The following is a 221421-nucleotide window of genomic DNA, read 5'->3' as shown; positions in this document are numbered from 1 at the left end:
TGTCCGAGCCGGTGCAGTCCCAGTTCGGCTGGCACATCATCAAGCTGGAAGAAAAGCGCGAGTCCTCGCCCCCGACTTTCGAGCAGGTCGCCGGCCAGCTGCAGCAGCAATTGCTGATGACCACCTTTGACGGCACTGTCGCCAAACTGATGGAAGGCGTCCAGATCGACATTCCCGATCCGGCCCTGGCTGCCGCCGTACAGGCTCAGACAGAACCGGCCGCCGCTGCCGAGGAAGCCGCTCCGGCCGCGCAGTAAGCGCGCCGCCTATCGTCCGGGGGCCAGCAGCCCCCGGACCAACTGCCGCGCCGCCTGGCGCATTTCGATGGGATCGCCGATAAGCCGCCCGGTCAGCAGCCGGTGCCAGACGAAACCGGCCAGCATGTCAGCCGCCAGTCCCGTATCGATATCGGCGGCAAGTTCCCCCCGCGCCACGCCGCGCTCAAAAATCTGTCCTGACTGCTTGCGCCGTTCGGTGGCATAGCTCTGCAGCGAAGCCGCAGCGGCCTCATCGCGCTGCGCCTCGGCCACCACAAAGCGGAAGACCTGTCCGGCGCCGGTATTGCCCCAATGGGCGAAAATGGCGGTGAAGAAGGCAACGACATCGCCCTCCACCGTGCCGGTGTCCTGGTGCACATTTGCCGGTTTGTGCCGATGATAGACATCGAGCAGGAGCGCCGTTTTGCCTGGCCACCACTTGTAAATGGTTGGCTTGCCCGCCCGTGCCCGCTTGGCCACCGCCTCGATGGAAAACCCGGCAATGCCCTCCTCGGCAACAATGGCCTCGGCGGCCTCGAGAATGGCTTCCTGGGTATCGGGATTACGCCGCGCACCGATCGACCGGCGGCGCTCCTCGCTTTCGTCTGCGGTCAGCTCTGTCATGACCTCCAATATCGGACAAAATTGTCCGGAAGAAAAGACTTGAACGGAACGTATCGTTTCTATAAATACGGAACGTACCGTTTCAATGGAGCTTGGAAATGAAGCCCTCTCTTGCCTCGCGCCTTCGCATGGCCGCGGTCATGACCCTTGCCGTCTATCCGGTCGTGACCCTCTATCTCTATATCCTGATGCCGCTCACCGCCGGCTGGGAAATCTGGCAACGAAGCCTCGTGCTCGTGCCTTTCATGGCCAGCACCATCGTTCTGCTGATTGTGCCAATGATTACCCGCTATTTCGGCCCCTTCATTGCTGGCCGCAAAGCGGCAGCAACACAGGCTGCCTGAGCACCCGCCACCCGGACGATAGCGTAAACCTTGAAATATCCCGCCGGCCAAAGCCAGGCGGGATTTTTTATGGCTCGAGCTCGATATCCCAGTAGAGATAGTCGAGCCAGCTCTGGTGCAAATGGTTGGGCGGGAAGGCCCGGCCATTATTATGCAGATCATGCACCGTTGGATGATACGGCGCCTGATGCGGATACATTTTGATTTCGCTGGGTAGCCGATTGGCCTTGCGCAAATTACAGGGCGCGCAGGCCGCCACGACATTGTCCCAGGTGGTCAACCCGCCTTTGGAACGCGGAATGACGTGATCGAAAGTCAGATCGTCCTTGGAGCCGCAATACTGGCACTGGAAGCGATCGCGCAAGAACACATTGAAGCGGGTGAACGCGGGATGCCGCGCCGGCTTCACATAATCCTTGAGCGACACCACGCTGGGCAGCTGCATCTCAAAGCTGGGCGAATGGATGACAGTATCATAGTGGGAGACGATATTGACGCGATCCAGGCATACCGCCTTGATCGCATCCTGCCACGACCACAATGACAAGGGATAGTAGCTGAGCGGACGGAAGTCAGCGTTCAGCACCAGTGCGGGACAGGCCTCAGGCGACACGTGGATCGTCACTTGAGTCTCCCGGAGCGGGAATCGAGTAAGTCCATAGCCCTCTTATACTAGGCCCTTTGTGTCAGGCCTGTGAAGCGGGCACGTGCAAACCGGTCAGGGATTATTTTCGAGCTGGCGCGCAATGAACTCACTGGCAAAGGCCAGCCCGTCTGGCGCAATGCCATGCCCCACGCCCACACTGACATGATAGGACACATCGAACCCCGCCAGCCGCAGGGCCACATCGGCATCGGCGCTGAGTTCGGGATCGACCACCGGATCCATATCGCCATGCACGAGGCATACCGGGGGTTTCGCGAACCGGCCTTCGGCAAAGCCCGCCGGCGGAAGGAACGCGCCCGAAAAGGCAATAATCCCCATCAGCGGCTCGGGGAGCGACAGGCCGACATGGAGCGCCATCATGGCGCCCTGGCTGAACCCGGCAAGCAGGGTCCGCTGCGGCGTTATGCCGGTCTGGTCCCATAGATCGGCAAGGAATTCCACCAGTACCGGACGGGCCTCTGCCACGCCCAATTGCCGGCTGGCCAGCTTGTCGCCCTCATAATCGATATCGAACCATTGATAGCCCGAAGGATTTATCCGGCACGCCTCCGGCGCATTGGGCGAAACGAACAGGGCATCGGGCAGCATATCCTGCCAATGCGGCGCCAGCCCGATCAGATCGGCTCCATCGCTGCCATAGCCATGCAGCAATATGACAGCGTAGCGAGGCTGCACACCCGATTTGGGCGCAAGCATGGGGCCGGAAAGCTTGGTTGGCATGGGTATCTTCCAGAAACTTTCGCCTAACCTGCCCTGCGGCCGCCGAAAAATCCAGCCACGCCTATGGCTGTGGCAGGGGCTCCACTGCCAGCAGCAATGACACCAATTGGCTCTGCTGCCGGGTATCGGTTTTGCGGAACAGATGCGCCAGCTGGGTCCGCACCGTCAGAATTGAGACTCCATTGGCCCGCGCCACATCCCCCAGCGCCCGCCCGCTGGCCAGGGCCGCGGCCAATGCGGCCTCCTTGGGGGTCAGATCGAACATGGCCCTGATGCGGTCTTCAAAGCCCGGCGGCAGGCGCGCTGAAAGATTGCGCAGCGCAATATGAGCGCCCCGCAGCACGGGCAGGCCCTGCACGAGAAGATTATGTGCCGGAACGATCGACAGCGCCACGGCGCTGCCAGTCTCGGGATGGCTGGCGATCATATCGGCACCAACGCCGCCCACCGGCGCACAGGCCCGCTGGAGAGCTGCCATGAATTCCCGCATCTGCAGAGGGTGAACCAGCCGCAGGGTTCCCAGCCGTCCGCTAACCGCCGATCCCGGCTCGGCAAAGAGCGCTTCGGCGGCCTCGTTCGCCCATACTAGGCGACCCGCGCCGGTAACGGCCACCCAGCCAATGCCCCGCCCGCCCAGCACCGCGCCCGTCTGTTCCATCATCCGGCGGCCGAACTGGACCCGCAGGTTGATGGCATGAGCCAGTATTGGAGCCAGCTCGCCGATCACCGCCAGGTCACGCTGATCGTATTTTTCAATATGCCCGCCGCGGTTCAGCGCCAGATACCCGTTGATGCGTTCCCGGGAATTGATCTTGTGAACCAGCCCGCTATGCATGTCCTGCGGCCGCATCCACGCTGCAAAAAACGCGGATCGCTCGAACGCGTCGCTGGCAATGATCTGCTGGTCGATCAGCGCCCCTCCAGCGGGCAGGTTCTGCATGGGCTCCGAAAATGGATTGATATCGACCAATTGGCCAAAGCTGCGCTCGAATTCGGGCGCACAATCACCATGCAACATGGAGTGCTGGCTCGTTTGATGGTCGAAGAAACCCAGCGCGACATGCTGTGTATTGACGAGCCGGCGCACCACCTCGGCCACGCTGGCCCAGTGAGTGTCGTCAAATACCGCACTATAAAGAGAGTTCGAAAGATCGGTCAGATCTTGCGGGGAAATATAGACCATTGACAACCACCCGCGCCCATCGACGCTGTAGTTTGCCGCAAAACCATATCATTCATATGGATGATATTTGGCAAGGTGAAAAAAGTCCGACGACCGGAAAAATCGTCGGAGACTATTTCAGGACATGGCAATTCGCGACCGAATCGCCAGTAGAATCAGAAGTGATACTTCAAGGAACCCTTGACGACATGGATGCTTGAGGTGACCTCGATTGGGTCTCCAGCCCCACCGCCGAAAAGACCGCCCAGAGCATTGGGCTGCGGTATGGAGACGTCGGGCAGCCCCACATAGCTATATTCCGCGCCCACGGAAATATTGGGCGTCAGCATCTTTTCGGCGCCAATACCGAATGTGGGTCCAAACAGAAGCTGGCTGGATGCGGCATGGGACGAATATGTACCCGGAGGAACCGGAATCGGCCCGGCCGCTCCCACATTGGAATCAACGCTTATCGTCGATGTCGAACTGGACGATACATTACCCACCGCCGCGCCGGCCTTGGCATAGACCAGCCAGCCATCGAAGGTCACGCCGGCCCGCAGTGCGAAAGTTGAATACCAATCGATGCCGAAGGTCGTCTCATTACCCTGCCCCAGGGCAAAGAAATCATCCTCGTCTTCCATCCTGATGAAAGTCGACGATGCGCTGGTCTTGTCGAGCTGACCAAAATTGACGTCGCCATCAAGGCCCAGCACGAACTGGTCGTGCTGAAAATTGTAGCCAATACCAATGCCCCCGACCAAGCCTTCGATTCGCTCCTGCGATGAGAAGCTGCTGCCCGAATAGAACAGCCCATCATCGACCTCGGTCGGCGGAAAAATCGAGGAGGACGATTCCTCCTGCGTGCGGTCCAGGCCATATCCCGCCAGCACCCCCGCATAAAAACCACTCCAATCGGCAATGTCCTGCGCTTGGGCGCTTGTGGCCAGCACCATGCAGCCGGCGGCTGCCAGCAGAGTAATGTTCCGCATCAAAATTCCTCATCTTCACCGAAACAGCCGCCGGAAAAGATGACCAGACATGAGCTCGCAAAACATCATCCATATGGACTAATTATTACTGATCCAGTCCAAGACTAGATTTATGTTGCGCATTCGCAACAGGAATATGCACGAGCATTACTTGGAATAACGCACGGCTTGTCAGCTCAGGACACCTTCGCGATTGCGGCAAACCGCATAATAGCGCCAGAATAACAACGCCGCCGCGGACCGGTGCGGCGCCCATTGCAAGGCCGCCTCGGCCAATTCGGCAATCTGGGGAAGCGAGTCCAGTCCCAGACCATCCTGCACCGCCTTGCGCAAAGCCAGGTCGCCCGCCGGAAAAATATCGGGATGGCCGGCACAGAACATCAAATAGACCTCCGCGGTCCAGGGACCGATCCCCTTATGGGCCGTGAGATAGGCCACCGCGTCGCGGGCCGGCAAAGTCTCCAGATGCGAAAAGTCCAGCGCACCCGAGGTCACCGCTTCCGCAATTACCCGCAGCGTGCGGTACTTGCCCCCTGAAAAGCCGACGGCCCGGATCTCGGCCTCGCCGATGCCCAGAAACGCCGCCGGATCGAGCGCCCCGGCGACCCCTTGATAGCGGGACCAGATGGCGGCAGCACTCGCCACCGAGAGCAATTGACCGCACACAATGCGGGCAATGCCAGGAAAACCGGCTGCGTCGATGCGAGGACGAACCTCCCCCACCGCCGTCCATATTGCCGCAAGACGAGGATCGATCCCGACCAGATGATCGAGATGGACGGCAATGGCGGCAACACTGTCAATGCGCGGTGACGAAGACATGGGCCTCATGTACACACACTGCAATGTCTTCGCCATCGTCCAAACCCATCCTGCGTTTCGCCCCCAGCCCCAACGGCAGGCTGCATCTCGGCCATGCCTATTCCGCGCTCTACACCTGGCAGGCAGCGGCGCGATTGGGCGGCACGGCCCTTCTGCGCATGGAGGACACCGACCCCGAGCGCTGTAAACCCGAATTTGCCCAGGCCATTGTCGATGATCTGCATTGGCTTGGTCTGGATTGGCCCCAGCCAATAATGGTCCAGTCGCAACGCTTCCCGATCTATGCCGAGGCGGCCAATCAGCTGCGTGATGCCGATCTGCTCTATCCCTGCTTCTGTTCGCGCAGCGAGATCGCGACCAAGGCCAAGGGCACCGATCCCGATGGCGCTCCGCTTTATCCCGGCACCTGCCGGCACATGAGTCGAAGCGAGCAGATCGAGCGCCTGCAGCGCGGCGATCCGGTCCAGTTCCGCCTCGATACGGCCAGCGCCATCACCTGCACCGGCTTGCTGACATTCACCGCTATCGGCCCCCTGGTAACGGACCGTCCCCAAATTCGCTATGCCCGTCCCGAACGCTGGGGCGATGTGGTGCTGCAGCGCAAGGGCACGCCAACCAGCTACCATCTCAGCGTGGTTGTCGACGACGCCGCCCAGGGCGTGACCCATGTAACGCGAGGCCGGGACATGGAGCCGGCCACCGACTTCCACGTGTTGCTGCAATTCCTGTTGGGCCTGCCCTCGCCCATCTACAATTTCCACCGGCTGATTTTGGATGCCGAGGGCAGAAAACTCAGCAAATCAAAGGGCTCTCCCACCCTGGCCAGCCTTCGCGATGCTGGCCGCACACCCCAGGATATCCGCCAGGAACTGGGCTTTTAGGCGGCCTTCTTTGCGAGGAACGGAATCGTGGCTGCCGCTACGGCTGCCGTGAAAGGCGTACCGAAATCGGGCCCCAAAATGGCCTCCAGCCGCGGGTCAACCAGTTCCATCGGATTGTTCCAGAGATAGCGCATCTTGACGATTTCGCGCAGCAGCGGCACCGCCAGACCCAGTGCCTGGAACAGCAGCCAGGGCAGTTGCGCAGCCTTGAGCGGCACCGGCGCCGCCGCCTGGATCGCCGCCAGCATGGCCCGGTGACTCTGATAATGCCCAGCAAAATGGAACGTCTCGAACCCGCCAAGACGCTGCCGCTGCTCGGCAACCGCGACGAAAGCACGGCCGAGATCGGGCAGATAGGCCCAGGCATGACCTACACCCAGATCGGCCATGTAATAGACCTTGCCCTTCCCGGCATCCATCAGCATCGCCTGGTCGAACCAATCCCCCACATTGCCCGGCGCGTAAAAATCGCCGGCGCGAATGATGATGGTCTGAAACTTGCCGGCCTTCGAGGCCGCCGCCAGCGTCGCCTCCTGCCGCACCCGGATTGCGCCGCGCGGCGTCTGCGGACGTTGTGGTGTATCGGGCCGCATATACCGGTCAGTCGCGGCATAATTGTAGACATTGCCCGGAAACATCATGGTCTTGCCGCTATCGCCCATGGCGGCAATCACATTGGCCAATTGTGCCTCGGCCCGGCCCTTGTCCCATTTGTCATAGGGCAGGTTGAGCGCATTGACCACGATCTCGGCATCGGCAATCGCCGCTACGATCTCGGCGACATTGCCGGCATCGCCCTTGATAAACGCGACGCCATCGATCGGCTCCCGGTTAATCCGGCCAAAACCGCTGACGCTGTACCCCGCATCGCGGAAAGCCAGTGCCGCGTGGCGGCCGATATGGCCATTGATGCCCAGAACCGTGACCTTTGCTTTGCTCATCGTCCATCTCCTTTGCCGATGGACACATTTTCCTCAATTCATTATCGTAAGTTAATTCACCAAATGATCGGGATAGCCATTCAAAAATGAATAGAGAACCCGACTGGGCCTTGTGGCGGAGTTTTTCGGCCGTGGTGGCCAATGGCTCGCTGTCAGCCGCCGCTCGCGAGCTGGGCATCAGCCAGCCCACCGTCGGCCGCCATATCGAAACCCTCGAATACGATCTCGGCCTGTCCCTCTTCGACCGCTCGCTGAATGGCCTCAAACCCAATGTGGCGGCCTTGCGCATCTATGAGCCCGTGGCTGCCGCCCAGGCCTCGCTCGCCCAGGCCGCCATTATGGCCGAAGGCGCCCAGGCCGAATTCGGCGGCACGGTCCGCATCACCGCCAGCACCATGGTTTCCAACTATATCCTGCCCGATCTGCTGGTCGCCATCCGCCAGCGCTATCCGGCCATAGCGCTCGAACTGGTGCCCACCGATTCGGCAGAGAACCTGCTGCTGCGCGAAGCCGACATCGCCATCCGCATGTTCCGCCCCGCCCAGCTCGAGCTGATCACTAAAAAGCTCGGCGAACTGCCTCTGGTGACCACAGCGCACCAGGACTATCTCGACCGCCGCGGCACACCCCGCACCTTGGCCGATCTCTACGAGCACGATCTCATCGGTCTGGACCGGTCCGATCTCATCATCGATCACGCCCACAAGCTGGGGTTCCCGCTCAAGCGCGAGCACTTCCTGCTCCGCTCGGACAGCCAGACCCAGCTTTGGGAACTGCTGCAATCCGGGCTCGGCATCGGCTTTGCCCAGGCGGAACTGGTTGCCGTCACCCCGGGCATGGTGGCGCTGCCGCTCGACCTGCCCATTCCACCACTCGAAGTCTGGCTCACCACGCACAGGGAATTATTCACCAGCCACCGGATTCGTGCCATCTATGATGCACTGGCCGAGGGACTTTCGCTCTATATCGGCAAGACCGATTCTTAGGGCCCCTGGCCCGCAAAAGCAAAGCAGGCCCATATGGAAACTCTTCTCAATATCGCCATCGCACTGGCCCTGCTCTTCGTTGTCATCGTGCTGGGCCTGGGCCTGTGGAACATGCTCAAGGGCGGCTCGGGCAATACGAGCCAGAAGCTGATGCGCCTGCGTGTTATCGGCCAGGCCGTGGCGCTGGTCCTGCTGCTTGGCGCGCTCTACTTCTTCGGGGGCCGGGGCTAAGCCATGGTCAAGCTCAATCGCATCTATACCAAGACCGGCGATGATGGCACGACGGGCCTGGTCCGTGGCCCGCGCCGGCCCAAATATGACTTGCGCGTTGAGGCCTATGGCACTGTCGACGAGGCCAATGCCTTTGTGGGCCAGGCACGCCTGCAGACCAATTCCATGCCCAAGATCGATATGCTGCTGTCGCGGGTGCAGAACGATCTCTTCGATGTCGGCTCCGACCTGGCGACCCCTGGCGCCGACGATCCGGCCGCCGAGCACCCCTCCTTGCGCGTCCGTCCGGTGCAGACGCAGTGGCTGGAAAAGCAGATCGATCATTTCAATGCCGATATTGCGCCGCTCAAGAGCTTCGTGCTGCCCGGCGGCACTCCCCTTGCCTCGGCCCTCCACATCGCCCGTACGGTAACCCGCCGCGCCGAGCGCCTCACCGTGGAACTGGCGGTTGCCGAGCCCGACACCAATGCCGAGGCCATCCGCTATCTCAACCGGCTGTCAGACCTGCTCTTCGTGCTGGCCCGCGTCGCCAATGCCAATGGCGCCAAGGACGTATTGTGGGTTCCGGGCAGCTATGGCGACGTGGCAAAGGGCGGCTGATCCATGTTCCTGCCGCTGCATGACAGAAATCCCATCCGGCATGTGCGATTTCCCTATGTGACCTATGGGCTGATCGCGCTGACCATCGTCTGCTTCCTGTTTCAATCCGTCCTGCCGCCCGCCGCTTTCGACCAGGCGACCATCGATTTCGGCATGATCCCGATTGTCGTGCGCAATCTCTACCCCCAGCCGGTACCCTGGCTGCCCGATTGGGCAACGCTGATTACCTATGCGTTTCTCCATGCCGATTGGCTGCATTTGCTCAGCAATATGCTCTTCCTCTGGGTGTTCGGCGACAACATCGAGGACGCCATGGGCCATGTCCGGTTCCTGGCCTTTTACCTCGCCTGCGCCATCTGCGCGGCACTGGCGCATATGGCGTTCAATCTCGACGCCAATGGCCCGCTGATTGGCGCCTCGGGCGCCGTGGCCGGGGTCATGGGCGCCTATATTCTGCTCTTTCCCCATGCCCGCGTCTTCGTGCTGGCGCGCATCGTCATCCCCATTCCGTTGCCGGTGCCGGCCTTCTGGATGCTGGGTTTCTGGGTGGCGACACAGCTTTTCTACGTGGTGATCGGCTCGGACGAACCGGTCGCCTGGTGGGCCCATATCGGTGGCTTTGCCACGGGGGTCATCCTCGCCGCCGGCCTCAAGCGGCGGGAAGTAACGCTTTGGGGTGGCCGCTAACCTCTGGTAATTTCACAAAATTGCCACGATGTCCCAAGCTTTTGTTTACTGCCAGGGCGCTACCTTGAGGCCCTGTTGACCGATAAGGGGCCTTCCATTGGATAGCGATCTGGCCATGCAAATGGTGACCATGCGGACTGCGGCAACGCAGAATTCCGTGCAGATTGCCGTATTCAAAAAGGCCCATGAAATGGAAGCAGCGCTGCTCAACACCCTGTTGCAGAGCGCGCCTGCGGCCCCGCCGCCCGGCCAGGGCACCAAGGTCGACAAGCAGGCCTAGTATGAGCAATTCCATCGGCATCAGCCCGCCGGTCATGATCAACCGCATTGTCGATCGCGCCGAAACGCCCGCCGCGGCTCAACTGACCAAGGTCGCCGAGCTCAGCGCGCAATTGCGCATTGCTGCCGCGGAAGAACAGGCCAAAACCGCCCTGTTCGATCCCAATGGGCAAGCCAAGGCGCCCGTGATCGATTCCGGTGCAGTGGTTGATCGGCTGATTTAGCCTCCCAGACCGACCTCATAGGCGGCCTGCTAGCTCTTGAGCCCCACCAGCGCCTCGATGACTGCCTCGCCATCGGGCGAATTCCACTCTGCCGGCCCCTGCAGGACGGCCAGCTCGCAGCCGTTCTCGTCCAGCACCAGCGTTGCCGGCAGGCCCACGGCCACGGCCTCGCGCTTCAGTCGCTCGAAGGCGGCAAAACTGCTATCGGCGTAGAGCGGCAGGTTCTTGAACTGGTTCTCGTCCAGGAAACCCTGCGCCTTTGCGAGCCCCCCTTCACCGATATCGAGATTGATCGGCAGCACCATGAAGGCATCCGAATTATACTTGGTGGCAATGGCGTCGAGCGCGGGCATTTCCTCCCGGCAGGGCACGCACCAGCTCGCCCAGAAATTGACCAGCAGCGCCTTGCCGGAAAAGTCGGCAATGGTCCTGTCCTCACCCGTCGCATCCTTGAACGCCATGGTCTTGTAACCGCGTCCCTCGCCCGTGCCCATCAACGCGGCGAGCTCCCCCACCGCAGCCGCATCGATCGCATCGGCCGCCGACTTCTGCACCGGGCATTCCCTGGCGCCGGCGGCATTGCCGAGATAGGTCCACGCCGCTATAGCTACGGCCACTCCCGCCACCCCCAGCGTGATGAATAGCCGCGAGCGTTTCGGGGCCGGTTGGCGGGGGGCGCTATTGTCAGACATGCAATCTCCAGGGAACCAGCGATGAGCAACAAGATGTGGGGCGGCCGGTTCGCTACCGGCCCCGACGCCATCATGGAAGAAATCAACGCCTCGATCGGATTCGACCAGCGTCTGTTCCGCCAGGATATTGCCGGATCAATCGCCCATGCGACAATGCTCGCCGAGACGGGCATTCTGACGCAGAAAGATCGCGACGCCATCGTGGTCGGTCTAAATGAGGTGCTGGCGGAAATCGAGAGCGGCAGCTTCACGTTCTCGCGTGCGCTCGAGGACATCCACATGAACGTGGAATCGCGCCTGCGCGAAAAGATCGGCGATGCCGCCGGGCGCCTGCATACGGCGCGCTCGCGCAACGATCAGGTCGCAACCGATTTCAAGCTCTATGTACGTGACACCATTGATACGCTGGTCGTGCAGGTCCACACCCTGCAGCTGGCTCTGGTCACCCGTGCCGAAGAAGAAGCCGATACCATCATGCCCGGCTTCACCCATCTGCAAAGCGCCCAGCCGGTCACCTTCGGCCATCACCTGCTGGCCTATGTCGAAATGTTGGGACGCGATGCCGGCCGGCTGCTCGATGCCCGCAAACGCCTCAATGAAAGCCCGCTTGGCTCGGCCGCGCTTGCCGGCACGCCCTACCCGATCAATCGGGAACGCACGGCCGAACAGCTGGGCTTTGACCGCCCCACCGCCAATTCGCTCGACGCCGTCTCGGACCGCGATTTCATTCTCGAAACGCTGGCCGCCGCCGCAATCTGCGCCATGCATCTCAGCCGCTTTGCCGAGGAAATGGTGATCTGGAGTTCCGCTCAGTTCGGCTTCGTGCGCCTCTCCGACAAATTCACCACCGGCTCCTCCATCATGCCGCAGAAGCGCAATCCGGATGCCGCCGAGCTGGTCCGCGCCAAGATCGGCCGGATTTTGGGCGCACTGACCAGCCTGCTCGTCGTCATGAAAGGCCTGCCGCTCGCCTATTCCAAGGACATGCAGGAAGACAAGGAAGTCGCCTTCGACGCCCTCGACGCGCTTTCCCTATCCCTTGCCGCCATGACCGGCATGGTGGGCGACATGGTGCCCAATCGCGAGCGCATGCGCGTCTCGGCCGCCGCCGGCTTTTCCACCGCCACCGATATTGCCGACTGGCTGGTGCGCGAACTCAATATCCCCTTCCGCGATGCCCATCACATCACCGGCCAGATCGTGGCCCTGGCCGAGCAGAAGAATTGTGGCCTTGAGGGCCTTACCATTGAGGATTTCAAATTCATCGACCAGCGCATCGATAGCCGCATCCATAAGGTGCTGACCGTTGAGGCCTCCGTTGCCGCCCGGCAATCCTATGGCGGGACGGCCCCGGCCAACGTGCTGATCCAGGCCGCCCGCTGGAAAACCATCCTCACCGGCCAGCCGCATGATCCAAAGCCCCTGTCCAAGAAAAAGCATGGCGGCCATGGTGATGGCGGGGTTGAATAACCCCGTCGCTGCCCCCACCATATCGGGACCGAACTGATTTGGATGGAGCGATGCGAACCAGGAACCGACAGATGCGCCTTTCCGAGCGTCATGTCGCGGTCCTCCAGCCCGCTTCGCTCTCCGACGAAATGCCACCGCCCCCCGAAGGCATGCGGCAGGCTACGGCCGACGACCATCGCGCAACCATCGAGCATCTGCTCTCGATCGGTCCGGACGCCGGCGAAATCTGGATCTTTGCCTATGGCTCGCTGATCTGGAAACCGGCCTGCGACTTCGTTGAAATGCGCACCGGCGTCGTGCGCGGCTGGCACCGCGCCTTCTGTCTGGGCTGGAACAACCGCTTCCGCGGTAGCGACGAAAATCCCGGCCTCATGCTGGCGCTCGACCGCGGCGGGGCCTGCAAGGGCGTACTCTATCGCCTGCCGGCCGACCGGATCGACGAATCCCTCACCAAGCTCCTCGAGCGCGAAATGGGCTGGCTACCCTCGGCCTTCCCGCCACGCTGGGTCAATGTCCAGAGCGGCGAACGCACGATCCGCGCGCTCACCTTCTGCATCGACCGCAATTCGGGCCGCTATGTTTCAGGCCTCACCGTCGAGGCCATTGCCGATGTGCTGGCCAAGGCTGTCGGCAATCGTGGTTCCATGGCCGAATACCTCTTCGCCACCGTGCAGCATCTGGAGGATATGGGCATTCACGGCCCCCATCTCTGGCTGTTGCAAAACCTGGTCGCCGAACGGATCGAAACCGCCTATGCGCTGAATCGATAAGTCTTGCTTTCGTTTTGGGCAGGCTTGGCATAGGGATTTCTGCGAAACATGCCCACCCACGGCGTTATTCCGGTGAAGGCCGCAATCCATGCTGTGCGCTCTCCCTGCATCGCATGTGTGGATAGCGTTCAGCATGGACCCCGGCCTACGCCGAGGTGACATCGCGGGTGCAGCAAAACCGGGAAAAGACCTTGGTCCACCACTTCGAACACCGCGACGGCACCCTCCATGCCGAGGACGTCAATCTCAACACCCTGGCCGAAAAGGTCGGCACGCCCTTTTATGTCTATTCCAGCGCCACCCTGCGCCGGCATGTGCGGGTGGTGAAATCGGCCTTCGAAGGCATCCCGACGCTCCTGGCCTATGCCATGAAAGCCAATTCCAACCAGGCCGTGCTCAAGCTCATGGCCTCGGAAGGCGCGGGCGCTGATGTCGTGTCGCTGGGAGAATTGGAACGCGCGCTGGCCGCCGGTATCAGGCCCGACATGATCGTCTTTTCCGGCGTCGCCAAAACCGTCGCCGAAATGCGCCGGGGCCTCGAGGCCGGCATCAAATGTTTCAATGTCGAGAGTGAACCCGAACTGGAGCGCCTTTCGATGGTCGCCTCCGACATGGGGCTGACCGCCAAAATATCGGTCCGCATCAATCCCGATGTCGATGCCCGAACCCATGCCAAGATTTCTACTGGCAAGGCCGAGAACAAGTTCGGCATCCCCTATGCCCGGGCCCGCGAAGTCTATGCCCGCATTGCCGCCCTGCCCAATGTCGAGGCGGTCGGGGTCGATATGCATATCGGCAGCCAGATCACCGATCTCGAGCCCTTCGGCAATGCCTTCGGTCTCATGGCCGAACTCGTGACCGCCTTGCGGGCCGATGGCCACACGATCCACCATGTCGATGTCGGCGGGGGCCTGGGCATTCCCTATAGCCATGGCGAAACCGCGCCACCGCATCCCGAGGCCTATGCCGCCGTCGTGCGGGACAAGGTCGGCCAACTCGGGTGCACACTGGTCATCGAGCCGGGGCGGCTGCTGGTCGGCAATGCCGGCATTCTGGTCACCAAAGTCGAATATGTGAAGGAGGGCGGCACCAATTTCGTCATCGTCGACGCGGCGATGAACGACCTGATCCGCCCCACGCTCTACGAAGCCCACCACGATATCGAGCTGGTCAATCATTCCAACCTCGCCCCCATCACCGCCGACATTGTCGGCCCGGTCTGCGAAACCGGCGATTATCTGGCCAAAGCGCGCACCATGCCCGGCGTCAAGGAAGGCGATCTCCTGGCCGTGATGAGCGCCGGCGCCTATGGCGCGGTCATGGCCTCGACCTACAATTCGCGGGCTCTGATCCCCGAAGTCCTAGTCGATGGCGATCGCTTCCACGTTATCCGGCCACGCAAGACCCTCGACGAACTGATCGCCCTCGATAGCGTGCCCGATTGGCTGTGAGCATCTGCTGACACCCCTTGTCTTATCCGTTCGGGCATAGTCGTCTCACCATCCAGGGAGGACGGCCATGCCCGAGACACTTTCCGACCGCCAGCTCAACCGTGCCACCCTTGCCCGGCAATGGATGCTGGAACGCACCGACATTGCCATCCCCGACGCGATCGCCTTTCTCCTGGGCCTGCAAGCCCAAACCACCAACACGCCCTATATCGCCCTGTGGAACCGGATTGCCGGCTTCACCCCTGGCGCGCTGACGGCGCTCATCACCGACAAGACGCTGCTGCGCGCCACCACGATGCGCACCACGCTCCATCTTCACACCGTGCCGGACATGCGCGCTATCCGTCCGCTCATGCAGCCGGTATTGGACCGCACCTTCAGCTCGGTCGCCAAATCCCGCGCCATCAATGCCGACCGTCATGCGGTCAATCACCAGGGCGTCAGCATTATTGATGAAGCGCCTGTTACTGCGGGCGAACTGGGCCGGCGTCTGCTCGAACATTTCCCCGATAGCGATCCGCTCGTGCTTGCCCAGGTCGTGCAAGGCGCCGAAACCCTGATCCAGATTCCGCCCACCCGCATCTGGGGCCATGGCGGCGCGCCGCTGCTGATGCGTATTGAAAAGTGGATCGGCCAGGGCCTCTCCGAGCCCATCCCGCTGCCCGAACTCGTCCTGCGCTATCTCGCCGCCTATGGGCCTGCCAGCGTCAAGGATATGCAGACCTGGTGCGGCCTCACGCGCCTCGCGCTGGCCTTCGAGGCGGTGCGCGGGCAATTGGTCGAATTTCACGGCGAGGATGGCCGCGTGCTTTACGACCTGCCCGAAGCGCCGCGCCCTGCCCCGGACACGCCCGCGCCCGTGCGCTTCCTGCCCGATTACGACAATGTCTTTCTGGGCTTTGCCGACCGCTCGCGGCTACAGCCCCCCTACGCCCGGGAACGCATGGTCGTGGTCAATGGCTATGTCGCAACCTTTACAATTGACGGCTTCATCGCCGGCAACTGGACCATTCGCCGGACCAAGAACGATCTGACCATCGAACTCGCGCCCTTCCGCAAATTGACCAAGGCCGAGAAAGCCAGCGCCGAGGCCGAAGGGCTCGCCATTGGCGCCCTCCTTGCCGATGGCGCGGGGCCAGCCACTATCGAATGGCGGCCGGAGGTCGCCTGACTTATTGCTCCAGCGCCCGCCGCCCCAGCGAGACGACCTCGACCGGCTTTCCGGCAATTGCGTCATCGACCTTGACCAGCAGGTCGGCCAGGGTGAACGGCTTGGTGATGACGTCATAGATCAACGCGTCCAGCCCATGAGCCCGCTCGCGCTGGTCGGCAAAGCCGGTCATCAGCACGATGGTCACCTCGGGATATTTGGCCCCGACATGCAGCGCCAGCGCAATCCCATCCATGATCGGCATCTTGATGTCGCTCAGCAGCAGGTCGAAGCGCCCTTCTTCCTCGTCGGCAATTTCCGCGCCCAGGCCGCCATCTTCGGCCGCCACCACCTCATGACCCTTCATGGACAGTGCGGAAACGACAAAGGCGCGAACCGAAGGATCGTCTTCGGCAACGAGAATACGAGCCATCAGGGATGCTCCGGATTGGTTTGATCAGCGCTTGATATAGGTACGGATCTCGACGGCGGCGATGCCGCTCGCCCCGGCTGTGGCGCGGCCGCGGCAAAGCTCAGCCGCATGCGTTCGGCCTCTCCCGGTGGCAGGGCCAATTGCGTATCAAAGCTCGAACGCTCTCCCGCCATCAGATCCCGCACCGATGGGGTGACGCTCCACTCATAGATCGCGGCTCCATTTGGCCCCAGCAGGGTCACCACGACGGGCGGAACCCCCACCGGGTCCGCCGTCAGCCCCACGATCTGAGCCGAGACGATCAGCATTTCCTTGCCGTCGCGCAAAGCGCGCTGGGCGGTGACATTGGAAAAATCGAGTCCCACCACATTCACGCCCAATCCCAGACCGGCATAGAGGCCGGCCAGCGAGGGAACGCGTTCAACCAGCTGCACGCGTCCGAAATAGAGCGCGCCGATCAAGACGCAAAGAATAAGCACCCCGGCCACCCGCGCGGCCCGGCGCAAACGCGCCAGGGGCAAATGTGCAATCAGCGCGCTCTGCCGGCGCAAGAACGCCTTCTGCCGCTTGCGGATCACCGCCGGGTCAACTTCGCCGGCGCTTTTTTGCGTTTCCGGCCGGGCCTGTTCCTGTTCAATGGCAAGGCGCCGCGCCAGCTCGGCAGCAACGGCCCGCTCTTCGGTCACCAATGCCTCATCGAGCCCATCCTCGGCCATGGCATCGAACATTTCATCCGCTGGTGCGGGCGGCGCCTCCGGCACGACGGGTTCCTGCTGCCAGGCCCGCTGGCAATAGGCGCATTGCACCTTGCGACCCGCCGAGCCAATGGCCTCGTAGGTCACCTGATACTTGGTCTGGCAATGGGGACAGGTGATGATCATCGGGCCAGACAATTGGAAATCGGAACGACAGCGCTCCGCCGAACCTATGCCGATGGGGTTAAAACTCCTCAAACCGCGGCGACGGAACAGTAAACCATCACAATTGTGCCGTTTCCTGCGGGCAATGGCTCACACCTGCCGCATCGTGCGCCCGCCTTTGTTATGATGCGCGCAATGGCTGATTCGCCGTTGGACACAACAGCCGGCGGACAAGTGGGGAGCCTGCTTTTTTGATCGAGTTTTCCGATGTGGGACTGCGCTATGGCAATGGCCCCGAAATCTTGCGGGATCTGACCTTTTCGATCGAGCCCGGCTCGTTTCATTTCCTCACCGGCCCCTCTGGCGCCGGCAAGACCAGCCTGTTGCGTTTGCTGCTGCTCTCCCTCAAGCCGTCGCGCGGCAAGGTCACCATGTTTGGCGAAGATGTGAGTGATCTGAGCCAGGACCGTCTGCTGCAGATGCGCCGCCATATCGGCATCGTCTTTCAGGAATTCCGCCTGCTCGATCACCTGACCACTTTCGAAAACGTGGCGCTTCCCCTGCGCGTCTTGGGCCAGCCGGAAAGCGAATACCGGCCCAATGTCACCGAGCTGCTTGAATGGGTGGGCCTCGGCGAGCGCATGAACGCCCTGCCATCGCTGCTATCGGGTGGCGAAAAACAGCGCGCCGCCATTGCCCGCGCCGTCATCGCTCGACCCAAAGTGCTCCTGGCCGACGAACCCACCGGCAATGTCGACCCCGAGCTATCGAGCCGGCTCGTTCACCTCTTCGCCGAACTCAACCGGACCCTGGGGACCACCATCATCCTGGCCACGCACGAATTGCCGCTGCTCGACAAGTTTTCCTATCCGCGCATGTTGCTCAGTAAGGGCGAGCTGGTGATCCATGATTGAGCGCGTCGCCAGCCTCTTTGCCCTGCTACGCCGCCGCCGCGGCGCCGCCCCCATCGTGCCGGAAAAAAGTGTCGCCGGCCGCACCCTGCTCTTGATGATCACCATCATGAGCTTTCTCTCGGCGGTAACGCTGGGCGGCGTGGTGCTGGTGCAGAAATCGGCCATAGCCTGGTCTGCCGATGTCGGCCGGGAGCTCACCATCCAGATCCGCCCTGTCGAGGGCGAAGTCATGGAATCCAACCTGCGCACCGCCGTGTCGCTGGCCCAGACCACTCCGGGCGTCGCCTCGGCCCGGGCCCTGACGCTCGAAGAAAGCCAAAAACTGCTCGAGCCCTGGCTCGGCGCCGGTCTTGATCTCGCCGCCATCGAGGTTCCGCGGCTCGTCGTGGTGCAATTGGCCGATCCGGTGGATGCCGATATCGAGGGGCTCACCCGCAATCTGGCCGCCATCAAGGGAGCCAGCCTTGATACCCATGCCGCCTGGCGGCAGCAGCTCAACACCATGGCCGGCACCATCGTACTTTCGGGCCTTATGGTTTTGACCCTGATCGGCGTGGCGACGGTCCTCGCCATCATCTTCGCCACGCGCGGCGCCATGGCAACCAACCGCGAAATCGTCGATGTCCTGCACTATATCGGCGCCTCCAACCGCTTCATTGCCGGAGAATTCCAGGGCCGGTTCCTGTCCATCGGCCTCCAGGGAGGCCTGCTCGGCGCGGCAGCGGCCCTCCTGTTCTTTGGCCTGATCGGTACGGCCGCCGGCAATATGCTCTCCAGCGAAGCCGGGGCGCAGATGGGCGTACTCTTTGGTCGCTTTGCCCTGGGCGTGGATGGCATGATCGGCATTCTTGCCGTCATTCCGGTCATCGCTGCGCTCACCGCCATCACCTCCCGCATGACCGTGCGCCGCTATCTCGCCGAGACCTCGTGATGGACAGCACGCCCCCGTTCAAGCTGGCCGCCGACGACCTGGTCACCGCCTCCTGGCTCTATATGCGCCAGGGCCTCGCACGGCCACGCGTGCTGGTCTCCTGGCTGGTGCTTTGGGCCTGCTTTTTGGCCTTCATCATCTTCGTCAATGGCGGGCCGGCCACCCGGCCTGAGCAGTGGCTGGTCTTGCTGGGCATTTCGTTGCTGCCTTTTGCAGCAGTCATTGCCGTCACCGTGATCCTGACGCCGATAACGGCGCGCCGCATCTTTCGCCAGCAGCGCTCCCTGCAAGGCGAGATGGCGCTGGCCTGGTCCGATACCGGCCTGCACGTCCGGTCCGAATATGGCGATTTCGAAATGCCCTGGCCCCATTTCGTGCGCTGGGCTGAGGATGGACGCTCTTTCCTGCTGTTCGAGTCCGATCGGCTGTATAGGGTGGTGCCCAAGCGGGTCCTGACGCCGGACCAGCAACAGAGCCTGCGGCAGTTTCTGGGCCGGATCGGCGCTTGACCCCCAGGGCCATGGCTTTGCGCGTCGGAGGAACTTCATGCGTATTGTCCAGGCGGTCCGCACCGCGCTGTTCTACTTCATCTTCATCGGCCAGACGGCAATCCTGGCCATTGTCATCGGCACCATTGGGCTGATCGCCCGTGGCCGCACGCCGCTGAGCTGGACGCTGGCGCGATATTGGTGCTGGTCCAATATCGGTCTTCTGCGCTGGATCACCGGGGTCAAGACCATCGTCACTGGCAACGAACACATTCCGCCCGGCGGCTGCATCATCGCGTCCAAGCATCAGTCCGACTGGGATGTCTTTGCCGTCTTCCCCCATACCGGCCGGCCCGCCTATATCGTCAAGAAGGAGCTGATGCGCATCCCCTTCTTCGGCTGGGCGGCCCGCTCGCTGGACTGCATCGAGATCGACCGGCAGAAAGGCGGTGGCGCAATCCCGGAAATGATGAGCCAGGCCAAGGCGGCCATCGAGCGCGGCTGCCGCATCGTCATTTTCCCCGAAGGCACCCGCAAGGCCCCGCTGGCGCCGGCCGATTACCGGCAGGGCATCGCGCGCATGTATACTGAACTCAACGTGCCGGTCGTGCCGGTCGCCCTCAATTCCGGCCTGTTCTGGGGGCGTAACAGCCTGGTCATCTGGCCCGGCACCGCCCAGGCGCGGTTTCTGCCTGCCATCGAGCCTGGCCTGCCGCCCGACGTCTTTATGGCCCGACTCAAAAAAGCCATCGAAACCGATTCGACTGATCTGATTCTGGCAGCGGCGGAAAGTGGCCTTTCACGTCCCCTGGACCCCGAGCTGCGCGCCAGGATCGATGCCCTTCAGGCCTCGCGTGTCTGATGGCCACACCTACCATATGTTGACAGAATCTTCTGTCACATACATAGATGTAGCCATACCATCGGCGCGGGCTTGACGGCCTCGGCATTTTGTTCTAATTTTGTTCTTGTTCTACCGAACAGGGGACACGGCAATGGCGAGCATGATTGACAGCACGATTGTGACGCATGGCTTCGGCCGCGGCAGCAATTGGCAGGGTCGTTCGGGCCGCGCCTATGACCTGGTCAGCGAAAATCTCGAGCATTTTGCCATGGGCGAAACCGAGCTTTATGTCATCGCCAAGGGCAGCCATGTGCTCTGGGTCGGCTCGACCGCCGATCTGGTGAGCGACCCGCTGAGCCGCACGCGTTTCCGTCTCGCACTTGATTGTGCCGACCGGGTGTTCCGGCTCGTCTCGCCCGCCGCCGATTCCGAACGCCTCAGCACCATCTGGGATCTCGAAGGCGCCGAACCCATGGCCGGCGCGCAGGCGGCCTAAGGCCCTCTAAGCCGCTTCCGCATCGCCTTCCAGCATCGCGACCAAAGCCATCAACTGGTGGTCTCTGATGCCCAGGCTTTCCAGGTGCCGGGCGGTATTGATCACATAGTCGATATTGCGGCCGGAGAGCCCCACGCCGGCCCGCACCATGGCCACCTGCTGGTCCAGCGACAGCCGCCCGGCAAATTGCTCATGGTTCTCGTCGACCACGAAAGCCAGGGCGCCAACCATGCGTCCATCGGTCAGGCGCACCGGCCGCATCACATCCCGATAGACCGAAGTCACCTGCTCGCGCGCTTCGAGATAGGCGCGCACCGCCGTCCAATCGGCATCGGCGACCTCGAAGACCATGCCGCGACAGGCCCCACCGCGCGCCAGACCGAACACCAGTCCGGGCCGCTCCGATGTGCCGCGATGATGGGTCGAAACGATCGAAAGCGAACGATGCGCACCCCGCAAGAGGCCCTGCTGCGCGCTGACATGCGGGAAACCGGGATTCCAGATCAGCGAACCATAGCCGAAGACCCAATGTGTTCCAGCCATGTCCGTTTGCGCGTTCATCGTCATATCCACACCCAAATCCTAGTAAAGCTCACGGCCAGCGGCAACCGCCGCCAGGGTCTAGCCGCCATGCCTTTCTAGGACGACCCGGATTTACCCATGCTGAACGGGCTTTGGCCGCGGCCTCGCCGAGGATAAGAGTGCTCCCCATGAAGAAGCGAATCATCATTCTCGGCGCCGTGGTGCTGTTTGTCGTCCTTGCCTGGAGCGCGGCATGGCTGGTCCTTGCCGGTCTCGTGCGACAGAATATCGAAGCCCAGGCCATGGCCGACGGCATAACCAGCCCTCGCCTCACCTGCGGCATGCTCGATATCGGCGGCTTCCCCTTCCGCTTTGACGTCGATTGCACCGACGCACGGATCGCCAGCGGCGATCTTGTGACGGAAATTCCCGGCCTCCGCGCCAGCATCATGGTCTACCGGCCAACCCATCTGCTGGCTTCCGCGCTCGGGCCCGCCCGCATCACCGACGCTTTTACCGGCCTGCGCAATACCCTGGCCTGGTCAGGCCTCGAAGCCAGCATCCGGCTCGACAATTGGCGCATTGCCCGCCTCTCCGTAATCGGCAAGGACCTGGTCTGGTCCGATACGCTATTGGGCAATACCGTGCTGGCGCAAAGCCCGCTGGTGGAGACACACCTTCTCGACATTCCCGAGCAATATGATGCCGAGCGCCATACTGCGGCCCTGGCCGGCTATTTCCATGCCCAGAACCTCGTCTATCCCGGCATGACGCTGGCCGATACCAATGCCGAGATCGAGTTTGAACTCAGCGGTCTGCCCGACGACATCCGCAATTGGAGCGACCCGCTCTTGCTGACGCTCTGGCAGCAATCGGGCGGACAGTTGAAGATCGTCTCCGTTCGCGGCAGTGACGGCGCATCCACCCTCAACGCCCAGGGCGAGCTCAAGCTCGACGATGCCGGCCAGGTTGAAGGACAGATCGGCATCACCTCCACCGGCGTTGCCGAACGCATCGGCCCGCTTCTTGCCGAGCCCTGGCGCACGCTGGTGCTTGGCACACCGGCAGCCGACGGCTCCTATGCCAATCAGCTCAATTTCCGTGCCGGCGCCATCTATTCGGGCCTGGTGCCGATCGCCGCCATTCCCCCGCTTTACTAAGGCCAATCACCATTTTCGGCTCAGCCTGAGCTGAATGTCGATTGGTCTAGGCGTCGTCGCCCCCGCCATGCTCCCGCACGAAGAGGGGGGCGGCGGGCGCAGGCGGCGCCTCGTGTGGCCGGCCGAAATCGGCCGCTGCGGTTTCCTGCCCCGCCGAAATGATCGAGCGGCGGATGGCGCGGGTGCGGGCAAACATGGCCTCGAGCGCCGGCCCGTCGCCGGTGCGCACCGCCCGTTGCAAGACGGAAAGGTCCTCGAGAAACCGGCCCAGCATTTCGAGCACGGCTTCCTTATTGGTCAGGAACACGTCCCGCCACATGACCGGGTCGGAGGCTGCGATACGGGTAAAATCGCGGAAGCCTGAAGCCGAGAACTTGATGACCTCGGACTGCGTGGCCGTTTCGAGATCCGCCACTGTGCCCACGATATTATAGGCAATCAGATGCGGAATATGACTGGTAATGGCCAGCACCATGTCATGATGGGCCGCATCCATGCACTCGACATGGCTGCCCATGGCCTCCCAGAAACCGACGAGCTTATCCACCTGCGCCGCCGGAACATCGGCTGCGGGCGTCAGCACGCACCAGCGACCCGCAAAGAGCTCGGGAAAGCCCGCCGATGGCCCGGAATGCTCGGTACCGGCAATGGGATGGCCGGGAATGAAGCTCACCCCCTCGGGCACATGCGGTCCCACGACTTTGACGACATGGGCCTTGACCGACCCCACATCGGAAAGGATCGCGCCCGGCTCCAGCGCCCCGGCAATTGTCTTGATCACCCCTTCATAGGCGCCCACCGGCGTGCAGAGGATGACAAGATCAGCGCCTCGCACCGCTTCGACGGCGTCGAGCGTATAGATATCGCCCAGATTAAGCGCCCGCGCCTCTTCCAGCGTTTCGCTCTTGCGGGTGGAAATGGCAATCACCTCGGCCAGTCCCTGCCGCCGCGCGGCCAGCGCGATGGAGGAACCGATCAGCCCGATACCGATCAATGCGAGCTTGCGGAATTTGACGCTCATGGCTTGAGAACCTCAACGACGCGGCGCATGGCCGCTTCTGTACCGATGGAAATGCGCAGCCCATTGGCAATGCCATAGGACGAGCCGACCTGCCGCACAATCAGCCCCCTGGCCATCAGCGCCTCAAACGCCGTCTCGGCCTCGGCCTCGCTGGCAAACAGCACCAGGACGAAATTGGCCTGGCTCGGCAAAATGCGCAGCCGGTTGGAGCTCAGCTCCGCCGTCAGCCAATCGCGCCATCGCGCATTGTGCCGCTTGAGTTCGGCGGTAAACGCCACGTCGCGCGCCGCTGCCGCCCCGGCCAGCTGCGCCGCCAGATTGACATTGAACGGCCCGCGGATGCGGTTGATGACATCGACCAGATGCGCCGGCCCCACCATCCAGCCGATCCGCGCCGCCGCCAGTCCCATTTTGGAGAAGGTGCGCACCATGACGACATTTTCGGCTTCGGCAACCAGCTCCAGCCCTGCCGAATAGTCCGCAGCCGTGACATATTCGGCATAGGCACTATCGATGACGAGCAGGATATCGGGCCTCAGCCCCGCATGCAGGCGCCGTACCTCGGCATCGCTGAGATAGGTGCCGGTGGGATTGTTTGGATTGGCGAGGAATACCAGCCTGGTCTTGTCCGTCACCGCGGCCAGCAACGCATCGACATCGGCGGTGTAATCGGCCTCATCGACCATCACGATACCAGCGCCCGCCGCTTTGGTAACGATGGGATAGACCGAAAAGCCATAGCGGCTCATCACCGCCTCGTCGCCTTCACCCAGATAGCATTGGGCCAGCAGATGCAGCAGATCGTCGGACCCATTGCCGCACACGATCAGGTCCGGATCGATGCCATGCACTTCGCCCAAAGCAAGGCGCAGAATCCTGGACGTGCCCTCGGGATAAATCTCCAGGTGCTGGGCAACCGAGGCAAAGGCCTCGATCGCCTTGGGGCTGGCACCCAGTGGCGATTCGTTGGACGAAAGCTTGATCGCGTTGCTGCCCGGCGCACCGGACTTGCCGGGCACATAGGCTGCGATATCGAGAATGCCGGGCTGCGGCGTGGGACGGGATGACATGACTGCGCTTAATGGGCCTAAAACCGCGCGGACCATAGTCAAACCCTCTGCCGAACGCAAAGGAAAGCACTAGCCCTGCCGGGCCGTCGCCGCACTGAGCCCCGGCACCCGCACGAAGCGCTCTTCCCGCTTGCGGCGCGGCACGGCCGGAAACGCCTCCTTGCGGGCTCGCACGCAGATCACCCCGCTCATGGCCGGCCCGAACAGGCGCCCGACGCCTTCGAAGAACCGGGTCGATTTCAGCACCAGCGAAGACTGGAACGGCGGCAGGAACAACCCATCCCGCCAGGCCACCGGCACGAAACTATGGTCGCGCAGCAGCTTTTCGAGCTGCCCGCCCGAATAGGGATTGCCCGAGCCGAACGGGGTATTGTCGCGCTGGGCCCAGATGCCGCGCCGCCGCGGCACCACCAGAATCAAATGGCCATTGGGTGCCGTCACCCGCCACAATTCGCGCATCAATTCCTCATCGTCCGAGACATGCTCGAGCGCATGGACGGCTATGGTCAGATCGACCGAGGCATCGGTGAGCGGCATTTCCAGCGGATCGCACAACACGGTATGGGACGGGCCCTCACGCGGCCAGGCCGAAGCCCCCTGCCGCGCCGGCATGAAGGCCAGAACCCGTTCGGCGCTGCCCAGCGCGAAACGCAGATAGGGCGTGGCAAAGCCCAGCCCCAGCACCCGTTTGCCCGCCACGTCGCCAGCCAGCGCCAGCACCTGTTCGCGCACCAGGGTTCGCGAGATGCGCCCCAGGGGGGATTTGTAATAATCGATGAGACGGGTGACATCGCTGGTCATGGCGCAACTGTGCCGCAGCGCAACGAACTTGTCTAATGGGCCGTTGCCATGTCAGGTGCCGGCACCTAGCTTTCGGGCAACATTCTACCAAGGAGCGGTTTCATGGGTTTGATCGTCGACGTTTTCTCCGCGCGCAGCGACAATTTCGGCTATCTGGTGCATGATACCGCCACCGGCCGCACCGCCGCCATCGATGCCCCGGAAGCCGCTGCGATCAGGAATGCCCTGCTCTATCGGGGCTGGACGCTGAGCGATATTTTCATCACCCATCACCATATCGACCATGTCGAGGCCATTCCCGAACTCAAGGCGGAATATGGCGTTCGCGTCATCGGCCCCAAGGCCGAGGCCGACAAGATTGCGGACCTGGATGAACTGGTGGAAGCGGGCGACAGGATCCATCTCGGCGAGACGGTTTTTGATGTCTATGCCACGCCCGGCCATACGCTGGGTCACATCGTGTTCCACGACAAGGCGGGCAAGCATCTCTTTACCGCCGATGCGCTGTTTTCGCTGGGCGTGGGCCGCATGTTCGAGGGTACGCCGGAGCCAATGTGGAATGGAATCAAGGCCTTGCGCGACTTCCCCGACGACACGCTGATCTATTGCGGCCACGAATATACCGAGAGCAATGCCCGCTTCGCGCTCTCGGTCGACCCCGACAACAAGGCGCTGCAAGCTCGGGCCGAAGAGGTCAAGGCGCTGCGCCTGGCGGGCAAGGCGACCATTCCGGTCACGCTGGGAACCGAAAAGGCGGCCAACCCGTTTCTCCGGGCCGACGACAAGGTGATTGCCGCCTATTATGGCCTGGAAGGCGCGGCGCCCGCCGAGGTCTTTGCGGCACTGCGCAAGGGTAAGGACAGTTTCTGACAATCCACCGCTTTCGTACCGCGATAGGTTAACAGACTGTTAGCATTTGGCATAACGTTTGCCCCATATAGGGTAACGAGCCAGAATGCCCGTCCCATTCCGGGACACTCTGGCCCGCTTTGAGACAAGCGAGGCTCACATGGCTGATTTTGATACGGAAATCGGGCCGCTCACCATAGGACTGCCGGTCGCCCTCGAACCGGCAGGCCCCAAACCCTCGCTGCGGCGCAACCAGACCGGCGCGGCATTCGTCAGTCAATTGCTGATGGCCCGGGCTCAATCGATCCCCCAGAGCCGCCAAAGACCATCGATCGAAGGCGCCATCGGCGCCTATGCCGGCCGGGCCCGCGCCACCCAGCGGCGCATGCCGCCGGGCTATCGTAAATCGCTGCTGGCCTAGCGGGGATAGAATGAGCAGCCATGGAGGCCTCATGGTGAGCTAACCACGAGGCCGGACTGCTACCCCATCGTCACATCGCGCCCGGCGCTGGTGATCGAGACGGTAAAGCCGGCGACCACGTCGATCAGGCTCATCACCATGAGCAGGAAGAAGACCGAACTGGCCGCGGCGCCCGCGACGAGGAATTCCACGAGGAACGCCACGAAGACCAGCATGGACAGCATGTGCTCGAGAATGGACGACTGCGCGCTGCGGGTCGATTTCAGCACTTCAAAGAAGAGCAGGAAGACCGAAATCACCAGCAGGAAATCGCCTGCCGTGATCGCCCAGGGCGTGCCCGAAAACATCGGAATGACGAAAAGGCCATTGGTCCAGCCCGCCGGATTGCCTCCGAAGAAGAGGAAGGCAACGATATTGTAGATGACAAAGGAAATCGCCAGCAGCGGGGGAATGAACGGCCCGCGCCGCGGCACACGATGGCCATTGGGGGGAATATAGACAGTGTCGGTCACGGGCGCCGCTCCAGGGGTGATGAGGGCCGCACCATGCCAGAGGCGGGGATGGAGGTGAAGGGGGCGTTGAAGTGGGGGCTACCGTTCCTAAGGGGAGGTGCTTGCACAGCGTCATTCCCGCGCAGGCGGGAATCCAATCTTTCGGCGGCACAAGGGGCAGGATGGATTCCCGCCTGCGCGGGAATGACGTGGTGGATGGGTAGCGAAGGGGGGACTTCGGGGCTGGATACCCGCTCTGCGCCGCTCCTGCTCTGCTCCTCATCCCTTCCCACCCACTGCACTTCCCTCGGGCTTGACCCGAGGGCCATTCTCAACCTGCCAGATGCGGCGAGCGGTCCTCGGGTCGAGCCCGAGGAAGGCGATTGTGGGGGGGATGGATGGTGCGCGGGACTATCATCGGGCTTTCCGGAGGCCACGATCAGCGCGCTCCCGACGGGGAGGTTGGGAGGGGGTGCGGGAGCCCCGATATCCGGGCTCTCATCCCCACCCTTGATCCCTCCCCACAAGGGGGAGGGTGTCGACTGGAAGCCTTGTCGCCTACTTCTTGAGCTTGAGCGGGCCGACCATCTGTTCCGGCTTCACTTCGGCGTCGAATTCCTCGCCGGTGAGCAGGCCCAGGGCGATGGCTTCTTCGCGCAGGGTGGTGCCGTTCTTATGCGCGGTTTTGGCAATCTTGGCGGCGTTATCGTAGCCGATCTTGCGGTTGAGCGCGGTTACCAGCATCAGCGACTTGTCGACCAGTTCCTTGATGCGGGCGCGATCGGGTTCGATGCCGATGGCGCAATTGTCGTTGAAGGAACGGGCCGCATCGGCCAGGAGCCGCACCGATTGCAGGAAATTGTAAGCGATGACGGGCTTGAACACGTTGAGCTCGAAATTGCCCTGGCTCGCGGCAAAGCCGATGGCGGCGTCATTGCCCATGACCTGCACGGCCACCATGGTCATGGCTTCCGACTGGGTCGGATTGACCTTGCCCGGCATGATCGAAGAACCCGGCTCGTTTTCCGGAATGGTGATTTCGCCCAGGCCCGAACGCGGACCCGAGGCCAGCCAGCGCACGTCATTGGCAATCTTCATCAGCGCGGCGGCCAGTTGCTTCAGCGCCCCCGACGTGCCGACAAAGGCGTCGTGACCGGCCATGACGGCATATTTATTGGGCGCGGTGACGAAGTCATGGCCGGAAAGCGTGGCGATTTCCTTGGCCACGGCCACGGCATAATCGGGATGGGCATTAAGCCCCGTGCCGACGGCGGTGCCGCCCAGCGCCAGTTCCTTGAGCTGGGGAATGGTGACCTTGATGGCCTGCACGGCCAGATCGAGCTGGGCGACCCAGCCGCTCATTTCCTGGCCCAGGGTCAGGGGGGTTGCGTCCTGCAAGTGGGTGCGGCCGATCTTGACCACATCCATGAATTCTTCCGACTTGGCGGCCAGCGTGTTGCGCAGCTTCTCGACGCGCGGGAAGAGGTAGTTTTCCAGCGCCTCGACCGCCGCGATATGCATGGCGGTGGGATAGGTGTCGTTGGACGACTGGCTCATATTGACATGGTCATTGGGGTGAACGGGCTTTTTGGAGCCCATGGTTCCACCGGCCAGCTCGATGGCGCGGTTGGAGATTACCTCGTTGACATTCATGTTGGACTGGGTACCCGAGCCGGTCTGCCAGACCACGAGAGGGAAATGGTCTTCCAGCTTGCCGGCAATCACCTCATCGGCAGCGGCGACGATCAGGTCGCGCGTCTTCTCATCAAGCAGGCCCAGCTTGTGATTGGCCAGGGCCGCGGCCTTTTTGAGGATGCCGAAGGCATGGACGATTTCCTTGGGCATCTTCTCCCCGCCAATATCAAAATTGGCCAGGCTCCGTGCGGTCTGCGCGCCGTAATATTTGTTATCCGGGACATTGATGGTGCCCATCGAGTCCGATTCAACGCGCATGCTCATGGAAATCTCCGAAATGGGCCGCTTCTGTTGGCGGCATGGTCACAGCAAAACGGCCGGTCCCGCTGGGGACCGGCCGTTGCATTATCTACAAATCCGAGCGCATCTTTGCAGCTCGTCTTTGGCTTATTTCTTGACGTCGAGAATCTGCCGGCCGCGATACATGCCGGTCTTGAGGTCGACGTGATGCGGACGACGCAGCTCGCCCGAATCCTTGTCTTCGACATAGGTGGGGGCGGCAAGAGCGTCGGCCGAGCGGCGGAAGCCGCGCTTCATCGGCGAGGTCTTTCGTTTTGGCACTGCCATGGTCGGTACTCCGAATTCAATATCGTTGCGCCGCCAAAGCGGCCCAGAGACTTATCTCTGTTGGGATTGCCCGGGTCTATAGAGCAAGACGGGGAGCTTGGCTAGTGGGTTTTGTGAGGGGTTCCACCGCGATTGCTAACCGCAAACGCGGGCGGATGGATTTATCTCAATCGCTTCCCTCGGGCTTGACCCGAGGGCCATTCGCCGCTTGTGCCGGGTTGATAGAGGCCCTCGGGGCAAGCCCGAGGGAGGCGACGGTGGGTGGGGAAGCCTGGGGGAGCTTGTCCTCACAGGGCCAATCTCCCGCCCTCGCCGACACAACTGGCCCGTGCCCCATATTCCATCGCCCGGTTCTGCACGACCCCGGCAATGCGCAGCATGCCGCCCGATGGCCGCCCCGGCTGGCGCAGCATGGGATTGGGCAGAGCCGTGACCAGAAGCGTCGCCGTGCGCCAATCAAGGTTCTGCGGTTCTATGCCAAAGGCCCGCTCGGCCCCTGCCGCGACGCCGAACTGCCCCTCCGGCCCCCATTCGGCAATATTGAGATAGATTTCCATGATGCGTCTCTTGGGCAGCATCAGATCGACATAAAGCGCCAGCGGCACTTCGAGCGCCTTGCGCACCACGATCTGCCCGTTCCACAGGAAGAGATTGCGCGCCACCTGCATGGTAATGGTCGAGGCGCCCCGCGCCTCCTCGCCCGCCATATAGCGCTCGGCCTCGTCGCGCAAAGCCCCGAAATCGACGCCCCAATGGCGGCAGAACTGCCCATCTTCCGACAGCACCACCGCCGCCTTGAGGCGATCGGAAATGTCCTCGATATCGCGCCATTCCCGCACCACCGGGCGCCCGGTGACATAGCGCTCCAGCATGGGCACCGAGACCGGATCGATCACGAGATAAAGCGGGGTGAGCAGCAGCGGAATGGCAATCAGGATGGCCGCCAGAACGCCCAGAGGACGCAAGATGCGCCAGATGCCCTTGGGTTTGGATCGCCGTGCCATGGACCATTCCATAGCGGCAGGAAGATGCGGGGCAAAGGGGGCGGTGGCCACATTGGTGAAAATGACGGGGAAGCCACGGTGCGGTCCCCTCCCTTGAGGGGGGGGTCATTTTCGGACTGCTTGCGGCCGTGGAGAGACGCCATCGGCCCTTTCCCTCCCTCCCCCTTGAGGGGAGGGCCGGGGTGGGGGTCGTTGCGGCTCCTGCGCCAAAGCTCGTCGACCCCCTCCCTCAGTCCCTCCCCTCAAGGGGGAGGGAGGCGGACCGTGCCTCTCTCACGCACACATCCCCTTGCCGCACCCGACCCAAACCGGCTAGCAACGAGCCATGTATGATTTTGCCGCCGACATCGCCGATTGCGCCCTGGCCGTGGAAACAGCGCTCGACCGGCAATTGACGGCGGAACGCCTCTCCGGACCTGGGCCCGCCGCGGGCCGGCTGATTGCCGCCATGCGCCATGGGAGCCTGGCGGGCGGCAAGCGGCTGCGTCCGCTGCTGGTGCGGCAGGCCGCCAATATTTTCAACGTGCCGCCCCATGCCGCTTTGATGGCGGGGCTCGCCGTCGAAATGGTCCATTGCTATTCGCTGATCCATGACGACCTGCCGGCCATGGACGATGACGATCTGCGCCGCGGCCGCCCCACCGTGCACAAGGCCTTTGACGAGGCCACTGCGATCCTGGCCGGGGATGGCCTGCTGACCCAGGCCTTTGGGCTCCTCTCCTCGCCCGAATGCCATCCCGAACCGGCCACGCGCATTGCGCTGGTGACCGAACTGGTTGCCGGCAGCGGCACCGGCGGCATGGTGGGCGGCCAGATGCGCGATATCGAAGGGGAAGCGGGCGGTTTTTCCGGCGACGAGGTCGCCACCATGCAGGCCATGAAAACAGGCGCATTGATCCGCGCCAGCGTGCGCATGGGCGCCATTCTGGGCGGGGCCGATCCGCGCGCCCTCTCCGCGCTCACTGCCTATGCCGAAGCGGCGGGCCGCGCCTTCCAGCTCGCCGACGATATTCTCGATGTGACCGCCACGCCCGAAGCCATGGGCAAGGCCACCGGCAAGGATGCCGCCAAGGGCAAGCAGACCCTGGTGGCCAAGGTGGGGTTGGAGGAAGCGCGCGAGCACCTCAAGGCCACGGTCAACGACGCGCTTTCCGCGCTGCGCACCTTCGGGCCCAAGGCCGATGGCCTGCGCGCCACCGCCCGCTATTTCGCCAGCCGGGAGAATTGACATGGCTCAGCTGGTCAGCATCAATCTGGGCACGGCCCAGTTCATTCCCGGCTATAGCCCGCTGACCGGCATCGTCAAGACGCCGGTCGCCAGCGCCAAAATCACTCGGCTGGGCATGGCGGGCGACGCCATCTGCGACCGTCAGCACCATGGCGGTTCGGATCAGGCCGTTTATGTCTATTTCGCCGATGACTATGCCTGGTGGAACGCCGAATTGGGCCGGACCATCGAGCCGGGCACGTTTGGCGAGAACCTTACCATTGCCGGGGTCGAGGGGCGCAGCATCGCCATTGGCGATCGTTTCGCCATCGGCCCGGCGCTGCTCGAAGTCACCTATCACCGCACGCCCTGCATGACCTTTGCCGCACGCATGGGCGATTCCTCCTGGGTCAAGCGCTTCCACCGCGCCAACCGCCCCGGCGCCTATTGCCGCGTGCTGCAACCGGGCGCGGTCACGGCCGGCATGGCGGTGGAGCATGTCCCCTTTGCCGGCGAGCGCGTCACGGTCAGCGAATTGATGGCGCTCGATGGCGTGCGGGAGATCGACCCAGCCTTCATGCGCCGGGCGCTCGCCACCCCGATCCGCGAAAAGACGCGGTTCAAGTTCGAAACCCGCCTCGCTAGCCTCTTCTGAGAATTGCCATGAGCCTTGCTTCCGTCCAAGCCGACCTCGCCGCCCGCGCGCCCGACCTTGCCGTCGAAGTCACCGAGCAATCGACCGCAACGGTACAATTGGCCGCCGATGTGCATGGGGTCGAGCCCGGCCAGATCGCCAAGACGCTCTGCATCCGCGCCAATGGCGAGGTATTGCTGCTAGTAACCCGCGGCGATGCGCGGCTCGACAATGCCAAGTCCAAAGCCGCCTTTGGCGGCCGTCCGCGCATGCTGGGCGCCGAGGAGGTTGAACAATTGACCAGCCACAAGGTGGGCGGGGTCTGCCCCTTCGGCCTGCCGGCACCCCTGCCCATCTATATGGACGCCTCGCTCAGGGTCTATGACCTGGTCATCCCCGCCGGCGGCTCCACCCATGCCTCGGTGCGGCTGAGTGTCGACCGGCTGGCCGGGCTCTGCGGCAATAAATGGGTCGATGCCTGCCAGCCACCGGTGCCGGCGGACGCGGCTTAGCTGATCTATTCCGCCGCCGTCTTCTGCCCCGTTCCGAATTTGCGTTCGATATAGTCGGCCACCATGACCTTGAACTGGTCGGCCACGTCGGCGCCGCGCAGGGTGGCGACTTTTTCGCCGTCGACGAAGACCGGGGCGGCTGGGGTTTCGCCGGTGCCCGGCAGGGAAATGCCGATATTGGCGTGCTTGCTCTCGCCCGGCCCGTTGACGATGCAGCCCATGACGGCCACCGACAGCGTCTCGACGCCGGGATAGCGCTCGCGCCATTCGGGCATGGAGATATTGAGATGATCCTGGATGTCCTTGGCCAGCGTCTGGAAGGTGGTGGACGTGGTGCGGCCGCAACCGGGACAGGCGGCGACCACCGGCAGGAACTGGCGGAAGCCCATGGTCTGCAGCAATTCCTGCGCTACCTTGACCTCGGTGGTGCGATCCCCGCCCGGCTCGGGCGTCAGCGAAATGCGGATCGTGTCGCCAATGCCCTGCTGCAGCAGGATGCCCAAAGCGGCCGAGGAGGCAACGATGCCCTTGGAGCCCATGCCGGCCTCGGTGAGCCCGAGATGGAGCGCATAATCGCAACGCGCCGCCAGATCCTGGTAGACCGCAATCAGATGCTGAACGTCCGAGACTTTGGTGGAAAGGATGATCTTATCGCGGCCCATGCCCAGCTCTTCGGCACGCTTGGCCGACAGCAGCGCCGACTGGATGATCGCCTCGCGCTGCACCGCGGCGGCGGAAATCGGCGTCGCGGAGGCGGCGTTTTCATCCATCAGCTTTGTCAGAAGTTCCTCATCGAGCGAACCCCAGTTCACTCCGATGCGGACGGGCTTGTCATATTTGTTGGCGATGTCGATCAGTGTCGAAAACTGCGTATCGCGCTTGGCCTTGAAGCCCACATTGCCAGGATTGATGCGGTATTTCGCCAGGGCCTCGGCACAGGCCGGGTGATCAGTCAGCAGCTTGTGGCCGATATAGTGGAAATCGCCGACCAGCGGCACGTCATAGCCCATAAAGGCCAGCCGGTCGCGGATGATGGGAACGGCCGCAGCGGACTCGTCGCGATCGACCGTGATGCGGACGATCTCCGACCCCGCCCGCGCCAGCTGCATCACCTGCTTGACCGTCGCATCGATATCGGCCGTGTCGGTATTGGTCATGGACTGCACGACCACGGGCGCACCGCCGCCGACGAGCACCCCGCCGACATTCACACCCACCGCTTGCCTGCGTGCCGCCGGACCCGCCATCATTCACCTGTATAAAGCTGTTGGCCGAGAAATAAGCCTCCGAGCCTATCCGCGCAATGTTTCTGATTGATGATGGCGCGGATGTGTCATTCCGCCTCCCATGCAAGCACGATCACAATCGCACTCCCATCTTGAACCCCGCCGCAGCACAACCATCTATGAGCCATGTTCAAGCTCCTGACGTCCCGCCTCGTTCCGCGCGTCCTGCTCTTCCGCAAGGAAGTGGTCCTGCTGTGGCAGGCGTTCATGTCGCCGCACACGCCCTTCTACCTCAAGGCGGCCACCGCCTTCGTAGCCTTCTATCTGGTCAGCCCCATCGACATCATCTCCGACTTCATCCCCATTCTGGGCTGGGTCGACGACCTGATCCTGGTGCCGCTGATGGTAAGCTGGATCGTCGCCCGCCTGCCGGTCTATGCACCGGCCAAGGCTGGCCGCGGCGAAACCATCAGTGGACGGGCTCGCCGGCTTTAGGGCGGTCCTCAATTCGTTAGTTTTCACCATCGCTTCCCTCGGGCTTGACCCGAGGGCCACTCCCAACTTTTGCCGGGCTACGAAAGGCCCTCGGGTCAAGCCCGAGGGAAGCGATGGTGGGTGGGTGGTTTTCGCTGCGAGGCCCGCCGCTTCAGGTCGCGTCGGCCGCAAGGCCCGCCACCAGTATATCGAGCAAGAGGCGCCCGGCCTGGCCGTCGGCGTCACGATCGGGATTGTAGATCGTGACTTCCATACCGGCTGCTTTCGGGCTTTGCCGGGCCTCACGCAGCAGCATCGCTGCCTCGGCCGGTTCGACCCCGCCACCCGGCACCGGCGCGTCGACCGCCGGCATCAGCGCGTCGGGCAGGCAATCGGCATCGAAATGAATGAAGAAGCCGTCGAGTTCGGGGCGATCGAGGCGCTCCATCGCCGCCGCGATGACCGCTTCGATGCCGATCCGGCGCAATACCGGTAAATCCAGCACCAGCATATCTGGCGCCGGCGGCGGACCGCCATAACTTTGCTGTTCGTCATGATCGCGGAAACCCACCAGCACCACATCCTCGTCGCGCACCAGCGGCCCTTTACCTTCAAGGTCAGCAAGCCGCGCCGGTCCGCGGCCGGTCACCAGCGCCAATTCGATCGAGGCACCCTCGCCATCGACCTCGCCATTGCTGCGCGCCTCGTAGAAGTCGGAATGGCCATCGATGAACAACAGGCCATAGCGGCCGCGCCGCTTCAGCGCCAATAAGGCGCCCAGCAGAATGGTGCAATCGCCACCCAGAATCAGCGGGAACTGACCACCATCGAGCACCCCACCCACGGCATCGGCCAATTGGGGTGACCAATCGGCAATGAACTGGCCGTTGAGCGTATGGGTCTGTGGGTCGATCTGGTTATCGCCGCGCGGCGGCTGCAGCCGTCCGGCATGGCTGGCACCCAGAAGCCGCTGCAAGCCAAGACCGAGGAGAACCGCAGGCAATCGCTCGACGCCATGGGTGTGAAGACCCAGGCTCGATGGCGCTTCCAAAATCGCATAGGGCTTTGTGGCCTGCATCGAGACCCAACGCCGCCTCGTCGCCACGGTTCCAAAAGCGCGGGTGCTGTGCCTAGTCCCGCGCCGGTCGCTGGCTGATCCACACCAGGAACATCTCCGCGCCGCCAAACAGCACGAGCGGCACCGCGGCGCCGACCGGCCCCGCCAGCTCATAGCCGAACCGCGCGACGCAATAGAGTAGCACCACCATGCTCATCGCCATGCCGACCAGGCCCGGCGTGCGCAGGCTGGGCGAGATGTGATAGCCGACCCAGAACACGATACGGAGCGCGATCCACACTATTGCTGTGGCGGTGACCGCGCGCAGCTCCGCCCCATTGCCGCTATGCCAGGCCAGTAGCAACAGGCCCGGAATGAACACCAGCAATTGCTCCAGCGTATGCTGCAGATAACGCAGATTGACCTTCATCCGCGCCGATTCCCGGCCCGCCAAGGGATCGATGGCCGGGGTAAACAGCCGCTCATGCGACACCGCTTCGATGGCGGTGAGAAATGTCAGCAGCACCGCAACGCCAACCCAGTTGAGCGCATAAACCAGCCGCGCCAGGGGCTCTTCGGCTGATGCCACCGGCGGCGTCAGCCAGAACAGAGCCAGCCACGCCACCACGGCAAGCGGGAGCGCGATGGCCGCGCCCCACATCAATTTCCGTCTCTCGCCCGCAATGCCAGCCTGGTCATTGTCGGGCATGGCAATGGTCCTATTCGAACCGGACCAAGAGGTCCTTGGCGTCGATCTGGTCGCCCGGCTTGATCAGGAGTTCGGCGATCACCCCATCCACCTCGGCATGGATGGCGGTTTCCATCTTCATCGCTTCGATCGAACACAGCACGTCGCCGGCTGTTACCGACTGGCCTTCCTTGACCGCCAGCGTCGAAATCACGCCCGGCATGGGCGCGCCGACTTGCTTGGGATCGCCCGCCACGGCCTTGGCCCGCAGCTTGACCTCGCCGACCTTGAGCCGGTCGGGCACGAGGATGGTGCGCGGCTGCCCGTTGAGGTCGAAGAATACCCGCACTTCGCCCTTTTCGTTGGTGGGCGCGCGGCCGAGATATTGCAGGACCAGCGTCTTGCCCTTCTCGATATCGACCAGCAATTCATCGCCTTCGGAGAGGCCGTAGAAATAGACCGGCGTCGGCAGTACCTCGGTGGGGCCGTAGCGATCCTGGGTCTTTTCGAAATCGGCATAGACCTTGGGATACATCAGATATGAAGCCAGCCGGAAATCGTCGATCGGATGCCCGACCTCCTCGGCAATCTTCTTTCGCTCAGCCTCAAGGTCGACGTCTTTGAGGTAGGAGCCCGGCCGCTCGGTCAGCGGCTTCTTGCCCTTGAGCACCTTCTTTTGCAGCTCCTTGGGGAAGCCACCCGGCGGCTGGCCCAGATCGCCGGCAAAGAAGCCGACCACCGAATCGGGGAAGGCGATGTCGCGCTTGGGGTCTTCCACATCGGCGCGGGTCAGCCCGGCCGACACCATGGCCAGGGCCATGTCCCCGACGACCTTGGATGATGGCGTCACCTTGACGATATCGCCGAACATCTGGTTGACGTCGGCATAGGTCTGGGCGACTTCGTGCCAGCGGGTTTCGAGCCCCAGCGAGCGCGCCTGTTCCTTGAGATTGGTAAACTGGCCGCCCGGCATTTCGTGCAGATAAACTTCGGAGGCCCCGCCCTTGAGATCGCTTTCAAAGGCGCGATATTGCGTGCGCACGGCTTCCCAATAGAAGGAAATCTGGCGGATCGCCTTGGAATCCAGCTCCGGGTCACGCTCGCCACCGGCCAAAGCCGCCACCAGCGAACCCAGCGTCGGCTGGCTGGTCGTGCCGGATAGCGCATCCATGGCCGCATCGATCGCATCGACCCCCGCATCCACCGCCGCCAGCACTGTCGCCGCCGAAGCGCCCGAGGTGTCATGAGTGTGCAGATGGATCGGCAGATCGGTCTCGTTGCGCAGCGTCGAGATCAGCTTCTTGGCCGCAGCGGGCTTGAGCAGGCCCGCCATGTCCTTGATGCCCAGCACATGCACGCCGGCCTTTTCCAGCTCCTGCGCCAGCCCGACATAATATTTGAGATCATATTTGGAACGGTCGGGATCGAAGAGATCGCCCGTGTAGCAGATCACACCTTCAGCGACCTTATTGGCCTCGAGCACCGCATCGAGCGACACGCGCATGTTCTCGACCCAGTTGAGGCAATCGAAGACGCGGAAAATATCCACCCCGCCCTTGGCCGCTTCGGCGACGAAGAACTTGACCACATTGTCGGGGTAATTGGTGTAGCCCACGCCATTAGAGCCACGCAGCAACATCTGCGTCAGAATGTTCGGCGCGCCTTCGCGCACCTTGGCCAGCCGCTCCCAGGGGTCCTCATTGAGGAAGCGCATGGAGACGTCAAACGTCGCCCCGCCCCAGCATTCGAGGCTGAAGAGGTTTGGCAGACCCCGCGAATAGGCCTGGGCAATGCGCGTAATGTCATAGCTGCGCATACGGGTGGCGAGCAGGCTTTGATGGGCATCGCGCATGGTGGTGTCGGTAAACAACACCCGCTTCTGCTTTTTCATCCACTTGGCCAGCGCCGCCGGACCGCTCCGGTCCAGCACCTGCCGGCTGCCTTCCACCACGCTGAGCGGCGGAAATTCCGGCAATACAGGCGCCGCGGCCTCAGCCGGCGGACGCGGGCGGTCGCGCACTTCGGGATGCCCGTTGACCGTCACGTCGGCAATGTAGCTGAGCAGCTTGGTCGCGCGATCCTTACGCGGCTTGAAGTTGAACAGCTCCGGCGTCGTATCGATGAAGCGCGTCGTATAGCGGTTCTCGACGAAATCGGGGTGCGTGATGATGTTTTCGAGGAACGCCAGATTGGTCGACACGCCGCGGATGCGGAACTCGCGCAGGGCGCGATGCATGCGGGCAATCGCCTCCTCGGCCGTCGGCGCCCAGCAGGTGACCTTTTCCAGCAGCGGATCATAAAACCGCGTGATAACGGCCCCGGCATAGGCCGTGCCGCCATCGAGCCGCACACCAAAGCCGGTGGCGCCGCGATAGGCAGTGATGCGGCCATAATCGGGAATGAAATTCTGCTCGGGGTCTTCCGTCGTCACCCGGCACTGGATCGCATTGCCGTTGAGATGAATGTCCTTTTGCAGCGGCACCCCGGATTCGGGCGTGCCGATCACCGCGCCATCGAGCAGATGGATCTGCGCTTTGACGATGTCGATCCCCGTCACTTCCTCGGTGACGGTATGCTCGACCTGGATGCGCGGATTGACCTCGATGAAGTAGAACTTGTCGGTATCGGCATCCATCAGGAATTCGACAGTGCCGGCGCCGCGATAGTTCGCGGCATTGCCCAGCCGCACCGCGGCGTCGGTCAGATCCTTGCGCACCGTGTCGTCGAGATAGGGCGCGGGGGCCCGCTCGACCACCTTCTGGTTGCGCCGCTGCACCGAGCAATCGCGCTCGAACAGATGCACGAGATTGCCGTGATCGTCGCCGATCAGCTGCACTTCGACATGGCGGGCGCGCTCGACCAGCTTTTCGAGATACATCTCGTCCTTGCCGAAGGCCGCCTTGGCTTCGCGCTTGCCCTCGCTGACTTCTGACAGCAGGCTCTTTTCATCCATGATGCGGCGCATGCCGCGCCCGCCGCCGCCCCAGCTGGCCTTGAGCATCAGCGGATAGCCGATCTCGGCCGCCAGTTTCTTGATCGCATTGGGATCGTCGGGCAGCGCCTCGGTGGCCGGCACGACCGGCACATTGGAGGCAATCGCCATGTTGCGCGCGGCAACCTTATTGCCCAGGTCGCGCATGGTCTGCGCCCGCGGCCCGATAAAGATGATCCCCGCATCCTCGCAGGCATCGACAAATTCGGGGCTTTCCGACAGCAGGCCATAGCCGGGATGGATCGCGTCAGCCCCCGAAATGCGGGCGATGCGGATATATTCGTCAATCTGCAGATAGGCCTCGACCGGGCCCTTGCCCTTGCCGATCAGATAGGCCTCGTCGGCCTTGAAGCGGTGCAGCGCCAGCTTGTCCTCTTCGGCATAGGCGGCGACGGTCTTGAGCCCGAGTTCATTGGCGGCACGGAACACGCGGATGGCGATTTCGCTGCGGTTGGCGACGAGGATTTTCTTGATAGGCATAAAGATAATTCCGAGCAGGAGGGGTCGTGGGATCGCTGGGAGCGATCCGGCTCAGTCTGGAATGGGGCCGGGCCGGTCGCCCGGCCATGCCGCCGAAAAATACCGTCTAGTCGCGGCTGAGATGACCGGCCAGATGGCTCATGTCGTATCCGGCCTCGGCCGCCTGGGCGATGATTTCGCCCGCATCCATCTCGCCGGCCTGGCTCAGCGCCCACAAAGTGGTCGAGCGCGTTCCCGAGCGGCAGAAAGCAAACACCGGGCCTGTGCTCCCCTCGAGCGCGGCCCTGGTCGCCTGGACCATGTCGGGGGAAACCCCTTCGCGGCCCAGTGGAATGGCATGATAGCTCAGCCCCGCCGCCTTGGCCGCCGCTTCGATATCGGCGCCATCGGGCTGGTCGGGGGATTCGCCCTCGGGGCGATTATTGATGATGGTGGTAAAGCCCTGGGCTTTGAGCGCTGCGATGTCTTCAGGCTGGATTTGCCCGGAAACACTGATGTGATCATTTATGCGCTTCAAATCCAACTGCTTGCTCCCCGCTGCACCGAACTGGCTGGTACGCCCGTTATATCGCGCTGCCAGCACTAGACGCAACTACGACAGAAGGCTAGCTGTCGCCAGCCTGTCATGCGCAGCGCTGCCTTGCAGCAGAAGCGGCGCCGGGCACGTTCAAACCGATGAAATGCGGATACCGCCGATGACCGATCTCGCTTCTGCCTTCCCCACCCGCCCGCTCAAGCTGGCCAAGACGGGCATCGTGCCCGGCATCTTCTCCTATCTCGGGGGCCTCCTGCTCCTGGGCATTGGCGGTTTCATCGCGGTCTGGCAGGTCCCCGGCATCGTCAATGACTGGGTCATCTCGCAAAACCCGGTCGTGGTCTACGATTCCACCGTCACGGACGGCCATTGCACCACGCGCCGCGCCATCTTCGTCGATTGCGAGGCGCATGTGACCTATACGGTCAAGGGCAAGACCTTCGAGCGCGACATCGAACTGATGTTCGTCGATTTCAACACCGGCGATTACGAAGTCGAAGTGGTCCGCTCGGGCGACAAGCCGCAGATCGTGGGCCTCAGCCTGGGGCTCGACATGCTGTGGAACCGCATCATCGTGGGCTCGGGCTTCGTGCTGCTCATGGGCGTGCTCGGCGCCGTGCTGCTGTTCAAGGGCGCCCAGGCCGACCAGGTCCGCCGGCTCGCCCGCAAGCCTCTGAAACTGACCGCCGTCCCGGTCACGGTCACGAGCATTTCCAACGTGCTGGGCGGCAAGGCGGTGACTTATGCCCTGCCCCGCCCCGGCAAGAAGCGCGGCACCAATGTCACCTCGCGCATGGGCAGAAAGCAGGAACCCTTCTGGCTCAATGGCGATGGCCAGGCCCTGGCCGCACTGCATGAAGGCAGCAAGACGCCCATCCTGCTCGATGCCGAACTGACAAGGCTGGAGCTGACCGACGAAGAGCGCCGGAAGATCGAGGCGGCGCGGGACGGGGTGGAAGCGGTTTAGATCTGGTCCGGTACTTTCCCTCGACGGGAGGGTGCCTCCATCCACCCCACAATCGCCTTCCTCGGGCTTGACCCGAGGACCACTCACCGCCTGCGCCGTGTTGAGAGCGGCCCTCGGGTCAAGCCCGAGGGAGGCATGGTGGTTGGGAGAGGGTAAGGGACACGCGCAACGGTCAGCGCCGAAACCCGAAGTCATCCCTTCACCACCTCACCCACAATGTCATTCCCGCGCAGGCGGGAATCCACTCTTATAACGCGCGCCAGACTGAAGAATGGATTCCCGCCTGCGCGGGAATGACGTTGTGGTTGATTATACAGATTGCGGGGCCACTAAGTCCGGGTGATAGCTCCGCCGCACCATCCATCCACCCCACAATCGTTTCCTCGGGCTTGACCCGAGGACCATTTGCCGTTTGTGCCGTGTTGAGAACGGCCCTCGGGTCAAGCCCGAGGGAGGCATGGTGGTTGGGGAGGCGAGGGAGGGTGGGCCGTTGGCTCTTAAAGCGCACAAGCTAAGCCGCGCTGGCCCGCTGCTGCTGGGACCGCTCCCGTGCGGGCAACGGAGCCGGGCGGCCCAGCAGATAGCCCTGCAGGCCCGTGCAGCCCGCCAGTTTGAGCCGGGTCAGCTGCTCCTGGGTTTCAATACCCTCGGCGATCACCTCGACCGGCAGCGAGCGGGCAATGTCGCAAATGGCTGAAACGATCATGGCGTCGATCCGGCTATCGGCCAGATTGGCGACATAGGTGCGGTCGATCTTGATGATGTCAAAGGCAAAGCCGCGCAGATATTGGAGGCTCGCATGCCCCGCCCCGAAGTCGTCGATGGCGATGCGCACGCCCATGGCGCGCAGCATTTCGAGATTGGCCATCGCCACCCCGCCGGCATTGAGCGGCACGGTTTCGGTGATCTCGACAATGATGCGGCACGGATCGGTGTCGGTCTCGAGGAGAACGGCAGCAAAGCGGTCGGCATAATCGGCATGGCGCAACTGGGCCGGCGACACATTGACCGCCACCGAAGAACTGCCCAGGGCCGGCAGATCGGCACAGGCCCGTCGCAGCACCCATTCGCCCAGCCGGTCGATGAGGTCGCTCTCTTCGGCAATGCCCACGAACTGGGCCGGCGGGATCATGCCGCGCACCTTGTGCCGCCAGCGCACCAGCGCCTCATGGGAGGTGACGGTCATGCTGGCGGCCGAAAAGACCGGCTGATAATGCAGTTCCAGCTCATCCATCAGGAGGGCCGCGCGCAATTCGCGCTCGATGAAACGGCGGTGGCGCTCGTCGCCCAGCATATCGGCATCGAAAGCCACCACGGCCCGGCGGCCGGCCTTCTTGCCCTTGTAAAGCGCCAGATCCGCCTTGGAGATGAGATCGACCACGTCGACCGCATCGGCCGGCGCCAGCGCAATGCCGACCGAAGCCGAGAGGCGCACCGGCCGCCCGCCAATGGCCACGGGCTTGTCGAGTTGGCGCAGCAATTCCTCGGCCAGCCGCCTGAGGGCGGCGCGATTGTCATGGCCGATAATGGCAATGCCGAATTCATCGCCCCCCAGCCGGCCGATGATGGCCCCCGGCATCAGCCTGGTAATGGCCCGCGCCAGATGCACCAGCGCCGCATCGCCCGCGGCATGGCCGGCGCTGTCATTGAGAAGCTTGAGATTGTCCATATCGAGCTGCATATAGCCCACGGCCCGCTCCGAGCCGTGATAGACTTCCGCGCCGATGGCTTCCAGGAAATGCGAGCGCGTGAACACCCCGGTCAGGGCATCGCGCTTGACCGCATCCATGGCTTCGCGATTGGCCCTGAGCGCCGCGGCGACCCGCCGCCGCAGCCGGCCATAGCCCAGCCACAACAGGGCGAGCAGCGCCGCTCCACCCCCCAGCACTGTCAGCGGCAGCATCAAGGGGCCGGCATTGCCCAAAGCGCCCCACAGCGCCCACAGGCTCGCAATCACCAGCGCCGCAATCACCGCAGCCGCGATCAGCGCGACGGTGCTGTAACTGTCGATAATGGCTTTGAGGGTGGGATCGCGACGCATGCTCTACCGATAGATCATGAGCCCCATAAGGGAGCCCATGGCTTGACACTTATCGGGCGCAAGGCGTGAATATCTTCTAAAGATGTCGATAAAATTCGTTTGTTCTCAGATACTTATCTGAAACCAAAGACACGAGGCTAGGCCCGCTCGATGACAGTTTGACGACGGAACGCCGCCCCGCCCATGCCCTTCGCACACCAGGGTAAATACCTGGTTAGGGAGCCTCGCTGCCCACCCATTTGCGCCAGATATCGCCACGTTCGGCAACGAACCTTTCGGCCACCCCCTCGATGGTGGCGCCAGGCGTATTGAGCTGGGCCAAAAGCCCGTTCATCTCGGCCAGGGGCAGCGCGCTGCGCTGGAAATAGCCGGCAATGGCGGGAATATCGGTAAAGACCCATTCGCTGAGCGCCACGACCACCGTTTCGGGGGCAAAGGCGGAGGGGGCCGGGCTGGCGCAGGACAGACTGGCCAGGCATTTGGCCTTGGCCTCGTCATAGGCGCCCATATCGAGCGGGTGGAAGCCGAACTGCGCCAGCACAGCATTGGGCTGCCAATAGTAGAAAACGATGGCCTCCTGCCGGCTGACCGCCTCTCCGATCAGCGTATCCATTTCGAACCGGTTGGCCGGCTCGACCAGCTCGACCAGATTGTCCAGGCCATAGGCGCGCACCAGATTGCGGTTGATCAGCGCGCAGGCCCAATCGGCCGGACAGGAAACGAAGCGCACCTTGCCCCCGCCATTGAGCGTGGGCAGGGCCGCGGCGAGCCCGGCAGCACCGGTCAATTCAGGATGGGCGCCCGCCACATAATCGGGAATGAACCAGCCCTCGAAATTGGCCTCGGCATAGCTTGGTCCGGCCGGCCGCACCATCTGCGCCTCGATGGCCGGGTTCCACACCTCGGCAATGCGGTTGATCCACATTTCAGGCGCCACACCCGGCTGGCCGGTTGAGCCCATGGAGGAGCCGGTAGCCGCCAGATCGCCCGGGATAACCTTGATCTCGCAGCCGAAATGGGCGGCCAGCAGCCTGGCATGAATTTCGGCCAGCAGCGCCGCCGAGGGCCAGCTCATCCGGGCAATCGCCAGCGGCTGGGTGCCGCAGACCGGTGGCGGCGACGGCGGCGCCCCGGCATTGTCCTGCGCCTGATCGAGCACCGTCACCTGCGCCAGGGCCGGCGTCATGAGGGGCGTCAACAGCAAGAGGGCCAGCAGCGCCTTGCCTACCGAAGGTAAAATCATGCCGCTCTCACCCTGCGCCAAGGTCCTCATTCTATCTAAGGCCCGACCCCGTTAAGCAACAGTCACGAGGGCCGGTTTTGCCAATCAATACAAGGTGACTCCCAATTTCCTTTATGCAACAGTCCTGGCTTCGCGGGGCGCGGGTTGCGCCCCCGTTGAGCATGTTGTTCCGTGTGCAAAGACTGGCGCCGTGCAAGGGCCGCACCAGCGGGACGACCACAGAGAGGGACATTATGAACATTCTGACCAAGACCCTGACCCTGGCAGCGGCCGCTTCGACCTTGATGGTCGCAGCACCTGCCATCGCCCAGGACACCGGAGCCACGCTGGGCTTCATCGGCGGCTTCACCGGCCCCATTGAATCGCTGACCCCCCCGATTTTCGCCGGCGCCGAGCTGGTGGTGAAACAGGTCAACGAACAGGGCGGCATTCTGGGCGGCGAGCTCAAGCTGATCTCGGCCGACGGCGCTTGCGATGCCACCACCGCCGCCGCGGCTGCCGACAAGGTCATCAATACCGATAACGTCACCGCCGTTGTCGGCGCGCTCTGCACCGGCGAAACCATCGGCGCCTTCAACGGCTCGGGCAAGTCGGGCAATGTGGTCTTCGTCTCGCCGGCCTCTTCGGCTCCGGCCCTGACCACGCTCGACGACAACGACCTCGTCTACCGCACCACCCCGTCTGACGCGCTGCAGGGCGTCAAGATGGCCAGCCTCCTGCTCTCCAAGGGCGTCCAGGACATTGCCATCACCTATGTCAACAATGACTATGGTAAGGGCTTTGCCGATGCGCTGTCGGCCGCCTTCACCGAAGGCGGCGGCACCGTTGCAGCCAATCTCGCTCACGAAGAAGGCAAGGCCGACTATCGCGCCGAGCTCGGCAATCTGGTCGCTTCGCAGAACCTGGTGATCCTGGCCTATGCCAATGCCTCGGGTAATACCGTGCTGCGCCAGGCCGTGGAATCGGGCAATTTCACCACCTATGTCGGCGGTGACGGCATGGTCGGCGATGACCTGCTGACCGGTATCGACGCTTCGGCCGTGGAAGGCCTGATCGCCACCCGCGCCGGTGCTCCGGCGGGCGATGCCACCACCACCTATGAAAAGCTGGCCAATGATGCCGGCATCCAGGCCAATGCCACCTATGCCCCCCAGGCCTATGACGCCGCCTTCCTTCTGGCACTCGCCATCGAGAAGAACGGTTCGGCCGGCCGTGAGGGTCTGTCGGCCGCGCTGCGCGATGTCGCTTCGGCTCCGGGCGAAAAAATCCTGCCCGGCGAGTGGAGCAAGGCTGTCGAATTGATCAAGGCCGGCACCGATATCGACTATGACGGCGCCGGCGGCTCGCTCGACTTCGACGCGGCCGGCGACGTGGACGGCATCATCGTCGAACTGGCCGTCGAAGGCGGCAAGTTCGTCGAAAAGGGTCAAATCCAGTAATTTTAGCTGGTTTTGCAAGATTGAAGGCCCGGGAGCGATCCCGGGCTTTTTTGTCCGGAGGCGCCAATGGCCGATGATGACACCTTGCGGTTCTATGCCGAAAACGCCGCAACCTATGTGCAGCGGCAACGGCGCATTGGGACCCATCTGGCGCACTTTCTCGCCGCGCTCCCGGCCGGTGCGACAATTCTCGAACTGGGTTCTGGCGGCGGCGAGGACGCAGCCCACATGCTGTCGCAGGGCTTCGACATCCACCCCACCGATGCCTCGCCCGAGCTGGCGGCAGAGGCAAGTCGCCATATCGGGCGGCCGGTGCGCGTCATGCGGTTCGATCAACTCGATGCCGATGCGCAATTTGACGGGGTCTGGGCCAGCGCATCGCTGCTGCATGCGCCCGATGCCGAACTGGCCGGTAACCTGGCCCAGATTTTCCGCGCGCTGAAGCCGGGCGGACTGTTTGTCGCCAGCTTCAAGGCGGGCAGTGGCGAAGGTCGCGACCAGTTCGGGCGTTATTACAATTACCCCAATGCAGAAACCTTGCTGGCGCGCTATCGGGCCGCCGCGGCCTGGAGCGAACTTGAACTGACCGAAGAGGACGGCGGCGGTTATGACAACCTGCCGACCCGTTGGCTCTGGGTCGCCGCGCGGCGCTGAGCTATTCGCTCAACCGCCGCACCTCGACCCGCGCCATGTCCGCCCTGACGCTGACATCGAGATGCTCGCTCTGGACCACGTCGAGCACTTTGGAGGGGCGATAGGCGACGATATTGGTGCCCCCGCCATGGCGCAGGCTGTCATAGACCAGCCCGTCGCCACCGCTGGCGCGCTCGGCCTCGCCGAAGGTCTGGCTCGCGGTGTAATTCGTGCCGTCATAGAGCTCCGGTCGTGCCTGCTGCTGGTTGCGCAGGTCGAGGTAGTCGCCCTCGAGCCGGCAATGATAGGCGCGATAGGTGCGGCTCATCGCCGGAATATTGCGCGCCACCAATTCGCGCCGCAGGTGATGGGCCACTTCGGCGACCGCCGTATTGATCGCCGCCGCCGCATACCAGGCGCCCAGATCGGGCCCGGCAAAACGCGTGCCGCCCGGCGGGGCATGCAGAAACGCGGCCATGACAATGCTCGAATTGGGCCGCCCGAACACCCATTCGCCTTCGGGCAGGCGGCGCAATCGCTCGCTCACCAGCCGGTCATTGGTCCAGCCGGCGAGCTCCATCACCGCCTCGAGGTCGGCAGGTGTGCTGACGGTGTCGAAAAGCCCGATAGGGGGAAATTGCGACGGGATGAGGCGATAGCACGGCCGGGGCGCCGCGATGCGCTGGCCGTTCATTGCCAGACAATGGCGTCGTCGCCCAAGGGCGAAAAACCGGCATCGGTCGCATTGGGCGCCATATAGAGCCCACCCCGCGCCGCATCAAGGAAGCGCCGCACCAGGAGCAATCCGTCCTGCGACCCATTGGTCACCAGCGCCAACGGGGGCTGGCCGCCAAAAACCGGCGCATCATGAGGCCCACGCAGCCAGGCCAGGCCATCGCCCTGGCTGGCAAACAGCACGCCCAGCGCCTGGTGAATGCCCAGCACGGCCGATATCCGCGTCAGCACATCGGCATCGAGCAGCAGGCTTTCCTGCGCCCGGGCCTGCCGCATCCAGTGGTGATAGGTGGAGCGCGCCGGATAGCCCAGCACCAGCCGGCGCTGTTCTTCGTTAAGGCCCCAAAGATCGGCAATGGCCAGGAAACTGCGCAGCCCCGGCCCGCTCAACCGCCGCCGGTTCTGCGGCAGGAAGCGCGCATTATCCAGCCGGTCAGGCCCCGGCGCAACGGGCTGATGGGTAGCAAGATGAGCGATGCGGGCCATGAAACAGTCTCCGGTCTACTGGAGCACATATAGTCCAATTTTAGACAATGTACAATATTGGACTTACTTGCGGCGGAAAACGGAGGTTCCCGCTTTCGCGGGAATGACATTGTGGGTGGGTTGTCACCTGCACAATTCATCCCTCACCGGGTCATTCCCGCGAAAGCGGGAACCTCTGTTTCTCTTGCTTGCTATGAGGCGTTAAAAAAGAAACCCCCGCTTGCGCGGGGGTTGCAGAGCAATGGCGGTAGAGAGGAACCTACCCCTCCCGCTTCACCATTTCCGGGATCAGGCCTCGGGGTGCAAATCGGAGGGCTATGGTGATGACCAGGCCCAGCACGAAGACGCGCATCTGGGCCGAGCGCGCTTCGATATCGGGAATGGCGCCCCAGCCGAAATTGCTCGACCACATGCTGACGAAATCGAACACCACCTTGGAGAGCGGCTCGGAAATGATCCAGACCAGCCAGATCAGCACCGCACCAAACACCGCGCCCCAATTATTGCCCGCCCCGCCCACGATCACCATTACCCAGATGAGGAAGGTGTGGTTGATCGGCTGGTAGCTCGAGGGATCGAAAATCTGGGTGAAGCTGACCAGCATGGCCCCGCCTATCCCCATCAGCACCGAGCCGAAGACGAAGATTTCGAGCTGTCGCGCGGTAACATTCTTGCCCATGGAGGCCGCCGCAATGTGATTGTCGCGAATGGCGCGCATCATGCGGCCCCAGGGGCCCGAATAGGCCCGGCTGATCAGCCAGAGGGCAATGGCCAGCACGGCCAGCGCCAGCAGCAGGAAGCCGCCGCGGGCCAGCAACAGCGAGCTGAACTGATCCGAGCCGCTGGCCTGGTAATCCTGGGGCAGCGGGGTCGGCCAGGGAATGGGCGACACCGTCAGCGTACCGCGCGTCAGCCAATCCATATTCTTGATCAGCGCCCGGATGATTTCGGAAATGCCGATCGTGGCAATGGCCAGGTAATCGGTGCGCAGGCCCAGGGCGATCTTGCCGACGATAAAGGCAATGACCGCCGCCAGCACCCCGCCGAACAGCCAACCCAGGATCGGATGGGCACCCAGGCCCCCGACCCAGCCGCCACCGGCGGCCGATTCGATATAGGCCGCAGCCGGATCGAGCTGGCTGCGATAAAGGCAATAGGCGACAAACCAGGCGAGCACCGTGACAAAGGTCTTCCACCCGCCCCTAAGACCGATGCGATCGCTCTTGCGCGCCGCGATGACCAGGAGAGCCCCCGCGGCAAAGGCGAGCAGCGCCCGACCGAGCATGAGGGGGCCATCCGAACCCCAGAAGGTGGGATTGACCGGATAGGAGATGAAGGTGACGGCAAAGCCGCCCAGCATCAGAAAGCCCATAATGCCGAAATTGAAGAGCCCGCCATATCCCCACTGAATATTGAGGCCCAGCGCGATGAGGCTATAGGCGGCCGCTTCCACGAGGCGCGACGAGGTAAAGGGCAGGCCCATCAGCCAGCCGATGACCAGGATCAAGACGAAAAGCCCGGCAAAGAGCGTCAGGGAACGCTGGATCATGACGAGGCTCCCTTGAAGATACCCGTGGGCCGCACCAGCAGCGTCACCACCAGGATCACGAAGGCGACGGTGAGCTTATATTCGGTGGGCACCAGGGCAAGCGTTGCCGGCAATTGCAGCCAATCGGGCAGGATGGCGTTGAGCGGGCGCAGCACCATGGTCCAGTTGAAGACGGCAAGAGATTCGGCAAAACCGATCAACAGCCCTCCGGCAATGGCGCCATAGGCCTGGCCCAACCCGCCCACAATGGCAGCGGCAAAGATGGGAATGATGATGTTGAAGGCCAGATCGGGCTTCAGCGTCACATCCAGCGCCAGCATGGTGCCGGCCATGCAGCCCAGGGCGCCGGCAATGATCCAGGTGACGCGCACGACCAGCGCCGTATTGATGCCCGACACCTGCGCCAGATCCGCATTGTCAGCCATAGCGCGCATCGCCTTGCCCAGCCGCGAGCGGGTGAGAAAGAGATGCAGCGCGATCACCGAAATGGCCGTGACGATAATCATCAGCAATTGCGGCTCGGTGATCACCAGGGGGCGGGTCGAACCGAGCATGCTCAGATCGATACGGAACACGTCCTTGGCCTCGGTTTCGAAGAACGAGTAGGATCCGGCGCCAAAGAACAGGCGGATCAGCCCCTGCACCATCAGTGTCACGCCGATCGAAGCGATCAGCAGCGTCACCGGCCGCGCGCCCCGCTTGCGCAGCGGTGCATAAAAACCCTTGTCGATCCCCAGCGCCAGAATGGCCGAGATCACCATGGCAATGGGCAGCACCACGAAACCGGTCGGAATGGGGGTGACAATGCCCCAGGCGGCAAAGGCGCTGGCCAGGAGGAACGCAAAGAAGGCGCCCGAGGTCATGAGCTCGGAATGGGCAAAATGGGCAAAGCGCAAAATGCCGAAAACCAGCGTGATGCCCACCGCGCCCAGCGCATAGATGCAGCCCAGAACGGCGCCGGCGATGACGACCTGGTTGATGAAGAAAATGAGTTCGGTCATGCGGATATCTCAGCGGCGCTCGGCGCATTTCCTGCCCGCGGCGTCATTCCCGCGCAGGCGGGAATCCACTCCTGGGATTTTGAGGCGCGGGGAAAGAATGGCTTCCCGCCTGCGCGGGAATGACATTGTGAATTGGACCAGCCAGCTTGCACCATCTCAGCCCCCCAGAAAGCTCTTGGCGACTTCGGGGTCGGCGATAAGTTCGGGGCCGGTGCCGGTGAACCGGTTCTGCCCGCTGGCCAGCACGAAGCCCTTGCTGGCAAAGGCCAGGGCCTGGCGGGCATTCTGCTCGACCATCAGAATGCCGACGCCTTCCTTGTTGACGCGGACAATGGTCTCGAAAATCTCGATGACATAGCGCGGCGACAGGCCCGCCGAGGGCTCGTCGAGCATCAACAGGGTCGGTTTGCTCATCAGCGCCCGGCCCATGGCCACCATCTGGCGTTGCCCGCCCGAGAGTTCTCCGGCCGGCTGGCGGCGCTTTTCCGCCAGCACCGGGAACATCTCATAGACCCAGTTCATGGTGGCGCGGAAATCGTCCTTGCGGGTAAAGGCGCCCATTTCCAGGTTTTCCTCGACACTCATCGAGGTAAAGACGTTCTTTTCCTGCGGCACGAAGGAAAGGCCCTTGGGCACCAGCCGGTCGGGCAGGGAATTGGCGACATTCTCCCCGCCGAATTCGATCGTCCCGCCGGTGACTTTCAGCAGCCCGAAAATGGCCTTGAGCGTGGTCGACTTGCCCGCCCCATTGGGGCCGACAATGACGCCGATATCATGCGGCTCGATGGCCAGGTTAACGCCATTGAGGATCGGCGCGCCGCCATAGCCGCCGACGACATGTTTGAGTTCGATCAAAGCCATCAGCGGGTTTCCCCAAAAAGTGGAAACCGGTTTTTGGACAAGGAAACACGCATCAGGAAGCCACCTCGACCGGAGTGCCGAAATAGGCTTCGACGATCTGGGGATTGGCGCGGATTTCGGCCATCGGGCCCTCGGCGATCTTCTCGCCCTGAGCCATGACGATCACCGGATCGCACAGGCGCCCGATCAGGTCCATGTCATGCTCGATGACGAAGAACGTATAGCCCAGTTCCTGATTCATCCGCTCGATATTGGCGGCAAGGTCGTTGAGCAATGTCTTGTTGACGCCCGCGGCCACCTCGTCGAGCAGCACCACCTTGGCATCCACCATCATGGTGCGGCCCAGCTCGAGCAGCTTTTTCTGCCCGCCCGAAAGATTGCCCGCCAGCTCGTTGCGCACATGGCCGAGCTTCAAAAAATCGATGACGTCGAGCGCCTTCTTGCGCACCTCGGTCTCGCGCGATCTGGCCAGGCCCGGCCGGAACCAGGTATTGGCCAGATATTCGCCCGGCTGGTCGCCCGGCACCATCATCAGGTTTTCCAGCGCCGTCATATGAGAGAATTCATGCGCGATCTGGAACGTGCGCAGCATGCCGGTGCGGAAGAGCTGATGGGGCTTGAGACCCGTGACATCCTGCCCGTCAAAGATCACCTGGCCGCTATCGGGCACGATATTGCCCGCCACGATGTTGAACAAAGTGGATTTGCCCGCGCCATTGGGCCCGATCAACCCCGTGACCGAGCCGCGCCGAACCGAGAGCGAACAATTGTTGACGGCCGTGAGGCCGCCAAAGCGCTTGCTGACGTTGCGAACGTCAATAACTACATCAGACACCCAAACCCGTTCCGTTTCCTGAGCTATGCCTGCCCGGTTATGTCTCCGGGCTATTTTGCCGCATCTGCTCATAACGGGGGGCAAGGGTCAACCTTGCGCGGCCCGCGAAGGGGTTTGCCGGGTCAAATCGCGGCGAGCACCGCATCGGCTGTGGATTTATTATTGGCCAGGGGCACGTCATAGAGCGTTGCCAGCCGGGTCAGCGCCTTGACGTCGACATCGTGCGGCTGGGCCGAAAGCGGGTCGATGAAGAAGATCAGCATGTCGAGCTTGCCCTCGGCGATCATGGCGCCCAGCTGCTGATCCCCGCCCAGCGGTCCGCTCTTGAGCAGCGAGACCGGCAGGCCCGTCGCCGCCATCACGCGGCCGCCCGTCGTCCCCGTACCCCACAGATCGTGCTGGCTGAGCTTGGCCTTGTGCAACACGGTCCAGGCGCACAATTCGTCCTTCTTGTCGTCATGCGCCACCAGCCCAATTCGCGCCATCGCCAAGTCTCCCTCAGGTCACAGCGCTTTCAAGCATGCTCAATCGAGCAGGGCAATGGCCTCCCCGATCAGGATGCCGATAATGTCGATGGGAATTTCCGCGCCCGGCAGCATGCGGATGAAGCGCCCCTTCTTGAGCCCCTCGCCCTGGAACAGGCCATGGCCATTGTCGAGCAGCCGCCCCTGCTCGAAATAGAGCGAGACGCGGTCGGGATGGGGAAAGACCGCGCAGACATGCCCGGCCCGGCCATGGCGGAAATTGACCGATTTCCACCCCGTCTTGACCTCGCCCGACAGGCCCGGATGAGCCGCGACCAGCGCCACCACGCGCCGTGCCAGCGCTGCCGTCGCCGCGGGCAGGGGCGCCAGCAGATCGTCGAGCGCCGCCTGCGAGGGGGCGCCCGCAGGCGGCGGGGAGGCTGGCAGAATGTCCTGGGCGTGGCATGCAGCGGTCATGATCGGGCTCCGGCGCCGGCTTGCGCCTCGGCAGGTTTAATCCGCTGCTGCTGACAGCCCGTGTCAGGAAGCCAGACGCGGCCGCATGATTGGCTGGGCCGATATGTTCCGCGCGATGCGGAATACATCGACGATATGGTCGAGTTCCCCCGCCTGCCCTTCGGTCTGTTCGATGGCCGCATTGGTTTCCTCGACCAGTGCCGCATTGTGCTGGGTCATCTCATCCATCTGCCGCACGGCGACAGTGACCTCTTCGAGCGCCGCCGACTGCTCCTTGTTGGCCTGCGCGATCGTATCGATCAGTACAGCGCTTTCCTGCGCCCCGGCCAGGATATCGAGCAGCGTTTCGGCCGCCTGCCCCACCAGCCGCGAGCCATTGCGCACCTCGCCGGCACTGGCTTCGACCAAAGCCTTGATTTCAGCCGAGGCTCCGGCCGCCGATTGCGCCAGCCGCCGCACTTCCACCGCCACCACGGCAAAGCCCTTGCCGGCATCGCCCGCCCGCGCCGCTTCCACCGAGGCATTGAGCGCCAGGAGGTTCGTCTGGAAGGCGATATCGTCGATCATGCCGGTGATCTTGGAAATCTTGTCCGATGAGGTTTCTATGGCCGCCATGGCGCTATTGGCCTCGACCATGACCGCGCCACCCTCGGTGGCGCTCTGCGCCAGGGCCTGGGCCTTGTCGCTGGCCGTCGCCGCCCGTTTTGCATTGTCCACCACGGCGGTCGAGAGTTGTTCGACGGCGGCAGCGGTCTGTTCGATAGTGGCGGCCTGCTTGGTGGTGCGGTCGGACAGATCATTGGCGCCGGACAGGATTTCCCCGGTTGCCGTCTTGAGCGAGCGCGAGGTCTGCTGCAGCTGGCTGACAATGCCGGTCAGCCGCTCGGCCACCGCATTTGTATCATGTTTGATCTGAGCGAATTCGGGCTCAAAATCGGCGGTGATGCGGCTGGTGAGATCGCCCTCGGCCATGTCGCGCAGCACTTCCCCGGTCAGCGTCACCGCGCGATTGATCTTGGCCTTGGCGTCCTCATCGGCCGCCTTGGCCTCGGCGGTCAATTTCTCGAAATAGGCCGACACCCCGATATCGATGTCGAGCAGCATGGATTTGAGCACGTCGGCCAGCGCCCCGGCCATGGCATCGGCCTCGGCCAGCACCTCCTCGGGCGATGGCGCCTTCTTGCCGAACCGGCCCGGCCTGGGCGCCAGCGCCTCGACCATCACGTCATGGATCAGCCCGCGCACCAAGGTTTCCACGATGATGCCATAGCCCCCGATATGCCAGCGCGGCTCAAGCCCGATCTGGGCATGGCGCAGCCCAACACGGGTGCTCGCCTCATAATAGGTATCGTCGAACTGCCCGGCCGCGATCGCCTTCCAATGGCCCACCTGTTTGGACTGCGCCCGGTCCATCTGCGGCTTGCCATCGAAGAATTTGGCGACCGCCGGGACTTTGGCGATCTTGGCGTAGAACTTGTCGAGCGCCAGCGGCAGATGGGTATCGATGTGATGCTGTACGCTCGAAAGGCGCTGGCGGGCTGCTTCGTCGAGGCCAATGAAGTCGAGCCGGGATTGGAGGGCGTCTGTGGATGAAATAGGGGCAGGCATGAAAAGCTCGATTCCAAGGGATGAATGAATGGAGCCGATCCCGGCGGCTCGCGGCATGATCTGGATCAATCCGCCTTAAGCCTGGGTCAGCCATGGTAAATTGCTGGTAAAGAGAGCTAAAACTCGTTCCAGTCCGGTGCGATGACGGCATTGCCCACGGCGCGCAAAGCCGGCCGCGGGGGAGCCGCCTGCATAGGTGCGGCCGCGCCGGTGCGGAAGACTTCGACAATATGGTCGAGCTCGGCCGCCTGCGCTTCGGTCTGTTCGATCGCTGCATTGGTCTCTTCCACCAGCGCCGCATTATGCTGGGTCATCTCGTCCATCTGCCGCACGGCGGCCGTGACCTCCTGCAGCGCCGAGGATTGCTGCTTATTGGCCTGGGCAATGGAATCGATGAGGCTCGAGCTTTCCTGCGCCCGGGCCAGGATATCGAGCAGCTTTTCGGCCGCCTGGGCAACGAGCCGCGAGCCGCTGCGCACTTCATCGGCGCTGGCTTCGATCAATTGCTTGACCTCGGCCGAAGCGCCCGCCGCCGATTGCGCCAGCCGCCGCACTTCGATCGCGACAACGGCAAAGCCCTTGCCGGCATCGCCCGCCCGCGCCGCTTCCACCGAAGCGTTGAGCGCCAGAAGATTGGTCTGGAAAGCGATATCGTCGATCAGCCCGATAATGCTGGAAATCCTGGCCGAACTGGCCTCGATGCCGGCCATGGCCGCATTGGCGCGGTCCATGACGGCCCCGCCCTCGGTAGCGGTATTGGACACGGCCTGAGCCTTGCCGCTGGCCGTTTCGGCGCGCCTGGCATTGTCGAGCACGGCATTGGACAATTGCTCGATCGAGGCAGCGGTTTCCTCGATGGTCGCCGCCTGCTTGGTGGTGCGTTCGGAAAGATCGTTGGCGCCCGACAGAATCTCGCCGGTCGCGGTCTTGAGCGACCCCGATGTATCCTTGAGCCGGTCGATCAACCCCGACAGCGTATCGACCACGCTATTGGTATCGGTCTTGAGCTTGGCAAAGGCCCCGCGATATTCCCCCTCCATGCGCCGGGTGAGGTCGGTCGCGGCAAGAGCCGTCAGCACGCCGCCGGTTTCGGCGATGCCGCGTTCCACCGTGCCAAGCAGCAGATTGACCGAATTGGCCAGCCGGTTGAGGTCCTCGTCGGGGAAGTCGGCCGTGACGCGGTGGCTGAAATCGCCCTCGACGGCCGCATCCACCACATCGCCAAAGCCCGATTGCAGGGACTGCATCAGGGCGGCGCGGGTCTGGCTGGCCTCCAGGCTCTCCTTGACCGTCTGGGCATGGCGGTGCGCAATTTCCGCCTCCGCCTCGGCTTCGTCCGATTTGAGATTGGCCAATTGCAGCAGCATTTCGGTATTGCGCGTCATCCAGACCAGCGCCAGCGCCTCGGCCACAAGGATCACCGCATGCAGCACGACCCGCCCCAGGCCGCCGCCGCCATAAAACACCATGTCGCTCCAGAGCAGGCCCAACCCCAGGTGATGCACCGCCACCAGGGACGCACCCACCAGAATGGCCTTGATGTCATAGAGCAGCGCACACATGGCCAGGGCGGCAAAGAAGGCCATATGGATGTCGACCTGCTGGGGATGCTCGCGCATGGTGATCAGCACCGCCATGACCTGCGCCATCAGCACCGAAACGGCCAGATAGCGGAAGGCGGGCCGCCGGCGGAACAGCACGAGACCGGCCACCAGTGCAGCCAGGGTAATCAGTGCCAGCACGCTTCCCAGCCCCGGCCCGCCCCAGCGGACAATATCGATGCTCACCGCCGCGCCCGCCAGCACCGCGCTCATCGCGCCTAGACCAATCGCCGCCTGTAGCCGGAACTGCTCCAGATTCATCTTCTGTGTCATCAGCTTAGGCCCCCCACGCCTGCGCAAAGACCAATGGCCGCCACGGTGAACCACGCACCGCGCTCGCGGACCCTTTCGCCAAACCCTTCATCGAGCCCATAGGCAACGATGACATTGCTGAGCCGGCTGCTATCGACAATCCGCCCCCCTGCCGCCACCACAGCACCCATCGCCTCGCCCTGGCTTGTCCAGGGGGCAAAGACCACGCCCATCTCGCCCGCCTTTGGCGGTGCATGAACAGCAATGGCTGCAATGATAAGGGTGAACAAAGCCACGGCAGCGGCCGGCAGCAATTGGGCAGTTTGGCTTTCTCGACGCGGCTTACCAGGACGCATTGCGTCACTCGCACCCTTGAGATGGCTAAAATTTAGTAAAACAAACCAAAGACTTGATCACACCATCGTGCGCCCAATTGGTTAACGGCGGCTTTCGGGAGCCCTTGGCAAGTCGACGTATGGTGGGGGATCTGAGGGGCACGATTCCGGCGGTTGCGAACTGCTGACTTGCGGAGAAAAGTCGGTTCCTTCGCCTCCCTCCCCCTTGAGGGGAGGGATCGAGGGTGGGGGTCGTGTGGTGGTCCACAAAACCACCCCCTCCCCGGCCCTCCCCTCAAGGGGGAGGGAGGGCAAAGGCCAATGGTTCATTGCTGCTGGATGGAACGGGGCGCTAGACCCTAAAACTCCGACCAATCCTTGTCGATCGCCGCGCTCCCCCTGGCCCGGAACTTGGCGGCAAAGGCACCAACCCGCTCGCGCAGCCCCCGCGCATCCTCGGCCGGGACCGTACGAGCCCCGGCGGCCGGAGCGCCGCGCTGCCCGATGGCAAATACATCGACGATCCGGTCTAGATCGCTGGCCTGCACTTCGGTCTGCTCGATGGCCGCATTGGTCTCTTCCACCAGGGCGGCATTATGCTGGGTCATCTCGTCCATCTGGCGGATGGCGGTATTGACCTCGTCGATGGCATTGGCCTGTTCGCGGCTGGCGCGGGCAATGGCTTCCAGCACATCGGTATTGGCGCGGATGCCTTCATGCATGGCCACCAGCCGGTCGGCGGCATCGGCCACGAGCCGCGCTCCGCCCTTGACCTCGCCCGCCGATTGCTCGACCAGCGCCTTGACGTCGGAAGATGCCGAGGCGGCCGATTGCGCCAGCCGCCGCACTTCGACGGCCACCACGGCAAAACCCTTGCCGGCATCCCCCGCCCGGGCTGCTTCCACCGAAGCGTTCAAGGCCAGAAGATTGGTCTGGAAGGCGATGTCGTCGATCAGCCCGATAATATTGGAAATCCTGGCCGAGCTGGTGGTGATCCGCTCCATGGCCGCCGTCGCGTCGCGCATTACCGCTCCGCTCTGTTCAGCGGCAATTGCCACGCCTTTGGCCTTGCTGCTGGCCGTTTCGGCATCCTTGGCATTGGCCACCACGGTCTGGCTGAGCTGCTCCATGGCCGCCGAGGTTTCCTCGATGGTCGCCGCCTGCCGCGTCGTGCGCTCGGAGAGGTCATTGGCGCCGGAGAGAATTTCGCCCGTCGCCGTCTTGAGCGAGCGCGAGGTGCCGCGCAGCTGCGTCACGATCTCGGTGAGCTTGTCGGCCACTCCATTGGTATCGGCCTGGAGGCGCGCAAAGGCGCCCTTGTAGTTGCCCTCCATCCGGAGGGTGAGATCGGCCCGCGCCAGTGCGGCCAGCACCACGCCCGTCTCCCCGATACCATGTTCGACGCTGGCCAGCATGTCATTGACGCTGCCGGCCAGGTCATTGAGCTTGGCATCGGCAAACCCGGCGCCGACGCGCTGGGAGAAATCGCCGTCAAGCGCCGCTGCGACGGCCGCGGCGATATTGCGCTGCAGCTCCGCCATCATGGCGGCTTGGGCCGCCCGCTCCTGGTTTGAACCATCCTCCAGCGCGCGCAATTCGCGCACTTTGAGGCCATTGGCGCGGAACACGTCGACGGCCTGCGCCATGGCGCCCAGCTCATCACCGCGATCGAGGCCCGGCACGGCAATATCGAGATTGTCCGCCGCCATCTCCGCCATGGCAGCTGTCAGCCGCGAGACCGGCCGGGTAATGGTGCGGGCAATCAGGAGGCTCACGACGCTCGCCAGCGCCAAAAGCCCCAGCCCGATGATCAGCATGGTATTGCGCAACCCATCGGAGGGCGCCGAGATATCGGCCTCGCTTTCCAGCGCGGCCACGGCCCAGTCGACACCGCCAAAACTCAGCGGCTGCACCGCCGCGACATAGGCCGAGCCATCCGCCCGCACGATTGGACCAAGCCCGGCATTGCCCGCCAGAGCGGCCGTTACCACGCCGCCGCCAATCGCTTGGCTGAGCACGTCATTATCGGGCGTGACGGCGGAATCGTTACGCGCCAGGCTGTCCTGGCCGACCAGATAAAGCTCCCCGCTCTGCCCCAGACCCTGGGTGCGGTCGAGCACGGCGGCAATGCGCGCACTGGGCATCTGGAAGGCGATGACGCCGATCAGGAAGCCCTGATCGATCACCGGCGCGGCAATGAAGCTGGCCGGAATGTTCCCGCTCGGCGCATAAGGCGCGAAATCGGAGAGAAAGACCTGTCCCGCTTCCCCCGCCATGGCGGCGCGCACCACACGGCCAAGGTCGGTATCGGCCCATGGCCCGCCGCCTTCCTTGAAATTGGTGGCGAAGTCCTCTTCCTTGGCGACCGAATAGACCGCGTTGAAATCGGTATCGAACAGCAGGATGTCGTAATAGCCGCGCTTGTCCAGCAGGTCGCGGAAATCGGCATGGAGGGTCCGGTGGTGCAGGTCATAGACCGGCAGCTTGTCGGAGGTGTCGAGCAGGGCCCGCGCATCGGCGGCATTGGGATTGCCGGCGATATAGGCGCCCTGCAGCAGCGCCGTTGGATCGCCCTGCCCCTTGAGCGAGCGCATGGCGCCCGAGAAAGCGTCGATCGAAGCGGCGATTTCCGAGCGCCCGGCAAAGAGCGTCAAATCTTCGGCCACTTCGCCGAGATAGGCTTCGAGCGAAGTTTTGGCATTGCTCGCCACGGCCGTCAGCCGCTGTTCGGCCTGGTTCGTGACAATGCGATTGCTGGCAAAATAGGCCGCCAGGGCCAGGCTTGCGCCGGTGACAAGCGCAATGGCCACCACCATGGCCGGCAGCTTGAACGCCAGTTTCAGTCGGTTCATCGAAACGCCCCGCGGAGTTGTGGCAAATATGCCTTGGACCAAGGCATGCCCGCAGCTCCTCTCCGCGGCCATGACGCGCCGCCAGACTATCGCCACACTGGTTAAGGAAGCGCTTCGGCGGGCCCGGCAAAGAGCCCGCCGCAACCCGCTAGAACTCGCTCCAATCGGTGGCGATAGCAGCATTGCCCTGGCTCAGATAGGAGCGCGCTGCCGCCTGCACCTTCTCGACCGGACGGCGCGGCGGGGCACTGGCCTGCTGCGCCGGGACCCGGCCAATGGCTGGGCCATTGTCTTCGAGCGTGAACACATCCACCACCGCGTCGAGCTGGGCCGCCTGGGCTTCGCTCTGTTCGATGGCGGCATTGATCTCCTCGACCAGCGCGGCATTGTGCTGGGTCATCTCGTCGAGCGCCCGCACCGAGGTACTGACCTCGCCAATGGCCGCTGCCTGCTCGCGACTGGCCTTGGCGATGGATTGCATGATGGCGGTATTCTGCTCCACCGCATCCAGCATGCCCGCCAATTGCTCGGCGGCATTGGAGACGAGCTTGCTGCCGCCCTTGACCTCGGCCGCGCTCTGCTCGATCAGCGCCTTGACATCGGATGATGCCGAAGCTGCCGACTGCGCCAGGCGCCGCACTTCCACCGCCACCACGGCAAAGCCCTTGCCCGCATCCCCGGCCCGCGCCGCTTCCACCGAAGCGTTGAGAGCCAGAAGATTGGTCTGGAAGGCGATGTCGTCGATCATGCCGATAATGTTGGAGATCTTGGACGAGCTGGTGGTGATGCGTTCCATGGCGGCATTGGCCTCGCCCATGGTGACACCGGACTGCGCCGCGCTTTTGGACACCGATTGCGCCTTGCCATTGGCGTCTTCGGCCAACCGGGCATTCTCGGCCACCGTTGCCGCCAATTGCTCCATGGCCGCCGAGGTTTCCTCAATGGTCGCCGCCTGCCGCGTAGTGCGTTCGGACAGATCGTTGGCGCCGGAGAGAATTTCCCCCGTCGCCGTCTTGAGCGCACCCGAAATCGCCTTGGCGCCGCCGACGATTTCGGTGAGCTTGTCGGTCACCGCATTGGTATCGCCCTTGAGCTTGGCAAAGGCGCCCTGATAATCGCCATGCATGCGGCGGGTGAGATCGGTATCGGCCAGGGCCCCCAGCACATCGCCGGTTTCGGCAATGCCGCGATCCACCGTTTCGACCAGCGCATTGACGCTGCCGGCCAGGGCATTGAGTTCGGCATCGGGAAACTGGGCATGGACGCGCTTGGAAAAATCCCCGGCAATGGCGGCATCGACCACTTCGCCAAAGGCAGCCTGCAAAGCCACCATCATATCGGTGCGCTCAACCCGGCGGCGCACCGAGGCGGCCCGCTCTTCCTCGGTCATTTCGCTGACCTTGAGCCCGTTCTCGCGGAACACTTCCACGGCCTTGGCCATGGCACCCACTTCATTGCCGCGCCCGGTATAGGGCACCGCGGTCGCGTAATCGCCGCCGGCGATCAATTCCATGGTCTGCGCCAGCCTGGGCACCGGCGCCATCATCAGGCGCGACATCACATAGCCGGCCGCGCCCAGCACCACCAGGATCGCGGCGCCAACGCCCAGCAGGAGTTTCAGCACATCATAGATGACGGCCTCAACCTGCGCCTTGTCGGTGCCCACGAACAGCACGCCGATCGGCTTGCCGCTGCGGTTGAGAATGGGCTGATAGGCCGTGTAATAGGGCTTATCGACCACGACCGCCTCGCCGAAATAGGGCGTCGAAGCCAGCATGGCGGCATAGGCGGCGCCGGCCCTGTCGAGCGGGGTGCCGATGATGCGCTCGCCATCGGCGCCGATAATGGTCGTCGACTGGCGCACGAAATCCTGGCTCGCCTCGTCCCAGCTGAAAATGGTGGCGGCCTCCCCGGTGACCCGGGCGATGGAATCCACCAATTCATGCTTGCCGAACTGGCCGGGCATCATCCAGGTGCTGATGGCTTCGAGCCCACCCTCCGGCGTCCAGGTGACATTGGTGTCCGACATGCCGCCCTTGAGAATGGTGGCTGCCGTTTTGAGCGCCTTGACCTGCCCCGCCATCGCATCGCTTCGCACCGAAGCGCTGAGCGAGAGGAAGATGGCCAGGCTCACCGCCGCCACCGAGACGATCACCGCTGAGATGACCAGGGCCGCTATGCCCGTTGTGAGCTTGATATTGCCGAAGAACCGGCCAATGCCTTTGACCATGAACGACCCCCATCCCGCGCCTTCTGGCGCCAGTTCAGTACACATACCCGATATCGATTAGCGCCCGCTTACCGGGCCCGGTCCGTCCTCCACGGACCGGAGCCCAGAAATCAGCCTCTGTCAGAAGGCCTCCCAGTCACGAGCGAGCGCAGTGTTGCCACGCGTGGCGAGAGTGCTTGCCGCGCTCTTGAGCCGGTTCTGCAGCCCCCGCACATCCTCGTCCCGCTGCCAGGCGGCTTCGTCATTGCCCTCGATGCGGAACACATCGACGATCCGGTCCAGTTCGATCGCTTGGCCCTCGGTCTGTTCGATGGCGGCATTGGTTTCTTCCACCAAAGCCGCATTGTGCTGGGTCATCTCGTCCATGGTGCGGACCGCCGTATTGACCTCCTCGATCGCCGAAGCCTGTTCCCGGCTATCCCTGGCGATGGAATCCAGCAGATCGTTGTTGCCCCGCACCGCGTCGAGCATGGCCTTGAGCTTGCTCGATGCATCATTGACCAGCTTGCTGCCGCTGCGGACTTCACCGGCACTCTGCTCGATCAGCGTTTTCACGTCTGAAGATGCCGAGGCCGCCGATTGCGCCAGCCGCCGCACTTCGACGGCAACCACGGCAAAGCCCTTGCCGGCATCGCCAGCCCGCGCCGCTTCCACCGAAGCGTTCAAGGCCAGCAAATTGGTCTGGAAGGCGATATCGTCGATCAGCCCGATAATGTTGGAGATCTTGGCCGAGGAATCGGTGATCCGTTCCATGGCCAGGTTGGCCGCATCCATCACCTTGCCACCCTCTTCGGCGGTGCGGGTAACTTCAGCCGCATTGGCGCTCGCATCCCTGGCCCGTTGCGCATTCTGCAAGACCGTGGACGCCAACTGCTCCATGGCCGCCGAAGTTTCTTCGATAGTGGCCGCCTGCTTGGTCGTGCGTTCGGAGAGATCGTTCGCGCCGGAGAGAATTTCCCCTGTCGCCGTCTTGAGCGCACCAGAGGTTTGCCGCAGCTGCCCAACCACTTCGGTCAGCTTGCCGGCCACCGCATTGATGTCGGATTTGATGGTCGCAAAAGCCCCCTCGTAATCCCCCTCCATGCGGCGGGTGAGATCGGTATCGGCCATAGCGCCCAGCACCTCGCCCAGTTCCGAGACACCGCGATTGAAGGTCGAGACCAGGTTGTTGACGCCGGTGGCCAGGCTATTGAGTTCAGGATCGGGGAATTCTGCCGTGACCTTGCGGGTAAAGTCCCCGGCCACTGCCGCATCCACCACCACGCCGAAGGCCGATTGCAGCTCCGCCATCATCTGCTGGCGGTTCTCCTGATCGGCGATGATCCGCGCCGCTTCCGCTTCCGTCATCTGGCTGATGCGCAGACCATTGGCGCGGAACACGTCGACCGCCTTGGCCATGGCGCCAATTTCATTGCCGCGGGTGGTGAAAGGCACGTCGGTATCATATTCGCCATCGGCGATCCGGGCGGCGGCGCCGACCAGAACCGGCAGCGGCCGGGTCAGCAGGCGCGAGGCCAGGAGGCCCAAGAGACCGAAGCCGATAATCGCCGCACCGCCCACCATGGCGATGAGCTGCAGCGCCGAATTGACCTCGGCGGTAACCTGAGCCAGCGGCGTGCCGACGAAAATCGCGCCCATGACCGGGCCATTGAGTTTGTCGGCCGCGCTCATCTTCTTGATCGGCTGGATGGTCGCGTAATAGTCGACGCCATTGACCGGCACCGTGCCGAAGAAGCGCTCGCCCGCCATGACCGTGGCATAGGCAGGGCTATCGGGGCCCAGCACCATATCAACCGCGCGCGTGCCATCGGCCAGGGTCAGGCTCGTCGTCTTGCTGATCAGATTCTGGCTGGCATTATCGAGCACATAGATGCTGGCATCCTGCTTGATGACGCGCACCACCGAATCGATGATTTCGGTATCGTAGAACGGCGGCACGGCCCAGCTCTGGAAATTGCCGATTCCGCCATCATCGGCCCAGGTCAGCACCGAACCGGCCAGCCGCCGCTCAAGGATGGTCGCAGCGGCACCCATATGGGTCTGCTGGTTTTCCTCGCTCTGGCGCGCCAGGGTCGCATTGGTATTGAAATAAATGGCCGCGGTGACAGCGCCAACCGATCCGATGATCGAAACCAGAACCAGTGCCGCAATGGCCGTGGTCATTTTTACATTGCCGAAGAACCGGCCGATGCGGCTATTCATGCCGACTACCCCCCAAATCACGCGCCTTCTGGCGCGCTCGATGCGTATATTTACGTGAGATCGATTAGCGACCTCTTACCGGCGGGGTGTGAAGTGATCGGCATGTGGAAAGCTCCCTCCCCCGAGGGAAGGGAGCTGGGCCGCGGTTCTGCGTCGATCGATTCTAGAAGGCCTCCCAATCACGGGCGAGCGCAGTGTTGCCGCGCGTGGCGAGAGTGCCTGTCGCGCTCTTGAGCCGGTTCTGCAGCCCCCGCACATCCTCGTCCCGCTGCCAGGCGGCTTCGTCATTGCCCTCGATGCGGAACACATCGACGATCCGGTCCAGTTCGATCGCTTGGCCCTCGGTCTGTTCGATGGCGGCATTGGTTTCTTCCACCAAAGCCGCATTGTGCTGGGTCATCTCGTCCATGGTGCGGACGGCCGTATTGACCTCCTCGATCGCCGAGGCCTGTTCCCGGCTATCCCTGGCGATGGAATCCAGCAGGTCATTATTGCCCCGCACTGCGTCGAGCATGGCCTTGAGCTTGCTCGATGCATCATTGACGAGCTTGCTGCCGCTGCGGACCTCACCGGCACTCTGCTCGATCAGCGTTTTCACGTCTGAAGATGCCGAGGCCGCCGATTGCGCCAAGCGGCGCACTTCGACGGCGACCACGGCAAAGCCCTTGCCGGCATCGCCAGCCCGCGCTGCTTCCACCGAAGCGTTCAAGGCCAAAAGATTGGTCTGGAAGGCGATGTCGTCGATCAGCCCGATAATATTGGAAATCTTGGCCGAGGAATCGGTGATCCGCTCCATGGCTAGGTTGGCCGCATCCATCACCTTGCCGCCTTCTTCGGCGGTGCGGGTAACTTCGGCCGCATTGGCGCTCGCATCCTTGGCCCGTTGTGCGTTTTGCAAGACCGTGGACGCCAGCTGCTCCATGGCCGCCGAAGTCTCTTCGATAGTGGCCGCCTGCTTGGTCGTGCGCTCCGAGAGATCGTTCGCGCCGGAGAGAATTTCCCCTGTCGCCGTCTTGAGCGCACCAGAGGTCTGTCGCAATTGCCCAACCACTTCGGTCAGCTTGCCGGCCACCGCATTGATGTCGGATTTGATGGTCGCAAAAGCCCCCTCGTAATCCCCCTCCATGCGGCGGGTGAGATCGGTATCGGCCATAGCGCCCAGCACCTCGCCCAGTTCCGAGACACCGCGATTGAAGGTCGAGACCAGGTTGTTGACGCCGGTGGCCAGGCTATTGAGTTCAGGATCGGGGAATTCTGCCGTGACCTTGCGGGTAAAGTCCCCGGCCACTGCCGCATCCACCACTACGCCGAAGGCCGATTGCAGTTCCGCCATCATCTGCTGGCGGTTCTCCTGATCGGCAATGATCCGCGCCGCTTCCGCTTCCGTCATCTGACTCACTCTGAGCCCGTTTTCCCGGAACACTTCAACGGCCTTGGCCATCGCCCCAATCTCGTTGCCGCGATCCGTGAAGGGCACATCGGTATCGAACTTGCCCTCGGCAATCTCGCCCATGGCCCCGGCGAGGCGGGGAATGGGCTTGGTCAGCCAGCGCGACAGCAGCAGGGCAACGCTGCCCAGCACCGCCAGCAGCACGGCCCCGATGATCACCATATTGAGCGCGGAGGCGCGGGCGATGACTTCGGCGGCCCCGGCATCGCCGCCCACAAAGAAGGCTCCGAGCAATTCGCCGCTCAGATTGGTAATGGGCTGGAATTCAGCATTGAGCCGCTGCCCCTGCATGGTGGTCACGCCTGCATAGGGCAGGCTCGCCGCCAGCGCCACCGCTTCGGGCGACGCTGCATCGAGCGCGAAATCCTTGGCGCGTGTGCCATCGGGCAACACGAAACTGCTGGTCTTGGCGGTGAAGACGCCGCTCGCGGCATCGAAGGCGAAAATGGCCGATGCGTCGCCGGTCACCCGGGTCAGCGCATCAACCGCCGCCGTATCGTAGAAGAAGGGAATGGAATAGGTCTGGAAGGTAGCAATGCCGCCCGTCTCGGCCCAGGTCACGACCGAGCCCGGCAGGCGCTTCTCATAAACCGTCGCCGCCACCTGCAGGTCCGATTCCTGCTTGGCGATGCTCTGTCGCGTCGCCTGTCCGCGCAGGTCGATATAGACCGTGGCGGTATAGGCGATGACGGTTACGGCAATGCTGGTCAGCACCAGGGCGGCGATCGCCGTCGTCAGCCTGATATTCTTCAGTCCGGAAAATAAGGTCACGATGCACAAGCGCCCTTCTGGACGCTCCCCCTCCCAAGTTGCCGCGATCCTAGACTTGGGACATTAACGTAGGGTTGCACTAGTATGGTAGTTTGCGAGCGCCCAAAAACAAAGGGCGCCAATAAGGCGCCCCGTGTTGATCCTAGCTGGGTCCAGGCATTGTCAGCTCAGCGCGCCGATCACGGCCTCGATGCGCTTCTTCATGGTCGAAGCATCGAACGGCTTGATGATGTAATTGTTGACGCCGAAGGAAATGGCTTCCTTGACCTGCTCCTTGTCCGAGCGGCCAGTGGCCATGATGAAGGGCATGGCCTGGGTGCGCGGATGCTTGCGGATCACCTTGAGCAGGGTCAGCCCGTCGATATCTTCCATGTTCCAATCGGAAATGATCAGGTCGACATTGCCCTTTTCAAGCTTGCCCAGGGCATCGCGGCCACTTTTGGCCTCGATAATGTCCTTAAAGCCGAGCTGGGTCAGGATGTATTTGCAGATACCGCGCATGGACTGCTGGTCATCAACGACGAGAACACTGACAGCGCTGGCTTTCGGCATGGTTTTGGTCACCTTCTGGTTTTCGGGGCCACTCCCGAAGTCAATGAAAAACACTTAGGGACGAAGCGTTACAAATCCCTCAACCGCCTGCTGCGCTTTGTCCCTATGCCGCTGCCTTGAGCTTAACCAGTGCATGGGCCAGGCGGCTCGCAATGGCCTCGATCGGGGCCTGTTCCACCACGGCGCCCTCTTCGAAGGCAACCCGCGGCATGCCATAGACCAGGGCCGAGGCCTGGTTCTGCCCCAGAGTATAGGCACCGGCATCGCGCATCAGCTTGAGCCCCCTTGCCCCATCCCGGCCCATGCCGGTGAGGATGGCGCCGACGGCGAGCGGGCCGACGGCGCGCGCCACCGATTCGAACAGCACATCGACACTGGGCCGATGCCCGCTTTCGAGCTCATCATCGCTGAGCCGGCATTTGAGCTGGCCCGAGGACCGCTCCACCCGCAAATGCCGGCCACCCTTGGCGATATAGGCCTGGCCGGTCAGCAAAGGCATGCGATCCTCGGCCTCGACCACCTTGATGGCGCAGAGTTCATCGAGCCGCGCGGCAAAGCGGGCGGTAAAGCCCGCCGGCATATGCTGGGCGATGACGATGGGCGGGCAATCGGCGGGCAGCTCGGTCAGCACCGCCCTGATCGCCTCGACCCCGCCGGTGGAGGCTCCGATGGCGATGATCGCGCCGGCCGGGGCCGCCGCCGTCTTGATCGCGACCTTGGGTGCTTCGACCCGGCTCGCCCGCCCGCGCACATCCGAGCGCGCGGCGGCGCGGATCTTGTCGCGTAAGCCAGCGCCGAAAGCCTCGATCCCACCCTCGAATTCGGCGCTTGGCTTGGCGACGAAATCCACCGCCCCCAATTCGAGCGCCAGCAGCGTTTCGCTGGCGCCCTTCTTGGTCAGCGTCGATACCATCACCACCGGGGTCGGCCGCAACCGCATCAGCCGGTCGAGGAAATCGAGCCCGTTCATATTGGGCATTTCGATATCGAGCGTCACCACATCGGGATTGAGCGCCTTGATCTTCTCGCGCGCGTCGATCGGATCGGTGGCGGTACCCACCACCACGATATCGCCGTCCCGCGACAGCATGCGTGTCAGCACTTCGCGGATCAGCGCGGAATCGTCGACGACCAGGACCTTGATGCTCATGCCGCCTCCCGTTTGCCCATGGCGTGCCGCGATTGGTAGATGGTCTTGCCCACCAGGCGGAAATCGCCGCCGCCCGTGCCCAGATTTTCCGAATGCCCGATATAGAGGAATGCTTCGGGCGCCAGCATCTTGCCCATGCGCCCGAACATCTCGCCCTGGGTGGGCTTGTCGAAATAGATCGCCACATTCCTGCAGAAAATGGCGTCGAACGGCCCCTTCATCGGCCAGGGCCCGATCAGGTTGAGCGGCTTGAAGGCGATCAGCTCGCGCGCCTGCGCGGGGATACGCAGCGTCCCATCCGCGCCGCGCTCGAACAGGCGCTGCCGCTCCGGCGTCAGCCCGCTCAATTCGCTTTCGGGATAGATGCCCCGCGCCGCCTTGCCGATAACAGCCGTATCGATATCGGTGGCCAGGATCCTGAAATCCCAGCGCCTGAGTTCGGGGAAGGCGGCCAAGAGGTCCATGCCGATCGTATAGGGCTCCTGCCCCGTCGAGCAGCCCGCCGACCAGATGCGCAACCGCATGCCGCGCGGTTTCTGGGCGATCAGCGCGCCGACATGGTTGCGCAGGTGATCGAAGTGGTGGTCTTCGCGATAAAAGCGCGTGAGGTTGGTGGTGAGCGCATTGACGAAATCCTGGCCATCCTGCGCCGTGCCGCCGCGTTCCAGGTGATCGACATAGGCGTCGAAACTGGGCAGGCCCAATCCGCGCACGATCTTTGACAGGCGGGAGATAACCAGCGTCCGCTTGGCATCGCTCAGCGCGATCCCCGCCACGCGATAGACGCGGCTCTTGATCCGCGAAAACTCCCGTTCGCTGAGGGAGATTTCCCCTTGATCCATGAAGCCATTCCCCACCTGCCGGCCACCCGTTCTGGTTGGCCTCTTATGCGATCAGCCGCTGGCTGGGCAGGGCTTGCTGCTCCCGCGCCGCGTCGAACGCCTCCATCCGTCCGGTGAGCTGCTTGAGCGCGGCTTCCCCGTCATCCAGAGTTGTGGTGATCGTATCGGTTTCATTGCTTAGATTGCGTAAATGACCGCCCAGCGCGGCAATGATTTTTTGCAGCGACTGGGCATGGGCAAGGCCGGTCTCGGCCTGGCCGCGCCCGCGGCTGACCACATCGCGAATGTCCTTGGCCGAACGGTTGGTCAATTGCGCCAGCATGCGCACTTCATCGGCCACCACGGCAAAGCCTGCCCCCTTCTCGCCCGCCCGCGCCGCCTCGACCGCCGCGTTGAGCGCGAGCATATTGGTGCGGAAGGAAACGTCCTCGATGGCCGCGACGAGCTTGTCGATCTCGCGGGTCACCTGGTCGATATCGCCCACTGCCGCATGGGTGCGCGCGGCGGCCAGTTCGGCCTCGCCCGCCAGGGCCTGGGCATCGCGGCCCCTGGCGCGAACCCGCCGCACCAGTTCGCCGCCCCGCTGCAACGCATCGCCCGCCATATCGGTATCGCCAGCCGAGCCCGCGGCAAAGCCGGCCAGTTCGGCGGCACGGGTCTCGAAGGCACTGATCAGCCGCGCCACCGCGCCCAGCTTGCCCTCGAGCATTTCGCGCGCCGCAAGGGCATCGGCCAATTGGGCCTCGACTGCCGCGATGAAATCGGCCAATTCGCGCGCCTGCCGGCCCAGCGCCCCCACGCCCATGGGTCCGGTATCGCCCGCCATGACGGCATCGAGCTGCCGCAGGCCCTGATCCACCGCTTCCATGCCGCGATTGAGCGCCGCCAGCGCCCGGTTGCCCGCCGCCATATCGGCCTCGAAACGGAAGCTGGTCTGCCCGGCGGCCATGGCGCCGGCATAGGCATCGAGGTCATCATCCTCGAGATAGCAGCCGGCCGGGATCAGCTCGAGCAGGAAGCGCTTGGCCGCGAGTGGCCGGCGGATGACCTCGAACCGTTTGGTGCCCAGCACCACCATGCTTTCTTCCGGTGCCCCGCCACCGGCGTCGAGATAACCGCGGCCGAACAGGCCATCGAGCGTGCCGCCCGCCATCGCGCCCGGCGCGAAGGCGCTGAGCCCGGCGCTGACAGCGAGGATTTCCCCAGCATCATCGGTAACCAGGGCGCATTGATGCAGCGCCGCAATGGCGGATTTGAAGTGATGGGCTGCCTCCAGCCGCCGGTTCATCTTTTCGACGATGTCGGTCATGGCCAGCGGCTCGGAAGCCTGCCGGGTGAGGCCCGCCGCCAGGGCGATGGCCCCCAGCATGGCCTGTTCGCGCTGTGCCGCCATGGCCACCGCCAGCACCGTGCCGGCAAAGGCCAATGCCGCAAGGATCGCACTGCCAATCATCCAGGCGAGGCCAAACCCCAGCCATGCCAATAGGCCCAGCGCGGCGGCAAAGGCCACTAGCCACAGCCCGCCAGCGATCAGCGCCAGGCGCAATGTGTGCATGGCTTGGCTGATCCACAAATCGGGCGGCAGGGCTTCAACATATGTTAACCATACTGCCAGAATGGTTAATCAAGTCTCTATGCGGATAAATCGAGGTAAGACTTCGCTAAATCAAGTTGAGCTTGTGTAAAGCGCTCAGAACAACTCGATATCGTCTGCCGGCGGCCGGATCACACGCCGCTTGGCAATGGCGATTTCCTCGCGGGCGACATTGGCGCCGGCATCGCTATCGAGCCGCTTGACGAAAGCCCGGCCCGAATGCGGCTTGAACAGCACGCGCCTGGCATAGGTACCGCCCAGGTCTTGCCCGGCCAGCACATAGCCTTCATCGCTGAGGAACTGGCGGACGAAATCGATATTCTTGGCGCCGACATCGTCGAGCGCCGAATTGATCTTGCCGCCGCCAAAGACCTTGATTTCGAGATTGCCCTTCTTGCCGCTGCCCAGGCTCAGCACCTTGTTGATCAGCTGTTCCATGGCAAAGGCGCCATAGCGGGCCGAAGCTCCGTAGCGGTCGCGGGCCGAACCCGATTGCTCGGCAAGCAGAAAGTGGTTCATGCCGCCCACATTGGCGGCCCGATCGCGCACGCATGCCGAGATGCAGGATCCAAGAACGGTGGAATAGGTGAGGTCGATGGCGGCCGACACATGGCAATCGCCCTGGTGTACGGTGGTGACCACGCCGCGGTCGAATTCAGGCGGCAGTGAATTGGTCGTAGACATGGCTAATGGTGGAAATCCGGAAGACGCCTCTGCCAGCCATTCTGCCCGAAAACTCGTTAGCCAATCGCTAACCACGTGACCGTCCTGTTCCGACCCCTCCGATTCAGCAAGAAGAGCTTTAGAAAGATTGGGCTAGGGTGAATGCAACGGGGCCGGGATTATTTGACGATGTCACTTCAAAAACTTGCGCGTGAGCTGGACGAGACAGCGCGCCAGTCCGCATCCATGCTGGAGGGCATTGCCGAAGCGCTCGACCTGCTGGCCGCCAATGACCTCAAGTCCGATCCCACCATTGGCCAGGCCATGCAGATGATCGTCACGGCCCTGCAGGGCCAGGACCGCATCGAACAGCGCTGCCACAATATGGCGCTCGCCGTCCGCCAATTCGCGCTGCTGCCCCCCACCGCCCCCGACAGCGTCTATGACGAAATCTGGGAAAGCCTGACGCTCGACGAATTGCGCGTGCCGGCCCTCTCCGGCATCGCCGCCCACCAGAGCCATGGCGACGCCGAACTGTTCTGACCCGATCGAGTGGCCCCGCGCTAGCTGCGCAGGCCCGGCGCTTCCTGCCCGGTGCTCTGCACATATTCGGTATAGCCGCCGCCATAGACATGCACACCATCCGGCGTCAGCTCCAGCACCCGATTGGAGAGGGCCGCGAGGAAATGCCGGTCGTGGCTCACGAACAGCATCGTGCCCTCATAGGCGCTGAGCGCCGTGATCAGCATTTCCTTGGTGGCGATGTCGAGATGGTTGGTCGGCTCGTCCAGCACCAGGAAATTGGGCGGATCGAACAGCATCATCGCCATCACCAGCCGCGCCTTCTCGCCGCCCGACAGCACCCGGCACTTCTTCTCGATCTCGTCGCCCGAAAAGCCAAAGCATCCGGCCAGCGCCCGCAACGGCGCCTGGCCCGCCTGCGGGAATGAGCTTTCCAGCTGCTGGAATACCGTCAACTCGCCATCGAGCACATCCATGGCATGCTGGGCGAAATAGGCCATCTTGACCGATGGCCCGCGCGACACACTGCCCTGGTCGGGCTCGGCCGTGCCGGTCACGAGCTTAAGCAGCGTCGACTTGCCCGCGCCGTTGACGCCCATAATGCACCAGCGCTCGCGCCGCCGGACATGGAAATCGAGCCCATCATAGATGGCGCGGCTGCCGTAACTCTTGGACACGCCCTTGAGCAGGGCCACGTCCTCGCCCGAACGCGGCGCAGGGCGGAATTCGAAATCCACCACCTGGCGGCGCTTGGGCGGCTCGACGCGGTCGATCTTGTCGAGTTTTTTGACCCGGCTCTGCACCTGCGCGGCATGGCTGGCCCGCGCCTTGAAGCGGGCGATGAAGTCGAGTTCCTTGGCCAGCATGGCCTGCTGGCGTTCGAACTGCGCCTGCTGGTTCTTTTCGGCAATCGCCCGCTGCTGCTGGTAGAATTCGTAATTGCCCGAATAGGAGGTCAGCGCGCCCGCGTCGATCTCGATGATCTTGGTGCAGATGCGGTTCATGAATTCGCGGTCATGGCTGGTCATGAACAAGGCGCCGGTATAATTCTGCAGGAATTTTTCGAGCCAGATCAGGCTTTCGAGATCAAGATGGTTGCTCGGCTCGTCCAGCAGAAGGGCGTCGGGCCGCATCAGCAGGATGCGGGCCAAGGCCACGCGCATCTTCCAGCCGCCGGACAGGGCACCCACATCACCGTCCATCATCTCCTGGGAAAAGCCCAGGCCATCGAGCACTTCGCGCGCCCGCCCGTCCAGCGAATAGCCGTCCAGCTCCTCGAACTGGTGCTGCACCTCGCCATAGCGCTCGATAATGGCATCCATCTCGTCGGCCTTGTCGGGATCGCCCATATCGGCTTCGAGCGCCCGCATCTCTGATATCAGCGCACTGACTGGCCCCGCCCCATCCATCACCTCGGCCACCACAGGGCGGCCACTCATCTCGCCGACATCCTGGCTGAAATAGCCGATCGTAACGCCCCGATCGGCCGAAACCTGCCCCTCATCGGGCTGTTCCTCGCCGGTGATCATGCGGAACAGCGTCGTCTTGCCCGCGCCATTGGGCCCAACCAGCCCAACCTTTTCGCCCCGCTGCAAACTGGCGGAGGCGTCAATGAAGACGATCTGCTTGCCATTCTGCTTACCAATGCTTTCGAGACGGATCATGGAAAGAAACCTGCATGCTGCGGCCCGCCCCAACGCGCGACCTGAAACCAGGCCGACCGTTAAGCACCGACAGCGCCATCGCGCAAGCCGCTCCGGCGCATTGGCGCATTGCGAAGAGCGCCCGAAGGCGCTCCTGCTGTTTCTAGGCGCCGAACCGCTCGATCACTTCGGCCAGAGGCACATGGCCTTTGAAGGCTCCGGACCCGACCGGCTGCTCGCCATTTTCGATGGCCGTGGCAAAAATCACCGCTGGGTCGGCCTCGATCCGTCGGCGAAGCTCCGCGAGCTTTGGCCAGCGCTCCAGATCGGCAACGCCGTGAAATTCCAGCCAACGCGCCACCCCGATCAAAACGCCATCGGCCAGGCTCGGCCGCTCTCCGACGAGAAACGGGGTCTCCCCGATCATCGCCTCGAGCTTGTCATGACGATCGATGACAAGCTCCGCGCCAAAGCGGCGCAGCGTCTCCTGCAGCGCCGGATCGGGCTGCGCCATTTCGAGAGCGGCCCAGAGCGGGACGAATGCGCCGGTAAAACCGGTATTCACAAAACCCATCAGCTGATGCATGCGATCAGCCTCAGCCGAACGCGGCTCAAAACTGATGCGCCCTTCGCTGTCGCGGGCCTCGAGCCAGGCAGCAATCGCCATGGTCTCGGTCAAGGCGCGGCCTTCTTCGGTGATGAGAGCGGGGGTTTCATGTCTCGCGTTAATCCGGGCATAGGATGGCTCGCGCATTTCGCCCAGCATGTCGACGCGGCAAAGCCGATAAGGCTGGCCCAGCCACTCCAACGCCGCGACAAGGCCCATCGAGCTTCCCAGCGGGAAGCCGTAAACAAGGATCGGTTCCAATTTCGTCTCCGTGATTTGAGGTCACGCTGCGCAGCGAAACTGGAACTTAGGTATCCTCGTCCTTAAGTAAATTACGCATGTTTTTGTAACCACCAGCGGAGCCCCGCCCGATGAAAGACCTCGTTTCCGCCTGCCCCATCGAGGATGTCATGCGCCTGCTCAGCGGCCGCTGGCCCACACTGCTGCTCTATTATCTCAAGGACGGCACCAAGCGTTTCAGCGATTTGCAGCGCGACAATCCCAGCATTTCCCATCGCATGCTGACACTCGAATTACGCAAGCTGGAAAAAGCCGGCATTGTCAGTCGCACAGTGTTTGACGGCTATCCCCTGCGTGTCGAATATGACCTGACCGAAACCGGCCTCAAGCTCGTGCCCCTGATCGACGCGCTGGGCAATTGGTGGCAAGACGCTGCCCCAGCCGGCAAGAAAGCCACGACCAAACCGCTCGAAACCGTCTGAAGGGATCGATCTTGCACCATCGCATTTCAGTCGGCGCCTTGGTAATCCGGGACCAGTGCCTGCTGCTGGCCCACCACGTCGTCCCCGGCAAATACGATTTCTGGGCCCCGCCCGGCGGCGGCGTCGAGGGCGACGAGGAATTGTCAGCGGCAGCCGAACGCGAAACCTTCGAAGAAACCGGCATCCGCATCACAGCCCATCGCCTCGCCTATATTGACGAGCTGATCGACGACAGCGGCCGCATGGTCAAATTCTGGTATCTTGCCGACTATGTCTCCGGCGAAATCAATACCCACGCCAACCCCGCCCTCGAAGAAGCCATCACCGAGGCCACCTGGTTCCCCCAAACCAGCCTGCCACCAGGCCACATCTTCCCGGCGATTTTGCGCGATGCATTCTGGTACGAACTTGCCACCGGCTTTCCCGCCCCGAAAAAGCTGCCCTTGCTGAAGTCGATCTTCTAGCCGAGGATTTCCCGCAACGCCTCCACTAGCCGGTCGCATTCGGCATCCGTGCCAATGCTGATGCGCAGGAAGTCTCGCGTCCGCTCGGCCGGAAAATGCCGGACCAGGATCGCCCTGCTCCGCAAGGCCAGCGCCAGTGCCGCGCCATCCCGACCAGGATGCCGCGCAAACACAAAATTGGCCGCTGACTCAAGCACCACAAAACCCAGCCCCTTGAGCTCAAGCGCCAGCCTCTCCCGGCTCGCCATCAGCAAGGCCCGGTGCCGCTCGAACCAATCCTCATCCTCCCAGGACGCGACGGCTCCCGCCAAAGCCAGCCGGTTCAGCGGATAGGAATTGAAACTGTCCTTGACCCGCTCCAGCGCCTCGATCAACGGCCGCTGCCCCATGGCAAAACCAACCCGCAACCCGGCCAGCCCTCGCGACTTGGAGAAGGTCTGCACGACCAGCAGGTTCGGATATTTTTTGATCAGCGGAACAGCGCTCTCGCCGCCAAAATCCACATAGGCCTCATCGATCACCACGGGCCTGTCGGGATGGCCGCCAATCAGTGCCTCGATCTCGGAAAGCGGCCGCGCAATACCCGTCGGTCCATTGGGATTGGGCAGGATGATCGCCCCGCAGTCCTGCCCATAATCCGCAATGCGCACCTGCAGATTTTCATCGACCGGAACCGCCCGAAAATCGATGCCATAGAGCCGGCAATAGGTCGGGTAAAAACTATAGGTCACATCGGGAAACAGCAGCGGCGCATCATGGTTGAGCAGCCCCTGGAAGACATGCGCCAAAACCTCGTCCGAGCCATTTCCGGCAAACACGTCCCCCACATCCAGCCCATGCCGTGCCGCAATCGCCTGGCGCAAACGCAATGCCGAAGGATCGGGATAAAGCCGCAATGTGTCATCGGTCGCCGCCGCAATTGCCGCCAAAGCCTTGGGCGAAGGCCCATAGGGATTTTCATTGGTGTTGAGCTTGATCAACCCGCTGATGGCAGGCTGTTCCCCCGCCATATAGGGGCGCAGGGATTGGACAATGGGGCTCCAGAACTGGCTCATCGCACTTTCCAAAAATAAGGGCGCCACAAGGCGCCCTTTTTGCATAACCGGCTTTACGATGGCCGCCTAGGACCAGCTAGCCATCAATCTTTGCGCCGCTGACCACGGCATGCAGGTCGATCAGCCCGACCATGCGGCTTTCATGGGTCACGATGCCATTGAGCAGCTCGGTATCGATGGAATTGCCCTCGGGCACATTATGGATGTCGTCGCGCGACACGGTCAGAATATCGCTGACCGCATCGACCAGGATGCCGACCCATTTGTCACCCACGCTCATCACCACCACCACGTGGTTCTTGGTGGGCGAGGTCTGGCCATCGCCGAAGCGGGCGCGCAGGTCGAAGATCGGCACGATGGTGCCGCGCAGATTGATCACGCCGCGCACGAATTCGCGCGTATTGGGCAGCGGGGTCGCCCCATTCCAGGCGCGGATTTCGCGCACCGTGGTAATTTCCACGCCATAGGTCTGCTCGCCGATCGAAAAGGCGATCAATTGCAGGGTATTGTGACCGGCAACGGTCTTGTCGACGAGATCGTCCCGGAGCCCGAGCGCTTCCATTCTTCTTTGCCTTTCTGCCGCCCTTCTGGCCGGCTACGCGTTACTCGACAGCCTGGTTTCTCAGGCTGCAGTCTTGTGCATGATGGTCGTTTTGAGGCCCTGCACGTCCACGATCAGCGCGACGTTGCCGTCGCCCAGGATCGTGCCGCCGGCAATGCCATCGACCCGTTCGAAATTCTCTTCCAGCGATTTGATGACCACCTGCTGCTGGCCGATAATGTCATCGACGATCAGCGCCACCTTGTGGCTGCCCTCGGCCTCGCACAGCACGACGAAGCGATTATCCGCCTCGGTCTCAGTCAGCATGTCGAAGCGTTCGGCCAGGTCGATGACCTGCACATATTCGCCCCGCACCTGCAGCACCTTGCCCCCGCTCGGCACCCGCTCGAAGGCGGCGCGCGAACATTGGATGGTTTCGACGATCGAGGAGAGCGGCACCACATAGGGGCTGCCTCCGACCTTGACCAGCATGACATCGAGCACGGCCAGCGTCAGCGGCAGGCGCAGCGTCATGCGCGTGCCCTTGCCGGTCCAGCTGCGAACATGCACCGAGCCGCCGATCTTCTTGATGTTGGACAGCACCACATCCATGCCCACGCCGCGGCCGGAAATGTCGCTGACTTCGCTGGCCGTCGAAAAGCCCGGCGCAAAGATCAACTGGTCAATCTGCTCGTCGCTCGGATTGACATCGGCTGCCACGATCCCCTTGTCGCGCGCCACCTGCAGCACGCGCTCGCGATTGATGCCGCCGCCGTCGTCCTCGACAATGATCAGGATATTGCCACCCGCCTGTTCGGCGCTGAGCCGGATCGTGCCCGTATCGGCCTTGCCGCGCGCGGTCCGCAGGTCGGGCGCCTCGATGCCATGGTCGGCCGAATTGCGGATCATATGGGTCAGCGGGTCGCTGAGCTGCTCGATCACCGTCTTGTCGATTTCGGTGTTCTCGCCAATGGTCTCAAGCTTGATCTTCTTGCCCGTCTTCTGCGCCAGCTCGCGCACCAGGCGCGGCATGCGCGAAAACACCGATTTGACCGGCTGGGCGCGGATCGCCATCACCGAATCCTGCAATCCCCGCGTCGTCTGCGCCAGAACCTCGAGCCCGCGCACCAATTCGGTATAGCGGGCGCGCAAGGTCTCATCCATCTGCTGGGTCAGCATGGATTGGGTGATGACCAGTTCGCCCACCATATTGACCACGCGATCGACCTTATCGAGATCGACGCGGATCGACTGCACACCCACGTTGCGCCGCTCGCCGTCCTCGCTTTCGGGGACAGGGGTAGCCGGCTTCAGCGCCTCGACCGGCACCCGCGCTACCGCAATCGGAGCGCTCGGCTTGATCGTTTCGGCCAAGGCGGCAAAGCTTGGTTCTGGCGCCTCCTCGACGGATTCGGCAGGCTCGGCGACAGGCGCGGATTCGAGCGCAAAATCGAGCAGCGCCTCGACCTCATCATCGGCCAGCGCCAGGAGATCGGAGAGACCTGGTTCGAGCGGCAGGGACTGGGCCGGAGCCACATCCAGCGGCGCAAGGCCACCGCCCAATTGCGCCACCGCAATATCGCAATCGCCATCGACGAATTCGAAGACCTCGCGGATCATCGCCTCGGTCAGCGATGGTGAGATCAGCGTGATCTCCCACGAGCAATAAACCGCGAAAGGCTCGAAATCGGCCAGCGCCGGGATCTCCCCGATCACCGCGCGTACGCTCATTTCGCCCAAAGCGGCCAGTTCGCGGAACAGCAACAGCGGATCATTGGCCCGCGCATAAAGCGCCTGATGCGGCCGGAAATGAATTTCCCAATGCCCGGGCTCGAACGCCATCGGCGCCGCCTCGAAGGCATCGCTTTCATGCGTCTCGTCCTCGGCCGCCTCGATATGGACCATGACCGGCACGAATTCGATATCGAATTCCTCGAGCGGCTCGCCGCCCTCCTCATCCTCGGCGACGCTCTCCCCGCGCGCCAATGCGTCGAAACGGGCCTTTTCGTCCATGCCGTAATCGGCCGGCAGGGCTTCTCCGGTCTGGGCAGCCTTGACGTGGTCGGCCACGATATCATTGGCGCGGATGCACAGCGTCACCACGTCGTCGCTCATCTCGATGCGGCCATCGCGCACATAGTCGAGCAGGGTTTCATAGGCATGGGCAAAGCCCACCAGGGCCGAAAAGCCAAAGGCCCCGGCCCCGCCCTTGATCGAATGGATGGCGCGGAACACGGCATTGAGCCGGCCGGCATCGCGCTCGCCCGCTTCGATGGCGGCGAATTGCTCCTCAAGCTCGGTCAGAAGCTCGGAACATTCGTCGAAATAGGTGGCCTTGAAGTCGTCGAGATCGCTCATCTGCGCTTATTCAACCCTTCTGGGTTCTCGGCTAAAAAACTTTAGTGGACGACGCGATGGATGACGCTGATCAGCTTTTCGGGGTCGAACGGCTTGACGATCCAGCCCGTGCCGCCAGCGGCCTTGCCCTGATCGCGCTTGTCCTGGCTGGTTTCGGTGGTGAGGATCAGAATGGGCAGGCTCTGGTGCTGGCCGGTGGCCCGCACATGGCGGATAAATTCGATGCCATCCATCACCGGCATGTTGATATCGGTGATCACCACGTCGAACTCCCCGCTCTTGAGCATGTCGAGCCCCTGCTTGCCGTCCTCGGCCTGCAAAACCTCGAAGCCCGCATTGGAGAGCGTATGGTGCAGCATGGCGAGAATCGTGCGCGAATCGTCGACCGTCAGAACCCGCAAAGTGGTCATTGTCTCATCATCCCCTCGAACTGGGTCGCAAGACCCAGGCGCTCGATCGCTGCGGTCATGGCCGCGCTCGGCTGCAAAATGGCAAAATCATAATTATTGCGCTGGGCGGTCCCGGCGGCGCTGAGCAGCATGAATAATGCATTGGTGGAGACCCGCTGCACGCCGTCCGCTGCGACGGCAACCGGGCCATCCTCGATGACATCGAGCAGGCCGTCCCGGATCGCATCGAGCGAATCCAGATCCACGACCGCTGGCAAAGCGACGGTTTTCTCGGCCTTGCTGACCATGATGATTGACTGCCCCCGGAGTAGTTCTCCGATGCGCAGTCTCCCTTGCAACGGTTTAAGAAGTGCTAAGCGGATCGCCGTGTTACGGGCGTTTCTGGCGCAATGCGGCATTGATGCCCTTGCGGGACAGGCAAAGACGGGGATAACCCATCGGGTAAACCTGTTCTGGAACTGCCATGACCACCAATATCGCCCTTACCGGCTTGGCCCGCGACCTCGCCGCCCGCGCTGAAACCGGCAAGCCGATCCGTGTCGGCGTCATCGGCTCGGGCGAAATGGGCACCGATCTCGTGACCCAGATGAGCCTGATGCAGGGCATCGAGATGGCTGCTATCGCCACCCGCCGCCCTCATACCGCGCTCCACGCCATGACCATCGCCTATGGCCAAGACTCCAAGGGCAAGACCGCCGATAGTCCCGCCGCGGCCACCGCCGCCATCGAAGCGGGCAAGATCGCCATCACTTCGGCCGAAACCCTGGTCACCACGCCCAATATCGATGTGGTGATCGACGCCACCGGCAAGCCGGGCGTCGCCGCCGATTATGACTTGCTGGCCATGGAGCATGGCAAGCATCTGGTGATGATGAATGTGGAAGCCGACGTCACCATCGGCCCCTATCTCAAGGCCCAGGCCGACCGGCTCGGCGTCGTCTATTCGGTCGGCGCCGGCGACGAGCCCAGCTCCTGCATGGAACTGATCGAATTCGTCTCCGCTTTGGGCCTGCCCATCGTTGCCGCCGGCAAGGGCAAGAACAATCCGCTCAAGCATGATGCCGTCCCCGACGACTATCGCGAGGAAGCCGAGCGGCGGAACATGAACCCGCGCATGCTGGTCGAATTCGTCGATGGCAGCAAAACCATGGTCGAGATGTGCGCCATCGCCAATGCCACCGGCCTCGTTCCCGATGTGCCGGGCATGCATGGCCCGGCCACCGACCGCGACGACATGGCCAAGGTCCTGATCCCCAAGGCCGATGGCGGCATTCTCAATAAAATGGGCGTTGTCGATTTCACCGTTGGCAAGGGCGTCGCCCCCGGCGTCTTCGTCATCGTCAAGCCCGAGCATCCCCGCATCATCGAGCGCATGGACGATCTCCATATCGGCCACGGGCCCTATTACGCCTTCTTCCGCCCCTATCACCTGACGAGCCTTGAAGTCCCGCTCACCGCCGCGCGCATCATGCTTCACGGCAAGCCTGACATGGTGCCCCTGCCCCGGCCCGTCGCCGAAGTCTGCGCCGTCGCCAAGCGCGATCTGCTGCCGGGGGAAACCTATGATGCCATCGGGGAAACCTGCTACCGCTCCTTCACCATGACCGTGACCGAAGGCCGGGCCGCAGGCGCCGTGCCGGTGGGTCTGCTCGAAGGCGGCAAGGTCACCGCGCCGGTCAAAAAGGGCGCGCTGCTCACCACGGCCAATAGCCAGCCCGATACCTCGACCCGCCTCTTTGCCCTGCGCCAGTTGCAGAACAAGATGCTGGGCCTGATCTGATCCCGTCTGACTGGAGTTTCCGATGCGTTTTGCCGCCCCGCTGCTGCTGGCCTTGCTCGCCACCCCCGCCTTTGCGCAGGATCAGACGAGCGAGCCCGTCCCCACCGATTGCACCAGCCTCTTTGACAATCTGGGCATCCTGAACCGTGACGCGCAAAGCGAGATCGAGGACACCGCCACCGGCTGCGCCATCAGCAATGTCTATTTCGGCAGCTCCTATTCGCGCTTTGCCATCGGCAAGGTCACGCTCGAAGCCGATGACCTGTTCGGCGCCGTAGCCGGCAATACCCGGCCCGCCCAGCTCAAGCTGAACATTGCCGGCGTCCGCTCCTCGCCCGATATCGATAGCCCCCTCAATACCTACATCATGGAGATGCAGCAGGTCCCCTTCGAGCTGAACCTGGCCTATCGCTGGGATGCCACGAGCGGCGATTTCCACCTCGACGATCTCAGCATGCGCATGCCCACGGTTGGCAGCGCCGTGTTCCAGGCCGAGCTGAGCGAGGTGCGCGACATGCCTGCCGCCATCGAGGAGCCCACCGATTACGCCCGCGGCAATGTCGAAAAGCTCACCCTGACGCTCGACAATCGCGGCCTCTTCACTGCCGTAGCTGCCCCCATCCTGCTGAGCAGCCTGCCCTATGAGGAGGACCCTCGCCCCCTCATCGCCGCCGCCCAGAAGGCCGTCATCGCCCTGATCGACGCCCGGCCCGAGGACCAGATCGACGCCCCCTCCAAGGCGGTCCTGGCCCGCTTCGTCAATACTTTCCCCAGGCCGGACGGTCTCTACCACTTCGAAATCACGCCCATCGACGCACCGGTCTCGCTGGAGAGCCTGGTGGCCCCGACCGACGACATGGCGGGGCTGATGGAACTGCTCGCCAGGTTCAACCTCAGCGCAGAATACAAGCCGCTGACGGTTGAATAGATTTCCCCCGGAGTCATTCCCGCGAAAGCGGGAATCCATTCTTCCTTTTGGCCTTCCAAAGAGTGGATTCCCGCCTTCGCGGGAATGACGTGGTGGTTGATTGGATATCAGGCGACCGCGAACGGGTGCCTCGCCCCTTATCCGCGCAACACCACCTTGCCCTTGCGTCCCGGCTCATCGCTGGCCTTGACCGCTTCGGCAATCTGTTCGAGCTCGAACACGCCATCGACGGGCAGGTCCAGCTCCGCCTGGGCGGCCAGGCTCACCAATTCGCCCAGCATCCGCCCGATATCGGCGGCGGGCAGATTGGGTTTCATGCCCCAGAAACCGCGCACCTTCATCTGCCGGAACAGGAGCGAGCCCGGCGTGATCCGCAGCGGCCGGCCCGTCATGGCGCCGAAATTGACCAGTTCGCTCCCATCGGCCATGACCTCAAACAAATGTTCGGGGCCATCGCCGCCCAGCGAATCCAGTCCCCGCACAATGGCGGCGCCACCGGTCAGCCCCGCGACCCGCTCCTGCCAGCCTTCGCTGCCGGTCGAAACCACGTTCCCGATCCCCAGCGCCTTGAGCTCATCCACCGTCTCGTCACGCCGCACCAGACTCACGACATGAATGCCCTGTTCGGCGGCAAACCGCGCCACCAGCTTCCCCACCGCGCCATTGCCAGCATTCTGCACCATCCATTGCCCCGGTTTGATGCCCAGATCGGCGATGATCATCTTGGCGCTGAGCGGCATGGAGACCAGCTGGCACGCCGTTTCGTCACTCACCCCATCGGGCACCGGCACCACCCGTGCCGCCTCGGCCAGGTAATAATCCGCCCAGGTCTGGTTCGCGCCGCCGGCCACGCGCTGACCCGGTTTGAGATGGCTCACCCCTTCGCCCAGCGCTTCGACCACGCCGACCGCCTCGGTGCCGCCCACGGCCGGCAGCGGCGGCTTGACGCCGTAAAGCCCAGCCACGGTCATCAAATCGTGATTGTGAATGGGCGAGAGCAGCATGCGCACCAGCACCTGTCCGGGACCCGGCACGGGCTTCTCCCGCTGCGCGACCTTGAGCACCTGTTCGGGCACGCCATATTTTTCGAAAACCACGCTACGCATCTGCAAAACCTTGCTTTTATGGGATGTCCAAAGATAGGGCGCCAGACCGGGCGGACAATGGCACTCCGCAGTTTTACGCGCGAAAGCGCCGCGCCGCCATCCGGCCGCCCATAACGGCTTGGGGTTGATCGCCGCCGCCGCTTGCCCTAAATCCTGACTAGTTTATTCATAAATAAGAGCTCACCATGTCCAGCCTCACCGATGCCCGCGCCCCGCAACGTGTGCGGCACGAAACCCGCCTGCGCCTGCTCGATGTCGTCGCGATCACCGACATCACCCCGCTGATGCGCCGGATCAGCCTCAAGGGCGACATGGAAGGCTTCGCCTCGCTCGGCCATGCCGATCACATCAAGGCCTTTTTCTTTCCTGCGGGCGTCGCTCCCATGCTCGCCCCCATCGGCCCCAATGGCGCCGAATTCCCCGCCGGCCAGAAACCCGAAATGCGCGACTATACCCCGCGCTATTTCGACGCCGCCGCCGGCACGCTCGACCTCGATTTCGTGCTGCATGGCGATGGCCCTGCCTCCAGCTGGGCCGCCGGCGCCAAGGTGGGCGACACCCTGGTCATCGGTGGCCCGCGCGGCTCCCTGGTCATTCCTGCCGCCTTTGACTGGTACCTGCTGGCTGGCGACGAAACCGCCCTGCCCGCCATCGGCCGGCGCATCGAGGAACTGCCCGCCGGCGCCAGCATCGTCGCCGTCATCGAAGTCGAAAATGCTGCCGAGGAGCAGCATTTCGAGACCCAGGCCGATCTCGTGCTGCATTACGTGCATCGCAAGGGCCGCCCCGCCGGCACGGCCAGCCTCATTCTCGATACCATCGCCAGCATCGATTTTCCGCCCGGCGACGCCTACGCCTATATCGCCGGGGAAAGCGGCATGAGCAAAGCCGTGCGCGCTCATCTCACCGGCGAACGTGGCTTCAATCCCGAATGGGTCAAGGCCGCCGGCTATTGGCTTCTCGGCGTGGCCGACGCCCACGAGCCGCATTGAGGGGATAACCCCATCGAACCTCCCTCTGATAGGGGGAGGGTGATGGGAGCCCCAATCCCGGGCAGTCACCCGCCCCCTACAAAATCACCCGCTCACACAGCACCATAATCGCCGCCCTTAGCCCCGCCTTGTCCCGGTAACTCCGGCCAATCCCCGCCGCCGCCGCAATCACCAGCCGTGCGAGCTCCCGCGGCTGCTCCATCCCCGCCTCGCCCAGCACTGCGGTAAACTTATCCTCCACCGCCCGGTCCAGCGCCTGGTAATGCGCCGGCTGCCGCGCCTGCTCGGTATAGATTTCATCGGCATGCGGCGACCCATCCAGCAGATCCAGCATCATGCCATATTTGTCCGCCAGCGCCCGCCCGACCCGGACCGCCACCGGCCCTTCGCTGGCCAGCCCCGCATCGATGACCCGATGGATATCCCCCACCATGGTCTCGATGATGGCGTTGAACACCGCATCCTTGTCAGCAAATTGGGCATAAAGCGTGGGCTTGGCCACATGCGCCTGGCGCGCAATGGCCTCCATCGTGGTGCCCCGCAACCCGTTGCGCAGGAATAGATCCCGCGCCGCCGCCAGCATGCGCTGCCGTTTTTCGGCACTACGATCCGACAGGGGCGCACTCATTTTGCGGTCCACACTTGAACGAATTGAACGATTACCATATCTATCGTTCAAGTCCTTTGGAGAAGATCAATGTCCGACCGCGTCCTTCTGACTGGCATATCCGGATTTCTGGGCGGCCATATCGCCCTGCAATTGCTCGCCGCCGGCTATCGGGTACGCGGCAGCCTGCGCAGTCTAGACAAGGCCGACAAGGTTCGCCAGACGCTGCTTAAGGCCGGAGCCGACATTACCAATCTCGAATTCGTCGCGCTCGATCTGCTTGCGGACGAAGGTTGGGACGCCGCCATGCAGGATTGCCGCTATCTGCAACATACCGCCTCCCCCTTCGTGCTGCGTACCCCCAAAGACCCCGACGAATTGATCCGCCCCGCCGTCGAAGGCACGCGCCGCGCCGTCTCCGCCGCCCTCGCCGCCAAGATCGAGCGCATCGTCCTCACCTCTTCGATCGCCGCCATCCAATATGGCCATGCCAGCTATGAGAGACCCCTGACCGAGGCCGATTGGACCAATCTCGATTCCCCGCGCACGCCCGCCTATCCGCGCTCCAAAACCCTGGCCGAGCGGGAAGCCTGGACCCTGATGGATAGAGCCGGCCGCCGTAACGACCTTGCCGTCATCAATCCCGCCGCGATCCTGGGCCCGCTGCTCGACGAGGACCCCGGCACGTCATCGATCATGGTGCTGCGCCTGCTCGATGGCAAATTGCCCGCCGTGCCGGGTCTCGCCATGTCCATTGTCGATGTCCGCGACGTCGCCGCGCTCCATCTCGCCGCCATGACTGACAGCGCGGCTGGTGGCGAGCGCTGCATCGCTTCGGTCGCTACCGTCTCCATGGCCGAACTCGGGCGCCTGCTGAAACCGGCTTTTCCCGACCGCCGCATTCCCACCCGCACCCTGCCCGATTGGCTCATGCGCATTGTCGGCCTGTTCGACCGCGATGTCGGCGACAATCTCAGCGAACTAGGCACCCCCAAGCGCCTCGACGCCCACCGCGCGCCCACCCGCCTCGGCCGCCCGCTCATCCCCGTCGCAGAAGCTGCCATCGCCACCGGCAGGAGCCTGGTGGAGCACCACATGGTCTAGCAACGAACCCCCTTGCCCTGAACGCCAATATTGTCCATATCAGCACCGTCGGAACGGGGCTGTAGCTCAGTTGGGAGAGCGCGTCGTTCGCAATGACGAGGTCAGCGGTTCGATCCCGCTCAGCTCCACCATTCCGGCTTACTTCCCCGCCGCAAACCCCGCCAGCACACGCACCCACGCGCGAATCCCGCGGTGGAAGCTCTCCAGATCATATTTCTCATTGGGCGAATGGATCGCGTCGTCCACATGGGCGAAACCGATCAGCAGGGTGTCGAGCCCCAGAATTTTCTTGAAATCGCCCGCCACCGGGATCGAGCCGCCCGAACCGGTGATTACGGCGGGTTTGTTCCACTCGCCCGACAGGGCCGTCAGCGCCTGCTGCAGATATTTGCCGTCGGCCGGCACGGTGATGGCAGGCGAGCCGCCATGCGGGGTGAACTTGACCGAGCAATCGGCCGGAATGCGCTCTTCCACATGGCGGCGGAAAGCCGCGCGGATCTTGGCCGGGTCCATGCCCGAAACCAGGCGGAAGGAAATCTTGGCGCTGGCCTTGGCAGGGATGACGGTCTTGAAGCCGTCCCCGGTATAGCCCCCGATCATGCCGTTGATTTCGCAGGTCGGCCGCGACCACAGCATTTCGAGCACGCTGCGGTTCGCCTCGCCCGCCTTGAGCGACAGGCCCGCTTCGCCCAGAAATGCCTTTTCGTCGAAGCCCAGCCCCTCCCACTGCGCCTTGAGTTCGGGCGAAATCTCGGCCACGTCGTCATAAAAGCCCGGTAGCGTCACGCTGCCATCGGGCGCACGGAGGCTGGCGATGATTTCGGCCAGCACCTGGTTGGGATTGCGTGCCGCATTGCCGAACATGCCCGAATGCAGGTCCTTGTTGGCACAAGTGATTTCCACCTCGTCGGCGACCAGCCCGCGCAGCATTGTGGTGATCGACGGGGTCTGGCGGTCCCACATATCGGTGTCGCAAACCAGCGCGATATCGGCCGCCGCCAGCTCGGCCTTGTTGGCTTCCATAAAGGGCGGCAGGTTCTTGCCGCCGCTTTCTTCCTCGCCCTCGAGCATCAGCGATACCTTGACCGGCAAGCTCCCCGTCACCGCCTGCCAGGCGCGGCAGGCTTCGATAAAGGTCATCATCTGGCCCTTGTCGTCCGAAGCACCGCGCGCCACGATGATCTTGCGGCCCTGCGCATCGTCCTTCAGCACTGGCTCGAACGGATCGGTGTGCCAGAGATTGAGCGGATCGACCGGCTGCACGTCATAATGGGCATAGAACAATACATGGGGGCCCGCCACATCCGGCCCATGCGCCACCACCACGGGATGCCCCGGCGTCGGCCGCGCCGCGGCGTCAAAACCCAGCCCGTTCAATTCCCCCACGATCCAGTCGGCCGCGCGCTGGCATTCCTGGGCAAAAGCCGGATCGGTCGAGATCGATTTGATGCGCAGCAATGCCTTGAGCCGCTCCAGGCTCCCATCGAGCCCGGCATCGACCTGGGCGAGAACGGCATCGAGATTGGCACTGGTCATGGCGATTTCCAATTAAGACAGATTCGGCCGCGACCATGGCGCAGCCACGCCAGCGCTGTCCACCCTCATTACAACCCTCGCTATTGTACTACTAATGGGCGCCGACTAGTTTACTGACCTCAAGGGGAGCCAAGGCGTGACAGACAGTAATGCAACAGTCGCAAGGCATTCGGGCGAGCTGATCGCCGCATTGTCGGGCCGCCGGCCGTCCCGTAACCTGCATTCCGATGTCATGTGGCGGCTGGGCCTTGCCATCGTCTCAGGCCGCTATCCAGAGGGCACGATCCTGCCCACCGATGGCGAATTGCTGGCCGAATTCGGTGTCTCGCGCACAGTGCTGCGCGAAGCCCTCAAGAGCCTTGCCGCCAAGGGCATGATCGAGGCTCGGGCCCGCATCGGCACCCGCGTGCTGCCGCGCGGCCGCTGGAACCTGTTCGATAGCGATGTGCTGGCCTGGCATTTCGAACTGGGCCCCGACGTGGCCTTTCTGCGGAGCCTGGCCGAAGTGCGCATCGGCATCGAGATCGAGGCGGCCGCCCTCGCCGCCGAGCGCCGCAGCCCCGCCCAGGCCGCGGACTTGCTCGATCTGGCCGAACAATTGGGCCGGGCCGAAACGCCCGAGGAATTTGCCCGCTATGACCTGGAATTTCACCGCGCCGTGGCCCTGGTCTCGGCCAATCCCTTCATGGCCTCGATCTCAGCCCTGGTGGAACTGGCTCTGACGGCCTCCTTCACCATCAGCTCGCCCATCATGGTGCCGGGCGCCCTGGAAGCGGCCGTGCGCTCCCATCGCCGCATTGCCCAGGCCATCGAAAAGGGCGCTCCGCAAGAAGCCCGCGACGCCATGAAAGCGGTGATCGCCGAGGGGTTTACGCGGGCGGCCGAGCGGCTGGAACAGGGGATACCCCGCAGCCCTAAAGCGCCGCCTGGTAAATCCCCAAAATCTCCTCACGAGAAATCTCGCGCGGATTGAAATCGAGCAGCCGCCGGATCGCAAAGGCCTCATCGGCCATCCCAGCAAGATCGTCCTCGCCGATCCCCAGCTGACCCAGCCGCATTTCAACGCCCATGCCCGCGCACCAGCGATAGGCGCTGGCCTTGAGATCGCCGCCCTCCAGCCCCAGCCGGCTGGCGATATCGGCCGCCTTGATCGGATCAACTGGTGCATTGAAGGCCAGGGTATGCGGAAAGATCACCGCATTGGCCAGGCCATGCGCGATGCCGTGCCGAGTGCCCAGCGGATAGGATATGGCATGCCCCGCCGTCGTATTGACCGGCCCCAGGCAAAACCCGCCATACAGCGAAGCCAGCGCCAGCCCGGCCCGTGCCTCGCTATCCCCACCATTCGCAACCGCCCGGCGCAAGAACTTGCCGACCAGCCCAATGCCCTCCCGCGCATACATGTCGATAATGGGATGCGCGCGCCTGGACGTATAGGCCTCCACGCAATGGGCCAGGGCATCGATCCCGGTCGCGGCCGTTACCGCGGGAGGCACCGTCATGGTGAGGTCGGGATCGATAATGGCGAGGTCCGCCAGCATATGCAGCGATTCCACTGCGAGCTTGTTGAGCGTCTCGGGATCGGTCACCAGCGCCCGCGTTCCCGCCTCGCTGCCCGTGCCGGCCGTAGTCGGCACCTGCACCAGCAGGGCCGAGCGCGGCGCAGCCTTGTTGGGTCCCACCAGCTCGTGGAACGAGCGCGTATCGTCCACCATCACCGCGGCCAGCTTGGCAATATCCATGGCGCTGCCACCGCCGAAGCCGACGATGAGCTGCGCCCGGACGGCGCGGGCCATGGCCACGAGCTTGAGCAGATTGGGCAGGTCCGGCTCGGGCTTGACCTCGGCAAAGACCGAAACCTCCCCGGGTAAGCCAAGCCTATCGACCCGCGCCGCATTGAAAGCGTCGGAGACCACCAATGTCCGCGCCACGCCATGGCTCGCCGCCCATTCGCCGGCAAAACCCACCTTGCCGGCGCCGAATTCGATGCGGCTGGGCCGGGTAATGGTCAGCGGGCGCGACCAGGAAAGAGCTGCGGCAGGCGCCGCATTGGATGCCGCGATGGAGGATAAAGGCGCGGCCATCACTTGGCTCCCTTGGGGTTGAGTGCGTCATTGAGCCCGTCGCCGACGAAACTGAAGGCAACGGTGATAATCGCCAGCGTTGCCGCCGGGGCCGCCAGCAGGTGCGGATATTGCTGCCAGGTGCGCAGGCCATCCGAAATCATCAGGCCCCAGCTCGGGGTCGGGGGCTGCACGCCAATGCCCAGGAACGAGAAGGCGCTTTCCATGGTCATGGCGCCGCCCAGTCCCGCGCTGACCGCCACGATCAGCGGCCCGATGGCATTGGGAATGACATAGCGCGAGATGATGCGGCTATTGGGCAGGCCCAGGGCCCGCGCCGCCAGCACATAGGGCCGCTGGCGGATCGACATCACCTGCGCCCGCACCAGCCGCGCATAGGGCGGCCACATGACCAGTGCGATCGAGCCGAACACCAGGGTAAAATCGATGATCGAAGTCGAGCGGAAAAACGCATTCCCTGTCGCCGCATACATACCATCGAGCCAGCGCGCCAAGGGCGGCTTGAGCGACGTATTGACCACGATCACCAGCAAGAGGTTGGGCACCGACATGAAGAGATCGGTGACCCACATGATCGAGCTATCGACCAGCCCGCCGAAATAGCCGGCCAAGGCGCCCAGCAGCGCCCCGATCACCACCGAGATGGCTGTGACCACAATGGCCACGATCAGCGCCGTGCGCGAGCCATAGATGATACGGCTGAACACATCGCGGCCCAGCTCGTCCGTGCCCAGCCAATGCGCCCATGAGGGAGGCGAATTGCGCACCTGCAGATCCTGGCTCAGGAAATCATAGGGCGTCAGATACGGTCCCGCGATCGCCATCACCAGGAACAGTCCGATAATGACCAGGCCGGCCATGGCGATCTTGTTGGCGCGCAGCCGCGCCCAGGCATCGCCCCAGAGGCTCGCCTGCTCTTCGGCCGGCACAGCGGCAGTATGGGCAGCTGCGGAAAGCGGTTCGGTGCTCATCACGACCTCTTGGCGGCGGCGCGTGGATCAAGCAGCGGATAGGCCAGATCGACGAGCAGATTGGACAGCATCACCAGGATCGAGGCGATCAGGGTAACGGCGAGGATGATGGGGTAATCCGAATTGAGCAGCGACTGGATGGTCAGCCGTCCCAGCCCCGGCAGGCCGAACACCAGTTCGACGAAGACCGCGCCATTGATCAGCGTGATCATGATCAGGCCCAATTGGGTGACCACCGGCGTCAGCACCGGACGCAGGATATGGCGGAAGATGATCTTATGCGCCGGCAGCCCCTTGGCCCGGGCGGTGCGCACGAAATCCTCGCTCAGCACATCGATGACAGCGGCACGGGTCTGGCGGACGATAAGAGCGATGGGCTGGAAGGAAATGACCACCAGCGGCAGGATGATGCGCGCATCGAAAAGCCCGCCCCAGCCATAGGAAATATTAGCCTGCGGAAAGAGCAGGAGCAGCAGCACCATCAACAGCGGGCCCGCCACATAGGCCGGAATGGCCCAGAAGAACAGCGCCGCGCCCAGGATGACATAGTCGGTCGTGGTGTTCTGCCGCAACGCCGCCAGCACACCGAGCGGAATAGCGACAATGGCGGTAATGGCAATGGCCAGAAGCCCGATCTGCAGCGAAACCGGCGCCGCGGCCGAAATCGAGCGCCAGACCGAGCGGCCCGACAGCAGCGAATTGCCGAAATTGCCGTGCAGCACGTTCCAGATATAGTTCCAGAACTGCACGAGGAAGGGCTGGTTGAGCCCGGCCTGCTCGCGGATCGCCTCGATGCGGGCGGGGTCGAACGCCACGTCGCCCGGCTGGCGAAGGAAGATCAGCTTGATCGGATCGCCAGCGCCGAAGAAGGCGAGTGCATAAACGCCCAGCAGCACCAAGAAAACGGCGGGGATCCAGAGCAGCAGGCGCCGCAGAATATAAACGAGCATGGCCGGCCTCATGAGGTTCGGCCGCGGAACGGGAAACGCCCCGCGGCCAGGATCGCTTAGGTCAGATCAGGTCAGACGATGGTCACATCCCACGGATTGACGACCTGCCAATCGAGGTTCTTTTCCATATTGGTGACGCTGGGCAGCGCCCAGCGCGACATGGTTTCGTAATACCAGGGCAGATACCCCCAATCGTCGCGGAACAGCTTCTGGGCGGCCCGCGCCTTCTCGTCGCGCTGCGGATCGTCGACCGGCAGCAGCGCCGCCTCGTCGAGCAGCTTGTCGATTTCGGGGTTGGAATAGCCATTCATCTTGCCCGCCGCGATGCCGCCGCCGGTCTTGATGCCGCCGGCCAGGAACGCCACGGCATCCGGCACGCGGGTACCGATATCGTCGCGGAACACATGCACGTCGGCCGGAGCGAAATTGTCCTGCCGTTCCAGCAATTCCACTGCCGAAACGCCCAGATTCTGCCGCCACTGCTCGACAATGAACTGCGCCGCCGCCTTCTGGGCGGGCGAGCCGATGCCCACCATCACCAGGCGCGGCAACCGCTCGGCCCCGCCATAGCTGGACGCTGCCAGCAATTCCTTGGCCTTGGCCGGATCATAGGGATAGGGCTCGAAATCGGGATCGACACCCGGCACCGCCACCAGCAGCTGTTCGGCCTGCTTGTGCGGACCATTGGGGAACGACGCCTGCATCATGCCATTGCGGTCCACCGCCATGATGAAGGCCTGGCGCACATTGGGGTCGTTGAACGGCTCGGAATTGACGTTGAACCAGAAATGCTGGCCGGTCGGGATCGAGGGCCCGGACGAAAATTCGGTGCCCAGATCGTCGATGACAGTCGAGGTCACCAATTCGGTATGCGCCTGGAACTCGCCTTGGCGCAGCAGGGTTGTGGCCGTCACCGGGTCTTCCACCGAACGGATTTCCACACGGGTCAGCTTGGGCGCCTTGCCGAAGAAATTCTCATTGGGCTCGAAGGCCAGGAACCCGTCATCGAGGTTCATCTCGACCAGCTTGAACGGGCCCGAAGTCACCCCGCCCAGATCGGGCGCGAACCATTCCAGCACTTCCTCGCCATTGTCGTCGCGCGCTTCAGAGGGCTTCAGCACCGGCACCAGTTCATTGGCGATACGCATGAAAAAGATCGGGTCGGCAGCCTTGAGCGTCACCACCAGCGTCTCGTCATCCTGCGCGACAATGCCCGGCATTTCTTTGGCCGTGCCGCCGGTAACCTCGTCATAGCCGACGACGCCGGCCAGCACCTGATTGATGCGCACATGCCGGCTGGACGGCATGGCCGCCAGTTCCCAGCTCCCCTTGAGATCGGTGGCAGTGATCTTGGAGCCATCCGAGAAGGTCGCGGCCGGATCGATCTTGAAGGTCCAGACCGACATATCCGCATTGGGCTCCCAGCTGGTCACCACATAGGGGTGCAGCTGGCCTTCGGAGTCGAAATACATCGGCGTCGCCCACCAGAACGATTGCCAGCGCAGGCACCGCCCACCGCCGCGCAGCGGCGACCAGTCCATGTCAAAACCGCCATTGGCGATTTTCAGCACCTGCTCCTGCGCAAAGGCCGGGCTGGACAAGAGACTGGCAATGCTGACGCCAGCCACCAGGCCCGCGCCACCCTTCAGCACGGCACGACGATTCATTCCGCTACGCGGTAGCTTCTCACCGGACATAGATACCCTCCCTGGCATCGCTTGTTATCAGCTGGCCGGATCATGTCACAAATTGACAACATGTCAACTGAGACAAAAAATCTCTCGGTGCCATTGGGTGCGAGCAGCCGTTTTGCGGCATTTTATATCGTAATATCCGTATGTTAAACGAATTCTGACAATCCCGATACGCCGAAATAACTACTTTACAACTCGTCTTAACTGGGCCAGTTTGCCGCCCAACTCCAAAGGATCATGAAGGGAAGAGACATGTCCGAGACCGTCACGCTCACCACCGATGGGGCACTGCACCCTGTTGCCGGCGATGCCATCCGGCAGGAAGGGTTCCTCCCCTCCCATGTGCAGCAGACCCATGCCTCCTTCCTGCTGCAATTGCGCAATGGCGATCTGGGCTGCGTCTGGTTCGCCGGGACCGAGGAAGGTAAGCCCGACGTCTCGATCTATTTCTCCCGCCTGCCCAAGGGCTCCGATCAATGGACGGCTGAGGAAAAGCTCTCCGACGACCCCGCCCGCAGCGAACAGAACCCGGTGCTGTTCGAAGCCCCCAATGGCGATCTCTGGGTGCTCTACACCTCCCAGGATTTCGGCAACCAGGACACATCCATCGTGCGCCGCCGCATCTCCAAGGATGGCGGCAAAAGCTGGGGTCCCATCCAATCCCCGTTCGACGAAACCGGCCTTTTCATCCGCAATCCCATCATCGTGCTGGCCAATGGCAATTGGCTCCTGCCCGTCTTCCACTGCAATCCGGTGCCGGGCGAAAAATGGCACGGCCATAACGATACCAGCGGCGTCAAGATTTCGACCGATCAGGGCGAGAGCTGGACGGAATATGCCGTGCCCGAAAGCGTGGGCGCGGTACATATGAACATCGTCGATCTTAAGAACGGGAGCCTCGTGGCCTTCTATCGCAGCCGTTATGCCGATGCGATCTATGCCAGCCATTCAACCGACAATGGCCGCAGCTGGAGCAAGCCGGAGCCGACCGACCTGCCCAACAACAATTCCTCGATCCAGGCCCGCGCCCTTTCCGATGGCACCCTGGCTTTGGTCTATAACGAGATCAGCGCCAAGGATTCCACCGATCGCCGCGAGGGCCTTTACGACGGCATCGATGACGGCAAGGCGCCCGTAGGCGAAAAGACAGCCGAAACGCAGAACCTGCGCCGCGCCGTCTGGGGCACCCCCCGCTCGCCCATGACCATTGCTCTCTCCAGCGATGGCGGCAAGACCTGGCCGATCCGCCGCAATATCGAAGTGAGCTCGGGTTCGGCGCTGAGCAATGACACCTCGGGCAAGGAACATCGCAATCGCGAACTCTCCTACCCCACCGTGACCGAGCTCGAGGACGGCCGCATCGGGGTCGCCTACACCTTCTACCGCCGCGCCATCAAATTCGTTCGCTTCCCCCGCTCCTGGGTTTCGGCCGCTTAGGACGGAGAGCCCCGATCTGCACCCTCCCCCTCGCGGGGAGGGTTGCGGAGGGGGACTAGCCCCAATCTCGCGGGTTGCCGCGTAGGTGACAAAAAATGCCCCGCCGCATGCTGATCAAGACCCCGCTGGCCCTCATGCTGGCGGCTGCCTTCCTGATCCAGTTCACCGTGCCGCTCACCCGCGTCGCCACCACCTATAAGGCGCTCGCCCTCGGCCTCGATCCCAACCTGGCCGGTGTCCTCGCCGCCGCCTTCGCCATCCTGCCGCTGTTCCTCGTCGTCTGGTTCGGCCGCATCACCGACCGCTACGGCGTCAAGCCCGCTACAATCACCGGCGCCGCCATCATCCTTTTTGCCGTGCTGATCCTCTGGCTGGCCCCGCCATCGCTGGCCACGCTCCTTATCGGCATTGCCATTCTCGGCGTCGGCCAGACCCTTCATTATTCGGGCCTGCAAATGGTGGTACCGCTGGTCTCCACCCGCCCCCATCGCGACGCCATTCTGGGCAATTACCTGCTCGCCACCTCACTCGGCGATGCCCTGGCTCCGCTCGTCATCGGCACTACCGGCAGCGATAATCCCGCCGCCATTGCGACCCATCTCTATGGTGTCGGCACCGTCAGCGGCACCGCCCTCCTCCTCGTCGCCCTGGTGCTGTGCCTGCGCCTCAAGCCACATAACCTGGGCGGCCACGCCTTGCCGCCCATCAGCCACATCATCCGCACACCGGGCATGATCGCCATCCTGATCGCCGGCAGCCTCTGCGCCACCGCCCAGGATTTGATGATCACCTATATCCCCGTACTCGGCCTCGAACGCGGCATCCCGGCTGCCACAGTAGGCATCATGCTGACCACGATCTCGCTGTCCTCGGTCCTCTCCCGCGCCGCCTATGGAATGCTATCGCGCCGCTTCGGCCGCAACCAGCTCGCCGTGGGCGCAACGCTCCTCGCAGCCCTGGGCCTGGTGATTCTGGCCATCCCCCTGCCCCCGCAATTGAGCTTTCTGAGCCTCCCCCTGATCGGCTTTGGCCTGGGCAGTGCCGGCACGGCAACCCTGGCCATCCTGCTCTTCCTCGCCCCACGCGGCGCCCGCGGCACCGCCATGTCGATGCGCCAAATGGGCAACCGCCTGGGCCTCTTCGCCGTCCCCTTCGGCATTGGCCTCGTGGCCTTGGCAACCGGCGTCACCGGCACATTTTTGGTTCTGGCAGGGGTGGTGTTGGGCTCAAGCGCACTGTCCAACCAGAGCCGGAAAAAGGCGGGCTGACACTGCTGGTGCCGCCCAGTGGGCGCGGCCCCAACGTGCCAAACCCTAAAGCGAAAGATCCAGCATCCGGTCTTCGAACAACCGGTTCCGCGACCCTTCCAGATGCTCTCGCATCCGGTCCCGCGCCGTATCGCCATCGCCATCGCGAATGGCCTGATAGATTTTGGAATGTTCTTCGAACACCCGCTGCAGCCCCGGCGACGGACCCATCAGCGCCAATCCATGCAGCTTCATGCCCACGCTGATATGGGTGCGCAAAGCCTGCATGGCCGATTGATAATAATGGTTGTTCGAAGCCTCGGTAATGGCCAGGTGAAACGCGAAATCGGCGTCTTCGCGGTGCCGCTGCTGGCGCGTCGCATCGCCCAGCATGTCCACCACCTGCCCGATCCGCTCGATCGCCGCCGCATTGCGCCGCTGGGCGGCATAGCGCGCCGCATCGGGCTCGATGGTCAGCCGGAATTCGTAGCACCGCTGGATATCGGCAATGGTTTCCACCGGCGGAAAGCCCAGCACGCGCTGCTCGGTCTTGATCCGCACGAAACTGCCCGCGCCCTGCCGCGAATAGATCAAATCCTCGCGCCGCAGCCGCTCCAGTGCTTCGCGCACAATGGGCCGTGACACATCGAACTGCTCGGCCAGTTCTTTCTCGCTAGGCAGTTTCTGGTCGGGCGAATAATCGCCATTGGCAATCTTGGCGAACAGCAGATGATAGACCCGATCGGCAAACAGGGCCTTCTGCTTTCCGCCTTCCATCGATTTGTCGTCAACTACTGCCATAGCCATTCATACGCCATTCGCCGGGATGATTCTTGACTTTAGTCTAATTCGGCCGGCACGCCCGTCAGCAAGGAAATCGTATCCCTGGGCCCAAAGCCCCCAGATTTGGTGAGAATCTGCACCGTTTTGCCTCCGATCTGCGCCCAGCCAAAGGGCACGCCGGGCAAAGCCTCGCCCCCCAGCAGGATCGTTCCGGCACCCAATTGCCGCAGCAAGGCATAGGCCGTCTCCCCGCCGCTGATCAGCATGGCCGCCGGCGGCGTGGACTGCACCATATCCGCCAACCCCGCCGCAAAGCGCGCCGCCACCACGTCGCCAGCCTCGGCCGTTTCGCCTCTTTCGGCCGTCACCAGCGTCACCGGCGCCGTTAACGCCAGCTGCGGAACATGCCCATTGGGCGCCCGCACGCGAACGGGCGCCGCAACAGCCATGACATGATCGACCTGCGCCCGCGTGATCGGATCACGCGAGCCGATGGCGATCAGCAATTTGTGCGGCAGAGGCCGCGTGACATCCGGCGCCAGACGCTGCGGAAACCGCACCGCCAGCGCCTGGGCCAATCCTCGCGCCCCCGCCGCAACGACATGCCCCGCCTCGTCCCAAAGCCGGCCAGCCACAATCGCCATGGCCTCGGCATTTTCGGTATCGGGCACGCTGACCGGCAGACCGCCACAAAGCGGCGCCACGGCAATCGGCCCTTCCACGCCCATGCCGCAAACGGCGCCATTGCGTACAAGACGGCCCAGATCGGGAATGGCCGGCGCCAGCACGGCATGCCCACGGCCCGAGGCCGCCAACACCGCCCCCAATTCCACCGCGACATGCCCCTTGAGCCGGGAATCGAGTTTCTTGAACACCAATTTCGGCGCGAGAGCCGCCAGGACCTCCATGGCTGCTCCCGCCCGGCGCCCCGCCTCCCCGGCCGCAATCTCACGCGACGCGGTATTGATGCAGATCACCTCGGCATCCCGCAGCGCCGGATCGTCCCGCTCCAGCCCGTCAGGCGCGATCACCACCATGGTTCTCAGCCCTTGCGCGGCAAACGGCGCACAGGCATCCAGCGCCCCCGTCAGATCGTCAGCAATCATGCCGACCTTTAGGCTCATGGGCCCTCCGCCAGCGGCTCTGGCCCGCCCGGCGCCCGATGGCAGGCTACCCATTGTGTAGGCAGCGCTTCGCGCCATTCCGGCACCTCCCGCGAACACCGCTCCACCGCCACCGGACAGCGTGTATGAAACCGGCAGCCGCTCGGTGGATTGGCCGGGCTGGGCACATCGCCCATCAACACCTGCCGCTTGCGGCTGCGCTCGCCCACCGGATCAGGCTCGGGCACCGCCGAGAGCAGCGCGCGCGTATAGGGATGCAGCGGATTGGCAAACAGCTTGTCCTTGGGCGCCAGCTCCGCCGGACGGCCCAGATACATCACCACCACCCGGTCCGAAATATGCCGCACCACGGCCAGGTCATGGGCGATGAACAGATAGGTCAGCCCATAGCGTTCCTGCAGGTCCTGGAACAGATTGATGATCTGCGCCTGCACCGATACGTCCAGCGCCGAAATCGCCTCGTCACACACCAAAAATTCTGGCTTACAGGCCAAAGCCCGCGCAATCACCACGCGCTGCCGCTGGCCGCCCGACAATTGGTGCGGATAGCTGCCGGCAAAGCGCTCAGGCAGGCCCACATCGGCCAGCAATTGAGCGATCTGGTCCTTAACCTGCGCCTTGGTGGCGATCTTGTGGAACAGCAGCGGTTCGGCCAGCGCCTCGCCCACCGTCATGCGCGGATTGAGCGTCGAATAGGGGTCCTGAAACACCACCTGCAATTTCCGCCGGAACGGCCGCAATTGCTCGTCATTCAGCCTGGCAATATCGGTGCCTTCATAGATCACCTTACCCGCCGTCGGCGCATGCAGATGCAGCAGCGTGAACCCGGCCGTGGATTTGCCACAGCCCGATTCCCCCACCACGCTCAGCGTTTCCCCCCGCATCACATCGAGGCTGAAATCATCGAGCGCATAAACCGTCTGCGCCGTCTGCCCAAAGGCCCCGACACGGGTGCTGTAATGCTTGGACAGGCCCTCGACATGCAGCAGCACGTCATCATGGGCGGGCCCTGGCGCGGCCTTGCGCGGCGCTTCGAGATCAAGCGTGGTCATGCCGCAATCTCCTTCTCACCACCCACCGTGACCCAGCAGGCCGCGCGATGCGCACTTACCCCGCCTGATACCGTCTCCAGCGGCGGCATCTCGCTCTCGCACCGGCTCACCTTGAGCCCGCAACGCGGCGCAAAGGGACACCCCGCCGGGCGGCGGCGCGGATCAGGCGGCGTACCGGCAATCGAGGGCAGCCGCCGGCTTTCCTCGCCATCGAGCCGCGGCAACGAGGCCAGAAGCCCCCGAGTATAGGGATGGGTCGGATTGGCATAAAGCGCGTCGACCGGCGCTTCTTCCACGATCTTGCCCGAATAGAGCACCATCACCCGGTCCACCAATCCCGACACCAGCGCCAGGTCATGGGTGATCCAGATGATCGACATGCCCAGCCGCGCCCGCAAATCCTTCACCAGATCGACAATCTGCGCCTGAATGGTCACATCCAGCGCCGTGGTCGGCTCATCGGCAATCACCAGCGGCGGCTCGCAGGCGAGCCCAATGGCGATCATCACGCGCTGCCGCATCCCGCCCGAGAGCTCATGGGGATAATTGACCAGCCGCGTTTCCCCGCCGGGAATACCCACCAGCCGCAGCAATTCACCGGCCCGCTTCCAGGCATCGGCCTTGGAAAGCCGCAAATGCTCCATCAGCGGCTCGGCAATCTGGTCGCCCACCCGCATTACCGGGTTGAGCGAGGTCATAGGGTCCTGAAACACCACGCTGATCCGCCCGCCGCGCACCTTGCGCATCCTGGAGCCGGACAGCTTGAACAGGTCATCGCCCTCGAATGTCGCACTGCCCTGCGCCACCTTGCCGCCCGGCGGCAACAGACCCAGCAGGCTCATCGCGGTGATGGATTTCCCACACCCCGATTCCCCCACCACGCCCAGGGCCTCGCCCTTGTTCACGTGGAAGGACACGCCATCAACAATGGTCGCCACCCCGCCGCGCGCCGGCACCGTGACCTTGAGGTCCTTCACATCGAGCAGGGTATGACTGGCTACAACCGGCTTTACATCCGCATGCATATTCAAGCTGCCTCTCCCTGCCGCCGACTTTACGCCAAAAACGTGCTGGGACCATACGGCAATTTGTCTACATGTCAATCGAACTGAAGGGTGACGTCGCACAAGTGATGCATGAAATCGGACGCATACACAATAAAATCAATAACTTAAATAGAACGCCGACATGAACCACCCCACCCACAGCAATGACAAACTTGTAATTAGACGTTGACATTGCCCGGAGCCCGGTTCAAGCATCCGGCGCAGCAAGGAGGGCAGCATGGCGCCACGTAACCCGTCGGACAAACCCGTTGCGATCACCATGGGCGATCCCGCCGGTGTCGGTCCCGAAGTCATCATGGCCGCGCTCTCCGCCCTGTCACCCGACGAACGCCAGGGGATTGTCGTGGTCGGCTCCCGCGCCGTGCTCGAACGCGCCGGCAAAGTGGTCGGCAGCACGCTAACCCTGGGCCTGCGCGGCCAGGCAGGCAATCATGGTGTCGTGGTCGAAGAGGTCGACGTGCCCGGCCTCAAGGCCGAGTTCGGCCAGCTCGATCCCAGCTGCGGCGAGGCGGCCTTCCGCTATATCGAGCGCGCCGTGCGCCTCACTGAAGCCGGCGAAACCGCCGGCCTCGTCACCGCCCCGATCAACAAGGAAGCCCTCAACAAGGCCGGCCACAAATATGATGGCCATACCGGCATGCTGGCCTCGCTGACCGGCTCGCGCGCCTCCTTCATGCTGCTGGCTTCCCCCCGCCTCAAGGCCATTCACGTTTCCACCCACGTCTCGCTGCGCGACGCCATTGGCCGCGCCACCACCGAGCGCGTCCTCGCCACCATCGAGGCCGGCAATGACCACCTCAAGCGTATCGGCTACGCCAAGCCCCGCATTGCCGTGGCCGGCATCAATCCCCATTGCGGCGAAAACGGCCTGTTCGGCAGCGAAGACGTCGAGTTCATCGCCCCTGCGGTCGAACTGGCCCGCGCCAAGGGCATTGAGGTCTTCGGCCCCATCTCGGCCGACACCGTCTATCACCGCGCCTATAATGGCGCCTTCGATCTGGTCGTCGCCCAATATCACGATCAGGGCCATATCCCGATGAAGCTCGTGGCTTTCGACACCACGGTCAATGTCTCGCTCGGCCTGCCCATCGATCGCACCTCGGTCGATCACGGCACCGCTTTCGATATCGCCGGCACCGGCAAGGCCAATCACGAGAATATGCTCGAGGCCATCGCCTATGGCCGCAAGCTCGCCGCCTCACGGCACTAATCCCTCGCATTTCGGAGAAACCAAAATGGCTGGCGCAATCAAGGGCGTCTATTGTGCTGCGGCAACGCCCGTGGACGAGAACCTCAATCCCGATCTCAGCAAACTCGCTGACCACGCCAAGCGGCTGATTGCCGATGGCTGCCATGGCGTGGCCATGCTGGGCTCGACCGGGGAAGCCAATTCCTTCTCGCTGACCGAGCGCAAGACCATGCTCGAAGCCGTGGTCAATGCCAGTGTCCCCGGCGAAAAGCTGCTGCCCGGCACCGGCGTGCCCTCTTTCCCCGAAACCATCGAACTGACCAAACACGCCCTCGCCACTGGCGTGCGCACCGTCGTCATGCTGCCCCCCTTCTATTACAAGGGTGTCACCGATCAGGGTCTGATCGACTCCTATTCGCGCATCATTGACGGCATTGGCGATGATCGCCTGCAGGTCATTCTCTACCACATTCCGCCCATCGCCCAGGTCGCCATCCCGGCCGCTGTGATCGCCGCCCTGCTCGAAAAATTCCCCGGCACGTTTGTCGGCGTCAAGGATTCAAGCGGCGATCTCGATCACATGAAAATGCTGGTCCAGACCTTCCCCGGCCTGTCGATCCTGGCCGGTGCCGATCCCTTCATGCTGCCCCTTCTCAAGGAAGGCGGCGCCGGTTGCATCACCGCCACGTCTAATCTGGTCGGCGCCCAGTTGCGCACCGTGTTCGACAATTTCGACAAGCCGGAATATGCCGAGGCCGTCGAAGCCGCCCAAGCCAAGATCGTTTCGCTGCGCAACCTCTCCAATTCCTATGTGCAGATCCCCACCATCAAGACCATGGTGGCCCATCGCACCAAGGACGAAGGCTGGTGCCGCGTGCGTCCGCCTTTCGTGGCCCTCGACGCCGCCCAGCGCCAGGCCGTCTTCGCCCAGCTCGACGCGGCCTGATCCCATGCCCTTCGTGATCGCGACCCTCGGCACCCAGATTGCGCCTGAAGGGGTCGCGATCCTCGAAGCGTCAGGCGCCACCTTAATCGCCACCCCCGCCTATCCCAGCCGCACCGACCTGCTGGCGCTGCTGGCCCAGCACAATCCCGACGCTGTTATCATCCGCCTGATCGAGCATCTCGATGGCGAACTGATGGACGCTGCGCCCAACCTCAAACTCATCGCCAAACATGGCGTGGGCACCAATGATATCGACATCGCCGCCGCGACTGCGCGGAACATCCCGGTCATCATGGCCACCGGCGCCAATGCCCATTCCGTGGCCGAACATGCCCTCGGCCTCATCCTGGCGCTGACCAAGGATTTCGCCGCCCAGGACCGTCATATCCGCGCCGGTCGCTGGGACAAAAAGCTCTATGCCGGCCGCGAACTGCGCGGCCAAAAACTGGGCCTGGTCGGCTTTGGCCTGATCGGGCAAATCCTGGCCCGCATGGCCCAGCCGCTCGGCCTCCTCGTCTCCGCCTACGACCCCTATGCCCCCGACAGCGCCTTCGACAACGTGACCCGCATCACCGATCTCGACAGCCTGCTCGCGACCAGCGATATCGTGAGCCTCCACACCCCGCTCACCCCAGCAACCCGTGGCTTGATCGACACCAACCGCATCGCGCTCATGCAGCCCCACGCCCTCTTCATCAACACCGCCCGCGGCGAAGTCGTCGACGAACCGGCCCTGATCGCCGCTCTGCAGGCCAAGAAAATCGCTGGGGCAGGCCTCGACAGCTTTGCCGAAGAACCACCGCAGCGCAGCCCGCTCTGGAACTTGGACAACGTCATTCTCACCCCGCATGTGGCGGGCGTGACCGAAGACGCCAAGCGCGCCGTCTCGACCCTCACCGCACAGAATGTCTTGCATTTCCTGCGCGGTGAAGCGGTCGAGCCGCGCTACTTCGTCAAACCAAGTTAAACGACACGCTGCCGAGGCCGGGCGCCTCGGCCGATACCTTGGATGGCGACACATCGGCGGGCCCAATCCGCGCGCCCGTGATCACCACAGTCCCCGCCGTCAGCGGCAGACCGCGCGCCGCCGCATGATTGGCCAGCCAAGCCAGCGAGGCCAACACATTCTCCGTGCTGGCATTGCCCGGCGTGGTCTTGATCTCGACCCCGTCATAGGCCAGCGCCATGGCCTGCTGCCCAAATTCGGGCAAGTCCGCCGCTGAAACCGCCGGCCCCACAATCACCGCACCACTGCTCTGCAAATCGGCAATCCCCGCCAATTGCGGCACCGCCTTGCGGTCCTTGTAGCGCGTCGCCAGCACTTCAATGGCAATATGAATGCTCGCCAAAGCCGGTTTGATATCGTCCGGCGCATAGCCACCCGGCTTGCCCGGCAGGTCCTGACCAATCGTCACCGCCACCTCGACCTCAATGGCAATCCCCGGCAAATCAGCCGCCTTGAGCGTCGCCCCATCCTGATAGACACCCGCCTTCAAGATCGGCGAAGCAAAGAGCGGCCCCTCCGCCGGCATCGGCGTCACTTTCCACGCCCCCACCGGCCCCAGCGCCGCGACAGTTTCATTCTGAATGGCATAAGCCGCCTCGGCCGTGGTCGGCACCAGCGCCGGATCCAGCGGGTCGGCGGGCTTGCCCGTACGGCGGCTATCAAGAAGCAGAGCAGTCAAGTTGGAAGACATCAAAAATCCAGTCTAAAGAGCTTGAGGCAAAACAACACCGAACTTGTCGGCCCAGGGCCGCAATTTGTCGATGATTCCCTGATGCAGCACGACCCCTTCGGCCAGCGCCTTGCGCTTGCGCGCCGCCGCCTGATCACCCGGCACGCGCACCCGTTCCACCCCCGGCCGGGGCGGATTGGTGCGACAGGCTTCAACCAGCCAATCGGTCTGGCGCACGAAATCGGCCTGCCCGCCAAAGGCGGTCGGATCGATCACTTGCAAAAACACCGAGGCATTGATCCCCGTCAACCCATCGGCCCGGCCAATCCCCGCCAGCCCCTGCGTCAGCGCCTCGACCAGCAGCGCCATGCCATAGCCCTTTTGCCCGTGGTCGAGCCCGCCGGTCGGCAGCAGCGTGCCGCCGCGATTGATCGCATTGGGGTCGGTCGTGGGCGTGCCATCGGCCTCCATCAGCCAGGCATGGGGAAATTGCTTGCCTTCGGCCTGCAGGCGGCTGGTCATATTATTGGTGGTGATCGACGCGCTGATATCGATCAGGATCGGATCGCCACTGGTGGGTATCCCCGCCGCTAGCGGATCGGGTGTATAGACCCCCTTGGTCCCACCAAACGGCGCCACGCTGGCGCCCGACGGGCTCGACGAGCCCAGCAGCACCATGAACCCCTTCTCGGTCGCCCGCGGCAGATAGGCCGCCAGCGCCCCGATATGATGGCTATTACCGATCGCCACCGTCACCGTGCCATAGGTGGGCGCCCGCTCGATGGCCAGATCCAGCGCCTTGGCCGTGAGCCAGATGCCCGGCAGCCGCATCCCATCCCAGGCGACACAGGCTCCTCGGTCGGAAATGACCTTGGGCTCCCCCGCCTTGGTCATCACCCCCTGCTCGATCGTGTCCAGATACCACGGCGCCAGCGACAGGCCATGGGTCGTATGTCCCATCAAATCCGCTTCCACCAGCAATTCGGCCACCACCGCCGCCTTGTCCGGCTCCAGCCCCGCCTTTGCAAAAATTTCTCCCGCCGCGCCAATCAAGGCACGGGCATCATATCCCGCCAGCATCTGACAACTCCCTGACAACTTTACAAGAAAGTCTGCCCGAGCGCAGCAGGACGCGCAAGGCATCTAAAGCCAAAAGCGTCAGGAAACGAAGTTAGAGCGCCCCCTCAAGGGGGAGCGGGCGCAAGAACCCGAACACCACGCGTTCCTAGAGAAAGATCACCGCCAAGATCGCCAGCACCGCCGGCACGGTCTGCACCAGCAAAATCTTGGGCCCCACGCTCGCCGCGCCATAGAGCCCCGCCACCGCCACACAGGCGAGGAAAAACAGCTGGATCTGCCAGCCAAAGCCCGGCTCGGGCTGCAACAGCCCCCAGATCAGCCCCGCGGCCAGGAACCCATTATAAAGCCCCTGATTGGCCGCGAGCACCTTGGTCTGCTCCGCAAACTCTTCGGTGGTGCCAAAGGCCTTGCGGCCCTGCGCGCTGGTCCACAAAAACATTTCCAACACGAGAATGTAGATGTGGATCAGCGCCACCAGCACGACGAGAATGGGCGCGATAAAGCTCATTTGGTCTTGGACTTGCCCGCCGGAGCGGCTTCATCCGGCATGCCCTTGCCGCCGGCATCCCAATAGTCCTGCAGCGCCCGCCACTCGATATAGGCGGCTTCCTGATCCGGCAGGGGGTCGCGCGAACCACCCTGATCGACCAGAAATTCGAGCACCGGCTCGACCTGGGGCCCTTCCACTTCGCAAGTGCCCGCCTCATCGAGCGCAGCAAAGGCCGGACCATAATATTCGTCATCGAACTTGGCGCTATCGAGCCCAAGAATGCCCTTGCCCACGATATCGGCGGAATCGGTCAGCAACGACCATTCCGCCTCACTCACCTCAAAGCCGGCGCAATTGGACGACACCACATTGGCCAGCACCAATTGATGCAGGAACTCCTCCGCTTCCTGGCCGGAGAAATCCGACAGGTCGGGCAGCTGCACATAAACCTTGCCATCGGCCAGCGCCGGGGTGGCGGCCAGCAGCATGCCGGCAAGGCTGGTGCCGATCAGAAACCGCTTCATGAAAAATTCGCTCCTCAACTCATCCCTCGAGCCGCTGGTCCCATCATGGTCTGCGGCGCACTACGGCACTGTTTTGCCATGGCGATTGCGACCCAAACAAGGCGGCAGCGTAACTTGTTTTACCCCGGTTGCCCGCCGATCGATTGCACGGCGCGGGCCCCCGCAGCAATGGCCTTGCCCATCGCGCCGGCCTTGTCCTCGCCCGCCAGCAATGCCGCAACGAACCCGGCGGCAAAGGCATCTCCCGCGCCAGTCGAATCCACCACGTCCACCGCCGGCGCCGGCAGGGTCAGCTCGATCCCGTTCCGCCCGCCCAATGCCGCCCCATGCCGCCCCCGCTTGAGGACAACCTGGCCATAATGAGCCCCCAGCGCCATGACGCAGGCCTCGGCGTCGGCGGCGCCGCACAGCGCCCGGGCCTCGTCCTCATTGGCAAAAAGCCAATCGGCCCCCGCCGTCCAGTCGATGAATTGATCGGCGCCCACCTCGGCCAGAAACCCCTCGGAGGCCGGATCGATCGCCACCGCAATGCCCCGCCTCTTGGCTTCCGCCACCAGCGCCCGCACCGCCTCGCGCGGCGCATCGGCAAAAAAGCTATAGCCGGAGATCATGACCATCCCCACCCCGTCGAGCAGCGCGCCTGGCAGGTCGGCGCCCGTGAGGTTGAGATTGGCGCCGCGATCGGTCAAAAAGCTGCGCTCGCCATCCGGATCGACCATGGTCACCAGCACGCCCGAAGGCAAAACCGCATCCCCGGTCAGCGCCGGCTTGACGCCCCGCTGGCGGAAATAGTCCTCGTAGCGGTCCTTGTCCTCGGCCCCCACTCGGGCGGCGAACACCACATCGGCGCCCATGGCGCCCAGCCACACCGCCTGGTTGGCCCCGGACCCGCCGGGCCGTTGCCGCACCTGCGCCCGCCGATCCGATCCCCTGACGATCGGCCCTTCGGGCATCACGATGATATCGGTCATCACATCCCCGACGACGAGGACCTTTGCGCTCATGCGCGGCGCACGCCCGGCTGCGGCACGTCGCGCGCCGCCAGCGCCACCGCGATCTGCGCCGCCACCTTGGCATTGTTCTCCACCAGCGCGATGTTGGCCACCAGCGACTTGCCCTCGGTCAGCTCGAAAATGCGCTTGAGCAGGAAGGGCGTCAGCTCCTTCCGGCTCACGCCCTCGGCCTCGGCTGCCCGGATCGCCTCGGCAATCCGCGCCTCGATGGCGGCCGCATCCAGCTCATCGGCTTCGGGGATCGGATTGGCGATCAACACGCCCCCCATGCCCAGATCCGCCTGCATGCCCACCACCCGGGCAATATCGCCCACATTGTCGAAGCGGTGGTCCACCTTCTGCCCGCTCTTGCGCGCCCAGAAGGCGGGGAAATCGTCCGTGCCATAGCCGATCACCGGCACGCCATTGGTCTCGAGCACTTCGAGCGTCTTGGCGATATCGAGGATCGACTTGGCCCCCGCGCACACCACCGCCACCGGCGTACGGCTCAATTCCTCAAGGTCCGCCGAAATGTCGAACGTATCCTCGGCGCCGCGATGCACTCCGCCAATACCGCCCGTGGCAAACACATGGATGCCCGCCAACGCGGCGATCTGCATGGTCGTCGCGACGGTCGTGCCGGCAATCGCCCCCTTGACCAGCAGCGACGACACATCGCGCCGGCTGGCCTTGGCCGCCTTGCCGCCCTCGAGCGCCAACCGCTCCAGGTCTTCGCCCGAAACGCCCACGCAGAACCGCCCGTCCATGATGGCAATGGTCGCCGGCACGGCCCCATGCGCGCGGATCACCGCCTCCACATTCTTGGCCATGTCCAGGTTCTGCGGATAGGGCATGCCATGGGTGATGATGGTCGATTCCAGTGCCACCACGGCCTTGCCCGCCTTGAGCGCAGCTTTGACCTCGGACCCGATGGAAAGATAAGCCTTGGCGCTCATGAGCGGCCTCCACAATGTCTTGATTTGCGCCACGTGGGGGCGCCTGCTGGCCCGGGTTGTGCGCTGCCGGACACCGGGGCGTCAACCCCCGGCAAAACAACGCGGAAAGCGGGCCCAAAACCGCTTGTCGGCCCCCGCTTTTGGCTCTAGGTTGCCCCTCATAAATCCAGCGGGAAAGGGCACTTCGCTGCAGACTCTCATTGTTGATTGCGCGCCTGGCGCCGATCGATACGCGCCCGGCTCCGGGCACAGCAGAGCGAAGTCCATCAGCGCTTCCGGGCGCTCTTTCCGCGTACGGCCCGTTCCATGTTCCGTTTGCGTGCCGGGGTCTCCCAGATGAGCCGGCTCAGGTGATCCGCCGCGCGGCCCTTTTGGTCGCCGGCCAGCGCCATCCGGCGTGACAAGCAGATTGCCGTGCCAAGGCCCGGCAAAATCAAAACAGACCAAAATACAGGAGCTCAACGCAGATGAACAAGTCGCTCGCACTTGCCTTGGGAGCACTCATGGTCGCTTCCCCGGCCATGGCCCAGGAAGAAGCCGTTCTCAACGTCTACAACTGGTCCGACTATATCGCCGAAGACACCATTGCCAATTTCGAAGCCGAAACCGGCATCAAGGTGAATTACGACGTCTACGACAATAACGAGATCGTCGATGCCAAGCTGCTGGCCGGCAATTCGGGCTATGACATCGTCGTCCCCTCGGGCAACTTCCTCGAGCGCCAGATCAAGGCCGGCCTGATCCTTGAGCTTGACAAGTCCAAGCTCCCCAATCTGGGCAATCTCGACCCGGCCGTGATGGCGACCGCCGCCAGCCAGGATCCGGACAATGCCCATGCCGTGCCCTATATGATCAATACGATCGGCCTGGGCTATAACAACGCCAAGGTCACCGCCGCGCTCGGCGCCGATGCGGACCTTGAAAGCTGGGACCTGCTGTTCAAGCCTGAAGTGGTCGAAAAGCTCGCCTCCTGCGGCGTCGCCGTGCTCGACAGCCCTTCCGAAGTCGTGGGCATTGCTCTGCACTATCTCGGGCTCGATCCCAATTCGGAGAGCGAGGAAGACCTGGCCAAGGCCGAAGCGCTGCTCAACAGCGTCAAGCCCTATATCCGCTACTTCCACTCGTCCCAGTATATCGATGACCTGGGCAACGGCGAAATCTGCCTGGCTTTGGGCTATTCCGGCGACATCTTCATCGCTGCCGACGCCGCCGCTCAGGCCGACCAGGGCAACGAGATCACCTATCTGATCCCCAAGGAAGGCGCCGCGACCCTGTTTGACTTCCTGGCCATCCCGATCGACGCTCCCCATCCGGACAACGCCCACAAATTCATCAACTACATCCTCGAGCCCCAGGTTGTGGCCGCGATCACCAATTACGTGTTCTACGCCAATCCCAACCTGCCCGCGCTCGAATTCGTGGACGAGGACGTCAAGTCCAACCCGGGCATCTATCCGCCCGCCGAGACCATCGCCAAGGCATTCGTGATGAAGGCGCATAACCCCGAATTCGAAGAGATCTTGACCCGCACCTGGACCCGCATCAAAACCGGCCAGTAACACCAGATTCAAGGGGCGGCGCGACGACAGACATCGCCGCCCCTTCAGCTTTTCAAGAGTCCGCTTATGGCAAAGAAGCCCCAGCTCGCCATCGACACCCGCCCCTGGCGCGATCCGGCGGCAAAACCCTTTGTGCGCATCAAGAACGTCACCAAGAAATTCGGTGACGTCTTTGCCGTCAGCGATGTGTCGCTCGATATCTACAAATCCGAACTGTTCTGCCTTCTGGGCGGCTCTGGCTCGGGCAAATCGACCCTGCTGCGCATGCTGGCCGGCTTCGAAACGCCCACCAGCGGCACGATCGAGATCGACGGGCAGGACATGACCCATGCCGCCCCCTATAATCGCCCCGTCAACATGATGTTCCAGTCCTATGCGCTCTTCCCGCATATGAATGTCGAACAGAATATCGCCTATGGCCTCAAGCGCGACCACCTGCCCAAAGGCGAGATATCGGACCGCGTGGCCGAGCTGCTGAGCCTGGTCAAGCTCCAGGATTACGGCAAGCGCAAGCCGCACCAGCTTTCCGGCGGTCAGCGCCAGCGCGTCGCCCTGGCCCGGGCCCTGGCCAAGCGCCCCAAGCTGCTGCTGCTCGATGAACCGCTCGGCGCGCTCGACAAGAAGCTGCGCGAGGAAACCCAGTTCGAACTGGTCAAGATTCAGGAATCGCTGGGCGTCACCTTCATCGTGGTGACCCACGACCAGGAAGAGGCCATGACCCTGGCCACCCGGATCGGGGTGATGAACCAGGGCGAGATCGCCATGATCGGCGAGCCCACCGATATCTACGAGTTCCCCAATTCGCGCTTCGTTGCCGGCTTTATCGGATCGGTCAACATGGCCGAGGGCGTCGTCATCGAAGACGAGCCCGATCACGTCCGCATCCGCTCGGCCGAATTGGGCTGCGATATCTTTGTCGGCCACGGCGTCGATTGCGCCCCCGACCAGATTCTGTGGTGGGCCATCCGCCCGGAGAAAATGCATCTCAGCCGCGACAAGCCCGAAACGCCCTTCGAGGCCAATGTCACCCGCGGCATGGTCGAGGATATCGGCTATCTGGGCGATATGAGCGTCTACCAGCTCGTGCTCGACAGCGGCAAACGCATCCGCGTCAGCCAGACCAATAGCGTGCGCGGCAATCCCGACGCCATCACCTGGGACGAGCAGGTCTATGTCACCTGGGGCGACAGCTCCGGCTCGGTGCTGACGGTATGAGCCCCGCCGCCCTCACCCGCGTTCGCGAATTTGTGGGAGCCGCCCCATGACCACCAGCCACGAACCCACCATTCCCCCGCCGCGCCGCCTCCGCCCCTGGAACGCTGTCGAGCGCGGCCTGGCCAAGGTCGGCATTTCGGGGCGCTTTCTGGTGCTGGTCGCCCCGGTCGTCTGGATGCTGGTCTTCTTCCTCATTCCGCTCTTCGTGGTCTTCGGCATTTCGCTCGCCACCAAGCAGTTCGGCCGCCCGCCCTATTCGGCTCTCCTCTCCACCGAGGAAGGCACGGTGCAGCTCACCCTGCACCTTTCCAACTATATCCGCCTCTTCAGCGACAATCTCTATGTCGCGGCCTATCTCTCCTCGATCCGCATCGCCTTCATCGCGACGGTGATCACCCTTCTGGTCGGCTATCCCATGGCCTATGCCATCGCCCGTGCCCCCGACCAATGGCGCAATATCCTGCTCATGCTGGTGGTGCTGCCCTTCTTCACTTCGCTCCTGCTGCGCGTCTATGCACTGATCGGCTTCATGCGCGGCAATGGCGTCATCAACCAGTTCCTGGGCCTGTTCGGTATCGAACCGCTGGTGATGATGCAGACCGATTTCGCCGTCTATGTCGGCATCGTCTACACCTACCTGCCCTTCATGATCCTGCCGCTCTATACCACGCTGGTAAAACTCGATTCCTCGCTGCTGGAAGCCTCGGCCGATCTGGGCGCCCGCCCGGTCCGCACCTTCCTCTCGATCACCCTGCCCCTCTCGCTGCCGGGCATCATCGCCGGCTCCATGCTGGTCTTTATTCCCGCCATCGGCGAATTCGTCATTCCCTCGCTGCTCGGTGGCCCTGATACCTTGATGATCGGCCGTGTCCTCTGGGACGAGTTCTTCACCGCCGCCAATTGGCCCCGCGCCGCCGCCGTGGCCATCGCCATGCTGGTGGTCGTCGTGGTCCCCATCATGCTCTTGCAACGCGCCCAGAGCGCTGTGGTGGAGAAGTAACATGCGTCGTGGCTGGTTCCTCCCCATCGCCGCAGCGCTCGGCTTTTCCTTCCTCTATGCGCCCATCATCTCGCTGGTCATCTTCTCGTTCAACGAGAGCCGGCTGGTCACCGTCTGGTCGGGTTTCTCCACCAAATGGTATGGCGAGCTCTTCAACGATCCCCAGATGCTGGGCGCCGCCTGGCTGAGCCTGCAGATCGCCGCGCTCAGCGCCACCATCGCCCTGGTGCTGGGAACACTCGCCGCCGTCGCCCTGGTGCGCTTCCGGCGCTTCAAGGGCCGCACGCTGTTTTCCGGCATGGTCTCGGCCCCCCTGGTCATGCCCGACGTGATCACCGGCCTGTCCCTGCTGCTGCTGTTCGTCGCCATGGAAAGCCTGTTGGGCTGGCCACGCGGCCGCGGTACGCTGACCATCGTCATCGCCCATTCCACCTTCTGCATGGCCTATGTCTGCGTCGTGGTGCAGTCGCGCCTCTCCGATTTCGACCGGAGCCTGGAAGAAGCGGCCATGGATCTGGGCGCCTCGCCGCTGCGCACCTTTTTCGACATCACCCTGCCCATTATCGCTCCGGCGCTGGTCTCGGGGTGGCTCCTGGGCTTTACCCTCTCGCTCGACGATCTGGTCATTGCCAGCTTCGTCTCGGGCCCGGGCTCGTCCACCCTGCCCATGGTGATCTTCTCCAAGGTCCGGCTGGGCGTTTCCCCCGACGTCAATGCGCTCGCCACCATCATCATCGGCATCGTGGCGCTGGGCGTTCTGGCGGCCACCATCATCCAATTGCGCTCGCGCCCGAAAAAGGCGCGCGCCTGACACACCAATCCCTGGGCCGGACCGCAAGGCTGGACAGATCGGAAAAATCTGTCATTCTGGTGTCATGTTCAACCAACGTGAAGGAGGTGATCCAGTGTCAATTGAGATTAAGGTTCTCGAAGCAGGTCTTGGATTTTCAGTGCTGGCCATGGAGGCAGCCCTCCGCTAGCACGCTCCTTCAAGGCACTTGAGGCCTATAAACTCAGGAAGGGCCGTCCCGTCGTGGGCGGCCCTTTTTATTGCCCGCTGCCCATTGCCAGCTTGACGGGGCCGCTCAAGCCATTGATACCGCAGGCGAGAAAAATTCGAGGCTAGCATGACCACGGCCAATTTCGTCCTGACCCTTTCCTGCGCCGACCGCCCCGGCATCGTCGCCGCCGTGACCACGGAACTGGCCGCACTCAACGCCAATATCGCCGAATCCAATCAGTTCTGGGATCGCGAAACCGACCGCTTCTTCATGCGTCTGGCCTTCACCGCCCCCCAAGGCATCGGCCGCGACACCATCGAGCGCGCCCTCAAGCCGGCCATCGAACGCTTCTCCATGAAGACCGCCCTGGCCGACGAAGCGCGCAAGAAGCGCATCGTCATCATGGTCAGTAAGTTCGACCATACCCTGCGCCACCTGCTCTATCAGATCCAGGTCGGCTGGCTCGATGCCGAAGTCGCCGCCATCATCTCCAACCACGATGCGACGCAAAAGCTCGCCGAGGCGGAAAACATCCCCTTCCACCTGCTGCCCGTCACCGCCGCCACCAAGGCGGCCCAGGAAGAGCAGGTGCTGGCCATCGTCAAGCAATCGGGCGCCGACCTCGTTGTGCTGGCCCGCTACATGCAGGTGCTGTCGGATAATCTCTCCACCCGCCTCTTCGGCCAGGTGATCAATATCCACCACTCCTTCCTGCCCAGCTTCAAGGGCGCCAAGCCCTATCACCAGGCCCATGAGCGCGGCGTCAAGATCATCGGCGCCACCGCCCATTACGTCACCCCCGATCTCGACGAAGGCCCGATCATCGAGCAGGAAACCGCCCGCGTCACCCACGCCATGAGCCCGGACGACCTGGTCGCCGCCGGCCGCGACATCGAAAGCCGCGTCCTCGCCCGCGCCGTCAAGCTGCACCTGGAAAACCGGGTCATGCTCAATGGCAAGAAGACCGTGGTGTTCGGGTAGGAAGGCGGCGACGTTGTCGTAGACCACCATCACCCAACAACCACCGCGTCTCCCTCGGGCTCGACCCGAGGGCCACCCGCCGCTTCTGCCGAGTTGAGAAAGACCCTCGGGTCAAGCCCGAGGGAGGCGACGGTGGGTGGGGCGGTGGGGAGAATAGGGCAATTGGCCCTCTAAACCGGCAAATCTTCCAGCCGCAATGAATCCGCCAGCGTCGTCTGATCCAGCACGGCCCGCGTCGCCAGCGTCACCCGCTCGAACACATGGCGGATTTCGCACGACGCCTCGTCCCGGCAATCCTCGCATTTGCGATAGGCGATCTTGGAGAGGCAGGGGAGCGGGGCGATCGGCCCGTCGATCAGCCGCAGCACTTCGCCGAACTTGATCTCCTCGGGCGCCTTGAGCAGTTCATAGCCCCCGGTCCGCCCACGGCGGCTCGCGACATAGCCGGCCCGCTTGAGCTCCAGCAAAATCTGCTCGAGAAACTTCTTGGGGATCGCCTGGGCCTTGGAGATTTCCCCGATCATCATGGTTTCGCCCCGCCCGGCCCGGGCCAGCGACACCAATGCCCGCAGGGCATATTTGGCCTTCTGCGAAATCATCGCCCGCACCGCTCCCCGCACGCCGCCATGGCTCCCTGCCGTTCCAGACCTCTGTGCACCATCAAAGCCAAGGCCCGCCTATCCTTTGGGCTCAGGGGTCACGGGAGGCACGGCACCCGGCTTTTCCGCCTCCCCTTCTTCGCCATCAGCCCCATCTGCATCGGCCATCGGCTCTGGCACGCTTTCGCCTTCCGCTTCGACAGCATTGGCAGGCTCTTGGCTGCTCGGAATCTCGCCTTCGGGCTCGGCAGACGGCGCCGCCTCAACCGAGCCCGAAGGCGTCACATTCTCTCCGGCAGCTTCGCCGCCTTCACCATCCGCCTCGTCCGCCGCTGCCTCGGTCCGCGGCACAACCACCGGCGTGACATCGATCACCACCGGCGGCGCGATCTCGTCAATGGCAGCGGGCGCCTCGCCGACTGCCGGTGTCGCCACATTCATGTCAGGCTCGGGAACACTATCCTCCGGTTCCTCGGCAAGCTCTTCCTCAATAGCGGCTTCCTCAATAGCCGGTGACGGCGGCGGCAGGATGATGACGTCGGCCACCGGCACCGTCTCTTCCGCTTCCGCAGCCTCAGGCGTTTCCGGCTCTGCCGGCACGTCCACCAATGGCGCTTCGATCACCGCGACCGGCGCCGGCTCAGTCACGACGATCGCTGCGGCCGGCGTCGCCACCGCCTTGGCCAAGAGGTTCTCGACCGGCGGCAATTTAGGCTCGGGCTCGGGCGCACCCGGCTCGATAATGTCCGCCACCCCATCTTCGGACCGCTCGCCGCGCAGCCAGGCCAGCATGCCGATACCGATTTCACGCTCGCCGCGAATGACGATATCGGCGCCCAGCCCGCGCAGATGCACATCCTCTTCCTCGGAATAGGCCCGCGTGATGATGCGGATGCCCGGATTGAGCTTGCGGCCGGATTCGCAGACCGTGCCGGCCTCAAACCCATTGGAAATGGCAATCAGCAGCGTCTTGGCGGCTTCCAGATTGGCCAGCCGCAGCACGGCGGCGCTAGCCGCATTGCCGAACACCACCTCAAGCCCCGCGGCCCGGGCCGCGGCAACGTCATGGTCGGAATCCTCGATCACCACCACGGGCGATCCGGCGGCCTTGAGCCCATCGGCCACCACCCGGCCAACCTGGCCATAGCCCACCAGCACCGTGTGGTCGATCTGGTTGGACGCATCGGGAATATCGTCATCGGCGCCGGGCGCACCGCGATCCACCGCCGCCTCCCCCGGAGCGTCACTGGTGATCGGCCCTTCGGCGGCATCGACCCGCTCGACCGGCTCGATGCGCACGCCATCGCGCTCCATCTGCTCGGCCTTGCGCTGTGCCACGCGCGCCTCGAGGCGCGGCCGCACCATGTCCACGCCCCAGAACACCAGCGGGTTGAGCACGATGGAAATCAGCGCGCCCGCCAGAATGAGGTCCTGCCCCTCAGGCGGCAGGATGGCCAGGGCCACCCCCATGCTGGCCAGGATAAAGGAGAATTCGCCGATCTGCGCCAGCGAGGCCGAAATGGTCAGCGCCGTGGCCATGGGCCGGCGGAACAGCAGCACGATGCCGAAGGCGGCCAGCGACTTGCCGATGATGATGATGAACACCGTCGCCAGCACTGGCAGCGGATCGGTGAGGATGATCGAGGGGTCGAACAGCATGCCGACCGACACGAAGAACAGCACCGAGAACGCATCGCGCAGCGGCAGGGTTTCCTGCGCCGCCCGATGGCTGAGCTCGCTTTCCGACAGGATCATGCCGGCAAAGAACGCGCCCAGCGCCAGCGACACCCCGAACAGCACGGCCGAACCCAGTGCCACGCCCAGCGCAATGGCGAGCACCGCCAGGCGGAACAATTCGCGGCTCCCGGTATGGGCGGTGGCATGCAGCGCCCAGGGGATCAGCCTGCGGCCCACGATCAGCATGAAGCCGACAAAGGCGGCCACCTTGATGACGGTCAGCCCCAGCACGCCCCAGATGCCGACCGAACCGCCGACAATGCGTTCAACGAAGGAGACGAAAGGATCATGCACCCCGCTATCGGCGCCGTTGAGGCTGGCAATGGCCGGGATCAGCACCAGCGCCAGCACCATGGCGAGGTCTTCCACGATCAGCCAGCCGACAGCGATCCGCCCGCGCTCGGTCTCGATCAGCCGCCGGTCCTGCAGCGCCTTGAGCAGCACTACGGTCGAGGCCACCGAAAGGGCCAACCCGAACAACAGGCCCGCGCCCAGGTCCCAGCCCAGCAGCATCGCCAGCCCAAGCCCCAAAAGCGTCGCCAGCGCGATCTGCGCCAGCGCCCCGGGAATGGCCAGCGCCCGTACGCTCATCAGATCCTTGAGCGAAAAATGCAGCCCCACCCCGAACATGAGGAGGATCACGCCCAATTCGGCCAATTCGGCTCCAAGCGCCTGATCGGCAACGAAGCCGGGCGTATTGGGGCCCACCAGAATACCGGCAAACAGATATCCCACCAGCGGCGGCAGCCGGAAGCGGTTGGCAATCATGCCGAAGATGAATGCAAGTACGAGACCCGCAACGATCGTGGTGATCAAGGGGGTATCGTGATGCATTCAGCGCCTCCGCAAGTATTGTGACCTGTTGTGAAATCTCTAGCGCGAAGATGGGGTATCATTGCGGCATACGCAAGCGCGCCGCGAGGCAAAATTCGTCAGCAATTGGGCGAACTTGGCCGCAAGACTTCACACCGGCCGCTGCACTGGGCTAAGTTTGGCTTTGTTATGGCGCTGCCGCGCCTTGTGAGGGACCATGCCGGATACCCCTTTGCCTGCCGCTCTCGAGACTTTCCGCAGCGCCGTCAATGCCGGCGATACCGCCGCCTTCATCGCTCTCTTCCCCGCCGATGGCGTGGTGGAAGATTGGGGCCGCCGCTTTGGCGGACACGAGGCCATTCTGGGCTGGAGCGCCAAGGAGCTGATCGGCGCCAAGGGCGTCCTGAACTATGGCGAAGTCATCGCGCAAGGCGCGGACCGCATCTCGCTCGATACCCATTGGGCCAGTTCCTTCTTCACCGGCGACAGCGTCTTTACCTTCATCCTCGAAGGCGAGCTGATCCGCGAACTCAAGATCAGCGCCGGCTGATCGCTCACGATACCACCGTGATCTTTTCGGCGGCCCTCGTAATACCGGTATAGAGCCAGCGCGCCCGCTCCTCGCGGAACACGAAGCTCTCGTCGAACAGATAGACATTGTCCCATTGGCTGCCCTGCGCCTTGTGGACGGTCAGGCAATAGCCAAAGGTGAATTCGTCATATTGCCGCCGCTCGGGCCAGCTCATGGCATCTTCCTCGCCCGAGAAAAACGCCTTGTGCGTCAAAACCTTGGCCTCGCCCTTGCCCTCATCGGCCCCCAGCAGCAGCGAATATTTGCCATTGGCCTTGCGGCTGACATCGGTGACGATCCAGATCTGCCCATTGAGCAGGCGCTTGCGCGCATTGTTGCGCAGGCACACCATGCGGTCACCCACCACCGGCTCGTGAAACGGCAGGCCGCGCAGCTCGCGCAACCGGTCGTTATATTGCAGGCGCGTCTTGTTGCGCCCCACCAGCACCTGGTCGGCCTCCAGCACCGCGTCGCGATCCACCTCGTCGCGCCCCACCACCAGGCTCTCCCCATAGCGACCGCGCTCGATATGGCCGCCTTCGCGCACCTGCATGGACAGCGCGATGATCGGATTATCCGCCGCCTGGCGATGAATTTCGGTCAGCATGACATCGGGCTCGTCCGCAGTGAAAAAGCCCGCGCCCTGCACCGGCGGCAATTGGAACGGATCGCCCAGCACCAGCACCTTGACCCCAAACGACAGGAGGTCCCGCCCCAATTGCTCGTCCACCATCGAGACTTCATCGATGACGATGAGATCGGCATCGGCCGCCGGGGATTCATCGTCGAGCACGAAACGCGGCTCGCCTTCCTTTTCGCTGACCAAAGTATAGATCAGGCTATGGATGGTCTGGGCGCCCTTGCAGCCGCGCTTGCGCATGACCAAGGCGGCCTTGCCGGTAAAGGCGGCATATTTGACACTCTTGACGTCCTGCGCCAGATGCACGGCCAGCGTCGACTTGCCCGTTCCGGCCCAGCCGAACAGGCGGAACACCTGCGGGCCGTCGCGGTCCTTGAGCCAATTGGACACGGCGACCAGCGCCGCATCCTGCTGGGGCGACCAGACCGGCATCAGGCGATCGTGGTCCGCACGCTACCCACGCCCTCGATCGCCCCTTCGAGCACATCACCCCTGGCCACGGCCCCCACGCCTGCCGGCGTGCCGGTCATGATGAGATCGCCCGGTTTCAGCGTCACGAACCCGCTGAGATAGGCAATGGCCTCGCTGACGCTCCAGATCTGCTCGGAAAGATCACCCTTCTGGCGCACCACTCCATTGACCGACAGCGTGATCGCGCCCTTGGCGGGGTGACCGATCTCGCTGGCCGGCTCGATCGTGCCGATAGGCGCGGAATGATCAAACGCCTTGGCCATTTCCCACGGCCGCCCGGCCTTTTTGGCCACGGCCTGCAGGTCCCGCCGGGTCATATCGAGCCCGGCCGCATAGCCATAGACATGGGTCAGCGCCTGATCGACCGGAATATCTGCCCCTTCCTTGCCGATGGCCACGACCAGCTCGATCTCGTGGTGGAAATCCTCGGTCTGCGGCGGATAGGGTATGCTGGCGCCTCCCACAACGACCGCATCGGCCGGCTTGGCGAAAAAGAACGGCGGGTCGCGCACGTCATTGCCCATTTCGCGGATATGCTCGGCATAATTGCGGCCCACGCAATAGATGCGCCGCACCGCGAACAGCCCGCCCCGCGCAATGGGAACACTTACCGGCGCATAGGGCTCGAACAGGAAATCAGCCACGTTTGAAATCTTCCACATAGGTTGAGAGCAGGTCTTGGTCCGCCGGACCGAGCCGGTCATTGGCGGTAAAAGTCTGGTGCCAATAGGGGTAGAGCAGCGGCGGCCTGCTGACCGCATCGAGCTTTGCCCGTTCCTCGGCGCTGAGCTTGAGTTCAGCCGCCGCCAGATTGTCGCGGAACTGGGCTTCGCTACGCCCCCCGATAATGGCCGAGGTCACCCCTGGCCGCCCCAGCGCCCAGGCCAGCGCCACCTGCGCGCCCGACACGTCCCGTTCCCGGGCAATGGCGACGATGACATCGACAATGTCATAAAGCTTGTCCCAGTCATCGACCGGCGGCTCGCGGAAACCGCCGACATGGCGGCCGGCATCGGGCCCGCCGTCGCGGCGATACTTGCCCGACAGCAGGCCGCCGGCCAGCGGCGACCAGATCAGAATGCCCAGGCCCTGGTCCTGGCTGATCGGCACCAGCTCATATTCGGCCTCGCGGGAATGCAATGTGTAGTGGATCTGCTGGGAGATGAACCGCTGGCCATGATTCTTGTCGGCCGCCGCCAGCGCCTTCATGATGTGCCAGCCCGAATAATTCGAGCAGCCGATATAGCGCACCTTGCCTTGCCGCACGAGCGTATCGAGCGCTTCCATCGTCTCCTCGATAGGCGTCATCCCGTCCCATTCGTGCACCTGGTAGAGATCGATGACATCGGTCTTGAGCCGTTTCAAGCTCGCTTCGGCCTGGGCGACGATGTGATGGCGGCTCAACCCCACCTCATTGGGCCCATCGCCCATCCTGAAGCGCACCTTGGTCGCGATCAAAGCCTTTTGCCGCCGGCCATGCTCGCTCAGCGCCACCCCGATCATCTCTTCGGAGACCCCGGCATTATAGACATTGGCGGTGTCGAGCAGGTTGATGCCGTGATCGAGGCACAGATCGATTTGCCGTGTCGCGTCGGCCTGGGCCGTATGGCCCACCTTTTCCGAACCGCCAAAGGTCATCGTGCCCATGGTCAGCACCGAAACCTTGAGGCCCGAGCGGCCGAGATAGCGATAATCCATATGCGTTTCCCTCCGACACGTCAGCGCGCTGCGCGGACAGTTAGGGCTAGAGCGCAATCAGAGTCGGGTCAATGCGCCCCCGGCATCAAAAAGGACTGGAGCCTTTGCCGGTTTTGCGCATAGTCGCACACCGAGCCGCCGAGGAGGAACCGGGCCATGCTGTATGCCGTGCTGTGTTACAATGACGAAAACGCCGTCGCCACCTGGAGCAAGGAGGAGGACGATGCCTGCATGGTTCGCCTGGCCCAGGTCGAGGATGCCATGAAGACCAAGGGCAAGCTCGGTCCGGTCGCCCGGCTCAAGCCCACGAGCGCCGCCACCACATTGCGCAAGACCTCGGGCGAACCGCTCGTCATCGATGGTCCTTTTGCCGAAACCAAGGAACAGTTTCTCGGCTTCTTCGTTGCCGATTGCGACACGCTCGATGAGGCGATCGACTTCGCCAAGGACCTGGCCCGGGCCAATCCCGGCATGGGCGCCTATGAAATCCGCCCCTTGGCGATCTTCAAGCCCAGCCAGATCGGGGCCTGACGGAATATTTTGGGCCCGCTGTCTGACTGGCCGCCTTCGGCTCGTCGTGCTTGCATGACTAGTTTTTTGGAGGAGGATCAGCATGACCGACACACCAGCCACCAGTGGCCTTACCCCCTATATCAATGTCGATGGCGTCGCCGATGCCATCGAATTCTACAAGAAGGCCTTCGGCGCCATTGAACGCGACCGCAATGCGGCCAGTAGCGACGATCCGCGCGTGATGCACGCCCATATCGAGATCAACGGCGCGCCGCTATTTCTCTCCGATTTCTTCCCCGAACACGGCTTCCCGGCCGTCGCGCCACAGGGCTACAACTTGCATTTGCAGGTCGACGACGCCAAAAGCTGGTTCGACCGGGCCGTCGCCGCCGGCGCCACCGTCACCATGCCGCTCGAAGTGCAGTTCTGGGGCGACACCTATGGCCAGCTCAAAGACCCCCATGGCGTGACCTGGGCCATCGGCCAGGGCAAGGCATAGCCAATCAGGCCGGGCGGGCATCCATCAGCCCTATCGTCCCCTCCCCCTGGGGGAGGGGACAGCATCGTGGTCCTCTACCTACGCGTTCGCCACGTCCAGCGCCTCGGTCGCGGCAATCGCCGCCATATTGACCACGCCGCGGCTGGTCACCGACGGCGCCAGAATATGCGCCGGCTGCTTGGTGCCCATCAGGATCGGCCCCACCGGCAGCGCATTATTGAGCTCCTTGAGCAGCGTCATCGACAGGTTCGCCGATTCAAGGTTCGGGAAGATCAACAGGTTCGCCTCACCCTTCAGCACCGAATTGGGCACATAGCGCTCGCGCAGCTCGGCATTCACCGCCAGATCGCCCTGCATTTCGCCATCGACGACGAGATCAGGCGCGACCTCCTGCAACCGCTCGAACACTTCGCGCATCTTTTCCGAGGTCGCCCCATCGCGCGAGCCGAAATTGGAATAGCTGAGCAAAGCCGCCCGCGCCTCGATATTGAAGCGCTTGAGATGGTCGCGCGCCTGCAGCGTGATCGCCACGATCTCCTCGGCGCTCGGATCGATATTCACATAGGTATCGGCGAGGAAAAACACGCCCCGATTCATGATCAGCATGGAAAGCGCCGACAATTGCGAACTGTATGGCGCCAGCCCAATCACCGATTGAATATCGCGCGCATGCTTGATGAACCGGCCCTGCAAGCCGCAGATCAAGGCATCCGCCTCGCCCCGCCGCACGGCCAGCGCCCCGATCACCGTCGTATTGGTGCGCACAATGGTTTTTGCCGTGTCGGGCGTCACGCCCTTGCGGCCGGTAATCTCGTGGAATAGCGCGACATAATCGCGGTAGCGCGGATCGTCCTCGGGATTGATCACATCAAAATCGCGCCCCGCCTTGAGCGTCAGCCCGAAGCGCTCGATGCGCTGCTCGATCACCGAGGGTCGCCCGATCAGGATCGAGCGGCCAATGCCGTCTTCCAGCATGACCTGGGTGGCGCGCAGCACGCGCTCATCCTCGCCATCGGCAAAGGCAATGCGCTTGCCCTCGCCCTGCGCCCGCTCAAGCATCGGCTTCATCACCATGCCGGAGCGGAACACGAAGCGATTAAGGCTATCGCGATAGGCGGCAAAATCGGCAATCGGCCGCTGCGCCACCCCGGACTCCATCGCCGCCTTGGCCACCGCCGGCGCAATGCGCAGGATCAGCCGCTGATCGAACGGATTGGGAATGAGGTATTCCGGCCCAAAGATCGCCGGCACGCCATGCGCCGAAGCCTCCAGCCCCGGCTCATGCGCGAGCCTGGCAATGGCATGCGCCGCCGCGGCCTTCATCTCCTCATTGATAACAGTCGCCCCGCAATCCAGCGCTCCCCGGAACAGGAAGGGGAAGCACAGCACATTATTGACCTGGTTGGGATAGTCCGAACGCCCCGTGCAGATCATCGCATCAGGCCGCGCCTCGCGCGCCAGTTCCGGCATGATTTCGGGAATGGGATTACTGAGCGCCAGGATCAGCGGATTGGCCGCCATATCCTTCATCATCTCGGGCTTGAGCGCCCCGGCCTTGGACAGCCCGACATAAATATCGGCGCCTGCCATGACTTCGCTGAGCTCAGTCTTATCGGTATCCTGCGCAAAAGCCCCGCGCCACCGATCGACCGAATTGTCCCGCTTCTTGGTGACCAGCCCCTTGGAGTCCGCGATCCAGATATTTTCGCGTTTGGCCCCCACCGCCACCAGCATATTCATGCAGGCAATGGCCGCCGCACCCGCGCCGGACGTGGCGATCTTGACCTTGGCAATATCCTTGCCCACCAGCTTCATCGCGTTGATCACCGCCGCGGCGACAATGATGGCGGTGCCGTGCTGATCGTCATGAAACACCGGAATATTCATCCGCTCGCGCAGCGCTTCTTCGATCTCAAAGCATTCCGGCGCCTTGATATCTTCTAGATTAACCCCGCCAAAGCTGGGCTCCAGCGGCGCCACGATCTCGATGAACCGCTTGGGGTCCTGCTCATTGACCTCGATATCGATGGAATCGATGCCGGCGAACTTCTTGAACAGCACCGCCTTGCCTTCCATCACCGGCTTGCTGGCCAGCGCCCCGATATTGCCCAGCCCCAGCACGGCGGTGCCATTGGAGATCACGGCAACCAGATTGCCCTTGGCGGTGTACTTGTAAGCCGCCTGCGGATCGGCCGCGATTGCCTCGCAGGGAATGGCGACACCAGGCGAATAGGCCAGCGACAAATCCCGCGTATTGGCCAGGGGCTTGGTCGCCACGATCTCAAGCTTGCCCGGACGCGGATATTCATGAAAGTGCAGCGCCGCATCATGCAGGCTATTGGTATCGGTGGACATGTCGGTAACTCCTCCCCAGGACGTCGGTTTCTAGCTGGCGCACGGGTATGGAACAGCGCTCCCCCCACCGCAAACCCGACCTTAGACTAACCAAATCAGGCGACACTGCGTGTATGGCAGTTTTTCCATCGACATCCCCGATCCGCCCGATAGTGTCGGTCAACATTTGCATCGTGAAGAACCCTCGTCATGAAAATCCTCATCCTCGGCTCCGGCGTCATCGGCACCACCACGGCTTACTACCTGGCCCGGGATGGCCACGAGGTCACGGTCATCGACCGCCAGCCCGGCCCGGCGCTCGAAACCAGCTTCGCCAATGCCGGGGAAATCTCGCCAGGCTATGCCTCGCCCTGGGCTGGGCCCGGCATTCCGCAAAAAGCGGTCAAATGGCTGATGATGACCCATCCGCCGCTGATTCTGCGCGCTTCGCTCGACCCGGCCATGATCGAATGGGGCCTGCGCATGCTGGCCAATTGCACCAGCAAGGCCTACGCCATCAACAAGGCCCGCATGGTCCGCATTGCCGAATATAGCCGCGACATGCTCATCGCCCTGCGCGCCGAAACGGCCATTGCCTATGACGAACGCATGCAGGGCACATTGCAGCTCTTTCGCGAGCAGAAACAGGTCGATGCCGCCCACAAGGATATCGAGGTGCTCGAGCAATATGGCGTGCCCTACCAGGTGCTCGACCGCGCCGGCTGCATCGCGGCCGAACCGGGCCTCGCCAATTCCACTGCCACCATTGCCGGCGGGCTGCGCCTGCCGCATGACGAAACCGGCGACTGCTTCATCTTCACCAACAGGCTGGCCGAGATGGCCAGGGCCCTGGGCGTCGACTTCCGCTTCAACACCACGATCCAGGCCATCGAGCAGCAGGGCGACCGCATCACCTCGGTCAAGACCGATGCCGGCACGCTGACCGCGGACCATTATGTGCTCGCCATGGGCAGTTTCACCCCGCTTATGGCCAGGACACTGGGCCTCAAACTGCCCATCTACCCGGTCAAGGGCTATTCGATAACCGCCCCGATCAGCGATGCGGCCAAGGCTCCGGTCTCGACCGTGCTCGACGAAAGCTACAAGATCGCCGTTACCCGCCTGGGCGACCGGATCCGGGTCGGCGGCATGGCCGAGCTGTCCGGCTATAATACAAGGCTCAACCCCAAGCGCCGCGAAACCCTGGCCTATTGCGTCAATGACCTTTTCCCCGGTGCCGGCGACACGGCGGCCGCCAGCTTCTGGACCGGCATGCGGCCGATGACGCCCGATGGCACGCCGGTGCTGGGGCGCGGCAAACAGGCCAATCTCTTCATCAATGCCGGACACGGCACATTGGGCTGGACCATGGCCTGCGGCTCGGGCCGCGCCATTGCCGACCTCATTGCCGGCAAGACGCCTGAGATCGACATGACCGACCTCGGGCCCGAGCGCTATTTGCGCTAGGATGCCGGGCCGGACTGCTCGACCTTGCCGCGCCGCTGCAACCAGAAGGCGATGAGGCTGCATCCCAATGCCCAGGCCGCGCCCAGGCACCAGCCGGCCAGCACATCGCTGGGAAAATGCACGCCCATATAGAGCCTGCTGGTGCCCACGATCAGCGTCAGGAAGATCGCCGCGCCAATGCTGAAAATCCGCAAGGCGCGGGTCGGCGCCAGCTGAGCCAGGATGGCGCCAAGCGTCAGGAAAGTCACGGCCGACAGCATGGCATGGCCGCTGGGAAAGCTTGCCGTGAACTGGTGGGACATTGTCGTCAGGTCCGGGCGCGGACGATCATAGCTCATTTTGAGCAGCGTACTGAGCAAGGTCCCCCCCAGCACCGAAGTCAAAACCAAAAAGGCCGCGCCGCGCATCCGCGCGAGGAACAGATAGATCACGACCCCGCTGACCAATAGGCCCAGAAAAGCGAAACTCCCCAGCGCCGTGACGTCGCGCACCATTTCCTGCATCCAGGGCGGCCCGATGACGCGGTCGATATCGGCCGGGTCGCGAAACAGCATCAGGATGGCGCGGTCGAAGGCCTCCGTTTCGCCTTCCAGCATTTCGTCGGCCAGCCGCAGAAAGCCCAGCACCAGGCCGCTGACCACCACAATGCCACTCAGCAGCAGCGCCTCGGCTTTAACGAAATCACGCAGGGCCTGGTATTGGCGAGTGCGGACAAGGTTTTGCAGCATATGTCGAAATCCTCTCCGGTGTCGGCGGCAAACGCCCGCCGCCTCGTCCATGTTCCACACATAGGGCAGGCCATTGCCGGCACAAGGCTGAACCAAAGGCCTCACCGCGCCGTTACTTGTCCCAAGAGCCTCTTCTTGTTGTGAACGGCATGACCGCACGAACCTATCACGTCATCTTCAACGCCAATGCCGGAACGGCCCTGGCAACCGGCATTACCGAGGCCGCGCTTGCCCAGATGTTTGCCAGCCAGGGGCTTGCCGCGCATATCGATGCCGATGCGAGCCGGCCCATGGCCGAACGCATCGAACAGGCGCTGGCCAGCCCTGCCGATACCATCGTTGCCGCCGGCGGCGACGGCACCATCACCGCCCTCGGCGGGGCCATGCTCGGCAGCGGCAAATCGCTGGCCATCCTGCCGCTGGGCACCGTCAATGCGCTGGCCAAGGACCTCCGCATTCCCCTCGATACATCAGCCGCCGTCGCCGCCCTCGCCCAGAGCGTCGAGCAGCAGATCGATGTCGGGGAGGTCAATGGCCGGTTTTTCCTCCATAAGGTCGTTATCGGCCTGATCCCCGGCATGGCCGCCGGGCGCGAGCATATCCGCACCATGCCCGGCGTTTCGGCCAAGGTGGGGTTCATGCGCTATTTCTTCCGCCGCCTGGCGCGAAACCGCCGCATCGCCATTGCCATAGATGCCGGCGATACCGGCCAGCCCAGGGTGGAGCGTGTGCAGGCCGTGGCGGTGGCCAGCAATTCCTATGACGAGGGCTTCGGGCGGTTTTTCGCCCGGGAGCGGCTCGATGGTGGCACCCTCACGCTTTACGTTCTAAAACGGTTCGGTTTCGTCGATTTCGTCCGCCTCACCAGCGGCATGCTGGTTGGCCGCTGGCATCAGGACGAAGCTTTGCAGGTCGAAAGTGTTGGTGCCGTGACCATCGACAGCCACAAGGGACTACTCAAGGTGATGTTTGACGGCGAGATCGAGACGCTGGCGACGCCGCTGCATTTCACCATCCGTCCCAAGGCGCTGACCGTGCTGGCGCCCCCTGCCCTGGCCGAGGCGCCGCCTCCCGATCAGGCGCTGCCAGCATGAAGCTCGTCCACCTTTCCGATCTGCATTTCGGCCATCACGACCCCGCGGCAGCCGCCGGACTTGCCGCCGACATTGCCGGCATCGCGCCCGATCTCGTCGTCATCAGCGGCGACTTTACCCAGGTGGGCAGCAGCCGGGAATTCATCGCCGCCCGCGCCTTTCTCGATACCCTGCACAGCCCGATCTTTGCCGTCCCGGGCAATCATGACGTGCCGGCGGTCAATGTCCTGCGCCGCTTCCTCAATCCCTATGGGCTTTACCGGCGCTACATCGCCCAGGACCTCGAACCCTTCCTCGAAATGCAGGGCGTGGCGCTATTGGGCATGCGCACGTCGCGCCGGGCGCGCCTCGAATGGAATTGGGGCCACGGCACCATTTCCCGCGACCAGCTCGAAGACCTCGAAACCCGCTTCGCCAGGGCATCGCCCGATGCGATCCGGGTGGTGGTAGCGCATCACCCCCTGCTCTTTCCCACCGAGCCCATGCTGCAAAAGACCAAACGGGTGAAGCGGGCCGACGAAGCGCTCGAAACCTTCGCCCGGCTCGGCGTCAGGCTCGTGCTCTCGGGTCACTTTCATCTGTCCTATGTGCGCAAGCACGAGGCCGAGGGCACGACCGGGCACGGGGCGCCGACCGGCCTCAGGAAATCGGCCGTGGCCCCCATCCTGGTTGCCCAGGCTTCCTCGACCATATCGACCCGGCTGCGGGGCGAGCCCAATGCCTATAACATCATCACCATAACGCCTGAACGCATCGCCATCACCGTGCGGGAATGGCGGGACCGGGCCTGGGTGACGCGCGAGAAGGAATCCGAACCGGTCTGAAAAACGGGTTCAGGCCGAGCGGGCGACGAGGCTCACCGCGATATCCTCGGCGCGCACCGTCACCACCGCCTGCCCCGACACATCCCCTCCCGCCAGCGTCAGCTGGCCGCTGGTGATGATCTGCTGCAGCGGCGCGGGCCGGCCCAGGAGATACCCCTGGGCTTCATCGCATCCTTCGCTCGTCAGCAATGCCAATTGCCCATGGGTCTCGATGCCCTCGGCCAAGACCGGAATATCGAGGCTTTTGCCCAGCGCCAGCACGGCGCGGATAATGGCCTTGGCCTGTGGGCTCGATTCCACCTCGCTCATGAAGGAGCGGTCGAGCTTGATCTTGTCGAAGGGGAAGGCGCGCAGGGTATCGAGCGAGGAATAGCCGGTGCCGAAATCGTCGAGCGCGATATTGACCCCCAGCGCCTTGATCTGGCCGAGCATGTAAAGCGACCGCTCCCTATCGGCGAAGATCGTCGATTCGGTCAGCTCCAGCTCCAGTCGCTCCGGCGCCAGCCCGGTTTCGGCCAGCACATCGGCCACCAGCTTGGGCAGGTCGGTATGCACGAACTGCACCGGCGAGAGATTGACCGCCACCTTGTAAGGCGGCTCCCACGACGCCGCCCTGGCGCAGGCGGTGCGCAAGATCCATTCGCCCATCTGCAGGATGAGCCCATTTTCCTCGGCCAGCGGGATGAATTCGGCCGGCGCGATAAATCCGCGCTGCGGATGCTCCCAGCGCAGCAGCGCCTCATAGCCGCGGATCTCCCCGGTCGAGATCGAGGTCTGCACCTGGTAGTGGATATCGAGTTGATTGGCCTCGAGCGCCTCGCGCAATTCACTCGCCAGGTTCCGGCGCGCCCGCACGATCTCGTCCATCGATCGCTCATAAAAACAGACTGCCCGGGCGATATCGGCCTTGGCGCGATACATGGCCAAGTCGGCATTGTTGACCAGGGCTTCCTTGCTCGCGGCATCATCCGGGTAGATGGCGACACCCAGGCTGGCGCCCGGAATCACCTCGAAATCGTCGAGCCGGATCGGCTTGAACAGGCTCGCCTCCAGCCGCGACAGGAAATCGGCCAGCTCGCCCCGGCCCCGCATGCGGCTCACGGCGGCAAATTCGTCGCCGCCGAGCCGGGCGATGAATTCGCCCTCGCCCAACAGCTTGGTCATCCGCCGCGCCAGCACCTGCAGCACCTCATCGCCAATGGCATGGCCACGCAGGTCGTTGATTTCCTTGAAACGGTCGAGATCGATGCCGATCAGGGCCACCTTGCCCCCGGTATCGGCCACCCAATCCAGTTCGTGGTCGAGGTGATCGTTGAAACTGGCCCGGTTCGGCAGGCCCGTAAGACTGTCGCTCATGGCCATCTGGCGCAGCTTTTCATAGGATTCGGCGCGCATGCTGTCATCGATGAGATAGCTGGCGACACCCGCCCCCAGAATGACCAGGGCCACGCCCGCCACCGCCAGAGCCAGGGCCTGCAAGGCGGCCGGATTGGAAAACGACCCCTCGATCAGCATGGGCGACACGCGGAACGCGGTCATGCCGGTAAAATGCAGGCACACAATCGCCAGCACCAGCGCCCCGGTAGCCCAATATTTATCGCTCCCCGCAACCCGGCGCATCGCCAGATGCATGGCCAGCGCCGACAGCACCACCGACAGAAGGATCGAAGCGACCAGGTAATTCATCTCCCAGGAGATGATGCCCTGCACCCGATAGGCCATCATCCCCGTATAATGCATCGCCACGATGGCAAGACCCACAACGGCCCCGCCCAGCGCCGGCGCCAGCCGCGTCAGCCCGCTGGCCGCCAGCACGAAACCCAGCTGCACGCCCACCATGGCGATCAGCAGCGAAACAATGGTCATGACCGGATCGAACCCCACCGGGGCGCCGGGATCATAGGCCAGCATGGCGATGAAATGGGTGCACCAGATCGATGAGCCCGCCGCCACCGCCGTCAGGAAATGCCAGCCGGCCCGCTGCAATCCGGTGGTATTGGCGGCGCGGCTGAACAGCCGGATCGTGGCGGAAGACCCGGCCAGGCACACCAGCGCCGCGACCAGCACCAGCCAGATATTGTGTTCGTAAAGGACGCAATTGAGGACAGTCATCATGGCTGTTTGCTATTTTTTTAATCCCGCCGATGCGGGTGATGTTGGGAGAGGTGTGTCGTGGATCGCGCCATGGGGCCGCTGGCCTGCCCTAGCCAGGGTGCAGGATATGTCCGGCAGGGCTGCCAGTGTCACGATATCGACCCATCAAGCGTCCAGCACAATTGGCGAGCGCCGCAGGGCACCCGCACATTTCTCCACCTTGCCCGCCATGACTGGCAGACCCATTCTGCGGGAGACTGAAAAGGCTTGTTCGGCCCGACCCAGGCAAAGGACTGTTGCGGTACGCCCCCGCTGTCCTTTCCTGACCCCCAATGATCGGGGAGTTGGAAAACCGAGTATGCCCGGTCCCGTGAGCCTTTAGTTCGAGAACCTGGACATGCGCCCGCGGCTCCCCGACCATGAGATCAGGGTTGGGGTGCTCGAAACGGCGAGCACCAACCGGCATACTTGGGGTTTCCACGCCCCAGGGCCGTGCGTACGACCCCGATCCCCTATAGAGGGCAAGACGTTAATGCTTTTGTACGCCGGCCCGTTCCCGGACCGGCCGGTCCGCGCTTGGTAAATAGAGTGCTTCGCCTCGCTCAGGCAGGTTGCGCCGCGCCCGGCCTGTCATCCTGGTCCCGCTGGGGCGGCGGAAACGCCAGCGCCATGCCCGCTGCTGCCACGCCCACCGCCGCCGAAGCGATATAAAGCCAGTGATAGGTGCCATAAGTATCGTAAAGCCACCCGCCGCCAACCGGGCCGAAGGCCATGCCGATGCTCGAGGTCATGGTCGCCGCGCCCAGCACCGTCCCCATGACGCGGGGCCCGAAATAGTCGCGCGCCAGCACGGCATAGAGCGGCATGACCCCGCCATAGGCCATGCCCAGCACCACCGCGAGCATGTAGAACTGATTCAGCTGCGTCACATAAATATAGCTGTAGATACCGATGGCCTGCAGCGCCAGACCCGCCACCAGCACCCGGCGGACACCGAGCCGGTCGGCCAGAACGCCGAAGATCAACCGGCCGAAAAGCCCCGCCACCCCTTCCACGCTATAGATGCTCGCCGCCGCCAGCGAAGAGGCGCCGCAGATCATGGCATAGCTGACCGTGTGGAAGATTGGCCCGGAATGGGCGGCGCAACAGAGGAAAAAGGTCGCCGCGAGCACGATGAATTGCGGCGTGCGCAAAGCCTTGACCGCTGGCGACGATACCCGCCCTTCCGGTCCCGGACCATTTGCGGCAACGGCCTCTTCAAGCATGGCCGGGGCCCGGCGGATAAGCAGGCCCGCCGGAATGAGCAGGACCACGGCGCCGATGGCGATGGCCAGCATGGCGCTGCGCCAGCCGAAATTGCTGATCAACACGCTGGCAAAAGGCGTGCCCACCATTGGCGCAACACCGCCGCCGACCGAAACCAGCGACACGGCCAGGCTCCGGTGCTTGTCGAACCAGCCCACCGCAGTGGCCATGATCGGGGCGAAGAACGCCCCGCCCGACGCTCCGACCATTCCGCCATAGGCAAATTGAAACACCAGGAGATCCGTGGCGCGGCTGGCCAGCACCAGCCCGGCTCCCAAAAGGAGCGATGCCATGAGCACGACAGGCCGCGCCCCGATCCGGTCGCTGAGCGTGCCCCAGCCGAACCCGGCAATGCCCATGACCACGAAACCCACGGTCATGGCGCCCGAAATGCCGGCCCGCGTCCAGCCCGTCTCTTCGGCAATCGGCTGCAGATAGACCGGCAGGGCGAACATCGCCCCCATCGCCACGCACGTAATCAGCGCGCCCGCCGCCACGATGACCCAACCATACCGCTCATTCATTTTCCGCTCCTCCGGATAACCTGTCTGCCCGACGAGCGGGCGGCAGGCCTTTCGACAGATGGCGGGAAGATTCGTATGCGGTTTTCTAGATTTCAGCCGGGTCGAACAAAGTCCCCCCGATGAAGCGGTCCCGGTCCATGCCGTAATTGTAATAATAGACCGTCAGCACCTTGCCGTCATCGCGCACCACGCTGCGCGGATAGCCCAGGTCCGACATGCCGCCATCGTCGCGCAGCACGATCTCGTCTCCCCAGCTCACACCATTATCGGAGCTGAAGCGCGCCCGCATGCCGAAGGGGGCATCGCGGAAGCCATAGACCATTACCAGGCGTCCATCCTTGAGGCGGTTGAGCGTCGGCGGATTGCCGCCATAGCCCGTATTGGGCACAGGCCGCCCCTCATAGGTCCATGTCCTGCCCTCGTCGCGCGAGCGATATTGGTCGATCCAGGCACGCCGGTCCGGCCCTTTGCCGGGCGTGGCACAGCGCACCAGCGTAAGCACGCTGCCATCGGTCTGGCGCAGCGAAGCGGGCATGATGCCATAGCCCTCGGGCTCCTCACCGACAAAGCCTTCAAACGAAAAGCTTCTGCCGCCATCGCTTGTGCGGGCGGCAAAGACCCGCCCCTCTTTCCCGTTCGCCTTGACCGCGGTGAGCAGGAACAGCGCATCATGCTTGCCGAGCGGCACGATATCGGTGCGCGCCGAAATGCCGGGCAATCCGAAGTCGCCGATGCGATAGGGCCCCTGCCAGGAGCGGGCACGATCGCGGCTGACATAGAACCAGCTTATCGAACCCGCATCGAGCCCGGTGCGTGCGCACATCAGAATCGTTTCGGGATCGGTGAAGTCGATCGGTTCGGCCAGTGGGGGCAGGTCGCGATCCCTCACGATATTGGGCTGGCTCTGCAGCGCCTCGATCACATGCTCGTCGCCGGAAAGCGACGTGCCGCCGGGAATTGCGCCATTGAACGGCTCGCTGACCCAGGTAAGGCCCCCATCGAGGCTCCGCGCCTGCTTGCCGATAAAGGGGCGCGTCTTGTCGCGGGCATGCAGGTTTTCCTGCCCCCCACGATAGCCCTGGGAAAACACCGCAACCACTTCATCGCCCCAGATCCAGAGGCCGTAATTGGCCGGCCAGGCGGCGAACTCGCCGTCCCGTGCATAGACTTCGACATGCTGGATCATCGCTAAAACTCCGCGAATAGGTCAAAAGGATAAAAAGGATCAGCCCTTGACGCCGCTCGTGACCGCACCGTCGATGACGTAGCGCTGCGCGAACAGGAACACGATGATGATGGGCAGAGTAATGAGCGTGGCCATGGCCATGACCACATTCCAGCGCGCGTCTGGACCGCTTTGCAGCAATTGCAATCCGATCTGCAGCGTCGCCATCTCGCGCTGGGAGGTGAGGATCAGCGGCCAGATAAAGTCGTTCCACGCGCTCTGAAAGCTCAGCACCCCAAGCACCGCCATGGCCGGCCGCGCCAGCGGCAACAGAATGCGCCAGAAGATAGTGAAAGGCTTGGCGCCGTCGAGCCGCGCCGATTCCTCATATTCGATCGGGATGCGCGAGAAAAACTGCCGCATCATGAAAATGCCGAACGGCGTCGCCGCCGTGGGCAGGATCATGCCCCAATAGGTATTGAGCAGGCCCGTGCCGCCATTGCCCAACCAGTCATTGCCGCCGGCAAAGGGGATTTTCTGCACGATCAGGAAAACCGGCACGATCTGGCTCTGCGCCGGCACCATGAGCAGGCCCACCACCAGCGCAAAGATCACATTGCGCCCCTTGAACTGCATCCGCGCCAGCGCGTAGCCGGCCAGGGCACAAAACACCATATTGGAGACGGTCGAGCCCAATGCATAGACTAGGCTATTGATCAGCTGCCGGCCGGTATCGGGCCCGGCAATAGCGTCGATATAATTCTGCCAGAGCAGGCTATTGGGAATGAAATTGGGCGGAAACTGGAAGGTCTCGGCATCGGTCTTGAACGAGGTCGATACCATCCACAGGAACGGGGTGATCGTCGCCAGCGCCGCAAAACTCAGCAGGACATAGCCGATAACCCGTTCCGCGACCGGCCAGAAACGGTCGGCGCTTTGCAAATTCGGCACGGCGCGGATAGCGCCGGATTGGGCAGCATCGGTCATGATTCACCCCGGCGCATGATCTTGGTACCCACGATGGAAAACAGCAGGATGGCCACGAACAACACAGTGGACATGGCCGCCGCATAGCCGAATTCGGTATAGCCGAAGGCGGTCTGATACATCTGGAACACGATGGTTTCGGTGGAGCCGAGCGGGCCGCCATTGGTCATCACATAAATGGCGCCGAACACCTGGAAGGTCTGCACGATCAGGATGATCATCAGATAGAAGGTCACCGAGCTCAGCATCGGCACGGTGATGCGCAGAAAAATATCGCGCGTCTTGGCGCCATCGAGCCGGGCCGCTTCATAGATATCGCTCGGAATATCCTGCAGCCCCGCCAGATAGATGATCATGGCCGTGCCGAAATCGCGCCAGATCGCCATGACGATCAGCGAGGTCATAGCCAGGTTCGGGCTTTGCAGCCAGGGCTGCGGCGGCAGGCCCATCTGCGCCAGCGCCCCATTGATCGGCCCCGAATAGGGCTCGTAGACATACATCCACACCACCGCCGCCGCGATTAGCGAGGTCAGCACCGGCAGGTAGAAAATGGTGCGGAACACGATGCGCCCGCGAAACCGCCCATTGAGCGCGACGGCCGCCAGCAGCCCCAGCACCATGGTCGGAAAGGTCACCCCGACCGTATAATAGGCCGTATTGCCCATGGCCTGGCGAAAGCGCCCATCGGCGAACAGCTTGAGGTAATTGTCGAACCAGACAAAATTGGTCGGCCGCAAAAAGGAAATATCGGTGAGGCTCATCACCAGCGTTCCCGCCGCCGGCAAAAGCAGCGACAGGAACAGGATGATCAGCGCCGGCGCGAGGAAGGCATAGGCGCTCCAATTCTGCGTAAAGCTCTGCGGTCTTTGCCCCGCCACTGTGCTCGATTGAAGCGCCATACCCGTCTCCCTAGCGGCTCAGGACCGCGGCAACTTCCGTCTCGGCCGCCTTGAGCGCCTCCTCGGCCGTCACGCGCTTGAACAGGGTCTCCTGCACCGCCCGGGCGATGATGGTGACCATGCGCGAGAACGCGGGAATGGCCGCTGCGGTCTGGGGTGCATAACTCGCCGTCTTGATGAATTTGGCGAGGAACGGATCGGCCTGCACGCTCGCATCCTGCTGGGCGGATTTGAGCACCGGCACGTTCTTCGAGGCCAGTGCGAAAGCCACCTGCTGTTCCTGCGACAGCGCAAACTCGACAAAGCTCAATGCCGCCGCCTGATTCGGCGATGCCTTGGTGACGGCAAAGGAGAACGGGTCCACGAGCGACGTGAAGCCGCCATTTTCCATCGGGATCGGCAGCACGTCGAATTCAAGCCCGGCCTTGAGCGCATTATTGGTCGAATAATTGCCCGCAATAATCATCGCCGCGCGGCTCTGATTGAGCGGGCTCGCCGAACCACCCGGCCCCAGGCCAAAGCCCAGATCGGTCACCTGGTCGGTATGCAGCAGCTCGAACATGAAATTGAGCGCCTTGAGCCCTTCGGGGCCGGCAAAGGCCGGCGCCGTCAGATCGGCATTGAACAGTGTGCCGCCGGCGCCCTGCAGCAACAGGGTGAAGATTTCCCAGGTCTCCAGATCATTGTGGAACATGCTGAAGCCAGCCACCTGCAACAGGCCGTTCTCGGCCCGATTGGTCAGCGCCTTGGCCCATTCACGCAATTCAGCCCAGTTCTGCGGCCCCTTGTCGGGATCAAGCCCCGCCTCGACCACCAGCTTGCGATTAATCCCCAGCCCGCGCGAGGTGCCATAGAGCGGCACCGAAACCTGCTCCCCGCCAATCTGCCCATAGGCCAGCAGCGAAGGGTCAAGCTCATCGAAATTGACATTGGCCAGACCCGTCTTGAGATCGGCCAGCTTGTCGCCGGTCGAATAGGTCAGCGTATAATCCCAGTGCTGGATGAACAGGTCCGGCGCCGTATTGCCATTGATGGCAGTCAGGATCTTTTCATTGAGCTGGCTGGGCTCGGCATAAAGGCTCGAATTGAGCTTGGTTTCGGGATGCGCGGCAGTGAAAGCGGCTTCCAGAGCCTCCCCGGCCGCCTTCTTGCTCCCTGCCAATTGCGACCAGAACACCAATTGCTGGTCCTGCGCAAAGGCGCGGCCAACGCTACCCGCCGCGGCTGCCAGGGCGATGCCGCTGGCAGCGGCGCCCAGCAGAAAACTACGGCGATTGGGGCTCATCGCCCCCGATTTATCCGTGGTGAATGCAGACAAGTTTTCCTCCCTTGCGTGACGCATCGCGTTTCTGGCTGGCTCAGACGGACCGCCTTTGCCCATCGCCATCGAACAGGTGCAATTGCTCGATTGCGGCATAAAGATCGAGCGGCACATCGGCCTTGATCGGCGGATCGCCATTGAGCAGCGCCGTGATGGCGTGACTGCCCAAAGCCGCATGAATGATCGTGTGCAGGCCCAGCCGCTCGACCGTATGCGGCACGACCGTCAGCTTGACCGCATCGGCCAGCGGGCTGGCACTGAAGAATTCCGGCCGAATGCCCAAAGTCACTGCCGCGCCCTTGGCGAACACCGCCCCATCATGGACCAGCGCAATCGGGTCCACCCCATCGGCCGCGATCTGCACGGACTTACCATCGGCGCCGAGCACCGTGGCGGCCAGCATGTTCATCGGCGGACTGCCGATAAACCCGGCAACGAACCGATTGACCGGCTTGTGATAGATATCCATGGGCCGGCCGACCTGTTCCACCCTGCCGCCATTGAGCACCACGATCCGGTCGGCCATGGTCATGGCTTCGAGCTGGTCATGGGTCACATAGACCATGGTCGCGCCCAGCTGCTTGTGCAGCCGCGTCAATTCGGTGCGCATTTCCATGCGCAGAGCCGCATCCAGATTGGACAGCGGCTCATCCATCAGAAAGATCGCCGGCTTGCGCACAATGGCGCGGGCAATCGCCACGCGCTGGCGCTGCCCGCCGGACAGCTTGGCCGGCTTGTCGCCCAGCCGCGTCCCCAGCTGCACGATATTGGCGGCCTTCTCGACCTGCTGGCGGATATCGTCCTTGGAGCGCCGCTCCATCTGCAGCGGGAAGGCAATATTGTCGAACACGCTCATATGCGGATAGAGCGCATAGGACTGGAACACCATGGCCACGCTGCGCGTCCCGGCAGGGCGGCGCGTCACATCATCGGCGCCGATGGCAATCTTGCCATCGCTCACCGGATCGAGCCCCGCGATCAGCCGCAGCAAGGTCGACTTGCCACACCCCGAGGGGCCGACAAACACGGCAAACTCGCCTTCCTCGATGGTCAGCGACACATCCTTGACCGCCTCGAACGCGCCATAGGCCTTCGAGACATGTGCCAGGTCCAATCCCGCCAAGAGCCATCCTCCTCTTCACGCTGCCGGCCGAAACAAGCCTCAAAACGGGCTCTTACCGGCCGGCGACGGATGGACCTTGCAACAAAAACCCAACCATGTAAATAGATTGATTGTACGACTTCTTGATCAGGTGATTGTATCAGTGACACAAGCTCTCGCAACGGGCAGCGCGGCTCATGAAATGCCAAGTTCCAGCAAGGACTTGGGAGGTATCGTGGCGGCGTCTCTGACGCCCCTGGCAGAGGACGGCAGCGTCGATATCGGGCGGATGAAGCATCACTTCGATTGGCTGTTCGCCCAGGGCTGCAGCTTCGTCTCGCCCTTCGGATCGACCGGCGAAGGCCCCTCATTCTCGGTCGCCGAGAAACACGCGGCACTGACCGCCCTGAAGCTGGCCGGGGTCGATATGGGCCGCGTCATCCCCGCCGCGATGAGCGCAGCGGTGGACGACACCGTGACCTCGATCCGCACCGCCCTGACCCTGGGCTGCCGCGCCATCCTGATCGTGCCACCCTATTATTATGGCTCGGCCAGCCAGGCCGGCATTGCCGACTTCTTCGCCGCCTGCGCCGCGCCCTTTGGCGGCAATTTCCCGCTCGACGTCGTGCTCTACCATATCCCGGCCATGAGCAAGATCGGCTTCGACCCCGAACTGGTCGCCGACCTGGTTGCCCGCTTCCCCAACCGGATCGCCGGCATCAAGGATTCCACCGGTGATCGCGATCACGCGCTCATGCTGGCCAGGACCTTTCCCAATCTGCGCATTTTCACCGGCGACGATCGCGTGCTGCCGCACTTGCTGGCAGCCGGTGGCGCCGGCATGATCGGTGGCCTGCCCAATGTGGTGGCCCCCGATCTTTGCGCCTTTTTCGCCGACCCCACAGGTCCCCGCGCCCAAACCATCATGGACCAGGCGGCCCTGCGGATTGCGGCCGTCGATGACTATGGCGGGATCAGCGCGCTCAGGGCGCTCAAGGCCGAAAGCTACGATGATGCCGCCTGGGCACAGCCCAAGGCCCCGCTACGAGCGCTGGATGGCGATAGCTATGCCCGGCTGCGCGCAGCCTTCGTCGGCAGCGGCTTCCAATTCTAGATTCCAATTGCCCGGCAAGTCTGATTGAAATGCCGATTGAACCACCGATACGGAGCGGCTGATGGCGACGGGCCAGACAACGGCACTCAAGCGCAGCAAAACCGCCACCGATCTGCCGGGCGACAGTCTCAACCGGCAGGTCGCCTATCGGCGCATGCAGCAATTGCTGTTATCGGGCGAGATCGAGCCGGGCCAGAACCTGTCGCAGCGCGATCTGGTCAGCTTGTTGGGCATTTCCCTGGGCGCCCTGCGCGAACTCCTGCCGCGGCTGGAGGCCGAGGGCCTGCTGACCATCCTGCCGCAACGCGGCATCCAGATCACCGCCGTCGATCTGCGCATGATTCGCGAATCCTATCAGATCCGCATCGCCTATGAGCGCGAGGCGACCATCCACGCCATCACCCACGTCACCGACGAAGCCCTGCACGCTCAGCGCAAATTGCATACCGATCTGTTCGACCGCGCCGGCGTCGCCATTACCGGCACGCTGCTCGAAGAAGCGCAGAAGGTGGATTCCGATTTCCACGACTTCCTGATCGGCGCCACCGGCAACGAAAGCCTGATGCAGGCCTATTCGATCAACGCCATCCGCGTCCGCATGATCCAGATCGACCGTATCCGGCTCAATCCGGTCGTGCTGGCCCCGGCCCTGGCCGATCACATCGAAATCATCGATGCCATTCTGGCCCGCGACCGCAATGCGGCAATCGCCGCCATTGAAAATCACATCACCAATGCGCGAAACCGCGCGGTCAGCTTCTAGCCGGCGGCGACCGAAAACCCGGCACCTTGGCGCCGGGTTCGATCACAAGATCAGTCGTCATCGTCGCTGTCGTCCCAGCGATCGTCGTCATCACGCTCCCAGCGGTCGTCATCGAGAGACCACCACTGCTGATGCCACCAGCGCGGCCGGCGGTCATCGTCATCATCGTCGTCGTCAGCCAGCTGGATAGCAGGCGGATCGGCCACGACCGGCTTGGCCGGGAACACTTCGACATCAAGCCCGAAACTCAGGCTCGTGCCCGCCAATAGCGGCAGCAGGGCATAGGCGACGGCTTTGATAGATCTTCGCATGTCGAACTCCGTTCAGCGCTCAATCGTCGTCGTCGGAGGAATTGGACGAGCTGTTCGAGTTGGAGTTCGAGGAGCTGTTGCTGCTCGAATTGGAGGAAGAGTTCGAACTGGAGTTGGACGAAGAGTTCGAGTTCGAATTGGACGAAGAGTTGGAGTTGGAATTCGACGAGCTATTCGAATTCGAATTGGAATTCGAATTAGACGACGAATTGCTGTTCGAATTCGAATTGGAGTTCGAACTCGAACGGGCAGCCCAGCGGCCATTGACCCAGTCATGCCAGGCCCCGTCGATATAGGTGGTGCGGCGATCGGCCAGCCGCAGATGCTCGCTCGGGGCGGCGGTGGGCTGCGGATCGGCGACACTATAGGCCTGAACCGGCGCGCTGCTGACGGCCATGAGGCCGGCCACGGCGAGAGTTGTGATTGTGATGGTCTTGCCCATTTGGACATGTCCTTTCTCGTGCCGGAGCGAAGCTGCTCCACCAGGCAAGACGGATGAGCGGCCGCCCTATTCCGAAAATTCTTTTGCCGGCGAACCGGGAATAAACCCTGCGCCCATGCGTCACCCACACGATTGAACCCCAATGGGAGACCGCAAATGTTCGGCCGGATCACGCCAAAGATACGTTTCCTCTGTGCCCCGGAAGATGAGGGGGTCATCGCCCCGCCCCTTCCGGCCAAGGGGCATTTGCCGGATTGGTTTCGGAAACTGCCGCCCGTCGATACGACCAAGCTTGCGCCGGGCGATACCGGCCTCACCGTCAAGCGCTGCATGCCCTTTCTCGATGCCATGATGACGGGTTATGTCCTGCCCCTCGCGGCAACTGTCAGGCTTGAGATCAAGGATGGCGGCAAGACGGTCACCGCCGGATGGGACTTCGACAAGACCATGGTGAGCAATCACGGCAGCCACCAGGTCGCCGGTCATCCGAACGGCGATATGCCGCCCTGCAAGTTTCACAATTACTGGTCGATCCGCACGCCCGAGGGCTGGAGCTGCCTCTTCGTTCCCCTGCTCAATCGCGCCAATCCGGTCTTTGAGCCCGTGGCCGGCGTAGTTGACACCGATACCTATACCGCCCCCATTCATTTCCCGTTCTTCGCCCGCGGCGCCGACGGGCTGCATGAACTGGAAAAGGGAACGCCTATCGTGCAGGTCATTCCCTTCAAGCGGGACACCACCATGCTCGAGGCCGAGATAGGAAGCGAAAGCGCTGCCGAAGCGGTCGAGCGGCAGAAAATCTTCCGCAATACCCTGGCAAGCCCGGGCTGGTATCGCCGTTTCGCCAGGGCAGCGCGCTAGGACCAATCGACATTTAGTCAAGAAATCAGCGGAATGGCGCCGCTCACCTCTCCCTTTGGGGGAGAGGTCGGCCCGAAGGGACGGGTGAGGGGGCCTTCACCCAAGGATGGTGAATGGTGATTGGCTGGCTCAGCAGGGCGAGGGCATTTTTACAAGGCCCCAGCCAAACACCTCGTCCCGGCCCGCGGCGCCCAGATCGCGGCTGGTCTCAGCCAGAACCGCAATTGCCTCGCTCGCCTCCTTGCCATCGGCCATCGCAGCCGCGAGGGCAGTGGTGACGAAAGGAACCGCAAAGGACGTGCCCGATTGCGGGCGCACGCCGGAAATCGAGGCCGCCGTGGGAATATTCACACCCGGCGCGGCAAAGCTCACATGCGCACCCTGCACCGCGCGGCGATAGATATTGTCCCGGCCATCCACGGCGGTGACCGCAACAACATCCGGATAGGCCGCCGGGAACAGCGGCGCCGAGCGTGGCCCGGCATTGCCGACAGCCGCAACCACCGGCACGTTGCCGGCCTGCAGCCGCTTGATGGCCGCAGCCAGAATGGCATTGTCCGGTCCGGCCAGGCTCAGGCTGACCACGTCCACACCCGCCTCGCCCAGGCGTTCCAGCGCCTGGACCAGCGCGAACACATCGCTCCGCTCGTCCGTACCGACCCGGCCGAATGGGTCCACCACCAGCAATTGCGCTGCCGGCGCAAGCCCCGGCACGCGATCCTGCGGGCTGCCCACAAACATGGCGACAATGGCCGTACCGTGCTTGCGCTCGGACGGCGTAACGTCAGGCGGAGCGAGCGTCTCAAGGGTGACGTCGGCCTGTTTGAGCATGTCGTGCTCGAGATTCACCCCCGTATCGACAACGCCGATAAAGGGCTCGAAACGGCAGATCGGATCGGCCGCGGGAGGCCAGCCGACGGCTTCCCAATGGCCGCAAAGCGCCCCCGAACACTCCCGCGGCACGGCCTGGCTGCGGTAATAGCTATTGGGCGCAGCCAGCGCCGCCGGCGCGGTCGCGCCGATCATCTCCAGCGCCGCCGTCACGCCAAGGCCACCGGGCACCCTGAACAGCACGCGGCTCCCCCGCTCCGTCAGGGCGACGAATCCCTTGTCCAGCAGCATGTCCCGGGCCGGCGCATCGAGCCCTTCCACAACCACCTGGTCGGGCGCCTGCTCCGGCAGCGGAACACTGATCGGCGCAGGCGGCGCCCGCTTTACCGGCGGCACATACCGGTAATCATCGTCATCGTCGTCGCTTTCAAAATAGTCGTCATCATCGTCGTCGCCACCGCCATCGTCGTCATCATCATCGGCCACGACCGGGCTCGAGAGGATGGGCGAGAGGACAAGCGCCGAGCAAAACATCAGGCCCAGGGCCAAAAACAGAATGCGCAAAAATGTCGGAGCAGCGTGCAGCATGACGATTCATCTCGATAGGGCCATCTCACCGCATAACGTATGAGAAGGTCTTCTATTCTATAGATGACAAAAAATGCGGTTGCGCGGGAATAACCGGCTCGCCCAGACGTCTGGATTAGCATGAGCACGATCGCTTCCAGTCTCGTTCCGATGTTGCCGCGCCTGCGGCGCTATGCGCTCGCCCTGTGCAAGGTCGCCGATACTGCCGACGATCTGGTCCAGGTCGCCTGCGAAAAGGCCCTGGCCAGCAAGATGCAGAGCCCGGACGTCTCGTTCGATGCCTGGATGTTCCGCATTCTGCGCAATAGCTGGATCGACCGGCTGCGCCGGCAACGGACGCGCGGGGAAGAAATCGACATTGTGGAACATAGCGATATCGGCGCCTTCGACGGCACCATGGTGCCCGAGAACCGCCTGATGCTGAAGCGCACCATGCAGGCCATTGGCCTCCTGCCGCAGGACCAGCGCGAACTCCTGCTGCTGGTCTGCGTCGAAGAGCTGAGCTATCGCGACGCCGCCGAAGTGCTCGGCCTGCCCATCGGCACAGTCATGAGCCGGCTGGCGAGGGCACGGCGCAAGCTGGCCGAAGAATTGGGTATCGAAGCGGGGAAACTTCTGTGAGCAAGCCATCAACACCCCCCATTACCGACGAAATCCTGACGGCCTTCGCCGATGGCGTTCTGGATGAACCGCAATTCTCCAGGGTCGCCCAGGCCATCGAGAACGATGACGACCTGGCCGCCCGCCTCGAGCAGCTGGTGGAAGGCGCGGCCCTTGCCAAGGCCGGCTTTGCCCCCCTGCTTGCCCCCGTGCCTGCTGCGCTCGAAAAAAACGTAAGAGCAGCCATCGCCAGGGCCGAGCGCGGCGCCACCTGGCAGAACTGGCTCGAAAAGCTTCGGCTTTCCCCGGTCGGCGCCACCGCTTTTGCGGCCGTGATCGCCCTTCTTGCCATCCCGTCCCTCTACCTGCTCACGCTTCGCGGCGACAATGGTCCGGCCATCGGGACACTCGAAGGCCCCGACATCGCCATCGCGCTCGATAGCCTGCCATCCGGCGAGAGCCGCACCCTGCCCAACGGCATGGATGTGACGGCCATTGCGACCTTTATCGATGCCGCCGGAACCACCTGCCGGGAATTCGAAACCACAGGCGCCGCCAATTATCTGGCCGTCGCCTGCCGAACCGCCCAATCCTGGCAGACGCGATTGGCCATCGCCACCACACAGGATAATGGCAATTACCGCCCCGCATCGGGCATGGAACTGCTCGACAGCTATCTGCAATCGATCGGCGCAGGAGTGCCTCTGCTCGACCAGGACGAGCTCAAGGCCCTCCAGCGCCCCGATTAGCGATGGCGATGCGCTCAGGCGTTAAACCCGCTGTCCACCAGGATTGAGGTGCCGGTGATACTGCGGCCGCCCGGGCCGGCAAGATAGACAACGGCCGCCGCGATATCCTCAGGATTGCCGAAACGTCCAAGCGCATTGAGCGCCATCTGGGACGGCGCCATCGGGCCATCCGCCGGGTTCATATCGGTGTCGGTGGAGCCGGGATCGACGGTATTCACCGTGATCCCTTGCGCCCCCAATTCCCGTGCCAATGCCCGGGTCATGCCCGAAACGGCAGATTTGCTGGTGACGTAAAGGCTCAGCCCCGGTCCCGCGACCCTTGTCGCCATATTGGTGCCGATCGAGATGATCCGCCCGCCTTCGCGCATATGCCGCGCCGCCGCCTGCGCGGCAAAGAACGGCGCCCGGGCATGTATCGAGAACAGCCGGTCGAATGTTTCCACCGTGACCTCGCCGAACGGGCCGCCCGTGCCAATACCCGCATTGTTGACCAGGATATCGATCCGCCCCAATTCCTCGACAGTCCGGTCGACCGCGGCAATCACCGCCTGCGGATCGGCAGAATCAACCTGCATGACCAGGGCGCGTCGGCCCAGCGCCCTGACCTGCCGCTCGACCTCGCCCGCCTTCTCGCCATTGCGTTCGAATGTGAAGGCAATGTCGGCACCCCGACGGGCGAGCGCCAGCACCGTGGCCGCGCCAATGCCGCGGCTTCCCCCGGTGACGAGGGCCACAAGGCCCGATAATTCAAGCTCAGTCATTTCGATCTCCATTTTCTACCGATTGGTACATAATTGGTTATGGCAGTTGCGATACAGCGTCAACGATTTTATACTGATCGGTAGACAAGTATCAGGAAACCCGGTTTTGGCAGGCCGCCCAAGAGAATTCGATCGCGATGCCGCCCTCGACAAGGCGATGCGCCTGTTCTGGGAGCGCGGCTACGAGGGCACTTCGGTGAGCGACCTGGCCGACGCTCTGGGTATCGGCAAACCGAGCCTTTACGCCGCCTTTGGCCCGAAGGAACAACTGTTCTACGAGGCACTCGATCTCTACACCCACCGCTATGGGCCCAAGATGCAGGACGCCCCGACCGCTAAAGAGGCGCTTGAATCAATCCTGCGCAGCAATGCCCAGAACTATACCGATCCCGGTGTCCCCAGCGGCTGCATGATCGTGCTCGCCGCCGCGGTCGGTCCGCCACAGAATGCCGAAGTGCGGGCGCATCTGGCCACGATACGGAACGGCGCGAGCGCGACATTCGCCGCGCGGATCAGAAGGGGCATCACCGAGGGCAACGTTCCGGAAGGTGCCGATGCCGAAGCCATGGCCGCATTCTACACCACGGTACTGAACGGGCTGGCCCTGCAAGCGCGCGATGGCGCCGGCGGCGCCGCGCTGGATCGTGTCATCGACGGCGCCATGGCCGCCTGGGACATTCTGGCCAAACCGGGGAAGTGAAGGGGATGCGCAGCATGCCCCCTTGGCGACGATAATCAGGAAAATCGCGCCATCTTCATGAGCTCGTCAGCCCTGAGCAGCGCTCTGGGCGGCGCTTCCGGCAGTCTGGGTGTGGTCGCAATCGGGCTGCCCATGGTATTTCTGATCCCGGCCGTATTTTCATTGATCGCGGTAATGGGGCTCCTGGCGATGGCGAAATCACACGTCATCCCGAGCAATTGAGGTCGGGCGTAGAGGCTGAAATGCAACTTGATCACCGTTCAATCCTGGTGAAGGACCTCGAGGCGAGCATTGCGTTTTACAGGTCCGTGCTCGGCATGGACCTGCTGAGGACATCGGGCGCTCCAATGACCGGCGCCTGGCTCGGGGCGGATGGAAAAGACATCGTTCACCTCAACACCGGGCCAACCGAAGGTCTCGGCCATGTCAAAGACGTCCACATCGCGCTCCGCACCGATCGGTTCGCCGAACTGATCGACGCCCTCGAGGACAAAAGCGTAGCGTTCGAAAGCTGGCAGGGAGAAGCCGGTGCCGTCGGCCGCCATGCCCTCGGATTCCGCCAGATCTATCTTCAGGATCCCGATGGCTATTGGATCGAGATCAACGACGTAGACCCGGGCCGCAAACTGCGGACGTTGGAGTGAAGGCAAATTGCTCTGTTGGCCCGGGAGAAGATCCAAACCCGGCCGCGCGCAGTCCCGGCCAGCAATGCCAAAACACCAAAAATGTGACGCTAGATGAAATGAATGGCGGGCCGAAGCCGACGAAGCAGAGAGCTACGTCTACGCTATAGCTCTCTAGAACTGAGGCAAGAGCGAGTGGCTACAATAGAGTGCATTGCTGCCGTCTCCTTTTAGCGCTTCGATCACGCAATAAGCACAATATGCTTGTCGCCGCGCATCAGTTGATGATCTCGCCTCGTTCGTCTGAGCGCAGTGCGGTCAGTCGTTCTCTCCAAACCTGTAGTGCTTCGGGCGTCAATCGGGTCCAATGCGTGATTTCGCCAATGACCTTGAGCGGTGCGCTGCTGCGATACGACCGAGTGGGGTTGCCGGGAAATTTCTTGTCGGTCACGTTCGGGTCGTTCTCGAATGTCCCGGTCGGCTCTACGGCATAAACACGCGGTACTGCGCCGCCTTCGGTGAGCTCCGCCGCGATTTCAGCGGCAAGTCCGGCTCCGTCCACAATGGCTGTGAAGTAGATGTGGTTCATCACCACTTCAGGACGATAGTTCGACCGGTATCCTGCGGTGAGGATATCACCCACGCGCAAATCCGCGATTGTGCCGTGAAAGAACGGTCCCTCGTCCAGCACTTCGGTCATCGCATCGTCCTTATCTTGTGAGTCTGCTTGTAGTCAGTGAGCTAAGCGGTACCAACGTCCGCGATGAGGTCGGTTCCAGCCGTCTTCGATTTTCAGAATATATCGGGCTGCAGCGCAGAATCGGCGGTTCGCCCTACCGCATGGTGAGCGTGCGGCGATCGGCGGCAATAGCGAGCCATGGAGGGCAATCGGCGGCTTTTGGCGGAGAGAGAGGGATTCGAACCCCCGATAGAGTTGCCCCTATGCCGCATTTCGAGTGCGGTGCATTCAACCACTCTGCCATCTCTCCGCGAGATCGTCAGCGGCCTGCGAGAGGCGCCCGGTCGACACGGGCGGGCTTATGGCATAGCAAAGCGGCGCCCGCAACACCCTTGTCGTCATCAACCTGTGCATGAGGCCCGCCATTGCCCACAATGCCGCTCTTTGCCTATGGCACCTTGCAGGATGACGATATCCTCGCTGCCGTTCTGGGTCGGTCGGTGGCAGGCGCCGCGCTGCCGGCGGCTATCGCTCCCGGCTTCAAGGCCGTCGCCTATCCGGGCCGGGTCTATCCTGCCCTGGTTGCCTGCGCGGGAGCCACGGCGCCGGGCCGGCTGATCCATGGCCTTGATGCCCTCGACCTGGCCGCGCTCGACGCCTTCGAGGGGGATGAGTACCGCCGCGCTCCGATTGCCATCGCATGCGATGGCACAAACATCTCCGCCTATGTCTATCTGCCGCTCATCGATATCGCGCCGAACAGTCCCTCCTGGTCGTTCCAACACTGGCTTTCCCATCACAAGCCCGGGCTTATCGAAGCGGAAACCCGCACGGCCCGCAATTTGCGGCAACGCCTCAGCGAGAAGGCGCCTAGGTAACGATTGTGTGGGTGGTGAACCCAACAGCGCCCGGCTACGTTGCCCCGGCGAGCCATTGGGAATGGGAGTTCATCATGAAGCGTCGTGATCTGGTTGCCGGCATGGCGATATTGCCCCTCGTGCCATGGGGTGCAGGAACACTTGGAAGCGCTCTGGCGCAGGATGGGGAAACAAAAGTGGACGGCGATACTATCGAAACCAGCGCGGGGCCCTTGACCATCCATCCCGTCGATCACGCCAGCCTGGTGCTCGCCTTTGGCGATGCGGTCATCTATGTCGACCCGGTGGGCGGCGCGGCCCGTTATGAAGGCCTGCCGGCGCCGACCGCGGTGCTGGTGACCCATGGTCACGGCGACCATTTCGACGTGCCCACGCTCGATGCCATTGCCGCGGGCGTGCCGATCCTGACCAGCCAGGAAGTCTTCGACAAATTGCCGCCCGCGCTCCAGGGCAATGCCAAAGCCATCGCCAATGGCGAACAAACCACCTTTGCCGGCCTGCCCCTCAAGGCCATCCCCGCGCATAACATCACCGCGGACCGCATGAACTATCATCCGGTGGGCGTGGGCAATGGCTATCTGCTGACCTTTGGCGACAAGGTGGTCTATGTTGCCGGCGACACCGAGCCCACCCCCGAAATGCTGGCGCTATCAGGCATCGCCGTGGCCTTCCTGCCGATGAACCTGCCCTATACCATGACGGTCGAGCAGGCGGCGGAAGCGGTCAACACCTTCAAACCCGCCATTGTCTACCCCTATCACTATGGTGACAGCGACCTCGATGCCTTCGAGGCTGGCGTCACCGCAGAGGGCGTGGAAGTCCGCCGGCGCGATTGGTACGCCAAAAGCGCTTGAGGCAAAGCGGCAAAACCGGACGAAGCGCCTTGACTCTTGGGGCTTTTGCCCCGATAAGCGCCCCCGGAATGCGCGCTGGCTCGTCTGGCGCGCCTCTATTCGTTTGAAAACGCTGCTTGAGGCTGCCTGCCGGTGCAATCGATCCGGCTCAGTTCGAAGTCCGCAGGAACAATGGCTTTCCCTGCGGCGCCGCAAAGCGCGACAGAAAGGGACCAGGCGTTTGACGCTCCTGGTTGAACTATGACTTTTGCCGTGATCAAGACCGGTGGCAAGCAGTATAAGGTTGCCGCCAACGACGTTCTCAAGATTGAAAAGCTCGACGCCGAAGCCGGCTCCATCGTCACCTTCGACCAGGTGCTGATGGTTGGCGACACCGTTGGTGCCCCGCTCGTTGAAGGCGCGCTCGTCGCTGCCGAACTGCTTGAAACCCGCAAGCAGAAGACGGTCATCATCTTCAAGAAGAACCGTCGCCACAATTACCGCCGCCGCAATGGCCATCGCCAGCTGCTCTCGACCGTGCGCATCACCGAAATCCTGACCGGCGGCGCCAAGCCCTCGATCAAGACCGCCGCTGTCGCCACCAAGACCGAGAGCACTGCCGCTGAAAAGCCGGCCAAAGCTGCTGCCAAGACCACCAAGACTGCTGCCCCCAAGGCAGAAGCAGCTACCGAAGCCAAGGCTCCGGCCGCCAAGAAGGCTGCCAAGTCTGCCGCCGATTTCACCGACGATCTCAAGCTGATCGGTGGCGTTGGCCCGGCTCTCGAAAAGAAGCTGATCGCCGCTGGCATCACCAGCCTGACCCAGATCGCCGCCTGGAAGAAGGCCGACGTCGCCAAGTTCGACGAAGAACTGGAATTCCACGGCCGCATCGAGCGCGACGAATGGGTTGCCCAGGCCAAGGATCTGGTTGCTGGCAAGCCCCCGCGCGCCAAGGTCGACCAGGAAGCCGTGGCCGACAAGGCCGAAGACAAGACGAAGTAAGGATACTCCACCATGGCACACAAAAAAGCAGGCGGTTCATCCCGCAACGGTCGTGATACCGCTGGCCGTCGTCTTGGCGTCAAGAAGTTCGGCGGCGAAGACGTGATCGCTGGCAACATCCTGGTCCGTCAGCGCGGCACCAAGTGGCACCCGGGCACCGGCGTCGGTCTGGGCAAGGACCACACCATCTATGCACTGATCGACGGCAAGGTTGCCTTCCGCACCCGTGCGAAATCGCAAGTATTCATCTCCGTCGAGCCGGCAGAGGCCGCCGAGTAATCCGGCCGGTCCTCACGAACCCAGCCGGTGACCTGTTCCCCGGCTCGCGTTCCTGCAACAGCGATATCAAAGGGGAACCGGTCCGCCGGTTCCCCTTTTCGCATCCAGGAAACGCAAAATGCACCCCATCCAGGCCAAAGCCACCGCCCACGAAGTAACCCTGCGAGCCGCTTCCATGGCTGTGTCCTGCGGCATAAGGCTGAGGGATGGAACAAGATGACGCCGATCCGGACAGAACGGCTGATTTTGCGCGAATCCACGCTGGGCGATGCTCCCTGCTATGCGCTCGGTGTCGGTGAATATGAGGTCGCACGCTTCCTGACGCCCGTGCCCTATCCCTATACTTTGGGCATGGCGATCGATTGGCTGCGCCAGGCGCAGCCGGCAACGCCCCAGCGCTCCATGCTGATCATCGAGCTGCCGGGCAAGGGGCTGATCGGCTGCGTATCGCTGATCAACGAACTGGGCTATTGGATCGCCCGGCCGCATTGGAACAGGGGCTATGGTACTGAGGCGGCGGCAGGATTGCTTGATTGGCATTTTTCCGGCACCGATGCCGATGCGGTCACCTCGAGTGCCCATCACAACAATATCGCCTCACTGAGCGTGCAGAAGAAACTGGGCTTCGTGCCGACCGGCACCGAAATGCGATTTTCCCAGACCCTGCAGCGCAATGTGAATCACGTGGTGACCCGGCTGACGCGACAGGACTGGATTGGGGGGAAGCGATGGCGCTGAAAGACGATCTGCCCGCAACAATCGGCACGGAGCGCCTGACGCTGCGCACCCCGGCCATGACCGATCTCGCCGATCTGGTGGCGCTGGCCAATAATTGGAAGGTCATCGAGCCCACCGCCGTCATGCCCTATCCCTATGGCGAGGCCGACGGCCGCGCTTTCCTCACTGCGCTTGGCGACCCCGACAAGCCGCACGCCTATGCCATCACCAATGGCGAGGACCGCATGATGGGCGTGGTCAGTCTCAAATTCGAAACCGGCAAGCTGCCTGAATTGGGCTATTGGCTGGGGGAACCCCATTGGGGCCGGGGCTATGCGCCCGAAGCGGTCAGAGGTTTGCTGCAAGCCGCCGCCGCGGCCGGCATTGCCGAGATCAGGGCCCGCGTGCTGGAGAGTAATCCAGCCTCCATCCGCGTCTTGGAAAAGGCCGGCTTCCAGGTCATCGAGCAGACAACCAGCATCGTCGAGCGGCATCGCGGCAAGCCATTGCTGATCATGGCCTGGAGAGCGCCATGATCCCCTTGCTCCATACGTCGCGCTTCGTGCTGCGCCAACCGCAGGCGGGGGACGCCGAGGATATCGCGCGCTACCTCAATGATTTTGACGTCGCGGGCAATCTTGCCCGCGTGCCCTTCCCCTATCGCCTCTCTGATGCCAGAGCCTGGCTGCGCACCCGCACGCCTCACCTGCCGGTCGACGAAACCAATTTCACCATCGAATTGCCCGGCGAAGGGCTGGCTGGCCATGTCGGCTTCCACCGCGGTCCGCTGGGGCCCATTATCGGCTATTGGCTGGGCCGCCCCTTCTGGAACCGGGGCATCATGACCGAAGCGGCGACCACCAGCCTCGACTGGTTCTTTGCCACCACCAATGCGCCGGTGGTCTATTCGGGCGTTTTCTATTTCAACGCGGCCTCTTTGGCAGTCCAGAACAAGCTTGGATTTACCGAAACCGGCCGCTCAAGCCTGCTCTGCCTTGCGCGCGGCGCCGAGGTGGAGCATATCGACACAGAATTGACGCAGAGCGTCTGGAAGGCCCGTACCTCATGAAGTTTCTCGATCAGGCCAAGATATTCGTGCGCTCCGGCGATGGCGGGGGCGGCTCCGTGTCGTTTCTGCGCGAAAAATTCGTCGAATTCGGCGGTCCCAATGGCGGCAATGGCGGCCGCGGCGGCGATGTGGTGATCGAATGCGTCGATGGGCTCAATACCCTGATCGATTATCGCTACCAGCAGCATTTCAAGGCCAAGACCGGCACCCATGGCATGGGCAAGAACCGCACCGGGGCCGATGGCGCCGATGTCGTGCTGCGCGTGCCCGTCGGCACCCAGGTCTTTGAAGATGACAACGAGACCCTGATTGCCGACCTCACCGAAGTTGGCCAGCGCATCGTGCTGCTCTCGGGCGGCAATGGCGGCTTCGGCAATGCCCATTTCAAGACCAGCTCCAACCAGGCGCCGCGCCACGCCAATCCCGGCCTGCCGGGCGTTGAAAAATGGATCTGGCTGCGTCTCAAGCTCATTGCCGATGCGGGTCTGGTTGGCCTGCCCAATGCCGGCAAGTCGACTTTCCTTGCCGCCGTTTCGGCGGCCAAGCCAAAAATCGCCGATTATCCCTTCACCACGCTCCACCCCAATCTGGGCGTGGTCTCGATCGGTGAACGCGATTTCGTCCTGGCCGATATTCCCGGCCTCATCGAAGGGGCCAGCGAAGGCGCCGGCATTGGCGACCGCTTCCTGGGCCATATCGAGCGCTGTGGCGTCCTGATCCATCTCATCGATGGCACCCAGGACGATATCAAGACCGCCTATAAAACCATCCGCGGCGAGCTGGTCGCCTATGACGAACGCCTGGGCGAGAAGCCGGAAATTGTCGTGCTCAACAAGATCGACGCCATCGAGCCGGACGACCTCAAGGAAAAGCTCAAGGTTTTGAAAAAGGTCAGCAAGGCCGATGTGCTGCTGGTCTCGGGCGTCACCGGCAAGGGTGTCGATCAGGTGCTCTACGACGTCGTGGGCGTCCTAGACGCCGAAAAGGCCGCCAAGGTCGAGGCCGAGCGGCGCAAGATCGAGCCCAACTGGGCTCCATAGTGGTTGCAGAAAAATGAACGCCCTAGCGCCCTATAAGCGCCTCACCATCAAGATCGGCTCGGCCCTGCTTGTCGACAAGCAGGGCAGGCTTCGTGCCGGCTGGCTGGCCGATCTCGCGGCCGATATCGCAGCGCTCAAGGCCGAGGGGCGTGAGGTGGTCATCGTCTCCTCCGGCGCCATCGCCCTGGGCCGTGGCCTTTTGGGCCTCGCCGCTGTCGCGCTGACGCTGGAGCAGTCTCAGGCCGCCGCCAGCGCCGGACAGATTGCTCTCAGCCAGGCCTGGGCCGAGGCCCTTGGCCGCCACAGCATCGTGACCGGGCAAATCCTCATCACGCCCAATATCACCGAGGAGCGGCGCTATTACCTCAATGCCCGCACCACGATCGCCACCCTCTTGGGCCTGGGCGCGGTGCCGATCATCAATGAGAATGACAGCGTCGCCACCGCCGAAATCCGCTATGGCGACAATGACCGTCTCTCGGCCCGCGTCGCCACCATGATCGAGGCCGATTGCCTGATCCTGCTCTCCGACATTGACGGGCTCTATACCGCCCCGCCGGCCAAGGACCCTTCGGCCATCCATCTGTCCGAAGTGCCTGCCATCACGCCCACCATCGAAGCCATGGCAGGGGGCGCGGCAAGCCATCTCTCGCGCGGCGGCATGACCACCAAGGTCGAGGCCGGCAAGATCGCGACCCATGCCGGCACCGCCATGATCATTGCCAAGGGCACCGAGGCCCATCCCCTCAAGGCCCTGACAACGGGCGCTCGCCACACCCTGTTCCATCCCGCCCGCAGCCGGGCCCAAGCGCGCAAGCGCTGGATCATGGGCACCCTGGCCGTCGCGGGAACCCTCCAGGTCGATGCCGGCGCCGCCCGGGCGCTGCTGACCGGCAAGTCGCTGCTGCCCATTGGCGTCACCAAGGTCACCGGCGATTTCGAACGCGGCGACACCATTGCCGTGACCAATCCCGACGGCACCGAAATCGCCCGGGGCCTGGCCGGTCTCGATAGCGACGAGGCCCGGCTGGTCATGGGCAAGCGCAGCGATGCCGTGGTCGAATTATTGGGCGCCGGCAATCGCGCCGCCCTTGTGCATCGCGACAATCTCGTGCTGGTAGGCAGCCAAGAGGAGACGAGCAGTGAGCGCGCTTGAAGCCAATCTGTCGCTGAACGAAATCATGGCCGGCCTGGGCCGCAATGCCCGCATGGCCGCCCGCAAGCTCGCCATCGCTTCATCAGAACAGAAACGCACCGCGCTCCTGACCGCGGCCGGCGCCATCAATGCGCATCGCAAGGCCATCCTCGCCGCCAATGCCAAGGACATGGAAGCGGCCCGCACCAAGGGCATTTCCAAGGCCTTTCTCGACCGGCTCGAACTCAATGACAAGCGCATCGACGGCATTATCGAAGCCGTCAAAACCATTGCCGAACTGCCCGATCCGGTCGGCACGACCATTGCCGAATGGGACCGGCCCAATGGCCTTCATATCGAGCGCTTGCGCACCCCGCTCGGCGTCATCGGCGTGATCTTTGAATCCCGCCCCAATGTCACCGCCGATGCCGGCGCACTCTGCATCAAGTCGGGCAATGCCGTCATCCTGCGCGGCGGCAGCGACAGCTTCCATTCGAGCCGCGCTTTGGTCGATTCCCTGCTCGATGGTCTCCATCTGGCCGGCCTGCCGGTCGAATGCGTGCAACTGGTCCCCACCACCGACCGCGCCGCCGTCGGCGAAATGCTCAAGGGGCTGGACGGCAATATCGACGTCATCGTGCCGCGCGGCGGCAAGACGCTGGTCGCCCGCGTGCAGGACGAAGCCCGCGTGCCGGTCTTCGCCCATCTCGAAGGCATCGTGCATGTCTATATCGATAAATCCGCCGATCTCGAAAAGGCCGTCTCGGTGACCCTCAACGCCAAGATGCGCCGCACCGGCATTTGCGGCGCCGCCGAGACCCTTCTCGTCCATTCTGACGTGGTCGGCACCCACCTCAATCCCATCCTTGACGCGTTGATGGCAAAAGGCTGCGAAATACGCGGCGATGCTACGGTAAATGCTAACAGTCTGTTAACCAAACCGGCCACGGAAGAGGATTGGCGCACCGAATATGAGGACGCGATCATCTCGGTAAAAGTGGTCGACAGCGTCGAGGACGCCATCGCCCATATCGAGAAATATTCGAGCCACCACACCGAGGCGATCATCGCCGAAGATGCTGTGGCCGTTGAGAAATTCTTCAACGAGATCGACTCTGCGATCCTCTTGCACAACGCCTCGACCCAATTCGCCGATGGCGGCGAATTCGGCTTCGGCGGGGAAATCGGCATCGCCACCGGCAAAATGCACGCACGCGGCCCGGTCGGCGTCGAGCAGCTGACCAGCTTCAAATACCGCGTCCGCGGCAACGGTCAGACGAGGCCTTAGCCCCACTTGACCCTCCGCGCTCCGCTCCGCATTTCCGGCACGACCGAACTGCCTCCCTCCGCGGCTGGCATGCGCATTGGCCTGTTCGGCGGCAGTTTCAATCCTATCCATGAGGGCCACCGGCTCGTCGTCGAAGAGACCCTGCGCCGGCTGCGCCTCGACGCCGTCTGGGTCCTGGTGACGCCCGGCAACCCGCTGAAAAACCACAACGATCTTGCCCCGCTTGCCGATCGTGTCGCCGCCGCCCGGCACCTGCTCGATGACCCGCGCATCCGCGTCACCGGCTTTGAAGCGGCCTATGGCTTCACCTATTCCTGGCAGACCATAAAATTCCTCACCTCGGCCATGCCCGACCGGCGTTTCGTCTGGATCATGGGCGCCGATAATCTCGTCGACTTCCACCGCTGGGAGCGCTGGCGCGACATCGCCGCCATGGTACCCATGGCGGTCTATGTGCGGCCCGGCTCCTCGCGGCTGGCGCCCGTTTCGCGCGCGGGCATCGCGCTGGGCCGCTATCGGATCGATGAGGAAGATGCCGGTCGCCTGGCCAGTCTCCCCCCGCCAGCCTGGGTCTATCTGCATGGCCGGCAATCCCCCCTATCCTCCTCGGCAATAAGAGCACGGCGCCGTCGTGAAACTGCAAAGTGAGCGGCCTACCTTGCGAAAACCGCCTCAAAAGCGCATATTGCTTTCGTGTGATTGAAGTCACCAATCAAGGAACTGATTGCTTGCCGTTTGCAAAGACGCCTGCACATTCCGATCAACAACCAAGGATGCTGACCCCACGCATGACCCATGCACGAGCATGGGCGGAAGGCCATTGCTGATGGCCGCGCTGCCCGAGAACACCTCTCCCCACGCCGAGGCCCCCCTCGCCACCCCGGATCGCCCGATGATCGATGTCATTCTCGAATGCCTTGACGATGCCAAGGCCGAAGAGACCATTGCCGTCGACATTACCGGCAAGTCCTCGCTGGCCGACCACATGGTCGTGACCTCCGGCCGCTCCCAGCGCCATGTCGGGGCCGTGGCCGACCAGGTGATCACCGCCCTGCGCGATGCCGGCCATTGCAAGCCGCGGGTCGAGGGATTGCCCCATTGCGATTGGGTTCTGGTCGATGCCGGCGACGTCATCGTCCACATCTTCCGCCCCGAAGTGCGCGAGTTCTACAACATCGAAAAGATGTGGCAGGCCGACTTCGCCGCCGACGCCCACTAGGGCGGAGCCTGGTGTAGACCTCATGGTGAGCCTGTCGAACCACGAGGTCGTGGCATAATGCGCATAGCTATCGCGGCTGTCGGCCGGATGAAGGCCGGGCCCGAACGGGAAATGGTGGCGCGCTATCTCGATCGCGCCATCGGCGGCGGCAAGCCGCTGGCCTTGACCGGCTTTGATATTATCGAGCTGCCCGAATCCCGCGCCGGCTCATCGGCCAGCCGCAAGGCCGACGAGGCCAAGGCCCTGCGCGCCGCCCTGCCCGAGGGCATTGTGGTGGCGCTCGACGAACGCGGCAAGACCATCGGCTCGGAAACCTTTGCCAACCAGATCGGCCGCTGGCGCGATGATGGCCGCCCCGCCGCCAGCTTCATCATCGGTGGCGCCGACGGGCTCGATCCGGCCTTCGTTTCTGCCGCCGATCTGGTGCTGAGCTTCTCCCCCCTCACCTGGCCGCATCAATTGGTCCGCATCATGCTGGCCGAGCAACTCTACCGCACCACAACCATCCTGTCCGGCCACCCCTATCACCGCGGCGATTGAAATGGACCATCGAATGGTCTATTTTAAGTAGGTAATGGAGACCCCAGATGGATATCGCCCTATCTGATGCCAAGGCACAGCTGACCGACCTCGTCCGCCGCGCCGAGGCCGGCGAAGAGATCGTTTTGACGCGCCACGGCACCCCGGTTGCCCGGATTGCGCCGATAAAGCCAGTTCTCACGCCTGCCGAAAAGATGGCGAGGATCACTGCCATTCGTGCAGCGACCAAAGCCATCCCTGACGATGGCGTCTCGGCGGCACGGAGCCAGGATTTTCTCTACGATGAGCTTGGTCTGCCCAAGTGATCGTTGTCGATACCTCCGCTCTTCTGGCCATTCTCAAGAACGAACCGCAAGCCGATGCATGCCAGCGCGCCTTGGCATCCGCCGAGACCATATTGATCTCGGCACCAACATTTGCCGAAGCGATGATCGTCGCCGGACCAAAGGGCCTGCTCATCCCCCTCAACCGGCTGCTGGACGGCGTCGCGGCCGAATGCATTGCCCTGACCGAGACCGGAGCAAAAGACGCAGCCGCGGCCTATGCTATCTGGGGCAAGGGCAGCCATCCCGCCGGCCTCAATTTTGGCGATTGTTTTGCCTATGCCCTGGCCAGGGAGCGCGATTGCCCCCTGCTTTTTGTCGGCAATGATTTCAGCCAGACCGACATCGTCAGCGCAATCTGAGGACGTAAGATCACGATATGGTTAAGCAGAGTTAACCTCTGGTTTTCCGGGGCCTTGCTATGGTGCGCGGATTGATTCGGGCGCTCCGCGCCGCTGCTGGAGATGTCATGGCAAAGCTGCCAGGCAAGAGGTTGGGCAAAAAGCTGACAGGGCCATTGGCCGCCTTGGCGCTGGCAGTGACGTCATCGCTGCCCCTGCTCGCCCAGACCGTGCCGGCGCCCGCTGTACCGGACCCGGCCACGCCGGCAAATCCGCCAGCCGCGCCCGCCATCGCTCCAGCCGCCCCTGCGCAACCGGCGGCAGCTGCTGCCGATCCTGCCGCGGCGCAGACCGATCTCGAGGCCGTGGAGGCCTCGATCGCTTTGAGCCAGGAACGGGTCGATGCGCTCAAGGCCGAGATCGCCGAGATGGAAGGCGACCGCACCAAGCAGAATGCCGCGCTCATCGCCGCCGCCCAGCGCGTCAAGCTGGCCGAGATCGAGGTTGCCGATATTGAGGAGCGGCTTTCCGAACTCATCGTTTCCGAGCTCGAAGTGCGCGGCAGGCTCGATGGCTCCAATGCCGAAATGGCCAATGTGCTGGCCGCGCTTGAGCGTATTTCGCTCAATCCGCCACCGGCCCTGATCGTCGACCCCGACGACGCCCTGGGCTCCGCCCGCAGCGCCATTCTGATTTCCGCCATCGTGCCGCAATTGCGCGCCAAGGCCGACGCCGTCACCGCCGACCTCAAGCAATTGACCGAAATCAAGGCAGCCGCCCTGGCCGAGGAAGCAACCCTCAAAGCCAATTTCTCGGTGCTCGAGGAAGAACAGCTCCGTATCGCCACGCTGATCGCGGCCCGCAAACAGGGCATCGATGTCCGTTCAAGCGAACTGGCCGCCCAGGAGGCCGAGGCCGTCGCACTCGCCGCCCGCGCCACCACGCTCAAAGAGCTGATCGATAGCCTCTCGGCCCGCGCCACATCGGTACAAACGCCATCCACCCCGACCGATCCCAATGCCGTCACCATGACGCCCGACGAGATTCGCGTGGCGCTGGCCAATAGCGCGCGAACCGAGCCCGCGCTGCCTTTTGCCAATGCCAAGGGCTACCTCACCATGCCCGCCAATGGCGTCAATGTGGTCGATTATGGCGCCAGCGACGGCTTTGGCGGCATTTCCCACGGCATCTCCGTGGTCACCCGTGCCGAAGCCCAGGTGGTGGCGCCAGCCGATGGTTGGGTGCTTTATAAGGGTCCCTACCTCAATTACGGCCAAATCATCATTCTCAATACTGGGCAGAACTACACCACGCTCCTGGCGGGGCTCGATGCGGTCAGCGTCGATATCGGCCAGTTCGTGTTGATGGGCGAACCTTTGGGCACCATGGGATCACGCACAATTGGGCGTACCGTAACCACCAATGCTGGCAACTCCCAACCGACCCTTTATATTGAACTGCGACAAAACAACGAGCCCGTCGATCCGACCGGATGGTGGGCGACCCCGACACAGAGTGGATAGAACCCTCATGCGCTTTACGACCATCCGCGCCGCTGCTTTGACATTGGCGCTGCTGCTGCCTGCATCGACCCTTGTCGCGCAGGAAACCGCCCCGGCTCCGGCCGAGGAAACCCCGGTTCCTACACCCGACCAGGCTCCCGATCAGGCACCGGCCGAACCGGCCCCGGGTGGCGAACAGCCCGAGCCCACGCCGGAAGAAAAGGCCGAGGCCCCCCGCGATCCGCTCGAAGTCTATGCCGATCTCAACCTGTTCGGGGAAATCTTCGACCGCATCCGCGCCGAATATGTCGACGCCCCCGATGAGCAGGAGCTGATCCGCGCCGCCATCCAGGGCATGCTGACCTCGCTCGATCCTCATTCCGGCTACCTGCCGCCCGCCGATTACGATGAAATGCGCGAAGACACTTCGGGCGAGTTCGGGGGCCTGGGCATCGAAGTCACCATGGAAGAAGGCATCGTCAAGGTCGTCTCCCCGATTGACGATACGCCCGCGGCCAAGGCCGGTATCATGGCCAACGATCTGATCGTGGCCATCGATGGCGTACAGGTTCAGGGCCTGACCCTTGATGACGCCGTCGCCAAGATGCGCGGCCCGCTGGGCACCTCGGTCAAGATCACGGTGGCCCGCGAGGGCGTGCCCGATCCGCTCGATTTCGAGCTGACCCGCGCCACCATTGCCATGCGCGCCGTGCGCTGGTCCATGGAAGGCGATGTCGCCGTGCTGCGTCTGTCGCGCTTCTCCGAACAGGCCTTTGTCGGCATCCAGCAGGCGATCAAGGACATTTATGCCGAGCGCAAGGACGTGCCCCCCAAGGGCATTATCCTCGACCTGCGCAACAATCCCGGCGGCCTGGTCGACCAGTCGGTCTATGTCGCCGATGCCTTCCTCAAGCAGGGCGCGGTCGTTCTGACCCGTGGTCGCGTGCCGGAGGAAAGCGCCCGCTATGACGCCCAGCCCGATGCGCTCGACGCCCAGCTGTCCGATGTGCCCCTGGTCGTGCTGATCAATGGCGGCTCGGCCTCGGCTTCGGAAATCGTCGCCGGTGCCCTGCAGGACCATAAGCGCGCCACCATCGTGGGCACCCGCTCCTTCGGCAAGGGCTCGGTGCAGTCGATCATCTCGCTTGGCCCCGATGGCGCCATGCGCCTCACCACGGCGCGCTATTACACGCCCAATAACCGCTCCATCCAGGCGCTGGGCATCGTGCCCGATATCGAGATCAAGCAGACCGTCCCCGCCGAATTGCAGGGCCGCGACGAAATCATCGGTGAGGCCGGGCTTGCCGGCCACATCACGGTCGAAGGTCAGGAAGAGACCACGGTCGGCTCCTCGGTCTATGTCCCGGCCGACAAGGCCGAAGACAATCAACTGCAATATGCCATCGGCCTGATCAATGGCGAGGAGACCGATCCGGCCTATCCGCCCAAAGCCGAATGACCGGGGCTTCTATGCTATGACATTGACGGGGCGGGGTGGCTGATTCGTCGTCCCGCCCCTTGCTTATTCATACGGACCCCTTTCGATGGCCAATGATCTCAGCACGCCGCTGACCGGCCGCAAACGCAAACCCGGGGAAGCCGGCCGCGGCTTTCCATTGGCGCGCATCCTCTTTGCCATCATCGCGCTGCTCGGGCTTGGCCTGGTCTTGCGCCTGGTTCTGGCCAACGACCCCAATGGCGGCCGGCCGAGCCAGGAAGTGGCGATCACCTCGACACGCAATGCCAACGAACTGGCCAATGTCGTGGCAAGCGGCCCCGCCACCATCACGGCCGATCCCCAGCAATATCCGGCCGGCGGCTCGATCACGACGATCGGCGCCGATACCGTCCCCGCTGCAAGCCAGCCCGATGCTTTCGGCGCCCTGGCCGATCTCAGCGAGGAAACCGCCGAAGGCGCCATTCCGCGCATTGCCGCCGATGGCCGCACCCCCTTCGCCACCTATTCCCGCCCCAGCACCGCCCCTGCCGGCCTGCCCAAACTCGCCATCATTGTCAGCGGGCTGGGCATCAACGAGCAAGGCTCGCTCGACGCCATCGAGCGCCTGCCCCCCGATATCACCCTGGCCTTTGCCCCCTATGGCAAGACGCTCGCCAATACCGTGGCGGCCGCCCGCAGCAGCGGCCACGAGGTCCTGCTGGAAATCCCACTCGAACCCTTCGACTATCCGCAAAACGATCCCGGCCCACAGACCCTGCTGACCGGGGAAACGCCCCGTTCCAACCTCGATAAGCTGTTCTGGCTGATGGCCCGCTTCGGCGGCTATGCCGGCATCATCAACAATATGGGCGCACGCTTTACCGCTTCGGCCGCCGATTTTTCTCCCATCATGGAAGAATTGGGCGCGCGGGGCCTGGGCTATGTCGACGATGGCTCCTCCAACCGCTCCGTGGCGCCGCAGCTGGCGGCCGGAAACAAGGTGCCGTTTTCCCGCGTCGACGCCATGATCGATGCCAATCCCTCCCAGCAATCCATTCTCGCAGCGCTTACCAGCCTTGAGGCCAAGGCGGTGGAGAACGGTCAGGCAATCGGTATTGTCAGCGCCCTACCCATATCGGTAGCGGCCGTCGCCGAATGGGCGGCCGCTCTTGAAAGCAAAGGGCTCGTTCTGGTTCCCGCCAGCGCCCTGATGAAACAAGCAGAGTAGATGTGATGACCAAGGCCCCAGACCGCCAATCCATGCCCTATCGCGATTGTGTCGGCATCGCCGTCTTCAACCGTGAGGGCAATGTCTTCATCGGTCGCCGCAAGCCGGAGGACGATCCCGAGGATACCTCTGAGCACAATGCGCCCTGGCAAATGCCGCAGGGTGGCATCGACAAGGGCGAGGACCCGCTGCGCGCCGCTCTGCGCGAATTGCACGAAGAAACCAATATCACGGCGGTAAGCCTGCTCGCCGAAGCGCCCGAATGGATTTACTACGACCTGCCCGATGAAGCGCTTGGCATTGCGCTCAAGGGCAAATATCGCGGCCAGCGTCAGCGCTGGTTCGCCTTCGCCTTTACCGGCCAGGACAGCGAAATCGACGTCGACAATCCCGGCGGCGGTAAGTTCCACGCCGAATTCGACGCCTGGCGCTGGGAAAAGCTCACGCGCACCCCCGGCCTGATCGTCCCCTTCAAGAAGGACGCCTATGACAAGGTCGTGGCCGCCTTTGCCGATATTCCGCAGCGCTTTACCCACACATAGGCTGGCGGCATGAAAACTATCGGCCTTATCGGCGGCATGAGCTGGGAATCCACCGCCCACTATTACCGCGTGCTCAACCAGGAAACCGCCGCTCGCCTGGGCGGCCTGCATTCGGCGCCGCTGATCGTGCATTCGGTGGATTTCGCCGATATTGCCGAAATGCAGACGGCCGGAAACTGGGATGAGGCCGGCCGGCAATTGGCTGACATCGCCAAGGGCCTCGAACGCGCCGGCGCCGGGCTGATCGGGCTTGCGACCAACACCATGCATGTGGTCGCCGAAGCCATCACCAGGGACTTGTCGGTCCCCTTCATCCATATCGCCGATCCGACCAGCGATGCCCTATTGGCCGATGGCTTTTCCAGTGTCGGCCTCTTGGGCACCCGCTTCACCATGGAAATGGGCTTCTACCGCGACCGCCTGACCGAGCGCGGCATCACCTCGCTCATCCCCGAGGTCGAGCGCACCAATCTCAACGGCATTATCTACGAGGAATTGTGCCGGGGCATCGTGCGCGAAGAATCCCGCCGCATCTACATCACCGCCATCGAGCGCCTCGCGGCCCGTGGCGCCGAAGCCGTCATCCTGGGCTGCACCGAGATCGGCATGCTGATCGATGATTCCGTCAGCCCGCTGCCGGTCTTCGACACCACCGACCTGCACGCCAAGGCCCTGGTCAGCGCGGCTCTGGGCTAAGCCAGCATCGCCTCACGCCGCCCGCCGCCCCGCTTCCGCTGGCTTATCCAGCACGAACACGTCCACCAGCCCATCGACACCCTGCGCCTGCGCTTCGGTCTGCTCGATCGCGGCATTGATCTCCTCGACCAGCGCCGCATTGTGCTGGGTCATCTCATCGAGCGTCCGTACAGCGGTCGAAACTTCCTCGATGGCGGCGGCCTGTTCCCCGCTTGCCCGGGCAATGGCTTCCACCAGATCGCTATTGGCCCGCACCGCTTCCAGCATCGCCACCAGGCGCGTGGCGGCATCCGAGACCAGCCCCGATCCGCCTTTGACCTCGCCGGCTGATTGCTCGACCAGAGCCTTGACCTCCGCCGAAGCGCTGGCGGCCGATTGCGCCAGCCGCCGCACTTCGACCGCCACCACGGCAAAGCCCTTGCCCGCGTCCCCGGCCCGCGCTGCCTCCACCGAGGCATTGAGCGCCAAAAGATTGGTCTGGAAGGCAATATCGTCGATCATCCCGATAATGTTGGAGATCTTGGCCGAGGATTGCGTAATCCGCTCCATGGCGGCATTAGCGTTGCTCATCACCGTTCCGCTCTCGGCCGCGCTCAGGGCCACGGCCCGCGCCTTGCCCGCCGCATCTCGGGCCATTTGCGCATTGCCCGCCACGGTGCCAGCCAATGTTTCCATGGCCGCTGCCGTCTGCTCGATAGTCGCCGCCTGCCGCGTGGTGCGCTCGGAAAGATCGTTGGCGCCCGACAGGATTTCCCCGGTCGCCAGCCGCAGCGCGCGCGAGGTCTGCTGCAACTGCCCCACCACATCGGCAAAACGCGATACCGTGCCATTGAGCGCATGACGCAGGTCTTCGAATTGCGGCTCGAATGGGGTATCGATGCTGGCCGTCAGGTCGCCCCCGGCCAATTGTTCCAGCCCCTCGCCAATTGCCGCCACCGCGCGCTTGCGCGCCGTGACATCGGTGGCGAACTGGACGATCTTGTAGGGCACGCCATCAAGGCCCAGAATCGGGTTGAACGTGCTCTGGATCCACACCTCACGCCCCTCGGACGTGCGGCGGCGATATTCACCCGCCTTGAACTGTCCTGCCGCCAGATCAAGCCAAAACTGGCGATAGCTGGCAGCCCCCGGATCGACATTGAACAGGAACAGGGCATTGGGCTGGCCCAGCACGCCTTCCTGCCTATAGCCAACGAGATCGAGAAAGTTCTGATTGGCCGCGAGAACCTCGCCCGTAAGGGAGAATTCCACCACCAGCTGCGACATCGAAATGGCATTGAGTTGGCCGGTGTGATCGGCAGCCTCCGCCAGATGCCGATTGGTTTCCGCGCCCAGCTCGGCGACCCGCTGCCCATTGCTGCGGAACACTTCGACGGCCTTGGCCATGGCCCCGATCTCGTTGCGGCGGTCCCGGTAGGGCACGTCGACATGCAGATCGCCATCGGCAATAGCGTTCATCACCGCCGAGAGCCGCGGAATCGGCCGGGTCAATTGCCGCGACAGCAGCAATGCCAACGCGCCGATAACCAGCAGCACACCACCGCCAACCGCCAGCAGCATGGTGAGCGAGCGCCCGACCACAGCCTCGATCGGCGCCCGGTCGATCCCAACCATCAGCGCGCCGATAATGGTGCCATCGGCCGTGGCGATAGGCTGATGCAAAAGGAAATAGGCCCGGCCCTCGATTGTCCCCTCGCTCCGCACCGCCTGGTTGGCCAGCATGGAGGTAAAGAGCGGCGTTCCGGCGGAGATCGGCATATCGGCCAGGCGCTCGCCATCGGCGCGCGCCAGGCTCGTTGTCCCAACCACGAAATCCGGGCTCGCTTCGGTATTGTAGACATAGACCGCCACGTCCTGCCCGGTCACCTGCGCAATCGTATCGATAACGTCATTGGTGCGGAACCGCGGCATGGACCGCATGACGAGCCCGGCGACATTGCCGCTCTCATCGCTCACGACTTCTAGGCTCGGTAGGTTGACTTGCAATATGGCCGCGCTGATGCGGGTCGCACTGGCCACCTGTTTGGCCGCGTCCTCGCTGGCAGTATTGGAAAGGCTGATGAACAGACCAACCAGCACGGCCAGAACGGCAATGGCGATGGAGCCGATTGCCATTGCAGCAATGGCAAAGGTCAGCCGCAAATGGCCCAGAACATTACCCATGATTGCCCCCAAATCCCGCCCCATCCTGGAACGATAGGGCAGAGAGTGGGTGCATTTCGTTAATGCCGGTTTAAATGCGCCTAAATTTCAATGCAGATCAAGGCGTTGCCTATAGTTTGGGCAGCGCTGGCGCAGGCCAAAACAAAACGGCCGCCTCCCACGGGAAGCGGCCGTCAGATGCCAGAAATGGCGAAAACCTAGTGGATATGCGTGCCGTTGATCTGGCCGGCTTCGATCGCCAGGTTCAACAGGCCACTGACCAGAACCTGGGCATAGGACTTGTCATCCGGCGTCTGGGCGCGGGCGAGTTCTTCCTCGGCCGCCTTGATTTCGGCCTGCAGATCGCCCTCGTCGAATTCGTGGAACGGGGAGGCTTCTTCGGCGAGGATCGTCAGACCCTCAGTCGACACATCGGCAAAGCCGCCGCGCACGAAATAGACATGCGCCTTGCCGTCCAGCCCGGTCACGGTGATGAAACCCAGCCGCAGCGTCGTCATGAACGGGGCGTGATCGAACATCACGGTAAAATACCCCTCCGTGCCCGGAACGGTAACCGAGGTCACGACTTCCGACAGCACCAGCCGCTCGGGCGACACGATCTCGATCTTGAGGCCTTCAGCCATTTTTTTGGTCCCTTAGCGGAGCGAACCCATTACTGGGCTTGGCAGCGGGCCCGTCGCGGACGACGAGCCCAGATGACAAAATCAGGCGGCCTGGGCAGCCAGCTTCTGCGCCTTCTTGACGGCATCTTCGATGGTGCCGACCATATAGAAGGCAGCTTCGGGCAGGTGGTCGTACTCGCCATTCACCAGGCCCTTGAAGCCCTTAATGGTGTCTTCGAGCTGTACGAACACGCCGGGCGAACCGGTGAACACTTCAGCCACGTCGAAAGGCTGGCTCATGAAGCGTTCGATCTTGCGGGCGCGGGCCACGGTGAGCTTGTCCTCTTCGGAAAGCTCGTCCATGCCCAGGATGGCGATGATGTCCTGCAGCGCCTTGTACTTCTGCAGGATCTCCTGCACGCGGCGGGCCACCTGATAATGCTCGTCGCCAACCACCAGCGGATCAAGGATACGCGAGTTGGAGGCCAGCGGATCCACGGCCGGGTAGATGCCCTTTTCCGAGATAGCGCGGTTCAGCACGGTCACGGCGTCGAAGTGGGCGAACGAGGTCGCCGGCGCCGGGTCGGTCAAATCGTCGGCGGGCACGTACACGGCCTGCACCGAGGTAATCGAGCCCTTGTTGGTCGTGGTGATGCGTTCCTGCATCGCGCCCATATCGGTCGCCAGCGTCGGCTGATAGCCCACGGCCGAAGGAATGCGGCCCAGCAGAGCCGACATTTCGGCGCCGGCCTGGGTGAAGCGGAAAATGTTGTCCACGAAGAACAGCACGTCCTGGCCCTGGTCGCGGAAGTTCTCGGCGACGGTCAGGCCGGTCAGCGCCACGCGGGCACGCGCCCCCGGGGGCTCGTTCATCTGGCCGAACACCAGGGCACACTTGGAGCCCGCGGCCGAACCACCATGCTCGGCCGGGTCCTTGTTCACGCCCGATTCGATCATTTCGTGGTAAAGGTCATTGCCTTCGCGGGTGCGTTCACCCACGCCCGCAAACACCGAATAACCACCATGCGCCTTGGCGACGTTGTTGATCAATTCCTGGATCAGCACGGTCTTGCCCACGCCGGCGCCGCCCATCAGGCCGATCTTGCCGCCACGAGCATAGGGCCCGATCAGATCGACGACCTTGATGCCGGTGACCAGCACCTGGCTTTCCGGGGACTGCTCGGCAAAGGAGGGAGCGTCCTGGTGGATTTCGCGCTTTTCGGTTTCCCCGATCGGGCCGGCTTCGTCGATCGGCTCGCCGATGACGTTCATGATGCGGCCCAGGGTGGCTTCACCCACCGGCACCGAGATGGCAGCGCCGGTATCGGTGACTTCAGCACCGCGCACCAGGCCTTCGGTGGTGTCCATGGCAATGGCACGCACGGCATTTTCGCCCAGGTGCTGGGCCACTTCCAGCACGAGGCGCTGGCCATTATTGGTGGTTTCGAGTGCGTTCAGAATCGCGGGCAAATGACCGTCGAACGTGACGTCCACGACGGCGCCGATGATCTGCGATACGCGGCCGGCCTTTTTCTCTGCCATTTGCTTCGTCCTTCGCTGGATTGCTTAGAGCGCTTCCGCGCCCGAAATGATTTCGATGAGTTCTTTGGTGATCTGGGCCTGGCGCTGGCGGTTATAGCTCAGCTGCAGCTTGCCGATCATTTCGCCGGCGTTCCTTGTCGCATTGTCCATCGCGGACATCTGCGCGCCGTAGAACGAGGCGCCGTTTTCGAGCAGGGCGCGGAAAATCTGCACGCTGATATTGCGCGGCAGCAGGTCTTCCACGATCGCCTCTTCGCTCGGCTCGTATTCATAGGGCACAGTGGACGCGGCCACATGGCCTTCACCTTCGGGCTTTTCGATTTTGGCCGGGATGATCTGCAGCGCCGTCGGCACCTGGCTGATCACCGAGTTGAACTTGGCAAAGAACAGCGTCGCCACGTCGAACTCGCCGGCCGCAAACAGGGCCTGCACCTTTTCCGAAATCTGCGCCGCCTGGGCAAAACCGACATTCTTGACGTCGCGGAAGCTGACCGTCTCGATGATATTGTCGGGATATTGACGCTTGAGAATGTCATTGCCCTTGCGGCCGACGGTCAGGATCTTGACCGTCTTGCCCTCGGCAAGCAGCTTGGCGGCATGATCGCGCGCCAGCCGGGCGATGGACGAATTGAAACCGCCCGCCAGGCCACGCTCGCCGGTCGCCACAATCAGCAGATGCACCTGGTCCTTGCCCGTGCCGGCCAGCAGGACCGGAGCCCCGGTCTGGCCTTCATAGACCGATGCCAGGCTCGCCAGCACCTTGCCCATGCGTTCGGCATAGGGGCGCGCGGCCTCGGCAGCGTCCTGCGCACGGCGCAGTTTGGCCGCCGCGACCATCTGCATGGCCTTGGTGATCTTTTGCGTCGATTTGACCGAATCGATCCGGTTCTTGAGGTCCTTTAGCGACGGCATCTGCCTATCGTCTCCTTGGGCCTTGAAGCGCGACCGGCAAGCCGGTCACGCGCCAGACAAACTTACTTAAGCCGCGTAGGTCTTCTTGATCTCGTCCAGAGCCGACTTGAGCTTGGCACGGGTATCGTCGCTCAGCGCCTTCTCGGTCGCGATCGTCTTGAGAATGTCGGCATATTTGCCGCGCAGTGCGCCCAGGACGGTCTTCTCGAAATCGGCAACCTTGTTGACCGCGATGCTATCGAGATACCCATTGGCGCCGGCAAAGATCACCGCAACCTGTTCTTCCGTCTTGAGCGGGGAGAACTGGGGTTGCTTCAGCAATTCGGTGAGGCGCGCGCCACGGTTCAGCAGGCGCTGGGTTGCAGCGTCAAGATCGGAACCGAACTGAGCGAAGGCGGCCATTTCGCGATACTGGCTGAGTTCGCCCTTGAGCGAGCCGGCAACCTGCTTCATCGCCTTGATCTGGGCCGAACCGCCCACGCGGCTCACCGACAGACCGACGTTCACGGCCGGGCGGATACCCTGGAAGAACAGGTTGGTTTCAAGGAAGATCTGGCCATCGGTGATCGAGATCACATTGGTCGGAATATAGGCCGACACGTCATTAGCCTGGGTTTCGATAACCGGCAGCGCGGTCAGCGAGCCCGAACCGTGATCCTCGTTCATCTTGGCGGCGCGTTCGAGCAGGCGGCTGTGGAGGTAGAACACGTCGCCCGGATAGGCTTCGCGGCCCGGCGGACGGCGCAGCAGCAGCGACATCTGACGGTAGGCGACGGCCTGCTTGGTCAGATCGTCATAGGCGATCACGGCATGCTGGCCATTGTCACGGAACCACTCGCCAATGGCGCAGCCGGTGAACGGGGCGATATACTGCAGCGGTGCCGGATCGGACGCAGTCGCGGCGATCACGATGGAATAGGGCAGCGCACCCGATTCTTCGAGCTGACGCACGAACTGGGCGACTGTGGAACGCTTCTGGCCGACAGCGACATAGATGCAATAGAGCTTGTCGGTGTCCGACGCATTGGTGTCATGGGCCGGCTTCTGGTTGAGGAAAGTGTCCAGAATGATGGCCGACTTGCCGGTCTGGCGGTCGCCGATGATCAGCTCGCGCTGGCCGCGGCCGATCGGGATCAGCGCGTCAATGGCCTTGAGGCCCGTCGACATCGGCTCATGCACCGACTTGCGCGGCAGGATGCCCGGAGCCTTGACGTCGACGCGGCGGCGCTCGGTATGCTCGATCGGGCCCTTGCCGTCGATCGGATTGCCCAGACCGTCGACAACGCGGCCGAGCAGGCCACGGCCAACGGGGGTATCCACGATCGCGCCGGTGCGCTTGACGACATCGCCTTCCTTGATGGCGCGGTCATTGCCGAAGATCACGACGCCGACATTGTCGGCTTCGAGGTTGAGAGCCATGCCCTTGACGCCGCCCGGGAACTCGACGAGCTCGCCGGCCTGCACATTGTCCAGGCCATAGACGCGAGCGATACCGTCGCCGACGCTCAGCACCTGGCCGACTTCGGAAACCTGGGCTTCCTGGCCGAAATTCTTGATCTGGTCCTTGAGGATCGCAGAGATTTCCGCGGCTTTGATGTCCATTTATCCGACCTCTTTCATGGCGATCTTCATCGCGGTCAATTTCGTCTTGAGGGAAGAGTCGATCATCTGCGATCCGACCTTCACCTGAAGGCCACCGATCAGCGAGGCATCGACGAACTGGTTGAGCGTAACGGTCTTGCCCAGCTTGGCCTTGAGCGTTGCGGCCAGCGACTTGACCTGCGCGGCGGTCAGCGGCGCCGCCGAAGTCACATCGGCCGAAACCTCTCCGCGCGCCGCAGCGGCCAGCTCGCGGAACCCCACGATGATCGCATCGAGCGCAAACAGCCGGCCATTCTTGGCAACGAGCCGCAGGAAATTGGCGACAAGACTATTGGTCTTGGCCTTGGCCAGCAGCGCGTCGAGCGCATGGGCCTTGCTATCGCCGGAAATGACGGGGGATCGCAAAAAGCGGGAAAAGTCCTGGCTTTCCCCGATCAGCCGGGAAACGTCGGACAGCGACGTCTCGACCGATGCCAATTGATTCTCGCTCTGGGCGAGGTCGAACAACGCCGACGCATATGGCCGCGCGATCTGGGTAAGCACTGAATCCTGCGCTGCCAATGCCGCTTCACCCTCTTGGTTGCCCGCCTGACGATCTGCCCCATTTCGTGGAAGAAACCGGGCGGTCGTTGACGCTTGTTCTTGTCTGGAAAAGGAGCCGTCCGGAGACCCCTTTAAAGTCGCGCTGGCTCTAGCACAAGGCCCAAGCGCCACGCAAGGCTTGGCGGGGAGATTCAAAGGCGGCGAAAATGTCGCAGGGTACAACGTTCCACGGCAAGTTCACCGCGGCCGTGTCGGCAGCTGACTAAGCCGACTTCTTCTGGTCCTTCAGACTCTGCGCCAAAACCGCATTCATCCGCGTCTGCCAGCCCGGACCGCCGGCCTTGAATCCATCCACAACCTCGGGGTCCAGCCGCAAACTGACCGAGACCTTGGGCGCTTCCGATTTGGGACGGCCAGGCATAGGCAGACCGCGCTCGGCAAAGAACTGCTTTGCCGGGATGGAGCGCCGCATAGCCTCCTCGGTCAGCTCGGGGGTATCCTCATCAGGAACACCATAGAAGCTGTCGTCGTCTGGCAATCTGTTATTGGACTTCGGATCATCGACCATAGCGTAGATAGTCCCTTCTGCTGAACCGCCTCATCGTGATGAGGCGCACTGTGTCGCCGCGCATGGTGAAAGCAATATGGTACCGCAAACCATCCGAGGCAGGGCCGCGAGCGATGAACCGCTCCTCACCATAATCTCTGCGGCTGTCGGTCTCGATTATCGCTTCGTCCCACAGAAACGCTCTGGCGATCTCGAAGCCCACCCCATGCTTGGCCTTGTTCGTTGCGTTCTTGGTCTCGTCCCATTCGAAATCCATCGAGCCCCCTCAATGTAGTCGTCTGAACGCGTCTCGTCAATTTTCGTATATACAAAAATTACATAAAGCTCATCGGGTCGATATCCACCTGGACCCGTAGATTCCCCGTCACCTTCTCCGCCGAATTGAGCCAGAACCGCACATAGCCGGAGAGATCGAAATCCTTGCCCGACTGAGCCAGCAGCCGCACGCGATGCCGGCCGCGGATAATGGCGACGGGTGCATCGGCCGGGCCGAAGAGTTTTACCCCCTCTGCCATGGGGGCAGCCGACAGCAGCCGCTTGGCGAAGCCCATTGCCGTGTCGTGCTCATTGGCCGAGACGATCAGTGCCGCCAGCCGCCCGAATGGCGGCAGCCCACCGGCCTCGCGCGCCATCAGCTCATGGGCGTAAAAAGCCTCCCGATCACCCGTCACCATGGCCCGCATCACCGGATGATCGGGGTGATAGGTCTGGAGGAACGCCTTGCCCGTCTTGGAGGCCCGCCCGGCCCGCCCGGCCACCTGAGTCAAAATCTGATAGGTCCGCTCCGCCGCGCGCGGATCGCCGTGCGCCAACCCCAGATCGGCATCGAGCACGCCAACCACCGAGAGCTTTTCAAAATGGTGGCCCTTGCTGACCAGCTGGGTGCCGATGATCAGGTCATATTCGCCCCGCTCGATCTCGGCGAAGCGCTCGCGCAGTTGTGCATTGGAGCCCATATCGGAGGAGAGAATCACCCGCCGCGCATCGGGGAAGCGCGCCGCCGCCTCTTCGGCCACCCGCTCGATCCCCGGCCCCACCGCGATCAGCGTATCTTCCTCGCCACAGGCGCTGCAGGTCTTGGGGGTGCGCATTTCATGCCCGCAATGGTGGCACATCAGCACGCCCCGGAAGCGATGCTCCACCATCCAGGCCGAGCAATCGGGACATTGATATTGATGCCCGCAAGCGCGGCACAGCGTCAGCGGAGCATAGCCGCGCCGGTTGAGGAACAGCAGCGCCTGCTCGCCCCGGTCCAGCGCCGCAAACACTTCGCGCGCCAGCACTGGCGCGATCCACTGCCCCTTTTCCGGCCCGTCGATCCGCATGTCGATAGCGGTAATGTTGGGCATGGCCGCTTCAGCAAAGCGCGAGGTCAGCAGCACATGGGCATAGCGGCCGACATTGGCATTATTGCGCGTTTCGACCGACGGCGTGGCCGAACTCAGCACCACCCGCGCCTCAGCCAGATGCGCCCGCACAATGGCCATGTCGCGGGCATGGTAATTGACCCCGTCCGATTGCTTATAAGCGCCGTCATGCTCTTCATCGAGCACTAGCATGCCCAGCTCGCGAAACGGCAGGAACAGCGCCGAGCGCGCCCCAACCACCGCCCGCACACTGCCCTCGAGCACGCCGCGCCATACCTTAGCCCGCTGCACCGGCGTCATATCCGAATGCCACTCGGCCGGGCGCGTGCCGAAGCGCCTGGTGAAGCGGTCCAAAAATGTGTGGGTCAGCGCAATTTCCGGCAGCAGGATCAGCGCCTGCCGCCCGGCCCGCAAGGTATCGGCCACCGCCTCGAAAAACACCTCGGTCTTGCCACCCCCGGTGACGCCGTCGAGCAGGGCGACGCCGAACCGCCCGGCATCGAGCGCCACGATCTGGTCAAGCGCTGCCTGCTGTTCGGGGTTGAGTACCGTGGCCGTCGCTTCCGGATCGGGCGGTAGCACGATGGGCGGCGGCGGCATTTCCAGCCGTTCGATGGCCCCGGCTCGCTCCAGCCCCTCGATCACCGAAGTCGAAACGCCGGTGGACCCGACCAGTGCCGCCTTGGGCCAGGCCATATCGTCCATCAAGGCATCGAGCACCCGTAACCGGGCCGGCGTCAGCTTCTCCGGCTCAAGCCCGGTGCGCCGGAAAGCCACGATTGGCTTGGGCGTATCGAGCGCTTCGGTCGAGCGCAGCACGGCGCGCAATACCTGGCCGGGCGCCGCCAGCGTATAGCGCGCTACCCATTCGACCAGCTTGAGCAATTCCTCGCTGAGCGGGGGCACGTCATAGACCATGGCGATATCGCGCAGCCGATTATGCGCCACCATGTCCTTGGGCGGCCCCCAGACCACGCCAAGCGTCAGCCGCGGCCCCAGCGGCACAGCCACGATCGAGCCGCGCGTGACGCTCATATGGGCGGGCACGCGATAGCTATAGGGGCCCTCGACGGCCACCCCCACCATCACGGCGACAATGTCTGGACGTGTCTCCATTTGTGCCTGTTCTGTTCGCATCCCGGCGCGGCCAGCGCAAGTGATTCTGCTGCTCCCGCCGACTGCTGACAGGCCCTGTCAGGGGTTGGGTGCAGGATGTTTTTCCAAGCACAGGAGGATGTCATGACTGAGATGATCGATCGCGTGCCCCTGGCCGATGATGTCGTCGCCATTGCCAAGCGGGCCAGCCTCTATCAATTGCTGCAATCGGCTTTGCAGCGCCAGAAACGGGTGCAGGAACTGCCACCGCGCCTCTATGCCGACCTGGGCCTGCCGCCCAGCCAATGGCCCGATTTTACCCCACGCTGCCGCTGAGTCCTCACCTCTCCCATCTGAGAGGTCGGCGCAGCCCCGGGGTGAGGGGACCTTCCCATGCAGGACCTCCCAGGTTCCCTCACCTCCCCAATTGCTACGCTTTTCTAACCGGCCGGCGCTAAACTTGCGCCATGGTCGATTCAGCCTTTGCCACCGACGATTTCATCCGCGCCCAGATCGGCGCCTGGCAGCGCGAGCTGGGCTCGGTCCGCCGGCTGGCCGGCAATACGCTGACGGCCTATGGCCGCGACCTCGATCAATTCCTGCAATTTCTCGCCGGCCATGCCGGCGGCACGGTGACGCTGGCCGTGCTCAAGGACCTGCGAGGCGCCGATATCCGGGCCTTCATGGCCCAGCGGCGCAATGAAAGCCTGGGCTCGCGCTCGCTGGCCCGGGTGCTCTCGGCGCTCAAGAGCTTCTTCCGCTTTCTCGAGCGCGAGGGTGTGCTCGCCACCGAGGCGCTCAATGTCATCCGTACGCCAAAACAGCCCAAATCCCTGCCCAAGGCGCTGACGGTGAGCGAGGCGCGCCGCACCATTTCGACCACCGAAGAGATGGAGGAACGCCCCTGGGTCGCCGCCCGCGACATGGCCGTGCTCTCGCTGTGTTATGGCGCCGGGCTCCGTATTGCCGAGGCTTTGGCGCTGACCCGGGCCGATCTCGAATCGACAACGCTGCGTGTGACCGGCAAGGGCGGCAAGGTGCGGATGGTGCCGCTGATCGAGGCGGTGCGCAAGGCGATCGAGCTTTATGTCGAGCTTTGTCCGTTCAAATCCTGGCCCGAGGAGCCCCTGTTCCGGGGGGTAAAGGGCGGGGTGCTGTCGCCCCGGCTGATTCAGCTGCGCGTCGCCCAGCTGCGCGGCGCGCTGGGCCTGCCGCCTTCGGCTACGCCGCATGCGCTAAGGCATTCTTTTGCAACGCATTTATTGGGCCGTGGCGGCGATCTGCGCGCCATCCAGGAACTGCTCGGCCATGCCAGCCTTTCCACCACCCAGATCTATACCGCCGTCGATACCGAGCGCCTCCTCGAAAGTTATCGCAAGGCCCATCCCAGGGGCTGATTTGTGCACAGACTGTTAGCATCGGCGGCGCATTTCGTGCCGAACGGTTATCGCCAAAGCCGCCTTGCCAGCGCTCACGCCGGGCAGTACGAAACGGATATGCACGCGCCCGCCACCATTCTCCTTGCTCTTTGGCTTTCTGGCTCCCCACGGGACCGGAACGAGCGCTGACGTCAAGCCCTTCGTCTCACCGGCCCGCCTTTCAGGCGCTCTGGTGATCTGGCAGGCGGGCTCCTCAGGAACCGCCTCATGTCCACCCCCGCCTCCGCCGCCCCCACAGAAACCGCCAGCGACCCCATCGGCTATGCCTTCGCCGTTGCCGGGGCGATCCTGTTTTCCACCAAGGGCATTTTCATCAAGCTGGCCTATGGCCAGGGCGTCTCGACAGAGATGCTGCTCAGCCTGCGCATGATCGTCGCCTTGCCGGTCTATCTGGTCATTTTGCTCACCATTCTGCGCCGCGGGGATAAGCCGGCAGGCCTGCTGACCCCGGCAACCATCATTGCCAGCATGGCGGTGGGAATTTTGGGCTATTATGTCTCGAGCTATCTCGATTTCCTGGGGCTGAACTTCGTCAGCGCCCAATATGAGCGGCTGGTACTGTTCACCTATCCCTTTTTCGTCGTGCTGTTCGGCGTCTGGTTCTTCGGCGACCGCATGGCCTGGGGCGTGGTGCCCTCCATGCTGGTCTCCTATGGCGGGCTGCTGGTGATTTTCGGCTGGAACCTGGCCGTCAACCCGGATGGCCTGGTGATCGGCACCATGCTGGTGCTGGGCTCGGCCATCACCTTTGCGCTCTACCAGCACCTGGCCAAGCGGCAGATGCTCAAGCTGGGCTCGGCGCTTTTCACCTGTATCGCCATGTCGACCGCCGCCATCTGTGCGATTGCCCAGAACCTGGTCATTGCCGGTCCGCAAAGCTATCTGACGCTTTCGCCCCAGATCTGGAGCTACGGGCTGGCGCTGGGCGTATTGGGCACCGTGCTGCCCTCATTCCTGATGAATGCCGGCATGGCACGCATCGGGGCGCGGGCCACCTCGTCCACCGCCGCCTTCGGGCCGGTCGTCACCATTGTCATCGCCGTCATCGTCCTGTCCGAACCCTTCACCTTTTTCCATGCCATCGGCACCGCCCTGGTGCTGTTGGGTTCGGTATTGTTCACAAGAGCTGAACGCCGGGCCCGCAATCGCAAGGACTAAAACTCTGTCGGCTGCCGCAAAGCCGCTATATTGTGCAGCCACCACTGCGGCGACACCTTCGGAAAGGGACAACCGATGCAAGCATATAAGCGGTTGCTGGGCGCAACCACATTGGGGCTGATTCTGGCGGCAGGGCTTGCCGCACCAGCCTTTGCCCAGAAAATCGACAATAAGACGGGACCGAGCACTCTCACCACCACGGCCGGCGACATCGACTTCGGCGATGATTCGAGCGAATGGGCCAATGACGGGGAATGTGACGACCCGCGCTTCTCGGGCGAAGGCAGCGCCGATGAATTGCTCGACGAGGACATCCGCAAGGATGCCACCGATTGCCGTGCCGCCTATGAAGCCGGCACCGTAACCCTGGTCGAGGACGGCGCCACGACCGTCGACATTGCCCCTCCCGCCTCGGCCGCCGATATCGATTTCGGCGATGACAGCAGCGAATGGGCCAATGATGGCGAATGCNTTCGGCGATGATTCGAGCGAATGGGCCAATGACGGGGAATGTGACGACCCGCGCTTCTCGGGTGAAGGCAGCGCCGATGAACTGCTCGACGAAGACATCCGCAAGGATGCCACCGATTGCCGCGCCGCCTTTGAAGCCGGCACCGTGACCCTGGTGGACGGCGCTTCGGACACTCCGGCGACAGTCACCACCACTGGCGACATCAACTTCGGCGATGATTCGAGCGAATGGGCCAATGACGGGGAATGCGACGATCCGCGCTTTTCGGGCACCGGCAGCGCCGCCGAACTGCTCGACGCCGATATCGCCAAGGACGCCACCGACTGCAAGGCCGCCTATGAGGCCGGCACCGTGACCTTTACCGGAGATACCGGCGCGGCCGCGACCGCCGTCGACATTTCCGATATCGACTTTGGCGACGACACCAGCGAATGGGCCAAGGATGACGAGTGTGACGATCCGCGCTTCTCGGGCCCGGGCGCCGCTTCCGAAATGCTGGACGAGGATATCGCCCACGACGCCACCGACTGCCGCGCCGCCTATGAGGCCGGCACCGTGACCTTCGACCCCGATGGCACCGCCGCCAGCAATACGAGTTCGGCGCCCACCGAATTCGACTATGGCTATGACACGTCCAAATGGGCCAATGACGGGGAATGCGACGACCCCCGCTTTGCCGGCGAAGGCACCAACAAAAAGCTGCTTTACGAAGACCAGATGGCCGACGCCACCGATTGCAAGGCGCTGGAAGCCGAAGGCAAGGTGCAGATCCGCGAGGTCTACCAGCCCAGCTATGCCGCCGGCGCGCCCTATGACAGCAGCCATATCGAGTTCGGCGACAATAGCTCGAGCTATGCCGATGATGACCAATGCGACGACCCGCGCTTCGAAGGCCCGGGCGCAGCCATCACCCTGCTCGAAAGCGATAGGGACCACGACGCCAATGACTGCAAGGCCGCCTTCGAGGCCGGCACCATTGTCCTGAAGGAAGACGACGGGCTGTAGGTTTTTGCGGATTTGATTTCAGGCGGCGGGGCGAAAGCTCCGCCGTTTTTTGTTTTGGCCTTCGGGCATCGGGGCTTTCGACGTCCGGATGATCGTTCCGACGCTTCGGGCTATCCTCCACACGATCGCCTTCCTCGGGCTCGACCCGGGGACCACTCGCCGCACCTGCCGGGTTGAGACTGGCCCTCGGGTCAAGCCCGAGGGAGGCGCGGTGGTTGGGAGAGATGGGGGGCACGAGCAAGTGTCCAGCTCCAACGTCCGAACTCGAAATCACTCCTTCGCTATCCTCCTCACAAAGTCATTCCCGCGCAGGCGGGAATCCATTCTTTCGTTGTGATGGAATTTTTGAGAGTGGATTCCCGCCTGCGCGGGAATGACGCCGTGGGTGAAATAAGCACCAGCCCGCCCCTCCCCATCGATGGGATGGCGCGGTGGTAGAATGAGGGAAGAGGCAACCGCCAAACAAAAAGCCCGCGAGGTCATCCCCGCGGGCTTGTTCAAACCAAAAACGCAAAAACTACGCCGCGACCTTGCGCTCCACCATCATCTTCTTGATCTGGGCAATGGCCTTGGCCGGGTTGAGCCCCTTGGGGCAGACCTTGGCGCAGTTCATGATGGTGTGGCAGCGATAGAGCTTGAAGGGGTCTTCGAGGTCGTCGAGCCGCTCCTGCGTGCTCTCGTCACGTGAATCGATCAGCCAGCGATAGGCCTGCAGCAAGGCGGCCGGCCCCAGATATTTTTCGCCATTCCACCAATAGGACGGGCACGAGGTGGAGCAGCAGGCGCACAGGATACATTCATAGAGCCCGTCGAGCTTGGCGCGCTCGGGCACCGATTGCGTCCATTCCTTTTCGGGCGTGGGCGAGGTGGTCTTGAGCCAGGGCTCGATGGCGCGGTGCTGGGCATAGAAATTGGTGAGGTCGGGCACCAGGTCCTTGACCACCGGCATATGCGGCAGCGGATAGATCTTGATCGGGCCGGTCGAGTCGTCCATGCCCTTGGTACAGGCCAGGGTATTGAGCCCGTTGATATTCATCGAGCACGAGCCGCAAATGCCCTCGCGGCAGCTCCGCCGCAGCGTCAGGGTGGGATCGACCTTGTTCTTGATCCAGAGCAGGCCATCCAGGATCATCGGGCCGCAATCGTCCAGATTGACGAAATAGGTATCGATGCGCGGATTGACGTTCTGGTCGGGGTCGTAGCGATAGATGTGATATTCGCGCAGGCGCTTGGCACCCTCGGGCTTGGGCCAGGTCTTGCCCTTCTGAGGCCGGTCGGCCTTGGGGAGCATCAGTTCGACCATTTTTGGTCCTTTCCTAAGTGCCGCTCAACCGGCACTGAATTTGGTCAGTCCGCGGTGTCGCGAACAAAGGCTAGTAATTCGGTTTGCAGACCTGGTTGCTCTTGGCGACATAGGTATTGTAGGCCGCGTAATCACCTTCAGCGGGCGAGCCGCCCTTCATCGAGGCAATCACCACGCCCATGAAGCGCTCGTCGATCAGGCTCATCGCCGCATCGGCCTTGCAGGAGCACAGCGTGTCATCGCTCGCGATCCCCATGCAGACCTGGTAAAATTCGGTCTTCTGCGCCGGCGTGGGCGCGGCGGCAAAAGCCGGCGCCGCAAAAACTATTACACCTACCAAAGCCAGTCCCAGACGCATCAGCGCAATTCCTTCCGGATCACCAGTTTCAGCCCCGACCAGGTCTGATCGACGGCGCAGACCTTCACATCCACCAGCCCCAGCGGCAGCACCACGGAGCGGATCACATCCTCGGTGATATCGGTGGCGATACCAGCCGCCTTTTTCGGCCAGCTCACCCAGATCATCCCATTGCGGGCGATCATGCCCATCAACCGCCGTGCCAGAGCCTCAAGCACCGCCCGGGCAGTGGTGAAGAGATGGATCACGTCATAGCCGGTCCCATCGCCCAGCCGATCGGTACCGACGCGGCCGGCCTCGACAAATTGCCGGCTCAAAGCCAGCTCGGCCAAAGTCTCGGGCAGATCGACAAACAGCACGCGCTGCCCATCCTTGAGCCCCAGCTTTTGCGCCAGGGGTGTGCCCGAATATCCGGCCGGATCGCTCATTAGTAAACACGTGCCTTGGGCGCGATTTTCTTGAGGTCGATGCCGCCTTCGCTTTGCGGGGTGAGCGGATCGACGATCACCGGCCGGTAGCTGAGCGCGACCGCCCCGGTATCGACATTGACCCGGGCCAGCGTGTGTTTGCGCCATTCCTGGTCGTCGCGATTGGGGAAATCCTCATGCGCATGGGCGCCGCGGCTTTCGTGGCGGGCTTCGGCAGAGACCACCGTGGCGATGGCGCAGGTCATGAGGTTTTCCAGCTCCAGCGTTTCCACCAGGTCCGAATTCCAGATCAGCGAGCGGTCGGTGACCTTCACCTCGGGCAGGCGCGCATAGATTTCGCTCATCGCCTTGACGCCGTTCTTGAGCGACTGGTCGGTGCGGAACACGGCGGCATCGGCCTGCATGGTGCGCTGCATCTCATCGCGCAGCTTGGCCGTGGGCTGGCTGCCATTGGCATTGCGGAGGCGATCGAAGCGGGCGAGGATTTTGGCGTCCTCGGCAGCATTGATGCCGGGCACGGGGCTCGACTTATCGATCACCTTGCCGGCGCGAATGGCGGCGGCGCGGCCGAACACCACAAGGTCGGTCAGCGAATTGGAGCCCAGCCGATTGGCGCCATGCACCGAAGCGCAGGCCGCCTCGCCCACCGCCATCAGGCCGGGCACGATGCGATTGGGATCGTCCGCCGTCGGATCAAGCACTTCGCCATGATAATTGGCGGGAATGCCGCCCATATTGTAGTGCACGGTCGGCAGCACCGGGATCGGCTCGCGGGTGAGGTCTACGCCGGCGAAAATCTTGGCGCTCTCGGTAATGCCCGGCAGCCGCTCATGCAGCACTTTCGGGTCGAGATGATCGAGGTGGAGATAGATGTGGTCCTTGTTGGGACCGACGCCCCTGCCCTCGCGGATTTCGAGCGTCATGCAGCGGCTCACCACGTCGCGCGATGCCAGGTCCTTGGCATTGGGGGCATAGCGCTCCATGAAGCGCTCGCCTTCCGAATTGGTCAGATACCCGCCCTCGCCACGCGCGCCCTCGGTGATGAGGACACCCGCGCCATAAATGCCGGTGGGGTGGAATTGCACGAATTCCATATCCTGGAGCGGCAAGCCCGCCCGCGCCACCATGCCATTGCCGTCGCCGGTGCAGGTATGGGCCGAGGTGGCCGAGAAATAGGAGCGGCCATAGCCGCCGGTCGCCAGCACGACCAGCTTGGCGCGGAAGCGATGCAGCGTGCCGTCATCGAGCTTCCAGGCGATCACGCCCTGGCATTCCCCGTTCTCGCCCATGATCAGGTCGAGCGCGAAATATTCGATATAGAATTGCGCATTGTTGCGCAGGCTCTGCCCGTACAGCGTGTGCAGGATCGCGTGGCCCGTGCGGTCGGCGGCGGCGCAAGTGCGCTGCACCGGCGGGCCATCGCCGAATTCGGTCATGTGGCCGCCAAAGGGGCGCTGATAGATCTTGCCCTGCTCGGTGCGGCTGAACGGCACGCCGTAATGTTCCAGCTCATAGATGGCGGCCGGAGCTTCGCGCGCCAGATATTCCATGGCGTCATTATCGCCCAGCCAGTCCGACCCCTTGACAGTGTCGTACATGTGCCATTGCCAGCTGTCGGGGCCCATATTCTGCAGGGACGCGGCAATGCCGCCCTGCGCCGCGACGGTATGGCTGCGGGTGGGGAAAACCTTGGTGATGCAGGCGGTGTTGAAACCCTGCTCGGCCATGCCCAGCGTCGCGCGGAGGCCTGCGCCGCCGGCGCCCACCACGACCACGTCGAATTCGTGGTCGATGAGTTCATAAGTGGAAGCCATCAGGCACTAACCCCAGAAGACGAGCTTGAGAATGGAAACCACGCCGACAAGGCCGACGGCGAGGCAGAACATGGTGTTGAGCATCATGTAGAGGCCGTAGGTACGGCCGGAAAAATAGTCTTCCAGCGTATCGCGCATGCCATTGCGCATATGCACGGTCACGATGGCCAAGAGCACCGCCAACGGAATGCCGACAAAGCCATTGCCGATCAGCCCCACCATCTCGGCCCGGTCGTGCCCCGCCAGCCGCACCACGATGAAGACCAAGAGGCCCACAAACAGCACATTGATCGCGCCGGTCAGCCGCTGGGTGATGAAATGGCGGGTCGAAGCGGGCCCATTGCCATATTTGGTCTTGGGATTGGCGATGACCTCGCGGGTGATCACTTGTTCACGCATCTCAACGCACCCACACAAAAACGGTCCAGACCAGCAGCGTCAGCACGATCGATGCCGCCAGCGTCGCCCAGGCCATGGCCTCGCGCTGGCCCGGCTCCATCATCTCGGCAAAGTCCCAGACGAAGTGGCGCAGGCCACCCAGCATGTGGTGGAACAGCGACCAGGTATATCCGAACAGCACTAGCTGCCCGAACCAGCTGCCATAAATGGCATTGACCAGATTGAGCGGCTCGGCGCCCCAGGCGGCGGCCGCGAGCCACAGCACCAGCAGCGCCGTGCCCACATAATTGGCTATGCCGGTGGCGCGATGGATGATCGACATCGCCATGGTGATGGTGAAGCGATAGATCTGCAGATGCGGGGAAAGGGGGCGGGAGCGAACCGTCATTGCGTCTTCCTGGGCCGTCCTGACATGCGGGAGGGGCCGCTGTAGTTTGGAATGGTTCAAGACTTCTAGCCTCCCCGCATGACAATTCAAAGCCCCCCACACCCCAACTTTTGGCGCATTGCGCACTTTGTTCGTATGTCGCACAGCCTGTTCGGAGGGCGCAGCGATTTTGCCCTGGTCTGATGGCGGAGGGTACTTTCGTTTCCCTCCCGAGGTACCGCGCCGGTGCATGGGAGGGAGTGATGCTCCCTCATGCACGGCGTCATTCCCGCGCAGGCGGGAATCCATTCTCTTTTTGCGTTGCGGTGTTTTGAAGAGTGGATTCCCGCCTGCGCGGGAATGACGTTGCGGGTGACTTCGGGCTCCGGCTTCTGTTGCTCCACGTCCTGCTGCTCCCTCTCCTCCTCACCGCGCTTCCCTCGGGCTTGACCCGAGGGCCACTCGCCACTTGTGCCGGGTTGAGAAAGGCCCTCGGGTCGAGCCCGAGGGAGGCGGCGGTGAGGTGTTGGGATCACAGGTCCCTTCATCACCATGGCGTCCCAAAATAAACTTCCGCTCAAGGGAAGGGACTGGATGGGGCTCCGAGCCATCAGAAAAACTGCATGTTGGTGGCACCCGGCACTACCGCACAAATCCCGTCACGATTGTAACTCCCACCCAGCCCGCCGCCCGGCATAGCCTGCTGTCATCACAAAAGCCGGAAACGGCGAGTGCGATGAAAGGGCCAAAACATGAGGACGTTTGCCACAACAGGCGAAATGGGCTCGCAGCCCGGGCCGATAGTCGATCCGGCCCGCCTGCTCGGGCTGGCCGCCACCCCTATCCTGGCCGTGATGGCCGGCATTTCCGCCACCAGCCCCTCGGGCATGACAATCTGCTCGTCCATCTCCGCAATGGCGCCCATCAACGACATGGCACTGATGTACCTGTTGATGAGCCTCTTTCATCTCTCGCCGTGGCTCAAGCTGCTGTCCGCCATTTGGCAACGGGGCGGCACGCCCATCCCCCAAACCGAAGGAGACTGAAAATGCAACACACCATTGTTTCACACGAGGATTGGCTTTCCGCCCGCCGGGATCTGCTGCAAGCCGAGAAGGAACTGACCCATCATCGCGACCAGATCGCCCAGCAGCGGCTCGCCTTGCCCTGGACGCGCATGGACAAACACTATGTGTTCGACACGCTGGAGGGGCCGCGTTCACTGGCCGATCTCTTCGAGGGCCGCTCGCAACTTCTGGTGCAGCATTTCATGCTGGCGCCGGGCTGGGAGCAGGGCTGCCCGAGCTGTTCCTTCATGGCCGATCACACCGACGGCATGAACCTGCATCTGGCCCATCACGACGTCACGATGATCGCCGTTTCGCGCGCGCCGCTTGCCGAGATCGAGCGCTATCGCCGCCGCATGGGCTGGCAGTTCCGCTGGGTGTCCTCCAATGGCAATAGCTTCAACTACGATTTCCGGGTCAGCTTCACGCCCGAGGAAATCGCCACCGGGCATATCGACTACAATTTCGGCGAATGGCAGGAGACCGGCGAGGAATGGCCCGGCCTGACGGCCTTTTACAAGGATGAGGCCGGCGATGTCTTTCGCACCTATTCCACCTTCGGGAGGGGCGTCGAGGTGATGATGGGCACTTACGCCATGCTCGACCTCATGCCCAAAGGCCGTAACGAAGCCGAGGGAATGGACTGGCTGCGCCGCCACGATCGCTACGAATAGCGGAACCGTATGGCCGAGGGAGGCGATTGTGGCGGGGTGGGATTTGGGGACCATTCCCTCCACGAGGTCATCCCGGTGGGCGGGTGAGTATTTTGCCGCGCTCCCCGCACCCACCACCGCTTCCCTCGGGCTTGACCCGAGGGCCTCTCTTAGTTCGGCACAAGCGGCGAATGGCCCTCGGGTCAAGCCCGAGGGAGCGATTGTGGTGGGGTGGGATCGGGCCCTGTTCCCCTGACGATGTCATTTCAGTGGGTGAGAGGTAAGCGTGGGCCTCCCCATCCGGCTCAAATCCGCCACGTGCTCGATCTAAGACCCCACCTCACAGCCGCCATGCTCCACCGCCCCTAGCGGCCCGGCGCCTTACACCTTACCCTCCGCCGACCATTCCCGAGGTTTTCTTCATGCCCGTCGCCAGCCCCAAGCCCACCACGCCCCAGCCCGTGCGCATCGAGGAAACCACAATCCTGGCCCGCAATTGGGGGCGGTTCGACAATTACCGGGTTACCCATGCGCGGCGCGATGGTGGCGAGCAGACCGTGACCCGCGAAGTCTATGACCATGGCAGCGCCGCCGCCGTGCTGCTCTACGCGCCCGGACCCGATACGGTGGTTCTGACCCGCCAGTTCCGCCTGCCGCCCTTTCTCAATGGCGATCCGGCCTGGCTGGTGGAAGTACCGGCGGGACTGCTCGATGGCGAGGACATCGAAATAGCGGCCCAACGCGAGGCGATCGAGGAGACCGGCTACGAACCGCTGGAGCTGCAATTCCTGTTCGACGCCTATATGAGCCCGGGCTCGGTGACCGAAAAATGCGCCTGTTTCCTCGCCCGCTACCTGCCCGGCGCCCCGCTGCATGCCGGCGGCGGGCTGGAGGCGGAAGGCGAGGATATCGAAGTCTTCGAAATCGGCTTTGACGATGCGCTGGCCATGATCGGCAGCGGCGAGATCGTCGATGCCAAGACGATCATGATGCTGCAGGCCCTGGCGCTGAGGAAACTGCGCGGGGTTTAGGTTTTTTGGGATTGGGGGCTGTTCGGAAAATCATCCCTTCCACGACGTCATCCCGGCGCAGGCCGGGATCCATGCTGAAGGCTATCCCAACATCCGATATGCGGAGAGGACACAGAATGGATTCCGGCCTTCGCCGGAATGACACTGTGGGTGGTAGGACTGCGAGAACCCCACGGAGACACCCCCGCAAAACCCCTCAGAAATCGGTCAGCTTCTTGTCCGGGTCATAGGGCTGGTCCCTAGCCACGCGGGTCACGGCCTGCCCGGCTTTCATCTTTTTGGCGACGGCGTCATAGGCATAGGTGGGCGAGCCGTGCAATTGCCAGCCCTCGCTCAGCGCCTTGGTGACCTTGTGGCAAAACGAGGAGTCGTCTTCCCCGGATAAAAAGCGGTAGATCAGCATTGCAACCCCGGTATGCGGGCGCCCCATGCGCCCAAGGTTGATCTTCTTCTGCCACAGAGCTAATCGAGAAGCCATGCACAGCTTTCCAGATCATCTGCTCAAGGGCCACGCCAATTTCATGGCCGGCCGCTATGCCCGCGAAAAGGACCGGATCCGCGATCTGGCCGAAGAGGGCCAGACCCCCACGACCATGATTATCGCCTGCTGCGATAGTCGCGCCGCTCCCGAAATGATCTTCGACGCCGGCCCCGGCGAGCTCTTCGTGCTCCGCAACGTGGCCAATCTGGTGCCCACCTATCAGCCTGATGGTGGCCAGCACGGCACCTCGGCCGGCATCGAATTTGCCGTCAAGGCGCTTGGTATCGCCAATATCGTGATCATGGGCCATGGCCGCTGCGGCGGCATCAAGGCCGCGCTCAACCCCGGCCTGAAGCCGCTCGATGCCGGCGACTTCATCGGCAAGTGGATGAACATGCTGGGCGAACTGCCCGATCAGCTCGTGCAGAACGATCTGATGACAGCAGGCGAACGCCAGACCGCGCTGGAGCGCATCTCGATTCGCAATTCGATCCGCAACCTGCGCACCTTCCCCTATGTGGCCGCCCTCGAAGCGGAAGGAAAGCTGGCGGTGCACGGCGCCTGGTTCGATATTTCGACCGGCGAGCTCTGGGTGATGGATTCCAGCGGCGACTTTATCCGACCCGATTTCTGATCTTTTCGCCGTTGCACTTGGCCATGACAGAAGCGGCAAGAGTTTGCCGCGGCTTTTTCACGTCCGCGTGATGACGTGACTTTCGCGGCAGGCGGTACTTTTATGCGGCTGTAGAAAGATAATCATCAAATCAGACTCAAACCGCACAAATAAACTTGCACTAGGCAAAAGCAGCACAACAATAGTTGCGCAATACATGACTATTAGTCATGCGTGATATTGCCCACAATTTGCCTGATTATTTCCCGCTCAGCGCCGATTTTACGGCCAGCACAGAACACATTGGCCGATCACTATTTATTGCACGGGCCGCGCGGAGTGCGGTCTGTCGGCAACGGGCTAACCCCTTGCCGCTTCCTCCCCAACATGGAGCTCAACCCCCATGAAGAAGATCATCCTGTCCACTCTCGTCGTTCTCGGCCTTTCCGGCGCGGCTTTCGCCCAAGATGCCGTCGCCCCCGATTTCGCGACCCTGGACACCGATGCCAGCGGCGGCATTTCGCTGACCGAATTGCAGGTGGCCATGCCGGGCGTGACCGCCGAGGCTTTCGCGGCTGCCGACACCGACGCCAATGGCGAGCTGAGCGCCGAAGAATTTGCCGCGGCGACCGCTCCGGCTCCGGTTCCCACCCCGGCAATGTAATATTTGGAGGGGGAACCACTCCGGCCCCGGCGTGGTTTCCCCTGCTTCTTGCCCCCGCCCGCAGACCGGGCACCCCATCTAGGAGATGATTCCATGCGCAAGATTGTTCTTGGCTTTGCCATTCTCGGTCTTTCCGCCAGCGCCGTTTTGGCCCAGACCCCCACCAATTTCACCGACGTCGATACCGACGCCAATGGCGAGCTCTCGCTCACCGAATTGCAGGTGGTCTGGCCCGACCTGACCGAAGCCGAATTCACCAGCGCCGATATCGATGCCAGCGGCGGCATCTCGGCCAACGAACTGACCGGCCTGCAGCCGGCAGCCGTTCCGGCCGATCCCGCAGCAGCCCCTGCCGCCCCCGCAGCGCCCGCCGCTCCGGCAGAAACACCCGATTCGCTGGTACAGTAATCCCGGCTTCTCGTTTGCGCGTTTCCGAACGGCAAACGTCGGAAACGCTCTATCGGCCGCCCTCCGGGGCGGCCTTTTTCGTTCGCGGCAGCTCGAGAGCCCCCAAATTGAGCGCAAACCTGCGGCCTAATCCAGCCGTACCGCCACATCGCCCGAACGGCCGCGCAGCAGCGTTATGATCAGCCCCGCAATCACCAGCCCGGCCCCGGCAATCTCGATCGGGGTGATGACCTCACCCAGCACCAGATAACCCGACAGCATGCCGGTGATCGGCACCAGCAGGGTAAAGGGCGCAACGATCGTTGCCTTGTGGCGGGCCAGCAGCCAGCTCCAGATCGCCCCGCCCAGCAAGGTCGCCGGATAGGCCAGGAATGCGATCAACCCCGCATCCCGCCAGCTGAATTCACGCAGCGCCGTCATCACCTCCTGCGGCCCTTCCACCAGCAGCGACAGGGCCAGCAGCGGCAGCGGCGCGGCCAGCGCCCCCCAGACCGTAAACGAGAGCGCATTGATCTTGCCGGCCTTCTTGGTCAGCACATTGGCCAGCCCCCAGGCCAGGGCCGCCATCAGCACCATGCCCAGCGGCAGCAGCGAAGTGGCCCCCAGCCGCTCGGTGGCGATGACGGCTATGCCGCCAAAGGCGACCGCGGCACCCGCGACCTGGAAGCGGCTCGGCCGCTCCCCCAGCAGCAGGAAAGCCAGCCCCATGGTGAAAAAGGCCTGCACCTGCAAGACCAGCGAACTCAGCCCCGCCGACATGCCCCAGGCAATGGCGAGATTGAGAAAGGCATAGAGCGCAAAGCCGAAGCTGAGCCCGAAACCGACAACCAGCGCCCAATGCGTGCGGGGCGGCTTGACGAAGAAGACCAGCGGAAACGCCGCGAAGAAAAACCGCAGCGCTGCGGCCAGCAAGGGCGGCAGGGCATCGACGCTGAGCTTGATGACGACGAAATTGAAGCCCCAGATGATCACGACCAGCAGGGCCAGCCCGATATGGCGAAGCGGCATCAGACGCTCCCGGCCGGCCGCAGCCGCGCCAGCGCCCGCGGCCCCAGCACATTGAGCACCAGGCCTGCAAAGATCAGCAGGCTCCCCAGCACTTCGGGCAGGGTCACCGCTTCCCCCAGAATGACCATGGCCGCGGCAAAGCCCACCACCGGCACCAGCAGCGAGAAGGGCGCGACGACGCTGGCGGGATAACGCCCCAGCAGCACCGCCCAGAGCCCATAGCCGAACAGGGTCGAGCCATAGGCGATGAACAGCACCGAGCCGATGCCGCGCGGCGTCATCGCCAAAAGCGCGCCATAAGCGCCCGGCCCCTCGAAGATCAGCGACAGAATGAGCATGGGTATCGGCGGCACGAGACTCCCCCAGACCACAAAGCCCAGCATATCCACCTGCCCGGCCCGCTTGGTGACGATATTGGACAAGGCCCAGAATGCAGCCGCGATCAGCGTCATGACCAGCGGCACCAGAACCGCCCCGCCCAGATGCTCGGCCCCGATGGTTGCGAGCCCAGCCAGCGCCACCAGCGCGCCGCCAAGCTGGAACAGGCCCGGCCGCTCGCCCAGAAACAGCACGGCCAAAGCCATGGTGAAAAACACCTGCATCTGCATGACCAGGCTCGCCAGCCCCGCCGGCATGCCCAACCGCATGGCGGTGAAGAGAAAGCTGAATTGCAGCACCCCCACGGTGAAACCGTAAAGGATGAGAAGCCGCCAGCTGACCTTTGGCCGGCGGATGAAGAACACCGCCGGCAGCGCGCAACCCAGATAGCGCAGGGCCGTCAGCATGAAGGGCGGCACTTCATCGACGCCCCATTTGATGGCGACGAAATTGAGCCCCCAGATCACGACGACGCCAAGAGCCAGCAGCAGGTCACGCGGGGACATTTTTGAAAGCCTGGATGTTTCCTTCACGCCGGGTCATTCCGGCGCAGGCCGGAATGCATGCTGAAGGCCATCCGCTACCGGGATGGGAAGATAGGATTGGCCCCGGCGTGAAGCCGGGGCCAAAAGAATTAAGCCGCCTTCTTGGCCAAGAGGCCCCGCTCGATCAGCGTTTCGGCGATCTGGATCGTGTTGAGCGCCGCGCCCTTGCGCAGATTGTCCGAGACCACCCAGATATTGAGCCCGTTTTCGACGGTCGTGTCTTCGCGGATGCGGCTGACATAGGTATCATATTCACCCACCGCCTCGACCGGGGTCGCGTAACCACCCGGCTCGCGCTTGTCGAGCACGGCAATACCGGGCGCTTCGCGCAGCAGGTCGCGCGCCTCATCGGCCGAGATGGGGTTCTCGAATTCGATATTGACCGCTTCGGAATGCCCGACAAATACCGGCACACGCACGGCGGTGCAGGTCACCTTGATCTTGGGATCGAGGATCTTCTTGGTTTCGGCCAGCACCTTCCACTCTTCCTTGGTGTAGCCGTCTTCCATGAACACATCGATATGGGGAATGACGTTGAAGGCGATCTGCTTGGGGAACTTGCCGGGCGTGGCGCTATCGTTGACGAAAATGCCCTTGGTCTGGTTCCACAGCTCGTCGACGCCTTCCTTGCCGGCACCCGACACCGACTGGTAGGTCGCCACCACGATGCGCTTGATCTTGGCGAAGTCGTGCAGGGGCTTGAGCGCCACCACCAGCTGGGCCGTCGAGCAATTGGGATTGGCGATGATATTGGTGCGGTTGGGATTGGCCATGAAGGCGTCCAGCACATGGGCGTTCACTTCCGGCACCACCAGCGGCACATCGGAATGGTAGCGCCAATAGCTCGAATTATCGATCACGATGGCGCCCTTTGCGGCGATGCGCTGCGCCCAGTCCTTGGAGATCGAGCCGCCTGCCGACATGATGGCGAAGTCGACGCCGGTAAAGTCGAAATCCTCGAGATTCTTGGCCTTCAGAATCTTGTCGCCATAGGAAATTTCCCGCCCGATCGAGCGCGAGGACGCCAGCGCGATAACCTCATCGGCGGGGAACTTGCGTTCGGCCAGAATATTGAGAACTTCCCGGCCCACATTGCCCGTGGCACCGACGACAGCGACGCGATAACCCATTTTTGGAACTCCAGTCCCTTACCAGTTTCCGCCCCCGCGCGATGATCCTGCCATCGCGGCCAGTGTCTTGAGCCTCTCCCCGTCGGGGAGACGACCCGGGGAAAAGCGTCAGGCGGTTTTGGTGGTTTTGGTCATGAGGGCAGCGCCGCCACCGGTCGAAACCGGGGTCATTGGCATATCGGCCATGGCAAGGGCGCTGCGCATCTTCTGACTGCTTTGGTTACAAGCAGGACTTCTCATACTCCCAAATAGGAAAGAGTCAATCTTTTGGTTTTTTGGCCACTTTTTTGGGCCCTTAAGACAAAAGGTGCCGCCCTCGACGCTTGCCTCCCAAGCCCCCATGACTGTAACTGCCGCAAAACCCAAAGGGCCAAAAAATGCATTATGACGTGATCGTCCTGGGCGCGGGAGCTGCCGGCATGATGGCCGCCATCGAGGCGGGCAAACGCGGCCGCTCGGTGCTGGTGGTCGATCACGCCGACCATGCCGGCGACAAGATCCGCATTTCGGGCGGTGGACGCTGCAATTTCACCAATATCAATGCCACGACCGAACGCGGCCGCGACCGTTTCCTGAGCGACAATCCCCGCTTCGCGCTGTCGGCGCTCTCCCGCTACACGCCCGACATGTTCATTGCCCTGGTGCGCCGCCACGGCATTGCCTTCCATGAAAAGACGCTGGGCCAATTGTTCTGCGATGGCCCGGCCACCCAGATCAATACCATGCTGCTGGGCGAGATGCGGGGGGCCGGGGTAACCCTCTCGCTCAAGACCGCTATAGAGCGCGTGAGCAAGACCGAGACCGGGTTCGAGCTGCTGCTGTCCAATGCCTCGGTCACCGCCGAAAGCCTCATCGTCGCCACCGGCGGCAAATCCATTCCCAAAATGGGCGCGACCAGTTTCGGCTATCAGCTGGCCAGCCAATTCGGCCTGCGCCTCACCGAGACCCGGCCCGGCCTCGTGCCGCTGACCTTTGAAACCGGGGCACTGGAAAAGCTGAAAGCCCTTTCCGGCATTGCCACCGATGCCGTGGTCAAACACGGCAAGACCGCCTTTGAGGAAGCCCTGCTCTTTACCCATCGCGGGCTGTCCGGCCCGGCAATCCTGCAGATTTCCTCCTATTGGCGCGAGGGCGACGCCATCGCAGTCGATCTCCTGCCCCACCGCGATGCCGGCGAAATGCTGCGCGCCGCCCGCAAGGAGACGCCCAAGGTTCAGGTGCAGACCGTCATCGGCAATGTGCTGCCCAAAAAGCTCGCCCAATTGCTGGGCGAAGAACTCGACCTGCCCGGCATGATCGGCGATTTCTCCGACAAGAAACTGGCGCTGGTCGAAGCCCAGCTCAAGAACTGGAGTCTCAAGCCGGTCGGCTCGGAAGGCTATCGCACCGCCGAAGTGACGCTGGGCGGGGTCGACACGCGCGACCTCGACGCCAAGACCATGGCGGCGCGGGCCGTGCCCGGCCTCTATTTCATCGGCGAAGTGGTCGATGTCACCGGCTGGCTGGGCGGCTACAATTTTCAATGGGCCTGGGCCTCGGGCTGGGCCGCCGGGCAAGTGGCCTGAGGCGAGTCTACCCCATTCACAATGTCATTCCCGCGAAAGCGGGAACCTCCGTTTTCTTCCTCTGCACCGCCAAACAGGGGTTCCCGCTTTCGCGGGAATGACCCGGTGGTTCTTAAAACCTGATCCCCGCCCGGACGCCCACATTGGTCAAAGCCTCGCTGTCCCCGCACATGCCGCCATCGGTATAGTGCTCGGCCGTCAGCATCACCGAAGCCCCCGGCAAGACATCCACGCCCACACTGCCCGAAGCCCGCAACAGCGCCGCGCAGCCGAACCGCCGCGGCGTTCCGCTATCGAACATGGAGCCATTCTGCAGCGCTCCGCCCAGGCTCGCCTCGGCAAAAATCGGTAGCACGGGCAGGCGGAAGGTGAGGCTCAGCCCGCCATAGACCATGCTTTCCTTGCCATCGGTATTAAAGGTTGCCCCCAGATGCGGGCGGATTTCGGCCGGCACCAAAGCCGGGCTCAGCGCCGGCACGGCAAACAGCAGTTCCACATTGGCGTCTTCGATACGGCCGGTATCGAACAGGCCCGAATGATCGGCATCGCCCACGCCGCGGGAAAAAACACCGGCGCGAATTTCGGGCACCAGATCGAATTGCGCCTGTGCGCTGCCGGCGGCAGCCAGCATCAGGCCCAAAGCCAGTATCGCCCGCCCGATCATCACCCGCATCGCTCTACTCCAATTCGCCTGCGGCGATTGGACGGCGCGAGGCCGGGATGCGCAATGTTTGATTCAAATTGTCTTTAACTGAGCGTTAACGGTGAGTGCCCGGGGTTATAGCGGGTGAGTTCTGGATTAAGTCAGGGGAGCCACGGTCTGCCTCCCTCCCCCTTGAGGGGAGGGATTGAGGGTGGGGGTTCTGAATTCTCCATCAGCATTGAGCATGTGAAAGCCACAGAACCCCCACCCTAGCCCTCCCCTCAAGGGGGAGGGGATTGGATCGTGGCTTCCGAGCCTCTGGAGGCTAAGAACCCAATCCCTAGAACTTCCAGCCAACCCGCAGGCCGAAATTGGACAGCCCGTCATTGGCGTCGCACCAGCCATTATTGGAGGTGTGCTCATAGGTCAGGGTCGCCGTCATGTTCTCGCTGACATTGGCACCCACGCCGAACCGTTCGTAGAAATTGACCCGGCAGCCGAAATTCTTGCGGCCCTCGGGCGCGCCGGTGAGATAGCCATCATTGATGGCGGCGCCGAACGTGCCTTCGAGATAGAAGGGCGTCTCGAACAGCGGCAATTGCCAGGTCAGGCCCAGATGGGCAATGGAATCGCCCTCACCCAGATTGAGCGTGGCGCCGACTTCCGGACGCGGCGCGCCGACCCAGCGGAAGGCATCCAGATCGGGCGAGGTGAACAGCACGTCGAAGCTGACATCCTCGATATGGCTCAAATCCCAGTTCTGCACGCTGAAGGGCAGCATGGTGCTGTCAACGTTATGGGCGTGAATGCCAATGCGCAATTCATCGACCACCCCGGCCAGCGGATGGGGATCCATGAGGTCTTGCGCGGCAACCGGCGCGGCGGCGGCCATGAGCCCCAGGGCGGAGAAAAGGAAAGAACGCAGTACCGACATTGCCGACCGATCGCTTGAAAAACGGGCTGCATTGAGCTTGCAAGCGCCAATTAAGTCAATGCCTTCGCACCAAATTTGCCGCCTTGTGACCGGCAGGCAACGCTCCGGACAAGCAAATCGGGGCCCGCCCGGCATGGGCGGCCCCCGAAAAGAGAAGCGAGGCGAAGCGGCTTATTTGGGCAACAGCACTTTGTTGACCACATGGATTACGCCATTGGATTGGTTGACGTCGCCAATGGAAATCTTGGCGGCATTGCCGTTCTCATCGACCACATACATGACCGAGCCGAGCTTGGTGAATTGCAGATTGTCGCCCGAAGCGGTCTTGAGCAGGAAGCCGCCCGGATTGGCCTCGGCCCGCGTCATCAGGTCCTCCACCGAATATTTGCCCGGTATGACATGAGCGGTGAGGATCTTGACCAGCATTGCCTTGTTTTCGGGCTTGAGGAGGGTCTCGACCGTGCCTTCCGGCAGGGCGGCAAAAGCCGAATTGACCGGCGCAAACACGGTAAAGGGGCCGGCGCTGGACAGCACGTCGACCAGGCCCGCCGCCTGAACGGCAGCCACCAGGGTGGTGTGATCCTTGGAGTTCACGGCATTTTCGACAATGTTCTTGGTGGCAAGCATCGGCGCGCCGCCGACACGCGGATTGCTCTGCGCATAGGCCGCGGAGCTAAGCAGGATCGAGGCTACGAAAACGGCCTTGAGCACTTTGAAAGTCATGATGAAGTCCCCTGTCTGACGCTTATCGGTCGGGGAAAGATACGGGCGGCCATCACGGAAAGTTTCGCGCCGGCGATCTGCGCCGGGGCACTGGCCTTGCGCGACGCCTAGCTTTCATCGCAATTTACCGATAGAAGACCTGCCTTCCTCAGAAACATCGATTGCCCGCCATGACCAAGCCCTTTGCCCTTTCCATCCTCGATCTCGCCCCCATTGCCGAAGGCACCTCGACGCCCGACGCGCTGGCCGAAACGGTCAAACTGGCGCAATTGGGCGATGCTCTGGGCTATACCCGCCTCTGGTATGCCGAGCATCATGGCATGGCCTCCATCGCCTCCTCTTCTCCCGAAGTGCTGATCGCGAGCGCGGCGGCGCATACCCAGAATATCCGGGTCGGCTCGGGCGGGGTCATGCTGCTCAACCACGCGCCGCTGCGCATCGCCGAGGCTTTTCGCACGCTCGAAGCGCTCCATCCCGGCCGCGTCGATCTGGGGCTGGGCCGCGCGCCGGGTGGCGACGGCTATGCCATGCGCGCCCTGCGCAGCGGGGGCGGGGAGGAATTTTCCGCCTATCTCGCCGAAATGATGGCCTTTGACGAGGACAGCTTTCCCCCCGACCATCCCTTTTCGCGCGTGCCGGTGGCGCCGGGCGGCATCAACCTGCCCCCGCTTTGGCTGCTGGGCTCCTCCGGTGCCAGCGCCCAGGCGGCCGGTCAATTGGGCATGGGCTATGCCTTTGCCGCCCATTTCAGCCATACCCCACCCGGTCCGGCCTTCGAGGCCTATCGCTATGGCTTCAAGCCCAGCGCCGCCATGCCCGAGCCCCGCACCATTCTGGGTGTCTCGGTGGTCTGCGCCCCCACCGATGAGGAAGCCCAATACCTCTCCCATTCCCAGGCCGTGCAATGGGCCCTCTTCACCACCGGCGAACAGCGCCGCCTGATGAGCCCGGAAGCGGCCCATGCCCGCGTGCTGACCACTCAGCAGCAGGGCATTATCGATCATCAATCCACGCTCTGGATCGTGGGCTCCCCCCAGACCGTGCGCGACACCATTGCCGAAAAGCTCGAAAGCTCGGGGGCCGACGAAGTGATCATCACCACCACCATCCACAGCTACGAGCTGCGCCGCCGCTCCTACCAATTGCTGGCCGAAGCCTTCGGCCTGACCCCACGGGCACTGGCGGCTTAGGCGGGGTCGGCCCCAACAAGACCCACCCCCCCACGACGTCATTCCCGCGCAGGCGGGAATCCATTCTTCACGCGCAGATTGCCTTAGAAGGAGTGGATTCCCGCCTACGCGGGAATGACGCAGTGAAAACGGCCTGGATGATGATGGAACCGGGATGAAAGGGGGAGACGCCTCCGTTAACCTCTCGTTTTGCCGGCAGGGATAGGATCGCGGCAGTGAGCGTTGGAACCGGTGGACGGCAGGCGTCTACCGGCCCGGTTCGGCGTATCGATGAAGGACTTGGCTGCCGGCCGACTGTCCGGCCTCCAGGCCAGAATTGCGAAAAATGGGTGCCGCCGGTTTCGTTCTCGCCATCAATATCTTCGTCGCCGGCCTGTTTGCCGCCGCGTTTGGCACAATAGCCTGGCGCAATGGCGCTGCAACCGGCGCCCGCTGGCTGGCCGCCGCTTACCTGCTGGGCGTGCTCAACGCCATGCTCGAATATATCCTGCCCGGCCAGAACGATCCGCGCCTCCTGGGTATCGTGGTCTTTGCCGTCGCGCTCTCGGCCTTTCTGATCTGCGTCATCGGACTGGCCCGCCATTATGCAATTGCCGTGCCCTGGGCCTGGCTGGCTCTCCTGGGCGGCGGCGGGCTCCTGGCCAATACCATCCTGATCAACGAGCCGGCGACGGCTACGCTGGGCCGGGCGCTGATCTACCAATTGCCCTATTTCTTCGCCCATATCCTGGGAGCGATCGTGGTCATGCGGGCCCGCCGCCGTGGCGCACTCGACCTCCTGCTCATTGGGTTCCTGCTGGTCAGCGGGCTGCAATTCGTCGCCAAGCCATTCCTGGCCATCGGCCTGGGCGATGCCGGGGTGGAAAACTACCTGCATAGCCTTTATGGCGCCTGGTCGCAGATGCTCACCGCCTTCCTGCTGGTGTCCAATGGCGTATTGATGCTGCTGATCATCGTGCGCGACGTTATGGCTGAGATCACCCTGCGCTCGGAAACCGACAAGCTCTCGGGCCTGCTCAATCGCCGCGGTTTTGAGGAACGGGCGGAGCGCGCCCTGCAACAGGCCGGCCGCGCCGGCATTCCCGCCGCGCTCGTGCTGGCCGATCTCGATCATTTCAAGCAGGTCAACGACAATTTCGGCCATGATGCCGGCGACCGGGTGATCGCCGCCTTTGCCGGACTGCTATCGGGCGGCGCCGATATCCGCATGGTATTGGGCCGGCATGGCGGGGAGGAATTCGCCATTCTCGTGCCGGGCGCCAACCTGGCTTCCGCCAGGCTCTATGCCGAAGGCGTGCGCCAGGCCTTTGCCGCGCTGTCCGGCGCCGATCTGGGGATAGAGCGCCGGCTCAGCGCCAGTTTCGGAGTGACCCAGATGCAGCCCGGCGAGGGGCTGCACGATCTGGTCCACCGCGCCGATGCCGCCCTTTATGCCGCCAAGAAGGCCGGCCGCGACCGCGTCCACACAGCCGATGTCGAGCCGGTCGCCACCGACAGCCGCAAAAGCGGGTAAGACGCTCAGTTCGTCTGCCGGCGATCCACCAGCTCGAAATCGTCGGCCGTCATGTCGACCTTGAGCGCCAATTGCTGGCGGTCGAGCTCGGCCAGCCATGCCGTCCAGGAACAGGGGCTGACCCCTTCGTTCGAGCCGCCCTGCCAGGCAGGGCGCTGGAAGCTGAGGCTCAGCTGGGCGCGTTCCTCGCCGAACCGGTTGCGCACCCGGGCAATCGCCGGAATGCCATGCCTGTCGGTCACCCAGTTCTGGATGTCGCGATGGCGTGTGAGGGTATGAATGTGGGTCATTATGGCCTCCCGTCCGCTAATGTAAGCCCGTATTCCGCAACGGCTCCGGTCCTCCCCCGGTTCCGCTACGGCGCGTTAATTCTCCGCAAGGTTTGTGACGATCTTTAGAGCCGTCATCTCCTCTGGCGAAAAATAATAGAGCCGGTCCGGCGGCGTCTGCAAGGCATGCAGCCACATGGCCGGATCGACCCCGGTTTTGGTCAGGTGCGCGATAATCTCGGCTGTGGTCGATTGTGCATCGGCCATGGCCACGCCCGCCGCCCGCACACCATCGCGCAGGTCGCCCGCCAGCGCCGAAGCATAAATCTGGTGCACCCCGATGGCCGCATTGGGACTGGCAATCCGCTCGGCGCCCGAGGCGAAGATAATGGGACAGGATGAGGCACAGAGCGATCCGGCCGCGACCTCGGTCGCTAGCCCCTGTTCATGGATCAGACTGCCTATCGTCAGCGCATCCACGACCGACCCTCCGGGCGAATCGAGAACTACAGTCTGCACATACTCGCCCCGCGCCGCAATCTCGCTGGCAAAGCGCTCCGCCGACCCCGGATCGATGGTGCCGGTCAAATGCAATTGCCCGCCCGTACCCAGCGCGATCTCGAGCGGCTGGTCGAGCACATCGGGCGCCGTGGTGACATTGGGCATGGGCCCTTCGGGCAGCGCCGGATTGGAGGGCGGCAGGATGGGCCGCCCCAGCTGCGGCCCGGCGCTTTGCCCCGCTGTCAGCTCGCGAAAATCGACATAGAGCACTGAAGCCGTACCCGCCAGCAGCGCAAAGAACGCCACCCGCAGGATGGCGCCATCTTCGAGTTCGGCCAGCCAGCGGATCGCCCCGCGATAGAACGGCCCCTCATCGGTATCGGCGCGGGCATTGGCCTCGGTCTTCATGCCGGTCGCGGCCCGTCATTGCGCTTGCGCTGCGCCGTCTCGATCGGGGTAACCGTGCCGTCGTCGGCAGCCTGCGCCACCAGCGGCTCTTCAACCGGCTCGGGCACTGCTTCGGGCTCGATAGGAGGCTCGTTCCGCACCGGTTCGGACACCACGCCCGCCGCCTCCATCCGCCGGTAGAGCGCCATGGCCCGCAGCATTTCGGCGGCAGTGATGTTCTCGGCTTCTTCCAGTGTTTCGGAATCCCGCCGCATGGCGTCGTTGACGATCATCAGAACCAGCACCAGCACCACCGGGAGCAGATCGATGGAAATGGCCCCAGCCCAAGAAGGGATGAAATCCTGCCAATAGCGGATTACCGCTTCGGCGCTGGAGAGCGGCACAAAACGGCGCTGCTCCACCGGCGGGGTCGCCAAAATCTCGTCGGCCGCCGCGGTCAATGCCGCCGATTGCGCCGATACCGAGACACGCACGGTTTCCATCACCTGATCCTGCCGATTGGCAAGATCGGCCGATTGCCCATTGGCGACCGGGGCAATGAACCCGGCGGAGAGATCGGCCGAGGCGCGCTTGACCGAGGCGGCAACCCCGGTCTGCTGCAAAGCCGCGATAATAGCGGAGAGCTGCACCGCCTCGGTCTGGAAACTATCGGCACGCGGCTCGATGGCGCCGGGGGTCGAGACCAGTTCGCGCATGGTGGCCAGCCGCGCCGAACCCTGTTCGAAGAGGCCCGCCACCTGATCGCGCGAACCGGTAATGGTTGCTGCCAGCTGGTTCATCTGCGTGCCCATCTGGGTCAGCAATTGCACCACGCTCCCCGAACCGGTCGTGCCGGTCAGCGCGCCCGATTCCCGCTCATCGGCAGCCAGGCCCGAAAACCGCTCCGCCGCCCGCTGCACATCGGGCAGCAACGATTGGGCGGCCAGGGCATTGGAATGGGCCTGGTCGAGATCTTCGGCATAGCCCTGCAGCGTCACCGCCATATGCTGCTCGGTCGCCGCCGATCCGGCCAGAGCGGCCGCATTGAGCCAGCTCGACATGGCAATGATCATGGCGCAGCCAATGGCCATGGTGACGAAGAGCCCGATGCGCTGCACCCCATTGGTCACCAGCGGCACGAACCGCAGCATGAAACTCCAAAAGGCATAGATGGCGACCGAAACGGCGGCCGAATAGATAATGGCGGCAAAGAACACGAAATTGGCCGAGCCATCGAGAATGCCGCGCACCCCGAGATACGTGTAGACCCCCGAAGCCAGCGCCAGCACGGCCAGCGCAAAGCGGGTCATCGTCTCGACGCCCTTGACGGTCTCGTTGAGGCGATAGGCGTTCGGCTTGAGCTGCATGTGGCGGGGCCCCTCACGGTCTTAATCGGAGATTAACACAGCGATCCCGGCGGAACGGTGGCGGATTTTGCGAGGGTTAATGACGAGAGCGTGATGGGGATTGGCCCGTCCCAACGGTGGACCTTTACTCACCACCATTCCCATACACGGCGTCATCCCGGCGAAGGCCGGGATCCATGTCCGTAGCATGGATTCCGGCCTTCGCCGGAATGACATCGTGGCAGGTTGAGGATTCGACCCCTACCCGTTCAGCTTCGCCATCACCCTTTCCACCCGCTCGCGCTTGGACTTCTGCCCGATGCCGCCGATCCGCTGTGCCAGCACGGCGAGGAATCCCGGCTTCTGTTCCGGCGTCATGACGCTGGCGGTTTCCTCGGCATAGGCGGGAAACTGGTTGGGCGCCGCATTCTTCAGCCGCTCCACCAGGATGGGCACCGCCTTTTGCGCATAGCCGGCGCGGGCGAGCTTGACCAAAATGGAAGTGCAGCGGTCCTTGGCGATGACCGAGCCCTTGTCGGCCGCCGCCAGAATGCGCGGCAATTCGGCCACCAGCGTTGCGGCCCGCTGTTCGGCGACGCTATCGAGCGCCGACATCGCGCCCCAGACCTGGCGATTGTTCGAGCTGCTCAGCGCCTCGAGAAAGACCGGGCAATAGCCGCCAATCAGGTCAGGGCGTCGCGCGCCAATCTCGTAGAGCACTTTCATCCCATCATTGCGCTGCCGGCTCGTCCCCGACCGCACCAGCTCGACCACTTCGGCAATGCCGGCGCGGTCCTCGCGCGCCACTAGGTCCTCGGCCAATTCGACATTGGGCACTTCGTCGCGCCGGTCCAATGCCCCTGCCAGACGATCCGCCACGCTCATGGCTAGGCTCCGATCGCCACGTCGAGCGCCAGCGTCACCATGTCTTTTAGAGACGTCTGCCTTTCCTCGGCATTGATCTCTTCCTTGGTGATCAGGCAATCGGTCATGGTGCAGATGGTCAGCGCCTTGACGCCGAACCGCGCCGCGAGCGTATAGAGCGCCGCAGCCTCCATCTCGACCCCGATGACGCCATGTTCCGGCAGCGCGCCATAACCGGCAAAGCCATCGGCATGATAGAAAATGTCCGAGGAGAGCATATTGCCGGCATGAAACCGCATGCCCGCCGCCTCCGCCTTTTCCGCCGCCGCGCGCAGCAGGCCAAAATCGGCAATGGGAGCAAAATTATACGGCCCGAACCGGTCCTTGACGATGGCGCTATCGGTCGTTGCCGCCTGCGCCAGGATCAGGTCACGCACTTTGACCTTGGCATTGAGCCCGCCACAGGTCCCCACCCGCAACAAAGTCTTGGCGCCATAGACATTGATCAGCTCATGCACATAGATCGACAGCGAGGGCTGGCCCATGCCGGTGGCCTGCACCGAAACCGGCTTGCCCTTCCAGGAGCCGGTATAGCCCAGGCAATTGCGCACTGAATTGACCAGTTTTGGCGCTTCGAAGAACGTCTCGGCAATCCATTTGGCCCGCAGCGGATCGCCCGGCAGCAACACCGCTTCGGCATAGTCGCCGGGCTTCGCATGATTATGTGGGGTCATTCGTTTGGCTCCCTTGCTTTGGTCCCAGCATTGCCACCCGAAGGCAGGAACGGCAAGGGCCGGGCCTATAGCGTCTTGACCCCGTCATCCCGCAGGTCCATTTACGCAAGGCCAAAAATATGGAGCGCTGCCATGGCCGCCAAGATTTTCATCGACGGGGAAGCTGGAACCACGGGTCTGCAGATCCGCGAGCGCCTGGCCGGCCGCAAGGATCTGGTGCTGCTCTCCATTCCTGCCGACAAGCGCAAGGATATCGCCGCCCGTGCCGCCCTGCTCAACGAGGCGGATGTCGCCATTCTTTGCCTGCCCGATGACGCAGCCAAGGAAAGCGTAGGCTTGATCACCAATTCCACGACACGAGTGATCGATGCCTCGACCGCCTATCGCGTCGATCCTAATTGGGCCTATGGCTTCCCCGAAATGGACAAGGCCCAGAGCGACAGAATTGCCAATGCGCGTTTCGTCGCCAATCCCGGTTGCTATCCGCAGGGCCCCATTGCCACCATCCGCCCGCTGATCGAGGCCGGCATTCTGCCCGCCAGCTTCCCGATCAGCGTCAACGCCATTTCCGGCTATTCGGGCGGCGGCAAGCCGATGATCGCCGAATATGAGGCGGCCGGCGCGGACGCCAGCGAGTTCATGCCCTATGGCCTGACCTTTAATCACAAGCACGTGCCGGAGATGACCCAATATAGCAAGCTCGCCAATGCGCCGCTCTTTGTGCCGGCCGTGGGCGATTATGCCCAGGGCATGATGACCTTCGTGCCGCTGCAGCTGGGCCAGCTCGACAAGGTGCCGACCGGGGCGCAAATCCACGCCGCCATCGCCGACCATTTTGCCGGCATCAAGGACAGCTTCGTCACCGTCGCCCCCTATGAGGCCCTGGTCAAGTCGCCCGAACTCGACCCGCAAATCTACAACAATACCAACCAGATGAAGCTGCACGTCTTCGCCAACGACGCCCGCGCCCAGGTTCTGCTCGTCGCCGTCTACGACAATCTCGGCAAAGGCGCTTCGGGGGCCGCCGTGCAGAATTTGAACCTGATGCTGGGTGTCGACGCCAAGGCGGTCGCGGCTTAGAGGCTATCAGTCTGCCCTCCCTCCCTCCCTCTTGAGGGGAGGGTAACGACTGCGACTTCAGCTCTCACTAGCCCCAACCGAACGCTTTCCCCCAATCCCGACTTGACCAAAGCGCCGCTTTTGCGCGATGAACCGCCGCAAAGCGAGGTTTTCCGTCATGGACAAGTTCACCACTCTGACCGGGGTCGCGGCGCCGCTGCCGATCATTAATATCGATACCGATATGATCATCCCCAAGCAGTACCTCAAAACCATCAAGCGCACCGGGCTGGGCACCGCCCTGTTCTCGGAAATGCGCTACAATGAGGACGGCACGGAAAACCCCGATTTCGTGCTCAATAAGCCTGCCTATCGCGGCGCCAAGATCGTGGTGGCCGGCGACAATTTCGGCTGCGGCTCCAGCCGCGAGCATGCGCCCTGGGCCCTGCTCGATTTCGGCATTCGCTGCGTCATCTCCACCAGCTTCGCCGACATCTTCTACAATAACTGCTTTAAGAACGGCATCCTGCCGCTGGTCGTCACCCCCGAACAGCTCAAGCTCCTGCTCGACGATGCCGAGCGCGGTTCCAACGCGACCCTGACCGTGGATCTGGAAGCCCAGACCGTGCAGGGCCCCGATGGCGGCACGATCCATTTCGATATCGACCCCTCCCGCAAGCAGATCCTGCTCGAGGGCCTCGACGATATCGCCGGGACGCTCAAATCCGATCCCTCGATCACCTCGTTCGAAAACAAGATGGCGTCCGACCGCCCCTGGCTCTAAAGGCAAAAAATGGTTCAGCGCGTTTCCACCGGCTCGCCCTTCGAAGCCACTTTCGGCTATTCCCGCGCCGTGCGGCATCAAGACAGCGTGTATGTATCCGGCACGACCGGCTACGACTACGCCACCATGACCATGCCCGACGACGTCGGAACCCAGGCCTCCAACGCGCTGGCCACCATCGACAAGGCATTGAAAGAAGCCGGTTCCTCGCTGGCGGACATTGTGCGCGTCGTCTACTATGTCGGGGACCGCAATGATGTGGATGCCGTGGTCAAGGCCGTGGGTCCCGTCTTCAAGGATATCCGGCCGGCGGCGTCCATGCTGATCGTGCAGATGATCGAAGCGGGCATGAAGATCGAGATCGAAGTCACGGCCCGCATCGGGGCGGCCAACAGCTAGGGACAGAGGACTGACATGGCGAGCGTATCGAACCCCCAGGGCGCTGTACCTCGCACCATGCTCACCCGTCCCCAACTGGCCCTTGTCCTGCACGCGCTGGCGTTGATTGCCATCCTGCTCGTGCTGGTGCCCATCCTCACCAGCGCGCTGGGCACGACCGGCTATCTCATCGTCTTTGCGCTCTACTGGATCGGCTTCTGCTCGCCTGTTATTGCCATTCATGCCCTGCCACATCGCAGTCCGCGCCTGTTCTCCGAAAAGCTGGCGCGGCGCGACTGGTTCGTGCCGCTGCTGCTGCTGGTTCAGGTTGTGGCTGTCGCTGCTGTCGCGCTGGCGCCCAATACGGCGCTCCTGACCACGCCGGGCGTCATGCTGGCGGCCCTTTTTGCCATTCTCAACGGTCCGCTCGAGGAAACCGCCTGGCGCGGCGGCTTCATGACCCGTTTTGCCGACCGGCCGCGGCTCGGCTTCTGGCTGGGCTGGCTGCTGTTTTCCGCCTGGCACATTCCGCTGACGCTGAGCCATGGCGTCATCTTCGATGGCGGCGGAATGGGCCTGGTCGCCAGCGCTGCGCTGCTCGGCCTGCTCTGGAACTGGATCGCCTGGCGCACCGGCTCGGTGTTCTGGGTCGGGCTGGCCCATGCCCTCACCAATCTCGCCTCATTCTGGATTCTGTTCGACCGCAGCGGTTTCGTCTAGAACGCAGAGCCGCCGCCGCTGGAAACGCTCCGGCTACCAGCCGTAATCGAGCACGGTGAGCGTGCGCAGCCGGCCGCCATCCAGCCATTCGATGCTGGAATTGCGATGCATGCCGATCAGCGCCGCCCCGACCGCGCCCAGAATGGGCACATCGCCCTTGCGCGGCACCACATTGCGCGGATAGGTCAGCCGCCCCAGTCGCTGGAAGGGTTCGTCATCCAGCGTGAAACGTACCCGCTGGCCCATCGAGACCCCGGCCGGGTCCCAGGGCTGGCACAGCTCGGCCCGGCTCAATTCCCGCTCCAGATAGGCCGATACATAGGGCATTTGCGCGCTGACCTGTTCGGCCAGCAGCCAGACGCGATTGTAATCGTCGGAATTGATGAGAATATCGGGCAGAGGCGCGGAGGGCAGCACGGGAACGGACTCGGATAAGGTCGGCCATGAGCACTCTAGACCGCATTTATGCACCGTCAATAGGCATTACGAATAAAAACTAAGCAATTTCGGTCAGGTTTATTGCCCTAACTTTCGGAGTGTGTCACAGATTTCGCTGCATTGTGCAGCAGTCTGCACATTTCTTAATCCAAAAGGGTATTTCCAATGACCGACGACAGCCTGCTTGATCGCGCCCTTGTCCGCCTCGAAGAGGCCGCCAGCCACCTCCAGATCGATCAGGACGTCATCGAGAAACTCAAATATCCGCGCGAAACCACCAAGACGCGCCTGCTGATCCGCATGGATGACGGCTCGCGCAAATCCTTCCTGGCCTGGCGCTGCCGCTATGACGACACCCGCGGCCCCACCAAGGGCGGCATTCGCTTCCATCCCGATTCCACCATCGAGGAAGTGGAAACCCTCGCCTTCTGGATGACCTTCAAATGCGCGGTGATGAACCTGCCCTATGGCGGCGGCAAGGGCGCCGTGCGGGTCGATCCGCACACGCTTTCCAAGACCGAGTTGGAGCGCCTCTCCCGCGCCTATATGCAGGCCTTTGCCACCACGGTCGGCCCCGATCGCGATATCCCCGCGCCCGACGTCTATACCAATGCCATGATCATGGGCTGGATGGCCGACGAATATAACCAGATCACCGGCAGCGTTTCCCCCGCCGTCATTACCGGCAAGCCCATTGCCCTGGGCGGCTCGCTCGGCCGCAATGACGCTACCGCCCGCGGCGGCTTCTATCTGGTACGGCACCTTGCGGAAGAACTGGGTCTTTCGGGTTCCCACACCATCGCCATCCAGGGCTTTGGCAATGCCGGGCAGTTCTATGCCCAGCTCGCCGCCGCCGATGGCCACCGCATCGTGGCCGTATCGGATTCGACCGGCGCCATCTATCGTCCCGGCGGGCTCGATGTCGCCCGGCTCATTGCCGGCAAGACAGCCGGCCGGCGGGTGACCGACCTCGCCGCCGACCTGGGCGCCACCGCCATCCCCGCCGACGACCTGATCGGCGTCGAAGCCGACCTGCTGGTGCCCGCCGCGCTCGAGGAAATGATTACCGCGGACAATGCCGCCAGCATCAAGGCCCGCGTCGTGCTCGAACTGGCCAATGGCCCGGTCACCGCCGAAGCCGACAAGATCCTGGGTGAGCGCGGTGTCATCGTCCTGCCCGATATCCTGGCCAATGCCGGGGGCGTCACCGTTTCCTATTTCGAATGGGTGCAGAACCGGCAGGGCTTTTATTGGGACCTCGAGGAAATCCACGCCCGGCTCAAGAAGATGATGGAGCGCGAAGGCCGCGCCGTCTGGGATATTGGCAGGGACCGCAATGTGTCGGTGCGCGCCGCCGCCTATATCCACGCCCTGGGGCGCCTGTCGACGGCCATCGAGGCGCATGGCACCCAGCCGTTCTTTGCGGGTTAGAGTCTGAGAGCCCCGGTGCCCCCTCCCCCTTGAGGGGAGGGAGGCAGATCGGGGCTCCCCAACCACAAGAAGCCCGCTTTTCCTTTGCCGGCGAACCGATCCGGGGCCCTGCACCCTTGCACCGGACCACAAAATGCCTCTATGTGCGCCCGGGCGTAACCACCAGTACGGCGAGGAGCACACATTGGCCACCCATTCCCTATTCCTGTTGCCCGGCGACGGCATCGGCACCGAGATCATGGTCGAGGTCGAAAAGCTGATCGCCTGGACCAACCAAGAGCAGCTCACCGATTTCTCCACCGATAGCGGTCTTGCCGGCGGTTCGGCCTATGACAAGCATCAGGTGGCCATCACCGACGAAGATACGCAAAAGGCGCTCAATGCCGACGCGGTGATCTTCGGCGCCGTGGGCGGGCCGAAATGGGACAATGTCCCCTATGAGCATCGCCCCGAAGCGGCGCTGTTGCGCCTGCGCAAGGAAATGGCGGTTTTCGCCAATCTGCGCCCCGCCATCTGCTACCCGGCTTTGGCCGATGCCTCCTCGCTCAAGCGCGAACTGGTCGAGGGCCTCGATATCCTGATCGTGCGCGAACTGACCGGCGGCGTCTATTTCGGCGAGCCCAAGACCATTACCGATCTGGAAAATGGCCAGAAGCGCGCGATCGACACCCAGGTCTACGAGACCTATGAAATCGACCGCATCGCCCGCGTCGCCTTCGATCTGGCCCGCACCCGCTCCGGCAAGGTCCATTCCGCCGACAAGAAGAACGTGATGAAGTCGGGTGTCCTCTGGGACGAAGTGGTCAAGCAGGTCGGCAAGGACTATTCCGATATCGAGCTGCACCACATCCTGGCCGACAATGCCGCCATGCAGCTTGTCCGCAACCCCAAGCAATTCGACGTCATGGTCACCGACAACCTCTTCGGCGACATCCTCTCCGACGTTGCCGCCATGCTCACCGGCTCGCTCGGCATGCTCCCCTCGGCCTCGCTCGGCGCCCCCGACCCGGTCACCGGCAAGCGCAAGGCCTTCTACGAGCCCGTACACGGCTCGGCCCCCGACATTGCCGGAAAGGGCATCGCCAACCCCATCGCCATGATCGCCTCGGTCGCCATGGCCCTGCGCTACAGCTTCGGCATGATCGAGCTGGCCACCCGGATCGAGAACGCCATTTCGGCCGTGCTCAGCGACGGGTTGCGCACCGGCGATATTGCCCAGGACAATCGCAAGACGGTTGGTACCGAAGAGATGGGGGCGGCGGTTTTGGCGAAGCTCAAGGCCTAGGAAGAAAGAATACCCCCTCCTAACCTCCCCCTGATAAGGGGAGGAACAGATCGGGCCTTTGGCACGATCCTGCCCCAGCCACCGCGCAGTCCCTCCCCTTATCAGGGGGAGGCTAGGAGGGGGTACTCCGATCTTAGCGCTATGCGCGAACGGCCCCGCACCCACGATGTGCACAAAATAAAAAGCCCCGGCGCTCACGCACCGGGGCTTTTTCATAATCAAACGGCCAAATTTATTCGGCCGAAGCTTCCTCAGCGGGAGCATTGGCGGCAGCGGCCTTGGCGGCCTTTTCTTCAGCGCGCTCGGTGGCCTTGGCGCCGGGCTTGGCCTTGTTCGGGTTGTTGCGGGCATCGCGCTTGGCAACGCCGGCAGCATCCAGGAAACGCAGCACGCGGTCGGTCGGCTGGGCGCCAACGCCGACCCAATGGGTGGCGCGTTCGGTGTTCAGCACGACGCGGTTCTCGGCGTCCTTGGCCAGCAGCGGGTTAAACGTGCCGATCTTTTCGATGAAACGGCCATCGCGGGGCGAACGGGCATCGGCAATCACGATGTGGTAGAAGGGGCGCTTCTTGGTGCCGCCACGGGCGAGACGGATCTTGAGGGACATTCTGGTTTTCCTTGAGGTTAGCTAAATCGGATTATTTCTTTTTGCCCAGGCCGGGAAGGCCGGGGAAACGGGGAGCGCCACCCAGGCCTGGCAGGCCGGGGGCGGATTTGAGCAGCGAGCCGACATCGCTGGGCAGCTTCTGGGCGATCTGCGGCTGCGCCTGGGGCAGGCCCTGCAGCTGCTTGGGATCGATACCGGCCTGGCGGGCCATCTGTTCGAGCTGGGCCGGGTCCATCTTGGACATATCAGGCATGCCGCCGAGCATGCCCCCCATCTTGCCGCCGAACATGCCTCCAAGCGCGCCCATGCCGCCCTTGGAAACCTTTTTCATCATATCGGCCATCTGGCGGTGCTGCTTGGCCAGCTTGTTGATTTCGCTGACCTCGACACCCGCGCCGGCGGCAATGCGCTTGCGGCGGGAAGCATTGAGCAGGTCGGGCTCGGCCCGCTCTTTCCTGGTCATCGAATTGATGATGGCGATCTGGCGGTCGAACACCTTCTCGTCGATATTGGAATTGGCCATGGCCTTTTTCATCTGGCCCATGCCCGGCATCAGGCCCATCAGCCCGCCCATGCCGCCCATCTTCTTCATCTGGATCAGCTGGTTGCGCAGGTCGTCGAGGTCGAAGGAGCCCTTTTTGAGCTTCTTGGCCATGCGCTGGGCATCTTCGGCCGACACATGCTCGGCCGCTTTTTCCACGAGGCTGACAATATCGCCCATGCCCAGGATACGGTCGGCAATGCGGGAAGGGTGGAAATCGTCCAGCCCATCCATCTTTTCGCCCGTGCCGATCAGCTTGATCGGCTTGCCGGTCGCCGCGCGCATCGACAGCGCCGCGCCGCCACGGCCATCGCCGTCGACGCGGGTCAGAACGATACCGGTCACATCGAGCCGGCTATCGAAGCTGCGCGCCACATTGATCGCGTCCTGACCCGTGAGGGCGTCGACGACCAACAGGATTTCGTGCGGCTTGGCGATGGCCTTGATCTCGACCGTTTCGGCCATCAGCTCTTCATCGATATGGGTGCGGCCCGCCGTATCGAGAATGAGCACGTCATAGCCGCCCAGCCGGCCTTCGCGCTCGGCGCGGCGGGCGATCTGCACCGGATTTTCGCCGGTGACGATAGGGAGCGTGTCGACGCCCACCTGCTCGCCCAGCACGGCCAGCTGCTCCATGGCCGCCGGACGGCGCGTATCGAGCGAGGCCAGCAGCACCTTTTTCTTCTGGCGGTCCTTGAGACGCTTGGCGATTTTTGCCGTGGTCGTGGTCTTGCCCGAGCCCTGCAGGCCCACCATCAGCAGAGTGACCGGCGCGGGGGCATTGAGATCGATGGCGACGGCGGTCTCGCCCAAAACGGCGACCAGTTCGTCGTGGACGATCTTGACCACCTGCTGGCCCGGGGTCACCGAACGGGTGACCTCGGCGCCCACGGCGCGGTCCTTGACCTGTTCGACAAAGGCGCGGACCACTTCGAGCGAAACGTCGGCCTCGATCAGCGCGCGGCGGATTTCGCGCAGCGCTGCCTCGACATCGGTCGCATTGAGCGCACCGCGGCCCCGCAGTCCATCGAAGATTTTGCCAAGCCGGTCGGAAAGGCTCTCGAACATATTTTTGGTCCTTCTCTGCGGAGTGTTCCGCGAGACATAGGATCCATCAGTCCAAACGCCAAACCCACCCGCGGGCGCAACGCGCTGGCGGATGGTGGCCTCCGGGATCGTTTTATACCCTTGGGGTCCCGGTCGGCTGGTCAGGAGCAAGCCTGATGAATGGGCTGCGTTTAGGGGAAAGCCGCGCCGGAGTCAAGGAATGGCGGCAAACCGGCTCCCCTTTCACCGCGCGAGGATGACGGTGACATTGCCCGCCACCTTTTCGATACCGACTGCCAGGCCCGCCGCCTCCAGCCGCTGCCGCGACAGACTAGAAAAGGCTTCACCCTTGCCGCTGCCCGGCGGCGGCTCGAAAGCCAATGCGATAACGCCGCCTGGCTGCAGCAGGGATTTGAGCAGGCCCGGCCAGCGCTCGCCCAGCCGCAGGTTGAAATCCACATTGACCGCGATAATGGCGTCGAACCGTTCGCCGCCGAAATCGGCTGCTTCCAAGGGCTCGGCGCGCAGGGCCAATCGTCCTGAGGCCAATGCCTCCGGGGCGCTTGCTGCAACCGCCGCAATCATCTTGGCCGAGCGATCAAGCGCGGTGACGCGGACTATGTCCGGCCGGGCCAGCAGCAGGCGCACAGCCACGCCATGGCCGCAACCCACTTCGAGCACGGTTTTGGGTTCATAGGCATCGAGGGCGGCCACCGCCGCATCATGACGAGAAGCGCTAGGCATGCGCCAGTTTCGGGCGCTTGCCGCCCCGCCGTCAAGCCGGGCGGCGGGATGCCGCATGATCCTCGCGTCCCGATTAATCAATTCGTGCCCTTTTGCCCCTATCTTGCCCCTGCGGCTAGGTGACGAAGATGGAGTGCGCCCCCACCGATGAGCTTGCTTTCGGGGCAGATGCAATCGAGCCCGGCCTCTCTGGCCGGACCGGAACTGGACTTTGTGCTGTTCGACACGCTCGAAGCGGCCGAAGCCGGCTGGCGCGCGCTTGAACAGGACGCCGTACTGACGCCCTACCAGCGCTTTGACTGGATCGCAGCGCTGATCGCCTCGGGCACCGAAACCGCGGACCGCATTGCCATTGCCCTCATCCGCGATCATGGCCAGCCCATGGCCCTGCTGCCACTGGCTATCGAACGCCGCTTCGGCGTCGCCCGGGCCCGCCTCTTGGGTACCAAGCAATCCAATAGTGATTGGCTGCTGGCCCTGCCCGGCTTCGCGCCCGACCCCGCCACCTTGCGCGGCCTGCTCCAGGCCATCGGCCGGGCGGCCGGGGGCGTCGACCTGCTCTCGCTCAACGACCAGCCCGCCACCTGGCAGGGCTATGCCAATATCGTGCTGCCGCTGGCCCAGGCGCTGGCCGCCTCCCATCTCTACCTCACCACGATCGGCCCCACCCCGCCGCCCTATATCGAGCACCGTCTCACCACCAAGCGCCGCGGCAATATCAGGCGCAGCGTGCGGCGGCTGGAGGAAACCTATGGCCCGGTGCGCGTGGTACGGATCGCCGATCCGGCAACGCTCTCTTCTGTACATCAGGTTTTCCTGACCCAGCGCGGCGAGCGCTTTGCCGAAATGGGCGTGCGCAATATTTTCGCCGATGCCGGTTTCGTCGCCCTGTTCCGCGACCTGACAGCCCAAAGCTTCGGCCAATACCGGCCCGCCATGTGCCTTCACGCCCTTTATGCCGGCGAGGAAATTCTGGCCACCTGCTGGGGCGCGACGGCGGGCAATCACTATTCCCAATATATCAATTCGACCGCGTCCGGCCCGGCCGCCAAATATAGTCTCAGCGCCGTGCTGGTGGCCGGATTGATGGACGACCTCAACGCCTCGGGCTTTGTGACCTTCGATATGGGCCTGGGCGATTTCGACTATAAGATCGAGTGGACCGAACCCGCCCCGGTCTATCACAGCCTCATCGCGCTGACCGGGCGCGGAAGGCTGGCCGCCGCCGCCATGGAGCGCCGCGATGCCCTCAAGCGCCTGGTCAAACAGACCCCGGCCTTCTGGAGCGCGGCGAAATGGCTGCGCCGCCAGGTGTTCCGCCTGCGCGGCTGAGCTATGATGGGGCGACACTGGCAATTTGGCGGCACTTCCGCCATATAGGGCCGATGAGCGGACTATCCTTTGGACGAGGCGACAAGTGAACGGCGTGCCGTTTCTCAAGATGAACGGACTGGGCAACCAGATCATCGTGGCCGATATGCGCGGCCGCGCCGATCGGGTGACGCCTGCTGCCGCCATCGCCATCAATGCCGCCCCGGGCACCAAGTTCGATCAGATCATGGCCATCCATGATCCCAGGACCCCCGGCACCGCCCATTATATCGAGATCATCAATTCCGATGGCAGCCTGGCCCAGGCCTGTGGCAATGGCATGCGCTGCGTCGTGCAATTCCTGGCCACCGAAGGCGAGCAGAAGTCCTTCACCTTCGAAACGCTGGCCGGCATCCTGTTCGGCGAGGAACATGGAGACGGGTTGATCACCGTCGATATGGGCACGCCCAAGCTGGCCTGGTACGATATTCCGCTGGCCGAGGAATTCGCCGATACCCGCAAGATCGAATTGCAGATCGGCCCTATCGACGCGCCGGTCCTGCACTCCCCATCGGTTGCCTCCATGGGCAATCCGCATGCCACCTTCTGGGTGCATGACGACGTCTGGACCTATGCGCTGGACCGTTTCGGCCCCATGCTGGAAAACCATCCCATCTTTCCCGAGCGGGCCAATATCTCGATTGCCCAGGTGGTGACACCAGATCGCATCATCCTGCGCACCTGGGAACGCGGCGCCGGCCTCACCGAAGCCTGTGGCACTGCCGCCTGCGCCGCATTGGTCAATGGCGCCCGCACCCGCCGCACTGCCCGCAAGGCGACCGTCACTCTGCCCGGCGGCGACCTCACGGTCGAATGGCGGGCCGACGACCATGTCGTGCTGACCGGCCCGGCCGAACGCGAATGGACCGGCACGCTCGACCCCGCCACCGGCCTCTGGACCCGCGCCGAGGAAGCGGCCTGATGGCCGTCGAAACCCTGACATTCGGCTGCCGGCTCAATGCCTATGAAGCCGAGGTGATGAAGGCCGAAGCCGAAAAGGCCGGGCTCGACAATGCCATCATCGTCAATACCTGCGCGGTGACTGCCGAAGCCGTGCGCCAGGCCAAGCAGGCCGTGCGCAAGGCTCGCCGCGACAATCCGGCGGCCCGCATCATCGTCACCGGCTGCGCCGCCCAGACCGAAGCGCGCTCCTTCGGCGACATGCCCGAAGTCGATCTGGTCATCGGCAACAATGACAAGATGAAGGCCGAGAGCTACCAGCCCATGGTGTTCGGCCTGCCGCTGAACGACAAGGTGCAGGTCAACGACATCATGAGCGTGCGGGAAACCGCCGGCCACCTCATCGAGGGCATGGATGGCCGCGCCCGTGCCTTCGTGCAGGTGCAAAATGGCTGCGATCACCGCTGTACGTTTTGCATTATTCCCTTTGGCCGTGGCCCCTCGCGCTCGGTGCCCATGGGGGCGGTGGTCGATCAGGTCAAAAAACTCGTCGCCAATGGCTATGGCGAAGTGGTGCTGACCGGGGTGGATATCACCTCCTATGGCCCCGATCTGCCGGGCACGCCGACCCTGGGCAAACTGACCCAATCCATCCTGCGCCATGTGCCGGACCTGCCGCGGCTGCGCATTTCCTCGATCGATTCCATCGAGGCGGATGAAGCGCTGTATGACGCCATCGCCAGCGACCGCCGCCTGATGCCGCATCTGCACCTGTCGCTGCAATCGGGCGATGACATGATTTTGAAGCGAATGAAGCGCCGTCATTCACGCGATGACGCACTGGCCATCGTCGCCAAGCTCCGCGCTTTGCGCCCCGAAATGGTGTTCGGCGCCGACATCATCGCCGGCTTCCCCACCGAAACCGACGACATGTTCGAAAATACCCGCAAGATCGTCACCGAGGCGGACCTGACCTATCTGCATGTCTTCCCCTATTCGCCGCGCGAGGGCACCCCGGCCGCGCGCATGCCCCAGGTTAATAAGCGCGTGGCGCGCGACCGTGCGGCAATCCTGCGGGCTGAGGGCGAAGCCCAGTTCCAAAAGCTCTGTGCCAGCCGCGTCGGTACGGTCGAAAACGTGCTGATCGAGCGCGATGGGCTGGGCCGCACCGAACAATTCGTGCCGGTCGCCGTGCCGGAAGCGCAACCGGGCGAGCTGCTGGCCGTTCGCATCACCAGGACGGCCGCCGATGGCCTGGTGGGTGAAGCCCTGCGCGAGGCGGCATAATAGCCAATGGCCGCTATTCCTCCACAGGGTCATTCCCGCGCAAGCGGGAACCTCTGTTACAAGGATAGTGTGGCAAACGGAGGTTCCCGCTTGCGCGGGGATGACCCATAAAAAGAGCGGGCCTTCGGTGAACCGCCATCAGAAGTGAAAGCACGTTGATGACCGACAAGAAGCCGGGATTTTTCAAGCGATTGTTCGGTGGCGACCCTGTTCAGCCGGTCCCGCCTGCGCCGCAGCCCGTTCCGCCGCCAGAGCTTCCCACAGAATTGCCGCAGGAGCTGCCGCCACCGGTCGATCCCACGCCTTTGCCCCCCGAGCCGGTACCGGCGGTTCCTGCGCCAGAACCCGAGCCCGTCCCGCAACCGGAGCCCGAGGAAATCCCGCCCCCCGGCCCGCCCGAGACCACGCCCGACTATCTCGAAGACATCGAGCAAGCCGCCAGCGCCGAGCGCGATAGCGTTCTACCGCCCCCGCCCGCCGCGCCCGAAGCGCCGCGCCAGGGCTGGTTTGCCCGTCTCGCCTCCGGCCTCAAGCGTTCCTCCGATCAGCTCAGCGGCTCGATCACCTCGGTTTTCACCAAGCGCAAACTCGATGCGGCAACGCTCGATGAGCTGGAAGACGTGCTGATCCAGGCCGATCTGGGCATCGAGACGGCTTCCGCCATCACCGAGGCCTTGCGCCGCGACCGCTTCGACAAGGATGTGACCGGCGAAGACGTCCGCGCCGTGCTCGCCGCCGAGGTGGAAAAGGTCCTGCTCCCTGTCGCCCGCCCGCTGGCGATCGATGCGGCGCAAAAACCCTTCGTCATCCTGATGATCGGGGTCAATGGCTCAGGCAAGACCACAACGATCGGCAAGCTGGCGCAAAAATTTGCCGCCGAGGGCAAGTCGGTCATGCTCGCCGCCGGCGACACCTTCCGTGCCGCCGCCATCGAACAGCTGCAGATCTGGGGCCAGCGCACCGGCGCCCCCGTCATCGCCCGCCCAGCCGGGGCCGATGCGTCGGGGCTTGCTTTCGATGCCATGACCCAGGCCCAGGCCGAAACTCGCGACATTTTGATCATCGACACCGCCGGGCGCCTGCAGAACCGCGACGAGCTGATGAACGAGCTCGAAAAGGTCATCCGGGTCATCAAGAAGGTCGATCCTTCGGCGCCCCATGCGACGCTTTTGACGCTGGATGCGACCACCGGCCAGAATGCCATGCGCCAGGCCGAGGTCTTCGGCCAGCGCGCCGGGGTCACCGGGCTGGTCATGACCAAGCTGGACGGCACGGCTCGCGGCGGCATTCTCGTCGCCATCGCCAAAAAGTTTGGCCTGCCGGTGCATTTCATCGGCGTGGGCGAGGGCGTGGATGACCTCGAGCCCTTTGCCGCCGCCGATTTCGCCCGCGCCATTGCCGGTCGCGAATAGGGCTTAGGGCCTGTCGACATTCACTCAGGCTGAGCCGAAAATAGTGGTTTTCGAGAACCGGAGCGCAGCGTACGTTTGGGTACGTGAGCACCGGCAGCGCAGAAAACTACTATTTGCAGGCCAGCATCAGCTGAATGTCGATTGACCCTAGCCCCAATCTTACCACGCTCGCGGGCTAACCCTGCGCTTGCATCAACGCCCGCCTGCGCCCACATTGCGGCAGTGCCGAATTTGAAGAACGAAACAGCATGACCGAAAAAACCGCCGAACCCGAGGTCAATTGGGAAGAGCTTCGTCCCCAGCTCATCAAGATGGGGCTCGAAGTGGCGCCCCTGATCGTCTTCTTCATCGCCAATTTCCGCGGCGAGGCCATTCTGGCGGCCAGCCCCATGCTGAACGACTGGTTCAGCGGCAAGCCGCTGATCTTCGCCACCGCCGTCTTCCTGCCGGTCCTCACCATCTCGCTGGTAATCAGCTGGGCGATTTTCCGGCGCCTGGCCATCATGCCCATCGTCACCCTGATCGGCGCACTGATCTTTGGCGGCCTCTCCATTGCCTATGGCGACGAAACCCTGTTCATGGTCAAGCCGACCATCGTCAACACGCTATTCGGCGTGACCCTGCTGGGTGGCCTGCTGTTTGGCCAATCCCTGCTCAAATATGTCTTTGGCGACGTCTATAAGCTGCGCGAGGAAGGCTGGAGCAAGCTGACGCTGAACTGGGGCCTGTTCTTCCTCCTCCTCGCCGTGATCAACGAAGTGCTGTGGCGGAATTTTTCGTCGGACGTCTGGGTCAATTTCAAGGTCTGGGGCGTAATGCCGCTGACCGTGCTGTTCTCGATCAGCCAGGTTTCCCTGCTCAGCAAATATGCCCCGGCCGACGAGCCCAAGCACACCCCACCCATCGTGGTGGAAAGCTAGGCTTAGCCAAACAGCCCGATCACCAGCCCGTCGATCAGCAGCACGGCCAAGAGATACCCGCCATTGATCGCGGTAAGGCTCCACGGCCGCCCCTCATAGCGGTGGTTGAGGATCATGGCGGTGAGAATAAAGCCCACCCACATATGGGCGCCAACCAAAAGCCCATTGCCCACATTGGTGGCCCCGGTCAGCGCCGGGGTCAGCAGGGCAATGAAATAGGCCATGACCAGCAACACCAGGCCTGACCAGATAAAGGGCGTGTAATCGCCCTCCAGCTCCTCACGGCTCTTGCCGATAGCGGCGAGCCAAGGCTTGGCCAGCAGCATGTACCAGCCGGCTCCAAAGGCGAAACTGACGATGGCGGCGACGATAACGGCAAGCCAGTTGACGGCAAAATGCGACATAGCGATCTCCCCCGAAAGCGCGGTTTGCGCCGGAGGAGATTAACCCCGCTCAGGCTGCGCCGGAAGGGACGATCAGAGCCCGCCCATCTTGCAGAGAAAGGCCCATTCGGCGTCGCTCACCTTGGAGACCGAAAGGCGCGAGAGCTTGACCAGTTCGAGATTTTCCAGCTCCGGGGTGGCCTTGATCGTGGCCAGGGTCACCGGCTTGGGCAGGGGCTTGACCGCTTCCACATCCACGCATTCCCACACCACCTGCCCCTTGTCATTGAGGTCAGCCGTGCTGTCGGGATGGGCGAGGGCGATCACCTTGATGATTCCCACGATCTCCTTGCCGATATTGGAATGGTAGAAAAAGGCGAGGTCCCCCAGCGCCATGGCCCGCATATTGTTGCGCGCGGTATAATTGCGCACGCCATGCCATTGCTCGGGCTCACCGCGCTTGGTCTTGGCCATCATGTCGTCGAAGGAGAAGACATCGGGCTCCGATTTCATCAACCAATAGGCCATGGTCTTAGTCCTTTTTGGTCATGTTGTTGATCGCCAGCCGCCAGGGCTTGATCTCATAGCTGCCGAAAATACCGGCCTCGATAAAGGGATCGGCCAGAAAACTCGCCGTCGCGTCTTCGATGGTTTCGGCCTCGATGACCATCAGCGAGCCCTCGGGCGCACCAGATTCGCTCAGCAAAGCGCCGGCCAGCACCAGTTTATCGCCCAGGCTATTGAGATGGTCCAGATGCACCGGGCGCACCGCCGTCCGCTGCTCGCCGCTACCCGGCTTGTCCTTGGCGATCATGGCAAAAAGCATCGACTAATCCTCGCGTTTGAGCGGGCGGGACATCAGCCCCGCCACCACTGTGGCAATATCGGCTTTGCCGCTCAGCACGGCCTCTACGGCATGCACCAGCGGCGCATCGACGCCAAGGCTCTTGGCCAGCGCGTCGGCAACCGGGGTGGTCGCGACGCCCTCGGCGAGCTTGGCGCCGCCGGCAATGATCTCGTCCACCGTCTGGCCACGCCCCAAAGCCATGCCGAACTGGTAATTGCGCGACTGCACCGATGTGCAGGTCAGCGTTAGATCGCCCAGTCCGGCCAGCCCCGTCAGCGTCGTGGCCGAACCGCCCATGGCCGTGACCATGCGGGCCATTTCGGCATAGGCCCGGGCGATCAGCGCCGAACGGGCCGAAGCGCCGAGATCGGCGCCTTCCACCGCGCCACAGGCCAGCGCATAGACATTTTTGAGCGCTCCGGCCACTTCGACGCCTATGCGGTCATCGGCGGCATAGGGGCGAAAGTTCGGCCCGGCCAGGGCCAAAGCCAGCGCCGAGGTCTGCGTTGCATCATCGCCCGCCAGCGTTACGGCAGTCGGCCGGCCCGCCGCCACATCGGCGGCAAAGCTGGGACCGGAGAGCACAAAAGGAATGGCCTCAGGCGCCATGTCAAACAGGATTTCGCTCTGCCGGTCGAGCGTGCCGGTCTCCAGCCCCTTGGCCGAAAGCACCACCGGCTTGCCCGCCAGCAGTTCTGGCGCGAGAGCGCCCAGCGCCGCCCGGCTCGATTGCGCCGGCACGGCGAGAATGACGATATCGGCCGGCCCTGCCTCCGTCGTGGCGACGATACTTTCATGCAGCGCCTGACTGCCCAAATAGCGCTTATTGGTGTGGCTAGTATTGATTTCAGCGACTTGGGCCCCATCCCGCGCCACCAGCGACACGCGCCGCCCCGCCATGGCCGAGGCCTGGGCCAAAGCCGTGCCCCAGGCCCCGCCACCAATGATAGCAACGCTTTCAAGCCGCATCGGGCGTCACTTTCATATCGGGCAGATCAAGCGGCCAGCGCGGCCGGGCGATGAAATCGAGCTGATCGGTCGCGCCCAGCGCAAAGCGCTCGGCCCCGGCCCAGGCCACCATGGCGCCATTGTCGGTACAGAGCGCGATCGGCGGCACGATCAGATCGGCGCCGGCCCGTGCGCAAGCCTCCTGCAGCGCCGCCGCTATGGTCCGGTTGGCCGCAACGCCGCCAGCCACGACCAACTGCGGGACATGCCCAGGCAATTGCTCCTTGAACCGCGCCAGGGCCTGCCCGGCGCGCACTGCGACGATTTCGGCCACTGCCGCCTGAAAGCTCGCCGCGATATCGGCGACATCCTGGTCCGAGAGCGGCGCCAGCGCCTCGGCCTGTAGCCGCACGGCCGTCTTGAGCCCGGAAAAGGAGAAATCGAGCCGCGCCTCGCGCAGGAGCGGTCGCGGGAATTTGAACCGCCTGGCATCGCCCGATTTGGCAATGGCCTCCACCGCCGGGCCGCCGGGATGACCCAGGCTGAGGAGCTTGGCCACCTTGTCGAAGGCTTCGCCCAAGGCATCGTCGATCGTGGTGCCCCAGCGCTCGTAATCGCCCACCCCGCGCACCAGCACGAATTGGCTATGCCCGCCCGACACCAGCAGCATCAGATAGGGGAATTTGACTCCATCGGTCAGCCGCGCCGTCAAGGCATGGGCTTCGAGGTGATTGACCGCGATCAGCGGCTTGTCGAGTGCCGCGGCCAGCGCCTTGGCTGTGGTCAGCCCCACCAGCACACCCCCGATCAGCCCCGGTCCCGCCGTGGCGGCGATGGCATCGACATCGGCAAGCGAAATTCCGGCCTCACGGCAGGCCTGGGCAATGATATGGTCGAGAAAGGTGACGTGAGCCCGCGCGGCAAGCTCTGGCACGACCCCACCAAAGGCGGCATGCTCGTCGAGCTGGCTGCGCACCACATTGGACGCGATTGTGGCGCCGCCTGCCGAATCGCGCAGCACAATGGCTGCCGCGGTTTCGTCGCAGCTGGTCTCTATGCCAAGAATAATGGCTTGCGCTTGCCCGGTCACGACGAACTGGTTACTCCCTGCAGCATTGTGCGGAAAATGGGAGCCAGGTTTTCCGCGACAACGATGCGACGTAAAGTCGAGCCTTTGCCTACTATAGGACGCCAAGAGATTGCAATCGTCAGCCCCCTTCGCCCGGATCGGAACACGCGGCAGCCCGCTGGCACTGGCACAGGCGCGGCTGGTGCGCAAATTGCTGTCGGAAGCCCATGGCGTCCCCGAGGATGATATCGCCATCACGGTGATTTCCACCGGCGGCGACCGCAGCCAGGCCAGCAATGCCAGCCTCACCGAAATCGGCGGCAAGGGCCTGTTCACCAAGGAAATCGACGAGGCCATGCTCTCCGGCACGATCGATATCGGCGTGCATTCTTCCAAGGACGTGGCCACGCGCCTGCCCGATGGTATCGAACTCACCGCCTTCCTTGAACGCGAGGATGTGCGCGACGCCTTCATGTCGGTCAAGGTGCAGAGCCTTGACCATCTGGCCGAGGGCGCCAGGTTCGGCACTTCCTCCATTCGCCGGGCCGCGCAGGTTCTGCGCCAGCGGCCCGATCTCGAAATCGTGCCCTTCCGCGGCAATGTCGGCACCCGCCTGCAAAAGCTGCTCGATGGGGTGGCGGACGCGACAATGCTGGCCGTGGCTGGCCTCAACCGGCTGGGGGAGGGTCATCGCGCGACGGCTCTGCTCGATCCGCAAATCTTCATGCCGGCACCGGCCCAGGGCGCCATCGGCATTGCCGTGCGATCCGATGACCCGCGCATCGCCGATCTCGTTGCCGTGCTCGATCATGCCCCGACCCATACCGCAATCACGGCAGAGCGGGCCATGCTGGCTGTGCTCGACGGCTCCTGCCGCACGCCGGTCGGGGCGCTGAGCACGCTGGAAAACGGCGTACTGACGCTGAAGGGGCAGATTCTGAGCCTCGATGGCAAAACCGCCTTTGAAAGCGCGGCAACGGGCACGGACCCCTCGGCACTGGGCAAAAAGATCGGCGATGACCTCATCGCCCAGGCCGGCACGGAATGGCTGGCGCAATGGGCCGCCACATGACCACCATGCTGGTGACCCGCCCCGAGCCGGACGCCCAATCGAGCGTGCTCAAGCTTGAAGCGCTTGGTATCGAGGCCATCGCCGCGCCGGTCATGGTGCGCCAGACGCTCGATGCGAGCCTGCCCGCGCCCGACGGCTTTGCGGCCATGGCGCTGACCAGCACCAATGGCCTGCGTGCACTGGCCGAGCGGGAGCAGATCGACCGGTTTCGCCATCTTCCGGTCTTTACCGTGGGCAGCAGAACGGCCTTTGAGGCCCGCGAGCATGGTTTTGCCGATGTCTCCAGCGCCGATGGCGCCTTTGCCGATCTGGTCAATCTCATTGCCCGGGCGCGGCTGGCCGGCCCGATCTTTTACCCCGCGGCCAAGCACCAGAGCGGGGATCTGGGCAAGGCGTTGGCGCCGTTCGGCGTCATGGTAGCGACCGCCCGGCTTTATGAAATGGTCGCGCTCGATGCCTTGCCGGACGATGCGCTGGCCCGGCTGGCAGGCGGCTCGATCGACGCCGTCCTGATCTATTCCCGTCGCACCGCGGAAATTTTCGCGCAGCTGGCCGATAGCCTCGACCGGGCCCAGCGCAGCGCCATCGCCATGCTGGTCATGTCCGAAGCCGTGGCCGAGCCCTTGATGGAAAACCACTTCAATCGCATCAGCCTGGCCGACCGGCCGGATGAAGATGGCATGATGACGCTCGCGCTGGCTTTTGCCCGCGAGCAAACTGGGTCATGATCGGCAACAAGAACCAAGGAGTCCGCGCATGGCCGACCCAAAGGGCAACGACCCCAAAGCGACCCAGGACAAGCCTGCGGCCAACCCGGCTGCAGCCAAGCCCGAGCCGGTAAAGTCGGCTGCCGTCAAGCCGCCTGTGCTCGACCTGACAGCGCGCGAGGCCGGCGCCGGCGCCAAAAAGCCCGAACCGGCTGACAAGCCCGCATCCGATAGCCCGCGCGAAGCGCCCAAATCCGCCCAAGCGGCCGGCGCCGTCCCGCAGCAGGCGGGTGCAGGTTCGGCCATAATCCCGGCCATTGCCGGTGGCGTGCTGGGCCTGGCCGCCGCCTATGGCCTGGCCTGGGCCGGTCTTTGGCCATCTACCCCGGCCCCTGCCCCCACGCCCGATCCGCGCCTCAGCCAGTTCGCCAGCGCCATTCCGGAGCTCGAAACGGTGACCGGTACCACCCAATCGGAACTGGCGACGCTGACCCGGCGCGTCGCCGGGCTCGAATCCAACCGGCCGGCCACCCCTGCCGGCGAGCCGATCGATCTGGCCCCCATCGAAACCGAATTGGCCGCCCTCAGCCAGCGCCTCGACACCCTGGCAAGCACCCCCCAAGCCTCCGGCGACGCGGTCGGCGTCGAAAGCCTGCGCACCGAACTGGCGGGCCTGGTGACGCGGCTCGACGAGCTGGGCGCCCGGCTGGGCAGCGCCGAGGCCAATCTGCGCAATCTCGATGGCACGGTGTCCCAGACCTCGGCGGCATTGGCCAGCCAACCCACCGATATCGGCGCGGTGCTGCAATTGCCGCTGATCCTCTCCGGCTTCGAAACCGCCTTCGCCACCGGCCGGCCCTATGAAACCGAGCTGGCTGCCTTGCGGGCCGCCGTGCCCAATGCCGCCATTCCCACCGCCATTGCGAATGCGGCGACCAGCGGCCTGCCGCGGCCCGATATCATCGCCCAGCGCTTTGCCGATGTGCTGCCGGCAATCCTGGCCGGCCGCCCCGCCGATCCCGGTGCCGGCTGGCAGGATGGGGCGGTCGATTGGTTCCGCTCGGCCATCGCCCTGCGTCCTACCGGGGAAATTGAAGGCAACACGCCCGACGCCATCGCCTCCCGCCTCGAAGGCGCCATTGCCCGGCGCGATTTCGCCGCCGCCAAAACCCTGTTCGAGAGCCTTCCCGCCCCCATGCTGAGCGCGGCCGGCGACGTTCCGGCCCTGGTGGCGACCCAGGCCGAAGCGGCCGGCTTTCTCGAACAATTGCGCGCCCAGGCGCTGGCTGGCGGAGCGCGCCCATGATCCGGCTCGCCTCCTGGATCATCGCCAGCCTCGTCGTCGCCGCGCTCGCCGCCTGGATGATCGCGCTGCCCGGCACCCTGACGCTGGAAGTGGCCGGCTATCGCATGCAGCCCCGGCTGGGCGCGGCCATCTTCATCTTCCTGCTCATTGCGCTGGTGATCATCGCCCTTTGGTCAGTGGTGCGCCGCATCCTGACCGCCCCGCGCATCATGGCGCGCCGCAATCGCGAAAAACGCCGCGAACAGGGCGTCGAGGCCCTCTCCGACGCCATCGTGGCGCTGCAGGCCGGCGATCCCGCCCGGGCCCGCGCGCTGGCCCGCGAGGCCCAGTCGCGCCTGCCGGCCAATGCCGCGGCG

230 protein-coding genes, 2 tRNA genes and 1 pseudogene (1 of these 233 only partly in view) are annotated in these 221421 nt (G+C 63.3%); 108 read left to right on the top strand and 125 right to left on the bottom strand.

The window, feature by feature from the left end; all coding sequences use genetic code 11:
• Positions 1-257 carry the 3' portion of a peptidylprolyl isomerase gene (locus tag QQL79_RS18295; RefSeq protein ID WP_284393281.1) on the top strand. It extends 703 nt beyond the left edge of the window, so the window shows 257 of its 960 coding nt (coding positions 704-960); the start codon falls outside the window, past its left edge; its stop codon occupies positions 255-257.
• Between the two features lie 9 nt (positions 258-266).
• Here the strand turns inward: QQL79_RS18295 and QQL79_RS18290 are convergent, their stop codons facing one another.
• Entirely contained in the window at positions 267-881 is a 615-nt protein-coding gene (locus QQL79_RS18290) for a TetR/AcrR family transcriptional regulator C-terminal ligand-binding domain-containing protein (RefSeq protein ID WP_284393279.1), read from the bottom strand.
• Between the two features lie 98 nt (positions 882-979).
• On the opposite strand from QQL79_RS18290, the gene QQL79_RS18285 reads away from it, so the two are divergent.
• Positions 980-1225 carry a putative antibiotic biosynthesis monooxygenase gene (locus QQL79_RS18285; protein WP_284393277.1) on the top strand — a complete coding sequence of 82 codons (246 nt, stop codon included), beginning with the start codon at positions 980-982 and terminating at the stop codon, positions 1223-1225.
• Positions 1226-1292: 67 nt separating this feature from the next.
• On the opposite strand, the gene QQL79_RS18280 is transcribed toward QQL79_RS18285, so the two are convergent.
• The 5 genes from QQL79_RS18280 to QQL79_RS18260 all read right to left on the bottom strand — a co-directional run bounded on the left by QQL79_RS18280 (position 1293) and on the right by QQL79_RS18260 (position 5588).
• Positions 1293-1850: an HNH endonuclease gene (locus QQL79_RS18280; RefSeq protein WP_035101511.1), complete on the bottom strand. Its 558-nt coding sequence runs from the start codon at positions 1848-1850 to the stop codon at positions 1293-1295.
• A gap of 93 nt (positions 1851-1943) precedes the next feature.
• Positions 1944-2612, bottom strand: a complete 669-nt coding sequence (locus QQL79_RS18275; RefSeq protein WP_284393275.1) for an alpha/beta hydrolase — start codon at positions 2610-2612, stop codon at positions 1944-1946.
• Positions 2613-2673: 61 nt separating this feature from the next.
• Positions 2674-3795 carry a helix-turn-helix transcriptional regulator gene (locus tag QQL79_RS18270; protein ID WP_284393273.1) on the bottom strand — a complete coding sequence of 374 codons (1122 nt, stop codon included), beginning with the start codon at positions 3793-3795 and terminating at the stop codon, positions 2674-2676.
• 155 nt (positions 3796-3950) lie between these two features.
• Complete coding sequence (locus QQL79_RS18265; RefSeq protein WP_284393271.1) at positions 3951-4766, bottom strand: outer membrane protein; 816 nt, start codon at positions 4764-4766, stop codon at positions 3951-3953.
• Between the two features lie 171 nt (positions 4767-4937).
• Positions 4938-5588, bottom strand: a complete 651-nt coding sequence (locus QQL79_RS18260; protein WP_284393269.1) for a DNA-3-methyladenine glycosylase family protein — start codon at positions 5586-5588, stop codon at positions 4938-4940.
• A 23-nt stretch (positions 5589-5611) separates the two neighbouring features.
• Between QQL79_RS18260 and gluQRS the strand changes: the two genes are divergently transcribed.
• The gene (gluQRS, locus tag QQL79_RS18255; RefSeq protein WP_284393267.1) at positions 5612-6469 is read left to right on the top strand and encodes a tRNA glutamyl-Q(34) synthetase GluQRS; all 858 of its coding nucleotides are present in this window, start codon (positions 5612-5614) and stop codon (positions 6467-6469) included.
• Here gluQRS and QQL79_RS18250 read toward each other — a convergent pair.
• Positions 6466-7410, bottom strand: a complete 945-nt coding sequence (locus QQL79_RS18250) for an NAD-dependent epimerase/dehydratase family protein (RefSeq protein ID WP_284393265.1) — start codon at positions 7408-7410, stop codon at positions 6466-6468. The genes gluQRS and QQL79_RS18250 overlap by 4 nt on opposite strands.
• 86 nt (positions 7411-7496) lie before the next feature.
• Between QQL79_RS18250 and QQL79_RS18245 the strand changes: the two genes are divergently transcribed.
• The 6 genes from QQL79_RS18245 to QQL79_RS18220 all read left to right on the top strand — a co-directional run bounded on the left by QQL79_RS18245 (position 7497) and on the right by QQL79_RS18220 (position 10417).
• Complete coding sequence (locus tag QQL79_RS18245; RefSeq protein WP_284393263.1) at positions 7497-8396, top strand: LysR family transcriptional regulator; 900 nt, start codon at positions 7497-7499, stop codon at positions 8394-8396.
• Between the two features lie 33 nt (positions 8397-8429).
• Positions 8430-8627 carry a twin transmembrane helix small protein gene (locus QQL79_RS18240; RefSeq protein WP_284393262.1) on the top strand — a complete coding sequence of 66 codons (198 nt, stop codon included), beginning with the start codon at positions 8430-8432 and terminating at the stop codon, positions 8625-8627.
• Positions 8628-8630: 3 nt separating this feature from the next.
• On the top strand, positions 8631-9227 hold the full coding sequence (locus tag QQL79_RS18235; protein WP_284393260.1) for a cob(I)yrinic acid a,c-diamide adenosyltransferase: 597 nt from the start codon (positions 8631-8633) through the stop codon (positions 9225-9227).
• Between the two features lie 3 nt (positions 9228-9230).
• Positions 9231-9914 carry a rhomboid family intramembrane serine protease gene (locus QQL79_RS18230; RefSeq protein ID WP_284393259.1) on the top strand — a complete coding sequence of 228 codons (684 nt, stop codon included), beginning with the start codon at positions 9231-9233 and terminating at the stop codon, positions 9912-9914.
• A gap of 97 nt (positions 9915-10011) precedes the next feature.
• Positions 10012-10194, top strand: coding sequence for a putative motility protein (locus tag QQL79_RS18225; RefSeq protein ID WP_284393257.1), 183 nt, complete (start codon positions 10012-10014; stop codon positions 10192-10194).
• A 1-nt stretch (position 10195) separates the two neighbouring features.
• Positions 10196-10417 carry a hypothetical protein gene (locus QQL79_RS18220; protein WP_284393256.1) on the top strand — a complete coding sequence of 74 codons (222 nt, stop codon included), beginning with the start codon at positions 10196-10198 and terminating at the stop codon, positions 10415-10417.
• A gap of 29 nt (positions 10418-10446) precedes the next feature.
• On the opposite strand, the gene QQL79_RS18215 is transcribed toward QQL79_RS18220, so the two are convergent.
• Entirely contained in the window at positions 10447-11109 is a 663-nt protein-coding gene (locus QQL79_RS18215) for a TlpA disulfide reductase family protein (protein WP_284393255.1), read from the bottom strand.
• A 21-nt stretch (positions 11110-11130) separates the two neighbouring features.
• Here QQL79_RS18215 and argH point away from each other — a divergent pair, with 21 nt between their 5' ends.
• The 4 genes from argH (at position 11131) to QQL79_RS18195 (ending at position 15971) form a co-directional block, all read left to right on the top strand.
• A complete protein-coding gene (gene argH / locus QQL79_RS18210; protein WP_284393254.1) occupies positions 11131-12579 on the top strand; it encodes an argininosuccinate lyase in 1449 nt (482 codons plus the stop codon).
• Positions 12580-12650: 71 nt separating this feature from the next.
• Positions 12651-13349 carry a gamma-glutamylcyclotransferase gene (locus tag QQL79_RS18205; protein ID WP_284393252.1) on the top strand — a complete coding sequence of 233 codons (699 nt, stop codon included), beginning with the start codon at positions 12651-12653 and terminating at the stop codon, positions 13347-13349.
• A 191-nt stretch (positions 13350-13540) separates the two neighbouring features.
• Positions 13541-14800, top strand: a complete 1260-nt coding sequence (lysA, locus tag QQL79_RS18200; RefSeq protein ID WP_284393250.1) for a diaminopimelate decarboxylase — start codon at positions 13541-13543, stop codon at positions 14798-14800.
• 67 nt (positions 14801-14867) lie between these two features.
• Positions 14868-15971: a winged helix DNA-binding domain-containing protein gene (locus tag QQL79_RS18195; RefSeq protein WP_284393248.1), complete on the top strand. Its 1104-nt coding sequence runs from the start codon at positions 14868-14870 to the stop codon at positions 15969-15971.
• 1 nt (position 15972) lies between these two features.
• Here QQL79_RS18195 and QQL79_RS18190 read toward each other — a convergent pair whose 3' ends face one another.
• Both QQL79_RS18190 and QQL79_RS18185 read right to left on the bottom strand, forming a co-directional pair.
• Positions 15973-16383, bottom strand: a complete 411-nt coding sequence (locus QQL79_RS18190; RefSeq protein WP_284393246.1) for a response regulator — start codon at positions 16381-16383, stop codon at positions 15973-15975.
• A complete protein-coding gene (locus QQL79_RS18185) occupies positions 16383-17264 on the bottom strand; it encodes a zinc-ribbon domain-containing protein (RefSeq protein ID WP_284393244.1) in 882 nt (293 codons plus the stop codon). Before QQL79_RS18185 ends, QQL79_RS18190 begins: the two co-directional genes overlap by 1 nt.
• Before the next feature lie 230 nt (positions 17265-17494).
• Between QQL79_RS18185 and ftsE the strand changes: the two genes are divergently transcribed.
• The 5 genes from ftsE (at position 17495) to QQL79_RS18160 (ending at position 20916) form a co-directional block, all read left to right on the top strand.
• Positions 17495-18157, top strand: a complete 663-nt coding sequence (ftsE, locus tag QQL79_RS18180) for a cell division ATP-binding protein FtsE (RefSeq protein WP_284393242.1) — start codon at positions 17495-17497, stop codon at positions 18155-18157.
• Entirely contained in the window at positions 18150-19088 is a 939-nt protein-coding gene (locus QQL79_RS18175; RefSeq protein ID WP_284393240.1) for a cell division protein FtsX, read from the top strand. The genes ftsE and QQL79_RS18175 overlap by 8 nt, the downstream gene beginning before the upstream one ends.
• Positions 19088-19597, top strand: a complete 510-nt coding sequence (locus QQL79_RS18170) for a YcxB family protein (protein WP_284393238.1) — start codon at positions 19088-19090, stop codon at positions 19595-19597. Before QQL79_RS18175 ends, QQL79_RS18170 begins: the two co-directional genes overlap by 1 nt.
• Positions 19598-19634: 37 nt before the next feature.
• Entirely contained in the window at positions 19635-20438 is an 804-nt protein-coding gene (locus tag QQL79_RS18165) for a lysophospholipid acyltransferase family protein (protein WP_284393237.1), read from the top strand.
• 133 nt (positions 20439-20571) lie between these two features.
• The gene (locus QQL79_RS18160) at positions 20572-20916 is read left to right on the top strand and encodes a hypothetical protein (protein ID WP_284393235.1); all 345 of its coding nucleotides are present in this window, start codon (positions 20572-20574) and stop codon (positions 20914-20916) included.
• A gap of 6 nt (positions 20917-20922) precedes the next feature.
• Here the strand turns inward: QQL79_RS18160 and QQL79_RS18155 are convergent, their stop codons facing one another.
• A complete protein-coding gene (locus QQL79_RS18155; RefSeq protein WP_370461264.1) occupies positions 20923-21483 on the bottom strand; it encodes a gamma-glutamylcyclotransferase in 561 nt (186 codons plus the stop codon).
• Positions 21484-21626: 143 nt separating this feature from the next.
• On the opposite strand from QQL79_RS18155, the gene QQL79_RS18150 reads away from it, so the two are divergent.
• Positions 21627-22598 carry a DUF2125 domain-containing protein gene (locus QQL79_RS18150; RefSeq protein WP_284393230.1) on the top strand — a complete coding sequence of 324 codons (972 nt, stop codon included), beginning with the start codon at positions 21627-21629 and terminating at the stop codon, positions 22596-22598.
• A gap of 46 nt (positions 22599-22644) precedes the next feature.
• On the opposite strand, the gene QQL79_RS18145 is transcribed toward QQL79_RS18150, so the two are convergent.
• The 3 genes from QQL79_RS18145 to QQL79_RS18135 all read right to left on the bottom strand — a co-directional run bounded on the left by QQL79_RS18145 (position 22645) and on the right by QQL79_RS18135 (position 25490).
• Positions 22645-23619, bottom strand: coding sequence for a prephenate/arogenate dehydrogenase family protein (locus QQL79_RS18145; protein ID WP_284393229.1), 975 nt, complete (start codon positions 23617-23619; stop codon positions 22645-22647).
• Positions 23616-24689, bottom strand: coding sequence for a histidinol-phosphate transaminase (gene hisC, locus QQL79_RS18140; protein WP_284393227.1), 1074 nt, complete (start codon positions 24687-24689; stop codon positions 23616-23618). Before hisC (QQL79_RS18140) ends, QQL79_RS18145 begins: the two co-directional genes overlap by 4 nt.
• 69 nt (positions 24690-24758) lie before the next feature.
• A complete protein-coding gene (locus tag QQL79_RS18135; protein ID WP_284393226.1) occupies positions 24759-25490 on the bottom strand; it encodes a class I SAM-dependent methyltransferase in 732 nt (243 codons plus the stop codon).
• 102 nt (positions 25491-25592) lie between these two features.
• Here QQL79_RS18135 and gloB point away from each other — a divergent pair, with 102 nt between their 5' ends.
• Both gloB and QQL79_RS18125 read left to right on the top strand, forming a co-directional pair.
• Positions 25593-26360, top strand: coding sequence for a hydroxyacylglutathione hydrolase (gene gloB / locus QQL79_RS18130; protein ID WP_284393225.1), 768 nt, complete (start codon positions 25593-25595; stop codon positions 26358-26360).
• A gap of 139 nt (positions 26361-26499) precedes the next feature.
• The gene (locus QQL79_RS18125; protein WP_284393224.1) at positions 26500-26760 is read left to right on the top strand and encodes a hypothetical protein; all 261 of its coding nucleotides are present in this window, start codon (positions 26500-26502) and stop codon (positions 26758-26760) included.
• 59 nt (positions 26761-26819) lie between these two features.
• On the opposite strand, the gene QQL79_RS18120 is transcribed toward QQL79_RS18125, so the two are convergent.
• The 4 genes from QQL79_RS18120 to QQL79_RS18105 form a co-directional block, all read right to left on the bottom strand.
• The gene (locus QQL79_RS18120) at positions 26820-27272 is read right to left on the bottom strand and encodes a hypothetical protein (RefSeq protein WP_284393222.1); all 453 of its coding nucleotides are present in this window, start codon (positions 27270-27272) and stop codon (positions 26820-26822) included.
• Positions 27273-27809: 537 nt separating this feature from the next.
• A complete protein-coding gene (gene fumC / locus QQL79_RS18115; protein ID WP_284393220.1) occupies positions 27810-29210 on the bottom strand; it encodes a class II fumarate hydratase in 1401 nt (466 codons plus the stop codon).
• A gap of 123 nt (positions 29211-29333) precedes the next feature.
• A complete protein-coding gene (gene rpmF / locus QQL79_RS18110) occupies positions 29334-29513 on the bottom strand; it encodes a 50S ribosomal protein L32 (RefSeq protein WP_108460771.1) in 180 nt (59 codons plus the stop codon).
• Positions 29514-29800: 287 nt separating this feature from the next.
• A complete protein-coding gene (locus QQL79_RS18105; RefSeq protein ID WP_284393219.1) occupies positions 29801-30517 on the bottom strand; it encodes a biosynthetic peptidoglycan transglycosylase in 717 nt (238 codons plus the stop codon).
• A gap of 325 nt (positions 30518-30842) precedes the next feature.
• Here QQL79_RS18105 and QQL79_RS18100 point away from each other — a divergent pair, with 325 nt between their 5' ends.
• Genes QQL79_RS18100 through QQL79_RS18090 form a run of 3 tightly spaced genes read left to right on the top strand, consistent with a single transcriptional unit; the run spans position 30843 to position 32870 of the window.
• Complete coding sequence (locus tag QQL79_RS18100) at positions 30843-31745, top strand: polyprenyl synthetase family protein (RefSeq protein WP_284393218.1); 903 nt, start codon at positions 30843-30845, stop codon at positions 31743-31745.
• Between the two features lies 1 nt (position 31746).
• Positions 31747-32379: an MOSC domain-containing protein gene (locus tag QQL79_RS18095; RefSeq protein WP_284393217.1), complete on the top strand. Its 633-nt coding sequence runs from the start codon at positions 31747-31749 to the stop codon at positions 32377-32379.
• An 8-nt stretch (positions 32380-32387) separates the two neighbouring features.
• Positions 32388-32870 (top strand): YbaK/EbsC family protein, encoded by a 483-nt coding sequence (locus QQL79_RS18090; protein WP_284393216.1) that lies wholly within the window; start codon positions 32388-32390, stop codon positions 32868-32870.
• A gap of 5 nt (positions 32871-32875) precedes the next feature.
• Here QQL79_RS18090 and ispG read toward each other — a convergent pair whose 3' ends face one another.
• On the bottom strand, positions 32876-34117 hold the full coding sequence (gene ispG, locus QQL79_RS18085) for a flavodoxin-dependent (E)-4-hydroxy-3-methylbut-2-enyl-diphosphate synthase (protein WP_284393397.1): 1242 nt from the start codon (positions 34115-34117) through the stop codon (positions 32876-32878).
• Between the two features lie 165 nt (positions 34118-34282).
• On the opposite strand from ispG, the gene QQL79_RS18080 reads away from it, so the two are divergent.
• Complete coding sequence (locus QQL79_RS18080; RefSeq protein WP_284393215.1) at positions 34283-34591, top strand: YkvA family protein; 309 nt, start codon at positions 34283-34285, stop codon at positions 34589-34591.
• A gap of 151 nt (positions 34592-34742) precedes the next feature.
• Here QQL79_RS18080 and QQL79_RS18075 read toward each other — a convergent pair whose 3' ends face one another.
• From QQL79_RS18075 to QQL79_RS18060, 4 genes are all read right to left on the bottom strand, one after another.
• A complete protein-coding gene (locus tag QQL79_RS18075) occupies positions 34743-35648 on the bottom strand; it encodes an arginase family protein (RefSeq protein ID WP_284393213.1) in 906 nt (301 codons plus the stop codon).
• A 52-nt stretch (positions 35649-35700) separates the two neighbouring features.
• The gene (locus QQL79_RS18070; RefSeq protein ID WP_284393211.1) at positions 35701-36336 is read right to left on the bottom strand and encodes an MAPEG family protein; all 636 of its coding nucleotides are present in this window, start codon (positions 36334-36336) and stop codon (positions 35701-35703) included.
• A 10-nt stretch (positions 36337-36346) separates the two neighbouring features.
• A complete protein-coding gene (gene pyc / locus QQL79_RS18065) occupies positions 36347-39787 on the bottom strand; it encodes a pyruvate carboxylase (protein ID WP_284393209.1) in 3441 nt (1146 codons plus the stop codon).
• Positions 39788-39893: 106 nt separating this feature from the next.
• On the bottom strand, positions 39894-40304 hold the full coding sequence (locus QQL79_RS18060; protein ID WP_284393208.1) for a protein tyrosine phosphatase family protein: 411 nt from the start codon (positions 40302-40304) through the stop codon (positions 39894-39896).
• A 178-nt stretch (positions 40305-40482) separates the two neighbouring features.
• On the opposite strand from QQL79_RS18060, the gene QQL79_RS18055 reads away from it, so the two are divergent.
• On the top strand, positions 40483-41289 hold the full coding sequence (locus tag QQL79_RS18055; protein ID WP_284393207.1) for a hypothetical protein: 807 nt from the start codon (positions 40483-40485) through the stop codon (positions 41287-41289).
• Positions 41290-41800: 511 nt separating this feature from the next.
• On the opposite strand, the gene QQL79_RS18050 is transcribed toward QQL79_RS18055, so the two are convergent.
• Positions 41801-43330, bottom strand: a complete 1530-nt coding sequence (locus QQL79_RS18050) for a putative bifunctional diguanylate cyclase/phosphodiesterase (protein ID WP_284393206.1) — start codon at positions 43328-43330, stop codon at positions 41801-41803.
• 214 nt (positions 43331-43544) lie between these two features.
• On the bottom strand, positions 43545-44573 hold the full coding sequence (locus tag QQL79_RS18045; RefSeq protein ID WP_284393204.1) for a glycine betaine ABC transporter substrate-binding protein: 1029 nt from the start codon (positions 44571-44573) through the stop codon (positions 43545-43547).
• A 233-nt stretch (positions 44574-44806) separates the two neighbouring features.
• On the opposite strand from QQL79_RS18045, the gene QQL79_RS18040 reads away from it, so the two are divergent.
• Both QQL79_RS18040 and QQL79_RS18035 read left to right on the top strand, forming a co-directional pair.
• Positions 44807-46012, top strand: a complete 1206-nt coding sequence (locus tag QQL79_RS18040) for an ABC transporter substrate-binding protein (RefSeq protein ID WP_284393203.1) — start codon at positions 44807-44809, stop codon at positions 46010-46012.
• Positions 46013-46078: 66 nt separating this feature from the next.
• Positions 46079-46666 (top strand): class I SAM-dependent methyltransferase, encoded by a 588-nt coding sequence (locus QQL79_RS18035; protein WP_284393201.1) that lies wholly within the window; start codon positions 46079-46081, stop codon positions 46664-46666.
• A 1-nt stretch (position 46667) separates the two neighbouring features.
• Here QQL79_RS18035 and QQL79_RS18030 read toward each other — a convergent pair whose 3' ends face one another.
• The 20 genes from QQL79_RS18030 to QQL79_RS17935 all read right to left on the bottom strand — a co-directional run bounded on the left by QQL79_RS18030 (position 46668) and on the right by QQL79_RS17935 (position 71176).
• Positions 46668-47339 (bottom strand): RES family NAD+ phosphorylase, encoded by a 672-nt coding sequence (locus tag QQL79_RS18030; protein WP_284393199.1) that lies wholly within the window; start codon positions 47337-47339, stop codon positions 46668-46670.
• Positions 47336-47857: an MbcA/ParS/Xre antitoxin family protein gene (locus tag QQL79_RS18025; RefSeq protein ID WP_370461263.1), complete on the bottom strand. Its 522-nt coding sequence runs from the start codon at positions 47855-47857 to the stop codon at positions 47336-47338. Before QQL79_RS18025 ends, QQL79_RS18030 begins: the two co-directional genes overlap by 4 nt.
• Before the next feature lie 268 nt (positions 47858-48125).
• A complete protein-coding gene (locus QQL79_RS18020) occupies positions 48126-49415 on the bottom strand; it encodes a branched-chain amino acid ABC transporter permease (RefSeq protein ID WP_284393194.1) in 1290 nt (429 codons plus the stop codon).
• The gene (locus tag QQL79_RS18015; protein ID WP_284393193.1) at positions 49412-50416 is read right to left on the bottom strand and encodes a branched-chain amino acid ABC transporter permease; all 1005 of its coding nucleotides are present in this window, start codon (positions 50414-50416) and stop codon (positions 49412-49414) included. The genes QQL79_RS18020 and QQL79_RS18015 overlap by 4 nt, the downstream gene beginning before the upstream one ends.
• Before the next feature lie 156 nt (positions 50417-50572).
• The gene (locus tag QQL79_RS18010) at positions 50573-51277 is read right to left on the bottom strand and encodes an ABC transporter ATP-binding protein (protein ID WP_284393191.1); all 705 of its coding nucleotides are present in this window, start codon (positions 51275-51277) and stop codon (positions 50573-50575) included.
• 52 nt (positions 51278-51329) lie between these two features.
• Positions 51330-52112, bottom strand: coding sequence for an ABC transporter ATP-binding protein (locus tag QQL79_RS18005; protein ID WP_284393189.1), 783 nt, complete (start codon positions 52110-52112; stop codon positions 51330-51332).
• A 122-nt stretch (positions 52113-52234) separates the two neighbouring features.
• Positions 52235-52597 carry a methylglyoxal synthase gene (locus QQL79_RS18000; RefSeq protein WP_284393188.1) on the bottom strand — a complete coding sequence of 121 codons (363 nt, stop codon included), beginning with the start codon at positions 52595-52597 and terminating at the stop codon, positions 52235-52237.
• Positions 52598-52636: 39 nt separating this feature from the next.
• Entirely contained in the window at positions 52637-53053 is a 417-nt protein-coding gene (locus QQL79_RS17995; RefSeq protein WP_284393187.1) for a hypothetical protein, read from the bottom strand.
• A gap of 63 nt (positions 53054-53116) precedes the next feature.
• Positions 53117-54661, bottom strand: a complete 1545-nt coding sequence (locus QQL79_RS17990) for a methyl-accepting chemotaxis protein (protein WP_284393185.1) — start codon at positions 54659-54661, stop codon at positions 53117-53119.
• 116 nt (positions 54662-54777) lie between these two features.
• The gene (locus tag QQL79_RS17985; RefSeq protein WP_284393183.1) at positions 54778-56535 is read right to left on the bottom strand and encodes a methyl-accepting chemotaxis protein; all 1758 of its coding nucleotides are present in this window, start codon (positions 56533-56535) and stop codon (positions 54778-54780) included.
• Positions 56535-56870, bottom strand: a complete 336-nt coding sequence (locus QQL79_RS17980; protein ID WP_284393182.1) for a hypothetical protein — start codon at positions 56868-56870, stop codon at positions 56535-56537. Before QQL79_RS17980 ends, QQL79_RS17985 begins: the two co-directional genes overlap by 1 nt.
• A 338-nt stretch (positions 56871-57208) precedes the next feature.
• Positions 57209-59701, bottom strand: coding sequence for a methyl-accepting chemotaxis protein (locus QQL79_RS17975; protein WP_284393181.1), 2493 nt, complete (start codon positions 59699-59701; stop codon positions 57209-57211).
• A 148-nt stretch (positions 59702-59849) separates the two neighbouring features.
• The gene (locus tag QQL79_RS17970; RefSeq protein WP_284393180.1) at positions 59850-61931 is read right to left on the bottom strand and encodes a methyl-accepting chemotaxis protein; all 2082 of its coding nucleotides are present in this window, start codon (positions 61929-61931) and stop codon (positions 59850-59852) included.
• A gap of 120 nt (positions 61932-62051) precedes the next feature.
• On the bottom strand, positions 62052-64133 hold the full coding sequence (locus tag QQL79_RS17965) for a methyl-accepting chemotaxis protein (RefSeq protein WP_284393179.1): 2082 nt from the start codon (positions 64131-64133) through the stop codon (positions 62052-62054).
• A gap of 163 nt (positions 64134-64296) precedes the next feature.
• Complete coding sequence (locus QQL79_RS17960; RefSeq protein WP_284393178.1) at positions 64297-66354, bottom strand: methyl-accepting chemotaxis protein; 2058 nt, start codon at positions 66352-66354, stop codon at positions 64297-64299.
• Positions 66355-66516: 162 nt separating this feature from the next.
• On the bottom strand, positions 66517-66906 hold the full coding sequence (locus QQL79_RS17955; RefSeq protein WP_284393177.1) for a response regulator: 390 nt from the start codon (positions 66904-66906) through the stop codon (positions 66517-66519).
• Positions 66907-67009: 103 nt separating this feature from the next.
• Positions 67010-68056 carry a protein-glutamate methylesterase/protein-glutamine glutaminase gene (locus QQL79_RS17950; protein ID WP_284393175.1) on the bottom strand — a complete coding sequence of 349 codons (1047 nt, stop codon included), beginning with the start codon at positions 68054-68056 and terminating at the stop codon, positions 67010-67012.
• Complete coding sequence (locus tag QQL79_RS17945; protein WP_284393174.1) at positions 68053-68898, bottom strand: CheR family methyltransferase; 846 nt, start codon at positions 68896-68898, stop codon at positions 68053-68055. The genes QQL79_RS17950 and QQL79_RS17945 overlap by 4 nt, the downstream gene beginning before the upstream one ends.
• Before the next feature lie 43 nt (positions 68899-68941).
• Positions 68942-70453, bottom strand: coding sequence for a methyl-accepting chemotaxis protein (locus QQL79_RS17940; protein WP_284393172.1), 1512 nt, complete (start codon positions 70451-70453; stop codon positions 68942-68944).
• Between the two features lie 135 nt (positions 70454-70588).
• Positions 70589-71176, bottom strand: a complete 588-nt coding sequence (locus QQL79_RS17935; RefSeq protein ID WP_284393171.1) for a chemotaxis protein CheD — start codon at positions 71174-71176, stop codon at positions 70589-70591.
• Positions 71177-71344: 168 nt separating this feature from the next.
• Here QQL79_RS17935 and QQL79_RS17930 point away from each other — a divergent pair, with 168 nt between their 5' ends.
• On the top strand, positions 71345-71698 hold the full coding sequence (locus QQL79_RS17930; RefSeq protein ID WP_284393170.1) for a hypothetical protein: 354 nt from the start codon (positions 71345-71347) through the stop codon (positions 71696-71698).
• A gap of 20 nt (positions 71699-71718) precedes the next feature.
• Here QQL79_RS17930 and QQL79_RS17925 read toward each other — a convergent pair whose 3' ends face one another.
• Together QQL79_RS17925 and QQL79_RS17920 are read right to left on the bottom strand one after the other, a co-directional pair.
• Positions 71719-73341 carry an ABC-F family ATP-binding cassette domain-containing protein gene (locus QQL79_RS17925; RefSeq protein ID WP_284393169.1) on the bottom strand — a complete coding sequence of 541 codons (1623 nt, stop codon included), beginning with the start codon at positions 73339-73341 and terminating at the stop codon, positions 71719-71721.
• A 142-nt stretch (positions 73342-73483) separates the two neighbouring features.
• Complete coding sequence (locus QQL79_RS17920; RefSeq protein ID WP_284393167.1) at positions 73484-74188, bottom strand: glutathione S-transferase family protein; 705 nt, start codon at positions 74186-74188, stop codon at positions 73484-73486.
• Between the two features lie 110 nt (positions 74189-74298).
• Here QQL79_RS17920 and QQL79_RS17915 point away from each other — a divergent pair, with 110 nt between their 5' ends.
• Positions 74299-74649 carry a winged helix-turn-helix transcriptional regulator gene (locus tag QQL79_RS17915; RefSeq protein WP_284393165.1) on the top strand — a complete coding sequence of 117 codons (351 nt, stop codon included), beginning with the start codon at positions 74299-74301 and terminating at the stop codon, positions 74647-74649.
• 11 nt (positions 74650-74660) lie between these two features.
• Positions 74661-75113, top strand: coding sequence for an NUDIX domain-containing protein (locus QQL79_RS17910; RefSeq protein WP_284393163.1), 453 nt, complete (start codon positions 74661-74663; stop codon positions 75111-75113).
• On the opposite strand, the gene hisC (QQL79_RS17905) is transcribed toward QQL79_RS17910, so the two are convergent.
• From hisC (QQL79_RS17905) to QQL79_RS17885, 5 genes are all read right to left on the bottom strand, one after another.
• Entirely contained in the window at positions 75110-76168 is a 1059-nt protein-coding gene (gene hisC / locus QQL79_RS17905) for a histidinol-phosphate transaminase (protein ID WP_284393161.1), read from the bottom strand. The two genes, QQL79_RS17910 and hisC (QQL79_RS17905), sit on opposite strands and share 4 nt — an antisense overlap.
• A gap of 76 nt (positions 76169-76244) precedes the next feature.
• A complete protein-coding gene (locus QQL79_RS17900) occupies positions 76245-76730 on the bottom strand; it encodes a chemotaxis protein CheW (protein ID WP_284393159.1) in 486 nt (161 codons plus the stop codon).
• Positions 76731-76790: 60 nt separating this feature from the next.
• The gene (locus tag QQL79_RS17895) at positions 76791-79067 is read right to left on the bottom strand and encodes a chemotaxis protein CheA (RefSeq protein WP_284393157.1); all 2277 of its coding nucleotides are present in this window, start codon (positions 79065-79067) and stop codon (positions 76791-76793) included.
• A 41-nt stretch (positions 79068-79108) separates the two neighbouring features.
• Positions 79109-79477, bottom strand: a complete 369-nt coding sequence (locus QQL79_RS17890; protein WP_284393155.1) for a response regulator — start codon at positions 79475-79477, stop codon at positions 79109-79111.
• Positions 79474-79764: an STAS domain-containing protein gene (locus QQL79_RS17885; RefSeq protein WP_284393154.1), complete on the bottom strand. Its 291-nt coding sequence runs from the start codon at positions 79762-79764 to the stop codon at positions 79474-79476. Before QQL79_RS17885 ends, QQL79_RS17890 begins: the two co-directional genes overlap by 4 nt.
• Positions 79765-79940: 176 nt before the next feature.
• On the opposite strand from QQL79_RS17885, the gene QQL79_RS17880 reads away from it, so the two are divergent.
• Both QQL79_RS17880 and QQL79_RS17875 read left to right on the top strand, forming a co-directional pair.
• Positions 79941-81257, top strand: a complete 1317-nt coding sequence (locus QQL79_RS17880) for an NAD(P)H-dependent oxidoreductase (RefSeq protein ID WP_284393152.1) — start codon at positions 79941-79943, stop codon at positions 81255-81257.
• Positions 81258-81279: 22 nt separating this feature from the next.
• The gene (locus QQL79_RS17875; RefSeq protein WP_284393151.1) at positions 81280-82185 is read left to right on the top strand and encodes a hypothetical protein; all 906 of its coding nucleotides are present in this window, start codon (positions 81280-81282) and stop codon (positions 82183-82185) included.
• A gap of 137 nt (positions 82186-82322) precedes the next feature.
• On the opposite strand, the gene QQL79_RS17870 is transcribed toward QQL79_RS17875, so the two are convergent.
• The gene (locus QQL79_RS17870) at positions 82323-83291 is read right to left on the bottom strand and encodes a zinc-binding dehydrogenase (protein ID WP_284393149.1); all 969 of its coding nucleotides are present in this window, start codon (positions 83289-83291) and stop codon (positions 82323-82325) included.
• A gap of 185 nt (positions 83292-83476) precedes the next feature.
• Between QQL79_RS17870 and QQL79_RS17865 the strand changes: the two genes are divergently transcribed.
• On the top strand, positions 83477-84283 hold the full coding sequence (locus tag QQL79_RS17865; RefSeq protein WP_284393147.1) for a siderophore-interacting protein: 807 nt from the start codon (positions 83477-83479) through the stop codon (positions 84281-84283).
• A 76-nt stretch (positions 84284-84359) separates the two neighbouring features.
• Here QQL79_RS17865 and QQL79_RS17860 read toward each other — a convergent pair whose 3' ends face one another.
• Complete coding sequence (locus tag QQL79_RS17860) at positions 84360-84911, bottom strand: TetR/AcrR family transcriptional regulator (protein WP_284393145.1); 552 nt, start codon at positions 84909-84911, stop codon at positions 84360-84362.
• 69 nt (positions 84912-84980) lie between these two features.
• Between QQL79_RS17860 and QQL79_RS17855 the strand changes: the two genes are divergently transcribed.
• Together QQL79_RS17855 and QQL79_RS17850 are read left to right on the top strand one after the other, a co-directional pair.
• Positions 84981-85994 (top strand): SDR family oxidoreductase, encoded by a 1014-nt coding sequence (locus QQL79_RS17855; RefSeq protein ID WP_284393143.1) that lies wholly within the window; start codon positions 84981-84983, stop codon positions 85992-85994.
• 55 nt (positions 85995-86049) lie between these two features.
• Positions 86050-86125, top strand: a tRNA-Ala gene (locus QQL79_RS17850).
• Between the two features lie 7 nt (positions 86126-86132).
• Here QQL79_RS17850 and QQL79_RS17845 read toward each other — a convergent pair.
• Complete coding sequence (locus QQL79_RS17845; RefSeq protein WP_284393142.1) at positions 86133-87530, bottom strand: M20/M25/M40 family metallo-hydrolase; 1398 nt, start codon at positions 87528-87530, stop codon at positions 86133-86135.
• A gap of 136 nt (positions 87531-87666) precedes the next feature.
• On the opposite strand from QQL79_RS17845, the gene QQL79_RS17840 reads away from it, so the two are divergent.
• Positions 87667-88503, top strand: a complete 837-nt coding sequence (locus QQL79_RS17840; protein WP_370461262.1) for a FadR/GntR family transcriptional regulator — start codon at positions 87667-87669, stop codon at positions 88501-88503.
• Here the strand turns inward: QQL79_RS17840 and QQL79_RS17835 are convergent.
• From QQL79_RS17835 to QQL79_RS17820, 4 genes are all read right to left on the bottom strand, one after another.
• On the bottom strand, positions 88445-89614 hold the full coding sequence (locus QQL79_RS17835; RefSeq protein WP_284393140.1) for an iron-containing alcohol dehydrogenase: 1170 nt from the start codon (positions 89612-89614) through the stop codon (positions 88445-88447). The two genes, QQL79_RS17840 and QQL79_RS17835, sit on opposite strands and share 59 nt — an antisense overlap.
• A complete protein-coding gene (locus QQL79_RS17830) occupies positions 89614-90585 on the bottom strand; it encodes an ABC transporter permease (protein WP_284393139.1) in 972 nt (323 codons plus the stop codon). The genes QQL79_RS17835 and QQL79_RS17830 overlap by 1 nt, the downstream gene beginning before the upstream one ends.
• On the bottom strand, positions 90585-91535 hold the full coding sequence (locus QQL79_RS17825; protein WP_284393138.1) for an ABC transporter permease: 951 nt from the start codon (positions 91533-91535) through the stop codon (positions 90585-90587). Before QQL79_RS17825 ends, QQL79_RS17830 begins: the two co-directional genes overlap by 1 nt.
• 71 nt (positions 91536-91606) lie before the next feature.
• Positions 91607-93232 (bottom strand): ABC transporter substrate-binding protein, encoded by a 1626-nt coding sequence (locus QQL79_RS17820; protein ID WP_284393137.1) that lies wholly within the window; start codon positions 93230-93232, stop codon positions 91607-91609.
• A gap of 249 nt (positions 93233-93481) precedes the next feature.
• Between QQL79_RS17820 and QQL79_RS17815 the strand changes: the two genes are divergently transcribed.
• Together QQL79_RS17815 and QQL79_RS17810 are read left to right on the top strand one after the other, a co-directional pair.
• A complete protein-coding gene (locus tag QQL79_RS17815; RefSeq protein WP_284393136.1) occupies positions 93482-94666 on the top strand; it encodes a sialidase family protein in 1185 nt (394 codons plus the stop codon).
• A gap of 95 nt (positions 94667-94761) precedes the next feature.
• Positions 94762-95934 carry an MFS transporter gene (locus QQL79_RS17810; RefSeq protein WP_284393134.1) on the top strand — a complete coding sequence of 391 codons (1173 nt, stop codon included), beginning with the start codon at positions 94762-94764 and terminating at the stop codon, positions 95932-95934.
• 45 nt (positions 95935-95979) lie between these two features.
• Here the strand turns inward: QQL79_RS17810 and QQL79_RS17805 are convergent, their stop codons facing one another.
• The 4 genes from QQL79_RS17805 to QQL79_RS17790 are packed head-to-tail and all read right to left on the bottom strand — an operon-like array spanning position 95980 to position 99897.
• Positions 95980-96714, bottom strand: coding sequence for a FadR/GntR family transcriptional regulator (locus QQL79_RS17805; protein WP_284393133.1), 735 nt, complete (start codon positions 96712-96714; stop codon positions 95980-95982).
• Between the two features lie 38 nt (positions 96715-96752).
• Positions 96753-97820, bottom strand: a complete 1068-nt coding sequence (locus QQL79_RS17800) for a four-carbon acid sugar kinase family protein (protein ID WP_284393132.1) — start codon at positions 97818-97820, stop codon at positions 96753-96755.
• Positions 97817-98872: an ABC transporter ATP-binding protein gene (locus QQL79_RS17795; protein WP_284393130.1), complete on the bottom strand. Its 1056-nt coding sequence runs from the start codon at positions 98870-98872 to the stop codon at positions 97817-97819. Before QQL79_RS17795 ends, QQL79_RS17800 begins: the two co-directional genes overlap by 4 nt.
• Positions 98869-99897 carry an ABC transporter ATP-binding protein gene (locus QQL79_RS17790; RefSeq protein ID WP_284393395.1) on the bottom strand — a complete coding sequence of 343 codons (1029 nt, stop codon included), beginning with the start codon at positions 99895-99897 and terminating at the stop codon, positions 98869-98871. Before QQL79_RS17790 ends, QQL79_RS17795 begins: the two co-directional genes overlap by 4 nt.
• A gap of 259 nt (positions 99898-100156) precedes the next feature.
• On the opposite strand from QQL79_RS17790, the gene pdxA reads away from it, so the two are divergent.
• The 3 genes from pdxA to QQL79_RS17775 are packed head-to-tail and all read left to right on the top strand — an operon-like array spanning position 100157 to position 103041.
• Positions 100157-101149: a 4-hydroxythreonine-4-phosphate dehydrogenase PdxA gene (gene pdxA / locus QQL79_RS17785; protein WP_284393128.1), complete on the top strand. Its 993-nt coding sequence runs from the start codon at positions 100157-100159 to the stop codon at positions 101147-101149.
• 25 nt (positions 101150-101174) lie between these two features.
• A complete protein-coding gene (locus QQL79_RS17780) occupies positions 101175-102074 on the top strand; it encodes a dihydrodipicolinate synthase family protein (RefSeq protein WP_284393127.1) in 900 nt (299 codons plus the stop codon).
• Between the two features lie 4 nt (positions 102075-102078).
• Complete coding sequence (locus QQL79_RS17775) at positions 102079-103041, top strand: hydroxyacid dehydrogenase (RefSeq protein WP_284393125.1); 963 nt, start codon at positions 102079-102081, stop codon at positions 103039-103041.
• On the opposite strand, the gene QQL79_RS17770 is transcribed toward QQL79_RS17775, so the two are convergent.
• The 6 genes from QQL79_RS17770 to QQL79_RS17745 form a co-directional block, all read right to left on the bottom strand.
• Positions 103028-103759, bottom strand: coding sequence for a 2-keto-4-pentenoate hydratase (locus tag QQL79_RS17770; protein WP_284393123.1), 732 nt, complete (start codon positions 103757-103759; stop codon positions 103028-103030). The two genes, QQL79_RS17775 and QQL79_RS17770, sit on opposite strands and share 14 nt — an antisense overlap.
• A gap of 24 nt (positions 103760-103783) precedes the next feature.
• A complete protein-coding gene (locus QQL79_RS17765; RefSeq protein WP_284393121.1) occupies positions 103784-104830 on the bottom strand; it encodes an Ldh family oxidoreductase in 1047 nt (348 codons plus the stop codon).
• A gap of 145 nt (positions 104831-104975) precedes the next feature.
• The gene (locus QQL79_RS17760) at positions 104976-105338 is read right to left on the bottom strand and encodes a DUF1304 domain-containing protein (RefSeq protein WP_284393120.1); all 363 of its coding nucleotides are present in this window, start codon (positions 105336-105338) and stop codon (positions 104976-104978) included.
• Positions 105335-105844: a hypothetical protein gene (locus QQL79_RS17755; protein WP_284393118.1), complete on the bottom strand. Its 510-nt coding sequence runs from the start codon at positions 105842-105844 to the stop codon at positions 105335-105337. The genes QQL79_RS17760 and QQL79_RS17755 overlap by 4 nt, the downstream gene beginning before the upstream one ends.
• A 119-nt stretch (positions 105845-105963) precedes the next feature.
• Positions 105964-106848 (bottom strand): carbohydrate kinase family protein, encoded by an 885-nt coding sequence (locus tag QQL79_RS17750; RefSeq protein ID WP_284393117.1) that lies wholly within the window; start codon positions 106846-106848, stop codon positions 105964-105966.
• Complete coding sequence (locus tag QQL79_RS17745) at positions 106845-107792, bottom strand: pseudouridine-5'-phosphate glycosidase (protein WP_284393115.1); 948 nt, start codon at positions 107790-107792, stop codon at positions 106845-106847. Before QQL79_RS17745 ends, QQL79_RS17750 begins: the two co-directional genes overlap by 4 nt.
• A gap of 467 nt (positions 107793-108259) precedes the next feature.
• Between QQL79_RS17745 and QQL79_RS17740 the strand changes: the two genes are divergently transcribed.
• From QQL79_RS17740 to purU, 5 genes are all read left to right on the top strand, one after another.
• Positions 108260-109351, top strand: coding sequence for a polyamine ABC transporter substrate-binding protein (locus QQL79_RS17740; protein ID WP_284393113.1), 1092 nt, complete (start codon positions 108260-108262; stop codon positions 109349-109351).
• A gap of 66 nt (positions 109352-109417) precedes the next feature.
• On the top strand, positions 109418-110566 hold the full coding sequence (locus QQL79_RS17735; RefSeq protein ID WP_284393111.1) for an ABC transporter ATP-binding protein: 1149 nt from the start codon (positions 109418-109420) through the stop codon (positions 110564-110566).
• 175 nt (positions 110567-110741) lie between these two features.
• A complete protein-coding gene (locus tag QQL79_RS17730; protein ID WP_284393393.1) occupies positions 110742-111566 on the top strand; it encodes an ABC transporter permease subunit in 825 nt (274 codons plus the stop codon).
• A 1-nt stretch (position 111567) separates the two neighbouring features.
• Positions 111568-112377 carry an ABC transporter permease subunit gene (locus QQL79_RS17725; protein WP_284393108.1) on the top strand — a complete coding sequence of 270 codons (810 nt, stop codon included), beginning with the start codon at positions 111568-111570 and terminating at the stop codon, positions 112375-112377.
• A 316-nt stretch (positions 112378-112693) separates the two neighbouring features.
• On the top strand, positions 112694-113548 hold the full coding sequence (gene purU / locus QQL79_RS17720; RefSeq protein WP_284393106.1) for a formyltetrahydrofolate deformylase: 855 nt from the start codon (positions 112694-112696) through the stop codon (positions 113546-113548).
• Between the two features lie 170 nt (positions 113549-113718).
• Here purU and QQL79_RS17715 read toward each other — a convergent pair whose 3' ends face one another.
• Together QQL79_RS17715 and QQL79_RS17710 are read right to left on the bottom strand one after the other, a co-directional pair.
• On the bottom strand, positions 113719-114147 hold the full coding sequence (locus QQL79_RS17715) for an RrF2 family transcriptional regulator (RefSeq protein ID WP_284393104.1): 429 nt from the start codon (positions 114145-114147) through the stop codon (positions 113719-113721).
• Between the two features lie 786 nt (positions 114148-114933).
• Positions 114934-116718, bottom strand: a pseudogene (locus tag QQL79_RS17710) (cation:proton antiporter domain-containing protein); the annotation flags it as partial.
• Positions 116719-116914: 196 nt separating this feature from the next.
• On the opposite strand from QQL79_RS17710, the gene QQL79_RS17705 reads away from it, so the two are divergent.
• The gene (locus tag QQL79_RS17705) at positions 116915-117247 is read left to right on the top strand and encodes a Cif family virulence factor (RefSeq protein WP_284393102.1); all 333 of its coding nucleotides are present in this window, start codon (positions 116915-116917) and stop codon (positions 117245-117247) included.
• A gap of 4 nt (positions 117248-117251) precedes the next feature.
• Here the strand turns inward: QQL79_RS17705 and QQL79_RS17700 are convergent, their stop codons facing one another.
• Genes QQL79_RS17700 through QQL79_RS17690 form a run of 3 tightly spaced genes read right to left on the bottom strand, consistent with a single transcriptional unit; the run spans position 117252 to position 120077 of the window.
• Positions 117252-118340 carry an ATP-dependent DNA helicase gene (locus QQL79_RS17700; protein ID WP_284393100.1) on the bottom strand — a complete coding sequence of 363 codons (1089 nt, stop codon included), beginning with the start codon at positions 118338-118340 and terminating at the stop codon, positions 117252-117254.
• Positions 118340-119023: a fumarylacetoacetate hydrolase family protein gene (locus tag QQL79_RS17695; protein ID WP_370461261.1), complete on the bottom strand. Its 684-nt coding sequence runs from the start codon at positions 119021-119023 to the stop codon at positions 118340-118342. The genes QQL79_RS17700 and QQL79_RS17695 overlap by 1 nt, the downstream gene beginning before the upstream one ends.
• Positions 119016-120077, bottom strand: coding sequence for an aldo/keto reductase (locus QQL79_RS17690; RefSeq protein ID WP_284393099.1), 1062 nt, complete (start codon positions 120075-120077; stop codon positions 119016-119018). Before QQL79_RS17690 ends, QQL79_RS17695 begins: the two co-directional genes overlap by 8 nt.
• Positions 120078-120233: 156 nt before the next feature.
• Between QQL79_RS17690 and QQL79_RS17685 the strand changes: the two genes are divergently transcribed.
• Together QQL79_RS17685 and QQL79_RS17680 are read left to right on the top strand one after the other, a co-directional pair.
• Positions 120234-120608: a YciI family protein gene (locus QQL79_RS17685; protein ID WP_284393098.1), complete on the top strand. Its 375-nt coding sequence runs from the start codon at positions 120234-120236 to the stop codon at positions 120606-120608.
• 82 nt (positions 120609-120690) lie between these two features.
• Positions 120691-121089, top strand: a complete 399-nt coding sequence (locus QQL79_RS17680) for a VOC family protein (RefSeq protein WP_284393096.1) — start codon at positions 120691-120693, stop codon at positions 121087-121089.
• Between the two features lie 78 nt (positions 121090-121167).
• Here QQL79_RS17680 and QQL79_RS17675 read toward each other — a convergent pair whose 3' ends face one another.
• Positions 121168-123444, bottom strand: coding sequence for an NADP-dependent malic enzyme (locus QQL79_RS17675; protein WP_284393094.1), 2277 nt, complete (start codon positions 123442-123444; stop codon positions 121168-121170).
• Between the two features lie 189 nt (positions 123445-123633).
• On the opposite strand from QQL79_RS17675, the gene QQL79_RS17670 reads away from it, so the two are divergent.
• On the top strand, positions 123634-124890 hold the full coding sequence (locus QQL79_RS17670; RefSeq protein ID WP_284393092.1) for a D-amino acid dehydrogenase: 1257 nt from the start codon (positions 123634-123636) through the stop codon (positions 124888-124890).
• Here the strand turns inward: QQL79_RS17670 and QQL79_RS17665 are convergent.
• Positions 124887-125618 (bottom strand): phosphatase PAP2 family protein, encoded by a 732-nt coding sequence (locus QQL79_RS17665; RefSeq protein WP_284393091.1) that lies wholly within the window; start codon positions 125616-125618, stop codon positions 124887-124889. The genes QQL79_RS17670 and QQL79_RS17665 overlap by 4 nt on opposite strands.
• Positions 125619-125767: 149 nt before the next feature.
• Between QQL79_RS17665 and QQL79_RS17660 the strand changes: the two genes are divergently transcribed.
• The gene (locus QQL79_RS17660) at positions 125768-126712 is read left to right on the top strand and encodes a diacylglycerol/lipid kinase family protein (RefSeq protein WP_284393089.1); all 945 of its coding nucleotides are present in this window, start codon (positions 125768-125770) and stop codon (positions 126710-126712) included.
• On the top strand, positions 126709-127536 hold the full coding sequence (locus tag QQL79_RS17655) for a metallophosphoesterase family protein (protein ID WP_284393087.1): 828 nt from the start codon (positions 126709-126711) through the stop codon (positions 127534-127536). Before QQL79_RS17660 ends, QQL79_RS17655 begins: the two co-directional genes overlap by 4 nt.
• Positions 127537-127545: 9 nt before the next feature.
• On the opposite strand, the gene QQL79_RS17650 is transcribed toward QQL79_RS17655, so the two are convergent.
• The 7 genes from QQL79_RS17650 to QQL79_RS17620 form a co-directional block, all read right to left on the bottom strand.
• Entirely contained in the window at positions 127546-129651 is a 2106-nt protein-coding gene (locus tag QQL79_RS17650; protein WP_348523188.1) for a putative bifunctional diguanylate cyclase/phosphodiesterase, read from the bottom strand.
• A 581-nt stretch (positions 129652-130232) separates the two neighbouring features.
• Entirely contained in the window at positions 130233-131459 is a 1227-nt protein-coding gene (locus QQL79_RS17645) for an MFS transporter (protein ID WP_284393086.1), read from the bottom strand.
• An 85-nt stretch (positions 131460-131544) separates the two neighbouring features.
• A complete protein-coding gene (locus QQL79_RS17640; protein WP_284393084.1) occupies positions 131545-132645 on the bottom strand; it encodes an exo-alpha-sialidase in 1101 nt (366 codons plus the stop codon).
• 39 nt (positions 132646-132684) lie between these two features.
• The gene (locus QQL79_RS17635) at positions 132685-133611 is read right to left on the bottom strand and encodes a carbohydrate ABC transporter permease (protein WP_284393082.1); all 927 of its coding nucleotides are present in this window, start codon (positions 133609-133611) and stop codon (positions 132685-132687) included.
• Positions 133608-134510: a carbohydrate ABC transporter permease gene (locus tag QQL79_RS17630; RefSeq protein ID WP_284393080.1), complete on the bottom strand. Its 903-nt coding sequence runs from the start codon at positions 134508-134510 to the stop codon at positions 133608-133610. Before QQL79_RS17630 ends, QQL79_RS17635 begins: the two co-directional genes overlap by 4 nt.
• Before the next feature lie 10 nt (positions 134511-134520).
• The gene (locus tag QQL79_RS17625; RefSeq protein ID WP_284393079.1) at positions 134521-135828 is read right to left on the bottom strand and encodes an extracellular solute-binding protein; all 1308 of its coding nucleotides are present in this window, start codon (positions 135826-135828) and stop codon (positions 134521-134523) included.
• Between the two features lie 40 nt (positions 135829-135868).
• Positions 135869-136954 (bottom strand): ABC transporter ATP-binding protein, encoded by a 1086-nt coding sequence (locus tag QQL79_RS17620; RefSeq protein ID WP_284393065.1) that lies wholly within the window; start codon positions 136952-136954, stop codon positions 135869-135871.
• A 214-nt stretch (positions 136955-137168) separates the two neighbouring features.
• Here QQL79_RS17620 and QQL79_RS17615 point away from each other — a divergent pair, with 214 nt between their 5' ends.
• A complete protein-coding gene (locus QQL79_RS17615) occupies positions 137169-138047 on the top strand; it encodes a dihydrodipicolinate synthase family protein (protein WP_284393064.1) in 879 nt (292 codons plus the stop codon).
• A gap of 61 nt (positions 138048-138108) precedes the next feature.
• Positions 138109-138810 carry a GntR family transcriptional regulator gene (locus tag QQL79_RS17610; protein WP_284393063.1) on the top strand — a complete coding sequence of 234 codons (702 nt, stop codon included), beginning with the start codon at positions 138109-138111 and terminating at the stop codon, positions 138808-138810.
• 50 nt (positions 138811-138860) lie between these two features.
• Here QQL79_RS17610 and QQL79_RS17605 read toward each other — a convergent pair whose 3' ends face one another.
• A complete protein-coding gene (locus QQL79_RS17605; RefSeq protein WP_284393062.1) occupies positions 138861-139121 on the bottom strand; it encodes a hypothetical protein in 261 nt (86 codons plus the stop codon).
• Positions 139122-139162: 41 nt separating this feature from the next.
• Here QQL79_RS17605 and QQL79_RS17600 point away from each other — a divergent pair, with 41 nt between their 5' ends.
• Together QQL79_RS17600 and QQL79_RS17595 are read left to right on the top strand one after the other, a co-directional pair.
• Entirely contained in the window at positions 139163-139417 is a 255-nt protein-coding gene (locus QQL79_RS17600) for a hypothetical protein (RefSeq protein ID WP_284393061.1), read from the top strand.
• Positions 139418-139719: 302 nt separating this feature from the next.
• Positions 139720-140424 carry a hypothetical protein gene (locus QQL79_RS17595; protein WP_284393059.1) on the top strand — a complete coding sequence of 235 codons (705 nt, stop codon included), beginning with the start codon at positions 139720-139722 and terminating at the stop codon, positions 140422-140424.
• A gap of 129 nt (positions 140425-140553) precedes the next feature.
• Here QQL79_RS17595 and QQL79_RS17590 read toward each other — a convergent pair whose 3' ends face one another.
• Positions 140554-141843, bottom strand: coding sequence for a S8 family serine peptidase (locus tag QQL79_RS17590; RefSeq protein ID WP_284393058.1), 1290 nt, complete (start codon positions 141841-141843; stop codon positions 140554-140556).
• Between the two features lie 120 nt (positions 141844-141963).
• On the opposite strand from QQL79_RS17590, the gene QQL79_RS17585 reads away from it, so the two are divergent.
• Together QQL79_RS17585 and QQL79_RS17580 are read left to right on the top strand one after the other, a co-directional pair.
• The gene (locus tag QQL79_RS17585) at positions 141964-142464 is read left to right on the top strand and encodes an RNA polymerase sigma factor (protein ID WP_284393057.1); all 501 of its coding nucleotides are present in this window, start codon (positions 141964-141966) and stop codon (positions 142462-142464) included.
• Positions 142461-143192, top strand: coding sequence for an anti-sigma factor family protein (locus QQL79_RS17580; RefSeq protein ID WP_284393056.1), 732 nt, complete (start codon positions 142461-142463; stop codon positions 143190-143192). Before QQL79_RS17585 ends, QQL79_RS17580 begins: the two co-directional genes overlap by 4 nt.
• A gap of 14 nt (positions 143193-143206) precedes the next feature.
• On the opposite strand, the gene QQL79_RS17575 is transcribed toward QQL79_RS17580, so the two are convergent.
• Positions 143207-143953 carry an SDR family NAD(P)-dependent oxidoreductase gene (locus QQL79_RS17575; RefSeq protein WP_284393055.1) on the bottom strand — a complete coding sequence of 249 codons (747 nt, stop codon included), beginning with the start codon at positions 143951-143953 and terminating at the stop codon, positions 143207-143209.
• A 106-nt stretch (positions 143954-144059) separates the two neighbouring features.
• On the opposite strand from QQL79_RS17575, the gene QQL79_RS17570 reads away from it, so the two are divergent.
• A complete protein-coding gene (locus QQL79_RS17570) occupies positions 144060-144653 on the top strand; it encodes a TetR/AcrR family transcriptional regulator (protein WP_284393053.1) in 594 nt (197 codons plus the stop codon).
• 35 nt (positions 144654-144688) lie between these two features.
• On the opposite strand, the gene QQL79_RS17565 is transcribed toward QQL79_RS17570, so the two are convergent.
• Entirely contained in the window at positions 144689-144910 is a 222-nt protein-coding gene (locus QQL79_RS17565) for a hypothetical protein (protein WP_284393051.1), read from the bottom strand.
• Here QQL79_RS17565 and QQL79_RS17560 point away from each other — a divergent pair.
• Positions 144896-145297, top strand: a complete 402-nt coding sequence (locus tag QQL79_RS17560; protein ID WP_284393049.1) for a VOC family protein — start codon at positions 144896-144898, stop codon at positions 145295-145297. The two genes, QQL79_RS17565 and QQL79_RS17560, sit on opposite strands and share 15 nt — an antisense overlap.
• A 256-nt stretch (positions 145298-145553) precedes the next feature.
• On the opposite strand, the gene arr is transcribed toward QQL79_RS17560, so the two are convergent.
• Positions 145554-145976, bottom strand: coding sequence for an NAD(+)--rifampin ADP-ribosyltransferase (arr, locus tag QQL79_RS17555; protein ID WP_284393047.1), 423 nt, complete (start codon positions 145974-145976; stop codon positions 145554-145556).
• Between the two features lie 199 nt (positions 145977-146175).
• Positions 146176-146265, bottom strand: a tRNA-Ser gene (locus QQL79_RS17550).
• A 124-nt stretch (positions 146266-146389) separates the two neighbouring features.
• Here QQL79_RS17550 and QQL79_RS17545 point away from each other — a divergent pair.
• The 20 genes from QQL79_RS17545 (at position 146390) to QQL79_RS17450 (ending at position 162025) form a co-directional block, all read left to right on the top strand.
• Positions 146390-146833 (top strand): gamma-glutamylcyclotransferase family protein, encoded by a 444-nt coding sequence (locus tag QQL79_RS17545; protein WP_284393387.1) that lies wholly within the window; start codon positions 146390-146392, stop codon positions 146831-146833.
• A 74-nt stretch (positions 146834-146907) separates the two neighbouring features.
• Positions 146908-147687, top strand: coding sequence for an MBL fold metallo-hydrolase (locus QQL79_RS17540; protein WP_284393046.1), 780 nt, complete (start codon positions 146908-146910; stop codon positions 147685-147687).
• A gap of 240 nt (positions 147688-147927) precedes the next feature.
• A complete protein-coding gene (locus QQL79_RS17535) occupies positions 147928-148668 on the top strand; it encodes a 50S ribosomal protein L21 (protein ID WP_284393045.1) in 741 nt (246 codons plus the stop codon).
• A gap of 12 nt (positions 148669-148680) precedes the next feature.
• Positions 148681-148947, top strand: a complete 267-nt coding sequence (gene rpmA, locus QQL79_RS17530; protein WP_284393044.1) for a 50S ribosomal protein L27 — start codon at positions 148681-148683, stop codon at positions 148945-148947.
• A gap of 216 nt (positions 148948-149163) precedes the next feature.
• The gene (locus QQL79_RS17525; protein WP_284393043.1) at positions 149164-149685 is read left to right on the top strand and encodes a GNAT family N-acetyltransferase; all 522 of its coding nucleotides are present in this window, start codon (positions 149164-149166) and stop codon (positions 149683-149685) included.
• On the top strand, positions 149676-150200 hold the full coding sequence (locus QQL79_RS17520; protein ID WP_284393042.1) for a GNAT family N-acetyltransferase: 525 nt from the start codon (positions 149676-149678) through the stop codon (positions 150198-150200). Before QQL79_RS17525 ends, QQL79_RS17520 begins: the two co-directional genes overlap by 10 nt.
• Positions 150197-150733, top strand: a complete 537-nt coding sequence (locus QQL79_RS17515) for a GNAT family N-acetyltransferase (protein WP_284393041.1) — start codon at positions 150197-150199, stop codon at positions 150731-150733. Before QQL79_RS17520 ends, QQL79_RS17515 begins: the two co-directional genes overlap by 4 nt.
• Positions 150730-151773, top strand: coding sequence for a GTPase ObgE (gene obgE / locus QQL79_RS17510; protein ID WP_284393040.1), 1044 nt, complete (start codon positions 150730-150732; stop codon positions 151771-151773). Before QQL79_RS17515 ends, obgE begins: the two co-directional genes overlap by 4 nt.
• A 13-nt stretch (positions 151774-151786) precedes the next feature.
• Positions 151787-152929, top strand: coding sequence for a glutamate 5-kinase (gene proB, locus QQL79_RS17505; protein ID WP_284393039.1), 1143 nt, complete (start codon positions 151787-151789; stop codon positions 152927-152929).
• 25 nt (positions 152930-152954) lie between these two features.
• Complete coding sequence (locus QQL79_RS17500) at positions 152955-154196, top strand: glutamate-5-semialdehyde dehydrogenase (RefSeq protein ID WP_284393385.1); 1242 nt, start codon at positions 152955-152957, stop codon at positions 154194-154196.
• A gap of 6 nt (positions 154197-154202) precedes the next feature.
• Positions 154203-154844 (top strand): nicotinate-nucleotide adenylyltransferase, encoded by a 642-nt coding sequence (locus QQL79_RS17495; protein WP_284393038.1) that lies wholly within the window; start codon positions 154203-154205, stop codon positions 154842-154844.
• 178 nt (positions 154845-155022) lie between these two features.
• On the top strand, positions 155023-155415 hold the full coding sequence (gene rsfS / locus QQL79_RS17490) for a ribosome silencing factor (protein WP_370461260.1): 393 nt from the start codon (positions 155023-155025) through the stop codon (positions 155413-155415).
• A gap of 57 nt (positions 155416-155472) precedes the next feature.
• Entirely contained in the window at positions 155473-155955 is a 483-nt protein-coding gene (rlmH, locus tag QQL79_RS17485) for a 23S rRNA (pseudouridine(1915)-N(3))-methyltransferase RlmH (protein ID WP_284393037.1), read from the top strand.
• Positions 155956-156002: 47 nt separating this feature from the next.
• A complete protein-coding gene (locus QQL79_RS17480) occupies positions 156003-156260 on the top strand; it encodes a type II toxin-antitoxin system Phd/YefM family antitoxin (RefSeq protein ID WP_284393036.1) in 258 nt (85 codons plus the stop codon).
• On the top strand, positions 156257-156640 hold the full coding sequence (locus QQL79_RS17475; RefSeq protein WP_284393034.1) for a type II toxin-antitoxin system VapC family toxin: 384 nt from the start codon (positions 156257-156259) through the stop codon (positions 156638-156640). Before QQL79_RS17480 ends, QQL79_RS17475 begins: the two co-directional genes overlap by 4 nt.
• A 107-nt stretch (positions 156641-156747) precedes the next feature.
• A complete protein-coding gene (locus QQL79_RS17470; protein WP_284393033.1) occupies positions 156748-158142 on the top strand; it encodes a murein hydrolase activator EnvC family protein in 1395 nt (464 codons plus the stop codon).
• 7 nt (positions 158143-158149) lie between these two features.
• Entirely contained in the window at positions 158150-159580 is a 1431-nt protein-coding gene (locus QQL79_RS17465; protein WP_284393031.1) for a S41 family peptidase, read from the top strand.
• Positions 159581-159665: 85 nt separating this feature from the next.
• Positions 159666-160787: a divergent polysaccharide deacetylase family protein gene (locus tag QQL79_RS17460; protein WP_284393030.1), complete on the top strand. Its 1122-nt coding sequence runs from the start codon at positions 159666-159668 to the stop codon at positions 160785-160787.
• A gap of 5 nt (positions 160788-160792) precedes the next feature.
• Positions 160793-161329, top strand: a complete 537-nt coding sequence (locus tag QQL79_RS17455) for an RNA pyrophosphohydrolase (RefSeq protein ID WP_284393028.1) — start codon at positions 160793-160795, stop codon at positions 161327-161329.
• Between the two features lie 9 nt (positions 161330-161338).
• Complete coding sequence (locus tag QQL79_RS17450; RefSeq protein ID WP_284393026.1) at positions 161339-162025, top strand: aspartate/glutamate racemase family protein; 687 nt, start codon at positions 161339-161341, stop codon at positions 162023-162025.
• Between the two features lie 12 nt (positions 162026-162037).
• Here QQL79_RS17450 and QQL79_RS17445 read toward each other — a convergent pair whose 3' ends face one another.
• The 9 genes from QQL79_RS17445 to QQL79_RS17405 all read right to left on the bottom strand — a co-directional run bounded on the left by QQL79_RS17445 (position 162038) and on the right by QQL79_RS17405 (position 172440).
• On the bottom strand, positions 162038-164188 hold the full coding sequence (locus QQL79_RS17445) for a methyl-accepting chemotaxis protein (protein WP_284393024.1): 2151 nt from the start codon (positions 164186-164188) through the stop codon (positions 162038-162040).
• A 197-nt stretch (positions 164189-164385) separates the two neighbouring features.
• Complete coding sequence (locus QQL79_RS17440; protein ID WP_284393022.1) at positions 164386-164811, bottom strand: F0F1 ATP synthase subunit epsilon; 426 nt, start codon at positions 164809-164811, stop codon at positions 164386-164388.
• A gap of 81 nt (positions 164812-164892) precedes the next feature.
• On the bottom strand, positions 164893-166332 hold the full coding sequence (atpD, locus tag QQL79_RS17435; protein WP_284393021.1) for a F0F1 ATP synthase subunit beta: 1440 nt from the start codon (positions 166330-166332) through the stop codon (positions 164893-164895).
• 24 nt (positions 166333-166356) lie between these two features.
• Positions 166357-167244, bottom strand: coding sequence for a F0F1 ATP synthase subunit gamma (locus QQL79_RS17430; protein WP_284393019.1), 888 nt, complete (start codon positions 167242-167244; stop codon positions 166357-166359).
• A gap of 66 nt (positions 167245-167310) precedes the next feature.
• Positions 167311-168846: a F0F1 ATP synthase subunit alpha gene (gene atpA / locus QQL79_RS17425; RefSeq protein ID WP_284393017.1), complete on the bottom strand. Its 1536-nt coding sequence runs from the start codon at positions 168844-168846 to the stop codon at positions 167311-167313.
• Entirely contained in the window at positions 168847-169407 is a 561-nt protein-coding gene (locus QQL79_RS17420; protein ID WP_284393015.1) for a F0F1 ATP synthase subunit delta, read from the bottom strand.
• A 244-nt stretch (positions 169408-169651) separates the two neighbouring features.
• Positions 169652-169957, bottom strand: coding sequence for a BrnA antitoxin family protein (locus tag QQL79_RS17415; protein WP_284393013.1), 306 nt, complete (start codon positions 169955-169957; stop codon positions 169652-169654).
• A complete protein-coding gene (locus QQL79_RS17410; RefSeq protein WP_284393012.1) occupies positions 169947-170213 on the bottom strand; it encodes a BrnT family toxin in 267 nt (88 codons plus the stop codon). Before QQL79_RS17410 ends, QQL79_RS17415 begins: the two co-directional genes overlap by 11 nt.
• Before the next feature lie 58 nt (positions 170214-170271).
• On the bottom strand, positions 170272-172440 hold the full coding sequence (locus QQL79_RS17405) for a primosomal protein N' (protein WP_284393010.1): 2169 nt from the start codon (positions 172438-172440) through the stop codon (positions 170272-170274).
• Positions 172441-172563: 123 nt separating this feature from the next.
• Here QQL79_RS17405 and QQL79_RS17400 point away from each other — a divergent pair, with 123 nt between their 5' ends.
• The 3 genes from QQL79_RS17400 to QQL79_RS17390 all read left to right on the top strand — a co-directional run bounded on the left by QQL79_RS17400 (position 172564) and on the right by QQL79_RS17390 (position 175016).
• Positions 172564-172755 (top strand): hypothetical protein, encoded by a 192-nt coding sequence (locus QQL79_RS17400; protein ID WP_284393009.1) that lies wholly within the window; start codon positions 172564-172566, stop codon positions 172753-172755.
• 131 nt (positions 172756-172886) lie between these two features.
• Positions 172887-173816 carry a tyrosine recombinase XerC gene (locus tag QQL79_RS17395; RefSeq protein WP_284393008.1) on the top strand — a complete coding sequence of 310 codons (930 nt, stop codon included), beginning with the start codon at positions 172887-172889 and terminating at the stop codon, positions 173814-173816.
• A gap of 249 nt (positions 173817-174065) precedes the next feature.
• Positions 174066-175016, top strand: a complete 951-nt coding sequence (locus QQL79_RS17390; protein WP_284393006.1) for a DMT family transporter — start codon at positions 174066-174068, stop codon at positions 175014-175016.
• A 1994-nt stretch (positions 175017-177010) separates the two neighbouring features.
• Here QQL79_RS17390 and QQL79_RS17385 read toward each other — a convergent pair.
• The 6 genes from QQL79_RS17385 to sdhC form a co-directional block, all read right to left on the bottom strand.
• Positions 177011-177796 carry a succinate dehydrogenase iron-sulfur subunit gene (locus tag QQL79_RS17385; RefSeq protein ID WP_284393005.1) on the bottom strand — a complete coding sequence of 262 codons (786 nt, stop codon included), beginning with the start codon at positions 177794-177796 and terminating at the stop codon, positions 177011-177013.
• A 70-nt stretch (positions 177797-177866) separates the two neighbouring features.
• Positions 177867-178154 carry a hypothetical protein gene (locus tag QQL79_RS17380; RefSeq protein WP_284393003.1) on the bottom strand — a complete coding sequence of 96 codons (288 nt, stop codon included), beginning with the start codon at positions 178152-178154 and terminating at the stop codon, positions 177867-177869.
• Positions 178154-178582, bottom strand: coding sequence for a DUF3052 domain-containing protein (locus QQL79_RS17375; RefSeq protein WP_284393001.1), 429 nt, complete (start codon positions 178580-178582; stop codon positions 178154-178156). The genes QQL79_RS17380 and QQL79_RS17375 overlap by 1 nt, the downstream gene beginning before the upstream one ends.
• A complete protein-coding gene (gene sdhA, locus QQL79_RS17370; protein ID WP_284392999.1) occupies positions 178582-180396 on the bottom strand; it encodes a succinate dehydrogenase flavoprotein subunit in 1815 nt (604 codons plus the stop codon). Before sdhA ends, QQL79_RS17375 begins: the two co-directional genes overlap by 1 nt.
• Before the next feature lie 6 nt (positions 180397-180402).
• Positions 180403-180795, bottom strand: coding sequence for a succinate dehydrogenase, hydrophobic membrane anchor protein (gene sdhD, locus QQL79_RS17365; RefSeq protein ID WP_284392998.1), 393 nt, complete (start codon positions 180793-180795; stop codon positions 180403-180405).
• A gap of 1 nt (position 180796) precedes the next feature.
• Positions 180797-181183 (bottom strand): succinate dehydrogenase, cytochrome b556 subunit, encoded by a 387-nt coding sequence (gene sdhC, locus QQL79_RS17360; RefSeq protein ID WP_284392996.1) that lies wholly within the window; start codon positions 181181-181183, stop codon positions 180797-180799.
• Between the two features lie 731 nt (positions 181184-181914).
• Here sdhC and QQL79_RS17355 point away from each other — a divergent pair.
• The 3 genes from QQL79_RS17355 (at position 181915) to QQL79_RS17345 (ending at position 183913) form a co-directional block, all read left to right on the top strand.
• Complete coding sequence (locus QQL79_RS17355) at positions 181915-182208, top strand: hypothetical protein (RefSeq protein WP_284392995.1); 294 nt, start codon at positions 181915-181917, stop codon at positions 182206-182208.
• A gap of 2 nt (positions 182209-182210) precedes the next feature.
• Positions 182211-182903, top strand: a complete 693-nt coding sequence (locus QQL79_RS17350) for a DUF899 domain-containing protein (RefSeq protein ID WP_284392993.1) — start codon at positions 182211-182213, stop codon at positions 182901-182903.
• A 401-nt stretch (positions 182904-183304) separates the two neighbouring features.
• Positions 183305-183913, top strand: a complete 609-nt coding sequence (locus QQL79_RS17345; RefSeq protein ID WP_284392990.1) for an NUDIX domain-containing protein — start codon at positions 183305-183307, stop codon at positions 183911-183913.
• A 196-nt stretch (positions 183914-184109) separates the two neighbouring features.
• Here the strand turns inward: QQL79_RS17345 and QQL79_RS17340 are convergent, their stop codons facing one another.
• Positions 184110-184391, bottom strand: a complete 282-nt coding sequence (locus QQL79_RS17340; RefSeq protein WP_370461259.1) for a DUF1737 domain-containing protein — start codon at positions 184389-184391, stop codon at positions 184110-184112.
• On the opposite strand from QQL79_RS17340, the gene QQL79_RS17335 reads away from it, so the two are divergent.
• The 3 genes from QQL79_RS17335 to QQL79_RS17325 all read left to right on the top strand — a co-directional run bounded on the left by QQL79_RS17335 (position 184390) and on the right by QQL79_RS17325 (position 186079).
• Positions 184390-185028 carry a carbonic anhydrase gene (locus QQL79_RS17335; protein WP_284392988.1) on the top strand — a complete coding sequence of 213 codons (639 nt, stop codon included), beginning with the start codon at positions 184390-184392 and terminating at the stop codon, positions 185026-185028. The genes QQL79_RS17340 and QQL79_RS17335 overlap by 2 nt on opposite strands.
• 382 nt (positions 185029-185410) lie before the next feature.
• A complete protein-coding gene (locus QQL79_RS17330; RefSeq protein ID WP_284392987.1) occupies positions 185411-185671 on the top strand; it encodes an EF-hand domain-containing protein in 261 nt (86 codons plus the stop codon).
• A 93-nt stretch (positions 185672-185764) separates the two neighbouring features.
• Complete coding sequence (locus tag QQL79_RS17325; protein ID WP_284392985.1) at positions 185765-186079, top strand: EF-hand domain-containing protein; 315 nt, start codon at positions 185765-185767, stop codon at positions 186077-186079.
• A 126-nt stretch (positions 186080-186205) separates the two neighbouring features.
• Here QQL79_RS17325 and QQL79_RS17320 read toward each other — a convergent pair whose 3' ends face one another.
• From QQL79_RS17320 to QQL79_RS17310, 3 genes are all read right to left on the bottom strand, one after another.
• The gene (locus QQL79_RS17320; RefSeq protein ID WP_284392984.1) at positions 186206-187087 is read right to left on the bottom strand and encodes an EamA family transporter; all 882 of its coding nucleotides are present in this window, start codon (positions 187085-187087) and stop codon (positions 186206-186208) included.
• Positions 187087-187971, bottom strand: coding sequence for an EamA family transporter (locus tag QQL79_RS17315; protein WP_284392983.1), 885 nt, complete (start codon positions 187969-187971; stop codon positions 187087-187089). Before QQL79_RS17315 ends, QQL79_RS17320 begins: the two co-directional genes overlap by 1 nt.
• Positions 187972-188099: 128 nt before the next feature.
• Positions 188100-189140, bottom strand: coding sequence for an aspartate-semialdehyde dehydrogenase (locus QQL79_RS17310; RefSeq protein WP_284392982.1), 1041 nt, complete (start codon positions 189138-189140; stop codon positions 188100-188102).
• A 377-nt stretch (positions 189141-189517) separates the two neighbouring features.
• On the opposite strand from QQL79_RS17310, the gene QQL79_RS17305 reads away from it, so the two are divergent.
• On the top strand, positions 189518-190705 hold the full coding sequence (locus tag QQL79_RS17305) for a BaiN/RdsA family NAD(P)/FAD-dependent oxidoreductase (protein ID WP_284392981.1): 1188 nt from the start codon (positions 189518-189520) through the stop codon (positions 190703-190705).
• A 112-nt stretch (positions 190706-190817) separates the two neighbouring features.
• Here the strand turns inward: QQL79_RS17305 and QQL79_RS17300 are convergent, their stop codons facing one another.
• From QQL79_RS17300 to QQL79_RS17290, 3 genes are all read right to left on the bottom strand, one after another.
• The gene (locus tag QQL79_RS17300; RefSeq protein WP_284392980.1) at positions 190818-191378 is read right to left on the bottom strand and encodes an acyloxyacyl hydrolase; all 561 of its coding nucleotides are present in this window, start codon (positions 191376-191378) and stop codon (positions 190818-190820) included.
• Positions 191379-191688: 310 nt separating this feature from the next.
• On the bottom strand, positions 191689-192282 hold the full coding sequence (locus QQL79_RS17295; protein WP_284392979.1) for an acyloxyacyl hydrolase: 594 nt from the start codon (positions 192280-192282) through the stop codon (positions 191689-191691).
• A 171-nt stretch (positions 192283-192453) separates the two neighbouring features.
• Positions 192454-193005 carry a fasciclin domain-containing protein gene (locus QQL79_RS17290; RefSeq protein WP_284392977.1) on the bottom strand — a complete coding sequence of 184 codons (552 nt, stop codon included), beginning with the start codon at positions 193003-193005 and terminating at the stop codon, positions 192454-192456.
• Between the two features lie 170 nt (positions 193006-193175).
• Between QQL79_RS17290 and QQL79_RS17285 the strand changes: the two genes are divergently transcribed.
• Complete coding sequence (locus QQL79_RS17285; protein ID WP_284392975.1) at positions 193176-194195, top strand: LLM class flavin-dependent oxidoreductase; 1020 nt, start codon at positions 193176-193178, stop codon at positions 194193-194195.
• Positions 194196-194520: 325 nt separating this feature from the next.
• Entirely contained in the window at positions 194521-195708 is a 1188-nt protein-coding gene (locus tag QQL79_RS17280; protein WP_284392974.1) for a GGDEF domain-containing protein, read from the top strand.
• Between the two features lie 5 nt (positions 195709-195713).
• Here QQL79_RS17280 and QQL79_RS17275 read toward each other — a convergent pair whose 3' ends face one another.
• From QQL79_RS17275 to deoD, 5 genes are all read right to left on the bottom strand, one after another.
• Positions 195714-195998: a hypothetical protein gene (locus tag QQL79_RS17275; RefSeq protein ID WP_284392973.1), complete on the bottom strand. Its 285-nt coding sequence runs from the start codon at positions 195996-195998 to the stop codon at positions 195714-195716.
• Between the two features lie 75 nt (positions 195999-196073).
• Positions 196074-196886 carry a COG3904 family protein gene (locus tag QQL79_RS17270; RefSeq protein WP_284392970.1) on the bottom strand — a complete coding sequence of 271 codons (813 nt, stop codon included), beginning with the start codon at positions 196884-196886 and terminating at the stop codon, positions 196074-196076.
• On the bottom strand, positions 196883-198232 hold the full coding sequence (locus tag QQL79_RS17265) for a hypothetical protein (protein WP_284392969.1): 1350 nt from the start codon (positions 198230-198232) through the stop codon (positions 196883-196885). Before QQL79_RS17265 ends, QQL79_RS17270 begins: the two co-directional genes overlap by 4 nt.
• Before the next feature lie 240 nt (positions 198233-198472).
• Positions 198473-199096, bottom strand: coding sequence for a hypothetical protein (locus tag QQL79_RS17260; RefSeq protein ID WP_284392968.1), 624 nt, complete (start codon positions 199094-199096; stop codon positions 198473-198475).
• Positions 199097-199098: 2 nt separating this feature from the next.
• Positions 199099-199809: a purine-nucleoside phosphorylase gene (gene deoD, locus QQL79_RS17255; protein ID WP_284392967.1), complete on the bottom strand. Its 711-nt coding sequence runs from the start codon at positions 199807-199809 to the stop codon at positions 199099-199101.
• A gap of 132 nt (positions 199810-199941) precedes the next feature.
• Here deoD and argC point away from each other — a divergent pair, with 132 nt between their 5' ends.
• From argC to QQL79_RS17235, 4 genes are all read left to right on the top strand, one after another.
• Entirely contained in the window at positions 199942-200889 is a 948-nt protein-coding gene (argC, locus tag QQL79_RS17250; RefSeq protein WP_284392965.1) for an N-acetyl-gamma-glutamyl-phosphate reductase, read from the top strand.
• 157 nt (positions 200890-201046) lie between these two features.
• A complete protein-coding gene (leuD, locus tag QQL79_RS17245) occupies positions 201047-201652 on the top strand; it encodes a 3-isopropylmalate dehydratase small subunit (protein WP_284392963.1) in 606 nt (201 codons plus the stop codon).
• A 9-nt stretch (positions 201653-201661) separates the two neighbouring features.
• Complete coding sequence (locus QQL79_RS17240) at positions 201662-202051, top strand: RidA family protein (protein ID WP_284392961.1); 390 nt, start codon at positions 201662-201664, stop codon at positions 202049-202051.
• 15 nt (positions 202052-202066) lie between these two features.
• A complete protein-coding gene (locus QQL79_RS17235; protein ID WP_284392959.1) occupies positions 202067-202750 on the top strand; it encodes a CPBP family intramembrane glutamic endopeptidase in 684 nt (227 codons plus the stop codon).
• Positions 202751-202783: 33 nt separating this feature from the next.
• Here QQL79_RS17235 and QQL79_RS17230 read toward each other — a convergent pair whose 3' ends face one another.
• Positions 202784-203167, bottom strand: coding sequence for a GreA/GreB family elongation factor (locus tag QQL79_RS17230; RefSeq protein ID WP_284392957.1), 384 nt, complete (start codon positions 203165-203167; stop codon positions 202784-202786).
• A 186-nt stretch (positions 203168-203353) separates the two neighbouring features.
• Between QQL79_RS17230 and QQL79_RS17225 the strand changes: the two genes are divergently transcribed.
• Both QQL79_RS17225 and leuB read left to right on the top strand, forming a co-directional pair.
• Positions 203354-204619, top strand: a complete 1266-nt coding sequence (locus QQL79_RS17225) for a Glu/Leu/Phe/Val family dehydrogenase (RefSeq protein ID WP_284392955.1) — start codon at positions 203354-203356, stop codon at positions 204617-204619.
• 184 nt (positions 204620-204803) lie between these two features.
• Positions 204804-205904 carry a 3-isopropylmalate dehydrogenase gene (gene leuB / locus QQL79_RS17220; protein ID WP_284392954.1) on the top strand — a complete coding sequence of 367 codons (1101 nt, stop codon included), beginning with the start codon at positions 204804-204806 and terminating at the stop codon, positions 205902-205904.
• 232 nt (positions 205905-206136) lie between these two features.
• On the opposite strand, the gene rpsP is transcribed toward leuB, so the two are convergent.
• From rpsP to QQL79_RS17205, 3 genes are all read right to left on the bottom strand, one after another.
• Positions 206137-206511: a 30S ribosomal protein S16 gene (rpsP, locus tag QQL79_RS17215; protein ID WP_284392953.1), complete on the bottom strand. Its 375-nt coding sequence runs from the start codon at positions 206509-206511 to the stop codon at positions 206137-206139.
• A 31-nt stretch (positions 206512-206542) separates the two neighbouring features.
• Positions 206543-208120, bottom strand: coding sequence for a signal recognition particle protein (gene ffh, locus QQL79_RS17210; protein ID WP_284392951.1), 1578 nt, complete (start codon positions 208118-208120; stop codon positions 206543-206545).
• Positions 208121-208342: 222 nt separating this feature from the next.
• Positions 208343-208900: a class I SAM-dependent methyltransferase gene (locus QQL79_RS17205; RefSeq protein ID WP_284392950.1), complete on the bottom strand. Its 558-nt coding sequence runs from the start codon at positions 208898-208900 to the stop codon at positions 208343-208345.
• Positions 208901-208990: 90 nt separating this feature from the next.
• Here QQL79_RS17205 and QQL79_RS17200 point away from each other — a divergent pair, with 90 nt between their 5' ends.
• The 5 genes from QQL79_RS17200 to QQL79_RS17180 all read left to right on the top strand — a co-directional run bounded on the left by QQL79_RS17200 (position 208991) and on the right by QQL79_RS17180 (position 214733).
• Positions 208991-210175, top strand: a complete 1185-nt coding sequence (locus tag QQL79_RS17200) for a GNAT family N-acetyltransferase (protein WP_284392949.1) — start codon at positions 208991-208993, stop codon at positions 210173-210175.
• A 109-nt stretch (positions 210176-210284) separates the two neighbouring features.
• A complete protein-coding gene (gene dapF / locus QQL79_RS17195; protein WP_284393380.1) occupies positions 210285-211136 on the top strand; it encodes a diaminopimelate epimerase in 852 nt (283 codons plus the stop codon).
• Positions 211136-212401, top strand: a complete 1266-nt coding sequence (gene mtaB, locus QQL79_RS17190) for a tRNA (N(6)-L-threonylcarbamoyladenosine(37)-C(2))-methylthiotransferase MtaB (protein WP_284392947.1) — start codon at positions 211136-211138, stop codon at positions 212399-212401. The genes dapF and mtaB overlap by 1 nt, the downstream gene beginning before the upstream one ends.
• Before the next feature lie 158 nt (positions 212402-212559).
• Entirely contained in the window at positions 212560-213813 is a 1254-nt protein-coding gene (ftsY, locus tag QQL79_RS17185) for a signal recognition particle-docking protein FtsY (protein WP_284392945.1), read from the top strand.
• 248 nt (positions 213814-214061) lie between these two features.
• Positions 214062-214733 (top strand): septation protein A, encoded by a 672-nt coding sequence (locus tag QQL79_RS17180; protein WP_284392944.1) that lies wholly within the window; start codon positions 214062-214064, stop codon positions 214731-214733.
• 2 nt (positions 214734-214735) lie between these two features.
• On the opposite strand, the gene QQL79_RS17175 is transcribed toward QQL79_RS17180, so the two are convergent.
• The 5 genes from QQL79_RS17175 to tsaD all read right to left on the bottom strand — a co-directional run bounded on the left by QQL79_RS17175 (position 214736) and on the right by tsaD (position 217980).
• The gene (locus QQL79_RS17175) at positions 214736-215137 is read right to left on the bottom strand and encodes a DUF1761 domain-containing protein (protein WP_284392943.1); all 402 of its coding nucleotides are present in this window, start codon (positions 215135-215137) and stop codon (positions 214736-214738) included.
• A 72-nt stretch (positions 215138-215209) separates the two neighbouring features.
• Complete coding sequence (locus tag QQL79_RS17170; protein WP_284392941.1) at positions 215210-215644, bottom strand: EVE domain-containing protein; 435 nt, start codon at positions 215642-215644, stop codon at positions 215210-215212.
• A 4-nt stretch (positions 215645-215648) separates the two neighbouring features.
• Positions 215649-215942: a YciI family protein gene (locus tag QQL79_RS17165; RefSeq protein ID WP_284392939.1), complete on the bottom strand. Its 294-nt coding sequence runs from the start codon at positions 215940-215942 to the stop codon at positions 215649-215651.
• A gap of 3 nt (positions 215943-215945) precedes the next feature.
• Positions 215946-216932 (bottom strand): NAD(P)H-dependent glycerol-3-phosphate dehydrogenase, encoded by a 987-nt coding sequence (locus tag QQL79_RS17160; protein ID WP_284392938.1) that lies wholly within the window; start codon positions 216930-216932, stop codon positions 215946-215948.
• Positions 216922-217980, bottom strand: a complete 1059-nt coding sequence (tsaD, locus tag QQL79_RS17155; RefSeq protein ID WP_284393379.1) for a tRNA (adenosine(37)-N6)-threonylcarbamoyltransferase complex transferase subunit TsaD — start codon at positions 217978-217980, stop codon at positions 216922-216924. The genes QQL79_RS17160 and tsaD overlap by 11 nt, the downstream gene beginning before the upstream one ends.
• Positions 217981-218110: 130 nt before the next feature.
• Between tsaD and hemC the strand changes: the two genes are divergently transcribed.
• From hemC to QQL79_RS17135, 4 genes are all read left to right on the top strand, one after another.
• Entirely contained in the window at positions 218111-219052 is a 942-nt protein-coding gene (gene hemC, locus QQL79_RS17150; RefSeq protein WP_284392936.1) for a hydroxymethylbilane synthase, read from the top strand.
• Complete coding sequence (locus QQL79_RS17145; protein WP_284392934.1) at positions 219049-219780, top strand: uroporphyrinogen-III synthase; 732 nt, start codon at positions 219049-219051, stop codon at positions 219778-219780. The genes hemC and QQL79_RS17145 overlap by 4 nt, the downstream gene beginning before the upstream one ends.
• 28 nt (positions 219781-219808) lie before the next feature.
• Positions 219809-221065 carry a COG4223 family protein gene (locus QQL79_RS17140; protein ID WP_284392933.1) on the top strand — a complete coding sequence of 419 codons (1257 nt, stop codon included), beginning with the start codon at positions 219809-219811 and terminating at the stop codon, positions 221063-221065.
• Positions 221062-221421: heme biosynthesis HemY N-terminal domain-containing protein (locus QQL79_RS17135; RefSeq protein ID WP_284392932.1), on the top strand; the 360-nt coding region annotated here is incomplete at its 3' end. The genes QQL79_RS17140 and QQL79_RS17135, both read left to right, overlap by 4 nt.

Origin of the sequence: Devosia yakushimensis (assembly GCF_030159855.1) — a bacterium.
Lineage (GTDB): Bacteria > Pseudomonadota > Alphaproteobacteria > Rhizobiales > Devosiaceae > Devosia > Devosia yakushimensis.
The sequence above is the reverse complement of the archived record's forward strand: the minus strand, read 5'-3'. Positions and strand labels throughout refer to the sequence as shown.

What these genes read in the sequence shown, in the direction of transcription:
- QQL79_RS18290 (WP_284393279.1), bottom strand. Translation starts at nt 881, where the DNA reads ATGACAGAGCTGACCGCAGACGAAAGCGAGGAGCGCCGCCGGTCGATC.
- QQL79_RS18285 (WP_284393277.1), top strand. Translation starts at nt 980, where the DNA reads ATGAAGCCCTCTCTTGCCTCGCGCCTTCGCATGGCCGCGGTCATGACC.
- QQL79_RS18275 (WP_284393275.1), bottom strand. Translation starts at nt 2,612, where the DNA reads ATGCCAACCAAGCTTTCCGGCCCCATGCTTGCGCCCAAATCGGGTGTG.
- QQL79_RS18270 (WP_284393273.1), bottom strand. Translation starts at nt 3,795, where the DNA reads ATGGTCTATATTTCCCCGCAAGATCTGACCGATCTTTCGAACTCTCTT.
- QQL79_RS18265 (WP_284393271.1), bottom strand. Translation starts at nt 4,766, where the DNA reads ATGCGGAACATTACTCTGCTGGCAGCCGCCGGCTGCATGGTGCTGGCC.
- QQL79_RS18260 (WP_284393269.1), bottom strand. Translation starts at nt 5,588, where the DNA reads ATGTCTTCGTCACCGCGCATTGACAGTGTTGCCGCCATTGCCGTCCAT.
- gluQRS (WP_284393267.1), top strand. Translation starts at nt 5,612, where the DNA reads ATGTCTTCGCCATCGTCCAAACCCATCCTGCGTTTCGCCCCCAGCCCC.
- QQL79_RS18250 (WP_284393265.1), bottom strand. Translation starts at nt 7,410, where the DNA reads ATGAGCAAAGCAAAGGTCACGGTTCTGGGCATCAATGGCCATATCGGC.
- QQL79_RS18245 (WP_284393263.1), top strand. Translation starts at nt 7,497, where the DNA reads ATGAATAGAGAACCCGACTGGGCCTTGTGGCGGAGTTTTTCGGCCGTG.
- QQL79_RS18240 (WP_284393262.1), top strand. Translation starts at nt 8,430, where the DNA reads ATGGAAACTCTTCTCAATATCGCCATCGCACTGGCCCTGCTCTTCGTT.
- QQL79_RS18235 (WP_284393260.1), top strand. Translation starts at nt 8,631, where the DNA reads ATGGTCAAGCTCAATCGCATCTATACCAAGACCGGCGATGATGGCACG.
- QQL79_RS18230 (WP_284393259.1), top strand. Translation starts at nt 9,231, where the DNA reads ATGTTCCTGCCGCTGCATGACAGAAATCCCATCCGGCATGTGCGATTT.
- QQL79_RS18220 (WP_284393256.1), top strand. Translation starts at nt 10,196, where the DNA reads ATGAGCAATTCCATCGGCATCAGCCCGCCGGTCATGATCAACCGCATT.
- QQL79_RS18215 (WP_284393255.1), bottom strand. Translation starts at nt 11,109, where the DNA reads ATGTCTGACAATAGCGCCCCCCGCCAACCGGCCCCGAAACGCTCGCGG.
- argH (WP_284393254.1), top strand. Translation starts at nt 11,131, where the DNA reads ATGAGCAACAAGATGTGGGGCGGCCGGTTCGCTACCGGCCCCGACGCC.
- QQL79_RS18205 (WP_284393252.1), top strand. Translation starts at nt 12,651, where the DNA reads ATGCGCCTTTCCGAGCGTCATGTCGCGGTCCTCCAGCCCGCTTCGCTC.
- QQL79_RS18195 (WP_284393248.1), top strand. Translation starts at nt 14,868, where the DNA reads ATGCCCGAGACACTTTCCGACCGCCAGCTCAACCGTGCCACCCTTGCC.
- QQL79_RS18190 (WP_284393246.1), bottom strand. Translation starts at nt 16,383, where the DNA reads ATGGCTCGTATTCTCGTTGCCGAAGACGATCCTTCGGTTCGCGCCTTT.
- QQL79_RS18185 (WP_284393244.1), bottom strand. Translation starts at nt 17,264, where the DNA reads ATGATCATCACCTGTCCCCATTGCCAGACCAAGTATCAGGTGACCTAC.
- QQL79_RS18175 (WP_284393240.1), top strand. Translation starts at nt 18,150, where the DNA reads ATGATTGAGCGCGTCGCCAGCCTCTTTGCCCTGCTACGCCGCCGCCGC.
- QQL79_RS18170 (WP_284393238.1), top strand. Translation starts at nt 19,088, where the DNA reads ATGGACAGCACGCCCCCGTTCAAGCTGGCCGCCGACGACCTGGTCACC.
- QQL79_RS18165 (WP_284393237.1), top strand. Translation starts at nt 19,635, where the DNA reads ATGCGTATTGTCCAGGCGGTCCGCACCGCGCTGTTCTACTTCATCTTC.
- QQL79_RS18160 (WP_284393235.1), top strand. Translation starts at nt 20,572, where the DNA reads ATGGCGAGCATGATTGACAGCACGATTGTGACGCATGGCTTCGGCCGC.
- QQL79_RS18155 (WP_370461264.1), bottom strand. Translation starts at nt 21,483, where the DNA reads ATGACGATGAACGCGCAAACGGACATGGCTGGAACACATTGGGTCTTC.
- QQL79_RS18150 (WP_284393230.1), top strand. Translation starts at nt 21,627, where the DNA reads ATGAAGAAGCGAATCATCATTCTCGGCGCCGTGGTGCTGTTTGTCGTC.
- QQL79_RS18145 (WP_284393229.1), bottom strand. Translation starts at nt 23,619, where the DNA reads ATGAGCGTCAAATTCCGCAAGCTCGCATTGATCGGTATCGGGCTGATC.
- hisC (WP_284393227.1), bottom strand. Translation starts at nt 24,689, where the DNA reads ATGTCATCCCGTCCCACGCCGCAGCCCGGCATTCTCGATATCGCAGCC.
- QQL79_RS18135 (WP_284393226.1), bottom strand. Translation starts at nt 25,490, where the DNA reads ATGACCAGCGATGTCACCCGTCTCATCGATTATTACAAATCCCCCCTG.
- gloB (WP_284393225.1), top strand. Translation starts at nt 25,593, where the DNA reads ATGGGTTTGATCGTCGACGTTTTCTCCGCGCGCAGCGACAATTTCGGC.
- QQL79_RS18125 (WP_284393224.1), top strand. Translation starts at nt 26,500, where the DNA reads ATGGCTGATTTTGATACGGAAATCGGGCCGCTCACCATAGGACTGCCG.
- fumC (WP_284393220.1), bottom strand. Translation starts at nt 29,210, where the DNA reads ATGAGCATGCGCGTTGAATCGGACTCGATGGGCACCATCAATGTCCCG.
- rpmF (WP_108460771.1), bottom strand. Translation starts at nt 29,513, where the DNA reads ATGGCAGTGCCAAAACGAAAGACCTCGCCGATGAAGCGCGGCTTCCGC.
- QQL79_RS18105 (WP_284393219.1), bottom strand. Translation starts at nt 30,517, where the DNA reads ATGGCACGGCGATCCAAACCCAAGGGCATCTGGCGCATCTTGCGTCCT.
- QQL79_RS18100 (WP_284393218.1), top strand. Translation starts at nt 30,843, where the DNA reads ATGTATGATTTTGCCGCCGACATCGCCGATTGCGCCCTGGCCGTGGAA.
- QQL79_RS18095 (WP_284393217.1), top strand. Translation starts at nt 31,747, where the DNA reads ATGGCTCAGCTGGTCAGCATCAATCTGGGCACGGCCCAGTTCATTCCC.
- QQL79_RS18090 (WP_284393216.1), top strand. Translation starts at nt 32,388, where the DNA reads ATGAGCCTTGCTTCCGTCCAAGCCGACCTCGCCGCCCGCGCGCCCGAC.
- ispG (WP_284393397.1), bottom strand. Translation starts at nt 34,117, where the DNA reads ATGGCGGGTCCGGCGGCACGCAGGCAAGCGGTGGGTGTGAATGTCGGC.
- QQL79_RS18080 (WP_284393215.1), top strand. Translation starts at nt 34,283, where the DNA reads ATGTTCAAGCTCCTGACGTCCCGCCTCGTTCCGCGCGTCCTGCTCTTC.
- QQL79_RS18075 (WP_284393213.1), bottom strand. Translation starts at nt 35,648, where the DNA reads ATGCAGGCCACAAAGCCCTATGCGATTTTGGAAGCGCCATCGAGCCTG.
- QQL79_RS18070 (WP_284393211.1), bottom strand. Translation starts at nt 36,336, where the DNA reads ATGCCCGACAATGACCAGGCTGGCATTGCGGGCGAGAGACGGAAATTG.
- pyc (WP_284393209.1), bottom strand. Translation starts at nt 39,787, where the DNA reads ATGCCTATCAAGAAAATCCTCGTCGCCAACCGCAGCGAAATCGCCATC.
- QQL79_RS18055 (WP_284393207.1), top strand. Translation starts at nt 40,483, where the DNA reads ATGACCGATCTCGCTTCTGCCTTCCCCACCCGCCCGCTCAAGCTGGCC.
- QQL79_RS18050 (WP_284393206.1), bottom strand. Translation starts at nt 43,330, where the DNA reads ATGCGTCGCGATCCCACCCTCAAAGCCATTATCGACAGTTACAGCACC.
- QQL79_RS18045 (WP_284393204.1), bottom strand. Translation starts at nt 44,573, where the DNA reads ATGATTTTACCTTCGGTAGGCAAGGCGCTGCTGGCCCTCTTGCTGTTG.
- QQL79_RS18040 (WP_284393203.1), top strand. Translation starts at nt 44,807, where the DNA reads ATGAACATTCTGACCAAGACCCTGACCCTGGCAGCGGCCGCTTCGACC.
- QQL79_RS18035 (WP_284393201.1), top strand. Translation starts at nt 46,079, where the DNA reads ATGGCCGATGATGACACCTTGCGGTTCTATGCCGAAAACGCCGCAACC.
- QQL79_RS18030 (WP_284393199.1), bottom strand. Translation starts at nt 47,339, where the DNA reads ATGAACGGCCAGCGCATCGCGGCGCCCCGGCCGTGCTATCGCCTCATC.
- QQL79_RS18020 (WP_284393194.1), bottom strand. Translation starts at nt 49,415, where the DNA reads ATGATCCAGCGTTCCCTGACGCTCTTTGCCGGGCTTTTCGTCTTGATC.
- QQL79_RS18015 (WP_284393193.1), bottom strand. Translation starts at nt 50,416, where the DNA reads ATGACCGAACTCATTTTCTTCATCAACCAGGTCGTCATCGCCGGCGCC.
- QQL79_RS18010 (WP_284393191.1), bottom strand. Translation starts at nt 51,277, where the DNA reads ATGGCTTTGATCGAACTCAAACATGTCGTCGGCGGCTATGGCGGCGCG.
- QQL79_RS18000 (WP_284393188.1), bottom strand. Translation starts at nt 52,597, where the DNA reads ATGGCGCGAATTGGGCTGGTGGCGCATGACGACAAGAAGGACGAATTG.
- QQL79_RS17995 (WP_284393187.1), bottom strand. Translation starts at nt 53,053, where the DNA reads ATGACCGCTGCATGCCACGCCCAGGACATTCTGCCAGCCTCCCCGCCG.
- QQL79_RS17990 (WP_284393185.1), bottom strand. Translation starts at nt 54,661, where the DNA reads ATGCCTGCCCCTATTTCATCCACAGACGCCCTCCAATCCCGGCTCGAC.
- QQL79_RS17985 (WP_284393183.1), bottom strand. Translation starts at nt 56,535, where the DNA reads ATGACACAGAAGATGAATCTGGAGCAGTTCCGGCTACAGGCGGCGATT.
- QQL79_RS17980 (WP_284393182.1), bottom strand. Translation starts at nt 56,870, where the DNA reads ATGCGTCCTGGTAAGCCGCGTCGAGAAAGCCAAACTGCCCAATTGCTG.
- QQL79_RS17975 (WP_284393181.1), bottom strand. Translation starts at nt 59,701, where the DNA reads ATGAACCGACTGAAACTGGCGTTCAAGCTGCCGGCCATGGTGGTGGCC.
- QQL79_RS17970 (WP_284393180.1), bottom strand. Translation starts at nt 61,931, where the DNA reads ATGGTCAAAGGCATTGGCCGGTTCTTCGGCAATATCAAGCTCACAACG.
- QQL79_RS17965 (WP_284393179.1), bottom strand. Translation starts at nt 64,133, where the DNA reads ATGAATAGCCGCATCGGCCGGTTCTTCGGCAATGTAAAAATGACCACG.
- QQL79_RS17955 (WP_284393177.1), bottom strand. Translation starts at nt 66,906, where the DNA reads ATGCCGAAAGCCAGCGCTGTCAGTGTTCTCGTCGTTGATGACCAGCAG.
- QQL79_RS17950 (WP_284393175.1), bottom strand. Translation starts at nt 68,056, where the DNA reads ATGAGCATCAAGGTCCTGGTCGTCGACGATTCCGCGCTGATCCGCGAA.
- QQL79_RS17945 (WP_284393174.1), bottom strand. Translation starts at nt 68,898, where the DNA reads ATGGATCAAGGGGAAATCTCCCTCAGCGAACGGGAGTTTTCGCGGATC.
- QQL79_RS17940 (WP_284393172.1), bottom strand. Translation starts at nt 70,453, where the DNA reads ATGCACACATTGCGCCTGGCGCTGATCGCTGGCGGGCTGTGGCTAGTG.
- QQL79_RS17935 (WP_284393171.1), bottom strand. Translation starts at nt 71,176, where the DNA reads ATGTCTACGACCAATTCACTGCCGCCTGAATTCGACCGCGGCGTGGTC.
- QQL79_RS17930 (WP_284393170.1), top strand. Translation starts at nt 71,345, where the DNA reads ATGTCACTTCAAAAACTTGCGCGTGAGCTGGACGAGACAGCGCGCCAG.
- QQL79_RS17925 (WP_284393169.1), bottom strand. Translation starts at nt 73,341, where the DNA reads ATGATCCGTCTCGAAAGCATTGGTAAGCAGAATGGCAAGCAGATCGTC.
- QQL79_RS17915 (WP_284393165.1), top strand. Translation starts at nt 74,299, where the DNA reads ATGAAAGACCTCGTTTCCGCCTGCCCCATCGAGGATGTCATGCGCCTG.
- hisC (WP_284393161.1), bottom strand. Translation starts at nt 76,168, where the DNA reads ATGAGCCAGTTCTGGAGCCCCATTGTCCAATCCCTGCGCCCCTATATG.
- QQL79_RS17900 (WP_284393159.1), bottom strand. Translation starts at nt 76,730, where the DNA reads ATGGAAGCGCTCGGGCTCCGGGACGATCTCGTCGACAAGACCGTTGCC.
- QQL79_RS17895 (WP_284393157.1), bottom strand. Translation starts at nt 79,067, where the DNA reads ATGAGCGATCTCGACGACTTCAAGGCCACCTATTTCGACGAATGTTCC.
- QQL79_RS17890 (WP_284393155.1), bottom strand. Translation starts at nt 79,477, where the DNA reads ATGACCACTTTGCGGGTTCTGACGGTCGACGATTCGCGCACGATTCTC.
- QQL79_RS17885 (WP_284393154.1), bottom strand. Translation starts at nt 79,764, where the DNA reads ATGGTCAGCAAGGCCGAGAAAACCGTCGCTTTGCCAGCGGTCGTGGAT.
- QQL79_RS17880 (WP_284393152.1), top strand. Translation starts at nt 79,941, where the DNA reads ATGACCACCAATATCGCCCTTACCGGCTTGGCCCGCGACCTCGCCGCC.
- QQL79_RS17875 (WP_284393151.1), top strand. Translation starts at nt 81,280, where the DNA reads ATGCGTTTTGCCGCCCCGCTGCTGCTGGCCTTGCTCGCCACCCCCGCC.
- QQL79_RS17870 (WP_284393149.1), bottom strand. Translation starts at nt 83,291, where the DNA reads ATGCGTAGCGTGGTTTTCGAAAAATATGGCGTGCCCGAACAGGTGCTC.
- QQL79_RS17865 (WP_284393147.1), top strand. Translation starts at nt 83,477, where the DNA reads ATGTCCAGCCTCACCGATGCCCGCGCCCCGCAACGTGTGCGGCACGAA.
- QQL79_RS17860 (WP_284393145.1), bottom strand. Translation starts at nt 84,911, where the DNA reads ATGAGTGCGCCCCTGTCGGATCGTAGTGCCGAAAAACGGCAGCGCATG.
- QQL79_RS17855 (WP_284393143.1), top strand. Translation starts at nt 84,981, where the DNA reads ATGTCCGACCGCGTCCTTCTGACTGGCATATCCGGATTTCTGGGCGGC.
- QQL79_RS17845 (WP_284393142.1), bottom strand. Translation starts at nt 87,530, where the DNA reads ATGACCAGTGCCAATCTCGATGCCGTTCTCGCCCAGGTCGATGCCGGG.
- QQL79_RS17835 (WP_284393140.1), bottom strand. Translation starts at nt 89,614, where the DNA reads ATGGCCGCGCCTTTATCCTCCATCGCGGCATCCAATGCGGCGCCTGCC.
- QQL79_RS17830 (WP_284393139.1), bottom strand. Translation starts at nt 90,585, where the DNA reads ATGAGCACCGAACCGCTTTCCGCAGCTGCCCATACTGCCGCTGTGCCG.
- QQL79_RS17825 (WP_284393138.1), bottom strand. Translation starts at nt 91,535, where the DNA reads ATGCTCGTTTATATTCTGCGGCGCCTGCTGCTCTGGATCCCCGCCGTT.
- QQL79_RS17820 (WP_284393137.1), bottom strand. Translation starts at nt 93,232, where the DNA reads ATGTCCGGTGAGAAGCTACCGCGTAGCGGAATGAATCGTCGTGCCGTG.
- QQL79_RS17815 (WP_284393136.1), top strand. Translation starts at nt 93,482, where the DNA reads ATGTCCGAGACCGTCACGCTCACCACCGATGGGGCACTGCACCCTGTT.
- QQL79_RS17810 (WP_284393134.1), top strand. Translation starts at nt 94,762, where the DNA reads ATGCCCCGCCGCATGCTGATCAAGACCCCGCTGGCCCTCATGCTGGCG.
- QQL79_RS17805 (WP_284393133.1), bottom strand. Translation starts at nt 96,714, where the DNA reads ATGGCAGTAGTTGACGACAAATCGATGGAAGGCGGAAAGCAGAAGGCC.
- QQL79_RS17800 (WP_284393132.1), bottom strand. Translation starts at nt 97,820, where the DNA reads ATGAGCCTAAAGGTCGGCATGATTGCTGACGATCTGACGGGGGCGCTG.
- QQL79_RS17795 (WP_284393130.1), bottom strand. Translation starts at nt 98,872, where the DNA reads ATGACCACGCTTGATCTCGAAGCGCCGCGCAAGGCCGCGCCAGGGCCC.
- QQL79_RS17790 (WP_284393395.1), bottom strand. Translation starts at nt 99,897, where the DNA reads ATGCATGCGGATGTAAAGCCGGTTGTAGCCAGTCATACCCTGCTCGAT.
- pdxA (WP_284393128.1), top strand. Translation starts at nt 100,157, where the DNA reads ATGGCGCCACGTAACCCGTCGGACAAACCCGTTGCGATCACCATGGGC.
- QQL79_RS17780 (WP_284393127.1), top strand. Translation starts at nt 101,175, where the DNA reads ATGGCTGGCGCAATCAAGGGCGTCTATTGTGCTGCGGCAACGCCCGTG.
- QQL79_RS17775 (WP_284393125.1), top strand. Translation starts at nt 102,079, where the DNA reads ATGCCCTTCGTGATCGCGACCCTCGGCACCCAGATTGCGCCTGAAGGG.
- QQL79_RS17765 (WP_284393121.1), bottom strand. Translation starts at nt 104,830, where the DNA reads ATGCTGGCGGGATATGATGCCCGTGCCTTGATTGGCGCGGCGGGAGAA.
- QQL79_RS17760 (WP_284393120.1), bottom strand. Translation starts at nt 105,338, where the DNA reads ATGAGCTTTATCGCGCCCATTCTCGTCGTGCTGGTGGCGCTGATCCAC.
- QQL79_RS17755 (WP_284393118.1), bottom strand. Translation starts at nt 105,844, where the DNA reads ATGAAGCGGTTTCTGATCGGCACCAGCCTTGCCGGCATGCTGCTGGCC.
- QQL79_RS17750 (WP_284393117.1), bottom strand. Translation starts at nt 106,848, where the DNA reads ATGAGCGCAAAGGTCCTCGTCGTCGGGGATGTGATGACCGATATCATC.
- QQL79_RS17745 (WP_284393115.1), bottom strand. Translation starts at nt 107,792, where the DNA reads ATGAGCGCCAAGGCTTATCTTTCCATCGGGTCCGAGGTCAAAGCTGCG.
- QQL79_RS17740 (WP_284393113.1), top strand. Translation starts at nt 108,260, where the DNA reads ATGAACAAGTCGCTCGCACTTGCCTTGGGAGCACTCATGGTCGCTTCC.
- QQL79_RS17735 (WP_284393111.1), top strand. Translation starts at nt 109,418, where the DNA reads ATGGCAAAGAAGCCCCAGCTCGCCATCGACACCCGCCCCTGGCGCGAT.
- QQL79_RS17730 (WP_284393393.1), top strand. Translation starts at nt 110,742, where the DNA reads ATGCTGGTCTTCTTCCTCATTCCGCTCTTCGTGGTCTTCGGCATTTCG.
- QQL79_RS17725 (WP_284393108.1), top strand. Translation starts at nt 111,568, where the DNA reads ATGCGTCGTGGCTGGTTCCTCCCCATCGCCGCAGCGCTCGGCTTTTCC.
- purU (WP_284393106.1), top strand. Translation starts at nt 112,694, where the DNA reads ATGACCACGGCCAATTTCGTCCTGACCCTTTCCTGCGCCGACCGCCCC.
- QQL79_RS17715 (WP_284393104.1), bottom strand. Translation starts at nt 114,147, where the DNA reads ATGATTTCGCAGAAGGCCAAATATGCCCTGCGGGCATTGGTGTCGCTG.
- QQL79_RS17705 (WP_284393102.1), top strand. Translation starts at nt 116,915, where the DNA reads ATGCCGGATACCCCTTTGCCTGCCGCTCTCGAGACTTTCCGCAGCGCC.
- QQL79_RS17700 (WP_284393100.1), bottom strand. Translation starts at nt 118,340, where the DNA reads ATGCCGGTCTGGTCGCCCCAGCAGGATGCGGCGCTGGTCGCCGTGTCC.
- QQL79_RS17690 (WP_284393099.1), bottom strand. Translation starts at nt 120,077, where the DNA reads ATGGATTATCGCTATCTCGGCCGCTCGGGCCTCAAGGTTTCGGTGCTG.
- QQL79_RS17685 (WP_284393098.1), top strand. Translation starts at nt 120,234, where the DNA reads ATGCTGTATGCCGTGCTGTGTTACAATGACGAAAACGCCGTCGCCACC.
- QQL79_RS17680 (WP_284393096.1), top strand. Translation starts at nt 120,691, where the DNA reads ATGACCGACACACCAGCCACCAGTGGCCTTACCCCCTATATCAATGTC.
- QQL79_RS17675 (WP_284393094.1), bottom strand. Translation starts at nt 123,444, where the DNA reads ATGTCCACCGATACCAATAGCCTGCATGATGCGGCGCTGCACTTTCAT.
- QQL79_RS17670 (WP_284393092.1), top strand. Translation starts at nt 123,634, where the DNA reads ATGAAAATCCTCATCCTCGGCTCCGGCGTCATCGGCACCACCACGGCT.
- QQL79_RS17665 (WP_284393091.1), bottom strand. Translation starts at nt 125,618, where the DNA reads ATGCTGCAAAACCTTGTCCGCACTCGCCAATACCAGGCCCTGCGTGAT.
- QQL79_RS17660 (WP_284393089.1), top strand. Translation starts at nt 125,768, where the DNA reads ATGACCGCACGAACCTATCACGTCATCTTCAACGCCAATGCCGGAACG.
- QQL79_RS17655 (WP_284393087.1), top strand. Translation starts at nt 126,709, where the DNA reads ATGAAGCTCGTCCACCTTTCCGATCTGCATTTCGGCCATCACGACCCC.
- QQL79_RS17650 (WP_348523188.1), bottom strand. Translation starts at nt 129,651, where the DNA reads ATGATGACTGTCCTCAATTGCGTCCTTTACGAACACAATATCTGGCTG.
- QQL79_RS17645 (WP_284393086.1), bottom strand. Translation starts at nt 131,459, where the DNA reads ATGAATGAGCGGTATGGTTGGGTCATCGTGGCGGCGGGCGCGCTGATT.
- QQL79_RS17640 (WP_284393084.1), bottom strand. Translation starts at nt 132,645, where the DNA reads ATGATCCAGCATGTCGAAGTCTATGCACGGGACGGCGAGTTCGCCGCC.
- QQL79_RS17635 (WP_284393082.1), bottom strand. Translation starts at nt 133,611, where the DNA reads ATGACCGATGCTGCCCAATCCGGCGCTATCCGCGCCGTGCCGAATTTG.
- QQL79_RS17630 (WP_284393080.1), bottom strand. Translation starts at nt 134,510, where the DNA reads ATGGCGCTTCAATCGAGCACAGTGGCGGGGCAAAGACCGCAGAGCTTT.
- QQL79_RS17610 (WP_284393063.1), top strand. Translation starts at nt 138,109, where the DNA reads ATGGCGACGGGCCAGACAACGGCACTCAAGCGCAGCAAAACCGCCACC.
- QQL79_RS17605 (WP_284393062.1), bottom strand. Translation starts at nt 139,121, where the DNA reads ATGCGAAGATCTATCAAAGCCGTCGCCTATGCCCTGCTGCCGCTATTG.
- QQL79_RS17595 (WP_284393059.1), top strand. Translation starts at nt 139,720, where the DNA reads ATGTTCGGCCGGATCACGCCAAAGATACGTTTCCTCTGTGCCCCGGAA.
- QQL79_RS17590 (WP_284393058.1), bottom strand. Translation starts at nt 141,843, where the DNA reads ATGCTGCACGCTGCTCCGACATTTTTGCGCATTCTGTTTTTGGCCCTG.
- QQL79_RS17585 (WP_284393057.1), top strand. Translation starts at nt 141,964, where the DNA reads ATGAGCACGATCGCTTCCAGTCTCGTTCCGATGTTGCCGCGCCTGCGG.
- QQL79_RS17575 (WP_284393055.1), bottom strand. Translation starts at nt 143,953, where the DNA reads ATGACTGAGCTTGAATTATCGGGCCTTGTGGCCCTCGTCACCGGGGGA.
- QQL79_RS17560 (WP_284393049.1), top strand. Translation starts at nt 144,896, where the DNA reads ATGCAACTTGATCACCGTTCAATCCTGGTGAAGGACCTCGAGGCGAGC.
- arr (WP_284393047.1), bottom strand. Translation starts at nt 145,976, where the DNA reads ATGACCGAAGTGCTGGACGAGGGACCGTTCTTTCACGGCACAATCGCG.
- QQL79_RS17545 (WP_284393387.1), top strand. Translation starts at nt 146,390, where the DNA reads ATGCCGCTCTTTGCCTATGGCACCTTGCAGGATGACGATATCCTCGCT.
- QQL79_RS17540 (WP_284393046.1), top strand. Translation starts at nt 146,908, where the DNA reads ATGAAGCGTCGTGATCTGGTTGCCGGCATGGCGATATTGCCCCTCGTG.
- QQL79_RS17535 (WP_284393045.1), top strand. Translation starts at nt 147,928, where the DNA reads ATGACTTTTGCCGTGATCAAGACCGGTGGCAAGCAGTATAAGGTTGCC.
- rpmA (WP_284393044.1), top strand. Translation starts at nt 148,681, where the DNA reads ATGGCACACAAAAAAGCAGGCGGTTCATCCCGCAACGGTCGTGATACC.
- QQL79_RS17525 (WP_284393043.1), top strand. Translation starts at nt 149,164, where the DNA reads ATGACGCCGATCCGGACAGAACGGCTGATTTTGCGCGAATCCACGCTG.
- QQL79_RS17520 (WP_284393042.1), top strand. Translation starts at nt 149,676, where the DNA reads ATGGCGCTGAAAGACGATCTGCCCGCAACAATCGGCACGGAGCGCCTG.
- QQL79_RS17515 (WP_284393041.1), top strand. Translation starts at nt 150,197, where the DNA reads ATGATCCCCTTGCTCCATACGTCGCGCTTCGTGCTGCGCCAACCGCAG.
- obgE (WP_284393040.1), top strand. Translation starts at nt 150,730, where the DNA reads ATGAAGTTTCTCGATCAGGCCAAGATATTCGTGCGCTCCGGCGATGGC.
- proB (WP_284393039.1), top strand. Translation starts at nt 151,787, where the DNA reads ATGAACGCCCTAGCGCCCTATAAGCGCCTCACCATCAAGATCGGCTCG.
- QQL79_RS17500 (WP_284393385.1), top strand. Translation starts at nt 152,955, where the DNA reads ATGGCCGGCCTGGGCCGCAATGCCCGCATGGCCGCCCGCAAGCTCGCC.
- rsfS (WP_370461260.1), top strand. Translation starts at nt 155,023, where the DNA reads ATGGCCGCGCTGCCCGAGAACACCTCTCCCCACGCCGAGGCCCCCCTC.
- rlmH (WP_284393037.1), top strand. Translation starts at nt 155,473, where the DNA reads ATGCGCATAGCTATCGCGGCTGTCGGCCGGATGAAGGCCGGGCCCGAA.
- QQL79_RS17480 (WP_284393036.1), top strand. Translation starts at nt 156,003, where the DNA reads ATGGATATCGCCCTATCTGATGCCAAGGCACAGCTGACCGACCTCGTC.
- QQL79_RS17470 (WP_284393033.1), top strand. Translation starts at nt 156,748, where the DNA reads ATGGCAAAGCTGCCAGGCAAGAGGTTGGGCAAAAAGCTGACAGGGCCA.
- QQL79_RS17465 (WP_284393031.1), top strand. Translation starts at nt 158,150, where the DNA reads ATGCGCTTTACGACCATCCGCGCCGCTGCTTTGACATTGGCGCTGCTG.
- QQL79_RS17460 (WP_284393030.1), top strand. Translation starts at nt 159,666, where the DNA reads ATGGCCAATGATCTCAGCACGCCGCTGACCGGCCGCAAACGCAAACCC.
- QQL79_RS17455 (WP_284393028.1), top strand. Translation starts at nt 160,793, where the DNA reads ATGACCAAGGCCCCAGACCGCCAATCCATGCCCTATCGCGATTGTGTC.
- QQL79_RS17450 (WP_284393026.1), top strand. Translation starts at nt 161,339, where the DNA reads ATGAAAACTATCGGCCTTATCGGCGGCATGAGCTGGGAATCCACCGCC.
- QQL79_RS17445 (WP_284393024.1), bottom strand. Translation starts at nt 164,188, where the DNA reads ATGGGTAATGTTCTGGGCCATTTGCGGCTGACCTTTGCCATTGCTGCA.
- QQL79_RS17440 (WP_284393022.1), bottom strand. Translation starts at nt 164,811, where the DNA reads ATGGCTGAAGGCCTCAAGATCGAGATCGTGTCGCCCGAGCGGCTGGTG.
- atpD (WP_284393021.1), bottom strand. Translation starts at nt 166,332, where the DNA reads ATGGCAGAGAAAAAGGCCGGCCGCGTATCGCAGATCATCGGCGCCGTC.
- QQL79_RS17430 (WP_284393019.1), bottom strand. Translation starts at nt 167,244, where the DNA reads ATGCCGTCGCTAAAGGACCTCAAGAACCGGATCGATTCGGTCAAATCG.
- atpA (WP_284393017.1), bottom strand. Translation starts at nt 168,846, where the DNA reads ATGGACATCAAAGCCGCGGAAATCTCTGCGATCCTCAAGGACCAGATC.
- QQL79_RS17415 (WP_284393013.1), bottom strand. Translation starts at nt 169,957, where the DNA reads ATGGTCGATGATCCGAAGTCCAATAACAGATTGCCAGACGACGACAGC.
- QQL79_RS17410 (WP_284393012.1), bottom strand. Translation starts at nt 170,213, where the DNA reads ATGGATTTCGAATGGGACGAGACCAAGAACGCAACGAACAAGGCCAAG.
- QQL79_RS17405 (WP_284393010.1), bottom strand. Translation starts at nt 172,440, where the DNA reads ATGGAGACACGTCCAGACATTGTCGCCGTGATGGTGGGGGTGGCCGTC.
- QQL79_RS17400 (WP_284393009.1), top strand. Translation starts at nt 172,564, where the DNA reads ATGACTGAGATGATCGATCGCGTGCCCCTGGCCGATGATGTCGTCGCC.
- QQL79_RS17395 (WP_284393008.1), top strand. Translation starts at nt 172,887, where the DNA reads ATGGTCGATTCAGCCTTTGCCACCGACGATTTCATCCGCGCCCAGATC.
- QQL79_RS17390 (WP_284393006.1), top strand. Translation starts at nt 174,066, where the DNA reads ATGTCCACCCCCGCCTCCGCCGCCCCCACAGAAACCGCCAGCGACCCC.
- QQL79_RS17385 (WP_284393005.1), bottom strand. Translation starts at nt 177,796, where the DNA reads ATGGTCGAACTGATGCTCCCCAAGGCCGACCGGCCTCAGAAGGGCAAG.
- QQL79_RS17380 (WP_284393003.1), bottom strand. Translation starts at nt 178,154, where the DNA reads ATGCGTCTGGGACTGGCTTTGGTAGGTGTAATAGTTTTTGCGGCGCCG.
- QQL79_RS17375 (WP_284393001.1), bottom strand. Translation starts at nt 178,582, where the DNA reads ATGAGCGATCCGGCCGGATATTCGGGCACACCCCTGGCGCAAAAGCTG.
- sdhA (WP_284392999.1), bottom strand. Translation starts at nt 180,396, where the DNA reads ATGGCTTCCACTTATGAACTCATCGACCACGAATTCGACGTGGTCGTG.
- sdhD (WP_284392998.1), bottom strand. Translation starts at nt 180,795, where the DNA reads ATGCGTGAACAAGTGATCACCCGCGAGGTCATCGCCAATCCCAAGACC.
- sdhC (WP_284392996.1), bottom strand. Translation starts at nt 181,183, where the DNA reads ATGACGGTTCGCTCCCGCCCCCTTTCCCCGCATCTGCAGATCTATCGC.
- QQL79_RS17355 (WP_284392995.1), top strand. Translation starts at nt 181,915, where the DNA reads ATGAGGACGTTTGCCACAACAGGCGAAATGGGCTCGCAGCCCGGGCCG.
- QQL79_RS17350 (WP_284392993.1), top strand. Translation starts at nt 182,211, where the DNA reads ATGCAACACACCATTGTTTCACACGAGGATTGGCTTTCCGCCCGCCGG.
- QQL79_RS17345 (WP_284392990.1), top strand. Translation starts at nt 183,305, where the DNA reads ATGCCCGTCGCCAGCCCCAAGCCCACCACGCCCCAGCCCGTGCGCATC.
- QQL79_RS17335 (WP_284392988.1), top strand. Translation starts at nt 184,390, where the DNA reads ATGCACAGCTTTCCAGATCATCTGCTCAAGGGCCACGCCAATTTCATG.
- QQL79_RS17340 (WP_370461259.1), bottom strand. Translation starts at nt 184,391, where the DNA reads ATGGCTTCTCGATTAGCTCTGTGGCAGAAGAAGATCAACCTTGGGCGC.
- QQL79_RS17330 (WP_284392987.1), top strand. Translation starts at nt 185,411, where the DNA reads ATGAAGAAGATCATCCTGTCCACTCTCGTCGTTCTCGGCCTTTCCGGC.
- QQL79_RS17325 (WP_284392985.1), top strand. Translation starts at nt 185,765, where the DNA reads ATGCGCAAGATTGTTCTTGGCTTTGCCATTCTCGGTCTTTCCGCCAGC.
- QQL79_RS17320 (WP_284392984.1), bottom strand. Translation starts at nt 187,087, where the DNA reads ATGCCGCTTCGCCATATCGGGCTGGCCCTGCTGGTCGTGATCATCTGG.
- QQL79_RS17315 (WP_284392983.1), bottom strand. Translation starts at nt 187,971, where the DNA reads ATGTCCCCGCGTGACCTGCTGCTGGCTCTTGGCGTCGTCGTGATCTGG.
- QQL79_RS17310 (WP_284392982.1), bottom strand. Translation starts at nt 189,140, where the DNA reads ATGGGTTATCGCGTCGCTGTCGTCGGTGCCACGGGCAATGTGGGCCGG.
- QQL79_RS17305 (WP_284392981.1), top strand. Translation starts at nt 189,518, where the DNA reads ATGCATTATGACGTGATCGTCCTGGGCGCGGGAGCTGCCGGCATGATG.
- QQL79_RS17300 (WP_284392980.1), bottom strand. Translation starts at nt 191,378, where the DNA reads ATGCGGGTGATGATCGGGCGGGCGATACTGGCTTTGGGCCTGATGCTG.
- QQL79_RS17295 (WP_284392979.1), bottom strand. Translation starts at nt 192,282, where the DNA reads ATGTCGGTACTGCGTTCTTTCCTTTTCTCCGCCCTGGGGCTCATGGCC.
- QQL79_RS17290 (WP_284392977.1), bottom strand. Translation starts at nt 193,005, where the DNA reads ATGACTTTCAAAGTGCTCAAGGCCGTTTTCGTAGCCTCGATCCTGCTT.
- QQL79_RS17285 (WP_284392975.1), top strand. Translation starts at nt 193,176, where the DNA reads ATGACCAAGCCCTTTGCCCTTTCCATCCTCGATCTCGCCCCCATTGCC.
- QQL79_RS17280 (WP_284392974.1), top strand. Translation starts at nt 194,521, where the DNA reads ATGGGTGCCGCCGGTTTCGTTCTCGCCATCAATATCTTCGTCGCCGGC.
- QQL79_RS17275 (WP_284392973.1), bottom strand. Translation starts at nt 195,998, where the DNA reads ATGACCCACATTCATACCCTCACACGCCATCGCGACATCCAGAACTGG.
- QQL79_RS17270 (WP_284392970.1), bottom strand. Translation starts at nt 196,886, where the DNA reads ATGAAGACCGAGGCCAATGCCCGCGCCGATACCGATGAGGGGCCGTTC.
- QQL79_RS17265 (WP_284392969.1), bottom strand. Translation starts at nt 198,232, where the DNA reads ATGCAGCTCAAGCCGAACGCCTATCGCCTCAACGAGACCGTCAAGGGC.
- QQL79_RS17260 (WP_284392968.1), bottom strand. Translation starts at nt 199,096, where the DNA reads ATGAGCGTGGCGGATCGTCTGGCAGGGGCATTGGACCGGCGCGACGAA.
- deoD (WP_284392967.1), bottom strand. Translation starts at nt 199,809, where the DNA reads ATGACCCCACATAATCATGCGAAGCCCGGCGACTATGCCGAAGCGGTG.
- argC (WP_284392965.1), top strand. Translation starts at nt 199,942, where the DNA reads ATGGCCGCCAAGATTTTCATCGACGGGGAAGCTGGAACCACGGGTCTG.
- leuD (WP_284392963.1), top strand. Translation starts at nt 201,047, where the DNA reads ATGGACAAGTTCACCACTCTGACCGGGGTCGCGGCGCCGCTGCCGATC.
- QQL79_RS17240 (WP_284392961.1), top strand. Translation starts at nt 201,662, where the DNA reads ATGGTTCAGCGCGTTTCCACCGGCTCGCCCTTCGAAGCCACTTTCGGC.
- QQL79_RS17235 (WP_284392959.1), top strand. Translation starts at nt 202,067, where the DNA reads ATGGCGAGCGTATCGAACCCCCAGGGCGCTGTACCTCGCACCATGCTC.
- QQL79_RS17225 (WP_284392955.1), top strand. Translation starts at nt 203,354, where the DNA reads ATGACCGACGACAGCCTGCTTGATCGCGCCCTTGTCCGCCTCGAAGAG.
- rpsP (WP_284392953.1), bottom strand. Translation starts at nt 206,511, where the DNA reads ATGTCCCTCAAGATCCGTCTCGCCCGTGGCGGCACCAAGAAGCGCCCC.
- ffh (WP_284392951.1), bottom strand. Translation starts at nt 208,120, where the DNA reads ATGTTCGAGAGCCTTTCCGACCGGCTTGGCAAAATCTTCGATGGACTG.
- QQL79_RS17205 (WP_284392950.1), bottom strand. Translation starts at nt 208,900, where the DNA reads ATGCGGCATCCCGCCGCCCGGCTTGACGGCGGGGCGGCAAGCGCCCGA.
- QQL79_RS17200 (WP_284392949.1), top strand. Translation starts at nt 208,991, where the DNA reads ATGAGCTTGCTTTCGGGGCAGATGCAATCGAGCCCGGCCTCTCTGGCC.
- dapF (WP_284393380.1), top strand. Translation starts at nt 210,285, where the DNA reads ATGAACGGACTGGGCAACCAGATCATCGTGGCCGATATGCGCGGCCGC.
- mtaB (WP_284392947.1), top strand. Translation starts at nt 211,136, where the DNA reads ATGGCCGTCGAAACCCTGACATTCGGCTGCCGGCTCAATGCCTATGAA.
- ftsY (WP_284392945.1), top strand. Translation starts at nt 212,560, where the DNA reads ATGACCGACAAGAAGCCGGGATTTTTCAAGCGATTGTTCGGTGGCGAC.
- QQL79_RS17180 (WP_284392944.1), top strand. Translation starts at nt 214,062, where the DNA reads ATGACCGAAAAAACCGCCGAACCCGAGGTCAATTGGGAAGAGCTTCGT.
- QQL79_RS17175 (WP_284392943.1), bottom strand. Translation starts at nt 215,137, where the DNA reads ATGTCGCATTTTGCCGTCAACTGGCTTGCCGTTATCGTCGCCGCCATC.
- QQL79_RS17170 (WP_284392941.1), bottom strand. Translation starts at nt 215,644, where the DNA reads ATGGCCTATTGGTTGATGAAATCGGAGCCCGATGTCTTCTCCTTCGAC.
- QQL79_RS17165 (WP_284392939.1), bottom strand. Translation starts at nt 215,942, where the DNA reads ATGCTTTTTGCCATGATCGCCAAGGACAAGCCGGGTAGCGGCGAGCAG.
- QQL79_RS17160 (WP_284392938.1), bottom strand. Translation starts at nt 216,932, where the DNA reads ATGCGGCTTGAAAGCGTTGCTATCATTGGTGGCGGGGCCTGGGGCACG.
- QQL79_RS17145 (WP_284392934.1), top strand. Translation starts at nt 219,049, where the DNA reads ATGACCACCATGCTGGTGACCCGCCCCGAGCCGGACGCCCAATCGAGC.
- QQL79_RS17140 (WP_284392933.1), top strand. Translation starts at nt 219,809, where the DNA reads ATGGCCGACCCAAAGGGCAACGACCCCAAAGCGACCCAGGACAAGCCT.